Here is a 230,686-nt window from a genome sequence, read left to right on the forward strand (position 1 = left end):
TAAAAAGACAAAAATAACTCTATGAATTCACAGAGTAACTTGTGTTGCTGATAATCTTTTTGACTATCAATCATCGACACAAGCACCCACACGAATTGCTTGATTCAAATTGTTAAAGAACGTTTCGCTGAAGCTACCTGCTTCAGCGAGGTGGCGTATTCTACACTCACCATTTAATCTGTCAAGGTTTATTTTTAGGAAACTTAATTTCCGCTCAACCCTTGATGCCGCAGAGGTATTTAAGCCTCTTTGGCAGGCCGCTCATTCTACACCAGAACTTCAGCCTGTCAAGTTTAATTTTTAAGATTTTTCCTTAAGAATCAAACTCTTACGCCAAGCAGTTATTACTGTGTTTGCCTAACGAGGTGCGCATTCTACAGGTTTTTAAAAAGCTGTAAAGCCCTTTAACTCAAAATGTTTCAAAATTATTATTTTTAACGCATTCAAGCAAACCTTCTACACGCACTCAGCCAGCTATCTCTCCCTGCGCTAATTTAGGCCAGGTTAAAATAAAGCGAGCACCGCCAAGCAGCTCACTACCTTCAATACGTACTCGCCCACCATGCCAATGCATAATACGCTTCACTATAGCCAACCCCAACCCATGACCACCTGAAGCACGGGTACGACTGTCATCCAAACGCAAAAAAGGTGTTAACACCTTTTCTCGCAAGTCTTCAGCTATACCGCTGCCATCATCCTCTACAACTATCGAACAAAACTCACCATCAACATTGCAACTCAACTGCACTACCCCTTGAGCATGACGCTGCGCATTACTCACCAGATTCTGTAAGGCTTGTCGCAAATACCGCGGCTCAGCATCTACCCAATATTGATCATACTCACTACAAGAGCAAGTTATAGCAACCCCTGAACGCAGTGGCGTTAACTCAGCAACCACCTGCTTAATTAATGCTCCCAACTCAACAGGTTTTAAAGCCAAATCCGGCACTCCGGCCTCCAATCCAGCATAGGTCAACATTTCATTCAGCAAGGCGTCCATATCTTCAATATCTTGATCCATGCCTGCTACGTACTTACTCAATATTTGAGCATCCTGTGCGTTAGCAGCCATATCTAAACCAAAACGTAAACGCGCCAAAGGGGTTCGCAATTCATGGGCCACTGCTCGCACCATATCCCCTTGCACATTTATCAACATCTTTAAACGAATGGCCATTTCATTAAAGCGTACCGCCAACTGCCCTACAGAATCATGACCACTTTCAGCTACACGCACATTCAAGTGACCTTGAGCTATGCGTGTAGCAGCCGCTTCCAACCCTTGCAAGCGCCGCTCCAAATGGCGCACCAACAGATACACTAAAATGCCAACCATACTTAAACCCAACACCGCTATAGACAACAACATATACGCTGGATAGGGGTTCACTTGACGAATCGGCCCTAGCATTAATACCCATGGTGTCTCATTAACCCCTGAAAATACACGAACAGCACTCCCATCGTGATCAAAAGCCATGACAGTATCACCCTCTTCAATACGCCGTAGCTGTTCCGCATCCAAGTCTGTCTTATCTACCGTCAGCAGGCTTAAATCAAAGCCAAATCGATGTTTTTGCGCCAGTACAGCTAACTGCTTGGCCTGCTGCGCAGCTGGGTAATGAACCAACTCATCAATTAATAAAGAAATGGTAGCGCGCGCTAACTGCTCACTGACACGCCGCACCTCTGCAACTAAAACCTTACGTTCACCAGGATCAATCAAACTATAAATCGTTGCCGAATGGGCTAAATCTTGCTTAACCAACACACGCCCACGCATAATTTGCCCAAATTCGTGACGTTGCAATGATAATGCATCTTCTGTTTTTATATAAAGAGGAACACCTAACAGTCGCTCCCACAAAATGAGAGAGCGAGTACGTTCAAACGCATCTAATTCAGCTAACTTATTCGCCATCAACCTGAAGGTACCACTAGCCAAGCGCTCTCGATGCTGCTCAGCACGCATTTCATGAGTCAAATGCAACGCCAGAGCACCAAGTCCCGCTGTCAGTATTAGAGCAGCAAGCAATCCTCCATAGACTCGAAAGAAAATCGAACTCACGTTAACTCTTGCGCCGCTTCACCTACAAACATATAACCTTTGTTACGAATAGTTTTAATAATTTCAGGCTGTTCACCATCATCACCTATGCGTGGCCTTATCCGTGAAATACGTACATCAATAGAACGATCAACACCATCGTATTCAATACCGCGTAATTCTTTAAAAATCACTTCACGGGACAAGGGGATACCCGCATGACTGGCTAACAGCCACAGCAAATCAAACTCCGCTCCAGTCAAGTCAATAAGTTCATCGCGCAAAAAAGCACTGCGCCGTGCGCAATCGATAGTCAACGTACCAAATTGCAAAAGCTGTACCTTCTGTTCAGTATTTTCTATTCTCCGTAATAAGGCTTTAACACGAGCTAATAAAACGGAAGGTTTAACGGGTTTACACACATAATCATCAGCACCCTGCTCCAACCCTTGAACTTGATCGGCATCATCAGTCCGTGCAGTCAACATAAGGATGGGCCCCTTATACTCACAGCGCACACTGCGGCAAATAGAAAACCCATCAAGATCCGGCAGCATAAGATCTAAAATAACCAAATCAGGCTGCTCACTAATGATGCGCTGCACCGCTGAGCGCCCATTCATTTCTAACAACACGGTAAAATTTTGTGCCTGCAAATATTCACACATCAACTTCGCTAGACGCTCATCATCTTCAACAATTAAAACAGTGTTCATCATGTCCTAATATTTTAGTAAAGGGTTACTATTTAGCTTGAACAACAAAGCAATACCTGGAGTCTATATGCCATACCGCCCTACACCCTTCAGCGTGGATTATTTGCCAAAAACACATCACACTCTGCTGCATAAGTTTTATCGTCATCACAAAAGCTCAATGTGCATTACTGAGCAGGCTGACGCTTGGGTAGTGCGTGCAACAGAAATCATTGCAGGTGTTTGCCTTTCACCTGTCGCTGAAGGTTTTTGGTTAACCAGTTTATTTACAGCGCCTGCATACCGCCGGCAAGGTATTGCCCGCTTATTAATTAACCACTTACAAGACTCTTACGTAGACAAACCGATTTGGTTATTTTGTCATCCACAGCTAGAAAAATTTTATTGCAACCTAGACTTCGTTACAGCTCATCAATTACCCGAACCACTTAAAAGTCGTCTTACTCGCTACCAAAAAAACAAAACCTTAATAGCACTTTGCTACCACCATTCATAGCCTAAGGTAGACCATTTTAATGATTACTCTAATCCGAAAAGTCTAAACCCAGCACAATCTACAGGTATCCCCTAGCCCATTAGCGCATGTGTAAGCGCTATCATATACCTGTAGTTTTCCTTAAGATATTTGCCTCTTACTTAATTACTCAGGTCAGGTTAATGACGATTTCCACGGGTCTTGTTGCGCTTGTAGCACTGGCGTATATGGCAATTCTGTTTGCCATTGCATTTTATGGCGACCGTCGCGGCACAACTGTTAGTCCGCGCATGCGTGCATCAATTTATAGTTTATCGTTAGCAGTCTATTGTAGCAGCTGGACTTTTTTTGGCTCCGTGGGCCAAGCTGCAGAACAGATCTGGTCTTTTTTGCCAATTTATATTGGCCCTATTCTACTTCTCACGCTTGCACCATGGGTATTCAAAAAAATGGTGGTGATTAGCAAACAAGAAAACATCACCTCCATTGCTGACTTTATCGCTGCTCGCTATGGAAAATCTCAACGTTTAGCTGTGGTAGTTACACTCATCAGTTTAGTCGGTGCTTTACCCTATATCGCTCTACAACTCAAAGGTATTGTGCTTGGTGTTAACTTACTAACAGGAGCCTCAGCAAATGCAACGGGCGCCCACGCTCAAGATACGGCCTTAATTGTTACTGTTGCTTTAGCACTCTTTACTATTTTATTTGGTACCCGCAATTTAGATGTTACCGAGCATCATAGGGGCTTAATGTTCGCTATTGCTTTTGAGTCACTGGTCAAACTATTGGCTTTTATAGCTGTCGGTATGTTTGTGATTTTTGGTCTGTATAACGGATTTGGTGATCTTTGGAAGCAAGCACAAGAGGCACCAAAACTGGATGCTTATTGGAACGAAGCTACAAACTGGCCTGCAATGATTGTACAAACCTGTGTTGCAATGATGGCTATTTACACCTTACCTCGCCAGTTTCATGTTTCAGTGGTTGAAAATAATGACTACAAGCACTTACGAATAGCTCGCTGGGTCTTTCCTTTATATTTGTTCTTAGTTGCTTTGTTTGTAATCCCTATTGCTCTAGCTGGCCAATTACGTCTGCCTGCATCTGTTGTTCCCGATTCCTTTGTGATTAGCCTACCTCTCGCTGAAGGCAACCCCTCTCTTGCACTCATTGCATTTATTGGTGGTGCTTCAGCTGCTACAGGCATGGTGATTGTCGCCTCGGTTACGTTAGCGATTATGATCTCAAACCATATACTGCTCCCATCAATGCTGGCCGCTCGATCCACGAACCGCCCATTTGAAGCCTTTCGCTATTGGATGCTAACCGCACGCCGCTTGAGCATCATTATTATTTTATTACTCGCTTATACTAGCTACCGTTTATTAGGTGCCAATACGAGTCTAGCAACCACCGGTCAAATTGCCTTTGCTGCCCTAACCCAACTAGCACCAGCCATGCTGGGTGCTTTAGTCTGGAAACAAGCCAACCGCCAAGGTGTGTTTGCCGGTCTTATTGCTGGCGCAACCCTTTGGGGTTACACTTTAGTCTTACCTCTTATAGCCAATAGTTCAGGCTGGCCCTTAACCTCATTCCCAGGCATTACTTGGCTCTATAGCCAGCCTTTTGGTCTTCCCATCGACCCACTCACCTTGGGAGTTTTGCTATCTTTAACCGGTAACTTTTTACTGTTCATTCTAGTTTCTTTATTTTCTAAAACCCGAGTCTCCGAACACTGGCAAGCAAGTCGTTTCATTGGGCAACATGTCAGTGGACGGCAAACTTTTAGCGTCCAAGTAGGTGACTTATTGACTTTAGCTGGACGCTTTGTTGGGGAGGATCGTGCTAGGCAAAGCTTCATTCGTTTTGCTTATAAAAAGCGCTTAGACTTTAACCCATCTGAAACTGCCAGCAGTGAATGGGTTGCACATACCGAACGTTTACTCAATGGCGTACTAGGCGCCTCTTCTACACGTGTCGTCGTCAAGGCAGCTATTGAAGGGCGTGAAATGTATGTGGAAGATGTGGTCCGCATCGTTGGTGAAGCATCTGAAGTGCTGCAGTTCAATCGCACGTTATTACAGGGCGCCATTGAAAACATCACGCAAGGTATCAGTGTAGTCGATCGCTCACTACGTCTTGTCGCTTGGAACAGCCGCTACTTAAAACTTTTTGACTATCCCGATGATCTCATCAAAGTCGGTCGTCCAGTGGCAGATATTATTCGCCATAATGCCGAAAAAGGTTTATGTGGGCCCGGAGATATTGACCACCATGTCAGCAAGCGTTTGCACTGGATGCGCCAAGGTAATGCACATACCTCTGAACGGATGTTTCCTAATGGTCGAGTGATTGAGCTCATTGGCAATCCCATGCCAGGCGGAGGCTTCGTCATGAGCTTTACAGACATTACTGCTTTCCGCCAAGCTGAAAATGCCTTAAAAGAAGCCAATGAAAGCCTTGAGCAGCGAGTAAGTGAGCGTACAAGAGAGCTATCCGAACTCAATATAGCACTGCGTGATGCAAAGCACGTTGCTGAAAATGCGAACGAATCAAAAACCCGTTTTTTAGCAGCGGTAAGTCACGACTTAATGCAACCTTTGAACGCTGCGCGTTTATTTTCAGCTGCTCTATCTCATCAAGAAGCCCTTCCAGAAGATGCACAGGAGTTAGTTAAAAATCTAGACAGCTCTTTACGCTCAGCTGAAGACTTAATCAGCGACTTACTGGACATCTCCCGCCTTGAAAGCGGTCGCATCACCCCAAACACCCAGCCCTTTGCGCTGGGCCCTTGGTTAGAAGCCTTAGGTGCTGAATTCACTGCTTTAGCTGAGCAACAAGGGATTGATTTCCGCTTATGCAGCACATCCCTTAACGTGGTCAGTGACAGCAAATTATTACGTCGTATTGTGCAAAACTTTTTAACCAATGCCTTCCGCTATGCCAATGGCTGCGTACTGCTTGGAGTACGTCGCAAAGGAAAAGATGTACGCATTGATGTGTGGGATAAAGGTCAAGGCATTCCCGAAGATAAATTACAGTTTATTTTCGAAGAATTTAAACGCCTTGACAGTCATCAAACTCGTGAAGAGAAAGGCCTAGGCTTAGGTCTCGCCATTGCTGATGGTTTAAGTAAAGTTCTAGGCCACCGCATTGAAGTGCACTCATGGTTAGGTAAAGGCAGCGTCTTTAGTATTACCGTGCCCTTATATAGTGGCCAGCTCAATCAAGAAAAGTCACCGGCCAAACGTACAACTATCATCAGCCAACCACTGGCAGGTATACGCATCCTATGTGTGGACAATGAAAGCAGTATTTTAGCCGGCATGCACAGTCTGCTTTCACGCTGGGGTTGCGATGTATTAACTGCTTGTAATCGAGCTGAGTGCGATGCGCTTATTAAAAAAGGCATCACTCCTGATATTGCTCTAGTGGACTTTCACTTAGATGGCGGCGATACAGGTATTGAGCTAATGACTTGGCTGCGTAAAACTGCAAATGCTCCCATCCCCAGTATTGTCATTAGCGCTGATGGCCGTCCTGAGCTTATTAGTCAGGTACATGCAGCAGGATTAAGCTTCCTAGCAAAACCGGTCAAACCAGCAGCGTTAAGGGCTCTAATTAATCGTCACATCCCTAGCTAAGCCTTTACGGTGGAAACAGATCACTTTTGCAAAGTTACACAGCGCAGTTTTTATTCATAAATACTGAGTAAAAAAAGGGCAACCGAAGTTGCCCTAATTGCCTTGCGTGCTAGCCTGTGAAGAAAGATCAATTGGAATTACGCTTCTTTTCTACTTTCTTAACAAAATAAAAAAGACCAACGAAGAAAGCGACCATTAGGGCAACAGTGCCTATGCCCGCGAAAACAACAACATCCATAAACATGGCGATTTCCTCATGCTGTATTAAATAACTTACATACAAGATACAGCGCCACGCCAAACGGGGTATTGATAAAGGTCAACTAAAACAGCAGTACAAACAACTAACGTTTTTTCTTCGATTTTCTCTTACTCTTCGCTGAAATTTGACTCAAGGGTAAAGCTTTTACAAACGCACTGCGCACCTCTTGCAAGCGTTTCTCATTTAAATCATGTACACGCCGGGTACGCTCAACCACAAAATCAACAATATTTTCTTCAGCTTTTTGACTCATAAAATCACCTTTGAGAATTATGTAGTTTTGTCATAATTATATCTGTAGGGAAGCCCTATAGTGCAGCATCAAAGCCCAGTTAGCAGCATTTACTAGAGCCGCGTAAGATCTCATACTTTTGGGGTGAGGAGCATGCGAATCCTCAATTAACACACTGCAATCTATCCCCCTAAAGAGCTAAATATAGACCTAACAGATAAAATATGTACGCAACCAGCAAGATTGAAACGTGTTCTAAACGCCAGTATCCGCTATCATAACGCGCTTTTTACATCACACGGAGATAAGCATGACGCAGCAGTATCAACCCGGACAACGCTGGATCAGTGACGGCGAAGCCGAACAAGGCCTAGGCACTGTTCTGACCTGTGATGGTCGTTTATTGACAATTCTCTACCCTGCCACAGGAGAAACCCGCCAATATTCACAGCGTAATGCTCCATTAACTCGCGTGCGTTTTGTCCCCGGTGATGAAATCAGTCACTTCGATGGCTGGACTCTGACCGTGCGCGAGGTCAGCGAGGTCGATGGTTTACTGGTCTACCATGGCTTTAACAACGCAGGTGAAGATTGCTTGCTACCAGAAACCCAATTATCCAACTTCATTCAATTTCGCATGGCCAGCGATCGATTGGTAGCTGGCCAAGTTGACCCTCTTCCTTGGTTCACCTTACGTTATAACTCTTTACAACATAATAGCGAGTTGCAGCAATCTAAACTCTGGGGTCTCACTGGTGCGCGGGCACAGCCTATCGCCCATCAATTACACATTGCTCAAGAAGTTGCTGATCGGATTGCTCCACGTGTACTACTCGCCGACGAAGTAGGCCTAGGAAAAACGATTGAGGCTGGTTTAATCATCCACCGTCAACTACTCAGTGGTCGCGCCAACCGCATTTTATTGATGGTCCCAGAAACCCTACAGCATCAGTGGCTAGTAGAAATGCGCCGCCGCTTTAATCTAGAGGTTGCACTGTTTGATGCTGAGCGTTTTTTAGCCAGCGACGCAGAAAATCCCTTTGAAGACTGCCAAATAGCCTTAGTTTCGATGAACTGGCTACTGGAAGATGAGCGAGCAAAAGATGCTCTTTATAGTTGTGATTGGGATATTTTAGTGGTAGACGAAGCGCATCACCTAGTGTGGCATCCAGAGTGCGCGAGTCCAGCTTATCAACTAGTAGAAAACTTAGCTGGCATTACTCCCGGTGTGTTACTGCTCACCGCAACACCCGAACAGTTAGGCCAAGACAGCCACTTTGCGCGCTTACGCTTATTGGATCCGCATCGTTTCCACGATTTAGCTGCTTTCCGAGAAGAAAGCCAGCATTATCAGGCCATTGCTGATGCAGTACGTGAGTTGTTAGAAGCAAATCAACTGAGCAACACTGCCAAAGAAACCATTCAGAACTTCTTAGGTGAAGCCAGTCAAACTGCAATAGCTGCCTGTGATGCAGGTGATAAAGAAGCTGCACAGCGTATCATTCGCGAGCTAATCGACCGCCATGGCACCGGCCGCTTATTATTCCGCAATACGCGCGCAGCGATTTCAGGGTTCCCCGAGCGTCAATTACACCCTGCCCCACTACCTTTTCCAAAACAATATCTAGGCAACCCCAATGATCTACATGCTCAACTGCACCCCGAACTCTATATAGTTGGTTCACACCAGCCTGACCTAAACAATCCTGAAGCAACACATGCTGAAGAACCTTGGTGGCAATTCGACCCTCGAGTTGACTGGCTACTAGAAACCTTAAAAAACCTGAAAAAAGAAAAAGTTTTAGTGATCTGTGCTCATGCGGAAACAGCTTTAGATCTCGGTGACGCACTGCGTATTCGTTCTGGAATTCCTGCCACCACTTTCCATGAAGGGATGAGTATCATTGAACGTGACCGTGCAGCAGCATGGTTCTCTGATGATGAATATGGTGCACAAGTGATGTTCTGTTCAGAGATTGGTAGCGAAGGCCGCAACTTCCAATTCAGTCACCATTTAGTCCTCTTTGACTTACCTCAGCACCCTGACCTTTTAGAGCAGCGTATTGGACGTTTAGACCGCATTGGTCAAGAACATACTATTGAAATCCATGTACCTTACTTTATCGGCTCAGCACAACAGCGTATCTTTGAATGGTATCAACATGCTCTGAACGCCTTCCTATCCACCTGCCCAACAGGCAGTGCGATTCAACTGCAATTTAGTCAGCAACTGGAAAGCTTACTGCTCGATGATGATAATAACGAGCAATGGAACTCTCTGCTCAAGCAAGCCAGTCGCGTTCGTAAACAGATGGAAAGCGAGATGGAAAAAGGCCGTGACCGCTTGCTGGAGCTGAACTCCAGCGGAGCCGGCAATGGTCAAACATTAGCTGAAGCCATTGAAAAACAAGATAATGATGTTGCTTTACCCATTTATATGGAGCAACTGTTTAACGCTTTTGGTATCCATAGTGACGATCACTCTGATAACGCTTTTATCTTACGCCCAAGTGAAAAAATGCTTGATGCCAGTTTTCCGTTAGGCAGTGATGAAGCGGTCACTATCACTTACAATCGTGAGTTGGCGTTAAGTCGTGAAGATATGCAATTCATTACTTGGGAGCATCCAATGGTACAGGGTGGTATGGATTTGGTGCTATCAGGCTCTATGGGAAATACAGCCGTCGCCTTGCTGAAAAATAAAGCAATTAAGCCCGGTACTATGCTACTTGAACTTCTGTATGTCAGTGAAGCCATTGCACCTAAACATTTACAACTCGGCCGTTTTCTACCGCCCATTGCTATGCGCTGTTTACTGGATGACAAAGGGAATGACCTTGCCAGCCGTGTCAGTTTTGAAACACTTAACGACCAACTGGGTAAAGTGCCTCGAGCCAGTGCTGCTAAGTTTGCCCGTGCGCAACGTGACACCTTATTGCGCCTAGTAGACAGTGCTGACGCCAAAATGGAGCCCCGCCATACTGAGCGTGTTGAACAAGCACGAGCGGATTTTACCGCCAGCATGGATGAAGAAATTACTCGTTTAACTGCATTGCAAGCCATTAACCCAAATGTGCGCGACGAGGAAATCGACACCTTACAGGCGTACAAGAAACAAGGCCTAGAGATGCTTGGTAAAGCGGCCCTACGCCTGGAAGCCATTCGCGTCCTAGTGGCTGGCTAACAGTGCAAGGGTGTTACACATACTTGTGATTGATGTAACACCCTTAATCACTTTGGAGACAAGAGCATGACTTATACGGTGACCCCCATTGGTTATGTGCGCTCATGTTTTAAAGAAAAATTCGCTATTCCGCGCCAACCTTTATTAGCTCCAGCAGCGCAAGCTTACATTGAGTTACTGCCGCCCTATGATCATATTGATGCAATAGCGGGCTTAGAGCGTATCAGTCATATTTGGGTAATTTTTCTATTTCACAAAACCTTGGAAAAAAAGCCGCGCTTAAAGGTGCGACCACCACGCTTAGGCGGCAATAAAAGCATCGGGGTCTTCGCTAGCCGAGCCACCCATCGCCCGAATGGTATCGGCCAGTCAGCCGTGCGCTTAGACCGCACTGAAGTTGGACGCTTATGGGTTTCTGGCGTGGATTTACTCGACGGCACACCAGTCCTGGATATCAAACCTTATGTCCCCTATGCCGACAGTGTGCCTATGGCACATAATGAAATTGCCGATAGCCCACCAGACCTCATTGCTGTGAGTTGGCAGCCCAAGGCGTTGCAGCAAGCTAAACAACATGCACAGCGTTTGCAACAGCCACTAATAGAGTTGATTGAACAATGTTTAGCCCAAGACCCACGGCCGGCTTATCAGCAACCAACACCTAAGCGAACGTACGGCGTGCGGTTTTATGACGTACAGGTGCGTTGGCGATACCTCACCCTGATGCACATTGAGGTGCTCGAAATTAGCTTAAAATAGATACATTTTGGCTCTATTAAGCTCTATTAAAAAAATGCCAATACTACAAAGATTAACCAGTGCTTTGAGACTACAGTGACTAACGTCGTGGTTAAGCACGGAAAGGTTATTAACGTACAAATACTACTCCTTCAGCCTGTATGCACTGGACTTAATATGCAGCAATTTAATAACTCAATTTGCAGATACGTCTTTCACCACGGGAATCAAACAACCATTTTCCAAAGTTAAAATACGATCCATCTGCTGCGCTAAAGCAGGGTCATGGGTGACCACTAAAAAAGCTGTTCCTAAAGAAACCGACAACTCAAGAATCAGCTCCTGAATGGTCTGTGCTGTGTTACGATCAAGGTTACCAGTTGGTTCGTCCAACAACACTAGCTTTGGCTCATTCACTAAGGCGCGTGCAATAGCCACTCGTTGACGCTCCCCCCCAGACAACTCTGCCGGCTTATGATACATACGCTCCTTCAAACCAACACGTGTCAATAAGGCTTTAGCACGCTGCCGCGCCTCCACAATAGGCAAACGACTAATCAATAACGGCATACACACATTTTCTAGCGCATTGAACTCAGCTAGTAAATGATGAAACTGATAAACAAAGCCTAAAGCGCGATTACGCAACAAGCCACGTTTCTTTTCTGATAATGCTGACAGTTCTTCACCCGCTAACCACACACTCCCTGTAGTCGGTGTATCTAAACCACCAAGCATATTAAGCAAAGTAGTTTTTCCTGACCCTGAACTACCAATAATGGCCACTCGTTCTCCAGGCTTAAGTAGCAATTCCACCCCTTTAAGCACATTCACCTCAGCAGGCCCTTCACTATAACTTTTACTTAAGTTACGGCACTCTAAAACGGTCTGATTACTCATAACGTAAAGCCTCCGCAGGCTCAGTGCGCGAAGCACGCCAAGCTGGATAAAGCGTAGCTAAAAAACTCATTAACAAAGCAGCTGTACAAATCATCAGCACATCACTGCCACGCAGTTCTGACGGTAAGTAACTGATAAAATATACATCAGAGCTTAAAAACTGATGACCAAAAAGGCGTTCTAAACCTGCAACCCAAGTCGTCACGTTCAAAGCACTGATCACACCAAGCACACCACCTATCAGGGTACCGACGACACCAATCAACGAGCCCTGCACCATGAAGATGGCCATAACCTGCCCAGGTGAAGCACCTAAGGTACGTAGAATAGCAATATCAGCTTTTTTATCGGTCACAACCATCACTAAAGTAGAAATAATATTAAAAGCTGCAACTGCCACAATCAGTAACAATAAGAGTGCAATCATAGTTTTTTCCATTTGAATAGCTTGGAAAAGATTACCATGGCTGCGTGTCCAGTCCCGCGGGTGCAAATTACTGTCAGTGATACTGCGCGAAATCTCCCAAGCTACACGTGGCGCATCAAATAAATTATCCAATTTTAAGCGCACACCTTCCACCTCATGCAGCTGCCAACGCGACAAACGAGCGGCATCTTCAAGGTGAATCAACGCCAAAGAACCATCTAACTCAGCCCCTACTTTAAAGATTCCGACGACAGTAAAACGCTTTAAACGCGGAAATACACCAGCTGGAGTAATTGATGCTTCAGGCAAAACAAAGGTGAGTTTCTCACCAACCGATGCATTAAAACGCTGCGCCGTTTGCTGACCAATAACAATACCAAATTCACCACTAGCTAGTGCTTCTAAACTGCCTGCAACCATGTGTTCATTAATGATCGAAACATTTTTTTCTGCATTAGGTAACACACCGTTAACTAAAACAGGCTGTACGCTACCACTGTGAGTCAACATCCCTTGTAATTGAGTAAAAGGAGCTACAGCCACTACTTCTGGGTGCCCTAATACCTGCTGCCCTACTCGCTCCCAGTCCTCTAGCGGGGTAAAAGAGCTCACTGTTGCATGAGGCACCATACCAAGAATTCTAGTGCGCAATTCTCGATCAAAACCATTCATTACCGACAAAACTAAAATCATCACTAAAACCCCCAAAGCCAAACCAACCATGGACGTTAAAGAAATAAAGGATATAAAGTGATTACGGCGCTTGGCACGCGTATAACGCATACCAACAAACAAAGCTAAGGGTCGAAACATAATGGGTATATTCACAAAAATTTGATAAGTTAACTGCTTAACGCAGGTTAATAAACGTCAGACCGCCCACGCTCTCAAGGGTTCATAGCATTACCAAGATACGCTGCGCATACTAGCGCATTGAGGTTAAAATCGCACTGCAAATTCACCGCACACTAGCCAACACTCTCAACGCTGCCGATCAATATATAACAGTCTTTTAAATTGCCTGAACGCGTCATACACTCATTTGGTAAACATTTTGGCTTGTAATTGGGTTAAACAGATCTTTCTCCGGCCCATAATGCAACTCACAACATCAAAGGATAGTGCTTATATGACTCTAATTTATGGCCATCGTGGAGCGCGTGGAGAAGCACCTGAAAACACTTTAGCAAGCTTTCAAGCCTGTTTAGCCAGTGGTGTAAAATGCTGTGAGCTCGACCTTCATTTATCTAAAGATGGACAGCTAATGGTCATTCATGACACAAAACTCAAACGCACCACAGGACGGTCAGGCCTAGTCGGTGATTTTACCGCCGCACAATTAGTGCAAATGGATGCCCGTCACAATACTGTGCCATGGCCTGAACCCTGCCCCATACCTCGTCTCGAACAACTCTTTAAAGAATGCTCTTTCGAACACTGGCAACTGGAAATAAAAGCTACATCAAGCAGACGAGCTCAACAAACTGTTCAAACCATTGCTCAACTGTGCACTCGTTATGCTTTACAAAACAAAGTTATTATCACTAGTTCTTCACGCAAAGTTTTACACGCAGCCAAAAAATTCACACCCCATTTAGCACGAGGCCTAGTGTCTGATCACGTCTGGTTTAATCCAATAAAAATAGCATTACACTATGATTGCAAAATGCTGATATTAAATAAGAAACTAGCGCAAAAAAAACGTATTAAACAAGCGCAAAAGGCAGGATTACATGTGTCCATATGGACAGTCAACGAGCCAACGCTAATGCGTCAGCTCGAGAGTTATGGTGCCGACAGTCTGATTACTGACTTTCCCGGTTTGGCCATTGCCACCCTTGGGAGTCGCTGAAACGTTGTTCGAAATAGGCTCCGACCGAATCAGGCCACCGACCGGAGCCGCTTAAAAAAGTCGGTTCATGCCGTCATATGCAGCCACACGATATGCTTCAGCCATTGTTGGGAAGTTAAATGTTGTATTAATAAAATATTTTAACGTATTCGCTTCACCTGGCTGATTCATAATCGCTTGACCAATATGCACAATTTCTGAAGCTTGGTAGCCAAAACAGTGCACCCCTAAAATAGCTAAGGTTTCGCGGTGGAACAGAATTTTTAACATTCCAACAGGCTCATTAGAAATTTGTGCGCGCGACATACTCTTGAAGAACGCCTTACCAACCTCATAAGGTACTTTTGCTTCAGTTAATTCACGCTCTGTTTGACCGATAGAGCTGATCTCAGGAATGGTGTAAATACCTGTTGGTACATCATCAACAAAGTGCCAACTGTCTTCATCAATGATATTACCCGCAGCAGAACGACCTTGATCATAAGCCGCACTAGCTAAGCTTGGCCAGCCAATGACATCACCAGCAGCATAAATGTTTGGCACTTCAGTGCGGTAATATTCGTCAACAGCAATCTGTCCACGACCATTAGCCGTCAGACCAACATTTTCTAAACGCAACTGATCTGTATTACCCGTACGTCCATTACACCACAAGAAGCCATCAGCTTTAATTTTCTTACCGGACTTAAGGTGTAGAATCACTCCATTATCAACACCTTCAACACGCTCATACTCTTCGTTATGACGAATCAGCACATTGTTATTACGTAAGTGATAACTGAGCGCATCAGAAATCTCATCATCCAAGAAACTCAGCAACTGGTTACGGTTATCAATCAGATCAACTAAGACGCCTAAACCACTAAAAATCGAGGCATACTCACAACCAATGACTCCTGCACCATAAATAATCAAACGGCGCGGCGTATGGCTTAAACTTAGAATGGTATCACTGTCGTAAATGCGAGGATGGTTAAAGTCAACATCTGCTGGACGGTACGGACGTGAGCCCGTTGCAATGATAATTTCGTTTGCGACCAACTTCTCTACACGACTCGGTCCTACAACATCAACACTATGCTCATCGGCAAAGCTTGCAGTGCCAAAATATACATCAATACGGTTACGTGCATAATAGCCTGTACGCGAAGCAACTTGACGTTCAATTACACTCTCTGCACTTTTAAGCACATCAGGAAACGAGAACCAGCGGGGCTCACCAATCTGTCGGAACATCGACCCAGTATTAAAGCGTAAAATCTGACGTACAGAATGGCGCAATGCTTTAGATGGAATGGTACCCAAGTGCGTACTGTTACCACCGAGCACACCACGACTCTCTACAACAGCAACTTTACGCCCTGCCTTGGCCGCATTCATTGCCGCCCCTTCGCCTGCAGGTCCTGACCCTATAATTACTACATCGTAGTTGTAAACTGCCATTTGGACTCCTTCACAACATGCTCAGCTGAGCATTCGCGCGGCTAAGCACATTTTAAAAATAGGCTTATTAAGCCAGCATAACCAATATCAAACTATTAGCGCTTGGTCGCGTCATAAGCTTGCATAGCATTTTTCGCTAAAGCCCCCTCTTGGGCATTCACTTCATCGCATTTTTCGCGTACACCACCACAAATTGAACATTCCTTTTCGATACCTAAATTAGCAATACCGCCACAAGAACCTGCAATCGGTGCTCGCCCAGCAAGAACACCAGCCGACATTCCTAAAATGACCAAAGCCATGACTAAAAAAACAACAAGAAACAACATGATTCCGCTCATTGATTACCCCCCTCAGGAAATATCCTGGAAAACTCTGAGCTGACCTGCGTGATAAAGCCATCGCCATCGCGCATCACAAAAAAAGCAGCAATTTTATGCGCTTCAGCAAAAGCTAAACCGTGCTCAGGCCCAAGCACCAATAACAACGTACCTACACCATCAGCGCGCAAGGTGGATCGATCCACAACAGTGACCGAGGCTAAGTTGTGTTTTATCGGCGTACCATTTCTAGGATCGATGGTATGAGAAAAGCGCACACCACCTTCCTCAAAGTAGTTACGGTAATCACCGGATGTATTCACCCCATAACCATCGATCTCTAAAATACGCTGAATCGCCCGCTGACCATCCACCAAAGGTTGCTCTAAAGCAATACGCCATGGTGAACCATCAGGTTTACGCCCCGTAGCAGTAAGCTCACCAGTGACTTCGATCATATAGCTTTTAATATTGAGCTCTGCAAAACGCTCACTTATGCGATCAACTGTATAACCTGCTGCAATACCATTAAGGTCAAGCTTAACATCTGCATCTTTACACAATTGTTCGCCATCAATCCGTACTTTCTGATAACCCGTTTGTGCTTTAGCTGCAGCTATTTGCTCAGCACTAGGTACAGCTCTGCCCCTTGATTGCGGGCCAAAGCCCCATAGATTCAGCAAAGGAGTCAAGGTCAAATCAAAAGCACCATCACTGATGCGCGAGAGTTCATTACCATACTGAACCAAGTCAAGTACGGGTTGCGGCATAGGCATGCAAGTATGAGCAGGAGCTTGATTAAAGCGGGCAAGATTAGAGTCTAAGCGATAGGTCGACATCTGACGGTCGACCTCATCTAAAATACTTTGTACAGCAACACCCACAGCGTCAACTGCAGGCGTTGTTGCATTATAAACATACTTAATCGTATAAGTGCTGCCCATAGTCGGACCGGACAGCACTTCTATACGCTCAGCATTGTTCTCACAACCACTGAGCGTTACTGCTAATACTGAGACTAAACACGCTCCCTTAAACAGGTTGCGCAGCATATTAGCCTCCGAAGTCATCAAGTAAAATATTTTCAGGCTCTACACCCAGATCTTCCAACAACTTGATAACCGCCTGGTTCATCATTGGTGGTCCACACATGTAAAACTCACAATCTTCAGGCGCTGGGTGATCTTTCAGATAGTTTTCATATAAAACATTATGAATAAATCCAGTCGGACCATCCCAATCATCTTCTGGCAATGGATCAGAAAGCGCCAAATGCCAAGTAAAGTTTGGGTTTTCCTCTTGCAGCTTATCAAACTCATCCACGTAGAATGCTTCACGCAATGAACGTGCACCATACCAGAAGCTGATCTTACGCTTAGAATTCAAGCGCTTAAGCTGATCAAAGATATGTGAACGCATCGGTGCCATCCCTGCTCCACCCCCAACGAAGACCATTTCCGCATCGGTATCTTTAGCAAAGAAATCACCAAATGGACCATATACAGTCACTTTATCGCCCGGCTTCAAACTGAACACGTACGAAGACATGATACCTGGTGGAAGGTCATCACGGCCCGGCGGTGGTGTCGCCACGCGGATATTGAACTTAACCACACCTTTTTCTTCGGGATAGTTTGCCATTGAGTAGGCTCGAATGGTTGGCTCAGTTACTTTAGACACGTAACGCCAAATATCAAACTTATCCCAATCTGGATGGAATTCAGGCTGGATATCAAAATCTTTATAGTTCACTTCATGCGGCGGGCACTCTAACTGTACATAACCACCCGCGCGGAAGTTTACATTTTCACCTTCAGGTAAACGTAAAGTGAGCTCTTTAATAAAGGTTGCCACGTTCGGGTTCGATTCAACAGTGCACTCCCACTTCTTCACTCCAAAGACTTCCTCTGGAACTTGAATTTCCATGTCCTGCTTCACCGAAACCTGGCACGATAGGCGCCAGCCTTCATTCGCTTCACGCTTAGTAAAATGTGACTCTTCAGTTGGCAGCATTCCGCCACCGCCACTGTTAATTACACACTTACACTGAGCGCAAGTACCACCACCACCGCATGCGGATGGAATAAAAATATTATTACTCGCTAAGGTCTGTAATAACTTATCGCCAGCGGGCACCGTAATAGTACGCTCGCCATTGATGTTAATATTGACATCACCGCTTGCTACTAAACGCGCTCGAGCGAATAGAATAATCAGTACCAAAGCCAGTACGATCGCGGTGAACATACCTATAGCGAGAAAAATCTCAAAATTCATTACTCGCTACTCCTTACAATTGAATGCCAGAAAATGACATAAAGCCCAGTGACATCAGGCCAATGGTAATAAAGGTGATACCCAAGCCCTGTAGACCTTGAGGTACATCGCTGTACTTGAGTTTTTCACGAATACCAGCCAACAACGCAATAGCTAACGCCCAAGAGAAGCCAGAACCTAAGCCATACACTGTACTTTCAGCAAAGTTATAGTCACGCTCCACCATAAACAAAGTACCACCCATGATGGCGCAGTTTACGGTAATCAAAGGCAAAAACACACCTAGTGCGTTATACAGCGCAGGCACATACTTATCGAGTAGCATTTCGAGAATCTGCACCAGTGCTGCAATCACACCAATGTAGCTCAACAAGCCTAAGAAGCTCAGATCAACATCTGGCAATCCAGCCCAAGCTAAAGCGCCATCTTTAAGTAAGTAAGTATAAATTAGGTTGTTAGCAGGCACGGTTATCACCTGTACTACAACAACCGCAATACCTAAACCTATTGCCGTTTCCACTTTTTTGGAAATTGCAATAAAAGTACACATACCCAAGAAGAACGCCAAAGCCATGTTTTCAACGAAAACTGCTTTAACAAATAAGCTGAGATAATGTTCCATCAGTATGCCTCCTTCTCTGGCGAGTGCGCAGCAATACGAAAGTCAGGCTCTTCAACCTGCTCCTTTTTCCACATGCGTAATGCCCAAATGATCAAACCAATTAAGAAGAATGCTGAAGGGGGTAATAACAACATGCCGTTAGGTAAATACCAGCCACCATCGTTAACGACCGGCATAATGGTATAGCCCATCAGTTTACCCGCACCGAACAACTCACGGATAATACCTAAAACAATCAGCATTGCGCTGTAACCTAAACCATTACCGATACCATCAAAGAATGAAATCACCGGTGGATTGGACATGGCAAATGCTTCCGCACGCCCCATCACAATACAGTTGGTAATAATCAACCCGACGAATACCGACAGCTGCTTAGACAACGAATAAGCATACGCCTTCAACACTTGATCAACTACGATCACTAAGGAAGCAATAATCACCATTTGCACAATCATACGAATTGAGCTTGGGATTTGGCTACGAATTAATGAAATAAAAGTATTTGAAAAAGCCAATACCAAAGTTAAAGCAACCGACATCACTAACGCAGTTTGCACATTAGTGGTGACCGCCAATGCTGAACAAATACCTAAGATCTGTAAGCCAATGGGGTTATTACTAAAAATCGGATCAAGTACGACTTGTTTAATTGTTGGCTGTGACATGCTCAAGCCTCCCCAGCACGTAAATGCTCAATAAAGCTACCGAAGCCATTTTCACCTAACCAAAACTGCACTAAGTGAGTGACACCGTTACTGGTTAACGTTGCCCCCGCTAAGCCATCAATCTGGTGTATTGCTTGCGGACTGCTTGGATCAACGTTGCCTTTCACTACATGAATGGCCACTTCGTCTTTGCTGTTAAACAGGTTTTTACCTAACCATTGTTTACGCCACTTTGGATTATCAACTTCACCGCCTAACCCAGGAGTTTCAGCGTGTTCATAAAAGCCAAAGCCTGCCACAGTATTCAGATCACCTTTTACAGCAATAAAGCCATGCAGGGTTGACCATAAACCATAGCCGCGCACAGGAATAATTAATGTATCCAACTGTCCATCTTGCTCAACGATATATACCGTACTATAACGTTCGCGACGCTTAATCGAGGCAATATCATCTTGACCTGCTAAGGCTTTCGATAACGCTGGATCCTTCGATGATGCCAGCGGATCAAAAGTGATCGGATCTTGGGCGTCAGAAAACTTACCTGTTTCTAAATCTACAAGGCGTGCTTCGATACGCTCAGCAAACACTTGCTTCACTTGCGCACCCGACATACTTGCATCGCCCAATCCCGCAATAGATAAAATACTGCGTTGCTTATCGAGCAAGCGGTTTTCGGTTTGAATTGGACGTAAAGCGACTGCCGCTCCGGCCACAAAAACTGAACACACTAAGCACACCAATAAAGCAACGACTAGCGTGCGAGTGATTGATTCTTTAGAACTAGACATTACGTGCTAGCCTCCGCTTAATGTTGGCTTGAACAACAAAGTGATCAATGAGTGGAGCACACAAGTTAGCAAACAGAATCGCTAACATCATGCCTTCAGGGAACGCTGGGTTAACCACACGGATCAACACCACCATCACACCAATCAGCGCACCAAAGATCCACTTACCAGTATTAGTCATCGAAGCAGATACAGGGTCGGTCGCCATAAAGATCATACCGAAAGCAAAACCACCTACAACTAAGTGCCAGTACCACGGCATAGCGAACAGCGGATTTGTATCTGAGCCCAGCACATTAAGTAATGTGCTCAAAGCGACCATACCAATCATCACACCTGCCACAATACGCCATGCTGCAATACGCATAATTAGCAATACCGCACCACCAATAAAAATAGCTAACGTACTGGTTTCACCAATTGAACCTTGCATTGTACCTAGGAAGGCATCCATCCAAGTCACGCCGGAAGTTAGTAATTGATCCATACCACCTTCAGCCGTTACGCTTAAAGCTGTCGGCCCAGCAAAACCGTCAACAGCGGTCCATACTGAATCACCTGACAACTGCGCTGGATAAGCAAAGAATAAGAATGCTCGACCCGCTAGTGCAGGGTTAAGGAAGTTCTTACCAGTTCCACCAAATACCTCTTTTGCTATTACAACACCAAAGCTAATCCCCATGGCAACCTGCCATAAAGGAATACTAGGAGGTAAGATCAAAGCAAAGAGGATTGAAGTCACGAAAAAACCTTCGTTAATTTCATGACCCCGTACCGATGCGAACAACACTTCCCAAATACCGCCCACCACAAAAGCGGTCATATAAATTGGCACAAACCAAGTTGCACCCTGAATGATATTGTCCCAAATACTCGTAGGGTCAAAACCAGCAAGCATGCCTGTTAAAGCAATACGCCAACCTTCTTGTGCTGCTAATAACTCAGGATTATCAGCAAATACCAAGTTAGCCTGATAACCTACGTTCCACATACCAAAGAACATGGCTGGAAAAGCACATAACCACACTGTGATCATAATGCGCTTCAAGTCAACCCCATCACGTACATGAGAAGTGGTTTTAGTTACACTGTTTGGGCGATATAAAATAGTATCCACTGCTTCATACAGGGAATACCACTTTTCGTATTTACCACCCTTTTCAAAATTGTGTTCGATTTTATCAAGGAATGCACGAAGACCCATTGCTTAACCCTCCTGCTCAATGCGCGTTAGAGTATCCCGTAAAACCGGGCCGTATTCGTACTTACCTGGACATGCAAAAGTGCACAGCGCAAGATCTTCCTCATCCAATTCTAAACAACCCAACTTTTGCGCTACGTCAGAGTCACCAACAAGCAGCGCACGCAATAATTGCGTTGGCAAAATATCAAGCGGCATTACTTTTTCATAGCTGCCCACCGGAATCATGGCACGCTCACTACCATTAGTAGTGGTGGTGAAGGCAAACTTTTTGTTAGCAAAGAGTTTAGAAATATAGATATTCAGAATGGAAAACTTATTTACACCCGGACGCAGGTAGTGCAACACTTGGCGCTCACGATCTTCAACCAAGCAACTGAGCTGGTTGTGATAACGACCTAAGAAGTCACAAGTACCACGCGCTGTACGACCACCCAAGACCGAGCCAGAAATCACGCGATTACTGCCTTCTTCAAGCTCACCTTTAACCAAATCACTTACGTTAGCACCTAAGCGAGTACGCACTAAGCGTGGTTTTTTAACAACAGGGCCCGCTAAAGAAATAACACGTTCAACCCATAGTTGACCTGTGGTAAATAATTTACCAATAGCAATCACATCCTGATAACCAACTTGCCAGACTGTGCGGGTTGCACTAACAGGGTCGAGGAAATGGATATGAGTACCCGGCAAGCCTGCGGGGTGTGGGCCAACAAAGCTTTCTGTGTGTACATTATCCAAGTTCTCACCAGGCAAATTGACACCAGCAGCTTTACACAAATACACCTTAGCCAAACGGCTCAATACTGTTAAACCATGACTGAAATCTTCTGCATGTTCTGCAATGACCACGGCCGGATCAGCGGCCAGTGGATGGGTATCCATTGCTGTAACAAAAATAGAGCTTGGTGTTGCATCCACTGCAGGCACTTTACTGTATGGCCGGGTACGTAAAGCCGTCCACAAACCTGATTGCTGTAAATTCTCACGAATTTGCTCATCCGTAAGCCTCGCAAGCTTATCCGCAGCATAGTGAGCAAAAGTAACCTGCTCGTCACCTTCTAGCTCAATCACAACAGATTGCAGCACTCGGCGCTCACCACGGTTTACTGCTTTTACAACACCAGCGCCAGGTGCTGTATATACCACCCCCGGTGTTTTCTTATCGGAAAAAAGAACCTGACCTAACTTAACCCGGTCACCTTCCTGCACCTGCATTGTAGGCTTCATCCCGTTATAGTCGAAGCCTATGACTGCAACACTATGTACGGGCTTTGCAGCCTCAATACGCTGTGTTGGCGTACCAGTCATGGGCAAGTCAAGCCCACGTTTTATTTTGATCATAGGTTTGCCTAACCACGATAGTGAGTTTATAAATGTATTGAAAAAACACCTAGTTATTCTATAAAAATAGAACTTAAGCATTCAGTTCAACGTTTAAAAAGTAATCCGTCTGATTATAAAGAGGCATGGCAGTCACTTGCCAGCCTTAAGGCCAACTTTCTGCTAAATACTCACCTTAGTGATATTCAATCATGCTTTTTAATCAATATTTTGAACGACAAAAGGGAGCCATGGCTCCCTTTTGTACATCAATCACAACCGCCTAGCACTTACTGTGGAAATGCAGGAGGGTTAACGCCGGCAATATCTTCCATAACTCGGACAACCTGGCAGCTATAGCCGTACTCGTTATCATACCAAACATATAAAATGACACGGTTATCAGTGCAGATTGTAGCTTCTGCATCCACAACACCCGCATGGCGCGAGCCAACAAAGTCAGTGGAAACAACTTCCTGCGAACACACATAATCAATTTGCTTTTGCAGGTCAGAGTGCATGGCCATTTGGCGTAAGTACTCATTAACCTCATCACGATCAGTGCTCTTCTCAAGGTTCAGATTCAAAATTGCCATAGAAACGTTCGGCGTAGGCACACGAATCGCATTACCAGTAAGTTTACCTTTAAGCACAGGTAATGCTTTAGCAGCAGCTGTAGCCGCGCCCGTTTCAGTAATCACCATGTTCAATGGAGCAGAGCGTCCACGACGACTTCCTTTATGGAAATTATCAATCAAGTTCTGGTCGTTAGTGTATGAGTGGACAGTCTCAACGTGACCATTAACAATACCAAACTTATCATCAATTGCTTTCAATACTGGAACAATAGCGTTTGTGGTGCATGAAGCAGCTGAAATGATTTTATCGTCAGGAGTGATATCAGTATGGTTAATACCATGAACGATATTTTTCAGATCACCCTTGCCCGGCGCAGTTAAAACAACGCGATCAATACCAGGGCAACCTAAATGTTGACTCAACCCCTCCTCGTCACGCCAACGACCTGTGTTATCAACCAGTAATGCATTCTTAATACCATACTGAGTGTAATCTACAGTCTTTGGATCATTCGAGTAGATAACTTGAATCAAGTTTCCATTGGCTGTAATTGTGTTGTTCTCTTCGTCAACAAGAATGGTTCCGTCAAAAGAACCGTGTACTGAGTCACGACGTAGCAAGCTCGCACGCTTAACTAAGTCATTATCTGCACCTTTACGCACTACGATGGCACGTAAACGCAAACCGTCTCCCGCACCTGTTTTCTCGATTAAGATACGTGCGAGTAAGCGACCAATACGACCAAAGCCGTACAGCACTACATCAGTACCCTGATGCAGGTTGCTTTCACCCTTACCTACGACTTCTGCCAACTCATCACGTACAAACTGCTCAATATCGCGGCCATTAGCTTCTGTTTTGAACTTTATAGCCAACTTACCGATATCGACAGATGCTGCACCGAGATCCAACTCGCTCATTGCTTTCAGCACAGGGTAAGTATCGTGCACAGTAAGCTCGGTACCATCACCAATGCGATGACGTGCAAAGCGGTGCGCTTTGAGAATTGCAATAACAGAACGGTTGATCAGGCCACGCCCATAAATCGACGTAATCACATTATTATTGCGATAAAGTTGGCCAACAAGCGGAATCATTGCCTCGGCAAGGGCTTCGCGATCAATCCATTCACCAAGACACTGGTCAGTCTTCTGAGTCACGTGGAATACCTATTTAGGGGCTAAAAAAGAGCTACATTATCGGCTGCGAAATCGAAAGCAGCAAGCTCTAAGCCATTATTCTCTGAAAAAGCTTAGATAGCAGGCTCAGCAATAGACCGTTACAATCCCTTCTTTTATTATTCACACAAGAGTTTGCCGTGTCTGTATTGCGTTTACCTAAACTGCCATCCAACTCTGCTAAACAGCTCTGGGGCAACCTACCAGGCGCCTCACAAGGCCTTGTTGTTGCTGAAGCAGCCCGTAGCGCCAAGCGCTTCACCTTACTCCTAACGGACAACAGCCAAAGTGCTGTACGCCTCAAAGAAGAACTGGCTTTTTTTGCTCCGGAACTGCCTGTACTACATTTTCCTGATTGGGAAACTTTACCCTATGACGTTTTCTCACCACATCAGGACATTATTTCTCAGCGTATTGCGACCTTGTATCAGTTACCACAATTACAACAAGGTATTTTAGTCGTCCCGATCAATACAGCGCTGCATCGCTTGGCGCCACAGTCTTTCACCCTAGACTCTAGCCTTATCTTAGATGTTGGGCAAAAACTTGATGTAGAAAGTATGCGCAACCGCCTGCAAGCTTCGGGCTATCAGTGTGTCGAGACAGTGTATGAACATGGTGAATTTGCAGTACGGGGAGCCTTGCTAGACTTATTCCCAATGGGCAGCGAGGTGCCTTACCGCATTGACTTATTCGACGACGAAATCGAAAGTTTGCGCACCTTTGACCCAGAAACCCAACGCTCTAGCGAGAAGGTCAAAAGTGTCCGTCTATTGCCAGCTCGCGAGTTCCCACTCCACAAGCAGGCCCGAAGTGATTTCCGCGCTCGTTTTCGAGAGCGCTTTGATGTCGATTTCCGCCGCTGCCCTATTTATCAAGATTTATCTGGAGATATTATTCCTGCCGGCATTGAAGCCTACTTACCTTTATTCTTTGAAGAAACTAGCAGCCTGTTTGATTACTTACCTGAAAACACTCAAGTCTTCATTATGCAAGGCGTGGATGCTGCTGCTGAAACTTTCTGGAACGATATTCGTAGTCGTTATGAAGATCGCTGCGGCGATCTTGAGCGTCCCCTATTGCCACCAGCTGACCTATTTATCGCGATCAATGACTATTACGGCGCGCTTAAAAAACATCCTCGTATCATATTGGACAGCCAAGATATTAGCCTAGGAGTAGGTCGTGAACGTTTAGCAATTACTGCTTTTCCGGATTTAGCCCTAGATGCTCGAGCTGCAGAACCCCTAAACAAAGTTAAAGACTTTTTAGAAAACTTTAGTGGGCGCACCCTCTTTACCGTAGAAACTGCTGGGCGCCGTGAAGTACTACTGGAGTTACTTCAACGCATTGAAGTCCTCCCAACTGAGGTCACAAGTTGGGAGGAGTTTTTAACCTCCAACTGTCATATTTCAATCTGCGTAGCTCCGATTGAAGCGGGCTTACTACTGAATGAATTAGCCCTCATTCCTGAAAGCGCCCTGCTTGGGCAAAGAGTCATGCAACGCCGGCGCCGCGAAAAAAGTCGTGACAATAACCACGAGCATGTCATTCGCAACCTCACTGAACTGCGCGAAGGCGCACCTGTCGTGCATATTGATCACGGTGTCGGCCGTTATCAAGGTCTAGTTACTTTAGAGATTGACGATCAAACCACTGAATTTTTAATGCTAGAATATGCAGATCAAGCCAAACTTTATGTACCCGTGGCTAATCTTCACTTAATTGCCCGTTACACAGGCAGTGATGACAGCTCGGCACCACTCCATCGTCTAGGTACAGAACAGTGGCAAAAAGCCAAGCGTAAAGCGGCTGAGCAAGTCCGTGACGTAGCTGCTGAACTACTCAATATCTATGCCGTACGCGCTGCCCGCAAAGGTTTTGCCTTTACCAACCCAGGACTCGATTACGCCACTTTTAGTGCTGCATTCCCCTTTGAAGAAACTCCGGATCAACAGCTTGCAATTGATAACGTACGCAACGATATGCTGTCCGACAAACCGATGGATCGCTTAATTTGTGGTGATGTCGGTTTTGGCAAAACTGAAGTGGCAATGCGTGCAGCCTTTATAGCCGTCCATAGCGGCAAGCAAGTGGCAGTGTTAGTCCCTACAACACTACTGGCTCAGCAACACTACAACAGCTTCCGTGATCGTTTCGCTGACTGGCCAGTTAAAGTGGATGTTATGAGCCGCTTTAAAACCTCTAAGGAAACCAATCAAGCCGTAAAAGACCTCGCTGATGGCAAATTAGATATCCTCATTGGCACCCATAAACTCCTGCAAAGCGATGTCAAGTTTAATAATTTAGGATTGGTGATTATCGATGAAGAACACCGATTTGGCGTACGCCAGAAAGAAAAGCTTAAAGCTTTACGCAGTGAAGTTGACATTCTGACCTTAACCGCCACACCGATACCACGCACACTGAATATGGCCTTTGCCGGCATGCGCGATATGTCTATCATTGCCACACCTCCAGCTCGCCGCTTATCAGTACGTACCTTTGTCATGCAGCGTGAAGATGCTGTTGTCAAAGAAGCTTTACTGCGGGAATTATTACGTGGTGGCCAAGTTTACTTCTTACACAACGATGTAAAAACTATCGAAAAATGTGCCGCAGATTTGGCCACCTTAGTACCTGAAGCGCGCATTGGTATCGGCCATGGACAAATGGCAGAACGTGAGCTTGAACAAGTGATGGCTGACTTTTACCATAATCGCTACAATGTACTGGTTGCCTCCACCATCATTGAAACTGGAATTGACGTACCTAATGCCAATACCATCATCATTGACCGTGCTGATAAATTCGGACTGGCTCAGCTGCACCAGTTACGTGGCCGTGTAGGACGTAGTCACCACCAGGCTTACGCTTACTTATTGACCCCTCCTAAAAAAAGCATGACAGCTGACGCACAAAAGCGCTTGGAAGCTATCAGTAATGCACAAGATCTTGGAGCAGGCTTTATGCTAGCCACCCATGACTTGGAAATCCGCGGTGCCGGTGAACTACTCGGCGACGGTCAAAGCGGCGAAATTCAGGCCATTGGTTTTACTTTGTATATGGAAATGCTTGAGCAAGCGGTCGAATCAATACGCAAAGGTTCAGTGCCAAACTTAGAGCAACCATTGGATAGCGGCACCGAGATCAACCTGCACGTACCAGCATTGATTCCTGATGACTATTTACCCGACGTACATGCACGCTTAATCCTGTATAAACGCATTGCCTCAGCCAAAAACGCCAATGCACTTAAAGAATTGCAAGTCGAAATGATCGACCGATTTGGTTTACTACCTGAGCCAGTAAAAAACCTTATTCAAGTTACCGAACTCAAACTCAAAGCCCAAGCCTTAGGTATTTTAAAAATTGATGCAGGCCCGCACGCAGGTCGTCTTGAATTTTCCAATGACACCAGTGTGGATCCAGTTCTGTTAATTAAACTGATTCAAAGCCAACCTAAGCACTATCGTTTCGAAGGTGCCACAGTCTTTAAATTTAACGTACCTATGGATAACCCTAAACAGCGCTTTGCTACAATTGAGGCCCTGCTGGCTCAGCTGTCAAAATAACACCAATGAAGGAGCTGCACATGCGCCACTTAGTTCGCTTTATTTTCTTGCTTATTCTCTATAGCACCCAAGCACTGGCTAATGAAACACAACTCGTAGAGCTGATTGTATTTCGTCAAAGCAGTGAAAACCTGTACTCAGGGAAAGTCGCCCCTGATAACTGGGCCTTAAACGCAACACATATCAGTGCCAACATGCAGCGTACGCCACGCTTGAAGTACCTCGCTGACAAACTCACCCCTGAAAAGGGTTATGAAATCATCCTACATAAAGCTTGGCTACAAAACAGCCCACAAGGTTCTGCGCGTATTGCACTGAAACAAGGTGAACAACATTTTAATCACTACCCCATTGAAGGCACTTTAGATTTTTCTCAAGGCCGCCCCCACAGCGTACTGTTAGAGCTTTGGATTAATCAATTCGATGCGCACCAAGCAATCATACGTAGCGAGCACTTTAAACAAGGCTCTGTCCTATTAAATGAGCAAGTGACTTTTATTGACCACGGCAACCTTGGTGCCCTAATTCGAATTCAGCCACAAATCCAATGAATATTGGCACACCCTCGCACTGAAAGTATGATGTCTTACGCAACTTTTTATCAATCGTTCCTCTATACGCTCTAATACAGCTGCCCACACCTACTTAACAGATGTAAAAAGCCCAGCAATTGCTGGGCTTGACTAAGCATCAATGTTTTAATCTTCAGGCATGGCCTGCCCTTTAATAGCTGCTTGCCGTCCAAGCTCAGCTAAAATATTAGATACTACATCCAGTCCGCGGCGTGCATCTTCGTTTTGATTAAACTGCCTAACACTTTGCCACAAAGTCGGAGGAGTCGAATTAGCAGCAGCCTGAGCCGAAGCGTAACGCAACGCATTGGTCAGCATCCAAATACCACCAATACTATCTTCATAAAGAGCCATGATTTTTTGTAGCATAGCATCGTCGGTCATCTCAATGACATCTGATATTGCTGCTAATAAATCAACGATGTTATGTAAACGTCGACCTTGCAATATAGGCGCAAGCTTCTCCAATAAATCGGCTAAACCTGCAACAGTGGCCTCATCTTGTAGTGCAGGCAAGCTATGCAGTAGCTGTTCCATGGTTTTTGTGGAGTTTTGATTCGTCATCTTTTTATCTCCTTAGACTAAGCCACGTGCGACCGACCAGTACACACCCCGGTTAAAGCCTTTACGCATTAAGCCACCAATTTTGGTCGCTGGGGTTGGAATCACATCCACATCATAGTCATACCAAAGCGGCATACCGGCTTCTAATCCCATTTGCGCAATGGCCTGCACCTTACCATCATATTCGTCAACAGTTTTCCCCCATCGCATCAATCCCGCAATGTTGTTACAAATTACAGGCGATTGATTATGGCAGCTACCACCGGCTTTACTGATGGGTAAATCGACGGTATCTCCCATCACAAAAACATTTTCAAAGCCTTCTAATTGCAAGGTTTGTCGATCAGTGGGCAACCAACCCTCATTATTAGGTGCTTGTGAAATCCCCGAATCCAATACTGCGTCTACAGCTCTAATGGGGGGTGTTTGAATTAAAATATCAAAATTTTCCTCGTCACCTTCTTCTGAAATGGCAATTTTACGCTCTGGATCTACACTAGCTAAAGTAAAGCCTCGCTTATGAATAATGCCCTTAGAATCAAACACACTGGGCAAAACCTCACCAGTTTGTTTCTGCAAAAACAAACAGTTACGCACAAGCTGAGCAATGGTTGGATAAGTGTAAACAATTTCGACTTGATCACGAACGCCACGACGACGTAAAAACTCATCGAGCATTAATGTAGTTTCCATTGGCGCAATGCCACATTGGTGAGGCACGTTAGGCGTGGTTGGAAAAGTCACTCCAATGAAAATACGCCCTTTTTCAATGGTGGATATTTTCTCATACAGCTGGCGAGCGGGGTCATGCTGATAAAAGTGATCACCTGCCTCTTTCAAGCCTTCAATACGCTCAGGTGATGGAATACATCCAGTAGAAACCACCAGATAATCATAATCATAAGAGTCACCTGAACGCATACGCAGACGACTATTACTAAACTCAAACCCATCAACCTGATCCAAAATAAAATCAATTTCTGGGCGCAACAAAGAAGCTTGATGACGCCTGAGTTCATCTTTATAAAAGGCACCAAAAGCCACATACATAAAGGCCGGCTTGTAATAATGCCATGGACTATTGGAGATCAACATCACACGTACTTCACCACGGATAATCTCCGGATAAAGTTTGCTGACAAGGTTATTAGCAGTCATCGTTCCGCCAATACCGCCGCCAACTACGATAATATTTTTTATCATTATTTTTACTCCATTTGTTGTTCTGCAAGATTCTATTTAACCCTGCAGGCAGCCTGTATTTGCTTTACTCTCCTCTAATTTAAAAAGTTGCTGTAACACCTGAAAGGGCAATAACACCACTTGATGCCGATCAGGCATACCAATCGCATTCACGAACACCTGTAACTCCGGCCAAATCAATGTGTTTGAGTCGGTTTGCTGGTTTTGCAAAATTGTTTCTAAGTCCTTTAGCGCTCTTAGCAAATCAACCTCTATTAAGCCTGGTACTCGTGCAGCTAAAATACCCGTACTGGCTTGCGCTAGCGAACAGGCACGTACGCGGTAGCCCAACTCACTAACAACACCGGCCTCAATTTTTGCATCGAGAGTCACACTATCATGACTCGCTAACTGGCTTTGCAAGGTAAGAGTTAGAACGTTATCACCAGCCAAGCGCCGATCTCGACGCACACTGGCTGCATATTGCCGAAACAGCGCCAGCAAATCGATTTGTTCTTTTGTATCTGCAGGGTGATGCATAAAACACCTCCCGTGTTTTTAAGCAAAAATCAACCCACTGCTTAGAATGCAGTCATATATCAGTAAGGCAACTATTGAGGCATTAGTCAAGCTATGACCGACTGGTTTCATATAAAACACCTGACCGCCAAAACCGGTAGGCTATGCAAGCAGCATCTATGAAAACTTCATCAGTGCAACAGAAAACAATATTCAGCTATTGTCCTTGCAACACTTAAGTAAGGAGGAGACTCATCTTAAACATTAAGCGATAATATTCGGCTCAATTTCCAGCTCAACACCATAACGCTGCTTAATATCCGCCTGAATCTGCGCTGCTAATTGCAAAATTTGCTGACCACTAGCATTACCATGATTCACTAATACTAATGCCTGCTGCGCATGAACTGCTGCATCACCTTGGCGTAGCCCTTTCCAACCCGCCTGATCTATGAGCCAACCAGCTGCCAGTTTCACCTGCCCGTCATCTTGGACAAAACTTACGATATGGGGATACTGCTCTTTCAACTTCTGCGCATGCTCTGCACTGACAACAGGGTTTTTAAAAAAGCTACCTGTATTAGCCAACTGTGCCGGATCAGGTAGCTTTGCCGCACGCACTTCACACACAGCACGACTGACGGCTTGCGGGGTTGGCTCAGTAATCCCTTGCTTGTTGAGATAACCACGCAAATCACCATAATCAAGGTGTAAAGTCGCTTGCTTTGGCAATTTAAAAATAATGCTTAAAATAACCCGTCGCCCTGACTCACGTTTAAACAAGCTGTCACGGTAAGCAAACTGACATTCTTTTTCACTTAAACGTTGAGTTTGCTGAGCGTACCGGTCATAGACTAAAACACTTTCCAGATGGTCTTTAACCTCTACCCCATATGCTCCAATATTCTGTACCGGTGCTGCTCCTATACTGCCAGGAATCAGACTTAAGTTTTCTAAACCGCTATAACCTTGTGCCAAACTCCACTGCACAAACGCATGCCAGTTCTCTCCTGCTTGAACCTCAACACGAGCAAACTCATCATCTTCACTAAGCACATTAATTCCACGTAGCTGCAAATGGATCACCAATACATCTAGATCCTTAGCTAGCACCAAGTTACTACCACCACCTAATAAAAAGACCGCAATCTCTCGCTGCTTAGCCCATGCCAACGCTGCTCGCAGTTGTTCCAATGTTTCTACCGCAACAAAAAAGCGCGCCCGTACATCCACCGCTAAGGTGTTATACGGGCGCAAAGAGACCTGCTCTTGGATAACTAAGCTCACACGTGTGCCTTCACTTCATCCAGTAATACTTGACTCGCTTGCTCTAGCATGTCCAAAACCAACTCAAAGCCATCTTCACCACCATAGTAAGGATCAGGTACTTCATCTGGACTGATGCCAAAACGTGGTAAGTATAATGCCAATTCAGCTTTACTCTCTGCAGGCTGAATGCTTTGTAAATGGCTGAAATTACTTTTATCCATAGCCAAGATTAAATCAAACGTATGAAAATCCTCTGCTTGTACTTGACGCCCGCGTAAGCCAGATAAATCATAACCGCGCTGAGCCGCTGCTGATTGAGTGCGTGGATCTGGGGACTTACCAATGTGCCAATCAGCAGTACCCGCTGAATCAATAGTGACTTTATCACTTAACCCTGCCTGCTCCACATACTGTCGAAACACTCCTTCAGCGGTCGGTGAACGACAAATATTGCCCAAACAAACAAATAAAATTTTCATTATGACTCCTCAAAAAAACGTCGCACACGCTGTAAGTCTTCCAACGTATCGACGCCTGCCGGCGGAGCCTCAACAGCATCCGCAACATGAATACGCGCGCCATTCCATAGTGCACGCAGCTGCTCAAGAGACTCCGTCAACTCTAAAGCACAAGCTCCCCAAGCAACAAAATCAGCTAAAAAACCTGCTCGATAAGCATAAATACCAATATGACGACGGAAGTGGACGCCCTCAGGCATCACATTTTGATTTTTGGCAAAGGCATCTCGTGGCCAAGGCAAAGGGGCGCGACTAAAAGTAAGCGCATAACCATGCATATCAGTACTGACTTTAACCACATTAGGATTCAGCACACTAGCAATATCGGTTATCGGCTCAGCCAAGGTTGCCATAGATGCCTGAGTATAGTGAGCTAAATTAGCAGCCACTTGATCAATGACTGCTGGCGGAATCAAAGGCTCATCACCCTGCACGTTGACTACAATGGCATCAGCAGGCAATTTCAGCTGCGCCACCACTTCAGCTAAGCGGTCAGTACCAGACTCATGATCATCACGGGTCATCACTACCTTTGCACCGATACTTTGGCACAAATCAAAAATACGCTGATCATCAGTTGCAATAATCACCTGTCGTGCAGCGCTTTGTTGTGCTTGCAACCAAACCCGCTTAATCATCGGCATACCCGCAATATCTTGCAAAGGCTTGCCTGGGAACCGTGTCGAAGCAAAGCGTGCAGGAATGATCACATAAAATTCTTGAGTCATAGATTAGTCCAAACGTTCATCATGACTTAGTGTACGAGCTTCGGTTTCTAGCATCACTGGAATATCATCACGAATCGGAAAAGCCAAACCATCCGCTTTGCACCACAACTCAGTTTGCTCCGCATTGAGTTGCACGGCACTTTTGCACAAAGGGCAGGCTAAAATATCTAAAAGTTTCGGGTCCATCAGCACATCCTCACAAGGATTCTGTTAATAAATTTTGCAGTCGGTGCCCCAGCCAGCGAGCAAATGCAGGCGAAGGTTGGGCCGCTACTTGTAAATACCAGCAATTATCTGCGGCAAATGCACGGCACTTTACCGCGTCTTTTTCTGTCATCAATACCGGTAAATCATCTGCAAACTCTAAGTCTTGCGGGCTAAACTCAGCATGATCCGCAAAAGCATGGGCAATGGGTTTCCAGTTTAACCCTTCCAAAGTTTTGAAAAAACGCTGCGGATTACCAATACCTGCCACTGCATGCATCTTTTGTGCTGCAGGGAAAAAATTTAATGGCTCTCGACGGCCACTGCGCACATGCACCAACCCAGTGGGCTGTAAATGCATAGCATAACCCTGCTCACTATCTTGTTGAGCCCCATTAACCAAAACAGCATCTACCGTGGCTAAACGCGTAGCAGGTTCACGCAGCGGCCCCATGGGTAAACAGCGTTGATTGCCTAAGCCACGTGCGGCATCAATCAAAACCAACTCTAAATCCCGAGCTAAAGCATAATGCTGCAATCCATCATCAGACAGAATAATATCGACAGGATGCTCTGCTAACAGCTTTTGTACGGCTTGTGCCCGCCTTGGCGCAATCACTAAAGGCACAGCTGTACGCTGCACAATCAATAACGGCTCATCACCTGCTTGTTCTGCCGTATCGGTTGCACTTACGGTCCAAGGGAAACGATCAGGTTGAGCACCATACCCACGACTAACCACCCCCACAGACAATCCTTGCGCACGACACTGCTCGATCAACCAAAGAATAAGTGGAGTTTTTCCTGTACCACCCACAGTGATATTACCCACCACAATCACTGGTACTGGCGCACGATAACTGGCCGTTATACCTTGCACAAACTGTTTACGTTTACGCTGCACAATAAAACGATACAACTGTTCTAAAGGCCACAAAACAGCGAGTACTGGATGACCTTGATACCAAGCCTGTAACAATCGTTCACTCAGCTTCACGGGGTTTCCTGTACCTCGACCGTAGTGATACGCAAGTGGGCAAAACCCAATTTAGAAGCAGCATCCATAGCAGTTACCACGGACTGATAAGGTGCCTTAGCGTCAGCACTGAGCATCACTGGCAAGCTTTTATCTCCACCCGACTCCACTCTTAAGGCTTTCATTAATGTATTTAAATCATGGTCCGGTAAAGGCTTACCATTTAGCTCAAAAGTCCCTGCAAGAGTCACTAAAACTTCCAACTGCTTACTTTCAGTAACATCTAAAGACGTACCGCTTACAGCTTCGGGCAAATCCACCTTGAGGTGTGTTTCTCGTGTAAAAGTTGTGGTCACTACAAAAAACAACAGTAAGATAAACACCACATCAATGAGGGGGGCCAAATTAATATCGACTGGCTCACGAGGTTTGCGAGGAAACTTCACACTTGCGCCTCATTAACAGCACATGCTCGATCATCGTCGATGGTCTCCACCAACTTAATCGCCTCTTGCTCCATACGCACCACCAATTCATCAACACGACGCTGTAAAAAACGATGAAAAAACACAGCAGGAATCGCCACAAACAAGCCAGCAGCAGTGGTCACAAGCGCTTTAGCAATACCACCCGCCAACTGCGGTGCGTTGGCCATACCAGAGTCCATAAAGGCGCTAAAAATCTCAATCATCCCCAGAACAGTCCCCAGCAAACCAAGTAATGGGGTAATAGCAGCAATGGTACCCAGTGGCGTTAAATAACGCTCGAGCTCATTGACTACTTTAACTCCAGCCTCTTGGATGCTTTCTTTCATCATCTCACGGCCATGGTGTGCGTTAAATAGCCCAGCAGCAAGGATTTGACCTAAAGGCGAGCCCTGTCTTAACTGCTGAATTTTATCCTTGCCAACTTGCTGATTTTGACGCCACTGCCAGACTTGTGCCAACAAATCTGGTGGACTTACTCGTGAAGTACGCAAAGTCCACAAACGTTCAATAACGATGGCAACTGCAATAATTGAACACAACACAATCGGCAACATAATCCAACCGCCGGATTTGATCAGCTCCCACACACTCAGTACTCCTACCATAAATTCTGCCCACTTTAGCATAGACCTACAGTTTCACCGAAGCATGCAGCACTCATTTTCGTCGCCAAAACCGCACTTGCTGCGCCATCGTCCAAGGAGCTTGGTATGTTCCCAAGTTTACCCGAATCGCTTTATCTAGTGCCGTATCATAAATCTGCACCTGTTGCTCCTGCAAATGCATCAAAACTTGCGGGTGCGGATGCCCATAACTGTTATGTTTTCCTCGAGAAATTAAAGCATACTGAGGCGCAACCTGCTGTACAAAGCGCTTTGACGTGGACGTACGACTACCATGATGCCCGACTACTAACCAATTCACTTTTAATGCTGGCCAGTCAGTCAACAAAGCAGCTTCACCGGCAGCGTCCAAATCCCCCGTAAGCAATAACCGCTCACCCTGTGCTTCGATGAGCAGCACACACGATTTTTGGTTGCTATCTTTAGCCTGCTTCCACTGCCAACGCTGAAAGTTCACACCATCCCATTGCCAGCGCTCTTCCAAACAAGGCTGCGCCCTAAGTGTCAACGGATGTGCCTGTGGCTGCCCACTGACCACTCGTTTAACCTGTACGGCATTGAATACAGTCTGCGCTCCACCCGCATGATCAGCATCGGCATGAGACAGTAATAGTTCATCTAGATGCCTTTGTGCAAAGCCTCGTAAAACCGGCACAACCATGCGCTCTCCCGCATCAAAGCCAGCCATAAAAGGCCCTGCATCATACAATAAGCTGTGCCTTGCGGTTTTTATCCAAACTGCTTGCCCCTGCCCCACATCTAGCACCCATACTTGAGCAATACCTGTGGCTAAATGTGTTGATTTAGGCTGCAGTAAAGGCAAGCATAAAGCTAGAGCAGCCGACCATGGTAGAAGTGGTCGCGGCAACAATAAACAGAGCACACCTAACATAGCCAATGTCAAAGCAAGTAAACTGACACTGCTTCCCTCCCAAACAGGCCAGCCTTGTGCGATCCAGTCTAAGCCAGTGAACATCCACTGCAACGCCCACCCTGCCAGTTTTAATACCTCTTGTGCTAGGGTCGGCCACGGTAATAATGCAGCCCCTAATAAGGTTAAGGGCAAAGCAACAAAACTGAGCCAAGGTACAGCCAATATATTTGCCAGTGGCCCCAACACACTGACAGGCAAACTTAACGCCAACAAAAAGGGAGCTAAACCTACAGCCGCGACCCACTGTGTCCGCGTCATCAATTGCCACCATGGCCAAGGTCCTAAGCGCGCAGAGAAAGCGAAAATTAAAGCGCCCACAGCACTAAAAGACAACCAAAAACCAACTTGTAAAACAACTAAAGGTTCGAGCAGCAACACTAAAATCAAAGCTACGATGTAAGCTGTCCAAACGCTTAAATACTGAAAACGCCAACGCCACAAAAGTGTTACCATCACCATAATACAAGCTCGCTGCACAGGCACAGCAAAACCTGCAAAAGCACCATAAGACAAGGCCGCTAACATCGATAAAAGACATGCCGTTGGCAACCAAGGTAAACAGTTCGGCCAGCACCCTAGACGCATCAACCAAAAGACAGCAGCGTACACAAGAGCCGCAAGTAAGCTGATATGCTGTCCAGATATCACCATTAGGTGAACAGTGCCTGTGGCTTGTAAACTTTGCCAATGTGCGGTGGAAAGGCCTGACCCATCACCTAAAACCAACGCAGCTAGCACACCTTGTGCACCTTCAGGTGCAAGCTGATACAGACGTGATCTAACCTGCTCGCGCCAATGATGTAAGCCGCGCCCCACCGCTAATCGCTGACCGGCTTTCACCGAACCTGTAGCACCAAGGCGTTGAGCAATAAGCCAAGCTTGATAATCAAAGCCATAGGGATTCAAAGAACCATCTGGACTTTTAAGACGCACGGCTAAGCGCCAGCGCTCTCCAGCCTTGAGCGTCTGTGGCGGTGCACGCCAAGATAAACGTATACGTTGAGGCAACTTGGCTCGTCTTGACTCAGCATCGGCCAACTCAAAACGTACCGTACGTGGCTGTCCAGCTATATGCGACCACTGCGGCAACCCCACAACGATACCTTCAAGCCATAGGGTACGCCCATCCAAATCAAGGTCAAGCTGATCATGCAATGCCCACTGCGCGCTACAACACGCCCAACTAAAACCCAGTAGAAAAAAACTCAATAGAAACAGCCGCATTTTAAGCAAAAACAAAGCGGCTACAACAAAAAATAACAGCCAGAGTTGACTCGGTAGCACAGGTACCCAGCGCAAACAGAGTAAACCACCAATAAACGCCAACACCAATACATGCATAGCGCTACCTCCCTGTAGCATTTGCAAACAAAGTTTCCTGTCAATCTCCCACTTTAAAGCACTTTTGTAACACGCAGTAACAGCACCCTGTGCCAATAAGATGCATAATAGACAAATAACAGCATGTCAGAAAAATTGCATGTCAGAGAAGATTAATGCCTCGTCAACTTTTTAAACGCTATATGCCCGACTCAGAAAAAATCAAGAGCAACCCATCGCTCCGTTTTCTGGGCAACCTGATTCATGATCCTAATTTGTGGCACCTGAACCGTCACTCTGTTGCTCGCGCAGTAGCACTTGGTTTTTTCTGGGCTATGATCCCCATGCCAATGCAAATGTTTGCAGCAGCCTTTATTGCCATCCCTTTACGTGCCAACTTACCTATTTCTGTAGGTCTAGTCTGGCTCACCAACCCTGTAACCATGCCCCCTATTTTTTACGCTAACTATAAATTGGGAGCTTGGCTACTGAATACACCTACAATCCATCTGCCCGATAAAATCTCCATCAGCTGGATTCTAGAAGTCACAACTACGCACTGGCAGCCACTTTACGCAGGCTCTATTGTTATGGGACTTATTCTAGCAATTCTGGGGTATACGGGTACCGTCCTTTATTGGCGTTGGTGGGTTAATCGTAATTGGCGTAGGCGCACACAAATACGCAATTTACGCCAACCCAAATGATTAATTTAAAATATTTTTTGACTCTTTTATTAATGTGTGTATACTCATCGTCGCGGAATGGAGCAGTCTGGTAGCTCGTCGGGCTCATAACCCGAAGGTCGTAGGTTCAAATCCTGCTTCCGCAACCAAATACCTCATTAAAGCCTCAAGCATTTAGTTATTTGAGGCTTTTTTGTTACTCACCTAATTACAGCCCATCCTAGCTTGCAAGCGAATGCTCTATCCCTCTAGATACTCTATAGCGATGCTCTCTCAAATTTTATACATTATACTAAGCAAACGTTGACACCCTCCCCGACCTAAAGGATGGGAGTCTGTACTACGGGGGCTTTAGCAGCCTTCGCTATCTACCCTTGCATTAAAAGCACGATGCTTTCCTCTATTTTGGTAATTAAGAAAATACAGAGAGGATCCGCATGAAGCTATCTTCCGGCATGCAGTCAATCCGCACCGGAACCCCTGTTACTGGATGAGTAAAAGCCATCCCCGTGGCTGCCAACATTAAACGGCTAAAACCAAAACGCTGAGCAAAGTACCTATTATGCTTGGTACGTCCATAATAAGTATCACCAATAATAGGATGACTCATGTGCTGCATATGCCGACGCAATTGATGTTTTTGCCCTGTCTGAGGATAAAGCTCTAACAGGCTATACCTGCTCTGCGGGTACCCTTCTACCTCCACAGGGATCTCCACAGATGCTAAGCGCTTAAACTTTGTAACAGCCTGACGCAATGGTAAGGCCTCCCCTTTCAGACGCCGATCTACAGCATGCTCACGCAGTGCATGATCAATCAACCCCTGCTCAGCTGGCCATCCGCGCACCATTGCCCAATAAGTTCTTTGTATCTTCCGCTCCATAAAAGCTTTACCCAAAATACTTGCTGTATTGACATCAAGAGCAAATAACAGCACGCCAGATGTTGGGCGATCTAGACGATGGCACGGATAAACATGTTGACCACCATTAAGTTGCCGAGCATATTGCAAAGCGAATTCTGTAGCATGACGCTCAATAGGGCTACGATGCACCAACAAACCCGCTGGTTTATGTACGGCCAAGAGCCAATCATCACGATAAATTTCAATTAAAGGGTTACCAGAACATGGCATCATCTTGTATCCAACTGAATTTAACGCCCCACAATACCTATACAAATACGTATGCAGCAAGATAATTTTGTAAGCAAAGTCCTTCCGATAGCCGCCAGAACAATAATTATAAATCCATTGTAGATATCTAATCAGAAACACTTTTGACTCTCTAAGAAATATGCGTACAATGGTCGCCGCGGGATGGAGCAGTCTGGTAGCTCGTCGGGCTCATAACCCGAAGGTCGTAGGTTCAAATCCTGCTCCCGCAACCAGACATATCAAGAAAGCCCCAAACATTCATTTGTTTGGGGCTTTCTTGTTTCCGACTTCCCTATAACTCAGCCGCTGTAAGGCTTACAACACAGCCCCTTGTCATAACGACTCTGCTAAGTTCTGATATTTATGGTGTTTTCTACTTTAAATAAAAGTGAAAATTCAGTTTTATAAAACACTAAAAATGCTTTGCTGACCAAATACTGGCAATGTCTAGCCTCTTTAATGAAAAAATGCTGACCATTTTATTGGTCAGCAAGTATAAATTTTGATCTTCGGGTATTAGTGATGATTTTTAATCGCTTATTGTTAATAATAATTAAACCTAATCAAGCTTATAGATTTCATCAACAGCACATTCAAATAGTACCCACTCGGCAGCTCAGCTCCAAAGAGACAATCGCTAAAACTGCCAACTTGATAACAGTTTAATTATTGACATCGACTACTATACGTCCTCGAACTTTACCTTCCAACAATTCATCAGCTAAAGCAATCACCTCACTCAATCCGACCTCTCGAGTCATTTCGGCCAGATGCTCCATATTAAAGGTGCGACTGAGATGCTCCCATGCCTCAACACGCTCCGTATAAGGTCGCGTAACACTATTGATGCCAAGCAAACTGACTCCACGTAGGATAAACGGTGCAACAGTAGCCGGAAAATCCATACCTTGGGCCAACCCACAAGCCGCCACTAAACCATTCTCACAGATACTTGCACATACATTAGCAAGCGTATGGCTGCCTACAGAGTCAATCGCCGCAGCCCAGCGTTCCTTGCCAAGCGCGCGTCCTGGACTGTTCAACTCAGCTCGATCAATAACGGTCGTAGCACCCAAACGCTTCAAATAATCAGCTTCATCTAGGCGGCCTGTAGATGCAGTCACTGAATACCCTTTACTAGCTAATAGTGCTATAGCAAAATTACCGACGCCACCATTAGCCCCCGTGACGAGAACCTCACCACTATCAGGACGAAGCCCATGACGCTCCAACGCTATCAGACAAAGCATCGCTGTATAGCCTGCAGTTCCGATAGCCATGGCCTGACGCTCACTGATCGAGTCAGGAAGTGGAATCAACCAATCACCATTGAGCCTAGCTTTTTGTGCCAACCCACCCCAATGCAACTCTCCAACCCCCCATCCATTTAGCAGGACTTTATCTCCAGCCTTATAGCTTGGGTGATTACTTGTCTCAACTGTTCCAACCAAATCAATCCCAGGAACCATTGGAAATTTTCGAACAACAGGGCTACGACCAGTGATGGCTAAACCATCTTTGTAATTCAACGTACTAAAAGCAACGCGAACCGTGACATCACCTTCAGGTAGTTGTGCTTCCTCTAGCTCCGTCAATTGCACTTGGTACATGTCATCTTTTTTATCAACTAGGATTGCTTTGAACATAACGCCTCCGAATTTAGACCGACCGTCTATAAATAGCAGTAAAAAATTATTTTTGTATTCCTGCAAGAAAGCCTTTGAAAAATGTATCCATTGGCTGAACATCTTGCGTTAATTTAGAGCGTAAAATCGCTCCTTCCCAACCAATCCAGAAATATGCTGCAAGCTCATCGCAATCACTACCGGCATCTATGTGCCCATTCTGCGCAGCTATCGATAAACAAGCAGCTAAACGCTGCTGCCAATCAAGTAAGATACGTTCCAGTTGCCAACGAAAACTATCGGGTAAAACAGTGATTTCCTGCCCTAGATTGCCAACTAAACAACCTCGGCGAAATTGGTATTTGATCATCCCTGCTTTAGCATCTTCAACAAAATTACTGATACGCTGCAAAGGAGAAACTGACTCGTTGAGTAACCAGTAATCTAACTTTCGAGCAAAGTACGTGGCGTAACATTTTAAAACTTCCTGCCCGAATGTTTCTTTACTTCCAAAATAATTATAGAAGGAGCCTTTTGGCACATTAACACGCTTTAAGACAGTATCAATACCAGTAGCGACAAAGCCTTGCTCTGTCAGCATTTCCATACCTGACCTTAAAAGAGCTTCACGGGTATCCGTAAAGGCTCGATCAACCTTTGGTGGGCGGCCACGGCGGGCTTTTGGTTTAATTACTGTCATACAAAAAGATTATGACCGATCGTCTTTAATGTCAATTAAAATAATATTCTCTTCTTACATCTTAATCGTTGCGCTTGTAGCTAAACATGATCACATGCCTGTTTCATGCTCAGCCTATTAATGTTTTGGCGCACTTAACAATACTGATCGTTCATACTGCAAAATCTAACGTCTAACGTCTAACGGCTTATCAAGAGCTACTTTACAACTCTCATGACCTACCCCTCCCTGAAAGCACAACCTCGATAACGCTATACAAACTCGTTGAACCCATCTGCTGCAGCTTTATAGTCAACTTAAACCTACACCTCCCCCCCTAATTAAACAATCCCGCTTGAAACTGATAATAGGTATCTAGAAACTCCCAGACTTCTACTATTTTTCCATCAGAGCATTTAAATCTAAACAGGTATTCATTGGCATAATCTTCTCCTGCATGAGTCTTTGCACTCAAACTAAAGTGTGCCACAACGTCATTTTTCTCAGCAATTAATGCTCGTAGCGTTATACCAATGCTGTCATAAGGAAAAAAACCTGATCCTTGCTCCATCATTTCCAACACCGCGGCAATACCAATAAAAGGACCGCCAAAAGGATGAGCTGGCGGCAAGTTCCAACGGATGTCAGCAGAAAAATACTCAGTAACGGGTACATCACTCTGACCAGATAAGGTTGCAAAATACTGCTGAATTAATGCTTTACTTGAATTCATTTGAAGCACCTTGTTGCTTGACGTGAATACCACTAAGCACCGTCAAAAGTCTTGCGCAACATTATCCGCCGCTTTCAATACTAGAGATGCTTGTGCGAGAGCGGCGAACAGCTGTGTCGTCGCTAAAAACTGAGAAGATAGGAAGATTTGTACAATTGATACACAAAAGGAGGCGTATAAATAACGAGAAAAAATAAGTAAAACGGGAGGCTTAGCCTCCCGTTTTTAAAGTAAGCATTAAGCCTCTTGTTTTTCCATAGTCACGATCACCTGACGCTCTTTGAGCTTAGCAGGAATATCACTTTCATCCATAAAGAACTGTGAATACCACTCACGCAGTTGATAAATAGGACCATCACCTTCAGCTAACACTGGATTATCGATACGAGCTTTATGCTTCCAAATATCAACATCTTGGTAGAAGGATGTACGGTTAGCTTGAACATACTCTTTAGCCAACTCATTATTTTGCTCATCAGTCAATGTAGGATCTTTCTTGACTAAAACACCAAAGCGCAATTCAAAGCTATTGGGTGAAGTTGGTACATGGCTGTTCAACAGGATAGTTTCAACGGTTTTTCCGTCATATTCCGCACTCATACGAGTAAAGTGCGTTGCCGGCCCATAGTAAGCTGACTTAGCAACTAAGTTACCACCTAGACGTCCAGAGTCACCATGGAACTCTTGAGTACCAATATGACCCTCAAAAGTATTGGCAAAGTAGGTGCAAGGTGTGCCATGCACTGGACCAAAGTGAATGATATCGGAAAGATTATCTACCAACTCACGCGGGTTGGTATCAATATGCATTAAATCAATGTTCCAACTGTCATTCCACTCATCACTATCAATTTCTGGCAAGTATGGAATTTCAACACCTTCAGCAGGAGGGTTGCCTTCTGGGTTGTGCCAAATAAACAGCAACTTATTAACTTCTTTAGTTAACCAACTCTTGGTTTTTGCTTTAGGTGGAATACGGTCACAGTAAGGAATTTTTGCGCAACGACCGCTAGCTTCAAACTCCCAATGGTGGAACGGGCAGACAATACGGCCATCAACAACCTCACCCTGTGACAAGTCAGCACCCATATGCGGGCAGTACGCATCAAGTACGCTAATGCTACCTTCATCATTAGCAAATGCCACCAACCGAGTGCCAAAGATATTCAACGTATGCGGCTTGCCATCACGGTAATCATCAGCTTCACCTATGCAGTGCCAACCACGAGCGTAACGATACTCTGCCGCTGCTGCAGAGGCTTGGACTTCTATATTTTTTGTCATTTCCCGATCCTCATCAGTTCAATTTCAGCCTTATATTGGTAAGAATGGCTGTTTCACATTACAACTATTGCTAACACGGACCTCATCCTCATCCTTCAAGCGGACTAGATTGAGCACCACTATGATTTTTTACGCCAATTACTGACTAAATATTGATCTAGGGCAAGTTTTTGAGTGTCCACTGTTCTTTTAATATAGCGACCATCATGATCGGAATGAGCCAACCATAAAATCGCTTCAGCCGGTACTTCTGGCGGCGCTGCCATACCACCTAAAGCAGCGATACCTTGATCGCCAATAGTAGCCTTCAGCGCTTCTGTAGTGACTACTCCAGGATTAACAGTGTATGCACGCAACCCCTTGCTACCCAGTTCCACATTAATAATGCCTGCCAAACGCGAAACCGCAGCCTTCCCAGCACCATATGCGTAGCCCCAACCACCTTTATCGGCTGGTACAGGTGGGTTGTACTCGCCAGCGCCTGAACTGACATTAATAATTACTCCTGAACCCTGTTCTACCATCAGCCGAGCTATACCTTGGGTTAAAGTGACAGGCCCTAATACATAACCACGGTAGACACGATCTAAAGTTTCGGCATTTAAATCCAAAAAGGCATTATTAAGGTCTGATCCTTGATAAATCGCATTATTAACCAGCACATCAATACGCCCACACTCGCGAGCAATCTGCTCAACAGCTTGTTGTGCGGAATCCTCGCTAAGTAAATCCAAAGGAACCAACCACACCTTTCGACCTAAGGCCTCAATTGCTGCTGCTGTAGCTCGCAAACTTCCAGTTAAGATTGTCCCGTCTACAGCAACCACTTCATGCTCATGCCGCGAACCATCATCTATTGAGCGTGCACTGATGGCCACATCGTAGCCTTCTCGAGCAAACGCAAGCGCAGTTGCTCTTCCGATACCACGGCTTGCGCCGGTTACAAATGCAATTTTAGTCACAAAATCATCCTTCTTAACGCGCTTAACTGTAGTCAGGCTGGGTAATCGATATAACCTCTAGGACCCGGCGAGTACAAAGTATCTCGATTAAATTCTGCCAGCTCACGACCACTGACAAAACGCTCGACCAAGTTTGGGTTTGCAATAAAATGGCGGGCAAAAGACACTGCATCAGCGGCACCTTCATCAACAGCTTGTGTCGCAGTATCAAGCTCGAAACCATCATTAATGATTAACGCACCTTTAAAGTTCTCTCGAGCCGTTTTAAAAGCATCCACCTTACGGGTATGTGCTTTCATAATGTGCAAATAAGCTAAATCCAAATCAGCAATACCATCAAGCAAAGCTTGCAACGTCTCAGCAGGCTGGCTGTCATACACATCATTGAACTTGTTGCCTGGGCAAAAACGGAATCCAACACGGCCAGAACCAATTGCTTCTGACATAGCTTTCAGCACTAACAATGGAAAACGTACACGGTTTTCTACCGAACCACCAAACTCATCTGTACGCTGGTTCGCAGTTTCAGACATAAATTGCATAGGCAAGTAACCACTGGTCCCATGCAGTTCAACGCCATCAAAGCCTGCCTCTCGTGCATTAAGCGCAGCTTGGCGGTATTCTTCAATGACTTCGTAAACCTCACTGGTACTCAGCTCACGAGGCTCATCTGTAGGCGCCATACCAACAGCATCCGTGAACAGCTCTACATTAGCCTTAATTGCTGATGGCCCAACTGTTTCTGTACCGGCAGGCTTATTATGGTGCGTAGCAACTCGGCCACAATGCATCAATTGCAAAACAATGGTACCGCCTTTTGCATGCACTGCATCTGTTACTTGCCGCCATGCAGCAATTTGCTCAGCATTATAAATGCCAGGAGTGCGGCAATACCCCATACCATTAGCCGAAGGTGAAGTACCCTCAGCCACAATCAAGCCTGCACCCGCTCGCTGAGCGTAGTAGTCCACCATTTCTGGGGTCGGCACAGCTTGGTCTGTTGATCGGCTACGGGTCATGGGTGCCATCACCACACGGTTTTTCAACTGCAGCTCACCAAATTGTGCTGGCTCAAATAACTTACTCATAGCAACTCCTTAACGTACCCGGATTCGAGGGGCCGGAGTGTCACGGCGCATACCTTTAAGAAACCCATCCAATGGCTGTGGTTCTGCCACTTCAGGCAGCACATCGCGCTCTGGCATATGATTCCAAAACTCTTTCCACGACGGAAATAAATCATGAAAAGTACCGTGGTAAGGCTCACGCCCGGGCCAACGCATTTTCATATCACCAATGGGCGGTTTATTGAGATCTGTTGCATACCAGTAGCAAGGTAAGCGGCGACGGAAATACCATTGCCCGTCAATACGCTCATAATCATCCCAGTACAGCATCTGCATGATGACCCACTCTGCGCCCGTTTCATGCTCATTTTTCGAATACACCACACCTATGGCATGATCCGCATCGATAAACTCAATAATATGTTGACCAATATGGTGGGATGTACCAGTAAACTGGTGACGTAAGGTGTCATCAACCCAAGCTTTGAGCTCCGCTCGCCCAGTTTTACCTTTACCCACACGGATATCTGGAGCAAACAACCCCACATGCGCGTCAAGATCACGCATATCCAGTGACAGCGAGTATTTCCCCGCCAGTTGGCGAATCGCTTCAGTAGACTCTAAACGGTCTATGCGCGCCAGCAGTTCGTTTTGATCCATGGTTTTACATCTCTATGTCTAAACAAAAAGAGTGCTGGAGCAACTCCAGCACTGAGCACAGATTAATCCATCGCAGTATGCAGATCTGAGCTGCGGCCACCATCAACAGGTATTGAAGCACCGGTAATATAAGAGGACTCATCTGAAGCCAAGAACAAAACAGCATTAGCTAACTCGGTTGCAGTTCCCACACGCTTCATCGGAATCAATTTTGCAGTGCCTTCACGCGACTTTTCATCGCTGAGCATCCCAGCAGTGGCTTCAGTTTCAATGACACCAGGAATGACCACGTTACAGCGGATATTAGACAGCGCACCTTCTGATGCAGCAGCTCGGCTGAAGTTTGTTACTGCAGCTTTAGCTGCAGAATAACCAGCCATCCATGCAGTCCCAAAGGTGCCGCAAATGGAAGAAATATTGACAATTGAACCGCCGTTTTCTTGCATCAACTGCATCGCTTTACGCGTACCCCAGAAGGTTCCATCAACTGTTGTAGTAAAGTTAGCGTGCCAATCCGCAGTACTCATTTCAGTGATGCCACCCCAAGTATATGAAGCTGCGTTATTCACCATCACATCTAGCTTGCCGTACTCTTTAGCTACAGCGTCAATAGCATCTACAAAAGTCTGTTCATCACTGACGTCAACAACCTTATATGCGGCCTTACCACCTTGGGCTGAAATCTTAGCCACAACAGCTTTTAACGGCTCTTCACGGCGACCAAATACAACAACTGTCGCGCCCTCTTCGGCCATTCGGACTGCTGTTGCAGCACCAATCCCAGCGCTACCACCGGTTACAATTGCAACTTTATTCTCAAGTCTCTTAGTCATCGTTTGCTACCCCTTAGTAAAATGCCATGCCACCGTTAACGGCAATATTTTGACCAGTAATGAAGCTGGCCTCGTCACTACCCAAGAAAGCTGCAACACGTGCTACTTCAATGGTCTGCCCTAGACGACCCAATGGAATACCTTGGATCATTGCATCCATCCACTCTTTAGGAATGCCTTGCATCATTGGTGTATCAGTTGCACCAGGCACCACACTGTTCACACGAATTCCACTAGGAGCTAGCTCTCGAGCCGTACTGCGCGTTAACCCCACCATACCTGACTTAGATGCAACGTAATGGCTTGGACCTTCACCCGTTAAAGCACCTGTACTAGAGAAATTAATAATTGATCCACGGCCCGCTTTAGTCATTAACTTGGCCGCTTCACGGCTGCACAGGAAAGCACCGGTCAAGTTCACATTGATTACGCGCTGCCAAGTTTCTAATGTGGTCTCAAGAAAACTATCAACCGAGCCAATGCCCGCGTTGTTCACTAAAATATCCAGTCGACCATGCTCTTTTTCGATTGTTGCCATCAGCTCAGTTACAGCAGCTTCGTTGGTAATATCACACACCACAGCATGTGCTTTGCCTGCTAAACCTTGGATTGTTTCGTCTAAAGCCTCAGCATTAACGTCCACTGCATAAACAATGGAGCCTAGCTCAACAAAGTGTTGCACCATGGTGCGGCCCATGCCTTGTCCAGCTCCAGTAACAACGCTGATTTTGTTATTCAGTTTCATGGTTATTCCTGTCTTGTTTTGGTTGTATTCATCATCGGGTTAAGCGCAGGGTGAAGACATCGTCTATTAAGACTAATCCTCACTCTCCAATGCCGCATGTCGCCCCGCTTGACGCCCAAAGAAAGTTGAGTCGCCCAGTGACATTCCTGAACTATAGCCCTCCCCCCAGCGAGGCAAACCACAAGCTGTACGACCAGCAGCATACAGGCCTGGAATCGACTGGCCATCGGCATTCAAAACCTGCCCCGTCGGTTTAGTCGCCAGACCACCTAAGGTAAAGGCATGTCCTTCAATATCACCTTGGCAATAACTTAAAGCAGCAAAAGGTGGCGTGAGCAGCGGACGCAACCACTCCTTATCTTTATGGAAGTATGGATCTTGCCCCTCAGCTGCATAACGATTAAAGGTGGCAACCGTATCGACTAAAGCCCCTTTCTCTAAACCTAGCTCTGCCTCTACCTCTTCCCAAGTTTCTCCGACGGCGGCAATCGTGATATCTTGCTGGATAAGGGGACGCCCAAAGATCTCATTATCAACCAGCAACCAAACGCGGCCATTGGGCTGCCGCAAGACATAATGAGCAACACGGCCATGGTATGTATCTTCATTAATAAAACGTTGGCCACGCTCATTAATAAAGATGCCCTTAATCAAGGATTCAGGTGGAAAGAAAGGCAAGGTGGCAAAAAACTCATGCATATTAAGTGTGGTTGCACCTACACTAATGCCCATCCGAATTCCTGCTCCGTCGTCATTACCACCGGTGACAAATTGCTCGCACACCATGGCTTGAGGTGCATATCGCTCAACCATCGCTCGGTTTGTAATAAAACCACCTGCACATAAAATGACACCCTTATTTGCCTGCACATATAAGTACTCACCGGCTTTACGTACCAACACTCCCTTAACTGCGCCATGTTGATCAGTAATCAAGCAAATCGCTCGTGTCTCATAATGAGCTGTGGCACCGAGTTGAATAGCACGCTCACTGAGCTTTTCCATAAATAACTTGCCACCACCCCAACCTTTAAACTCAACGGTATGGCCACGCGGTGCAGGTTTAGCATGCTCAGAAAATGGCCAAGCCTTTTCATTACCAGACCAAATGAGGGTGTCATCTGTAGTAGGCTCAATCCACTTACCTGGCAAGTAAGTCCCTTTAAAAGGCACACCTTGAGCGCCTAACCACTCAAAGTGGCTAGCAGCATGATCCGCGTAAAGGCGCACTCGCTCTTGATCTGCTGCAGGACCACCAGACATGAGTAGATAGCGATATAAATCCTCTGTCTCATCTACAAAGCCGTGCTCACGCTGAACACTTGTACCACCACCTCCGCCCACATAAACTTCTCCTCCCGAAAGGCTAGCACTACCACCAGCAGCGCTAGCCACTTCAAAAATATCCACCTGAGCTCCTGCATAACGCGCCTCAATGGCAGCGCAACTACCCGCAGCACCAAAACCTACAACGGCCACATCAGTCACTACATCCCATTGCGGCACCTCAGCAATTGACAATGCTCGACCCGCACTAAATAACTTACTCTCACCCATAATATGCACCCCAAAATATTATCTATTAATATACTTTTTAGGCAAAAAAAACCGACCACTCAAAATAAGAGGTCGGTTTTCATCTCACTCAACGAATGCTTGCCTCTGAATTAGCGAGAACGAGGCAAACCAAGCCCAAACTGGGCAATAATTTCTCGTTGAATTTCATTGGTTCCACCACCAAAAGTTAAAGTAGGAGCTGCACGAACGTCATACTCCAACTCCCCCATCAGGAAAGATGCTGCTGAATCACTACGAATCAAGCCATTGGCACCTACAACTTCTGTCAATAAACGCAGGATATCTATCACTGACTCTGAACCATAAACCTTTGTGATTGAAGCCAAAGCAACATCCATCCTACCCTGATCTAAGTCAGCAGCGATTCGGAAGTTAATTAAACGCATAGCCTCAAGCTTGGAATAACATACGGCTAAATTGCGACGCACCCAAGCATGATCAATCGCTCGACGACCATTCTCATCCTCTGCTTTGGCCCATAAGTACACCTTACGGAACATCCCGACGACTCGATCCGCCCACGAACCCAAACCTAAACGTTCATGGTTCAGCTGAGCAGTAATGAGCTCCCACCCTTTATTCAGCTCACCGACTAACATGTCCTTCGGTACCACGACGTTGTCATAGTAGGAAGCAGCTGTTGCGTTACTGGATGTAGGGATTACAGTCTGCGAGAAACCTTCAGACTTGGTATCGACAATAAGAATCGAAATGCCTTTATGGCGCTTCTCTTCAGGATTAGTGCGCGCAGCAAGCCAAATGTAATCCGCCCCATCAGCACCAGAAGTCCAGAGCTTATTACCGTTCACCACAAAGTGATCGTCTTTTACCGTAGCAGCTGTTTTCAAAACAGCTAAGTCACTACCGGCACTCGGCTCTGAATAACCGATGGCAAAATGCGTCTCACCTGCGGCGATACCACTTAAAAATTTCTCTTTTTGTGCTGGTGTACCGTAAGTCATTAATGCTGGACCGACCGTACTGATGGTAACGAAAGGCAGTGGTGCACCAGCAATATTGGCCTCTTCAAAAAAGATCAACTGCTCAGTAGGACCATAACCCTGCCCACCGTACTCTTTTGGCCAACCCACAGCTAACCAGCCATCCTTCCCCATCTGGCGCACAATACTTTTAAACTGCTCGCCACCCTCTGCACCACGTAACTGGTTACGCAGTTCAGGAGTCATTAAGTTGGTAAAGTAGTCGCGTACTTTTAACCGCAGCGCACGCTGCTCGTCGGTTAGATCAACAAACATAGTTCGCTCCTTAGGCTTTACCTAAAATCAGACCACTCGTTGGCACACCTGTACCGGCAGTGACTAGGACGTTTTCCACATTATCCACCTGGTTTACAGCCTGACCACGTACTTGGCGCACACCCTCAGCCACACCGTTCATACCATGAATGTAAGCTTCACCGAGCTGACCACCGTGAGTGTTAATCGGTAAACGACCACCACGGGCATGGTGTCCAGCACGAATAAAGTCTTTCGCCTCACCGCGCTTAGCAAAACCAAACTCTTCTAGCTGCGGCATTACAAAAGGTGTGAAGTGATCATAAATCACTGCAGTTTGAATATCGTCTGGACCTAAACCGGACTGGCGATAAACTTCCTGAGCCACCACTCCCATCTCTGGTAAACCCGTGATGTCATCACGGTAAAACGAGGTCATACTTTGCTGACCAGCAGAAATCCCTTGTGATGCACCTTTAATCACAACTGGTGTTTGCTTCAAGTCACGCGCACGCTCTACAGACGTAATCACCATCGCCACGGCACCGTCTGACTCTTGACAGCAATCCAACAAATGCAGCGGTTCACAGATCCATCGGGAATTCTGGTGATCTTCTAAAGTAATCGGCTTTTCATAAAAGAATGCTGCAGGGTTTGTTGCCGCAAAATCACGTGCCGCAACTGCAATACGGCCAAAGTCTTCAGAAGTTGCACCATACTCATGCATGTAACGCTGAGCAAACATGCCTACCCAAGATGCTGGCGTATGGAAACCATGCGGCATGTACCAACCATAATTTACGTTGTCAAAAATAGGGGTAGAACCAAAACCGTAGTCACCTGTACCAAAACGGTACCAAGAGCGCTCGTTCATCGCACGATACACCACTACCGTTTTTGCAACGCCAGTAGCAACAGCCATCGCAGCATGCATAATAGGAGCACAAGCAGCACCACCACCATGAGGAATCTGCGAGAAAAATTTCACGTTCTCACAACCCAACAAGCGGGCAATTTCATACTCAGGCACTTTATCCACGGAATAGCTGCTAAATCCATCCACCTCGGACGGATCAATGCCAGCATCTTCTAATGCCTGCAACGTTGCTTCCATCGCCAGTCTAAGTTCAGTACGACCTGAGTTTTTGGAAAATTCTGTAGCACCGAGTCCAACGATAGCCGCTTTACCCGACAGGAAAGAATCACTCATTTCTAAAATCTCCCATAGCTCAAGGCAGTTCCACTGTAACCGTACCGGTCACGTGGTTACCCATTGAATTTTTACCTTGGAAGCCCAAGACCACGGAGCGGGTTGCCTCGTCGCGCTCAATCACTTCCCCAGTAAAGGTCATTGTGTCGCCCGGATAGTTCGGGGCACCTAATTTTATTTTTTGATTTTTAAACTTAGCTAAAGGGCCTGCCCAATCTTCAATGTATCGCTCAACCAAACCGTTAGTGGTTAGGATGTTCATAAAGATATGCGGCGAACCGAGCGCTTGCGCAGCTTCTTTATCATGGTGACCCGGGAAATAGTCACGGGTTGCAATCGCACCACCGTTAATCAAAGTAACGGTAATCGGAATGCTTAGTTCTGCCAGCTGATCGCCAACCTTAACTTCAGCGAGTGATTTGGTTTTCTTCAAGGTCATATTTCCATCCTAGTTTATCGTTGTTAGCTAACCAGTCACCAAGGCGTTCAACGCTGCCCGATGCACTCCCCAAGACCATCGATAGGTGACGACTCCAGTACAGGAATCGATGAATCGGATAGGTTAGATCAACACCGATGCCACCATGTACGTGCTGAGTTTTATGCCCCACCAAATGTGCGGCCTCACAGCTTAAATATTGTGTAGCCAAAGCTTCTGACGGGCTTGGTAAACCTGCATCAAGGCGATAAAGCAACTGATACAAAGCACTGCGTAACGCTTCAACTGCAATATGGCAATCAGCCATGGTCATTTGCACAGCTTGGAAAGTACCAATGGCACGTCCAAACTGTTCACGCTCTTTTAGATACTCCGCAGTCCGACTGATTTGTTCAGCACTGACACCTAACTGCAAAGATGCTACTGCAGCCACAATACGCTGCTCGAGCCATTCAACTGCCGCAAGCGGCAGCAGAGCAGTACCAGCAACATGAACCTTGTCACACTGCACATCAGCAGCTGCCACACCATTATTAGCCGTTCCTTCCACAAGGCTGACGCCTTCTGCTGCTGGGTCGAGTAGCACCAAGCACGGACCTTCTTCTGACTGCGCCAGCACCAACAAACGTTGCGCTTGCGCTGCATAAGGTACGGCACCTACGTGACCTTGCACGCTATAGTCATCGCCCGCAGCAGAAGCAACCAACTGAATACCTTGACTGCTATTTAATGCACTTAAACTTACAGCAAATAAAAGCTCACCAGCTGCTGCCTGCCCCAGTAAATCTTGGTGTGCCTCACCTGCAAACTCAGCTAAACAACACGCTGCAAGCTGGTGCTGCCAAATTGGCACCTGCGCCAAACTTGCCCCTTGCGCTTCCAACACACAGAACAGTTCGGTCATGCCCAAACCACTGCCACCAAACTGTTCAGGAATAGCCAACGCATGCAAGCCGGTTTCAATACAGGTCTGCCAAACATCATCCATAAAAGGCTTGGCTGCTAGATCGTAATCACGCATTTGCTCATCAGAGCAGTTATCACGAAATAGACCATTAGCCATTTCACCAATTGCGCGTTGATCTTCACTTAATGAAAAATCCATGGAGCCCCCTTATCCAGCTACTGGTCGGAACTGTGGCAATGTTTGTCGATCATCAAAGCGGTTAAACTCAACCTGCAACTTCTGACCAATTTTCAAATCTTTCGGATCAACACCCACAAGCCCTGCAATCATCCGCACACCTTCTTCCAACTCAACCAAACCAATGGGGTTTGGATAATCAAAAGGCGGCACCTCTGGATAATGCATCACAACAAAGGAGTACAGCTCAGCCTTACCACTCGCCTGCACTGAATCCCACTCAAAACTGTGGCACTTAATGCACACCGGAGCTGGTGGGTGGCGTAATGTCTGGCAATCAGTACAACGCTGCACCAACAACTTACCCTCTTCACACCCCTCCCAGAAGAAACGTGTATCATCACTCACACCTGGCAGTGGACGCTTCATAACAGGCTTTTCTGCTTGAGCTTTATCTGCTTTAGCTTCTGGCTTCGCAACATGCGCAGGCTTAAATTTGAAAACGCGGAAAAGTAACTCACCCACTTTCTCATCATTACCGTCCTCACCTTTGGAGTAAAACGGCATGATCAAAGTGACAAAGAAACCTGTTCCCAAGCCTGTCGTCTTCTCATCACTGATCGAATCAACACGACTGGTGTAATAGAGGTTTTCACCTGCTGTTACATAACGATCAAAGGTTAACTCTGTATTCACAGCAACCACTGCTGGATAACCGTAACTCTCGATGATCTTTAAGACTTCAAATGAGTTTTCATCTGTTGAGCCAGGCGCATAATTTTCATTATCTAGCCCACCCATACACCATACTTGCAGCATGGCTGGTGGCGCTACGACATCCTTATAACCAGCTTCACGAGCAAATTCCGCATCGGTATACAACGGATTCTCAACACCCATCATTTCACACCAATGACGAATCATCGGAGCATTGACATCATCCCATGCATATACACGACCGTATTCACGACCCACAAAGGCTTCTATTTGTTCTACTAATTTTTGATCGGCCAATTTCGCCTCCTGATTATGTCCAGAGACAGTTGTGTGCTATTTAAAAGCGCAAACTGTCCGGTTTATCCAACCTGTTTTGCTGTGGAAGAACTCAAGAACGCTGGCTTTTCGCCACCGCCATGGAGCAACAAATTAGTACCACTCCAGTAACTTGCTAAAGGCGATGCTGCAAACAAACAAGCACCAGCAATGTCTGCTGGCTCACCCATACGGCCCGCTGGAATCGTTTCGCCTACTGCTTTAATACCTACTTCATCACCATAATGCAGGTGTGATTGTTCTGTGCGAATCAGCCCTGGACTCACCGAAACCACACGCACCTTGGGTGCCCACTCAACAGCTAATGAGCTAACCAGTGATAAAACACCAGCTTTAGCTGCACCATAAGCAGCGGTTCCTGGTGAAGGCCTCGATGCACTGACGCTACCTATAAATACAATGGCGCCACCCTCATCTTGATTTTGCATGATGCGATTAGCGAACTGCGCCACATTAATAGGCACCAGTAAATTCAAACGAATAATGCTTTCACTAAAGCGTGGCGACGCAGTGGCTGCCTCAGCAGCAGGACTACCGCCCGCGTTATTTACCACGACATCAAGACGCCCATAACGCTCACTGATATGGTCAAACAGAGCCGATAACGCATCGACATCTCTTAGATCTAAAGGGTAAAAGTCTGCTGTGCGCCCTTCTACCGCAGGCAGCACCTCAGGCGCTTGTCGACCGCACACAACGACCTCAGCACCAGCCTGTAAAAAACCTTCAGCAATACCTGCCCCAATCCCCTTTGTGCCACCTGTAACGAGCACAACTTTTCCCGTGTAATCTAGACTGTTGTTAACCTGCATCAGGGATTCCTCATAACATCGGTATGAATCGACTTTATTGTCTTACCTATAAAGGTTCATCGTCTAAATAGACGATGAGGCCAAAGGGGTACAAAACCAGAATGCAGTCAGCATTATTCGCTTACTCTAAGAAAGGGTTACCGCATGACCGATCACAATGAAAGCCCTGTATTACTTGACTATCCAGAGCTTGGTGTAGCTCGCGTGACACTCAACCGACCACGAGTGAACAACGCACTCAGCCTTGAATTACAAGCCTTACTTTCTAAATACTTTTTACAGTTGAGCAGTGACCCTGAAATTCACTGCATCCTACTCACAGGTGGTGATAAAAACTTTGCTGCAGGTGGCGATATTTCTAGCATGGCCAACACCGGCCCCATCGATATCTATCAGCGCCACACAGAGCGAGTCTGGGCACCGATTCAACATTGTCCTAAGCCTGTCATTGCTGCAATCTGCGGCTATGCTTACGGTGGCGGTTGCGAACTGGCAATGCATGCAGATATCTTAATCGCAGGCGAAAGCGCAACATTCTCACAACCAGAAATTCGCATCGGCATCATGCCTGGCATCGGCGGCACACAACGCTTAGTTCGTGCTGTTGGCAAAGCTAAAGCGATGCAAATGGCGCTCACTGGCAAACCCATTAGCGCTCACGAAGCTTGGCTAGCAGGCCTTGTCAGCGAAGTAGTGGCGGACGATAAAGTGCAAGAACACGCCCTAAGCCAAGCCAAACTGATCGCCAAAATGCCCCCTTTAGCTGCCGAACAAATTAAAGAAGTTATTATTCAAGGAATGGATGCATCACTCGAAGCAGGCTTAGCCCTCGAACGCAAAGCAAATGCACTACTCTTCGCTTCCAAGGACCAAAAAGAAGGCATGCAAGCCTTTATTGAAAAGAGAAGACCAACCTTTACTGGCAATTAATGCTTGCCAGCCACAAAAAAGCCCAGCTAAATGAACTGGGCTTTTTTGTGGAATCAATTTATATCAATGACACTTAAGCCACACTGCGACGCAACTCTAATTTATCCACTTTATTCGAAGCGTTTTTCGGCAAATCTGCGAAAAATACCACGCGACGTGGCACTTTATAGTTGGCCATTTGCGAGCGACTCCAATCAATCAGCTGCTGCTCTGTCAACTCAAAGCCTTGCCTCAACACCACACAAGCACAACCGACCTCCCCCATGCGCTCATCAGGTATACCAATCACTGCCACTTGCGCAATGGCTGGATGCTCAAATAAACCTGCCTCAATCTCAGCGGGGTAACAGTTAAACCCTCCAACAATAAACATATCTTTTAATCGGTCAGTGATCGTGAGATTGCCCTCAACGTCCACATAACCTACATCGCCAGTACGTAACCAGCCATCAGCAGTGATGGTTTCGGCTGTCGCATCGGGATCATTAAAGTACCCCTGCATCACATGGAAGCCACGCAAACAAATCTCACCCGGCTCTCCGCTTGGCATCTCGTTGCCTTGCAGATCAGCAATGCGCAGCTCAGTCCCTGGAATAGGGCGACCACTGGTGCTCGCAATAGTTGCCGCTGGCGAATTTGGATTGCAAATCGTTGCCAACCCCCCACATTCAGTTAAACCATAAGCAGTCGTCACCACATCAAAGCCCAACTCGTTACGCAAGCGTTCAATCAATACAGGCGGAATAGCTGAGGCGCCCGTCACAGCGACACGCAAACTGCTCAAGTCAGCCTCAGCTAAGCGCGGATGCGCCAACATAGATAGATACAAGGTCGGTGGCCCCGGCAAAACGGTCACACGCTCCTCTTCCACTCGACGGAAAATCACTTCCGCATCAAAAACCGCCTGCGGCAGAATGGTTGCACCAGCAATCATGCAAGTCAGCCAACCGGCCTTATAGCCAAAGCTATGGAAAAAAGGATTGACAACCAAGTAACGATCACCAGCCTCAATTCCTAAAATACGCACAAACTCTCTAAAAGCCTGCAGAGTTTGACCGTGGCCACTCATCACACCCTTTGGCTTACCCGTGGTGCCTGAAGTGAATAAAAGATCTGAAAGATCATCCGCTTTAATAGAAGCAGCACGCTCACGTGCTTGAACCAAGGAAACCTGCGCCCCAGTAGCAATAAATTCAGCCAGTGACAATTGGCCATCGTCGGTTTTATCGCCAAGTACAATCACCTGCTCTAAACCGCTTGGACGACAAGCCTCTAACATCGCTGGGTAATCAACGTCTAAAAACTCACCCACGACAAAGGCGATACGAGAGCCGCTGCGCTCTAAAATATCAGCAGCCTCATTACCTTTCATGCGCGTATTAATAGGTACAACGAGGCCGCCAGCACAATGCACGGCTAATGCAACCAACACCCACTCAATAGAGTTTGGCGCCCATATACTGACTCTATCACCGGTCTGGACCCCATTGGCCATAAGCCCACGAGCAATATCCAGTACACGGTCAGGCAACTCCGCATAACTGATTGAGACACCAGGCGCCTCAAGTGCAGTGTATTCTGCATATTGAGACGCGCCAGCAAACATTAACTCAGGAATGGTGCATGCAATTTTGCTATCGACATTCATCTAATTGATCCTACTCATTGGCACAACAGCCTTTACTATTATTGTTTGAGAGTAGCTAAGCCAACGCGCGCACTCATCGTCAAGGTAGACTAGAGCTAAAGATTTCTAGATCATTCATCTCGCCTTAAAGGCAACAGCAATTCACCAGGAACCAAGGTCGCTGCACTACTCACTGACCTAGCAGTATTGCCACTTAAAGCAACTACACTATTGAGCATCACGCGCACTAATTCGGCCTGACGGCGAACTCCTGTCTTCGAAAAAATAGCACGTAAATGCGCGCGTGCCGTATTACGCATAATTCCCAACTTTTCTGCTGCATCCTCTAATGACAAGCCATTGGCCAACTCGAGAGCTAGCGCAGTTTCTGCTGGAGTGAAATCAAAGAGCTTCTTTGCCACTTCACTACTCACCGTTGACTTGTTCACTGCATCACGCACGTACAGCAATAACGTACTGCGATCACTATCATCCAACCAGCCAGTATCAGGAATAGCCTCAAACACAATACCGAGGTTGACTTCACCTGAAGGGCGCGTAACAGATAACAATTCACCGCTAACAGACTCACCCCGTTCACGCGCCTCAAAAGCTTCTTTTATCCGCTTTTGTAGTTCTTTATTATCACTGGGGTAACTGGCCTCAAGACGGTCACCGACCAATTTAAGACCATCTGCTGAATCCAATAAGCTTTGCGCATAATCATTCAGCTTTTGCACAACCCCTTTATCGTTCAGCAAAATAGTGGCAACAGACAAACGATTGATTGCATCCGCATACAAGTTCCCCATCGACTCACTACGTCCCAACATACTGCGCACGTGCAAAGCACGACGAATATGCGGCAACAGCATCTGACATAATGCACGATCTTTCTCAGAAAACGCCCCACCTGCGCGTGGACGGGTGATACGCAAGCGGAAGGTGCCCTCATGCTCAGTAGAGATATCAGCCCCCATCACATGAAATACATTTTGATGCTTACAGGACGACTGATAATAGTCTGTCTCAATCCACTCCTCATCAGACATGACATCACCCTGAGTAAAAACAGTATCAACTTGCTGCCCGGAAAAAGGTGTAAGACTTCGATAATAGCTCACATAGGCTAATTGACCGTGAACAGCAAGGTCACCCGACACCAACATCAAACCTATGTCATCCACCCCTGGAATACGCAAAATCAGTGTTACAAAGTTAGCATCAAACTGATCACGCAGTCGGTCTAAGGCTGCAGTCATAGCCACATCATCATGGCTGCCTTCATGCAATGCAAAAACCAACCGATCGTAATCGGTCAGTGAAATATCTTGATGACTCAACACAGACTTTTCAATAGAGTGATTTGACTTCACAGTGCCTCCTTATAGTGTGCCCTCATCCTTAAGGGCAACATCGAGTTATTCTTTCTCTATAATGATTAAGAGTAACTGCTTCTCAGTTAGCTGTACACACACTGAGACGATAAGGTCACTTTTTACCTGCTGCGTCAATCGCTTGCGTTCTTTTTACTGCCTCTTCATTGATAGCAACAAGCGGCTTAGAGCGATTAAACCAGCTCGCCAATGCAGGAAGAATAATAATGGCACCAAACACGTTCACCAAGAACATGAAGGCTAATAAAATCCCCATATCAGCTTGGAACTTAAGTGGTGCAAAAGCCCAAGTACCCACACCAATTGACATGGTGATTGCCGTAAACAACGAAGCCGTACCACGCTGCAACATAGACTGATAGAACGCTTCACGTAAATTGCGACCTAAAGACAATTCATGCTGCAAGCGCTCATAGATATAGATCCCGTAGTCCACACCTACACCTACACCCAAGGCCAAAACCGGCAAAGTTGAAACCTTCAAACCAATACCCAGTGAAGCCATTAACGCATTACAGAAAGTTGCTACCACTGCCAAAGGCATGATGATACATAGTACGGCGCGGAATGAGCGGAAGGTCAACCAGCAAAACAAAGCAACTGAAGCCAACAAAGCACTGTGCATCTGCACTTCGGCTTTTTTCACTGCCTCATTAGATGCTGCCTGCACACCGACGTTACCACCAGCCAATCTAAACTCAACTTTTGGCTCATCAATACTCTCAATGATCTCTTCAACACGGCTGACTACTTTACTCACCAAATCACCCTGGTGATTGGCTAGATAGAGAACAACCTGCATGGTCTTACAACCTTCAACCACTAAACCATGTTCACTGGAATACGCTTGTGAACCAGCTCGTAAACCACGGCTTGAACCTGGAATAGCAGCCCAACGTGGGTTACCTTCGTTATTACCGGCAATGGTGACTTTACCCATACCCGCCACACTGGCCACTGACTGCACCCCAAGAATGCTACGCGAATGGAAATCAAGCTTTTCAACCGCACGCATCACATTTGGATCCAAACAAGCATCACCATCAGGCGCAGCTGTCTCAACATACACAGTCAAAAGATCTAAACCAACCGAGTAACGATTTACAATATTTTCATTATCTAAGTTATAACGTGACTCTGCACGCAACTCAGGTGCACCTGTCCCCACATCACCTACAATTAAATCACGACTCTTCCAAGCCCCTCCAACTAACAGAACAAGGCTGACGGCAAAGACCACTAAAGCTATCTTAGGACGTGCAACGTTCGACAAGAACCACCAAACCCGATGACGCCCCCCTTCGTCTTTTTTCTCTGCAGCCTGCGCAGATCGCTCCAACTGCAAGTGAGAAATAATAATGGGCAACATCATTTTATTGGTGATAATCATCAATAAAACACCAAGACACGCAGTCACACCAAGCTCATGCACAATCGGAATATCGATCAGCATAATGACCCCAAAGCCTAGCGCGTTCATTAACAAAGCTAACGCACCTGGGATGAAAATCTTACAAAATGCTGAGTGCGCTGCTTGCTCAGATGTTTTACCCGCTAGCACATCCTGTTTCCAAGCATTGGTCATTTGTACTGCGTGAGAAACACCAATAGAGAAGATTAAGAAAGGCACCAAAATAGACATTGGATCAATACCCATGCCCATTAAACGCAGCAAACCTAACAGCCAAATTACCGGCAACATTGCCACAATCAAAGACACAATGGTTAACTTGACTGAGCGGGTGTACATCCACAAAAGAATAGTAGTGATGACAAAGGCGATTAAGAAAAACCACATCACATCAATTAGACCCGCAACCACGTCACCCGTCAGCTTAGAAAAGCCCACGATATCAATGGCAATGTTGTCATTTTCAAAGTTTTTCCGAATATCTTCCAAGTGCCGTGAAATATCAATATAAGACACTTGCTCACCTGTTTCAGGATTCAACTCCTGCAAGTCAGCACTAACCATAGCGGCGCTTAAATCATTAGCAACCAACTGACCGATCTTTCCAGACCGCTCAGTGTTACGGCGTACCTGCTGTAAATCCTGCTCGGTACCGTTGTAGTGCGGTGGCACAACAACATCACCCTTATAGCCTTGCTCGGTAACTTCAATATAACGCGTGTTAGGTGTAAATAAAGAGCTCACACTGGCACGGCGCACCCCTGGAATAAAGAAAACCTCATCCGTGACTTGACGCAACGCATCAAGAAACTCTGGGTTATAAATATCCCCTTCACCTTTCCAGCGCACACTCACAAGAATATTGTTAGCGCCAGAGAAAGTATCGCTGTAATGCAAAAAGTTCTGCATAAAAGGATGGTTGACTGGAATCTGCTTATTAAATCCCGGATCCAAACGGATCCCCGTAGCGCTGTAACCCAACACTAATGTAATCAACACAAACAACACTAATAATGACCGGCGCCAAGCAAGCAGCGTATCTGCAGACCACTTAACCATCCGCTCGACCTTTGACTGTTGGTTACCCATGATCTTCTCCTATTCGTTCCACGCTGTTACGTGACTGTAAAAGCTCTTCATTACACCGCGCTGCCCAGCAGCAACAACATTGCCATTGGGTAAGATCACCGCAGAAGTTAACGTACCCAAGCCATTGATATGACTGGTATCAACCAATTGACCTTGATCATTCAAAGAAACCAACAGACCACCGGTCCCCACGATCACCATTTGCTTACCACTGTCAGAAACGGCATGGCCATAGAGTGGCAGCTCACTATCAATATCAATTTGCGTCCAAGTATCGCCATTGTTCGCACTATAGAACACGTGCCCACGCATACCGTAAGCCACCCAGCGCGAACCATTTAAATGAGCCACTCCAAATAAAGATCCTTGGTAAAAAGGCTCCAAACGCTCCCAAGATGCACCACCGTCAAAACTGCGCAGCACCAAGCCCATCTCACCGACCATAAGCCGCGTATCAGCTGAATCACCCGCCATCGCACTCAAGTGCTCACCAAAAATATCCAATTCTTGCGGGGTAAAACTCTTGCCAGCATCATCAGAAATGTAAAATTTACCAAAGCTGCCATAAGCAAAAACATGCTGCCCATCAGCACTCCAAGTGCCTAATAGCGGCTCACCACTCTCTGAATCAAGATTAATCAACTCCCAGCTCATACCGCCATCAGCGCTACGTAAAATAAGGCTGTCATGCCCCACTGCAAGCAAGACATCATCCGACAATGCAGTGATGTCTGTCAGAGTCACAGGAACCTCCTGATCATCATGAGTCAATTTCCAAGCTTGGCCGCTGTTTTCACTGACAACAATTGCGCCACGCTCACCCACAGCTACAAGTTTGTCACCCACAGCAACAAGGTCGTTAAACTGAACTCTTCGGACATTAAAATTTTCGCTGTCTTCCTCATTGCCGTCTCGGGGAGAGAATGCAAATAAAACAAGTGCTGCGACCAGTATGCAAAATGAGTAGCTGATTAATCTGTACATGGAACTCTCCCGCTTAGAGTTTTCGCGTTGGTTTTCAAGCCAAACCACGGACCTCAATTTATTGTAATTTCTTAAGGGCTATCCTGATGTTCGTCCTGATCGAAAATCAACGCATCGTTCAAATGGGTTATATAGAAATAAGAGTTACGCAATCAAAAAATCAGGAGCAAAAGCCTACGACTAAAGAACTAAAATCAAGGTAAAAAAAAGCCGCCAATACGCTAAGTATGGCGGCTTTTTTTATGAGAAAAATGATTTACTGTGGAATTTCAAATAAGCCCGCAGCTCCCATTCCCCCACCAATACACATTGATACAACAACGTATTTAACCTTACGGCGACGACCTTCAATAAGCGCATGCCCCACCATACGTGCGCCACTCATACCAAATGGATGACCCACAGAAATCGCACCACCATTGACGTTGAGTTTATCGTTATCGATTCCTAAATGATCACGGCAATACAGCACTTGTGAAGCAAAGGCTTCGTTAATTTCCCAAAGCCCAATATCTTCCACTTTCAGATTAAAACGCTCCAGTAATTTAGGAATCGCAAATACAGGACCAATGCCCATCTCTTCAGGATCGCAACCAGCAACTGCAACACCGCGATAAATACCTAAAGGCTCTAACCCACGGCGGTCTGCTTCTTCACGCGACATTAATAAACAGGCCGCAGCACCATCGGAAAATTGTGATGCATTACCTGCAGTAATATGCTTACCTTCAGCAACCCACTCACCATCCTTCCAGACAGTTTTTAACCCTTGCAAGCCTTCCAAGGTCGTAGACGGACGATTGCACTCATCACGATCAGCAACCACTTCTTTAGAGCCTGCTGGAGTACCATCTTTTTCAAATAATTTCATGTGTGCTTTTAACGGCACAATCTCATCATCAAAAAGCCCTGCTTCCTGTGCAGCAGCTGTACGCTGCTGACTCTGCAGTGCGTAAGCATCCTGAGCTTCACGTGTAATACCGTAGCGCTCAGCAACAATTTCTGCCGTTTCAATCATTGGTATATAGGCAGCAGGTGCGACTTCCATCACTGCTTCAGAGCGTGCACGATAAGCATTTTTATGCTTATTCTGTGTCAGTGACAATGACTCAACACCGCCGCCAATAGCCACATCTAGCTCACCACACATGATGCCTTTAGCGGCTTCGCTGATTGCCATCAAGCCTGAAGCACACATACGGTCCACAGCCATTCCCGCTACACTATTAGGCAACCCACCGGTATATGCACACAAACGGCCAATATTGTAGCCTTGTGTACCCTGTTGTACCGCAGCTCCCATTATCACGTCATCGACGTCTGCTGGATCAATACCTGCGCGCTCCACTACAGCACGAATAACATGGCCACCCAATACTGGTGCTTCAGTATCATTAAAGGAACCGCGAAATGATTTGGTCAGCGCTGTACGCGCTGTTGAAACAATAACAACCTCTTTCATGGAAGATTCCCCAGTCGTTTATGCAAAAGTATAGCGGCTGATGGTATCCACCACGCACGCAGGGCGATCACTACCTTCGATTTCAATAGTGACACGTACAACAACTTGAACCGCGCCATTGGCGAGGCTTTCAACACCTGTAACCTCACCGCTACCACGAATCCGCGACCCCACTACAACGGGCGCAGGAAAACGAATGCGATCACAACCATAGTTCACACCCATAGCTAAGTTTTCTACTGTCATCAACTGCGGTAAAAAATAATTCACCAGTGACAGCGTGAGATACCCATGGGCAACTGTTGCACCAAAAGGCCCCTCTTTAGCTCGGACAGGATCTACATGGATCCACTGATGATCCCCGGTTGCATCGGCAAATTGATCAATACGATCTTGCTCAATCAACAACCAATCGGTCACACCTAACGAATGCCCCACTGCAGCCTCTAAACTGGCTGCGTTGGAAAATACTGTACTCATAGTCATGCTCTCCGTCTCAAACAGCCTTATGCTTGCTGCGAACTCACTGACAACACTTCACCGGTCATATAAGAAGAATAGTCGCTGGCTAAAAACATCATTACGTTTGCCACTTCCCAAACTTCCGCACCACGACCAAAGGCCTCACGGCTTTCAAGTTCTTTAAGCAATTCTTCTGGAGCAGACTTACGCAACATTGGATGCACAGCCAACGAAGGTGCAACAGCATTGATGCGTACACCAAACTCAGCTGCTTCTAGCGCGGTGCAACGTGTAAACGCCATAACACCTGCTTTAGCTGCAGCATAGTGCGACTGCTCTTTTTGTGCTCGCCACCCCAAAACAGAGGCGTTATTGACAATCACACCGCCATTACCACGTTGCTTCATCATTTTGAGCATATAGCGTGTCATACGCATAGTGCCGTTAAGGGTTACATCTAAAACTTTATTCCACTCACTGTCTTCCATGTCTAAGAGTGCGCATGTAGTACCAAGGCCCGCGTTATTGATCAAGATATCAACACCACCAAGCTTTTCTTCAGCAAAATCAATCAATGCTTGCACTTCTTCTTCGTTGGTGACATTACATAGCTGTCCCCAAACCTGATCAGAACCACTTTGTTCTTTTAAAGCCGCGACAGATTTTTCCAAACGCCCTTGGTGAACATCACTGATCACAATACCTCGACAGCCTTCTTCCATCGCCTTCGTTGCAGCAGCAAAACCAATACCAGCGCCTGCTGCAGCTGTGATCAATACAGAGCGGCCTTTTAACAGGCCATGTCCTGGCACATAGGCCGGATTACGGGTTACATCGTTCATTTTTATCTGCCTTTTGCTTCTTTGGGCATACCCAGACCACGCTCAGCAATAATATTGCGCTGAATCTGGCTAGTACCACCATAAATAGTGTCGGATCGAGTAAACAGGAACAATGATTGCAAACGCGTTAAGTTATAAGGCGCACTGTCTATCATCTCTGCTTCAGGCCCTAAGACATCCATTGCTAAAGCACCAAGATGTCGGTGCCAAGTTGACCAGTGCAATTTATAAACTAAAGCTGAACTATCTGGCCCACTACGCTCATCTTGTGACAACATGCGCATCGCGTTATAACGCATCAAACGTAAGCCTGTATGGGCTTCCGCAATACGTTGACGAATCACTGAGTCTTGTGCTGAACCGTTTTCTTTAGCAATGCGGATAATTTCATTGAGCTCATTTTGGAATTGCATCTGCTGTCCCAAAGTTGATACACCACGCTCAAAGCCCAGCAACCCCATTGCAATCGACCAACCTTCACCGGGCTGTCCTACAATATCGTCAGCTACAGCCCCATCAAAAAACACTTCATTAAACTCTGAAGTACCAGTGAGCTGCTCAATCGGACAAACAGTGATTTGCGGCTGATCCATTTTGACTAAAAAGAAGCCTAAACCACGGTGTGCAACAGAATCCGGATCTGTCCGCGCAATCACAAAACACCAGTCAGACTCGTGAGCTAAGGATGTCCAAATCTTCTGCCCAGTGATTCGCCACTGCCCTGTAGTTGGATCCTGTACCGCACGAGTGCGTACGTTCGCTAGATCCGAGCCCGCAGACGGTTCTGAATACCCCTGACACCAAAACTCAGTACCTTTAAGAATACCTGGCAAGTACTTTTCTTTTTGCTCTTGCGAACCAAACGCAATCAAAGTGGGTGCTGTTAAACCTTCACCAATATGACCAATACGGCCTGGTGCACCAGCGCGAGCATACTCTTCAGCAAAAATAACTTGCTGTTCAATAGAAGCTCCACGCCCACCATACTCTTGAGGTAAACCAATACCCACCCAGTTGCCTTCAGCTAACTTTTGCTCCCAGCGCTTACGCTCTTCTGGAAACATATGTTCATCACCTGGACCACCACGAAACTTGAGGTGTTCAAATTCACCACACAGATTCTCTTTAAGCCAACCGGCGATTTCCTCACGAAAACGTTCGTCTTCGGCACTAAAAGTCAGTTTCATTAGGCGTTCTCCGAGTCCAGTAACATGGCTGCAATGAGCTCGCGCTGCGCAGCACCATTACCAAGATAAAGCTCACTGGCTTTGGCGCGTTTAAAGTACAGTTGGATATCATACTCAGCAGTAAAACCAACCCCACCAAACATTTGCAGTGCGCTACCCGCGTTATAAAAAACAGTATCAGAGCAATAACCTTTGGCCATTGCTGCAGCTTCTTCCAGTTCACTCGCCAACACTGCGTCACCTTGTGGGTCGAGTTCTTCGCTGGCAATACACGCAGCGTAATACACAGCAGAACGCGCCACTTCAGTTTTCAGTTTCATATCCGCAGCTTTATGCTTGATCGCTTGATAACTCGCAATGGCACGACCAAATTGCTCACGCTCTAAGGTATATTCAACAGCCAAATCTAAAGACTCGGAGGCAACACCTAGCTGCTCTGCTGCCAATGCAACTTTAGCCAGTGCCAAAGTCTTCTTTAGCTTAGGCCAAGCCTGACCCGCTTGACCAAGGCACTGGTTTGACTCAACCTGCACAGCGCTGAGCTTAATTTTTGCTTGGCGACGTGTTTGATCCATGGTGGGCGTCCAAGTCGCCATCACTCCATCCGTGGTGGCTGGGAGCGCAAACAGAGAAATACCTTCAGTACCTGTCGACCCTGCTTCACGAGCGGCAATAATTAACAGCTCAGCCGTATCACCATCCAGTACATAACTCAATTCACCATTGAGCACATAACCTGTGTCTGTTGCCTGCCAAGTTGCTGTAATAGCTGCAGCATCCCAAGTGCCTGATAAACGGGCTGCTTGCGGTCCAACCCAAGCTAATGTTGCCGTCTGTCCTTCAGCTATTGCAGGTAAAAGCTGTTGCTTTTGCTCATCTGAAGCTGTGAGCAACACAGCATTCGTAGCAAATGCAGTAGTCGCAAGAAACGGAGAGCAAAACAGCTTGCGGCCCATTTGTTCCAGCACAATGGCGAGGTAGACATAACTCATACCTAAGCCACCGTACTCTTCCGGAATGGTAATTGCCTGCAAGTACAATTCATTACAGAGCCTTTGCCAGACGTCAGGATCGTAACTGGATGCTTGAAGCATTGCCTTGCGAACCTGTTCCGTACTGGATACGTCAGCTAAAAAAGCTTCCGCACTTTCACGAACCATGTATTGTTCGTCAGTAAGTCTAAATTCCATGACGCCTCCGGGCTCAGGTTCCGTAAACTTTCTGCGCAGGGACTTCTTTGCTCAGCAGGGTTTTCATTGCTTCTCCAACCTCTGCAGGCTCCCAACGCGCACCTTTATCAACACCCTCTGTGGAGCGCCAACCATCTGCAATTGAAATCTTGCCACCTTCTGACTCAAACACACGGCCAGTGACATGGCTGGATTCTTCCGCAGCCAACCAAGCCAATAGGGACGATACATTTTCAGGGGCCCAGTAATCGAAACTGCCATCCGTAGGCGGGGCCATACGTGCAGCCATCGACTCAACAGCAGTTGTCATACCTGTACGTGCTGCAGGCGCTACCGCGTTAGCCGTGATGCCATACCGGCCCAACTCAGCGGCTTGGTTTAAAGTCAGTGCCGCGATCCCTGCTTTAGCTGCGGCATAGTTCGACTGACCAATAGAACCTTGCAAACCTGCACCGGAAGTGGTGTTGATAATGCGAGCATTGACCGACTTACCTTCTTTGGACTGATTGCGCCAGTACTGTACTGCATGTGAAGTAATGCAAAAATGGCCTTTCAAGTGCACACTCATAATGGTGTCCCACTCAGCTTCAGTCATTGAAGCAAACATGCGGTCACGGTTCACGCCAGCATTATTCAAGACACAGTGCAAGTCACCCCAAGTATCAACTGCCTGTTGGACCGCACGTGCACTGTCCTCATAGTTGGTGATATCTGATGTATTCACCGCAGCCTTACCACCTGCAGCAATGATTTCATCTACAACTTTTTGTGCAGCTGATTGATTAATATCATTCACTAAAACACTGGCGCCTTCTGCTGCTAAAACACGCGCATGCGCAGCACCTAACCCACCACCTGCACCGGTAATAATCACAACACGATCGTTTAAAATTCCCATGTTACATATCCTTCTATTGGTATTAACCTAAACGTTCAATAATGGTTACGTTCGCCTGACCACCGCCTTCACACATTGTTTGTAAGCCATAACGCTTACCGCTATGTTCCAACTCATGGAGCAAAGTGGTCATTAAACGTGCACCGGTTGCACCCAGGGGATGGCCTAACGCAATTGCACCGCCGTTTACGTTAGTTTGCGCAGGGTCATAGTCCAGCTCTTTCTGCCAAGCCATGACAACAGAAGCAAAAGCTTCGTTAATTTCAACTCGATCAATATCAGCCATACGCATGCCCGCTTTCTTTAATGCCACACGGGTCGCTTCAATCGGAGCACGCAAGTGCCAAATGGGGTCATCACCTCGCACACTCAGGTGATGAATACGTGCACGCGGCGTCAAGTTGTAACGCTTAAGCGCAGCTTCAGAAACCACCAACATAGCAGCCGAGGCATCACATGTCTGACTGGAAACAGCAGCAGTAATATCGGGATACTCTGGATTCACTGGCTCCAGTGTCGCCATCTTTTCTAAGCTGGTTTCACGTGGTGTTTCATCAACAGACAGCCCTTCGCAAGGAACGATTTCATCAGCAAAACGACCACTCTGAATCGCTGCAATGGCACGACGATGACTTTCTAAAGCGAAAGCTTCCATATCAGCACGGCTTAAGCCCCAATGACTAGCAATGCGCTGCGCAGCATAGAACTGATCGACCGGCTGATTGCCAAAACGTGCCTGCCAGCCTTTACTACCAGAGAACGGGTCAGGAAAGCCCAGCGGCTGGCCAGCCAACATCGCTGTCGAAATAGGAATTTGAGTCATGGTTTGCACGCCCCCTACTGCAATCACATCTTGCGTGCCACTCATCACGGCTTGTGCAGCAAAATGCAACGCCTGCTGTGATGAACCACACTGACGATCGACTGTAGTACCAGGCACGTTTAGTGCTAAACCTGCCGCTAACCAGCTTGTGCGTGCAATATCGCCAGCTTGCGAGCCAACCGTATCAACACAACCGAAGATCACGTCATCGTATTCATCATCTGGAATACCATTACGCTCAACCAGTGCTTTCAACACATGTGCACCCAAATCAATGGCATGCACATGAGATAAGCCACCTTTACGTCGACCTGTAGGGGTACGTAAAACGTCAACAATATAGGCTTCAGCCATGGTATTACTCTCCAAAAGTGTAGCGAGGACCAACTGCAGCGCCATCGGCAAAAATGTCGTTAGCAATACGTTGGCGGTGGAATTCACGGGTACCCCAAGAAGCATTCAGGGCCCAAGCGCGCTTCATAAACATCTGCAAGTCAGCTTCCCAGGTATAACCCATCGCACCATGCACTTGGATACCATGACGCGCAGCCACTAATGCAGCTTCTGTACAGGCCAACTTAGCGTGGGAAACATGCAAGTCTGCACGAGGATCACCGTGCACCAAAGCATATGCAGCGCGGTACAAAGCAGGCTTGGCAAACTCAATACCACTGACCACATCAGCCATCTTGTGCTTAACGGCTTGGAAGCTGCCGATTGGTTTACCGAATTGTTTACGCTGTACAGCGTAGTCAACCGACAAGTCCAACATGCGCTGTGCCAAACCTAAGCTTTGCCCAGCAACAGCCAAAGCGCCTCGATTAAGGGTCTCACCCCAAACAGCTTGACCTGCCTGCGCATCTAAAGCACGGCTACTGTCGCTAGCACTAAAGCTGATTTTGCTCAAACGACGTGAACTATCAATGCTGATGTTGTTCACTTGCTCAATTTCATCACGAGACAAAAAATGCACTTCACCTTGGTGTTCAACAATCACTTGATCAGCTAAGTGCACATCTGCCGCTAAAGGGTTAATACTGTGCGCAACTGCGATCCGCATTTCACCCGCAGCAACCTGCTCCAGCATGTCGTTACGCTGCACAACAGAATCAGGCAGAGCTGTTAATAAACCTGCTGCAACATATGCAGTGTCTACCATTGAGTCGGGAATCGCGTAGTAGCCCAACTCTTGAGTTAATAACGACCACGCAATATCATCCATACCTAAACCACCCTGTGCTTCAGGTACCGATAACGCAGTCAAGCCTTGCGCAGCAATACTGCGGTGCAGTTCAGGTGAGCGACCTTCCTCTGTTTCCCAGATGTCACGCAGCATTTCAGGAGGCGCTTCAGTCATTAAAAAACGGCTGATTGCCTCTTTAAAGGCCAGTTGATCTTCAGTAAATGTAAAATCCATGATCTGTCCCCTTAACCGCGCGGCATCTCGAGCAAGCGCTCGGCAATAATGTTGCGTTGAATTTCATTAGTACCGGCATAAATAGGGCCAGCCTGAGCAAATAAGAAACCCTCTAACCAGTTGCCCGCATCAATCACATCCGGTGAGCCTGGCTGTAACTCGGCATAGGCACCCAACATCTCCATGGCCGCCTCATGCATTTTCAAATCCAACTCAGACCAAATGATTTTGTTGATACTCGACTCTGCACCAATCTTTGCACCTTTATTAATCAAGCCCACAGTATGGTAAGCCGAGTGCGCATACGCTTCAGCACCCATCCAGCAATCAATCACAGCATCACGCAAACGACCGTTTTCACCATGTTCAGCAGCATACTTGCGGTATAGATCCACTAAACGCTGCACTGTTGCCTGGAAGCGAGCCGGTGAGCGCAGCAATAAACCACGCTCAAAACCAGCAGTAGCCATTGCTACAGACCAACCTTGGCCAATTTCACCAATGCAGTTGGCCACAGGAATACGTACATCATCAAAAAACACTTCAGCAAAAGCTTCTTTACCGTTGAGTGCTTTAATGGGGCGCACTGTTACACCTGGGGTATCCAGTGGCACCATCAAATAACTCAAACCATGGTGACGCTTGCTGTCAGGGTCAGTACGGAATAACCCAAACACCCAGTCAGCATAACTGGCACGGGTTGACCAAGTTTTCTGGCCATTAATAACAAACTCGTCTCCATCTCGAATTGCACGACTGCGGATCGCGGCCATATCTGAACCGGCATCCGGCTCCGACCAACCTTGCGCCCACATATCTTCACTGGATGCAATTCGTGGTAAAAAACGCTCTTTTTGCGCTTCAGTACCAAACTCCATCAAAGTTGGGCCAAGTAATAGCTGTCCATTGTGGTTCACTCGCATCGGTGCGCCAGCAGCGTAGTACTCTTCTTCAAAAATCAACCACTCGATCAGGTCACAACCACGACCACCCAGGTGTTCAGGCCACATCACCATAGAAAGGCGGCTTTCATACAACTTGGCCTCCCAACGACGGTGCTCTTCAAAACCTTCTCGGGTGTCATAACTTTTCAACGGTTGCTCTGGCACATTCTTTGCCAGCCATTCCCGCACTTCGAGCCGGAATGCATTCTGCTTATCAGTAAATTGTAATTGCATGGCAGTTTTCTCCTGCGGAAGCCTTAGTCAAAACGGGCTTCGCGTTTCTCAACAAATGCACGACGGGTTTCGGCTGAATCTGCGGTGGTGTAAGCCTCAAGGGTAAAGCCTTGTTCCCAACGATATTTCTTTTCTAAATCACCATCCTCGATGCCGTTGAGCGCCTCTTTAGCAATACGAATCATTGCACCACTTTTTGCAGCAATCTTTGCCGCGATTTCACGGGCAGCTGCTGGCAGCTCATCTTTAGGTACCAAGCGCTCAATAAAGCCATACTGCATCGCATCAGGTGCGCTTACGGCTTCACCTGTAAAAAACATATGACGTACTTTTTGAACAGGGAAAAGACGCTGCAAATGAGCCCCACCGCCCATAGCACCACGGTCTACTTCTGGTAGAGCAAAGCTGGCACACTCAGATGCCACGACAATGTCAGCAGCACCTGTGATACCAATACCACCACCTAATACATAGCCATGCACAGCTACAATGACAGGTACAGGACTCAAGTGCACCGCACGGAAAGTGGCATAGTTGCCCGCGTTAACACGCACAATAAGATCAGGGTTTGCATCTAACTCTTTAATATCTACCCCGGCACAAAAACCACGACCTTCAGCACGGATAATAATGACGCGTACGTCCTCATTGGCACCCAAAGTATCGATACCCTGTGCCAACGCCAGCCACTCATCACTGTTCAATGCGTTAACGGGAGGTTTACATAGCACCAACTCAGCGATGCCATCTTTAATTTCAGTTGTAAATGCAGAACTACTTGGGGTGCTCATAATGGAACTCCTGCTTACTCGGATTCAATATCGGTTGGGGGAACACAGCGAGCCTGCAATCGCTCGAGGCACTGCTCCGCTTCATGCACAATGCTTTCAATTAATTCAGCACAGCTCGGCAAGTTGTCGATCGCTGCAGCCACTTGACCACTTGGCAAAATGCCTTCAGCAGGAAAACCCTCAACCATGGAGCGCTGTAATAAAACTGGTTGATTCGCAGCCATAACGACTTGCGACATTGCCGATGGATCATCTTTAATTGCGCTAAAAAAGGTCTTAATCATGTGTCCAGTACTCATGCCCGTATGTGCCTTCCACTTACGCGCACTACGTAAGGCAATCCACAAACGACCAATCGGACCGGCAGACTCCAACTGCTTGATAAATTCGTTATCAATCATGCGGTGACGCATACCGTCCACAGCTAAAGTAACGCGAATTTGTTGGGCATCCTTGGTGCTTAAATAACGTTCTAAAGTGCGCTTTGGCGTAGGTGAATCAGAAGTCATCATGAAGCGTGTGCCCATGGCGATACCTTCTGCACCTGCTGCTAAAGCAGAAGCCAACCCGCGGCCTGTTGAATAACCACCGGCTGCAATCACAGGAACACTCACGGCATCAAGCACTTGAGGCAGTAAGATAGTGCTCGGCACACCGCCTGTATGCCCACCCCCTTCAGCGCCCTGAATAGTAATCATGTCTGCACCCAGCTCAATGGCTTTAAGTGCATGCTTGAGCGCACCAACAGTAGGGATACACAGCACTCCCGCTTCTTTAAAACGTGCAATAGTTTCTTTATTCGGTCCACGACCATAGCTAACAGCTTTCAATCGGTACTTGATTGCCAAATCAATACATTGCGCTGCATTTTCTTGGAACATATGGAAGTTCAGGCCAAAGTTGCTTCCACCGGTACTCTCAATAACGCGCTTAATTTCGCCTTCTAAGTCTGCGGCATCGATCGTCGCACCTGCCAAAAAGCCAAAACCACCCGCTTTTGTTGTTGCTATGACCAAATTAGAATCAGATACCCAGCCCATTGCAGTTTGCACAATCGGATAACGGCAACCTAAGGCATCAGTGAGTCGAGTACGCGGTAATGTCATGACTTATCTCCAGCTGACGCCTCAGCCTTATTCTTAGCGGCCATCGCTTTACCATCAAAGCCTGCTAATTTGTCACCTGAAACTTGTTCGTTATGCACATGAGCAAAGTGATGCCAAGCAAATGCTGCATCCATACCTGTGCGTTTACCTTGCAAATCTTCGATGTGATTAATGGCTTGCTTAGTCAACGCTAGTCCCATGCGTGGCTGAGTTGCGATACGCTGCGCCATTTTCAGCGCTGCATCTTGAAGCTCGTCACGCGGTACAACACGATTGACCATACCGAGCTCATATGCTCGTGCCGCAGGCATACGATCACCTAGCATGAGGAACTCTTTGGCAATGCGCGGATGCATTTCAAATGCATGAGCAAAATACTCAACACCTGGAATTCCCATTCGCACAACTGGATCTTGGAAAAACGCATCATCACTCGCCACAATAAAATCACAGACCCATGCCAACATTAGACCACCAGCGATACAGCCACCCTGCACCACAGCAATCGTAGGTTTAGGCATTTCGCGCCAGCGACGACACATGTTGAGATACACTTCTTGCTCACGGGCGTAAAGGAATTCACCACCTGGCTTATTGGTATGATCCCACCATAAACTTTTCCGCTCGAAGGTCTTATTTACATCACGGCCTGGTGTACCAATGTCATGCCCTGCAGAAAAGTGCTTGCCCGTCGCAGTTAACATGATGACTTTGACATCATCATCACTCATAGCGCGACTAAAGCACTCATCCAAAGCGTAAGTCATTTGTGAGTTCTGGACGTTGTTGTACTTAGGCCGTGTCATGGTGAGGATGGCAATGCCATCCTCCACACGATACAAAACAGGCTCATCAGTTTCGTATACAGACTCATCGACACGAGGTGTTAATTTGTCTAAATCACTCATGCTTCAACCTGCTCTGGAGTACGAATACCAGCTGGGTTTCCTTTTAGCTGCTTAGCACGCAAATTGTGCGGATCCAATTGAGCAATCAGTTGTAGCTGCTCTTCTGTAGGTGCCGCAGTTTCTTTCATGCCTTCTGCTTTCAGCAATGGGAAACCAGTATTATTCTGCACATGCTCGAAGCTCACACCTGGGTGTAAAGACAGCACTCGAGCGGCATTATTCGGACCATTGAAGTCCATCACACACAAATCCGTAATGGTCAGACCAACGCTCATAGTGTCGCGGCGCATGTGCTCACTCCAGCGCTCGTCCTTAAAACCAACACTGGACACCATGTCCACCTCACCCTCAACAAACACACGCTTACTGTGATTTGGCACGAAGAAGGAGTTTTTATGGTTGATACTGTTGCCTGGCAAGCCACGCACACCTAGCATGGCGACTTTTGGCTTACTGTAATCATCACCGATAATTGACAGATTGTTTTGTGCCCAGCGGTCAATCTGGATGGGGCCTACCATGGCATGACGTTGACCACGGAAAACGTTGTCAAAAATACGCTCAAAAGGCATATAACCAGAATATTTTGGCTCGTAATCACCACGTGGGCCCACTGGGATCGGCTCTTCAACTAAGAATGCCTCACTATCTGTCATCAACAGCTCTGGCGAGTGGGTCATTTTGGCTAGACTTGCAGCTAAGCGTGGGATAATTCCTAAGCCTGAAGCCAATACTTCACCGTTATCACGGAAAGCTTCTGAAGCGGCCACAATCATAAGTTCTGCAAGACTGAAATTTTGGGTCGACATATCATAACTCCTTAGAATGATGGCACTGGAATGGAGGCTAAATGTGCGTCACCGCCGTTCTTTTCGCGGTACTCTTCTTCACTGCACTTCACATACTTATCAAAGTAGGTATCCCAGCCATCATCTTCTTTTGCGCTGTTGCTATACTCTTGCAAATGCTTCATATCCCAGCCGTAATTCGGACTGCACAGAGTTGGGTGCGCACCAAAAGGCGCCTCAATCACACCAGTCACCAATGAGCGCTCAAAGGTGTTAAAACGTGCTTCTTCTTTAGTTAAAGCAAACTTTTCTTCTACAACCTCTGCCGATACAAATGCCTGCTTAGCAGCACGCACCATGTGGTGGTCAAAATAAGCATCATTACCTGTAACTAAAGTATTACCCAGTCGATCAGCACGATTCACGTGCACAAAAGCCACGTCCAAATAAAGAGCCGGCATCGCTAAGACTTCTTCACCATCGGCATAAGGTGAACGAATAGTTTTCAATTCAGGGTTATGCGTTAACACGTCGGTTGCTAAACCAGCACGAGCTGGCAAAAATGGCATGCGCATACCTGCAGCTTTTAGACCCAGTTGAAATAAGCCCTCATCCAACTCCATAACATTGGCTAAGTTACCGGCCTGACGCATCTTGCGGAAATAAGGCTCCAACGGAATAGCATCCAAAGTTGCAAAACCAAAGATCAACTTTTTGACTTTTCCAGCAGCACACAGCATGCCGACTTCTGGGCCACCGTAAGCCACTACGGTCAGGTCTTTTACATCACTGCGCAAAATCTCTCGCACAATGGCCATCGGCTTACGACGCGGACCCCAACCACCAAAACCGATTGTCATGCCATCTCTAAGGTGAGCAACCGCTTCTGCAGATGTCATTTGCTTATTCATTCTGTTTCTCCTTGCTGGCCAACACTGAAGTCGTGACCCCAGACGCTTACACGATTAAATTCAAAAACGGTGTGGTTTTCTCTGTCGATCTCTAAACCACCCCAGCCATACTCCAAGTCAAAACCGGATGGCGTTTTCATATAAAACGATGTCATTTTGTCGTTCAAATGCTGTCCCAATGTCGCTGACAAAGGCACGCCATGGGCTTCGCGACGATCATGAGCGCGCCCCACTTCAGTCATGTTTTCCACTTCAACCATCATATGGATGCATTTGCTAGGCACATCGTATTCAGCAATTGCCAAGCTATGGTGGCGAGCATTACCACAGTGCATAAAATGGATACGAGTCGGTGCTGCTGACGGCTCTGGACGGAAGTTAAAAATATCTGAGTTGCGGAAACCCAAAACATCACGATAGAAAGCCGCACACTCATCAAAATTTGGTGCAGGCAATACGGTATGACCCAGCCCCATATCACCCGTTATAAAGCGCGGTACACCTTGCGGGGATACAAACGGCTGACAATCTGAAACATGCCCCCAGCTCAGCTCATGACGGTTTCCGGCCGGATCAGCCAATGATGCAATTGCTTGTACACCACGCGCCGCACAGAGTTCACGATCACCTAGCTCGTAGGCGATACTGTGTGCATCAAGGCGCTCCAACATGGCGTTAAAATCATCTTCATTAGCCATTTCCCAACCAGACGTCACATACACATCTTCAGCACCTTCTTGCACCAAGATACGGAAAGGACGCTCATCCATTTTGATGCGCAACATGCCATCTGCGGCAACGGACGTCATCATGCCCAGCACTTCTTCTGCATAGTGGCGCCAGGACTCAAGACTCTGAACCTGAGTGACGATGTAACTCAATGATTGAACCGTACTCATTGTATTAATTCCCCTGATACACTTGGTTTTAGGACTGTTTTGAATTATTGCGTGAACGCCCAGATTGCTCATCGTCCATTGAGACTAAGGTTTTTGTACGACAGAAAGAGGTTTTTTTGAGACAAAAAAACCGCCTCGCTTACGCAAAGGCGGTTCACTTAGGGAGGTTATACCTAAGACATAATGCGCGTGAGGAACGCTTACATATATAAGATGATCAAGTCATTAATCACGGCTGGTCGCTCTTGACCTACCACATGAATATTCAGCTCAAGCACCATCTGCGTTCCACGACGCAAACGCTCAACAGACTTCACCCGAGCTCGCGCATGGATCAATGACCCCGCCGGTACCGGCGACGGGAAACGTAAACGTTCCGAACCATAGTTCACCATATTAGTGAACCCTGTAATCTCAAAACCCAAGTCCACTTTTAGACGTGAAGTCAATACTTGAACTAAAGCACCATGAGCAATAGTTCCACCAAAGGGTCCTTCCTTGCGCGCGCGCTCTGGATCTGTATGAATCCAATAATCATCACCAGACAAAGCAGCAAACTGGTCAATCATGTCCTGATCAACCAACAACTGATTACTCCAAGGTGTAAACTCATCACTGACCAATGACTGCAAAGCTTCTTCATCCGAAAGCGGAATCTGCCGCACGGACGCAGCCGCTGTTTCAGCGGCAGGCGCCTCAGGCTGCTTAGGCACTTCATCAATCTCAGCCAGATCAACATCCACACCCGTGAAACGCAATAAAACAGTGCCATCCTTGCTGACCAAAGCACGTACAGGCTTAACCCGCATCCCGATTTTAATTTCATCTTCCTTCAGCCCAACCAAGGTGGTATTCACACGCACTCCTTGGTCCAGTTCAACCACAGCCATCAGCTGCGGCTCAGGGCCAGCAAACTCCGGCAAGGTTGGAATACGAGCAACCGTATAGGTATACAAAACACCTTCACCTGACACTTCACGGAACTCTACCTGATGCGAAAAGCAATGCGAACAATGTCGACGCGGGTAAAAAGTCCATTTCTCACAATCAGAACAATGCTGAATGAGCACCCGCCCTTCTTTCAATCCTTCCCAAAAGGGTGCCGAAATATCAGTTTGTACCGGCATAGGCTTATTACTTGACATGATTACGCTCCCTCAAGAATCAGTGCACCCTGCTCACTCATGACGCCCCCAGTGCCGGACACGAACACACGATCACAGGTCTTTAATTGACGTTCACCCGCCTTACCACGAATTTGATCAAAGGCTTCAATCACTTGCGAGAAACCACCCGCCGACCCAGCCTGCCCAAAGCTGAGCTGACCTCCATGAGTGTTCAATGGGAAGTTACCTTTCCAGGTCAGATCATTTTCAAGAATAAAGCGCATACCCTCACCTTTTGGACAAAACCCAGCATCCTCTAGGCTTAACAAAACAGTAATGGTGTAGCAGTCATAAATCTGCGCTGCGTGCATATCGGACGGTTTTAAACCGGCCATAGCAAAAGCTCGACGCGCCGCTGGCCCTACCGGTGTTTCTGTCATATCAGGTGAATAAGTCGGCGACTTATAGCCCAAGCGCTCACCGAAGCCTGTAATGTGTGCAGCTCGGTTACGCGCCCGTGCCGCCACCTCTTTTGATGCAACAATCACCGCAGCGCCACCGGCTACCGGCATCACAATTTCCAATACTCGCAGAGGATCAGCCACCATACGACTGTTCAATACATCATCAATGGTTAGCGGTTGCCCATGAAAAATCGCATTAGGATTGGCTAAAGCATTGGTTCTCTGATCCACAGCAATCTTCGCCATCGCTTTTTCATCATAGCCATACTGTGCAGCATAGCGCTTAGCGATCATGGCATAACCCGTGTTCTGTCCCAAATGCCCATAGGGCAAATCAAACTCAGCTTCAGGCGCCCCAAAGGCTGTACTATGACCACCAAAACGCATCGCACGCGCCATTGCAGAAGGATCTTCATCCGGCCCAAAAGGCGCCATACGCATCGGCAGCACACAAAGCACCGCTTGGCACAACCCCATTTCAATCGCAGCAGCAGCACGCCATACCATCCCCACTGGCGTTGTACCACCAAGGTCAACCACTTCAGCAAAATTGACTGCCAACCCTAAGTATTCCGCAGCCATGGCAGGTACAAAAACTGACGCCTCATGAAAATGGGGTCCATTAATCACTAAACCATCTAGATCACTGGCTTGCAAACCTGCATCATCTAACGCCTGCTTCGCAAGATCTGCCACCTGTTCCAAGTGGAACATCTGTGGAGCTTCGGAGTATTTTTGTGGTTTATACTGTGCAGCACCAACAATGGCTGCTTCGCCTTTCCAACCCATGTAGAGCACCTTTTTATAGATATTTACTGACTACTTTACTGTTTGATTGTTACAAGCCCTTCTCGAACTGCTCATCGTCCAAAAGGCCTAGTAGGCGAAACAAGCTCAATCAAGCTGCTCCGTAAAATAAAGTCAGCACACTTTTCAGCGATCATCACACAGGCTGCATGCGTATTACCACTGACCAAACTCGGCATAATCGAAGCATCAGCAATACGTAAACGCTGGATACCACGCACCCTTAAGCACTCATCAACCACCGCCATCGCATCACTACCCATTTTGCAAGTGCCTGCTAAATGGTGCACTGGCTCTCCTGTACTTTTAATATATTCAAGAATTTGCTCACCCGTTTGCACATCAGCACCCGGTGCCAACTCTGCTTGCAACATTCCTTGCAAGGCCGGCTGCAATAGAATTTTCCGTGCTTTTTTAAATGCCGCTACGGCCACCTGCTGATCTAATTCAGTCGCTAGATAATTCAGCCGAATACTTGGCTTAGCATCAGCAGCCACAGAATTAATATGCACAGACCCACGACTGCTAGGGCGTAATTGGCAAGCTGATATTGTAATGGCATCAATCGGTCGTAAATTCCCTTGCGCATCGTACTCAGAGGCAGCAGGGGCAAAATGAATTTGCGCATCAGGACTACTCGCCTGCGGCAAAGCCTTATAAAACACTCCAATTGTTGCTGCAGAATCCCCCAAAAAACCCTTCTTACCCAGCAAGTAACGTGCAATATTCCTCAGCAAGGCTAGACCCCGACCCTCGCTATAGTAGGTTTTTACACCTTGAGTCTTTTGTTTTATGTAACTGTTCCAATGATCTTGTAAATTCTCCCCCACCCCTGGCAAATCCTTATGCACTTGAATGCCTAGTGCCCGTAAACGTGCCTGCTGCCCCACCCCTGAAAGCTCAAGCAGCTGAGGAGTATTGATCGCCCCTCCACTTAAAACAATCTCTTGCCGTGCAGAAAACAAAATAGATTGCCCTTTAACCTCAGCCTGCACCGCAACAGCCACACCCTGCTCAATCTGCACCTGAGTCACTTGCGCATGAGTGAGCACTGTTAAATTGCTTAACGCACGACCTGCCCCCAAAAACGCTTGAGCACTGCTGTACCTTTTACCCTTTTTAATGGTACGTGGAAACCAGCTGACCCCTGCCTGAGTGGCTCCATTGACCTGCGCATTAAAACTGTGTCCTGCCTGTACTGCAGCATCAATAAATGCTTGATGTATTGGAAACTCATCAACTATTTCACTTACCCACAAAGGACCGCCAGTCCCTTGATAAGCATCAGCACCTGCCTCATTGTGCTGTGAGCGCATAAAATAAGGCAAAACATCAGCATAAGCCCAACCCTTGTTTCCCTCAGCAGCCCAGCGATCAAAATCTTCTTTTTGCCCTCGAATATAAACCATGCCATTGATAGAGCTGCAACCACCAAGCACCTTGCCCCGCGGCAAATCAATCACTCGATTGTTTAAGTATGGCTCAAGCTCCGTTTGATAAGACCAGTTATTCTTATGGGGTTTTAGCAAAAAAGCGAAACCCATAGGCACGTGCATCATCATATTTTTATCTGCACTGCCAGCTTCAAGCAGCAATACCTCTAAGTTGCTTTCCCGTGCCACTCGATAAGCGACAGCGCACCCCGCAGAGCCTGCTCCCACTACGATCACATCATATTCAGTTTTCATAATCAGTCTTGCCTAGGTTGCATATCAAATAAACGGGCACTCCATGCAGGGCTACGACCAGCGGCACTCTAAGACCCCTGCTCACCCGTACGGACCCCACTTAACTGTTGCGCTTGCCAAACAAAAAAGCCCACGCAAAATTGCGTGGGCTTTATGCACCTCAAACCATTGAAGCGTCAGTACCGATTAGCGGCCTTGAGCACGTAAGCGGTCAGGCGTGAAATCACTCTCTCTTAGATCCCCTTTATTAATGATCGAACTTAAACGGCGCTCATTAGTTAAGTTATAAGCAACATAGTCACCAGTATTCAAATCATGATAATAAGAAGAAGCCGAACGCCATGCACTCATATCTGGGTGGTAGATCGTATTGATAAAGGCGAACTTCCATAAGTTACCGCGCGTATCATAGTTATCTGACATCACAGAATGCCAAGTATCTTCATCCAAATACAGACGGCGCTTACCGTACAGGTGACGGCTGTTATCCTTTAGAGTTGCTTCCAGTACCCAAACACGACGTAATTCATAGCGTAAGTGATCTGGGTTCGCATGGTTTGTTGTCAGCAAATCATCGTACTTCAGATCAGCTACTTCTGTACGATACCCGTTTGCTGGAATGTACATTTCCTTTTTGCCTTTCAGCTCCCAGTTATAACGGTCTGGACCACCATTGAATAAACGGTCTTCATCAATAGTAAGCTGACCACTGGTACCACTTAACGCTTGGTCATAGCCATAACCTGGCGCAAGACGTACACGTCGTGTACCCGCGTTATAAGTCCAAGCAATACGTGAAGAAGCCTTATAGTCATATGGCTCGTGGTTCATTGAGGTATTTCCGCGGTCACGTGACGGCTCAATGGTTTCAGTACGGCACATAGCCGAAATACCATCTGAGCTGTGTGGGGTGACTTTTGGATTATTAGATAAAGCTAAGCACTTACCATAAGTACGGCCAAAGCTTTTCGTACCGTTAGCACTGACGATGGCGATATCACGCGTACTCTCCTCAGTATAGTCACGGTACGGAAACTGGTGGTTCCACAACACCTCCATGGCATTCTTTGGAATTGGGAATGGGTTATGCCCAATACCTTCAATCCCTTGCCCATCACTGACTAACTTAGCAGTAGTCGCATTCTCTTTTGCTCGCTCACACACAAAGTCTGGGTAGCGGTAGTCACGATGGGTTGGATAAACCAGCATGCGGAAAGTATCAGGGTACTTTGCAAACATAGCCTGCTGCCCTTCAGACAGCTTATCTGCGTGCTCTTTATAGTTTGCAGCAGTAATCACTAAACGCGGTTTTTCATCAGCGTAAGGGTCTACTGGATGATCTCCACTGTGCGGTTTAATATTCCAACCTGGGACTTTTCCTAAATACTTACCGGTATATTCAGTAATAGTGCCTTCTGCGTTGCCTGCTCTCTCAGCACCAACACAAGTCAGTTCATTTCCGAGCTTTGCCGCTTCCTCTGGGCTCACCGCAGCAAAACTCACTGCCGGCAAAGCTAAAATAGAGGTCAATGTAAGAGCCATACTCGTGCGTCGATATATCATTATTGTTATCTCCAACTCTTATTTTAATTACGAGGTTAGCGCTGCATCACGCTAACCTCTTAATGGATCAGCTGCTCACTAGAACGTATATTTCGCTGAGAAAGTTAACTGGTCACGGTCTGTCAACTGACGATCCCTCTTCACACTAGCCTCTCCCATATAAGCAACATAAGTCGCATTCAACTCTAAGTTACCATGGCGCTTAAAGGTTGAACCCACTGAAAGACGACGGTCACCCTGTCCCCCACCGATAGCACCTCTCATAGGAGTTTTACCATCAATCACATGCGAATAGCTGACAGGCACAGAAAGATCCCACCCAGAGAAAATACCTGGATAACTCAAAGAAACCTGACCAGTAAAGGCAGTAGCACTTTTAGTTTGATAATCATCTGAAGTGTTGTAACTGTACTTGTCGTAAGTTTGTCCATTACGCTTAATGGCATCTACGCTTGTCGCTGCGACATGAACGATTTCACCCAAAATGGTCGTACCACGCGCCCACGGCATATCACCTAAAGTATGGATGAAACTCGCCTGGGCCTGATAACCTTTACCTCGAGTTGCTGTAACTGGAAACTCATTCCCCTCCCGCACTGGTGTTAGCACAGTAACTGGCGCACCATCGCGATAGGAGATTTCACCCGAGACTTGGGTATCACCTATCCGTGTAGAAACGCTCGCACCAGTCAACTTAATATTATCGAAGTAATTGATTTTATAACTTGAATAATCAAATGGCCCTGGAAGCAGTAACCCTGAAGGATTCTTATCGTGGTAATTGATATGGAAAACCGAGAACTCCCAATCAAAGTTTGGACGAATTGTCGCGCGTAAACCATACTGACCACTGCTCTTAGGCTTGTTCTTGCCCGTATACACAGCAAAGCCATTAGGTCGCATAAAGTCAGGTCGCGGACCTACTGCGTTATTAGTAGAGAAATAACTACCCACTGGGCTGAGCTCATTCGGCAACCACTCATACTGATAATATGCGGACAAACCAAACAATGGATTGATATTCCAGTCCACTGACACCTGACCATTAGGCAGTAAGACTTCTTTTGTTTCAGTACCTGGCGTGGTTGACTTCACCACATCAACTGGCCCCTGAGCACCATTAACCCCTGGGTAAAATAATCCTTCACCCCAAGAAACCACATGGCGACCGGCTTTAACACCTAAGTACTGGTTTTTCGGCAGCTGAATATCAGTAAATAGATAAGCATCTAAGAAACGCGTACGACCACCGCTGTAATATTTAGCGCCGCTACTAAACTGATTACGCTTACCACCATGGTTAACAGGCCCTTTGTTATCATTTTTACGGTGGTAAACATCATCGTAGAATGTCGACCCCCGCAATACACCGCCCCACTCCCCCCAACTATAGCTGTCATTGGTATACACCAACTCACCTAGCGCACTCACTCGGTGTGTGGTTAAGGAGCCACGATCAAAGTTGCGGTTACCTTCCGATTCCAATAGTTTCTTGTCTTGCTTTTCCATTCGCATGCCAAGGCCGTAGCTGGTGGTCAAGCTCCACTGCAAATTACCGCCATGATCAAAATAAATTGTCTCACCCGCATTTGCCATGCTTGCCACACCCGCTGCAACCGCGGCAACCAGACTCGTTCTAACCAGCCGGTTCAGCTGGAACTTAGAGCTCTTGTTGTTGTTTTTACTCATGTTTACACTCCTAGTTGAAGGCATAGTTATAATGTCTTCATTCGCCACTTCTGTTTTAAATGTGAGTAACCTGCGTTTCGGCAGATGCCCCGTCACCACCCAGCAAGCGCTGGTAGCGGTAAACCCCCCCTATCAGCTGTCGTGTGATTCGCCCCTCTCCCAATAAAAAATTCAGGTGTGCCAGCACTTCACCATTGGCCATCAAGATGTCAAAAGATGAGCGCACCTTAGGAAATATTATGCGCATCAGCTCATCGACCGTTTTCCCCGTGTCCATCTGTGCAAGCATGGCATCCAGGTGACCGTGGTGATGCTCGGTTAATTGCCCGAGACGATGGTGCAACCCATAAAACGGGCGCTCATGCGCAGGCAAAACTAAAACCTCATCCGAAACGGCACGTAAAGCCTGTAAGCTATCGAGCCACTCTTTTAAAGGATTGGCATCTGGTTCTGTGACAGTTACACACACGCTTGAGGTAATGCGTGGTAAGACCTGATCCCCCGAAATAAACAAGTTGGCTTGGCGGTTATATAAACAAGCGTGCTCAGGCGAGTGCCCTGAGGCAATCACAACTTCCCAGTCATAATCTCCAATACGCAAAACTTGGTTATCAACCAGTCGGTTGTAGCTGTCCGGCGCATCTTGGACATAATTGCTATCACCCAGCACAGCCATCAGCCCTGATATATCTTCATCTGACATACCCGTATGCTGATAAAACTGGTTCATCTGCCAGCCCATCCCTCCTTCCATCGAAGGACTGATGAAAAGCGCTTGATACTCACCTCGTGTCATATAAACCGGACACTTAAAACGGTCCACTAACCAACCAAGTGATCCGGAGTGATCGTAATGAAAATGTGTAGCAATGACCGCCTTTACGGGCGCGCCATCCATCACCTCAACAAACACTCGCTCCCATACTTCACGGGTTTGTTCTGTCCCCAAACCCGTATCCACAATGACCCACCCATCGCCGTGCCTTAAGAGGTACAGATTAATATGATCCAAACCAAAGGGCAGCGGCATACGCAACCAAACAACACCTTCAGCCACAACCTGCCACTGACCATTTACAGGCGGCGTTTGCCATGGAAAGCTGAGCTGATGATGCTTCTGCTCTGATGCGATTGGGTGATCTTTCATATGGCATTACCTGCAAAGGGCAACAAATCATTGCGCGCCAACACTTCATCGCTATAAGCACTGTATGTGCCCTGCTTGTCATCTTTGATATAAAGATCGTCAGCAAAGTTTGCTGGGTCATACCCCTGCTTTTGTAAATCCATCTTGCGCTGCTTAAAGGTCGTCGTCATATCCGCCTGATTACCAACCCGTACAAAAACAGGGCGGGCATAATGCGGTAAGCGCTCGCTGACAAACTCATAAAATGCGCGCGGATCAAAGCTGCAACCTTTCTGCATGACCACTTGAGCCATCCCGGCACGACCTTCGTTTTCAGGTACGTTCACGCCATAAATATTGATAAATTCCAAGCCTGCAAAACTGCCGAGTTCCGCAGCAACTTCTTGAGTGGAAACATTTTCACTTTTCCAGCGGAAAGTATCCCCTACTCGATCAACAAAGTAGCAATACCCGTTTTCGTCATAGCGCAGTAGATCACCAGAGCTCCACCAAGCATCACCCTTCTGAAACACATCACGCAAAATCTTACTTTCAGTGGCCTCATCAGAGGTATAACCCTCAAAGCGACCTGCACCTGTTTGCGGAGAATTAACTATAAAACCAACAGCCTCGCCTATTTCACCCGGCTCACAATGAACGCAAAATCCATTTTCATCACGTACATAATCTTGTGTTTCTGCATCAACACGTAGTAGGCGCAGATTGGTTTTATTCCAGTCAGGAATACGGCCACAAGAGCCGATATAATTATCTAAATTAATAACCGCTGTATTGGCCTCTGTTGCCCCCCATCCTTCATACACATCGAGCTGACCAAAACGGTCAATCCAACGCTGCCAGGTATCTGCAGTCAAACCTGCACCCAACATACAGCGTAAAGAATTATTCTTCTCTTCTGCACTGACTGGACGGTTCAGTAGGTAGCGGCAAATCTCCCCAACATATTGGAAAACCGTGACATTATGCTCACGCACATCGCTCCAAAAGCGACTGGCACTAAACTTGCGACGGATAAAAACAGAGGAGCCTGAAGCTAAAGCTGTAGACACCACAGAAGTGGCGGCTGCACCATGGTAAAGCGGTAAACAGCAATAAAAAACATCATGGGTACCGGTCTCTAGCGTCACTTCCATGACATCACCCGAGGTCATCCAACGCATATGACTATAACGTGCAGCCTTAGGCAAACCTGTTGTACCTGAAGTAAAGATGTAGAGCATATCCTCTTCAGCACGTATACCATCACGCAAAGAGGCATCTGGCGTCTGTGTGCCTGCGCTTTCAACATCCTGATTAAACTCACAATCAAAACCAGCAAGATCAGCATCACTGGCTGGATTTTCGGCATCAGGTACCAGCCACTGCGGCCACTGCTGTGCTTCTGGCGTTTCTAGGAATGGATAAACACATTCTTCTCCAACCAAGACCACCTTTGTATTGGTTGCCTGCAGGACATGGACCAACGGCTTACCGACTAAGTGGTAGTTCACCAAAGTCGTGACCGCACCGATCTTAGCTAAAGCAAACCAGCAAAAAATCAATTCAGGGCGATTTTCCACCGCAACGGCACACACATCACCCGGCTTAATACCTCGTGCCAGTAAGGCGTTTGCATACTGATTAACCCGCTCCCCCACCTCTTTATATGTGTAAGTGCGATCGTTATAAATCAAAAAGGGCTGTTCGGAAAACTGAGCCACCTTATCTTCTACGCGCTGACCAAGCGTATAGAGGTCTGTGGGCTTGATGCGCTGAGCTGCAGCAGCACGCAAATCAAGCTTCTTTTGGACCCGCTCACATACCGGTGCGCGAGCCGATTGGTCCTTATTCTTATTTTTATCCTTTGCATCGACGCCGAGCATATGCACTCCAATCATGAGTCAAATTTGCGTTAACCAGCCCGTTTTAAAGGAACATTTAGGGCAGGCACTACAAGTTACGTTGTCTCAGACTAGAAAAGGGCGCAAGAGGCAGCATCGTCCGTAAGGACTAAATCAAAACAAAAAAAGCACAACCCCATAGATGGTCTAAACGGACGATGTAGACAGCAGAGACTGACGGCAATGATTGGCCATGCATAACAATAAAAAGAGGCCTCATTCTTATGGCAAATGATACAAACAAAGTAACAGCGAATGCTCACTGGGCATTATTCCTGTTAGCGGTAATCTATGTAATGAGCTATATAGATCGCTTAATTATTTCTGTTTTAATTGAACCGATTAAGCTCGAGTTTGCCGCAAGCGACACCATGATGGGATTACTCACTGGTGTCGCTTTTGCCATTTTCTATACAGCCTTTGGCTTACCTCTTGGTCGATTGTCAGATCGTATCGGCCGTAAAGCTGTAATCGCTGGCGCCTGTATTATTTGGAGCATTTTTACCATGTTCAGCGGTATCGTCGGCAGCTTTATGATGCTGGTACTGTTGCGCATCGGTGTTGCAATCGGTGAAGCCGGTGCCAGCGCCCCTTCAGTTGCTATGATCTCCGAACTTTACCCTGCCCGACTCAGAGGCCGTGCCTTAGCTATCTTTGGCCTCGGCCCATCACTTGGTGCTGTACTTGGTATTGGCTTTGGCGGGATTTTGGCAGAACTGTACGGCTGGCGCGCAACTTTCATTATTGTAGGCGCCCCAGGCGTACTAATCGGATTGATTCTAATTTTTACCGTTAAATCCCCTAAAAGATCGGCCTCAGCAACCCCAGGCATCCCCGAGCAAGGCATGATCCGTACGGCACTGACCCTCATTAAAATCCCAAGCCTATGGAATATTGTGGCCGCTGGTGGCGCCGCTGCAATTACCGGTTATGCCATTCAAATGTGGACCCCAAGCTTCATGATCCGCTCACACCAAATGAGCATTCAAGAAGCCGGCCTTCTGATGGGTATCGGTGGTGGTGGACTAGCGATTCTCGGCACCTTAGTGTGCGGATATGTGACGGATAAGATGTCAACCAAAGATTCTGGCTGGCAGCTCGGCACCGCACTCGTAGGCACAATGATCAGTATTCCATTTGCCATTACATTCTACCTTTGGCCTGCAGGTACAGCTTTTACTATCGGTAGCCTATCAGTACCTACTGGCTTTTTATTCTATATGGGCTTTGCATTTTTCGGTGTATGGTGGACCGTTCCCTGCTTTAGCGCCATGACTCGTATTTTACCGGCCGACAAACTTGCCCAAGGCACCTCCCTTTTCTTTATGAGCGTTACGCTTTTTGGCGCCGGTCTGGGCCCCGTTTTCTCTGGCGTGGTCAGCGACCTACTCTATAGCGCTATCGGCGCTGAAGCCCTCCGTTACGCACTGGTTGTGACAACCGCTTTACTGCTTGTGCCATGCTTCTTCTTATTAAGCGGCATTCCCAAATACCGTAAACAACTGCTTGGCAATAAGCCAGCAACTCCAGTAACACCTGTGGCGCATAACTCCAAGCCAGCCATCTCTTAAAAGGAAAAGACTCATGACTAAGACCAAAGACCTGCCACTTCCAACCGGTAAATACGCAAAACTTGATAATGGTTTAACCCTACATTATCTAGATATTGGTAACGGTCCTGTCGTTGTGTGGTTACACGGTTCTGGCCCAGGAGCCAGCGGCTTCAGTAATTTTAAAGGCAACTACCCCGCTTTTGATAGCGCTGGATTTCGCAATATTGTCATTGACCTCCCAGGTTTTGGTCGTTCGGACAAGCCTGACGATGTCAATTACGACCTAGCATTCTTTGTCGAAAATCTAAGATTGCTGCTCGATAATATCGGTGTTGAAACATGCACACTATTAGGTAACTCTCTAGGTGGTGCTATTGCGCTGGGTTACACACTTGATCACTCTGAGCGCGTGGACAACCTTATCCTTATGGCTCCCGGCGGTATAGAAGAGCGCGAAACATACTTTGAAATGGACGGCATTAAACGCATGGTAGAAGTCTATGCCCAAGGCCCAATGGGTGTTGAACAAATGCGCCAAGTGATGAGTTTACAGCTCTTTGATCCAAGCCAACTTCCAGAAAGCCTTTTAGAAGAGCGTGCAGCAGTAGCTGTAACCCAACCAGCCAACTTATTTAGCACCATGATGGTGCCGAATATGACTGAGCGCTTACATGAAATTAAGTGCCCTATTCTTGGTTTCTGGGGCACGAACGATAACTTCAACCCTGCCAGTGGAACCTTTAAGATTCTTGAAAAAGCACCTCACGCACGCTTTACATTGCTAAACCGCTGCGGTCACTGGGTACAAGTTGAGCACAAAGAACTCTTTAACCGCCAGTGCATTTACTTTCTGCGCGAAGCTGTTTAATCAGTGGTGTATTCCAATAATAAAAATGCAGGAACGACCTTATGAGTCAATACAAACACCTACTTAGCCCTGGCAAACTCGGTCCTATTGACCTTCGCAACCGCATCATTTTATCCCCGATGGGAGATAACTTTTCCGATCCAGAAGGGTTCTGTACCGAGCAACTGCAATCCTACTATGAGGCTCGCGCTGCCGGTGGTGCAGGTCTTATTATTATGGGGGTGGTCTCTATTGCCTTCCCCCACGGCACAGCCGAACCTTTCCAATGTGCTATTTCAGATGACAAGTACATTCCCGGCTTAGCAAAACTGGCTGAGCGCGTGCATAAGCATGGCGCTAAAATTGCAATGCAAATTCAGCACGCTGGTAAAGTATCGGCCCGTGATTTAGCTGAAGGCCGTGAACTCTGGGTGCCATCCATGCCACGCATGGTGCAAAACAATATGATGTCATCGCTGACCGAGGAAGAGCTAGGCAAGTTTATTAGCTCACAACGACGCGATAACAACCCAACCATACGCGTCATGGATAAAGATGATATTGCACAAATGGTTGAGTGGTTCGCTGCAGCTGCAGAGCGAGCAGAACGTGCAGGCTTTGATGGCGTAGAAATCCATGCCGCTCACAACTACATCATTGCTGGCTTCCTCTCGCCTTATCACAACCAACGTGATGATGAGTACGGCGGCTCTTTTGAAAATCGCGTACGTCTAATGCGTGAAGTCATACGTGCTGTACGTGCCCGTGTCAGCCCTGATTTCGGAGTTTGGGTTCGCTTAGATGCTTACGAACTGCATACTGAGGGTGGCATTACGCTTGAAGAAGCCAAAAAAATTGCACAGGTTGCTGATGAAGAAGGCATGCACGCCATTGCTGTTTCGGCCTATGCAACCATTACTACTGGCTCTGCCTTTACCGATGCGCCTTTAGTACAAAAACCCGCAGGTTTTCTTGATTGGGCCGCTCAAATCAATGCAGTAGTTAACGCCCCCGTTATCGCACTTGGGCGCATTGAGCCTGAAGTTGGTGATAAAGCAATTGCTGCCGGTGACTGCGACTTTATTGCCATGGGCCGCAAACTGTTGGCCGATCCAGAATTACCTAACAAATTGATTGCTGGCAAGCCTGAAACCATTCGCCCATGCATTTACTGCTATGTGTGCGTCAGCCAGATCTTTATGAATCAGCGTATTAAATGCGCTGCCAACCCTTTTACTGGTCAAGAATCACAAAAATTGATTATGCCAGCCACCACCACTCAACATGTTGTGATTATTGGTGGCGGTCCAGCGGGTATGGAAGCAGCTCGTATCGCACACTTACGTGGCCATAAAGTTACACTAATAGAGCGCAGCGCACGACTCGGAGGGACACTCTTCTTTGCTGCCTTAGCTTATCCAGAAAATGGGGTACTCCTAGACAACCTAACAGCCCAGATCAAAGAACTCCCCATTGATATTCTCTATAACACCGAAGCAACACCCGAACTGCTTAAAAGCTTAAACGCTGACCAAGTCTTTGTCGCGACAGGAGCGAAGCGTGATGCACCTAATATCCCCGGTGCGGAGATGAAGCACGTTTGGAGCGGTGATGAGTTACGCCGCTTAATGACCGGTGATCGAGCAGACGAAATTGCTAAGAACAAGCTTTCCCTAACTCAGCGCACCATGATGAAAGCTGGCAGCCTCAGTGGCGCCACCAACAGTCGTGAAGCCCTTAAAGGTCTATCTAAACTCTGGATGCCACTTGGCAAAAATGTCACCATCATTGGTGGCGGCTTAGTCGGTTTAGAGCTCGCTGAATTCCTGATCGAGCGCGGCCGAAAGGTTACAGTACTTGAGCCAGGCCCCTCTTTGGGCGCTGAACTCTCGATTGTCCGACGCTGGCGGGTACTGGATCAGCTGAATGCACACCATGTACCACTGCTGACCCAGAGTACAGTATCGCGCATTGACCAAAAGCACGTGCACTACACTGATAAGGATGGCAATGAGCAGCGTGTTGCCGCCGACTCGGTTGTTTTAGCTGTCGGAGCTAGCGCAGACCACAGCTTGGCTAACACCCTTAAACAACAAGGTTTTAACGCTATCACCATTGGTGACTGCGATACCCTTGGTTACATTGAAGGGGCACTCAAAACAGCAACAGACGCAGCCTTAAGCCTCTAAACCAAAAAATTGCAGCGCATCAACTTAAACGCCCGATACAGTCTTGTATCGGGCGTTTTTATTCCTACTCTACTCGGTCAAAACCACCTACTTGCTGTAGCTCAGCAATAAATTTAACCGATTAAAAAAGGGCGATCTAAGTCGCCCTTTTAATCATCTTCAGTCAGGTGCAGCTGACCCGAGCTATTACACTACAGGCCAGCTGCGGCTCACTACACCCCTGAAAACTCTTTTTTCACCTGCGCTTTTAAAATCTTACCCGTTGCATTACGCGCCAATGGCGCCTCGGAAAACCAAAGCTGCGCTGGCAGTTTATAATGTGCTAAACGCTCCGCCATAAAGGCAGTTAAGTCCTCTTGAGTGAGCGGTTTAATCGCATATACAACCATCGCCACTTGCTCACCAAAGTTATCATCGGGCAGCGAAAATACAGCAGCTTCCTCAACGGCCGGATGCTCACAAGCACAATGCTCTACTTCTACAGCCGAGATATTTTCACCACCGCGAATAATAATATCTTTAATGCGGTCTGTGATATACAGCATGCCGTGCTCATCTAAGTAGCCTACATCACCTGTAAAAAACCAACCATCCTGCATGACTTCGCGGGTGTCTTCTGGTTTATTCCAGTAACCATCCATCAAAGCCGATGTACGCAACCAAATCGGTCCACTGGTTCCGACCGGCACCGACGCCTGCGGGGTTTCACCAATAACCACTTCTGCAATGGGTAACGGCCAACCTGCCGACTCAGGAAACTCAACAAACTGATTACCACCTTGCGCAGAGCAAATACCATTACTTTCGGTCATACCATAACCATTACCTGAAAGTGCCATCGGCTTGCTTTCCAACAACTTGCTCAACAGCGCACGTGGCGCCCCACTCCCCCCTAAACCTAGCGCAAACAATGTATCAGTATCAGAGGTTGCAAAGCGGTCGCTATGGATCAGTTGCTGCATCATCATTGGTACACCAGCAAACTGCGTGATTTTCTCATCACGAATTGTATCGATCGCGTTATCAACGTCCCATTTATACATAATGACCAAACGCCGACCGCTACGCAGCGCACTCATAAATTGCGATAATAGACCACTGACATGGAACATCGGATAGGCCAGCAACATTGTTGGCTGTAGTCCAGACTCAAGCAATGGTTTAACACGCTCCTCAGAGGTCATATAAGCCAAGGCTCCTTGGAAATCCAAGGCATATAGCGCCTGACAAACCGCTTTATTACTGGAGAGCACACCCTTAGCTTGGCCGGTAGTTCCCGAGGTATATAAAATCAATGCAGGATCATGCGCTTCTGGTGTTGCTAATACGGCATCCGTCGCCGCATAGTTGAGCATACTGTTCCAGCTGCGATCACCCTCTCTTAAAGAAGCCTCGTCCGTAACGATGACTGTTACATCGCTTGCTAAATCCTTAAGCAACTCATAACGTTGCGGGTCACAAAAAACCACTTTAGCACCGCAATCTTGGATTGCGTATACAAGCTCTTCCGCAGCACTCCAACTATTGATGGGCACCGGTACAGCGCCTGACTGCACTGCCGCCATACAAGAAATCATCCAAGCAGGACGGTTACGCATAGCAATAGCTACGCGATCGCCCGCTTGAACAGCTAAATCTTTTTGCAAAGCTGCGGTCAGCTTGTCAGATTTTGTATAAAACTCACCATAGGTGTAGTTTTGCCCTTCCCATAGCACAAATGGCTTTTCACCGAACTCACGTCCAGCCTGCAATGCATCCACCAAACGAAATGGTGCTTTAGAAAACTCTGGAGTGTTATTTTCCCCTCTGACCACTGCAAAAGGAGATGCTTCATGTATGAGCTGCTGCCAAGCTTTACGCCAACTTTCAATCTTTCCAATAGTCATAGCATTTGTCTCCTTACTCAATCTCAGCAGACAATTGCTGCGCTATTTTTCCATAACGCTCACAGTGATAATCACTGTCACCGAACAATATTTGCGCTACTCGTGAACGTTTTAAATAAAAACCCAAATCCAACTCATCTGTCACACCAATACCACCATGCATTTGCACAGCTTCACGGCTGACTTTGTGCGCAGTTTCACCAACTTTCCATTTTGCCAAACTCACCAATTGCTGACGCTGCTCAACACTACAAGACTCATTTTCTAGTGCTTCAAAGCCCGCCATTAAAGCACTGCGAGCCAACTCAACATCAGCCAACATCCAAGCTGCGCGGTGCTGCAAAGCTTGAAAACTACCAATGGTTGTACCGAATTGAGTGCGTGTTTTTAAATACTCAATCGTCATATCAAACATAGCAGCAGTGGCACCCATTAATTCTGCAGCAACACAAGCTGTGGCACGATCAAATGCCAACTCAAGCTGCGCTTGAATGTCGCCCGTACCAATGCGCTCTGCTGCCGAAACCTGGACTTGTGTCAATGACACCCGTGCATGATTTCGAGCATCCAACAAATGTAACGGCTCAATAGCGACACCCGGTGTATCTGCGTCAACTATAAACAAAGCTACATCGCCAGAAGGTAACTGTCCGGCCACCAATAAACCGTCAACATGGTTAGCGTCTGGCACCCACAGATCTTGGGCATCGAGTACAAACCCTTGCTTTGTATCAGTAATTTGCACATCGAAATTATCAGCACGAAAACGGTCTTGCCCTTGCACAGCTAAAGCAAGACGGCGCTTACCTTCTATCAATTCAGTCAGTATTTCTTCCCGTTGCTGCTCGCTGCCCAAATCATTCACTAATGATGCGCATAAAACTATGGATGTCAGCAAAGGAGAAGCCACCATATTACGGCCAATGTGCTCAAATACTGGAGCAAAACCTTGAAACCCAAACTCGAGGCCACCGTAAGCCTCAGGCAAGGCAATACCACCCCAACCATACTCGAGCATTTGCTGCCAAAGCTTTGCATCAAAACCTTCTGCTTGCTGTTCATCACGCAAACGGCGCTGCTCACTAACCGGTGATCGATCAGCTAGGAACTCACGAGCACTATCGTCCAGTTGTTGCTGTTCTTCGTTATATACCAGACTCACATCAATCCCCTTATTTCGCTTCCGGAAGCCCAAGTACGCGCTTGGAAATAACGTTCAACTGAACCTCTGACGTCCCGCCTGCAATTGCTTGGGTAAACGCATTGAGCCAAGTATTAGTTAAAGCCAACTGCTGATCAGTAAAGGCTGAACCTTCCCACCCTAGCGCACGACGTCCCATCACATCCAGCAACACTTCAAACTTGTCTTTCTCCTGCTCGGTATGAACCAGTTTTTGAATGGCCATCATGGCTGATACATCTTGTCGTGCACGGGCAGCTTCATTAAGGCGGCGCTGTGTCAACTCAAACGCATGCTCGTCCATACGTAAACTTATGGCGCGTTGAAATAATGCAATATCACTTTGAGTCTGAGGTTCAGGCAGATATTCAAATAAAGTTTCTAGAAGACTAAAGTGTGTCGGCAAACTGATCTGACTAAACTTTGACATGGCACGGCGCTCATGCCCTAACAAGGCTTTAGCCAGCGCCCAACCACCATTCATCTCACCAATTAATTGAGACTTAGGTACGCGTACATCATCAAAGAACACCTGACAAAAACTAGACTTACCACTGATCAAATCAATCGGAGTTACAGTGACACCTGGCGACTTCATATCGAGCACGATGAGACTGATACCTGCGTGTTTAGGCTCTTTTGGCCCCGTACGTACTAAGGCATACATCCAATCAGATTGATCACCATAAGACGTCCAGATTTTCGTGCCATTAATGATGAAATCGTCACCATCTTCACGCGCGGCAGTTTGTAGACTAGCAAGGTCAGATCCAGCATTCGGCTCAGAGAAACCTTGGCACCAGCGGATCTCACCACGCGCCATAGGAGGGAGCAACTCACGCTTTTGCTCTTCACTACCAAATTCCAGCAACACCGGCCCCAACATCCAAATACCTAAATTAATTTGTGGAGGCCGGCAACGCAATTTGCGCATTTCTGTTTCAAGGACTGTAGTTTGCTCTGGAGTTAAACCACCACCACCGTACTCTACCGGCCAGTCTGGGCAAAACCAGCCTTTATCGCGCATGCGTTCAAACCATAGACGCTGATCTTCTGTCTTAAAATCAATCTCGCGCCCACCCCACACCATCTCATCAGCAAGCATCAGCCCGCGCATCGATGTTGGGCAGTTTGCTTCCAGCCACTCACGCACAGTGTGACGGAACTCTTCTATGTCGTTCATAGTACTCTCGCTTATTACATAAGGTTAACGGACACTAGGCCCTATCTTTTATTTTTATCTTAATAACCATAACGGTGGTGTTAACCAGCCCAGACTGTCAGAGCAGACAAACAAGGTAAAATCGGCTTTACAAGCTTGTGAAATGACTGCTTTTTGAAGCTGACACTTTGTATTCACTCCGTGTCAGCTTCAGCAGCGATAGCATTATTGTTAGACCATTACCAGTTCTGTAAGGGGAAGTAAGCAACTGATAAATTCTGCGGCATGATGCACTGCGCTTGCAGCGTTTCACAGACTTGAGCAACAGAAGATGTTGTTGCAGGTGGAAGACCAGCAATGGTGCTTACGCCTAAGAAGAAACCAGCCACAATAAATCCAAAGGTTAATTTTTTTATTTTCATTATATCCTCCGCTACATTCGCTCTGAGTAAGCTTATGTGAGGTTGAACTGCACTACACAATTTATGGCCTCAACTCCAAGGTACCTTTGAGCTTCCTGCACCGCCTCATCTAAACGGACTATTTTAAAAAATACCTTTAAACATCTTTTGCGCTGCAGGCTCTGACTTTCAGAATACTGCAAATACAGCCCAAAGAATGTTTTTTTCTACCCGACATAAGTCGTATACGACACCCCTTAGAATCCGATCACTGCAAAGCCATGGTTAGAGTAAAGTAGACACTACGATGGTTTTGTATGCCTATGATATGCAGAAACAAAGCTGTGTCTGTTATGACGCACTGCGTGACTTATCACCACCTTAAAGAGCGATTCTTATTGCTTCATAGGCTGTAACTTGAACGATAGACCAAAAATGACACACGCCTCCACAAGCAGAAACGGCTCATCCAGCTGACTTTAACACCAAGATATCTTTGCATAAGGTAAAGCGCTTCGCGCCCCGCTTTATATCCCAGCCCTACGGGAGAGGATTTACGGCGGTTTTGCTAATAGCAAATTGAGAGGCACCACGGGATTGGGAATAAGGGGATGGATGTACAATATGCGCAGTTGCTTATCGCACAATATAAAGACGACTCAAAACAGTCTTGCGCTCGAACATAGCTGCCCGATGCTAGGAACCCCGCCCTTTGAGGGCGGGGGTAGATATCACAGACCTAAACGACGTGCCGCTTCAGGGCCAAAGTGACCCGGCTTAAGCTTGCCTGTATTCAATGTATAAGCTGACTTCTGCTCATTAACCATGTTGAATGCCAAATAACTTCCAGCAAGCAAGTCATGATATAAACCGACACCAGCCTGCCATGTTTGGGCTTCATAAGCATAGAAATAGTTGATCATTGATGTACGCCACAACTGACCGCGCGCATCAAAGTTTTCCCCCATCAACATCAACAGACTGTCTTCATCAATATACATACGACGCTTGCCGTACAAGTGACGATAATCTTCTTTCAACGTACCCTCTAACACCCACACGCGATGTAACTCGTAACGCATATGCTCAGGGTTAATATGCCCTTGTGTTAAAAGCTCATCGTAACTTAAGTCTGGACTATGGATACCATAGGCATTGTAGGGCACATACATTTCCCGCTTACCCACAATATTCCAGTCATAGCGCACACCGGAACCATTGAAGACACGCACCTCATCGACTGTAATGGAACCACCACTGCCAGGGAACTGCATATCAAAACCATACTCAGGGGCCTGACGGACACGACGTGTACCTGGGTCATAACGCCAACTCTGACGCGGCTCAGCTTTGTGGTTAAAGTATTCAAGCCCTGTATTCACCTCACCACGATCACGTTGCGGCAAGTTGGTTTGGTTTAAGAAATACGCTGAAGGTCCAGTTGTTGGCCCCTCATTTCCCGGCTTCAAAAACAGCGCTAGGTTTGCTGATTTCAGCTGACCATGACTGCGACTTCCATCCGCCAACACATACATGTTGTCAGACACCAATTCCTCACTCCATGGACGGTAACTAAAGAATGATGAAGTCCAAAGCAGCTCTAAGCCCGACTTAGGAAAAGGAAAAGCAATACCACCTGTCGTGGCTTCAATCCCTTCTCCATCATCTACCAGTTTCGCGTGCTTAGCATTTTTACGCGTCACCTCACAAACTGAGTCTGGGAAACGGAAGTCACGGTGCGACGGATAAATCGGCATCTTAAAAGTGTCGGGGTATTTAGCAAACAGCGCTAACTGACCATCCGACAGTTTATCTTTGTACTGATCAAGATTTGCTGCAGTGATTTCAAATAAAGGCTGCTCACCAGCATAGGGGTCAATCGGGTGGTGACCGGTACCTTTAAAGTTCACATGGTCAGGCACGCCCAACCACTTACCACTCCACTCTGGGATACTGCCGTCAGCATTACCAGCCTTCTCAGCCCCCACACAAGTCAGATCTTTCCCTAATCGTGCAATTTCTGCATCAGTTGCAGCCGCCTGCACCGTTCCAGCGAACAATCCACTGGCTACGGAAACAAACAGCATTTTTTGCAAAGCATGTTTATAAGACATAACGCCCTCTAGCCCTTAGAAAGTGTATTTTAGGTTAATAGCCAAATGGTCACGGTCTGCCATCAAACGGTTATGCTTGATACTGGCAGATGACAAGAAATTGACCCAAGTGGCCCCCACAGAAAAGTTTTGTTTATAGGTAAAGTCACCACCTAAAGTCAGGCGTTTCTCATTGCGACCAAAACCTTGCGTACCACTGCCATCAACGTTTTGCGTCCAAGTCGCATTCGTCTGCAAGTCCCACCCTTGGAAAACACTTGGGTAGTCCATGATGACGCCTATACCCAATAAAGTGCTCGATTTAGAGCCTGCACGACCTGAAGAATCTACAGCATTCGAAATACGTAACGTATCAACACTATGAATGCGCTCATTCATCAGTTCACCCATCAAGGTAGTTTGATTAGCCAAGAAGGAGGGGCCAATCATATAAACAGCATTTAGGTTCGTCTGGACGATTTTCCCAGTTGTAACTGCATCGCTTTCTAGTGTTACACCAGCGCCATCACGCAAACTTAGATCGGCACCTATCTGTACTGAGTCGGCGATTTTAGTGCTTAAGCTGATACCAGTGAGCTTAATATCTTCTAAATACTTAAATTGATACGTCCCTGCTGCAGCGTTTACATCTGAAGCGGAACTATAATGCGCGCCACCTAGAAATAACGACGGATTACGGTCATGGTAGCGATAATGATACAAACCAATTTCCGTGTTGAAATCTGGACTGTAGCGCATACCAACACCCCACTGACCACTGTCGCCAGGTTTTTTAGTACCTGCATAGGACAACGCTGTTGTAGGACCTAGAGGTCCGGGGGCAAAGCGTAGATATTCTGACCCAGGCCCAAAAAAATCTGAACCAAAGAAATCACCCACCGGATTCAGTAAGTTTTCTTCCCACTTGTACTGCCAAAAACCAGTGAAAGCAAATTGATCATTTAACGCGAAGTTAAATGACGCTTGTCCTACTGGCAGATATGCATCTTTAGCTTCAGTACCAGGGACATTGAACTTTGTCGCATCAACCGGTGCTTGCCCCTGACTGATATTCGGCCAGAATAGGCTCTCCCCCCATGCCAGCAAATGGCGACCTGCTTTTACCGATAAGTACTTGGAGTCACCAATCGTGAAATTACCAAACACATAAGCATCGAGCAGGCGCGCTTCACCACCACTGCGATCTTTGGTTTTACTGGTAAATTTACGGTGATTTCCTGACTTGTTCACCGTTAATGGCGAATCATTTTTATTTCTATGATGATATACATCATCATAGAAATGGCTGGCCCGCAGAACTCCCCCAAAGTTCTCATAACGAGCAATCACTTCACCAAAAACACTCACACGGTTATTGATTAAGCCCCACTTATCAAAATTACGGGTTCCATCATCAAAGCTTGCTGCTTTAAGGTATTCAGCATCAGCAGAACGAGTTCGTGCAGAAACGGTATAGTTCACAGTGACTTGGCTTTGTAAGCTTAAGCCGTTGTCAAAATGCACTGTTGGCAAAGCTAATGCTGAGCTGCTGCAGGTGATCGCTGCAACAGCTAAAGAGAGTCGCCGCACAGGCCATTTGCCCGTTACACACAGCGTGCGCCAGTTCATCATTGTTGCTCCTTTATTATTATGTCAGTCAGAAGCCATGACAGTAACTTTCAGCGACGAACCTGTTCATCCTACAAACGGACTACAACACAAAAGGGCGCGTTGCACGCCCATTTGCCCAACTCTTAATCAGGGAACTTTAAATGCACTTTGTCAGACATAGCTACAGCTTGACAGGCTAAAGTCCAACCTTCAGCCAACTCATCTTTATCAAGTGCTTCATTGGCTAGCAAATCCACATCACCTGAGACTAAAGTACACATACAGGTTGCACAGGAGCCCACCAAACATGAGTGTGGCGCTTTGATACCCTCTCGCAGCATAGCAGCCAGCAACACCTCACCATCCTCGCACTCAATTTCTCGAGTTTCACCGTCAAGTTCAACAGTTAAATGGGTTGCTGTTGAACCCGCATGCTCAACAACCGCCTCAAAACCACCTTCACTCTCACCTGGTAATGAAACAAAGCGCTCAACATGCACTGATTTAGCCTTTACCCCAGCAATTTTCGCTGCTTGCTCCACGCATTGCATAAAAGGCTCAGGACCACAAACAAAAATCTCTGGATCAGAAAACCCCTCAACAAAACGCGCTAAATGCGTAGGTGACGTATGCCCTTGAACTGAATCCAACCAGTGAATAATTTGTAAACGCTCTGGATACTGCATGGCTAACTCACGCAGCAAATCCTTAAAAATCACTGAGGACTCATCACGGTTTGCATACACAAAGCGGATTCGCCCTTGCCCCTGACTCAATGCTGAGCGCAAAATGGACAATACTGGCGTCACACCACTGCCCCCAGCAAAAAGCACAAAATCCCTATCTAAACTCTTAGGGACAAACACCCCCGCCGGCTTTAACACTTCTAAAGTGTCACCCGCTTTTACATTATCGCAAAGCCAGTTGGAACCTCGCCCGTCCGTCACCCGCTTCACCGTTACACGGAGGCGTTCTTTTTCATAAGGCGAACTTGATAATGAATAGCATCGTGGCAGCCAATCATCTTGCCAAGGCGTTCTCAATGTAAGGAACTGCCCTGGTCGATACTTAAACTCCTCGACCAAATCTTCAGGAACGTCAAACTCAAATGAGCAGGCGTCATGGGTTTCCTGTATTACCGCGGCAACACGTAGCTCATGGTAGCTGGGTAGGCTCATAGTTAAATACTCATTACAAATTGGCCACTATCAATCCGCAATTCGATACCGTTAACAGCACGTGCCTCATCTGAGGCCAAATAAAGCACACCATTAGCAACATCTTCCGGACGACAGGCACGGTTCATAGGATCTTTATCAATTGTTAGCAACTCTGGATCAATCCCCTCAGGATACCCACCACGCGTCATAGGTGTTAAAACACCATCAGGGTGTACAGAATTGCAACGAATGCGATAACGCTTCAGACGACAATCAGCTGCCACTCCACGCGTTAACGCAGCAATCGCAGCTTTACTCGCGCCATAACCGACATAGTCTTCCTTAGCAGCAAGCGCAGCAATAGACGACATATTGACTATGGATCCGCCTTGCTTTTTCATCACAGCTATGGCTGCTTTACAACCTAGGAAGACACTATCAGCATTGACTGTCATTAAGCGCTTCCAGTCCTCATACGAGGTCTGCTCAATATCACCTTTCAGTAAAATACCGGCATTATTTACCAATATATCCAGCTTCCCAAAGGCCTGAACAGTAGCCTCAACTACCGCTTGCCATCCCTGCTCATCGGTTACATCTTGGCGGAAAAACATTGCACCAATCTCTTGTGCAATGCGTACACCATCGGTTTCATTCAAATCGGTCATCATCACTTGCGCGCCTTGCTGCACAAAAAGACGCGCAATTGCCTCACCCATACCACTGGCTGCACCGGTCACAATCGCTGCTTTTCCAAAAAGTCGTTTACTCATCAGCATGTTCCTTATTTTGCAGCAGCATCCAATGCAGCAACGTAACCAAAGGTCATCGCTGGACCTAAAGTACCACCAGCACCGGGATAGGTTGTTCCCATCACCGACGCAGAGGTATTACCAATCGCGTAAAGACCAGGGATCACTTGACCATCAGGCTTCACAACCTGTGCATGCTCATTGGTCAGTAAACCTCCTTTGGTACCAATATCTCCCGCTTGGATCGGCATCGCATAAAAAGGCCCTTTTGCGATAGGCGCTAAGCATGGGTTTGGGGTCACATTACTGTCACCATAGTAGCGATCAAAAACATTACCGCCTCGACCAAAATCCTCATCCACACCGGTTTCGGCATAGTGATTGATTTTCTTAACAGTCTCTTGCAAACCCATTGCATCGACACCAATTTGCGCAGCCAGTCCATCCAAGGTATCAGCTTTGTAATAAAGTTTATTTAACCACTCTTTACGCAAGCGACTGTCAGGCATGATTTGCCCAGGCATTAACGGTCCCATCGCATAGCTAAAACGGTACTTAGCATCAAAAATCACCCAACTCGGGGTGGTTTTACCTTGAGTTTTTTCGTTATCGGCATACATAGCCGTAACAAACTCAAGGTAAGGCGTTGCTTCATTGACAAAGCGCTGCCCTAAACCATTTACAACAATCGCACCTGGGAAGGCACGCTCAGCAAACACACCACGAGCCTTGGTTTCACCTGGAACAACAAAGGACGGTGTCCACCATGCCCAGTCAAGCAACGCTGTAGCTGCACCCAACTTCTGGCCTGCCTCTAAAGCTGCACCTGTATTAGCACCTTCAGGCGTTGTACTCCATTCCACTTTATTTGGTTTTGGTAAATATTTTTCACGCAACTCGGGGTTTTGCTCAAAACCTCCAGCAGCAAGTATGACACCCTTATCAGCACGAATACGCTGCTGCTTACCCTCACGCTCAACTACAATACCGCACACACGACCCTCTTCTTCAATCAGCTCAACAAAGTTAGTGTTCAGCCATAAGGGTACATTTCTATCAATTAAGGAAGCACGTAAGCTGGCAATCAACGCATTACCTAAAGCAGTACGACGGTCTCGCTTCTCACCTGTTTTCTTACGCCACATAAAATCGAGCTTGTAGCGCAACATCATCCAAATAACCATCAAGCGCCAGCCTCGAGATTTCGACATAGCAATATGCGCTTGACGAGCAGTCCATGAAATTTTTCCCATGAGCATATTGCCACGAGAAGCTTCGCGTAAGTGAGGCAATTCATCCTTCAAGGAAGCAATATCAAACAATTCAGGATCGAGGGTGCGACCACCCGGTAAAAACCCTTCATATTGCGGATAGTAATCAGGATACTTTTCTGCAACGGCATAACGTACTCGAGAATTCTGCTCTAGCCATTGAATCATCTCTGGTGCTTTCTCGATGTATTTGCGTACACGGGCCTCATCGATATCGTCACCAATGGCATTTTTTAAATAAGTCCAGGCCTTTTCCGGACTATCCTGCCCACCTTTAGCCTTAAAGTGATGATTGCAAGGTATCCATATACCACCACCAGACAAAGCCGATGTACCACCGTACTTATCTGTTTTCTCGACCACTAAAACGCGCAAACCTTTAGCCGCAGCCGTCACAGCAGAAGTTAAAGCACCTGCACCCGACCCCACAACAACAAGGTCATATTCCGCATTGAATTCACTTTTACCAGTCATTTACACACCCGCCTTAGTCTCAAAGTTGGAAAGCAAAAACCGTCGATCCACAGGATCGACGGCAACACCTTTAAACGTAAGGATCAGGGTTCGGTAATCCCAACTGAACGGTTCCATATGCACGCGCATAAGCAGCAACGTTATTGGCAATATGGCCTCGTGCCTGATGCACATCACGGAAAATACGCTCAACTGGATTGGTTTTATACAACCCTGATGCAGCCATAGACTTTAATAGCGCACTGATTTTTTCCGCACAGGTGTTTGTCACATAAGCTGACTGATAGCGGTACAGCAGGCGCATTTCAACATCAGGTAGCTCGCCTTTCTCTGCAATCTCTAGCAACTCACCATAGTTTCGGTTCAAAACAAGCTTGAGCATATCCAGCGTTACAATGGCATCAGCCACTGCATCTTGAGCTACTGGGTCTTCTGCAGTTTTAGCACCATGCTTACCAATGTGCTTGGCAGCATTATCACAGAACTCGTTAATAGCGCCCTGCAATGCACCGAGCACCGAGCTCGATACCGCACGGGTAAAGACTTGAGCAAACGGAATCTTGAAAATCGTATTAGTATTCACCTCTAAACCTGGTGTTGCCTCAGGCGAACTGTTATTGGTGCGTTGCACGCGGTGAGCAGGAACAAAAGCATCCTCTACAACAATGTCGTGGCTGCCTGTACCGCGCAAGCCTAACACATCCCAATTACGCTCAATCCGGTAGTCCGAGGCTGGCACTAAGAAGGTACCGTGTTCTGCTTCGGTAAAGTTCCCTTCTGGTGGTAAAATCCCTCCCAACAATGTCCATTGGCAATGCTCACTACCACTGGAAAAACCCCAGCGTCCACTAATACGATAGCCACCCTCTACTGGCGTGACTTTAGCAACTGGCATATAAGTGGAACCAATTAAAGTATCTTGATTCTCACCCCAAACATCCTGCTGAGCTTGATCTGAGTAGCGAGCCAACTGCCACGGGTGCACACCCATCACGCCATAAATCCAGGCTGTCGACATGCAGCCCTCAGCCAAGGTCATTTGAATTTCAAAGAAAGTGCGGGGATCAACCTCAAAGCCACCATAACGCTTAGGCTGCATCGCTTTAAATAAACCTGCTGCCTGCATCTCTGCAATGGTCTCATTGGGCACTTTCAGGTCACGCTCAGCTTGAGCAGTACGTGCTTTAAGTGCGGGGATCAGTTTGCGTGCACTTTCGATTAACTCGAGGTCTTTCTTGTTTTTCTGATGTGGGATAGCCATATAGTCATTCTCTAGGTGGTTTACGCAGATATTGTTTTCAATGTATTACGATTATCAGCCCAGCTTGCTGCCCACTCATCGTCAAACCGGACTAGGAATATACGAACACTTTAGACACCCTTTAAATCTTTGATCCAGATCAGAAAAACCACCATATAATCAACCTCTTGCTGCAAAAACTCACAACACACCCAGCCTTACACACCCTACAACGCACCCACCAACCTCATAAAAAAACCCAAGCACAGCTAAGCTGCACTTGGGTTATTTTTTACTAACGAAACAATTACCGCGTAATCTGTACCGCTATTGCCTCAGCAAAGCCCTCTGGAAATGGCGGCAACAACCCCCACTCACCCCGAGGATCTACCGGCGCACCGCGAAACACTGTACGCGCATGACTGAACTCAAGAAAACCTTCGCGCCCATGATAATGCCCCATACCAGATGCACCCACCCCACCGAAAGGCGCATCCTCCATCGCCGCATGCATTAACGCATCATTTAAAGTCACACCACCGGACAAGGTATGCTCCAGCACATAACTTTGCTCAGCCTCGTCCTCACCAAAGTAATACAAAGCTAGCGGACGCTCACCACTGTTAATCTCTTCTACTACATGCTTGATATCGCTGTAGGTCAACACCACCACCGCTGGTCCAAAAATTTCTTCTTGCATAATTGCGGACAACAACGGCGGATTCACCACTACACTCAACGGGCGCTTGCGCCCTTGCTGAGACACCTCAACATCAGGGCAATGAATAATTTCCGCACCCTCCTCACGCGCTTCGGCCAAATAACCATCCAAGCGCGCCATATGCTGCTCATTCACCACAGATACAAAATCTGGATTATTCTCAACCTGCGGATAAAGCTGACTGTAAGCCTCGCGGAATGCCTGCAAAAATGCTTCGCGCGCCATCACAGGCACATAAATCAAATCTGGAGAAATACAGAGCTGCCCACCATTCATACCCTTAGCCACAGCCAGGCGACGCGCAGCTTCTGCTATATCCGCACTCTCACCAATCACCACCGGTGACTTACCGCCTAACTCAAGTGTAACGGGTACCAAGTGCTCTGCAGCGGCACGCATAATTTTCTTACCCACTTGAGTGCTACCTGTAAAGACTAAATGATCAAACGGCATACCAGCAAAAGCCTGACCAATTTCAACTCCACCAGTAATAATGGCCACATCCATAGGATCAAAGTACTGACCAATCAGTTTAGCCAGCAGCTCAGCTGTAGCCGGCACAACTTCAGAAGGTTTGAGCACTGCACGATTACCTGCGGCTAAAGCAGAAGCCAAGGGGCTGAATAAAGTAAATAATGGTGCATTCCAAGTACCGATAATACCGACTGTACCTTTAGGCTTATACTGCACCCACGCCTCAGCCCCCAACTGATCATAAGGCGCAAATACAGATCGTTTATCCTCCACAACCCACTGCTCAAGATTGTCACGCGCATGCTTAAGTGAGGTCAACGAGCCGAGCACATCATTCATCAGACTAAACCCTGCCGGACGCCCACCAAAGTCAGCATCCATTGCCGCACATAACGCTTGATGATGATCAACAAGCAAGTCAATAGCCACCTGCAGACGGCGCTTGCGCGTAGCAACATCAACCAACCCCTGCTTGTCTGTCGCTTCTCTATGTAAGCGCAACAAGTCAGATAACGCCTGCGATGTTTCTAATTGAGTAGTCATAAGCTCTCCTTATTGTATTTATATTTAGGTTCTAATTTTAGCTTAAAAGTAGCGCCTCCTTACCGCCTCGTCTATTCAGACGACAGCAAGCCAAAGGGCCTTAACCAAGGCGTTTAAACAGACAAATCCGATAGTCCATTGAGACGATGTTTAACCTTAGCCCCCCCACGATACTTACAACCAACATAGCATGAATAAAAGAGGTGCCTAACCATGGCCAAAGCCAGCTTCGACCCGCAGGAATTTCGCTCTGCACTGAGCACGTTTACCACGGGCGTTACCATTATTACTACGCGAGCCGAAAACGGCGATCCAGTCGGCATCACTGCAAACAGCTTTAACTCGGTATCTTTGAACCCACCGATGGTGCTGTGGAGCCTTGATAAGTCGGCCATGAGCCTACCTGCGTTCACAAGCAACAAACACTGGAATGTGCACATTCTCTCCGTTGAACAGGAAGCCTTATCAGGCCGCTTTGCTTCCCGAGGAGAAGATAAGTTTAAAGGTTTGGAGCTCGATACGGGCATCAACAACATTCCTTTATTAAAAAATTGCACCGCACGCTTTAACTGTCGCACCGCCTTTATTTATGAAGGTGGTGATCACATGATCTTTGTCGGTGAAGTGTTAGGCTTTGATAAGTCAGAGCGTCCACCTTTAGCTTTCCAAAGCGGACAATATGCTCTTGCTGCACGCAAACCTCGTGAAGGCGTCCAGCTCGGCGCTACACCACCGCCAGAGTGCAGCTACACTGAAGATTTGCTCGGTTACCTTGCAGGCCGCGCCCACTTCCAGTTGGTTGCAGCCCTACAAAATGTATTAAAAACACAACAACTCAATGAGCAGCAGTTTTTCATTCTCTCTGTATTAAGCATTCAAGACAGCCTAACCATTGAAGAGATCAACACCTTTGTTGATTACACCGGTGGCGCTGTAACACTCGAAGATATGGCGGCACTTGAAGAACAGGACTACGTTGTACTGGTGAAGAAAAACGGCTCAAGCAGATACGTCTTAACAGCCAACGGCCGCGAAGCTTCACTCAAGCAGATTGCCGTAGCCAAAGCAGTAGAAGAACAAATTGCCGACCAAATTGGTGCCGGTGATGTTGAAGCCTTGAAGATACTGTTCAAGCGTCTGATTAAAGCAACGGATCCTGGTTTGCCAGACCTTTGGGCCACCAAAGAAGAAAACGACGCAAAAAAAACAGCCTCATAATAAGAACAAGGAAATCAGCATGAACCTCATTGAGCGATTCAGCCTTGCCAATAGTGTGGCCATTATTACAGGCTCAGGCAAAGGTATAGGCCGAGCCATTGCGATTGCTTACGCTGAAGCCGGTGCTAAAGTTGTTTGCGCCGCCCGCACTTTAGCGGATGTGGAAGCAGTCGCACAAGAAATCTGCAGTAATGGCGGTGATGCCATTGCCGTAGCTTGTGACGTAACCAGTGAAAATGACCGTACTGCATTGGTACAAAAAGCCATAGATACATTTGGCAAGATCACTCACCTCGTCAACAACGCTGGCGGCGGCGGGCCCAATGATCCCTTGCAAATGCCTTGGCAAGAATTCGATCGCTTACTGAACTTTAATGTGACCTGCCCTTATCACTTGATGCAACTGTGTGTACCACATATGCGCGAAGCCGGCGGCGGCAATATTCTCAATATTACCTCCGTCGCGGCGCGCTATGTACAACCGAACTTCAGTTCTTACGGTACAGCCAAAGCAGCTTTGGTGCAGTTAACCAAGCTGCTGTCCCAAGACTTTGCACCCGAAATTCGGGTTAACGCTATATCGCCAGGTCCAATCATGACCGACGCCCTCAACAAGGTTATGCCAGATCAAGTTAAAGCCATTATGACCGCAAACACACCTCTTAAGCGTTTAGGTGAAGTAGAAGACATTGCTGCGGCAGCACTTTATCTAGCTTCACCCGCTTCGGGCTGGGTCTCTGGCAAGATCATTGATATTGACGGCGGTGCAGACGTCAGCGTTTTCCCAAGTTAACACTTCAGGTTTAAGAGACATCATCATGATTAACGACACAGTGATCAAACAACTCGGCGACGAGCTTTATGAAGCGCTTCAGTCCCGTACTAGCCTGTCTCCCCTCATCGAGCGCTATCCTGACATGACGCTCGAACAAGCCTATCAGGTTTCCCTACAGTTTCTACAGCGTCGCGAAGCCGCTGGACAAAAACTGATCGGCAAGAAAATAGGGGTCACATCAAAAGCTGTGCAAGATATGCTCAATGTGCACCAGCCGGATTTTGGCTTCCTAACCGATGCCATGCACGTGGAAGATGGTAGTACTGTAAGTATGGCGGAGCATCTATTAGTGCAACCCCGCGCAGAAGGTGAAATCGCCTTTATTCTAAAAGAAGATCTGAACGGCCCTGGCATCACTGCCGATGATGTGCTTGCAGCAACTGAATACGTTGTCCCTTGTTTTGAGATTGTTGATTCTCGAATTCAAGATTGGAAAATCACTATCCAAGACACCGTTGCCGACAATGCATCTTGCGGCGTGTTCGCTCTCGGTGCAGCACGCATCGATCCACGCACCCTCGATCTAGCCAAGGTTGAACTCACTATGAGCAAAAATGGTGAGCCTGCCGGTCAGGGTCTAGGCTCCGCTGTACAAGGCCACCCTTGCGAGGCCGTTGCTTGGCTCGCAAACACTTTAGGCAAGCTAGGCATTCCATTCCGCAAAGGTGAAATTATCCTTTCCGGCGCACTGGCCCCCTTGGTCCCCGTCACTGCTGGCGACCGTATCGAAATGAACATCACCGGACTCGGCTCTGCCAGTCTGACGTTTACCGACTGAGTCGATTATCGGAGAGCAAACCACTATGAGTAAAAAAATTCGTTGCGCCATCATTGGCCCCGGCAACATCGGCACTGACCTACTGTATAAAATCCAACGAAGCGAGTTTCTAGAAGCCGTTTGGATGGTTGGTATTGATGCAACTTCTGAAGGTCTATCCCGAGCTAAAGAGATGGGACTTAAAATCACTTCTGACGGCGTTGATGGCCTACTGCCACACGTTAAAGCAGATGATATCCGTATCGCCTTTGATGCGACCTCAGCCTACGTGCATGCTGAAAACAGCCGTAAACTGAATGAGCTCGGTGTGCTTATGGTTGACCTCACACCAGCCGCAATTGGTCCTTTCTGCGTGCCACCGGTCAACTTAGAAGACAGTTTGAATACCGGCACACTCAACGTCAACATGGTGACCTGTGGCGGCCAAGCAACCATTCCACTCGTAGCTGCAGTCTCTCAAGTACAGCCTGTCGAGTACGCTGAAATCATTGCAACAGCAGCATCCAAGTCAGTTGGCCCTGGTACGCGCAAAAATATCGATGAATTTACCCGCACCACTGCAAGCGCAGTAGAAAAAGTGGGAGGCGCTAAAAAAGGTAAAGCAATCATTATCATCAACCCTGCTGAACCACCTTTAATGATGCGAGATACGGTGCACTGCTTAGTTGAAGGCGAGCCAGACCAAGAAGCTATTACCGCATCCATTCATGCCATGATTGCTCAAGTACAAAAATATGTACCTGGCTACACCTTAGTCAACGGCCCTGTATTTGATGGCAATCGCGTTTCAATTTTCATGGAAGTTGAAGGTCTCGGAGACTTCTTACCTAAGTACGCAGGCAACCTCGATATTATGACTGCAGCTGCAGCTCGTACTGCTGAAATGTTCGCTGAAAAACTACTCACCCAGACTGTGGCTTAAGGAGACTGTTATGGACCTGAAAGGCAAAAAAATCACCGTTCACGATATGTGCCTACGTGACGGTATGCACCCCAAGCGCCACCAAATCTCTCTGGATGAGATGAAATCAATCGCTCAAGGCCTAGATGCCGCCGGCGTCCCACTTATTGAAGTGACGCATGGTGACGGATTAGGCGGATCTTCAGTGAACTACGGTTTTCCTGCGCACACCGATGAGGAATACTTGTCCGCAGTGATTCCCCTGATGAAAAACGCTAAAGTCTCAGCCCTACTGTTGCCTGGTATCGGTACAGTGGATCACTTACATATGGCTAAAGATCTCGGCGTCAATACCATCCGCGTTGCAACCCACTGCACCGAAGCGGATGTTTCTGAGCAGCACATCACTGAAGCCCGCAAACTCGGTATGGACACTGTTGGCTTCTTAATGATGGCACACATGAACAGTCCTGAAGGTTTGACTAAGCAAGCTAAACTGATGGAAAGCTTCGGTGCAAACTGCATTTACATCACGGACTCGGCTGGCTATATGCTGCCACACGATGTACATGCACGTATCTCAGCCATTCGCGCCGCTCTAGGTGATGACATTGAGATCGGTTTCCACGGTCACCACAACCTCTCTATGGGTGTATCGAACTCCATCGCTGCTATTGAAGCAGGTGCCACGCGCATTGATGCTGCCTGTGCAGGTTTAGGCGCAGGTGCGGGTAATACCCCAATGGAAGTACTGATCGCTGTTTGTGATCGCATGGGGATTGAAACCGGTGTGGATGTGTTTGGCATTCAAGATGTTGCAGAAGATCTGGTTGTGCCTATTATGGACTTCCCAATCCGCAGTGACCGCGACGCGCTCACCATGGGTTATGCAGGCGTCTATGGTTCATTCTTACTGTTCGCTAAACGCGCCGAAGCAAAATACGGTGTGTCTGCTCGCGAAATCCTAGTGGAAATGGGACGCCGTGGCATGGTCGGTGGCCAGGAAGATATGATCGAAGACACAGCGTTAACTTTACTGAAAAAACGTCAGGCATCAGCCTAACGCCTTTGAGGCATTATATATGGGTAGTCGTGGATTAGGCTGGCGTATACACGGTTTTCTTGCGCTACTGGTGGTAACTTACGCTGGAAGCTTTATGGGTCGACAAATCATGTCCGTCATGATTGAGCCCATCAAACAAGAGTTCCAAGTCAGCGATGCTGCAATGGGGTTAATCTCAGGTTTAGCATTCGCTATTGTATACGCCTTCTTAGGGCTACCCGCTGGCCGCCTATCTGACCGTTACACACGCACGCGAGTACTGGCTATAACCTTAGGGTTATGGGCTTTTGCAACCTTGCTGTGCGGCTTTGCGATAAGTTTTTGGATGCTGCTTTTAGCACGGATGCTGGTTGCAGCTGCGGAAGCACCCGTTACACCTGCCTCTTTATCTCTTATTTCAGACCTTTATCCGCCACACCGTCGTTCCTTAGCAATCAGCTTTTTCACCGGTGCTCCGACCCTCTCCAGTATTATTGGGCTGAGCTTAGGTGCCTGGATCATTGACACCTATGGCTGGCGTACAGGATTCTATGCCATTGGTACACCACTGATTCTGATGTCACTGATTTTTAGCTTTTTCATTAAAGAGCCTCAACGCGGACAATGGGACACCGGCGGCGGCACAGAACCACCGAGAGACCGACTGTTCCAAGCAGCTGTCAAACTAATCAAAAACAACGCATGTTTTATTCTCATCGGGGCAAGTGCTATTACCACCTTTAGTGCATTCTCATTTGCCATGTGGAACACTACTTTTCTGGTTCGCTCTCATGATTTACCGCTACAACATGCTGGTATTTTAGCCGGCGTAGTCACAGGCCTGAGTGCGGCTATCGGCAGTATTTTTAGTGGTTGGCTCACCGACCGCTTGATTGTAAAAAATAGAGATTGGCTGGTTGGGATACCTATTATTGGGCACTTTGCTGCAACAGCAGCGATGATCGCCTACCTTTTCGCCCCTTCTGGCATTGCTTTTAGCATCGCAGATGTACCCGTACCAACGGCTATGTTTTGGTGTGCTGTGTCGGGTTTCTTTACTGTATTTTGGGTCGCACCCTCTTTTAACCTGCTGTCCCAATTAGTTACACAATGGCAGCGAGCCACAGCATTTGCCCTACAAACTGTTTTCACCACCCTGTTCGGCGTGGGCTTAGGCCCTTTAGTAACGGGCGCGCTCAGCGATACTTTGATCCCTTACACAGGCGAAGAGTCGCTGCGTTATGCTCTGATCATCGTCAGCAGCACCGTGATTATTCCTGTATTTATGCTTTGGAGCTTATTGCGCTCTAAACCATGGTTGCAGCGTGAAGCATAACAACAACACTGTTCCAATATAGCTCCTAGCTAAAGGATGCCCCATGTTTAATTCTAATCATAAAATGTCATCTGCACTGCGTTGGCTGCCGTCAGTCTGTCTTGGCATCGCTCTGAGTAGTGGTGCTGTAGCCCAAGAGACTTCAGCATCCAAACAACCTTGGATGCAAGGCTTTCCTCCTGATAACGAACACATCATTCGCAATACGGATAGTGATTTTTTTACAGGAGAAAAACTGCGCTGGACAGTGTGCAATTTAGGCACTTTATTTCCAAATAAAATCCTACACCGCGGGCTCAATCCAGCACATCATTTTGAATACAATCTAGATCCGTCTATTGCTGAAATATCCTTTACACCGCTGAATAGTCAACAGCCCATGTCTTGGGATGAAGCCTTCAGCGCCAACTATACCGACGGGCTCATCGTGCTGCATCAAGGCAAAATTGTATATGAACGCTATGCCGGCTGTCTCAACGAGTTGGGCATACATGCCAGCATGTCTGTCACTAAGTCTTTAATAGGCTTGCTCGCAGAGACGCTCATTGCTGAAGGCCTGCTAGACGAAACAGCATTAGCAGCACAAATCGTTCCTGAACTTACAAACAGTGCTTTTGGTAACGCCACTGTACGACACATTCTAAACATGACCACATCTCTTAAATACAGTGAAGACTACAGCGACCCGAATGCAGATGTTTGGCAATATGGTGCTGCAACCAGTCCGCTACCTATGCCTGCCGACTACCAAGGCCCACGCAGCTACTTCGAATACCTGCAGTCGGTTAAAAAGGAAGGGGAACATGGACAAGCCTTCGCATATAAAACCATTAACACTGACGCTTTAGGTTGGATCATTTCGCGCAGTACTGGACAATCTATTTCTGATTTGCTTTCAGAGCGTCTCTGGCAACCTATGGGTGCTGAACAATCAGCTATTTTCACAGTTGACTCTATTGGTACGCCTTTTGCTGGCGGAGGGTTAAGTGCTGGACTCCGCGATTTAGCACGTATTGGTCAACTGATGCTCAATGAAGGTCAATTCAACGGTAAACAGTTAATTCCAGCCCAAGCGGTGCGCAGTATCAGCGTTGGAGGAGATCCTCAACTGTTTGCTAAAGCAGGCTATAGCACGCTCCCGAATGGAAGCTATAAAAGTATGTGGTGGTCTTATCACAATGCCAACGGTGCCTACGCAGCCCGCGGCATTCACGGACAAACCATTTACATCGATCCAAGCGCTAAAATGGTAATTGTACGTTTTGCCTCCCACCCTCAAGCAGCGAATACCCATAATGACCCAACTTCTTTGCCTGCATACCAAGCGGTTGCAGATTATCTGAGTCAATAACTGCTTATATTGCGGGGGCAACCCCGCAATAGCTCATGCAGCTTAAGGAATATACACCTCAAATCGCTCACGTAACTCCGACTCTGGAGTTGCACAAGTATGCACCTGCAATTGATCCGCAACGCCCATAAAATCATTGCTTAGCGCCCATTCATGCGCCTCTTCGGTTAAGCTTAACCACAGTATTGCAGCATAGGGAAAATCCCCTTGGGCTTCAGGTACACAAGTATCTAGGCGAGCTACACTGATGCGAGTTACTTGAGTAGCTAGCCAATCCTTTATGTTCACCACAACATTGCTCAGATCTGTTTTTTTGTGAAATAAAAACGCATAACGTTTTTCGTTCACAGTCTGATCAGCCGCCCCAAGTAAGTATTGTTCATGCATAGGTACCACGCGAATACACTCGGGCTTCATAAACATCAGTTCATCAGCTAACAACTTTGCCCTTGAACCAGAATTCATCAAGTCTTTACCACTAAAAAGAGGATCTAAAACAAACTCACTGATGCAAGCAAAGTCTACAGCAGACCTGCTACTCACAACATGATTACGCGTATAGCGAATATAAGGAAAATACTTCATCGCCAACCAACAGTGGATATTTTCATAATACTGTTGAAAATCCCCCACCGACAGATCATCACGCTTACTTACCAAAGACACCGCTTTCATAAAGTTAACTCTCTTTAAAATATTTCAATAATGCACTTCTTCGGCTATTGAAATATTTAACTCAGACATAAGCTAACCTAAACGGACGATGCTCTAAGACAGTGCGCGATAGAGTCTAAGTGATAGTTAAGAATTTTAATAACAATAAATAAGAGTGCACACGATGCCCCATTCGCCTGATATAACCGCGCAGCCTGCTGCTAAGCCCCGTGCTGACTCGCTCAATTCACCTTCACTTGCCGCTCTCTACCCTGATCAACGCCAAGCTTGGCTTGTGGTAGCTGGGATGGCCGTCACTCTGTGTATTTTATTTGGCAGCACCCTAAACTCTTTCGGTGTGTTTATTCCACTGATCACCCAAACACTGGGTTCCAACCATGAGCAAGCCGGTAATATTGCGTCAGCCTTTATGCTCACCATGACGCTAGCCATGCCGCTCGCCGGTTGGCTGCTCGATCGCATTGGGCCGCGTACCGTAATGTCCACCGGTGCAGCCTTGATGGGACTGGGCTATTTGCTGGCCTCAATCAGTCACGATCTCAATAGCATCACCTTAGCGATGGCAGTCAGTGGCGCAGGTATTGGTGCGTCAACCTATGTTCCGGCTATTGCCCTAGTGATGCGTTGGATTGATCTAAAGCATCAAGGCTTAGCCTTAGGTGTCATGCTCTCGGGTGGTTCAATCGGCGCGATGATTTTTCCGATTTTACTGACCCATATTGCCCAACTCTATAGCTGGCGCGTGGCTATGCAGTGTATTGCTGCTCTGGCGTTACTAGTTTGTGTGCCGATTTTATTATGGCTAGCACGCCTACCAAAACAGGCGCTGCTGGGCAGTGCTGCCCATATTCATCAGCAGAACTTGCCCGGCAAATCTATTCCGCAAGCCTTGCGCATGCCGCGCTATTGGCTGTGGGTAGCCTTACAGATTTTGATGACCCTCAGCTCCCTAGGTATTTTAGTTAATGTAATTCCCTACCTGATTTCGATTGGCTATTCACCTCACGAAGCCGCCACCACCTTTGCCTTTAAAAGCGTGGCGGGATTAGTCGGCAGCTTTACCTTTGGCCTATTAAGCAGCCGCTGGGATGTTAAACCTTTACTGATGATGGGAACGGCCATCGGTGGCTTAGGAATTTTGGCCTTATTACTGGCGCATGATCCATCTTTTGGTTTTATTGCGGTTGTGACCTTCACCGTTGCTTGGGGCGCGACCTTTAACTTAGTCAATCAGCTCTCACCTATGCTGATGGAACACACCATTGGCCAACGCAATTTCGGCACCTTATTAGGTGTGGGTAATCTGATTGCCGGTGTGGGTGCAGCGTTTAGTCCTAAGTTGGTCGGTTATTTACTCGACTCATCCGGCTCCTACTCAACCGCCTTAATTCTTTGCGCCGGTTGTATGCTAGGCGCATTGATCCCGATTGCCTTTCAGCCCAAGCGGATGTCTGTTAGCCATGAGTGAGGTTTATGCTGCAGCCCCAACAGACAATGTAAGCCCCAAAAGCGATGCCACTATGCTGATGGATTTAGTGGGGCTGGTGTATGCCACCATCAATGAACCGCAACCTTGGTCGAGCTTAGCCACAGGTTTACAGCAGCATCTGGGCGCTAAAGCGGTATCCATTACGCTCTATCATTCACCTGAGCTCAGCCATGATATCCAAGTGATGGCATGCGAACCGGGCGATCAAGTGGACTGGCTCGAGGTTGAGCGCAACTACCGTGAGCACTTTGCGCATCTTGATGCTTTACACCCCAATCAGGTCAAGCCCGGCCAAGTCGTGACCCTCAGTACACCCGTGGTTACCTCAGAGTGCGCCGACTACTTTGCTCGTTTCGGTATTTATGGCTCGTTGAGAACCTGCTTCAACGATCCCACCAGCCAAATGCGCTGCTGGGTTGATATTGTGCGCGGCAACACTCACGCCACTCATGCCGCATTGGATATCTACACACGCGAACTATTAGAAATCTTAGCCCCTCACTTATCACGGGCGCTGAGTCTGTATGCCAAGTTACAACAACACAAAATGCATCAAGATATTTATGCCATGGGGCTAGATCATTTGGCTTTGGGCTGTTTAATGCTCGATGGTCAAGCACATATCCTCTGCGCTAACCAAACTGCTAAAGATATGCTTCGCCCTGATGTTAGCCTGAGCATCGTTGATCAACGGCTTTTAGCACAGGACACACAAGTGCAACATGAGCTCAATCAAGCCATAGATAACGCCATTCAACTGCATGCTACTCCCCAGCACAGCGATGAGATGCGTTTGCTGCGCGTCCCCCTGAGCGATGGCATGTTGTTGGGGTTACTCATCATGCCCGCCCCTTGGCTAGCGCATTATCAAGGCCAGCATGTCCCGCAAGTGATTATGTACGTGGTGAGCTTAGGGGATACCCGCAACTCTCAGGCTGCAGCGCAATCAACCCACGCCAGCGCAGCAGTTGCACGCTTATTTGGACTGACCCCACAAGAAGGCAAGTTAGCTCTGTTACTGGCAACAGGTAGCAGTATAAACGAAGCTGCAGAACACTTAGGTGTAGCCATTTCAGCAGCCCGTAACTATTCAAAAAATATTTATGCCAAGCTCAATCTCCGCGGACAAAATGATTTGATACGTCTAATCTCAAAGAGCTTTGCCTTGCTGCGCTCGTAACGATCAGTACCAGCTGGCACTAGCGCACTGCCGCCGCCTCTGCGTAGGATCACTGCAACAGCTGACCCTTTGCACTTCAGCATTTTCTATGAGTTATTGAGGAGTACGACATTGGCTTGGAAAAAGTACGCCGACCTGCACGGTGCGCCAGTACTAGCAAAAAAATTCTATGAAGCCGGTACGGTACCAATTAATTACAGCGCTTGGCCGTTGGAGCAACCTGCTACGCAGTATGCGGCACTCAAGGCAGATATCGACACAGATGTAGTGGTGATCGGCGCTGGTTTAGCCGGTTCCTCAGTGGCATTGCATTTAGCTGAACGTGGTATTGCCACTGTATTGCTGGAAGGCGACCAACCAGGTGCGGGCGCTTCTGGACGCAATGCCGGTCATATTCAGCCATATTTATCTTCCCTTGAGCCATTGCAAAACTTCGCTGGTGGTGGCCGCAAGTTTCTGAACTACTTCACCAGTAACCGCAATATCATCGTTGATCTGTGCCAAAAATATAGCATCGCTGCCGATGTGCACCAACCGGGCATGATTGATGCCGCAAAAAAACCCAGCGCCGAATTAGAAAATAAGGCCAAGTTCTGGCAAGCACAGGGCTACAAAATCGATATCATTGGCGCAGAGACCTTACAGTCTATGCTAGGGACCGATCTATACCAATATGGGCTACTATGGCATGAAGGCGGCCAAGTGAACCCCTATCTTTTCACCAACGGCATGGCCTCTGTCGCACTTAATCTGGGTGCACAAGTTTACGGTGATTCGCCAGTCATGGCGTGCGAACCAGTGGGGAGCAACTGGCGAGTACGCACTGCAAACGGCAGCGTCACTGCGAGTCAAGTGGTGATTTGCACCAGCGGCCATAAAGGGAATGCATTTTTTCCTGAACTGCAAAACACCCACTACCCTTTAGTGGCCTGCGGTATGGCTACGCGTCCTTTGCCTGCTGAGCTACTTGCAAGTATCAACCCTTCACGCAGTGTCTTTACTCAATACCCAACGGGGCTGTTTCCGATCGTCATTGATGAACGCAACCGCTTAATCACCGCCACCATTCCTGGCATGTACAGCGCGCAAAATGCCGAGAAATACTTTGCTTATTTTTTACGCTATTTACACCGCACTTTTCCAATCACACGCAACGCCAATATCACTCTGGAATCCTACTGGACTGGGATGACCGCCAACTCATCGCACCATTACGACAAGTGCTACCCCAAGCTTTACCAAGTGGCCAAAGGTGTATACGGCCTGATGAATTTTGGCTCTTGGGGTAATTTACAAGGCCCCATGATGGGTATGAGCCTAGCTCATGCCATTGCAGACGGCCGTGTTGACGACTGCGTACTGCCGATCGAAAGGCCACAAGCGGTGCGTTTCCCCAGTTTATTTGAAACTAAAATCCGACGCACACTGATACCTATTGCACGGATCGCAGACCACTTTAATCTAGCCTAAAAAACACAACCCCGCACTCGCATGACTCTCCCGCCCTATTGCATTGCAGCAAAGGGCTTTTTCTGGATATTCAAACGGACGATGCGACATTTAATAATTCTGACAAATTGTCAAAGCTCATAATCCATACTAAAAACAATACGGAGTCATTTAATGTCACAGCCAATATTCGGACTAGAAGGACAAACCGCCCTAATCACAGGCGCGGGACGCGGCATGGGAGTGGGTATCGCACGAATGCTGGGACGCCTTGGCGCTAAAGTCGTGATCAATGATTTTTATCCTGAGCGCGCTGAAGAAACCGCCAACCAACTGCGCACAGAAGGTCTTGAAGCCTTTGCCGCACCGGCCGATATCACCGACTACGAGCTCGTTGCTGCCATGGTTGCAAAAGTCACAGCTGAAGTCGGCCCTATTGATATATTAGTTTCCAACGCAGGTGTCCCTACCGACGGTATGGATTATAAAAAGTTTGCTGACTCCACACCTGATGATTGGAAAAAGTTTGTTAATTTAAACATGTTCGGCTTGATGAATGTCTGCCATGCCATTGTACCAAGCATGGCTGAACGCCGTTACGGCCGCATCGTTGCAATCACCTCCGAATCTTGGCGTGCGGGCCTACCTATGGGTATTGCGGCCTATGCAGCATCTAAAGCAGGCGCAGTAGGTTTTATCCGTCACCTCGCAGCAGAAACAGGTCGTTCAGGCATCACAGTAAACGCCCTGTCGCTAGGGACCATGAATAACTGGGACTCCGATGCCCTTGCAAAAAAAACCTGCTTTGTACCGCGTGCAGGCAGCCCAGAAGATGTCGGTGCTGGTGTCGCCTACTTCGCTTCTAAAGAGGCCTCTTGGGTAACAGGCCAAGTTTTGCCACTCAACGGCGGCTCTTTGACTGCCTAACATCTGATATTTTTCCACTCTCATATGCCATACGCGCCTATAGGTAGTGGCTTGCGTGGCATTAAGCAGACCTCTTCATCCCGACCCAAGCGCAGCTAAATGCTTGATTTCAAAATAAGTTTTGACTCTTATCGAAATTTGAGTATAATTGACTCCGCGGGATGGAGCAGTCTGGTAGCTCGTCGGGCTCATAACCCGAAGGTCGTAGGTTCAAATCCTGCTCCCGCAACCAGACACTAAAGCCCTAACTTTCAATAAGTTAGGGCTTTTTTATGCCTGCAATTCCTTCCTTAAAAATCGCCTAAAAAGCCTCCGTGCCCAAACCGTGCCCTGTGTGTGCCCTTTTTGAAATTCCAAGTTTTTTAATTGACAGATTTTGACCGTAAGTTTTCTTAGGCCACAGCTGTTTTTTCACATGCCCCCAGCCAATGTTTACGCGGTTGGATAGCCTACTCTGGTATCGCCACTGACTATCAGCACTGCATCAAACAGGATCATTAGGTACGGCGCAGGTTGCAGATGCCCTACAGGCGATAGTGGCGCAAGCAATTCACAAAAATAAAGAATCTACTGAGGTTAGGCATTCATGTGCAAGTTGCAGTTGCATTCGGTATTACCAACAAAGGTCCATGGAGTAGCTCTAAAAATCCTGGGATTAATAAAGTATTAGCAAATGCTTACTTAAAACCTCAAGATTTGTACGAATTACACGATGGTTGGATTAGGCTTCATCATTCTTAGTGATACGCCCTGTGCGGAGCCGCATGTAGGGTATCGTGGGAGCTGAAGGCTAGAGGTTTCTAGCTACTCGGTTATGTGCGTATTTTAGTAAGCCAGAATTTATACAGGCCTTCAATATCTGCTGAACATAGTAAATTCATGCACTGTTTCAACTCATTATCCGACCAATTCCACCATTCCATTTCTAATAGCATTTTAATTTTGTCGCTAGAGAAACGGTACTTGATATGCTTTGCTGGATTTGAGCCAACGATCTCGTATGGTTCTACATCTTTAGTCACAACAGATCGGCTAGCTATTATTGCACCATGGCCTATTTTTACCCCTGACATAATCATTGCTTCCGAGCCAATCCAAACATCATTTCCTACAACTGTATCACCTGCGCGCTCAAAACCGTCTTGCGCCCCGGAAAACTCATCATTGTCTTGATAGAAAAATGGAAAGGTGCTTATCCAATCATGTCGATGGCCCTGATTACCTGCCATCATAAAAACAGCCCCAGAGCCAATTGAGCAAAAATCCCCTATGATAAGTTTGTCTACGTCTGTTCTATCTGCCGCTAAATAGCGCGCACAATCATCAAAACTATGTCCATGGTAGTAGCCTGAATAATAGCTATGTCGCCCAACTACAATATTCGGATTTGTAACCTGCGCCCGTAACGGAATGCCAGAAAATGGAGATTCAAAAAAGTTCATAATTACAATCGTACCCTAAAGCCACATGACGCTGAGCGAAGCGGCAGCCGCTCAGATTCATCCAGCTTACGCGACTTGTTAAAATGGAAGTGCACATAAAGCAGCGAAAAAAACACTCAACCAATGCTTCCCTTGATTCCTCAACCCGAAGAAAGTCCGGCCACTTTTTATGGCGGCCAGTCGGGTCAACAATTTCCGAGGTTAATATTTCAAAAGAGCTTTTTTCATAAGCATCAGTTCGTTGTTACTGAAAGCATGCCGATCTGTATCAGAGTACTATTGCGCCACATGCAAGCGAACTTTATTTATAAGCTCCCAATAATAAAGCACGCTTTAAAACCGTATCAACAATCCTTGCAGTCACACTTCATGCAAAACTACAAGCATATCGTAGAAGAACTCGGCATACAGATAAACTGAGAGTGAATCCACCGCCCCTCCACGGTTAATTCAAAGGGAGAAGTTTATACCTGAAGTGCTAAAAGTGCCCCTGTAACATCCATACGCCTACTGCTATAAGCGTAAGGCCACCAAAAACTTCCGCTCTGTGCCCCAGTAAAGAGCCTATGGTTCGTCCTAGCAACACGCCTAGCGTTACCATGAATGTCGTTGCTAATCCAATTAAAGCGGCAGCAATCCAGATATTCACATGAATAAAAGCCAATCCCACACCTACAGCCATAGCGTCAATGCTCGTACCTATAGCAGTCAGAGAAACTGTTAGGAAAGAGAGGCTAGAAGGCTTTTCTACTGTTTCTGGGTCGGACTTCATGCCTTCATAAATCATATACATGCCTAAAGCCACTAACAAAGAAAATGCTATCCAGTGAGCCCAAGCTTCTACGTAAGATGATGCCGATTTACCGATCAACCAACCTATAACTGGTGTGGTTGCCTCAATTAAGCCGAAAACCAACCCCATTTTCAGAGCTTCTGAAAAGCTAGCTTTTTTTAGGCTTGCGCCCTTGCCCACCGCAGCGGCAAAAGCATCTGTAGACATTGCAAAAGCAAGTAAAAGAAGGGCTATAGGGTTCATTAGATTACTCCGGTCGGGCATTTTGAGTCCACGATATACGCACACGCCCGACCTCAGGCATGAGTATATCGATGGTCTCGCCAACCGAGAGGTGTCCGCACCATGGCATTTGGCCAAGTATGTTGATACGAACTCTTCCGAAGGTCGGAAGCAGGCTACTCCCCAAAGAGGCCGCAACTTTAGCAATAGCCTACACCAATAGCAAATCCAACTTTGTTTGTATCTCACTTATAAGACAGTGCCTCAAACACAGTAACTCAACATATAACCGGCGAATGTCACCAGTGACTCATGAAAAGCTGTGTGTTATGACTCTAAAAAGTATCAAAAGAGCCTCAGGTCTTATCGGACGCCGAGTCTAATGGGTCAAAACTAACCCCTGAAATAATAGTCATTGCTGCACACCCTAGAGTTCTGCAAGCAGATAAAGCGCATTAAAACAGGCCCAAATCTATATATGGGTGACCCGCTTTATTTACCCATTACACTCGGTAACCATTTAACGTAACAATTCAAGAATTAGCTCACGTGGCAGCTACATCCTCATATTTTGCTTGATCACCCGAAACAGCAGACTCGGCTTTCACCCCTAATGCCGTTCATCCTATATTAAAAGTCCGAGTCCGAGACAGGCATGTGCCCTTGCTAAACCGCATGGCTCGAAGCGTCAATTTCGTCTGGAATTTTTGTTAATGAATTAAGTCAACACTCGATTAAAGAGCGTGGTGTGTTTTTGTTAGCTTACGATATGCAACCCTACACCAAAGGTGCTGGTAAAGAACCAGGGGTGCACAGCTAAACCTTACAGTGCATCGCGGGTGAGTATGTCACACGCCGCAAGCAGTTTAAGAAGGTGCGGCTGAACTGGCGCAAATCAGGTGGTGTACTCCGCTCATTGGGCTGGATACCCGTCAATACAGGTGCAGCTCAATGGAAAAACGGGCAGATCTACCATAATGGCCACTACTTCAAGGTGTGGGATAGCTACGGTTTGAGCCAATATAAATTCCGCTCGGCCAGTTTCAATGAAGATGCCCGTGGCCGCTGGTACTTCAATGTAGTGGTGGAGGTGGAGGTCGAGCCAAGCAAAGGCCAAGACCGTATCGGTATTGACCTGGGTTTGACCGACACTGCCACCTGCTCGGATGGCACAAAACTGGAAGTGGGCCGCTTCTACCGTGGCCTTGAGGAAAAATTAGCCATAGCGCAACGAGCCAGAAATAAAACCCAAGTCAAAACCATTCATGCGAAAATCGCTAACCGTAGAAAAGATGCCCTGCACAAGTTCAGCCGCACGCTGGTCAACCGCTGCGGTGAAATCTATGTCGGTAATGTCAGTAGTTTAAAACTTGTTAAAACCACGATGGCCAAGTCAGTGCTGGACGCTGGCTGGGGTCAATTAAAAACAATGCTGGACTATAAATGCGCTCACGCAGGCATTGTTTTTAAGGAAGTTGACGAGGCATACACGACCCAAACCTGTTCGAGTTGCGGCAGTTTGCCCGAGTCGAGGCCGAAAGGTATCGCAGGACTTGGAATAAGAGAATGGACGTGCAGTGGGTGTAGTGTCACCCACGATCGCGATACCAACGCGTCACGTAACATTCTCGCGGCTGGGCATGGTCGTCTAGCAGTAGGAATTCCCGTCCTTTAGGTCGGGGAGGATGTCAAATAGCCTGTAGTACTCGCAGTGGTTTTAGCAACTAAAGCTAAATATATTTGAACTCGAGCAACAACTTCTTCGGGGTCATAAAGCTTAATAATATAGTCAACACCACCGCCAGTAAGACCAGCAATTTTTTTGATCCACTTCACTATCGGAACTTAAATATAAGATAGGTATATGCGCAGTTGCAGCATTAGCTTTTAAACGTCGACATAAAGCAAAGCCATCCATTCGTGGCATATGTACATCTAAAATAATCAAATCTGATACTATAGAAACAGCTCGGTCATAACCTTGAAAACCGTCAAATGCCACACTGATTCTATAGGATTTAGTCCGCAGCGCTTCAACCAGTAAGCGTAATTGTTCAGGGTTGTCATCTACCAATAATAGGCGTGGTTGCTGCATTTCTGAAAAAGGATTAGGAGCTGTACTATAACCCATAAACCTAGGCTTCAAAAACATACTCTGCAGTCAAAATATAAACAATAAAAAGCAATAACCAGTTAAACTCTGCGTCAAAATAAATTCAATATAAACACTAACACTAATGACAATTAAATGACTGCAGAAAACTTAATAAAACCGGCTAAAAAAAAGCATACACTTGACCACTCTTCTGCTGCTAAACAGCGCTACTATAGCAGCTACCTACTGTTCATTATGCTATTGATTTTTGCCGATGATAGCTTTAGCTCTGTGGCTACATTGGACACAACGACTGTGCTTGCCAGTTCCACTTCGGACCCTTTATCACCCTCCATTGAAACTGCAGAGGAAGAAATGCAGCGCTAGCCCGGCAACGTCAGCTTGGTGAGCGAATCCGATTACGAGCGTCGCACGGTACTGGGATTAAGTGATGTGCTTGCACGCCAACCCGGTATCTACGCCCGCTCCACCGCTGGCCAGTACTCACCTAAATTGTCTATTCGAGGCTCGGGTTTAGCATCACCCTTAGGGGTGCGCGGTGTTGTTTTATTACGTGATGGTTTACCGCTTAATCAAAGCGATGGTGCTCTAGACCCAGCCTATGCTGATTCTTTTAATGCGCGCTATATGGAAATTTATCGCGGCGCCAATGCTTTGCGTTACGGCGCTGCCACCTTGGGTGGTGCGATAAATCTCATCTCGCCCACCGGTTATTCACACTCAGGCTTAGAAACCCATCTTGAAGCCGGCTCTAATGATTATCTGCGAGTGCAAACGCGAGCTGGGCAAGTATTTGACAATGGCCTGGATGCGTTTGCTTCTGTGAGTCGTTATCAAACCGATGGCTCAGTACCGCAGGCCGAGCAGAAAATAACACGTTTTTATGGCAACCTTGGTTTCATGATCGGCGAGCGTTCCAGTGGCCGCTTACATGTGAATTATGCACAAATGCGTCAAGAGGTCAGCAGCCCACTGACCCGTGCTCAGCTGCACGGCAATGCGAGCTTGGATAACCCTGCGCCTAACTGGCCTAACCATCGCATCAAAACTAAACCGCACCTGCGTTTGGCGTATCAACACAGTATTCACTACGGCGATGACGATCGCATCACCTTAGGTGCCTACCATACCGACACCACTTTTGACTTGTTGGGTACACTGGTGCCCATTGAGTATCGCGCGCGGGATCATGGCGTATCGGTTCGCGGCGAAATCAAGCGCACCTTGGGCGGTCGGGACAATCACTTTACTTGGGGTTTTAGCCATGCGCAGGGCAGCAGTAATAGCCAGACCTATGGGCCTTTTGTTCCACCGCCTTCTTTAAGTCAGCTTGCAGATCCAACCCCCCAGCAGTATGAAGACATTAAAGCCACCGCAGAAATCACCCAGCTGTACTTAGAAAATAGCTATGCACTCACGCCAAGATTAGCGTTGATTGCGGCAGCTCAGGCTGTCACTGCCAAGAGAAAGCGTGAGATTATTGCCCTGCGGAACCCGTCCCCGCAAATCCCGTCATCGCCTTTTTATCAGCACTTTAAAAACGTTGACCATAGCGAGCGCTACAACGGATGGAGCCCAAAACTGGGTTTACTGTGGCAAGTGAATGACCACAGCCAGCTGTATACCAACCTCAGCCGCAGCTACGAGCCGCCCTCTTTAATCGAGTTTTATAACGATCACGGCACCACTGCAGCGCAAAAAGCCACCACTTGGGAAGTCGGAGTCCGTGGCGGCGAGCAGACACACTGGGATGCGGCGGTATTTTATAGCCGAGTTAAAAATGAGCTGCTCAGGATTCCCCATCCTGACAATTCTAAACCCTATATGGGCGGTAATATCCCCAGAACAGTGCATGCTGGGCTGGAATTTCAGCTTTATGGTGAGTTATCTACAGAAGCCTTACCCGGCACAGTCGATTGGGGCCTAAGCTATACCCTGAACCACTTCCGGCATAAAAACGACGACACCTTTAATAATAATCGTCTGCCGGTGATTCCTCAGCATTTTGGCAGTGCACATGTCAACTATCAGCACCCATCCGGTGTGTATTTGGGCCCTGATGTGGAATTTGCCTCATCTGTTTATGCGGATCAGGCCAATACCCTAAAAGCGCCAGGCTATGGGGTTGTGAACTTCACGTTGGGTTACGCGCACCCGTCTAGGCGCTTTACTGTGTTCTTAAACGCCCGCAACTTGGCTGATAAACACTATGCCGCCTCCACCGAGTTTATCGCTAAGCCTAAGCCACAAGCTAAAACTACACAGGCTGCATTTAATCCCGGCTTAGAGCGCGCATTATTCGTCGGGGCCAAAATTCTATGGTGACGCGCGCAACACTGTGGGGGCTGTTGCTGTATCTATGTTTTGCAGTGACTTCAGTGACCGCCGCCAGTGTCGATGTGGGTCAAACCAGTCAATGGAAACAACAGCTGTATCAGCAGACACTGTTCTATAAAGATGATTCCCAGCACATGAGTGTACAGCAAGTCGCTGCTCTAACAGACGGCGACGCTGGGTTTGTTTATATCGACGAATTAAGCCAACCCGCACAGCTATCTCCAGCCGCATGGTGGACTAAAATCAGCCTAACCAACAGCAGCGAACTTACCTATTCGTTGCGTTTGATCTTAAACCCTGGATCATATTTTCACTCGGTTAATTTTTACACTCAGCGTGATGGGCAATGGATACCCTTCACTCACACCCTAGACGGTACAACCATCAACGAGCCTACCGCTGAACGCCTGCACTGGGCGGGTGTCAACTTAGCGCCAGGACAAAATAAAACCTTATTGATCCGCACCACAGGCGTTGCACCCAATAAGCTAGCACCTTATTTGTACTCAGAGGACGTATTTAATGAGTATATAGCGCGCAATGCAATTTGGGATGGTTTGCTGCTTGGTGGCTTATTGGCGCTGGGCTGGACCTCACTCCTAATAGCCATCTTTGCGCGCAGTCGCGTTTTTATAGTATTAGGCCTCCTCTCATGGCTCACACTACTTGTTGAAGGGGGCAGACGTGGTTACGAAAAACTCGACTTTATAACCCACCTAATTGAGTTCAGTTACCGTAGTCCTTTAGTGTTAAGCAATCTTACTTTAATGCTCTTTGTAGTATTTATTTTAGAGCTTGCGCGCAGTGAAAAAGTCCAATTAAGCCTTCGTAAACTATGGGTTGGTTGGGCTATGTATTATGCAGGACTGGCGCTGATCTCTGCGTTTGGTGATGTATACCAAGTGTATTGGTTGGCTGATGTACACCGTCCCTTATTTAGCTTGACGCTGTTGGTCACTGCTGTGTTATTCCTGCGACAAAACGCACCCACCCGCGGCCTAATTGTAGCCATTGCAGCCTTTTCTCTAGCACGCGCCAGCTTAATTGCTTTAGAAAGCAGCGGATTGTTACCAGACTCAATTGCTAACCTATCCATGGGTTCTTTACGTATGAATCCAATATTGGTGCTTGGTGGCTTTCTAATTAATTTAGCCTTATTTGCCGGCTGGATAGCCCATGTAGGACTCCAGCGTAGAAAAGCGCTAGAAAAGATTTCTCGCTTGCAGCGCGAGGAAAACATCCGCTTAACCCAAGAAGTCGCACGGCAAACCAAAGCTCTAAACGAAGCCCTGCAATATGCAGATGAAAAGAACCGTCAACAGACACAAATTGTGGGTTACATCAGCCATGACTTGCGCGCTCCCTTGGCGACCATTGCCGGCTACACAAAACTGATGGAAAGCAATGCCAGTGAGCAGCAAAAAATTAAACTTAATGCAATTACCCGCAGTGTCGATTACCAGTTGGCGTTGATTGAAGATATTCTAGGTTATGCCTCAGCCGAGCTTAAACCCTTATCTTTATCACCAAAAGCAACGGACCTACTTGAGTATTTAGATGAAATTACACAACACGCTACAGCATTAAGCCGGCAACAAAATAATAGCTTCTATATCACAGTCACACAGCAAATTCCTAAAACCGTATACTTAGATGGTCGTCGCTTGCGACAAGTGCTGCTTAACCTATTATCCAATGCGGCGAAATTTACCCGCAATGGTGAGATCAACCTAGATCTTACTGCTACACAGCTTGATTCACAGTGGCGATTACGTTTTAGTATCAGCGACTCAGGCATCGGAATAGATCCAGAGCAGCAAGCAAAGATTTTCCAAGAATTCGGTCAGTTAGAAGCTGGAGAAAACAATATCAATGCCGGTTTAGGTTTGGGCTTGTATATTGCCCAAAGTATTTTGCAGAGTATGGGCAGTAAGCTCAGTTTAGACAGTTGCCCTAATCAAGGAGCTACATTCAGCTTTGAATTTAATGTACTGGCTGATGAGCAACTGGTCAGCTGGCAACCTCCGCAAACACTGCCCACGCTAGATGCAATTGATTTACCCTTATCTCATAATGTAGAGGTGCCGGTCCAGACGCAGGACATGACTGCTAACAAAACGATACTGAGTGATAATCTGAGCAAGCCTCCTGTAGATAAACGTCAAGAGCTCGTCCAATTAGCACGCAATGGCGCACTGACTGATATCGAGCATTGGTACAGCAACATGTCGGCCCAATACCCCGAGTGTATTGATTATCTGAACCTTATCCAAGAGGCCATCAACCGTCTTGACTTTCACAAAGTAGAACGTCTAGCACTTGATCAGCTAACCCTTAATCAAAACCAACATATAGAGCGCGCTTATTATCTTTAAAGTTTTGACTTAATCTTACTAAGTCGCCAGAAGTAAATAGGCTCACCCTCCAAAAGAGCAACTGTCATAAATGAATTTACAAAAAGAAATTCAACTGCTTACTCTGAGTGGTCCCTGCATCGCGGCTATTTTAGCACTGATTTTTTATGGCCTCTGGTTGCATCAACGAACAGAGCGATACCTATTACTGCTTGGTGGCGCATACTTCCTTTACGCCACCAGCTTAACCATGCAGATTTTAAAGCTGCCGGCCAACCCTGGTACCAATGCGCTGATCACTGCGACACTTTATCTAGTAGGCATCATTTTGCTGTGCCAAGGTGTTCTTTCTAGACACAAAAAGAACACGCCTTATCTATTTCAGTTACTGATCAGTGCAGCTATTTTAATAGGGATTTATTATTTTTATTATATTCACAATAGTGTTATAGCAAGAATCTATATACTCAACTTTGGAGTCGGTTTTATTTTGCTAAGTTGCTTGCTTGCTTTAAAAGCTTTACGTAGCAACAAGCGTATTGAACAAATCCTTTACTGGACTTTTGCCGCCTTTACATTAAATTTTTTCATTCGTCCGCCTTTAACCTTACTCATCCCTCAATTCCCCACAGGCACAGCACACTTCAATTCGAGTATTTTCTGGTTAACTTTACAGGTCAGTCTACTGGTGTTTGTTATTTTGTTGGCCGTAGTCAATATCATAGCAACCTTACTTGATCATATTGATATTTTGCGTAAGGAAAGAGACGAAGATGGCCTCACTAATTGTTTGAATAGACGGGGATTCTTTACCACTCTGCAGCACATTACGTCTGACAATCCAAACCAACAACGTTATATTTTATTAGCAGATCTCGATCACTTCAAAGCAATCAATGACACTTACGGACACGCTGTGGGTGATGAAATACTACGTTTATTCGCTAGCACGGCTCGTAAAATTTTAGCCAAAGAAGATATTATAGGGCGCATTGGTGGTGAAGAATTTATCTTTATACTCAACTCACCATGTTCTGCACAGCACGCTATTGAACTCGCTAACAAACTACGCCAAGCAATAAGCACTGCTAAATGCACGGCTGTATCCCCTGCGATCAGCTTCACTGCAAGCTTTGGTTTAAGCCCTTTTTACACACCCATTGATACAGCAATCCAACAAGCCGATAATTTTTTATACTGCGCTAAAAATTCCGGGCGCAACAATGTATCTGTTAACCCATCCCTACTCAAAAGCCATATTTAAAGGTAGAGTTCATACCCACTCGGTTCGTCTCACTGTACACAATGGCCACTACCGCCACCTTGAAATAGGCAAAAGGAGCTAGCACTGAAGAGCTGTGTTAAAGATGCCCTTCGTATTGTAGTGTTGTAACGGTGCTGAACACCGACCGGTGATTAATGATCTTCGTTGGAGGCAGTGCATAGAATGGAAGACAAAAACTCTCCTGCTTTGCGTGTCGGTGTGGACTTTCGTGGCACCGAAAATGCAACTCAACCAGTGCTTAAACACATTAAACCGGGCAAAAAGCGGGCTCCGCTGTTGCGCTACATTCGTATCAATCTGCCAAAGACCACTCGACTGCTGCTCATCGCAGTAATCGCTGTGATCGGCGCTGCTTCGGCGGCGGTTGCGCTATCGAACCACCCGCCCTTTCTTTTTGCGACTCTGGCGCTGTGGGGGATCTGCGGGGTTGCTGCCGTATTCGTCGCAGTGGGTTTGCTAACCTCTGCTCGCATCTGGACATGGGGGTTATTCATCGCGCTGGCGTCCCTACTAGTTTACATGGGCGGCCTGCTGGGCAATGCGCCTTATGTCTGGAATGGGGCCAGTGTGGTTTCCGCGGCGATTTGGAATCTGACGCTGCTGGCCTCCATCGCCTATATGGTGCTGTTTTGGGCACTGCGCTACGGGATGATCGTCGCCGCTCCCGATAACCAAAATTTTATGGACTGATAAGGATTTATCAATGGAACTCGGGTTTCCGTGGTGGCTCCGTGTGGAGCATTTTCTCAACATCATCTTCATTTCCTTTCTCGTTCGTTCAGGCCTCGAGATTCTGGGCACCTATCCTAAACTTTACCGCTCGCAGCACACAGTACCTGGCACGTCTTGGGCACAGTTTACGGTTCAAGAGGAAGCCAAGCATAAGTACTACACGGTGGGCGGCGAGTACAGTGACTATTCCCCGCGCATTTCGCTCCCTGGGCGTGGAATGTTGGGGCTTGGGCGTTACTGGCATTTCATCACCGTGACGGGTTTTGTCACCTGTTGGATCATCTACTTCGTGTTACTGTTGGTCACCGGTCAGTGGCGGCGCTATGTACCCACCAGTTGGGACACTTTTGCTCAGGCGGGTCAGGATATGCTGGCCTACCTTGCCTTTACCATGCCGCAGCCTGTCGATGGCATGGTGTTTAATGCCCTGCAGCAACTATCGTACGGTTTTGTAATATTGGTGCTGACACCTTTGGTGATCCTGACGGGCGCATTTCAGTCACCGGCTATTGCCAACCATTTTTCCCGCATAACCCGCGCACTAGGTGGTCGCCAAGTCATCCGTAGTATTCACTTTCTGTGCTTGGTTAGTTATGTGGCATTCTTCGTCATCCACGTGCCGTTGGTCTTTCTCCACGGCTACCTGCACGAGACCTCCAAGATGGTATTGGGGCACTCCAACAATCCTGTTTTGGGTGGGTCCATTTTCACTATCGGCCTTATTCTTGTCATAGTTCTGCATGTGGTAGCCACGCGCTGGACCTTGGCGGACGGTCGCGCGGTTGAGAGGTTGCATAACCTGATTGTGCGGCCATGGTCGAATCTGCTATACAAGCTGCCCGCGCGCATGCACTACGATCGCTCGAATATCACGGGTAAGGACATGGGGCTTGCTAACACCACTCAGAATTTCCGCGGCAGCGGACGGCCACCAGAAACCGAGGAGTACTTGGCTCTTATGGCCAACTGTTACGAAGACGATTATGTACTCGAAATTGGTGGCTACGTGGAGCGCCCAATGACGTTGACCATTGCGGATCTGCGTGAGCTTGCCGCAGGTCATTCGCAGACGACGCTGCACCACTGTGTGCAGGGCTTCAGCTCGATCGGGCGCTGGCGCGGCATCACCGTATCGGATCTCTTAGATCTGGCTGGCCCCTTACCCGGTGCGACTGACGTGGTGTACACCAGCTTCCAAAATATGGGCCGTGACGATGACTTGTACGAAGGGGGAACCTACTACGTGTCCACACCCATGGTTGAGGCTCGGATGCCACAAACACTGATCGCCTTTGAACTCAACGATGAAGGCGAGATCCCGGCCAAAAATGGCGGGCCTGTGCGCCTGCGCTTAGAAACTTCAACCGGGTTTCGTAGCCTGAAGTGGTTGGAACGTATTGAGGTGGTCAATCGCTACGATATTATCCTTGAGGGCCGCGGTGGTTACTTCGAGGACACGGACTTTTACGATCGCAACCAGCTAATCTGACCGTCTGCTAGCAAAAAGGAAGTCGATTCATGACGTTGAAAAAAACACGCCCACGAACCCAAGCCGAGCTCGATGCCTACATTGCTGCGCGTCCCAGACCGGTGCGTAATACCTTTGAAGGCATGTACCCTCTGCATGAGGACCTTGAGCTGTCGGATGAACAGGTTCAAATCGTGCTGGACTATCTGCAAGAGGTTAATTTTCATCTGCCTGGCGCCGCTCCACATGAGTTCCTCGTGGTCCGCTGGGCGCGCTACACCGGTTTTCAGTTTATGCAGGAGCCTTTAGATGCCTATGCCATCGGGCTTCGATGCACGCATCCTGGCATGGAGGATCAACATACTTTCATTCGTATGTCCTGGGGTCAGTTGATGGGCGATCCTGAGGCTGTCCGTTTGCCGGTTAACAAACCGGTGCTGGCCAGCGATATGATGACACTCGCACGCTATCGCGACACCCGCACTGGGCCTTCGCGCACCGGCGTTGACGCCTACGGTGCAGCGTCCGAAAGCTCGGTTCCAGGCACCGATTTCGACCTAAAGCTATTGAATGGCGCACTGGATGACGTGCTGGAGCAGCATCTTAGCGGCAAGGGCCGCGAAGTTAACTCATGGTGGGATCCCGCGCTTAATTGGGGGGTCGCGCTGGCAGGGCGCTACCCGCGACTGAAATACTTCGAGTCTAAGGGACGTCTTGATGAGAAAACCTTGGCTGCCTTGCACGCCTTCGAAGCACGGGCAGCGCAGGCGGAAACAGCGCTGCAGGAGCTCGGTCTGGCCACGCTTGAATTCGTGGCCGAGTCTGCGCTTAAACAAGCGGAAAAAGCAGAGACGGGTACATTTTACCGCCGTCATCGCATTCGTGATCCGCAATCGCTCACCAAGTCAGAGCATATATAAGGCACCCAGTTTCAGGACTCATAACTGCAAGTCCAAGTCCTGCCCCTACAACCAAATTAAAAAGCCTTAGCTTTTGGGGCGACAGAGCACTGCACCTTAGCTAAACTTCATACGGCACAATACATCAACCCAACACTGAGCAACCTAAGTCTGACCGTGCCTGGTTAGCTGTACGGATAATTTATGTTTACAAATATGAAAAATGAATGGTTCTTTAATATACGTGGCGACCTGCTGTCAGGTCTTGTAGTTGCTCTTGCACTGATTCCTGAAGCCATCGCATTTTCTATTATTGCTGGGGTTGACCCTAAAGTCGGCCTCTACGCGTCCTTTTGCATTGCCGTAATTATTGCTTTTGTAGGTGGACGCCCTGGTATGATTTCTGCTGCCACGGGTGCTATGGCTTTGCTCATGGTGACCTTAGTGAAACAGCATGGGCTAGAATACTTGCTTGCTGCTACTTTACTCACAGGGGTGCTACAAATTGGAGCAGGCTATTTAAAGCTTGGCGGCCTCATGCGTTTTGTATCTAAGTCTGTGGTGACCGGCTTTGTCAACGCCTTAGCCATTCTAATTTTTATGGCGCAACTACCAGAACTGACCAATGTCACTTGGCATGTCTACGTCATGACCGCCGCAGGATTAGGAATTATCTACCTCTTTCCACTCTTACCTAAAATCGGTAAAAGCCTACCCTCACCACTAGTCTGCATTGTGTTATTAACCGCAGTCGCCATCTATCTTGGCCTAGACATTCGTACGGTGGGCGATATGGGCGAACTTCCGGACACCTTACCCATCTTTTTATGGCCTGAAGTGCCACTGAACTTAGAGACGTTAAAAATTATTCTACCGTACTCTGTTGCCTTAGCCATTGTTGGCTTGCTCGAATCTCTTATGACGGCCACTATTATTGATGACCTCACTGATACTAAAAGCGATCGCAACCGTGAGTGTAAAGGTCAGGGTATCGCTAACATTGGGTCCGGCTTACTCGGCGGAATGGCCGGCTGCGCTATGATTGGTCAGTCAGTCATTAACATTAAATCCGGTGGTCGTGGCCGCCTCTCCACTTTCTGTGCCGGCTTTTTCTTATTAATTATGGTGGTATTCTTAAGTGATTGGATCAGTCAAATCCCTATGGCTGCACTCGTTGCAGTGATGATTATGGTCTCCATTGGTACTTTCTCTTGGACTTCAGTTAAAGACCTTAAGAAAAATCCACTCTCAACCAATATCGTGATGGTGACCACCGTTGCTGTTGTACTCGCTACCCACAACTTAGCCTTAGGTGTCTTGGCAGGTGTGCTTTTAGCTACCCTATTCTTCGCCAATAAAATTGCACGTTTAATGGTAATTAAACAAGAACAGCCAACTGAGCATGAAGTGCACTATCAAGTCGTAGGCCAAGTATTCTTCGCCTCAGCAGAAAAATTTCTTGATTCTTTTGACTTCTCTATTGCCGCCGATAAAGTTGTGATTGATTTAAATCGAGCACATTTCTGGGACCTTACCGCTGTAGCAGCATTAGACAATGTAGTCATTAAGTATCAACGTTTAGGCGCAGAAGTAAGTGTCGTTGGCATGAATGAAGCCAGTAAAACTGTGATTGATAAATTTGCTGTGCACAACGACCCTAAGGCCGTTGAGAAACTATTAAGTGACCACTAAGGACTAAATTATGCAAAAGATTATCGCCTGCATCGATGAATCAACTTGGTCAACAAGTGTTCAAGACTCAGCAATTTGGGCTGCTGGACTACTGCAAAGCCCTCTGATGTTTTTACACAGCATTGAAAGACAGCCACAACCTTTAAGCACAGACTTATCAGGAACCATTGGACTCGGCGCTCGCTCCAAGCTTATGACAGAAATAGCCAGCCTTGACCAGCTGCGTGCCAAGGTATCGCTTGAGCTCGGTAAAGAGCTGTTAGAAGCTGCCGAACTCAAAGCCAACGAGGCGGGCTGCCTCCAAGTAGAGGCAGTACAGCGCCATGGCGAATTTATTGACACGCTATTAAGCTTAGAAAGCTCAGCTCGCCTTGTGATTATTGGCCACTCCGGCACTAAAGCTGGAAAAAACTTTCATGTATTGGGCACCCATGTGGAAAGTTTACTGCGACAAGTCAGTACTCCCGTCCTCATTACACATCATGACTTTACGGTGCCAAAAAACTTTATGCTAGCCTTCGATGGTCGCGAAACCACCGAGCTGGCACTACAACGTATCTTGAACAGCAAATTATTAAACGGCCTAGATTGCCATTTAGTAACCATTAAAAATAAACAAGCAGACCAACAAGAAAAGTTTGATCAAGCCGCTGAGCGTTTAATCTCAGGTGGTTTTAAGGTGACCACTAGTTTCTTAGAGGGCGATATTTCAAAGCAACTTCTAAATTATCAACAGAATAATGCCATTGATATGTTGGTGATGGGAGCCTTCTCTGGCTCACGCTTACGCCAGTTCTTTATTGGCAGTAACACCTTAAAGATGTTGGAAAACTGTGACGTTCCCGTTTTAGTAATGAAATAATGTCTAACTTGTAACTTTATATAGTTTTATGCCGCCCAACAAAGAGTCGAACTGACAGCTTCGGCTCTTTGTATTTTTATACGAATATACTTCACTCGTTGATATGCAACACACTGGCTAAACAATGTCGAATATTGCTCGTACTCGTAACCGCCTTCACATTCGCCTACGACGCTCAGCACGCTGCAAACGTAATTGTTCCTCATCAGCTTCAGATAACACCTCGCACACATATTCAATATGTTGGTTCGATAAACTCCGAGCTCGCTCAGCGTCCCCCTCTTTAATTGCATAGTAAAGTGCACGGTGTTGCTCAATTAGCATCGCGCGCGTTTCACTCCGCTGCGGATACATCCCTCCAATATTGGTAACAACGTTACTGCGCAATAAATCAAACAAACCGCGTATGGTGTGCAACAGCACAACATTGTGACTGGCTTCGGCAATTGCTAAATGAAAACGCGCATCAGCCAAACCTTCTGCTGCACGACACTCACCTCCAGATTTTTCATAACACGCTTCAAGCTCAGCAAAAGCCAAATCTAAGCGCTCTAAATCTGCTGGAGTCGCTCGCAATGCTGCATAATAAGCACAGGCACCTTCCAGCGTATGGCGAAACTCCAATAGATCTTTATGAGCATCATGTTTTTCAGCAAATAAAGCCAACAAAGGATCACTAAAAGTAGCCCCTACTTCATTGCTAACATAGTTTCCTCCTCCTTGACGACTGACCAAGAGTCCTTTAGCCACCAACTTCTGAATAGCTTCGCGCAGAGAAGGACGAGACACGCCAAACTGCTCAGCAAGTTTACGTTCAGCAGGAAGCCGTTCTCCTGCCTGTAGAACACCTTCTAAGATCATGGTTTCCAATTGATCCACAATGTCATCTGACAAACGGCGTTGCTGTATATGTGCAAAGCTCATAGCACTTTCCTTAACTTATTTAAACCGCTATTTAAGCCCAGCTAGATTAGCACAGACGCTTATTTTCAGCTCAGTACTCACCCTAAACTTGAGTCAGAAAAGCCCCATACACCACTAAAGTAGCAGATGAAATATTTGACAGTTTCAGCCCTGCGTATTTAACTAAAAACCTAGAACTGTAAACTGGTCTTACCAATTTATAAAAATAAACTTTTAAGAGCCTAAATCATGTCAAACATGTCTATCGCCCTCAGCTCACTTGCGTGCTGCATCGAGCAGCCAATGGAGTCTCGCCATGTCGCCTAGCATCCTCGCACTCCTTGCTTTCTCACCGATCCTCCTAGCTGCTATCTTGCTAGTCGGACTCCGTTGGCCCGCACGACGCGCAATGCCTTTGGTGTTTATTTTCACCTCAGCCATCGCCTTATATTTCTGGGAGATGAGTTTTAACCGTGTTTTAGCCTCCACCCTTCAAGGGCTAGTCATTACAGCTGGCGTGCTGTGGATTATTTTCGGCGCTATCTTATTACTCAACACCCTTAAACATTCAGGGGCCATTCAAGCCATTCGTGCTGGATTTATTACCATCAGTCCTGACCGCCGTGTACAAGCCATCATCATTGCATGGTTATTTGGTAGCTTTATTGAAGGTGCTTCAGGCTTTGGTACCACAGCAGCCATTGTTGCACCATTATTAGTTGCCATTGGTTTTCCTGCTATGGCTGCCGTTATGCTCGGCATGTTAGTACAAAGCACCCCTGTCTCTTTCGGTGCAGTAGGAACGCCTATTATCATTGGTATTACCGGAGGGCTCGATACAGAATCAGTCAGCGCCCAGCTCTTAACCAACGGTTCAGACTGGGAAACCTTTATCCAGTTAATCACCAGCCAAGTAGCGATTATTCATGCCATTGTTGGCACCATCATTCCCTTAATTATGGTACTGATGATGACACGCTTTTTTGGTAAAGAAAAAAGTTGGAAAGCCGGTTTTGCTATTCTGCCTTTTGCTCTGTTTGCAGGTCTCGCATTCACCATCCCTTACGCTGCAACAGGTATTTTATTAGGTCCTGAATTCCCGTCTTTACTCGGTGGCTTAATCGGCTTAGCTATTGTCACTACAGCCGCACGCTTTAATTTTTTAACACCCAAACAATCTTGGGATTTTGCTCCCGCCAAAGAATGGCCAAGCCAATGGCTAGGCTCTATTGAAATCAAAGTCGACAATGCAACTTGCAAGCCTATGAGCAGCGCACGCGCATGGATCCCATACATTTTAGTAGGCGTACTGTTAGTCATCAGTCGCGTGTTTCCCAGTGTGGGTAACGCAATGAAAGAAGTGATTGTTAAGTTTCCCAACATCTTAGGGGAAACAGGCATTAACGCAGACTTTATGCCCCTCTATTTACCGGGTGGCATCTTGATTTTTGTCGCATGCTGCGCATTCTTCATTCACAAAATGCAATGGTCAACTTTCCGTGCTGCCTTAAGCGAATCCAGTCGCATTCTGCTAGGTGCTGGCTTTGTTTTACTGTTTACCATCCCGATGGTGCGCATTCTGATTAATTCAGGGGTTAATGCGGCAGATATTCCAAGTATGCCCATTGCTATGGCCCGTTTTATTGCTGACAGTGTAGGCGATATCTACCCATTACTCGCACCGAGTATTGGTGCGTTGGGTGCTTTTATTGCGGGTTCAAACACTATCAGTAACATGATGTTTAGTCAGTTCCAGTTTGGCGTAGCAGAAAATCTAGGCATCTCCAGTGCGCTGATTCTTGCAGGCCAAGCCATCGGTGCCGCTGCCGGTAATATGATCGCGATACACAACGTAGTCGCAGCCTCAGCTACCGTTGGCCTACTCGGCCAAGAAGGTACTATTATCAGAAAAACTATCTGGCCAACCTTGTATTACGCCTTCTTTACCGGTTTGATTGTGCTGCTGGCCATCACTGTATTAGGCATTAGCGATCCACTAGTTCCTTAGTTCAAGCTCAACGAGCTCTATTCACTACAGAGCTCGTTTGAACTTCACTATCAACAGCGCCGGAGCTTTCGATGAGTAATCTTTTTTATAATGCAGCGCCACAAGAAACTCGTATAGCAGCACCACAAAAAGCTGCGCGACAATACCCAGCTCACAAACCCAAAACCGTTTACTTATTTGGCACTTGTGTGGTGGATCTATTTTTCCCTGAAGCAGGGATGGATGCCATTCACTTACTCGAACGTGAAGGTATTAACGTGGACTTCCCGCAAGATCAAAGTTGCTGCGGCCAGCCCGCTTACACTTCTGGCTACACCGAGCAAGCGCGGGAAGTCGCCCGCACTCAGGTCGAGCTATTCAAAGGTGGCTGGCCCGTTATTGTGACTTCTGGCTCTTGTGCCGGCATGTTCCGTGAGCATTATCCTGATTTATTTAAAGATGAACCTGAGATGTTGGCAAAGGTACAAGAGTTGGCCGACCGTACCTATGAATTAACTGAATTTCTCTTGCATGTCTGTCAAGTTCAGCTCACTGACCAAGGTGAGCCGTTGCAAATCGCACTGCATACGTCCTGTTCAGCACGTCGCGAAATGAACACTCATCTACATGCCCGTGCTCTAATCGGCCAATTAGAGCACGTCGAACGTGTAGAGCATGATCATGAAAGTGAATGTTGTGGTTTTGGTGGTACCTTCTCTGTGCGAATGCCCGATATTTCTGGCGCCATGGTGGCCGATAAAACACAGGCCCTACAGGCTAGCGGAGCACAGCAAGTGGTCAGCGCTGACTGCGGCTGCTTATTGAATATTAATGGCGCTTTTGACAAGCAAAACATTCCATTAGCAGGGCAACATATCGCCAGCTTTTTATGGCAACGCACCCAGTCCAAGCAGGAGCCAAGCACATGACTAGCCAACGTATTCATGCTGTCGATGTGACCGCGCGCAACCTCAAAGCGAACGCGCATCTGTCGTTAAAAGACCAACAACTGCGCAACAACATGCGCAGCGCTATGGATTCTTTGATCAGCAAGCGCTTAATTTCCATGCCAGACGAGGATGAGCGGGAAAACCTACGCGAACTGGGCAATAAAGTTCGCGCACGTGCTTTGTCGCAACTCCCTGATTTACTGGAACAATTAGAGAGTAAGCTCACTCAACAAGGGGTGCAGGTACATTGGGCTAGCAGCACCGAAGAAGCCAACGACATTGTCCTAAAAATTGCCCAAGCTCGTAACGCTAAGCAGGTGATTAAAGGTAAATCCATGGTCAGCGAAGAAATGGCCATGAATGAACACCTCACTAAACACGGTATCGAAGCCCTTGAATCCGATATGGGTGAATACATTATCCAACTGGATAATGAAAAGCCCACCCATATTATTATGCCGGCTATCCATAAAAACGCTGAACAAGTAGGTCGCTTATTTGAAAATCGCTTAGCCTTGCCCTATACCGATGACGTAGACAGCCTGATCCAATCAGCTCGCAGTATTTTGCGAGAAAAATTCTTTCATGCTGATATCGGCGTCTCGGGGGTCAACTTTGCAGTGGCAGAAACCGGAACGCTGATTCTGGTAGAAAATGAAGGCAATGGCCGGATGTCTACCACTGTGCCGCCGGTGCATATTGCAGTGACTGGCATTGAAAAAGTTGTCGCCAACATGCAAGACACCGTGCCCTTATTGTCGTTATTGACCCGATCAGCATTGGGGCAAGGCATCACCACCTATGTAAATATGATTTCAGCACCGCGCCAACTCGGCGAACTGGACGGTCCTGAAGAAGTGCATCTTGTGTTGTTGGATAACGGCCGCAGCCAAGCCTTTGCTGACGCTGAACTGCGCCAAACTCTGAACTGCATCCGCTGCGGCGCCTGTATGAACCACTGCCCAGTCTACACCCGTATTGGCGGGCAAGCTTACGGCACTGTGTACCCTGGCCCCATTGGTAAAATCATCTCACCGCATTTATTGAGTTTAGAAAATACTCCAGATCACCCATCAGCTTCATCACTCTGTGGTGCGTGCGGCGAGGTGTGTCCGGTAAAAATCCCCATTCCTGCCCTATTGCGCCGTTTACGGGAAGAAAACGTTAAATCACCCAAGCAACAACCGCAGGTTATGGATGGACAAGGCAGCCGTTACTCAGTCACAGAACGTGCGTTATGGACCGGTTGGCAGTACTTCAATAGCAAACCTTTACTGTATAAAGCTGGTACTTTCTTAGCCACGCGCATGAGCAGTTTGACCCCAAATAAGCTTGGTCCATGGACACAAAACCATAGTGCTCCCAAGCCAGCAAAGCGCAGCCTGCATGAATTAGCAAAACAGCATTTGGAGAAAAAATCATGAGTGCACGGGACAAGATTTTAGCCAGCTTACGCAGCAGCCTCGCCGGCACCACACCGATCCCTGATCCTTTCGATGCAGCACTGGTCGATGATCCGTGGCGTTACAAAGCTACTGAACGCGTGACTCGCCTGAAAGAGTTAATGGGAGCGGTACACAGTGAGGTGCACCTAACAACCGAGGCTGACTGGCCCAAGTTACTCCACGATCTGCTGAACCAGCGCAAAATTAACAAATTACTCGTGGCGCCAAGCACCCATCATGGGCAAGCTTTTAGTACCTATTGCCAAACACACAGCACTGATTTACAACTCTTGGCTTACGAGCGCCCGATCGAAGAGTGGAAGCGCGAATTGTTTGATGAGGTGCCAGCCAGTTTAACGGGTACTTTGGCAGGGATTGCTGCCACCGGAACTTTAGTGGTGCAGCCCAGCCCTGCTGAACCACGCTTAATGAGCTTAGTTCCACCGCTGCATATTGCTTTACTGAAAGCCAGTCAGATCCACGACAACCTCTATCAAGCACAGCAGCACTGGCCAAAGCCTATGCCGAGTAACTTACTGCTCATTTCTGGCCCATCTAAAACGGCCGATATTGAGCAAGTCTTAGCTTACGGTGCCCACGGTCCAAAAGATTTGATTGTGTTAATTATGGAGGATGCATGAGCCTGCCTGAAGCTTTTTTATCAGCCGTTCAGGAAGAAATTCCAACACATCGCTGTTTTACCGATCCTCTATCAATGCTCACTTTTGGTACTGATGCAAGCTTTTATCGTTTACTTCCAAAACTGGTGGTGCGCGTTGAATCTGAAGATGAAGTCGCATTTTTATTGCGCCAGGCTAGCATCTATCGTATTCCAGTAACCTTTCGCGCAGCCGGTACAAGTCTGTCTGGGCAGGCTATCAGTGATTCTGTCTTAATAGTCCTTGGTGATCATTGGAATCACAAAGAGATCCTCGACAACGGGCAACGTATTCGCTTACAACCAGGAGTTATTGGGGCGCATGCAAACCAAGCACTCTCCCATTTACAGCGTAAAATTGGCCCAGACCCTGCTTCAATTAACGCCGCTAAAATCGGTGGTATTGTTGCCAACAACTCTAGCGGTATGTGTTGTGGCACTGCACAAAACAGCTATCAAACCTTAGCTGCTATGCGCTTATTGTTAGCCGACGGCAGTCTACTAGATAGCGCTGATTTAGCTAGCCTCAGCCAGTTTCGTCACACCCATCATGCCCTGCTTGAGCAATTAACCCTGTTAGCTGAAGAAACCCGCAATAATCCTGAATTAGCCGCCAAGATTAAACACAAGTACCGTTTAAAAAACACTACAGGGTTATCGCTTAATGCATTGATTGATTTCACTGACCCTGTGGATATCCTGACCCACTTAATGGTTGGCTCAGAGGGTACCCTTGGTTTTATCAGTTCAGTAACCTACAACACTGTTCCTGATTACCCACACAAAGCCACTGCTTTAATCGTTTTCCCCAGTGTCGAAATTTGCTGCCAAGCCGTGGTGGTATTGAAGCAACAAGCGGTCTCAGCAGTTGAGCTACTTGACCGACGCAGCTTACGCAGCGTGCAGCATATGGCCGGCATGCCTCAATGGATTGAGCAACTGAGCGATTCAGCCTGCGCCTTATTGATTGAATCTCGCGCAGCCGACAACACCTTACTCGAACAGCAGCTGCAGCAAATCAACGCCAGTATTGCGCAATTTCCCACAGAACAGCATATTGCTTTTAGCCAAGATCCTGCAGTGTACGAACTACTCTGGCGCATGCGCAAAGATACCTTTCCTGCTGTGGGGGCTGTGCGTGAAAATGGCACTACCGTTATTATTGAAGACGTCACCTTTCCTCTTGAGCATTTAGCCGAAGGGGTTAATCGCCTACTAGACTTGCTTGATAAGCATCAATACGACGAAGCTATTTTATTCGGCCATGCACTGGAAGGTAATTTACATTTTGTCTTTACTCAGCGCTTTGACCAAGCTGAAGAAGTCGCACGTTATCGCGCTTTTATGGAAGAAGTCAGCCATTTGGTTGCGGTTGAGTTCGGTGGCGCATTAAAAGCTGAACACGGTACCGGACGTAATATGGCACCCTTTGTTGAGCTAGAATGGGGTAGCGATGCCTACCAACTGATGTGGCGTATTAAACGTCTTTTGGACCCACAAGGTATTTTAAACCCAGATGTGGTGCTGTCAGAAGATCCAGAGATTCATCTCAAAAATCTCAAGCCTATGCCTGAAGCCAACCCATTAATTGACAAGTGTATCGAGTGCGGCTTTTGTGAACCTGTCTGTCCTGCCCATGGATTAACCTTGTCTCCACGTCAACGTATTGTTGCTTGGCGAGATATTCAAGACAAACAGCGTAATGACATTGATACCACTGAACTGGAAGCACGCTATCAATACCATGGTATTGATACTTGTGCAGCCACAGGCTTATGTGCACAACGCTGCCCCGTTGGCATCAACACCGGTGATTTAGTTCGCGAACTACGCGCTCAACAAGCTAAGCACCCCAAGGCAGCACAGCACCTAGCTCGTTCATTCTCTCAAGCAGCCCGTACCGCTCGCTGGTCTTTAACAGCTGCTGAAGTGGTACGTAAAGTACTCGGTGCACCACGTATGCACCGTTGGTCACTGTATCTACACCAACGTTTTGCACAGTTACCTGTCTACCTACCAGCCACTCCTAAAGCTATTAAAGTTAGGCCTAATAACTCTCACCCCAATAGTAAGCCTCGTGTAGTTTATTTCACTTCTTGCGTCTCTCAAGTCATGGGACCTGCACATTTAGATGCAGAGCAAACACCTCTACGTGCAAAGACCCAAGCCCTACTTGAAAAGGCAGGTTTTAATGTAATTTACCCTGATGCACTCGATAATCAATGCTGTGGACAGCCCTTTGCCTCTAAAGGCTATCCAAAAGAGGCCGCAAATAAACTTAATGAATTAGCGGTCGTTCTCTTACATGCTAGCCGCAATGGTCTTGATCCCATTTACTCAGACACCAGCCCTTGCACATTGCGCTTGCTAAAAGACTTAAAGGATCCACGCTTGAAAATTTATGACTCAACCCACTTCTTAAAAGAAGAAGTCTTGCCTCGGCTCGAGATTCAACCATTAACGAGCAAAATTGCTGTGCATATCACCTGCAGTACTCAGCACCTACAGCAAGCCGATAATTTTTTAGCTGTAGCTCGAGCTTGTGCGCAGGACGTTGTTATACCTGAAGGCATTCATTGCTGTGGCTTTGCTGGTGATAAAGGTTTTACTTTACCAGCACTCAATCAACACTCATTGCGCGATTTAGCCCATCAAGTAGAAGGATGTAGCGCAGGCTTCTCAACCAGCCGTACCTGTGAAGTGGGCTTAAGCAGCTACAGTGAACTGAGCTACCAACACTTAGTGTACTTAGTAGATAAAGCAAGTCGCGCGAAACATTAAAGCGCATAGGCTGAGTGGCCTGACCACCACTCAGCCCATCATATAAAGTAAAGTATAAAATCCAACTAAACTGACTAATACCGATAGCAGCATATTCTTAATGACTAAGGCACAGCCAATACTCAACAACGCAGCATAAGTATAAGGATTGCTAGTCAAACCATTTAAACCGCTGTCACCTAATAAAATCGGCCCACAAATTGCAGTTAATAAACAAGGCGCAGAATACTGCAATGATTGCCGAATAAAATCAGGCAAACGAATTGGTAAACGCGGCTCTAGTAATAAATAGCGATTAAACAGCACAACTCCCGCTAAGACGAAAATTAGCAACCAAATCATGGTCCCTCTCCTCGCCATCGAGCAACACCCACTGCACAAAGCATCCCTAACAACCCTGCAATGACTATGGCCCCAGCCACTGCCAAACTATTTAGCAGCAAAGATAAAATCAAAGCAACAAGCACGCCAACTAAGCTACTTAAGCGTTTAATCATAGGAACAACGATGGCAATAAAAGTAGCCACAATAGAAAAATCTAAGTGATAGTCAGCCAAGTTGGGTACTGATGCAGCCAAAAGGACACCAACAATAGTAAAAAAAATCCAAGATAAATAAAAACACAGCCCTGCTCCCATCAAGTAAGCAAAGTCATAGGATCGCTTACCGACACTCAAAGCAAAAAGCTCATCTGTTAATAAAAATGCCACCGGCAAGCGTTTACGCAACGGCAAACTGGACACATGCTCACGTAAAATTAAGGCATAAAGCAAATGTTGTGCAGTAATCACAAAAATGGTTAAACAAATAGCAATGAAACCACTACCTGCAGCCACCATACTGATAGTCACGAGTTGCGCAGCACCTGCAAAGACAAACACCGATAACCCTACACTCTGTAACGGTGTAAACCCTTGACTAACAGCCATAGAGCCCGCGAGTACGCCCCAAGGCAAAACAGCTAAACACAAAGGAATAATATGCAAAGCACCCAACCAAAATCGTTGAGGACTGGAAGACAACGGATCACTCATAAAAAGTCTGCTAGACATCAAAGCTATCTAGTCTAACGGAAAATTCATGACAAGAGTTCGTAGAAAGGGGGTGTTTTATAACAGGCATAAAAAAAGGGTAAACCCTGAGGTTTACCCTTTCTATTCGTTAACTATCTATTTAAATTAGAGAGCTACGATGTTTGCTGCTTGCAGACCTTTCTGTCCGTTCTCTACTTCGAACTGAACACGCTGACCTTCTGCAAGAGTTTTAAAACCTTCGCTTTGAATTGCACTGAAGTGAGCAAATACGTCTGGACCAGACTCTTGCTGGATGAAGCCGAAGCCTTTCTCATCGTTGAACCATTTTACAGTGCCGGTAGTTGTATTAGACATAATAACATCCTAAATTTTAAACTTAATATTTGCCTTCAATGAAGACGGGAATAGCATGAAGATTGTAGCCTTGAACTTAGATACTGCAGGACGGGATTACGAATAATACAACGAACATGTAGTGTAGATCAGTTACTTCTTACTAGCTGCTGACCAGTGTATAGAGCTGTTGGTGGCTTGTCTAGCTTTATTCTACTTATTTATCTCACAGATACGCTTTAAGTGCATAAAAAAAACAAAATAAATAAAAACACCTATAAAATTCAATCACTTAGCTTTCCGCCAATGCAGCAGCCTCTTCTACATTCACTGTAACTAATCGCGAACAACCAGGCTCATGCATAGTAACGCCTAATAGCTGGTCAGCCTTTTCCATCGCAATTTTATTATGTGTGATATAAATGAACTGTACTGTGTCAGACATTTCTTTAACCAGTCGCGCATAACGAGCCACATTAGCATCATCCAAGGGCGCATCCACTTCGTCTAACATACAAAAAGGAGCTGGATTAAGCTGGAAGATAGCAAACACCAGCGCCAGTGCAGTCAAAGCTTTTTCACCACCAGATAGTAAATGAATGGTACTGTTTTTTTTACCTGGTGGCCGCGCCATAATAGCCACACCAGTGCTGAGCAAGTCATCACCTGTCATCTCTAAACTGGCATACCCACCACCAAAGACTTTTGGAAAGAGCTTTTGCAACCCCTGATTAATACGATCAAAGGTTTCTTTAAAACGATTTCGTGTTTCACGGTCAATTTTTCGAATCACATTTTCCAATGTATCTAGCGCTTCTACCAGGTCATCATTTTGTGTGTCTAAGTAAGTTTTACGTTCCGTCTGCTGCTTATATTCCTCAATCGCCGCTAAATTAATCGCGCCTAAACGCTCGATGCGTGTGACCACTTCAGCAATTTTATCTTCCCACACACCAATTTGAGCATCAGCAGGCAATTGCTCAAGTAACCCATGCACATCCAACTGCAACGCTTGTAACTGCTGATTAAATGCTTCTTTTTGTACCTTTAAGCCTTGCAAGGTTAAACGTTGCTGCTCAAGTTCCTCACGCACGCCTTGAGCATGTTGCTCAGCTTGACTACGCTGTTTGTCAGCATCCCGCATTTGCACACCCACATCATCTAAAGCTGTACGCGCTGCCCTCAACTCATCATCTACCGCCAAACGCTTCTCTAATAACTCTTCGAGTTGTGCGCTCAGCTCATCAAGCGGAGACTCACCCTCTACTAAATTCAAACTCAGCTGTTCACGTCGTTGATTAGCTTGGGCAAATTGTTGTTGTAAGCGTTGTAAAGCTTGTTCTGTAGAATGTTTTTGTGTCGTCAAAGTGCTGATACGCAAAGCCAGCTGATGCACACTACTTTTGTCCTGCTGCGCCTGTTGGCGTAGCTGCTTAAACCGACTCCTTAACTGCTCCTGCTCAGACTGTAGAATCTGTTGCTGCTGCTCCGTTTCCGCCATGCCGTCTAAGGCCCCTTGCAACAATAAACGAGCCTCAGCAATTTGCTCTACTGCAATGCGCTGCTGTTCAGCAATGTCGGTCAACTCCTCGTTAATTCCCTGACGCCGTAACTGCTGCTGCTCTATACGCGCAGCATTAGCCGACAGTTGATTACTTAATTGACTCAACTGACGATGGGTTTCTTTTTCATCACGGCGTAACTGCTCACTGAGCTCTTGGCTAACAGCGCACTGCTCCTGTAAAACGTGCAGCTGCTCATCTAAACTATCTCGTTGTATTTCTAACTCAGCAGCACGCAGATGCAATTCATCCAACTCTTGCGCGCGCGCCAATACTCCCGAACTGTGCGCCTCACCGCGCCGCACTGTAAAAAAATGTGCACCAAGCCAATAACCATCCTTACTGACGACACTTTCACCTACCTTTAATTGGAGACGCAACTCCAACGCCTGCTCCAAGCTCTCCACCGCATAAACATGCGCCAGCCAAGGCGATAGGTTTATAACAGAGGCCTGCACTTTGGTTAATAAGCTGCCTTTAACTGGTGCAACTGCAGCACTCTCATTCACTAAGCGCAGATGCCCACCAGTGAAACTGTTAAAATCCAAATCGATCCAATGATCGACCTGAACGGCTTGTAAATCAGCAGCAAGTACGGTTTCCACAGCCAACTCCCAACCTGCTGCAACCTTCAGCCCCGACAACAAACGTGGTTGTCGTTGTAAGTGCTGTGCCTCTAACCACGTTTGCAAACCCTGCTCAGGATGAAGCGCCGCCTGCTGTAAAGCTTCCAGTGCAGAAATGCGCCCATGTAAGCGCTGCAGCTGACCTTGGGCTTGCTGTTGTTGCTGCTGCTTAGATGTGAGTTGATGCTGTGTATCTTGCAGCTGTGCCTTGTGCATTTGCTGGGTCTTAAATAACTCATCTAGTCGCACCTGAGTTTCATCAACATGCTCTTGAAGCTCATCTAAAGTAACTTCTAAAGGATCATCCTGCAGGCTGTGCAGCTCATCTTGCAAACGTTGTTGCCGCTGCCTAAGGCGCTGACTATTTTGCTCTAACTGATCAATGCGCGTGCGCTGCACACTCGCTTCATTCTTTGGCTGAGCACTATGCGCAGAGACAAAGTTCCATCGTTCCTGCCAGTCTTGCATCGCCTCTTCTGCTTGCAAAAAAGCTGCTGCGGAACAAGCCTCATTCTGCTCAGCCTCGATATGTTGCTCTGTGACCCACAGCAATTCCTCTGTTAAATCAGCAAGTAATTCACGATCACTAGCTAAGTGCATTTCAGCTTCCAAACGGATCCGCTCAGCCTCATGCAAATCGTCTTGCAGCTGCCTCAGGCGCTGCTGTGCGTGCTGTATGCTTTGCTCCTGACGCGCAATATCAGCCCCAAGAGCGTAAAAGCGCCCTTGCACACGATTAAAAGTATCTGACAGCTCGTGATGTTTATCTCGCAGCACTTCAATCTTAGCGTCAGCCTGACGCTGCTCGGCAATATGTGCCTCAAGCGCCGTTTCCAACTCAGCAACTTTCCTCTCATGCACTCCACTCAGCCCATTCAACTCTTGCCAACGAAGTGCCAACAACTGAGCTTGCAAATTGTGTTGCTCTGCTTGATAGGTTTGATATTTTTCTGCTGCGTTCGCTTGGCGTTGCAGGCGCTCAATTTGCCGACTGAGTTCATCACGTAAGTCACATAAACGCTCTAAATTTTCTTGAGTACGACGAATACGGTTCTCAGTTTCACGGCGTCGTTCTTTATATTTAGAAATACCCGCTGCTTCTTCAATAAAAATACGTAAATCATCAGGGCGCGCTTCTACTAAGCGAGAAATCATCCCCTGCTCAATAATGGCGTAACTGCGTGGACCTAAACCAGTACCAAGAAAGATATCAGTAATGTCACGACGACGGCACTTCACCCCATTTAAAAAATAAGTACTTTGCGCTTCACGGGTGACACGTCGACGAATGGAGATTTCCGCATAACTGGCGTACTCCCCTTGCAAGGTTCCTTCACTGTTATCAAACACCAGCTCAATGCTGGCTTGCGATACCGGCTTACGCGTATTAGAACCATTGAAGATCACGTCCGTCATGGACTCGCCACGTAGATTTTTCGCCGAACTCTCGCCCAACACCCAGCGCACTGCATCAATGATATTAGACTTGCCACAACCATTAGGCCCAACTACTGCGCTCATATTGCTTGGAAAGCTGACAGTTGTGGGGTCTACAAAAGATTTAAAACCCGCTAAGCGAATGCTCTTTAATCGCATAACATCAGCGCTCTCTCGGCAGTGCATGTAACACTAACTGGCAATTTCGTTGTGTATGGTCCTGTAACAGCAAACGAATTTCATCAATTCGACGCCCCTGAACCGCCAACAATAGCTGAACAAAAATGCGTACAAACCTTTCCATTTTCGCGCCTCGCTGTTGAAAAGCCAAATAGTAGGTACGCCGCACAGCTGGAATCATATGAACCAACACCTCTTCTAAATAGAGATTTTGTACAGCAAGCACAGCAACCGCAATAATCGAAAAACACTGGCGCGTGAAACCTTCAATATTGCTCTGCATTGCACGACGCAGCTTTAGTAAAACCAGCAATTGACGCTCCGTATGCCAACTCTGCGCTAGCAAAGCGCCCAGCAAGATGTAAAGCTCAGTACTTAAATCATATAAATCTTGAATATTTTGCACAGTCAGTACACGAAACTGAACACTAGGGTATGGAAAAATATCGACCAAATAGCGCCGCTGCAAAACTAATAAAGCCTCCCGTACGGAGCTGAGCCCTACCTGATACTCTCGAGTCAGCGCCATTTCACGTAAGGGAGCCCCACAATCAAGCTCTCCGCAAATAATTCGCAGTGCAAAATGATCAGCAATATTTAACGCCACTCTGCCAGCATCGTGCTGCAACATAAACCGCTCATCAATGTCTACCAAAACAAGCCATCCAGTGTAGCAAAATTTGTCCAACACCACCCTGCTGATTAAGGAACTCAGTCACGCCAACCGCAGCCCAAAGCATCTTACAATCTGGCGGCTTTTCCTATAACAAGACAAGCCCACCACACACGCACAGCGACCACAGTTGAAGCTCAATGCTCACACAGCAACAAAGTCAGAAAGCGAGTAAACTTGCGCACTTATACTTTGATCTTACACTATGACTGACAACAGCAAGGGCAATCGCATGGCAGAAATTAATCACGCACAATTGTGTTGGGACGCACAAGGACAACCCCTTTCGAGCCAGTTTGATGATGTGTATTTTTCCAGTGCTTCAGGCCTCGCTGAAACCGAGTATGTTTTCCTTCAACACAACCAACTGCCTAGCCGTATGGCAGCCCTTAAAACAGGACAAACTTTTGTTATTGGTGAAACTGGATTTGGAACTGGATTAAACTTTCTCAGCGCATGGCAGTGTTTTAACCAGCATGCACCGGACCATACCCGCTTACACTTTATCAGTGTAGAAAAATTTCCCTTAAAACGCAGCGATCTCAGTCAAGCTCTAGCACTCTGGCCACAATTGGGCACACTGCGCGAACAACTGCTCAAACAATACTTAGCTGTTCACTCAGGCTTTCAGCATTTTAAGTTTGATCTAGGCCGTGTCACCTTGACCTTATTAATTGGTGATGTCCACGACATGCTGCAGCAATTAGATGCACAAATTGATGCTTGGTTTTTAGATGGCTTTGCTCCAGCCAAGAATCCTGACATGTGGAATGAACAAGTATTTGCACAGCTAGCGCGTTTAGCGACAACAGGTACCACCTTAGCCACCTTTACTAGCGCAGGCTTTGTACGTCGTGGGCTCATTGCTGCTGGGTTTAACATGCGACGCGTACAGGGCTTTGGACACAAACGCGAAATGCTTGCAGGCCTATACTCAGCAGAAGGATATCAAGACACAAAACACTGCCAGCCTTGGTTTGCCCGCCCCGCATCTACACCGCCCGCTCTCGCCCAACGGCATGCGATTGTAATTGGTGCCGGACTCGCTGGCTGTAGTACGGCGGCCAGCTTGGCAAGCCGCGGTTGGCGCGTTACCCTCATTGAACAGCACACACGCATCGCTCAAGAGGCTTCAGGCAATGCTCAAGGCATATTGTATTTAAAGCTATCAGCTCACCACACAGCCCTATCACGCTTTATTTTATCAGGCTTTGGTTATACACGTCGCTTATTAGAAACCCTCGATAATCCACTACAAAACCTTAAACAAGACGAATGGAGTATCTGCGGCACTTTACAACTGGCTTTTAATGACAAAGAACAGCACCGTCTAACCACTCTAGCTGAGCACTTTCCTGACGACTTGCTCTATGCTGTCACTGCAGAGCAAGCCAGCATGCAAGCTGGCGTTCCGTTACAGCATGGCGGTTTATTTTATCCTCAAGCCGGTTGGGTTCATCCACCAGCGCTGTGCCAAGCACTCAGCCAGAATCCTCTTATTGAGTTTAAAAGCGCACAACGCGCAACCACCTTGTTGCAGATGAACCAACAATGGCAAGTACATTCCGAGCACGGCCTTATCGCAGAGGCTCCGGTAGTGGTTCTTTGTAACGCAGCTAACGTTACACAATTTCAACAAACTCAACACTTACCACTCAACCCAGTGCGTGGACAAACTACCCAACTACCAAGCACAGCAGCCAGTCAATCTATTCAAACTGTCATCTGTGCTAACGGTTATATCTCACCTGCACGCCAAGGACACCATACCATTGGTGCCAGCTTCAACTTTGCACTCAACAGCCAAACAGCCTCGTTGGCCGAACATCGCAGTAACCTTGAACTATTGCATGCGATTGCTCCGTCTCTAACTCAAATCTGCCAAACAGATACGCTCGATCTTTCTCAATTGAAAGGACATGCTGCGTTTCGCAGCACTAGTATTGATTATCTGCCTTTGGTAGGTCCTGTGGCGCAGTATAACCAATTCATGCAAACCTATGCCGAGCTACGCAAAGATGCGCGTCTGCCCCAGCAGCAGCCTTGTCCTTGGCACAACGGCCTGTATGTCAATACAGCTCACGGCTCACGTGGGTTAATCAGTGCACCCTTGGCCGCTGAGTTGCTCAGCGCATGGATTTGCGCAGAACCTTTACCATTACCGGTTGATATCGCACAGCAATGTCATCCGAACCGTTTTGCTCTGCGCACTTTAATGCGTAATAAACCACAATAAAGTACACGTCCGCAGAGCATCGCCCACAGATTCTTGGTTTTCTGCTAGAATTACTGCTTCTATTGTTTACTTCTGCGTGATTAACGCTTAGAGGATTGCATGACCGTTTCTATTAAGACTCCTGACGAAATCGCAAAAATGCGCATCGCAGGCCGCTTGGCTGCTGAAGTGCTTGAAATGATTGAGGAGCACGTAAAAGTTGGCGTTACTACAGATGAACTCAACACACTCTGCCACGATTACATAGTCAATGTGCAGAAAGCTATACCAGCGCCGCTTAATTACAACGGCTTCCCAAAATCGATCTGCACCTCAGTGAACCACGTGGTGTGCCACGGTATTCCCAATGACAAGCCGCTAAAGGATGGCGATATTATTAATATCGATATTACTGTAATTAAAGATGGCTACTTTGGTGACACCAGTAAAATGTTCTTAGTCGGAAATACCCCCGAGTGGGCCAACCGACTGTGCCAAATCACTCAAGAATGTCTTTACAAAGGTATTGAACTAGTACGTCCAGGAGCACGCCTTGGCGATATTGGTGAAGTGATTCAAAAACACGCTGAAAGCAATGGGTACTCTGTAGTACGCGAGTACTGCGGTCACGGTATTGGTAAAGTTTTCCATGAAGAACCCCAAGTTTTGCACTACGGTAAGGCCGGCACTGGTTTAGAGCTCAAAGAAGGTATGACTTTTACCATTGAGCCGATGATCAACTTAGGCAAAAAAGAAACACGTCTATTAGGTGATGGTTGGACAGCAATTACGAAAGACCGCAAACTAACTGCCCAGTGGGAACACACCCTAGCAGTTACAGCAGACGGCTATGAAATTTTCACCTTACGCAACGATGAAACTTTCCCTGCCAAGTCTTCTTAATCTAGCCAAGCAGTAATGGTCGTTCATCTACTGATAGCGACCATTATCTAGCTTTATATTGATCATACCTGTGAGGTGCAATATGCGGTTGTCTTCAGATTCTGAACTCTTTGATGCCGAGTCATTTCAACAACAACTGGCAACCGATAACAACACCTTAACCACCTTCCGCAATGCCATTGAACATGCACGGATGGTACTTGATCAACGCTTCCTAGATCGCCAGTCTATTTTTGACATCGTCCATGCGCGCGCTTGGTTTATTGACCAACTGCTAATACAAGCATGGCAAGCACAAGAATGGCCAGATGCTCAACTCCCTTGTGCTATCGCCTTGGTGGCTGTTGGTGGTTATGGTCGTGCAGAACTGCACCCGCATTCAGATATTGATTTGTTGGTCTTATTAGAACATGAGCAATGCGACCACCTACATGCTAGCATCTCCAGTTTTTTAACATTTCTCTGGGATATTGGCCTTGAAGTGGGTCATAGCGTGCGCACCGTAAAACAGTGCACCGACGAAGCTCGCGATGACTTATCAATCATCACCAATTTGCTAGAAAGCCGATTGGTTTTAGGCCCCCCGGCCTTGCTCGAAAGCATGCGTGAAAAAATAGGCCCACAACACATGTGGCCCAGTGAAGCATTTTTTACTGGTAAACGTGAAGAGCAGCGCGCTCGCCACAACAAGTACAATGATACTGAATATAATCTAGAGCCTAACGTTAAAACCTCTCCAGGTGGTTTACGCGATGTCCACACCATCATGTGGGTAGCACGTCGGCGTTTTGGTATGCGCACCTTAAGCAGCCTTGAGGCGCCTGGTTTTTTAACCGCGGGTGAGTACCGCTTATTAGCACAAGCTCGAGATTTTTTATGGCAAGTCCGCTACGCCCTACACATGCTTGCTGGCCGTAATGAAGACCGCTTACTGTTGGATTTTCAGCATAAAATAGCACATATGTTTGGTTTTGAAGATGACGATAATAAACCCGCTATCGAACATTTTATGCAAAAGTACTATCGCGTCATCATGGGTATTTCACAGCTGTCTGACTTAATCAATCAGTACTTTGAGGAAACCATTTTACGTAATGATAAAGTCAGCGAACCCCCTACTCTCATCAATGAACGTTTTCGTATTCGCGGCGGCTATTTAGAAGCCTGTAGCCCTTACGTTTTTAGCGATACACCTTCAGCCATCATGGAAGTCTTTGTGTTGCTAGCCCAACACCCAGAAGTTAAAGGTGTCCACTCTAAAACAATTAGATTACTGCGTGATAGCCGCGATTTAATCGACGAAGATTTTCGTCACGACGAACGCAACATTAACCTTTTCCTGGAACTCTTTCGTTGCCAAGAAGGGGTGCATATGAATCTGCGCAGGATGAACCGCTACGGCATCTTAGGACGGTACTTACCGGAATTTGGACGCATCGTTGGGCAAATGCAACATGATCTCTTCCACATTTACACAGTCGATGCACACACTCTGAACTTAATTAAGCACTTGCGCAAATTACGCCATCCTGACTTTGCAGAAAAATACTCACTGGCCAGCGCCATTATTGGCCGCTTACCCAAGCCTGAACTGATTTATTTAGCAGGATTATTCCACGACATTGGTAAGGGGCGTGGTGGTAGCCACTCCATGATTGGCGCAGAAATTGCAGACGAGTTTTGCAAATTACACAACCTGCCCACAGCAGATCGCCGCCTCATTGTTTGGTTGGTACGCAATCACTTAGTGATGTCTGTGACAGCTCAACGTAAAGACATTTCAGATCCGGACGAAATTTATAATTTCGCAATGCTTGTTGGTGATCAAACACGCCTTGATTATCTTTACGTGCTCACCATTGCGGATATCAACGCCACCAACCCCACTCTATGGAACTCATGGCGTGCTCAACTCATGCGGCAACTTTATAGCGAAACACGTCGCGCCATTCGTCGTGGTTTAGAAAACCCGCTCGAACGCGAAGAACAGCTCACCACGCGTCAAGCCACAGCCTTGAGCTTATTGATCGAAGAAGGTGCTGACCCTAAAGAAGTGGAAGAACTGTGGAGCCATCTGGGTGATGACTATTTCTTACGTCATAGCGCTGGCGATATCGTGTGGCATTGTGCTGCTATTTTAAAACATAACGATCTGAGCGAACCTTTAGTCTTGGTCCGCGAGACTACCCAACGAGAATACGACGGAGGTACACAAATTTTCGTCTATGGCGCACATCGACATGACTTTTTTGCTGTGACAGTAACAACATTAGACCAATTAAATTTAAGTGCCTTAGATGCTCGAATCATGACCTCTAAAGGTCAGTTCAGCATTGAAAGTTATATTGTTTTAGACGCTGATGGCAGTCGTATCGGTAATGACCCTGAGCGCATTCAAGAGATCCGAAAAGGCCTCACTGCTGCCTTACGTAACCCTGTAGATTACCCTGAAATTATTCAGCGGCGTGTGCCGCGTCAGCTGAAACATTTCTCTTTCACTCCACAAATCACTATTCATAATGACGCACAACGCCCTTATACCGTAGTTGAGGTGGTTGCCCCTGACCGTCCTGGCTTGCTAGCAAGGATTGGCGGTATTTTCTTAGAGTTTAATTTAGCTTTAGTCAGTGCGAAAATTGTGACTTTAGGCGAACGTGTCGAAGACGTATTTTTTATAACCGATGCCCAAGGCTTGCCTTTATCTGACCCCGAACTTTGCCATGCACTGCAAGAAAGTATGATCGCACAACTTTCTACTGGCGCCAGCGGCACAGTGACTCATTTATCGAATGCTTTTACCTAAGGAACCCTATGAACAATCCTCTAAACGTTATGACCCTGCTCATTACGCTCGGCATATTCTGCCTAGCTTTTGGTTACAATTGGCGTGAGCGTTCTTGGGGTATCGCTTTATTGATGTTTGGCATGCTATGCATGTTTAGCTCGATTGTTTATCGCATCAGTTTAGCCATCTATTAATTTATTAGTTCAGAGGTTTTTTATGAGCGATTTAACCCTATACGGCATACGTTCCTGTGACACCATGAAAAAAGCCCGTACTTGGCTAGAAGAGCACGGGAAGGACTATACTTTTCATGACTATAAAAAGTCTGGAATCGATCAAGCACGCTTAGAAAGGTGGTGCAACGAACATGGTTGGGAAAAGCTTCTAAACCGCGCCGGCACCACCTTCCGCAAACTGGATGACGCTAGCAAGGCCGACCTCAATCAAACTAAAGCGATTGAGTTAATGCTGGAACATACCTCAATGATCAAGCGCCCTGTTCTGGACTTAGGCGATCGAACTTTAGTAGGTTTTAAATCTGAACTCTATCAAGACGCCTTTAATAGTTAGCTCACTAACCAGCCTGCTTTTGCACAAGGAAATCTTATGTCGCAATCTGTATTTAGTATCGCTTTTGGTGTCGGCACTCGCAACCGTGAAGGCCAATGGTTAGAAGTTTTGTTTCCACGCCCCTTACTGCGTCCAAGTGCGGTTTTTATAAACCGGATCAAAGACATTTTAGGCTACACGGGCGGCAACCAAGTCATTGACTTTAACTTTTCCATTGCCTCTGATTTAGCCCGCGCACTGAAGTATATCTCACCAGAACAAAGTGCCCTATTAGTACGCCTAGCGGAAAGCCACAAACCAACCGTGGCTTGTATTCTAGAGCACGACACTCCCCCAGCAACTGTCCCCGGTGCTTATCTTAAACTACAACTGATTTCACACCGCCTGTGCAAACCCCATGAAATCAATCTAACAGACCTATTTAATGTTCTACCAAATGTGGCATGGACCAATCGCGGCGCTGTAGACATTGAAGAAGTTGCTGCACTACAACTAGAAGAGCGTATTAAAGGTCGCATGTTAGAAGTATTTTCAGTAGATAAACTACCTAAGCTCACTGACTATGTTGTGCCTAAAGGGATTCACATTGCTGATGCTGCTCGTGTACGTTTAGGTGCATATGTCGGTGAAGGCACCGTTGTATTGCACGAAGGTTCTATTAATTTTAACGCTGGCACCCACGGTAGTAGCACCATTGATGGCTATATTGCTTCCGGTGTAGTGGTGGGGGCAGACTCCACCCTGCAAGGCGGCTGTTCAATGGCTAGCTCAGGTGGCCAACCACTGGTTAGTGTGGGCCATCATTGTGTCATTAACAGTCACGCCGATGTCGGCATTTCCTTGGGCAATCGCAACACTATTGAAGCTGGGCTCCACTTAACTGCAGATACAACAGTCACCGTTGTAAATAAAGCTAAACAAACTATAAAAGTAGTTGCCGCAAGCGAGTTAGCCCTTTTAGACGACTTGTCGTTCTACCGTAACACCGAAACCGGCACAGTAGAGTGCCTGAACACCGCTGAGTAAAAAACTATAAGCAAGCAGTAACGCAGTATTATTGCTTGCTTATTAAATTTATACAGCAACATTCAAAGCAGTTTTTGCTTTTTTCAACTCTGGATACTCTAGTAATGTCTTTGCCTTCTCCTTGGCGTCAGTTTTTCCCTGGTATTTTGGCACTTGATACACAGCAACAGGTTTGGCTTGATAGTGCAGCTACAGCACAAAAACCACAAGCCATGATTGACTCCTTGTGCCAGCATTATAAAAACACTGTAGCCAACGTGCACCGCGCCCAACATCAACCCGGAGAACGTGCTACACGGTCTTTTGAGGCAGCACGCAAGGACATTAAGCACTGGTTACAAGCCGATCCTCAAGACGTTCTGATTTTTACTAAAGGCACCACAGAAAGCATCAATCTACTCTGCCAAGCGTTAGCCCACCACCTACAGGCCGGTGACGAAATTCTAATCAGTGCCTATGAGCACCATGCCAACTTATTACCTTGGCAACAGTTGGCAAAAAATCTTAATCTCACCTTAACAGTATTGCCTATGGAGCCAACAGGGCACTTAGACATTGAATATGCTATAGCTCAACTTTCTACTCGCAGCCGTATTTTGGCCATCAGTGCTTTGTCGAATGTAATAGGTCACAGTCAAAACCTACAACCTTTATTGAACGCAGCTCAAAAACAAGGGGTCTGGACCTTAGTAGATGGCGCTCAAGCAGCGGTCCATCAACGCCCCAATTTGCAGTTGCTTGATTGTGATTTTTATGTGTGCTCATCACACAAACTCTATGGGCCTGATGGTGTTGGTATTTTATTAGCTCGGGAACGTTCAGTCAGAGCACTACGCCCTTGGCAGTTTGGCGGGGAAATGGTCCGTCACTGTGGTTACCACAACGCTGAATTCTTGCCTGCCCCTTTAGGCTTTGAACCTGGCACTCCCAGTATCGCTAACATTATTGCCTTTGCAGCCACTTTAAACTGGCTCAAAACATTAGATATTCACGCCATTGCTCAGCATGAAGCAACACTGCATAAGGCTGTATTAGATGGGTTACGAGCACGTGACATGCAGATTATTGGCTCGCCTAACTGCGCCTTGGTCAGTTTTAATGCCCCTAATGTGCATCACGCTGATTTAGCTCTACTACTCGGTGAGCAAGGTATTGCTGTACGTGCCGGCCATCATTGCGCCATGCCGCTGTTACAACATTTAAACTTGGCGGGTGCGCTACGCGTATCATTAGCAATGTATAACAACAGCAATGATATTGATCAATTTTTTAACGCTCTAGATCAATCCTTGGAGATTTTACAATGAGCCCGTTAAGTCCTGCCGCACAACAAGCACTTGAGCAATTTCAAGCTTGCCAGCAATGGGAACAACGCGCCCGCTTATTACTACAGTGGAGCTCTCAACTCACAGAACTTCCTAAAGACCTACGCACTGCAGAAAATCTCGTTCAAGGCTGTGAGACCCGTGTATGGCTGGTTTTAAAACAGAAAGCGGATGCAATTCATTTCGAAATGGCCTGCGAGGCTCGCTTATTGCGGGGTTTACTCGCCTTACTTTTAGTGCGCATCGAAGGACTCAATGCGGCACAAATTACCCAAATAGAGATAAACGAATGGTTTAATCAACTAGGATTAAGCCGTCAACTCTCCCCCTCTCGCAGCAACGGCTTAAATGCAGTACTAAAACGTATGGAAATGCTGCTACAAGAGATTTAGATACGGCTAAGTCGCTTAGCTAGCATATATTCTAGTTTGCGGATAGAGTTCGCAACCTACAATACCGCCAGAACTAGAGTAGAGCCTATATAGCTGCACTTCCTTACATCCCCTAAGCAACTCATTCAATCGAGTTGCTTAGCTAGTGTTTTACTATTGAGCAACAAACTTCGGTAGTTCTGCTAGCTGCACACTGACTTCTTTACGCGGGGCAATAATCAATGCTTCACCATCTACTACAATTTCATCACGCTGATTCACAACTCGAGTCGCAATGCGTACGCGAAACTTAGGAAGTTTTTCTAATATTTCTAACTGCACAGTTAATTCATCATTCAATTTAACCGGCAATTTAAACTCCATTTGTTGTCCCAAGTAAATCGTACCGGGCCCAGGTAACTCACAAGCGACAGCTGCACTAATCAGCGCACCACTAAACATACCATGTGCAATACGCTCTTTAAACATCGTGCCAGCGGCATAGGTTTCATCTAAGTGCACTGGATTACGGTCACCCGACATGCTTGCAAACATCATAATGTCATTTTCGGTAACTGATTTAGTAAAAGAAGCTTTCTGACCCACTTCTAAACTGTCATACGGTGTATTGGTACTAAGTGTCATTTAATTCTCCAATCAATCACTAGGGACGGCCTGTACTATTACAGTCCTTTGGTTGGCTAAAGCAGCCTTGATCCAATGCAAAATATCTGCTGTCACTTCAGCATGATTTATTTCTTGTAACACCTCATGCCGAGCATCGGGATATAGTCGGATATCTACCGCACGATTACCAGACTCTCGTAATGCATTTGCTAGATCAATTAAACGATACCCCCGATGAATTGGATCAGCTTCTCCACCCAAAACCAATAACGGCAACTCATTATCAATTTGCATCATGCTTTTTACTGACATAATTTTTTTTAATCCACTTAGCAAATCAAGCCATAACTGTGTCGTGCAATTAAAGCCACACAATGGATCCTTCATATAAGCAGTCACTTGGGTTGAGTCCCGGGTAAGCCAGTCCCAATGAGTACTACGCTTTTTAATCCCCCGCTGATAGGGGTAGAAAGCAACCTTATTCAACAAATTACTGCGCCCTTGCCGACCTAAACGCCAACGTTCAAAGCGAGCTAAAGCAATAGCCCCACGGTAGCGCAAAGAGAACTTAAAGTAATTAGAGCCAGATAAAATAGCACCTTGCATACTGCAACTATGCTGCATCAAGTAAGCTAGCGCGATGAAACTACCCATACCATGCCCTAGCAAGAAAATTGGAATATGCGCATGTTTAAGGCGAATATAATGATTTAGGCAACACAAATCATCGACCACTGCCTCCCACCCCCTCTCATCAGCGAAATGACCTAGCGCCGCCTCTACAGCACTCAGGCCATGGCCACGCTGATCCAACGCATAAACCTCCACGCCTTGCTCGGATAAGGTTTGGGCAAAACGAGCATAACGCAGGCTATGTTCAGCCATGCCATGGGCAACCATGATAATTGCTCGTGGTGACTGCTCACTGAACCAATGATTGACATAAAGTTGCGTTGAGTCATTGGCAGTTAACCAAAATGCTTCATGGCGCATGCCTACTTCCTCCTGTAGACGGGTAATGCTCTATTGTATTACCTATACATCCCCTTAAGGAGAAACTCAAAAGAGAAAGTTTATGAACAAAAGTTAAATACCAGTCGAAAAAGTGACCAGAAAGCCTGATTTTGTACTAGTCCCAATTTTGTAAAGCTGCTAATCTGCCATTGTTTGCTATGAAATAATAAGAGCAAAGCAAAACTAACCATAACAACAGACCTTTAGATGAGATGATTGACAAGAGCACGCAATTCAATGATTTTTAAGCATAGAATCGTGTTACACCATAGACACCCTTACGCGTAAACTGGCTGCAGTTTGGACTTATAGTCCTCATCGCTAAAAACAGTTTATTTATATATCGTGTGTTTTTGTTAAACACTTCAATAAGGCAAATCGAGCTATTGCTTAGGAGTTGACTTGCATGAACGAAAACTTCTGGAAAGACAAATACCCAGAGGGAGTTCCCACTGAAATCGATCCCGATCAATACCCTAATATTCAAGCGGTATTGAAGGATTCCTGCGAGCGTTTTGCCGATAAACCTGCATTTACTAATTTAGGTAAAACACTCACTTACGGTGATCTTTATAAACTTTCTGGGGATTTCGCCGCATGGTTACAAAACCATACTGATTTAGAACCAGGCGATCGTATTGCAGTACAACTGCCTAACGTCTTACAGTATCCAGTAGTTGTTTTTGGTGCTATACGTGCAGGCTTAGTCATTGTAAATACCAACCCACTGTATACCACTCGAGAGATGGAACATCAGTTCAATGACTCAGGTGCTAAAGCACTAGTCTGCTTAGCTAACATGGGCCATTTAGCAGAAAAGGTCATCCCCAAAACTGAGATTCAAACAGTGGTTATCACTGAGGTGGGTGATTTTTTACCACCGTTTAAACGTTTCCTCGTTAATAATGTAGTCAAATATGTTAAGAAAATGGTGCCTGCATTCCATATTCCTAACGCACAAAAACTCAATGATATTTTAGCTCTCGGCAGTAAAAAAGCTGCTCGAAACGCAAATCCAGACTCAGGCGATCTTGCTGTACTGCAATACACCGGTGGTACCACAGGTGTTGCTAAGGGCGCCATGCTCACTCACCGCAATCTAATCGCAAATATGCTTCAAGCCAAGGCAGTGATGGCTTCCAATTTAGGAGAAGGCACCGAAACTATTGTTGCCCCTTTACCCCTGTACCATATTTATGCCTTCACCTTCCATTGCATGGCAATGATGATGACAGGAAATAACAACTTGCTGATCACCAACCCTCGTGATTTACCCAGCATGATCAAAGACTTGAAAAACAATAAATTCACTGGCTTTGTTGGTTTAAATACACTGTTTGCCGCATTATGCAACAACAGTGATTTCCGAAAATTGAATTTTTCCAATTTAAAAATGACAGTATCGGGCGGCATGGCTCTACAAATAGCCACGGCAGAACGCTGGACTGAAGTCACAGGCTCTCAAGTGTGCGAAGGTTTCGGTATGACCGAAACCAGCCCAATCGCTACGGTCAACCCCATCCAAAATATCAAGTTAGGCACCATTGGTATTCCCGTGTCTTCAACCTTATGTAAGGTGATTGACGAAGATGGTAAGGAACTGCCTTTAGGTGAAACTGGAGAGCTGTGCGTAAAAGGGCCCCAAGTGATGAAAGGTTATTGGTTGCAAGAAGATGCCACCAAAGAAGTCCTAGATGAAGACGGTTGGTTACGCACAGGTGACATTGGAATCATTCAAGAAGATGGTTATATTCGCTTGGTAGACCGCAAAAAAGATATGATTTTAGTGTCTGGTTTCAACGTTTACCCCAATGAGTTGGAGGATGTACTTGCAACGTTACCAGGTGTTTTACAAAGTGCAGCAATTGGTATTCCCGACGAGAAGTCAGGTGAAGCTATTAAAGTCTTTATCACCGTACGCCCAGGCGATAGCTTAACCAAAGAGCAAGTGATTGCACATATGCGTAGTAACTTAACTGGCTATAAAGTCGCTCGCCACGTGGAGTTCCGTGACGAACTTCCAGTCACTAATGTCGGAAAAATCCTTCGCCGTCAGTTGCGCGATGAAGAACTAAAAAAAACATCTGATGCAAATCAGTAGCTACTCTTAACCAGACCAATAACACACAAAAAAGGCCTCGTATCGAGGCCTTTTTTGTACCCAATCCATTTAACCCCGAGGATGATGCTCACTATGAATAGCCTGCAAACGAGCACTAGCCACATGGGTGTAAATCTGTGTAGTTGATAGATCACTGTGTCCAAGTAACATCTGCACCACTCGCAAATCAGCCCCATGATTTAACAAATGGGTTGCAAACGCATGACGCAAAGTGTGTGGTGATAAAGGCTTAGTGATGCCTGCTGCTTGAGCGTGTAATTTAACTCGATGCCAAAATGTTTGCCGCGTCATCTGTCGCCCTCGCTGACTAGGGAACACTATATCCGTGGCTGCCGCACTGAGCAGCTCATTACGTCCCTGTTTAAGGTACAGGGCAAGCCAATCCAAAGCCGTTTCTCCTAACGGTACCAAGCGTTCCTTAGATCCTTTTCCGATCACACGTACAATACCTTGACGCATGTTCAGTTGATCCAAGGTTAGACCTACGAGCTCCGTCACTCGTAAACCACTGGCATACAAAACCTCAAGCATGCAACGATCCCGTAAACCAAGCACTTCGTCCACATCAGGCGCAGCCAACAAAGCCTCAACATCTGCTTCAGACAAAGTGTCTGGCAGAGCACGCCCTATTTGTGGGAGTTCAACCTGCAAGGTTGGGTTTTCAATGAGCGAACCCTCTTCCAATAAAAACTGATAAAAACTACGCGCACCAGATAAGAACCGCGCACTAGAGCGAGCTTTATAGCCTTGCTCCAAACGCCAACCTAAATATTCCAGTAAAGTTTCACGACGAACATCTTGCAAACGCAAGCCCTGTGGCTGTAACCATAAAGCAAACTGTTCAAGATCACTACGATACGCCATACGAGTGTTTTCAGACAATCCGCGCTGCAGCCAAGCCGCATCTAAAAAACGCATTAACGCTGATAAATCAGGCTGCACATGAGTTGTCATTTTCGTAACACCTTGAATTTTTATGATTAAATATCGCAGGTTGTAGCGCATAGAAAATATGCACCTATCATGCGAGCCACACTACTGCAGATTAACAGTTTCAGAGCGACTGCAATAACCTAGTCATACCCCACCTCCACACTAGCCGTATAACACTCATTGAGCGTTGGCATATGTTGGTAGTTTCTTAAAAGCCCAATGGATACACACCCTAGCTTAAAAAATATACCCCTAAAACAACAAAGCAGCCTTAAGGCTGCTTTGTTTTGAAACACTGGAGAATTAACGTGCCAGCTTTTCTTTAATACGTGCTGCTTTACCAGACAGAGCACGCAAGTAGTACAGTTTCGCTTTACGTACATCACCACGACGTTTAACAGCGATGCTGTCAACCAACGGGCTGTAAGTTTGGAACGTACGCTCAACGCCTACGCCACTAGAAATTTTACGAACAGTGAATGCACTGTTGATACCACGATTACGCTTAGCAATTACAACACCTTCATAGGCCTGTAAGCGCTGACGATCACCTTCACGTACTTTTACTTGAACAACTACAGTATCACCCGCAGCGAATGCAGGGATTTCTTTGTTCATTTGTTCAGCTTCAAGCTGCTGAATAATTTTGTTAGTCATGCTGTGCTCCTGAAGGCAAATCTTTATGATTTACCATCGATACGTTAATTAACTATCGTTCTGTTGGCGAAAGTACTCATCCAACAGCATTTTCTCTTCTCCAGAAAGCGAGCGGCTATCCAGAAGATCAGCGCGACGCTCTGCAGTACGCCCAAGGGCTTGTTGCAATCGCCAGCGCCGGATATGTTCGTGATTCCCACTGAGTAGGACCTGCGGAACATCTTTGCCTGCATACCTAACCGGTCGCGTGTAATGCGGGCAGTCGAGAAGTCCATCGCTAAATGAATCTTCTTGTGCGGAGTCTGCATGGTTTAAAGCACCAGGCAGTAACCGCGTAACAGCATCAATTAACACCATTGCCGGCAGTTCCCCACCAGACAATACATAGTCGCCAATTGACCATTCTTCATCCACGTAAGTTTCAATGAAACGTTCGTCGATACCTTCATAGCGCCCTGCAATAAGGATTAAGGCATCCTCTTTGGCTAGCGCACTGACCGCTGCTTGTTTCAGCTGACGGCCTTGCGGCGACAGGTAAATTACCTTAGCCGGTCCTCCAACAGATTGCTTCGCCGCAGCTAATGCATCCTCTAGAGGTTTGATCTTCATCACCATACCAGGACCACCACCAAAGGGACGGTCATCAACAGTCTGATGTCGATCTTCAGTAAAACTACGAGGATTCCAGCACTTGAGCTGTAGTAACCCCTGCTTTACTGCACGACTGGTAATGCCATACTCGGTAATTGCAGCAAACATCTCTGGAAAGAGACTGATAACTTCAACGCGCAAAGCATTTACTCATTAAAAATCTGCATCCCATTCGACATGCATCTCGCCTGCTGTCAAATCCACCGACTGTACACACTGCTCTGTATAAGGCAGTAACCGCTCTTGATCATCAAGGCTGCCAGCACAAGGCTTAACCACCAAGACATCATTTGCACCAGTCTCTAATAAATGGTCAACAATCCCAAACAGTTGTTGGTCTTGATTGATCACCTTTAAACCTTCAAGCTCGTGCCAGTAATACTCGCCCTCTGGCAATTTAGGCAACTCACTACGGTGAACACAAATTTCGTAATTTGTCAGAGTGCGTGCAATTTCACGATCATCCAAACCCTCAATTTTTGCCACCAGCGACTTACCTTGCAGACGGCCACTGGCCAACTTCACTTGCTTAATATCTTGGCCACGGCGTAAATGCCAAACCGGATAATCAAGCAGGTTTTCCATCGACTCCGTAAAAGAATGCACCTTTACTTCGCCGCGCACACCATGCACAGCACCAACTTTGCCGAGAACGACCAGTTCATCTGCGTCAGGGAGTGATGTACTCATAGTCAATTAAGCAGTTGCTTCTTGAGCAGTTTCTGCTTTCTTTAACAGCTGAGCAACGCGCTCAGAAGGCTGTGCGCCTTGACCTAACCAATAGTTAGCGCGCTCTTGATCAACAGACAAACGAACTTCACCACCTGTTGCGATTGGGTTAAAGAAACCGATGCGCTCAATGAAACGGCCATTACGCGCTTTGCGGCTATCAGCCACTGTCAGATGGTAGAACGGGCGCTTTTTAGAGCCACCACGAGCCAGACGAATAGTTACCATTAAACTTATTTCCTTTATGTGTATTACAATCAAAACGAGCCAAAGAACATGCATGGCCCGAAAGGCCGCATATTCTAATGGCTATCTGCTACTTTGCATAGGCTTATTTTCTAAGTCTGCGCAGTAGTTACATTCGAGGCAGCTTACCCACCCCTGGTATCATCCCGCCAAGGCCGCGCATCATCTTGCTCATACCGCCTTTGCTGGTGAATTTTTTCATCATTTTTTGCATTTGTTTATGCTGTTTAATTAATCGTCCAACGTCCTGAACCTGAGTCCCAGACCCCTTGGCAATACGTCGGCGCCGTGATCCACTGATGATTTCAGGATCACGGCGTTCAGCTGGAGTCATCGAGTTAATAATCGACTCCATCTGCTTAAATTGCTTTTCAGCTGCGCCTTGAGCACCACCCATTTGCGCTAAATTCATGCCCCCCATCTGAGGCATTTTTTCTAGCAGGCTGCTCATGCCGCCCATTTTATTCATTTGCTGCAACTGATCACGGAAATCTTCCAGATCAAAACCCTTGCCTTTCTTAAGCTTCTTCGTCAGCTTCTCAGCTTTATCTTTATCGATCGTTTGTTCAGCTTGTTCAATCAAGCTCAGAACATCACCCATCCCTAGAATACGTGAAGCAATGCGATCAGGGTGAAACGGATCTAAAGCATCAGATTTCTCACCCATTCCTAAGAACTTAATGGGCTTACCAGTAATCGCACGTACCGACAGTGCGGCACCACCACGAGCATCACCATCCACTTTAGTCAATACCACGCCCGTCAAAGGCAGAGCATCATTAAAAGCTTTAGCTGTATTCGCTGCATCCTGCCCGGTCATGGCATCAACAACAAATAGCGTCTCAATAGGATTAATCGCAGCGTGCAATTGGCTAATTTCCGCCATCATTTCGCTATCAATAGCTAAACGACCGGCAGTATCTACCAACACCACATCAATAAATTTAAGCTTAGCTTCTTTTACCGCAGCTAGAGCAATGGCTTCAGGCTTCTGACTGATGTCAGATGGAAAGAAAGTTACGCCCACTTCATTGGCTAAAGTTTCTAACTGTTTAATCGCTGCAGGACGGTAAACGTCCGCAGATACCACCATGACACTTTTCTTCTTACGCTCTTTTAAAAAGCGCGCCAGCTTACCAACAGTGGTCGTTTTACCCGCACCTTGCAGACCAGCCATTAGAATGACTGCAGGCGGTGCTGCATTGAGAGCGAGGTCTTCGTTGGCCTCCCCCATTAAGCTTTCCAGTTCAGCCTGGACAATCTTAATAAAAGCCTGGCCTGGCGAAAGGCTACGAGATACTTCTGTACCCACAGCACGATCACGCACCGAGTTCACAAAATCTTTTACCACAGGCAAGGCCACATCGGCCTCAAGTAACGCCATGCGCACTTCACGTAAGGTGTCTTTGATATTGTCTTCGCTCAATCGAGCCTTACCAGTAACATGGCGTAGCGTTTGCGATAAGCGATCGGAAAGATTGTCGAACATGCAAAGTCCTCAACATGGATGCAGCAACAGCGCGCAAGTCATAGTTAACGCTGATAAATTATAAACTGTTGCAAGGCGGTTGTTACTATAATCGGTAGAGTATAACCGATCCTACGACGCTCGGCAGCGCCCCTCATCAAGTTTGATTAAATTACCTCGCCTTAAGGAAATTTTTTATGTCCAGCAGCACACCGGCCCTGTTACTTGCTTCCAGTTCCATTTATCGGCGCGAACTTCTGTCACGCCTGCAATTACCCTTTACCTGTCACAGCCCGAATCTTGACGAGTCACCACTACCCAATGAAACACCGCTCGAACTGGCACAACGCTTAGCTCTAAGTAAAGCTCGCGCTTTAGCTAAACAATATCCAGAACATCTGATCATCGGTTCAGACCAAGTAGCCGTGCTCGACAATACTATTATCGGCAAGCCGCATCATGCCCAAGCCGCTTTTAACCAGTTACGCAGCGCCAGCGGCCGAAGCGTCAGTTTTCTAACTGCTATTGCTGTATTAGATACTCGGGCCAAAACTAAAGAAAACATCGAACAAGTTGACTGCATCCCTTTCACTGTACATTTTCGCTCATTAAGCGACGCACAAATTTGGCGTTATATTGACAAAGAGCAACCTTTCGACTGTGCAGGCAGTTTCAAATCTGAAGGGTTAGGGGTCAGCTTATTTGAAGCAACTGAAGGCACTGATGCCACGAGTTTAATAGGGTTACCACTGATACGCCTGTGCGACATGCTCAACACTTGCGGAATAAGCATTCCATGAGCATCTGCGCAAACACCGAGTGTAAGCCTGTCGCCAAACATCAGCTCACTCTTAACCTTAGTCATAGCCGAAGCGTTTTCTGCTTCAAAATATAGATCGAAGCCCCTACTGCACAAACTAACAATGCCAAGCGTGCCCACCAAAGAGGAACGAACCATAAAGAGAGTATGATACTGAACCACATCAATGTTAAAGCCCAAACTTTACCTTTGAGCGGCAAACCCTCTCCTTCCAAATAGCCACGGATCCATGGCCCCAGACGAGGGTGCAAAACAAGCCATAAGTAAAAGCGTTTAGAGCTTCGGGCAAAGCAAGCGGCAGCCAACAGCAAGAAAGGTGTTGTCGGTAAGACTGGTAAAAAAATACCCAACACACCAAGAAGCACACAAAAACAACCACAAGCAAACAGCAGATAACGTAATGTACGACTGCGAGTGATCTGCTGTTGCAGCTCACGCATACTCAGTGCCTATAAAAATTAACGGCGAGGTTTCAGCAGAACCGGTTTCTCATCAGGGGCTTGACACAATAAAAACAAGGCCGTTAATACCACAGGAATTTGTGCCACCATGCTGTCCACCAATTCATCATCACGAGCGATTTCCGCAAAGTCTGGTTGCTCATCAAACAAGCCTGATGCAACCATGATAGGTAGCAATAACTCACTCACCTCATCTTCGGCGTTTTCAAACCATACCTCTTCGCGCAAGAACACCCCTTCCATAAAGCCCACGCACCAGCCTCGCAAATCAGAATCATCAGGTTCCGAGCCTAAATCCAACTCACATGGCAAATCCATATCATCATCACTGGCAAGTTGACGCTGAATGTGGGCTTTTAACTGCAAAAGACCTGCCTCAATATCAGCTGCTTCTTCTTCGTTACGGTAACTTGGTGGCTCAGCAAATAAAGCATCGATCCACTCGTCTGCAGGCACAGCTTCAGGGCAAATCGATAGCGCAGTTAAATAGCCATGGGCGGCAATATAATCAAGCGCCTCGTCATGCAGTTCGTCAGCATCGAGGAAAGCTTGCAGGCGGGTTTGTTGCTCAGCGAGGGACATGCGCGATTACCATAATGATTAAAGTTGAAAGTTAAGTGTAGTCTAGCACTGCAGTAACAGCTAGGGATAGCTCCCCATTTTAGCAGCCTATACAGCTAAAAATTCAGCTATATACTTAATAAAGCGTATAATGCGCAGCTTGATTTGGAGAATGGCATGCAAGATCAAGCGTTACAAACGCTAAAAAATGTTTTTGGCTACGATGCATTTCGTGGTCAGCAAGCAGACATCATCGGGCGCATCTGCTCTGGAGAAGATGCTCTTGTATTGATGCCCACCGGAGGTGGTAAGTCACTTTGCTACCAACTTCCAGCACTGCTACTTGACGGTTTAACTGTAGTGGTATCACCTTTAATTGCTCTTATGCAAGACCAAGTAGCCAGTTTAGAAGAATTAGGCATCCCTGCAGCAGCATTAAACTCATCATTAAATAGCGATGAGCAACGTGATATTGCAACGCGCTTACGGCGCAATGAAATCAAACTGCTGTATTTAGCCCCCGAGCGTCTAGTGCAGCCACGTATGTTAGCGTTTTTACAACACCTCCCAATCAGCCTGTTTGCCATTGATGAGGCTCACTGCGTTTCCCAGTGGGGACATGACTTTCGCCCCGAGTATTTACAGCTTGGCCAGCTTGCCGAACTTTTTCCCAAAGTACCGCGTGTTGCTCTGACAGCAACTGCCGACAAACGGACTCGAGAAGAAATCATTCAACGCTTACACTTACTCGACGCCCAGTGTTTTCTATCCAGCTTTGACCGCCCAAATATTTTTTACCGCATCGCACCTAAAGACAACCCTCGCAAACAACTCTTAGACTTCTTAGCACAACGCAAAGGTGATGCTGGTATTGTCTATTGTTTGTCACGCAAAAGTGTTGAGTCCACTGCTGATTTTTTAAGCAGCAAAGGTTATCCAGCTCTGCCTTACCATGCAGGACTGGAAAATGATTTACGTGCATTACATCAAAAGCGCTTTCTCAATGAGGAAGGCCTAATTATGGTCGCCACTATCGCTTTTGGTATGGGCATCGATAAGTCTAACGTACGCTTTGTTGCACACCTTGATCTGCCCAAATCTTTAGAAGCCTATTACCAAGAAACCGGGCGTGCTGGGCGCGATGGTTTACCCGCAGAAGCTTGGATGGTTTATGGCCTGCAAGATGTATTAATGCTTAAACAAATGCTCAACAATTCCGAAGGGGATGAACGCCACAAGCGAGTCGAACAACACAAACTTGAGGCCATGTTAGCTTTATGTGAAGAAACTCGCTGCCGCCGTCAAGCCTTACTCGCCTACTTCGACGAAGACTTGCCCGAACCTTGCGGTCATTGCGATAACTGTATCGATACTATTGAAACGTGGGATGCTACAGAAGCTGCACGACAGGCATTATCTGCTATTCATCGCTCTGGACAACGTTATGGTGTTGGTTATTTAACTGATATTTTAATGGGCCGCGAAAATGACCGTGTACGCGCTTTAGGCCATCAACACCTTAGCGTCTTTGGTATTGGTAAAGCTTTAACCGAACACCAGTGGCGTTCACTATTTCGCCAATTGGTAGCTCGCAGCTTAATTGATGTTGACGTAGAAGGTTTTGGTGGCTTACGCCTTTCGGAAAACTGCCGCCCCTTACTACGTGGTGAAACTACCCTACACCTACGTCGTGATCTCAGTCAGCAAGTCCGTCCAACACGCAGCGCCAGCCAAGCCAGCCAATTGGTTCGCGCTCACGAGCGCGATACATGGGAAGCTTTACGCACTTTACGCCGACAATTGGCCGAAGAACATAGCGTGCCACCCTATGTTATTTTCCCCGACTCCACTTTACTCGAAATGTTGCGTAAACAACCTAAAGACTTAATTGATATGGCGCAAATCAGCGGGGTCGGTGCACGTAAACTAGAGCGCTATGGTAGACCTTTTTTAGCTGCTCTTAATCATTCAGGGTTACCTGCAACCCAATCTGTAGTCAACAACCAAGACCTACGCCACGAGTTGGTCACACTCGCACGCAGCGGGATGACGCCAGAACAGATTGCGCAGCACATGCAATGCAGTTTAAAAAACGTGTACAGCCTCATGGCCCAAGCTATTGCGGGGAACCTTTTAAGCCTTGAGCAAGCATTGGACCTTCCAGAAGACTTACTGGGACAGATTCAAGATGCCTTTCTAGAAGGCGATGGTGAGCTACCCAGTGCAGCCAGTATTGCTGAGCAGTTTTCACCACAGGTGGAAGAAGGTGTGCTGTACTGTGTTCGCGCAGCTCTACAGGCTGAGTTTAGTAATGTAATCTAAGACGCTCAGCATGACAGTAGAAATACAGGTTCAACTTAAACTGTCTTTGCAACATAAAAACAAACCCTACCTTTTGACAGGCTGAGCGATGATCCGCCAATCATTCGCCAAAGCGCGAACTTCCTTAATATTTAATTGCACGGCATCAGCCATATAATCAACAGGCAGCTGCATCAAAGGTTGGGCACTAGAGCCTAGCAACATGCCTGCCATATAAATATATAGCTCATCCACCAAGCCGGCTTGCATGAAGGCGCCTGCCAACTGCGGCCCCGCCTCAATCATCAACTCATTCATGCCAAGGGCAGCGAGCTTTTGTAATAACACAGTCAAATCCACATGGCCATTACGCTCTGGCAGCTGAATGTAATCAATACTGGCTGTATCCGTTGGCGGTGTTTGATAAGTCGCCACAAGCACAGGCCCCGCCATAAAGAAGGGGGCATCTGTCGGCACCCGTAAACGCCCATCAATCAATACCCTCAAGGGAGGACGCAACAATGCTAAATTTTTCTGTTCTGCGCTGAGCGGTAGCTCTTCAGCACGTACAGTTAATCTTGCATTATCTGTCATCACAGTGTCTGCCCCTGTAATCACAGCACTCGAACGAGCACGTAATTTTTGCACGTCCGCACGCGCAGCAACTCCAGTAATCCACTGACTTTCACCACTAGCCATAGCGACGCGTCCATCTAAACTCATCGCCAACTTTAATCGTACAAATGGCTGCCCTTGTTCCATACGCTTTATAAAACCACAGTTTAATTGGCGAGCAGCGATACTCAATGCACCGTCTAATATATCTACTTCAATGCCTTGCGCACGCAATAATGCTGCACCCTGCCCCGCAACCTGAGGGTTAGGGTCTTGCATCGCCATCACTACTCGCTGCACTCCCGCATTGACTAACGCCTCAGCACAGGGCGGTGTTAATCCATGATGACTACATGGTTCTAAGGTAACGTATGCTGTTGCACCCTGAGCACGCCTGCCTGCCTGCTTTAAGGCATGCACCTCAGCATGCGGCTCACCTGCTCTCCTATGCCACCCTTCACCCACAACTTGTTGGTCCAATACGATGACACAGCCTACACGTGGATTTGGATGAGTACTGTACAAACCTTGTTCGGCAAGACGTAATGCTTGCGCCATATAAAACTGATCATTCATTCTTCCTCAGCATCCTTAGCTTGTGCAGCACTACTAGCCATTAGCTCAATTTCTTTACGGAATTCATTGAGATCCTGAAAACGGCGATATACAGAAGCAAAGCGAATGTAGGCTATTTCATCGAGCTTTTTCAGCTCATTCATCACCAACTCTCCGACCACCAGTGACTGCACTTCGCGTTCGCCTTTGCCACGCAACTTACGTTTAATACGGGCTACAGCCTCCTCCAGCCGCTCAAGACTAACAGGGCGTTTCTCTAAAGCACGCAACATACCCGCACGCAACTTATCTTCGTCAAATGGTTGACGGCTACCATCTTGTTTAATCAAGCGCGGCAAAACGAGGTCTGCAGTTTCAAAAGTCGTAAACCGCTCTTCACAGAGTAAACACTCACGTCGACGGCGCACTTGATCGCCATTGGCCACTAAGCGCGAGTCAATAACCTTAGTATCATTGGCACCACAAAAAGGACAATACATTTGGACTGATCGCTTCTGTAAAAAACTAGAGACTGATAGTAGCCTATCTTGCTACTGAGAAAAACCGAACACTAATCGTAAAATCTTTGAGTTGAAGCCACTGCTATTCAGCAAGACCCACTACCTTTTGCAAAAAACCTTTAAACATACGTTTCAACATAGTTACACGGTCAAGTTATCCCTAGCTTAACCCATTAAAAAATGGCAATTCAGCTTGCCATAAAATATATAACAGCGTTGCTGCAATCGCGCCAGCCAACATATCATCAAGCATAATGCCTAAGCCACCGCCAAGCCTACGGTCCAGCACTGAAATAGGCCACGGTTTGAGAATATCGAGCGCACGAAAAAGAACAAAGCCCAATACCCACCATATCCAAGTATGTGGCAACAGGATAAGCGTCATCCAAATACCGACCATCTCATCCCAAACAATACCACCGTGATCATGCACCCCAAGGTCTTTAGCAACTCGACCACATAACCAAACCCCAAAGAGACTAGCAAACGCGATGGTGGTTATCCCTGCCCATAACGGTAACAAATACAGCAACGGTAAAACTGCAAGCCCTGCCAATGTCCCCCATGTTCCTGGAGCTTTCTTAGCCAAGCCTGAGCCAAAACCAAAAGCTATAAAGTGCCAAAAATTACTCCAAACCTGAGGTGTTCGCATGGGTCTTCAATCCTTATTAAAAATGTTGGTAGCCACTATAAACCTGAGGTACTACCTGTCCTGCTCGATCCATTAAATGCACACCACTGCCCGCACACACTCGGCCAATCACCTGCACCGTTGGAAACGCTTGCTGAACAGTTAATAATTGCGTGGCTGGTAAAGTAAAAGCCAACTGATAATCATCACCACCACTCAAAGCACACTGCAAAGCAGCGTCAACCCCTAACAACTGCTGAGCAGCACAAGCTACAGGCACACGCTCTTGTTCAATATGTAAAGACACGCCCGAAGCCTGTGCAATATGCCCACAGTCTGCAAGCAAACCATCAGAAATATCCAGCGCAGCATGAGCCTTACCCAAGAGAAACTGCCCCAATGCTAACTGCGGTTGAGGTGACCAATAAGCGTTCAGTAGCTGCTCAAGACTCTGCTCGGAAAGATGTTTAGAACTAATCTCCCCCAGCACCAATGGCACTGCAGCAGCGGCAGCACCTAAAGCTCCACTTACACAAAGTAAATCGCCGCTTTGCGCAGCTGATCGCACAAGTGCTTGGCATGGCAATACTGCCCCGATCACTGTGACCGTCATAGATAACGGGCCACTTGTGGTATCTCCACCGATTAAAGGAATACCACAACGTAATGCCATGGTACTTAATCCTTCGCTGAAGGCTTGCAGCCACTGGGTGCTCAGCTCCGGTAAGGTCAAAGCTAAAGTAAAGCCAATGGGGTTAGCACCCATAGCCGCTAAATCACTGGTAGCAACCGCTAGCGCACGCTGCCCGAGTAAAAATGCTGGAGCGTTTTCAGGGAAATGAACACCACTGACAAGGGTATCTGTAGACACCGCGCAATGCTGTTCTCTAGCAATCTGCAGCAACGCGCAATCATCACCGATACCTAAAAAGATATTTTCACCGCCCTGCGCACAGGCAGAGCGAGTGAAAAACTTTTGGATTAACTCAAACTCATTCATGCTACGACTCTCACCCTTGGCGAGTGCAGCCCTGCATTACTTCTTATTGAGTCTTGCGTCACGAATTTCTGCTCCGCGCAGGCGCAAAGCCAGCTTATCCAGTACGCCATTCACATATTTATGGCCATCAGTTGCACCGAAAACTTTTGCAAGCTCAATGCCTTCGTTAATAACCACACGATAAGGCACATCAATACGCGTACTCAGCTCCCAAGTTGCTAAGCGCAAAATAGCCCACTCAACAGGATCGAGCTCATCCATAGGACGATCAAGATAAGGTTCAATCAGTGCATCAATTTCACTTTTCTTACCGGGCACACCACGTAAGATTTCGTTGAAGTATGCTCCGTCAACCCCGTCAAAATCATTATCGACACGAAACTGCGCCTCAATTTCATTGAGGTTCTGCCCCGCCACATGCCATTGATACAAAGCCTGCATCGCTAAAGTACGCGCCACACGACGCATAGCAATACGCCCTTTAGCCCGTGGCGGTGGATTATCGCGACAATCGTCGTTGTTTAAGCTCACTTGGCCTCCAGCTGCGCAAGCAGGCTTACCATTTCTAGCGCTGACAGCGCTGCCTCTGTACCTTTGTTACCTGCCTTAGTCCCTGAACGCTCAATCGCTTGCTCAATGGAGTCAACAGTTAAGACTCCAAAAGCTACTGGCACACCAAATTGCATAGAGACCTGGGCTAAACCTTTAGTGCACTCACCTGAAACATACTCAAAGTGTGGCGTACCACCACGAATCACTGCACCTAAAGCAATAATTGCTGCATGCTCTTTACGCTCAGCAACTTTCTGTGCAACTAAAGGCAGCTCAAAAGCACCTGGTGCACGAATCACAGTAATGTCATCTTTGTTTACACCGTGACGTACTAATGTATCAATTGCACCCTCAACCAAACTTTCAACAACAAAGCTGTTAAAGCGGCCTACAACCAGTGCAAATGAGCCCTTAGGGGCGGTAAAGGTACCTTCGATTGTCTTTAAGGTCATTTTTTTAATCCTAGTAAAGAGCGAAGGAGCAGCACGCTAAAGCCACTCCTATATAACAGTTAATCCTGCGGCTGCAGGTATTCTACAACTTCCAAGTCAAACCCAGATATAGCACTAAAGCGCATTGGTGAACTTAATAAACGCATTTTACGTACGCCTAAATCACGCAGAATCTGTGAGCCTGCACCAACCGTACTATAAGTCGATGGAGTCTTCGCTGTTTTAGCTTCGCCACCTTCTCCCAAGTGACGCTCCAAGTGTTCCAATAAGCTAGAACCGGTCATCTGATTACCTAATAATAGCACCACGCCACTGCCTGCTTTAGCGACTTCAGTCATCGCTGCGCGTAAACTCCAACGGCCTTCTTGATTGACCATAAATAAGTCACGCAGCGGATCCATATTATGCACTCGTACTAAAGTTGGCTGTTCAGGGCTAATAGTACCTAAAGTAAGTGCCAAATGAACATCACCAAGATTGGATTCACGATAAGTAACTAAATTAAATTGCCCTACTTCGCTATCCAATTTTTGCGTTGAAACACGCTCAATAGTGCGCTCATGAATCATACGGTAATGAATCAAGTCGGCAATAGTACCCATTTTCAGGCCGTGTTCTTGAGCAAATAACTCCAACTCAGGGCGACGCGCCATGGTGCCGTCATCGTTCATGATTTCACAAATCACACCGGACGATTCAAAACCCGCTAAACGAGCCAAATCACAAGCCGCCTCAGTATGACCAGCTCGTGCCAAAACCCCGCCAGGCTGCGCCATTAACGGGAAAATATGCCCCGGACTAACAATATCATCAGCCGCCGCATCTTTTGCCACGGCCGCCTGTACTGTACGAGCACGGTCAGCTGCGGAAATACCGGTGGTAACACCTTCAGCAGCTTCAATCGAAACCGTAAATTTAGTACCAAATCCTGAACCATTATGCCGAGCCATTAAAGGTAGACCCAGACGCTCACAGCGCTCAACACTCATGGGCATGCAAATCAAGCCTCGCGCATGTTTAGCCATGAAGTTAATATGTTCAGCCGTTACACACTCTGAGGCAATGATAATATCGCCTTCATTTTCGCGATCCTCATCATCCACTAAGATGACCATTTTTCCAGCGCGAATATCTGTAATAATTTCTTCAATCGTATTTAATGACACAGAGTAACCCTTCAATTAAGAACGCATAAAACCATGCTCGGCTAAAAAGTCAGCGGTAATAGCTTGACTACTTGGCTCAGCAGCTTTTTCACCTTGCAGCAAACGCTCAAGGTAGCGAGCAATGAGGTCGATCTCTAAGTTAACTAAGTGACCGGCCTGATAGTTTGCCATAATGGTTTCTTGCAAAGTATGAGGCACAATGGTCAGCTCAAACTCACTGCCATCAACGCCGTTCACTGTCAGGCTCGTGCCATCAACAGTAATTGAACCTTTCATCGCAATATAACGCGCCAATGCTTTCGGGGCTCGAATCCAAAACTGTACCGCGCGTGCATTATCATTGCGTGAAAGCACTTCACCTACGCCATCTACATGCCCACTGACCAAGTGTCCACCTAAACGAGTAGTGGGTAGCAAAGCTTTTTCTAAGTTAACGGGGCTGCCATGTTTTAAATTAACAAAAGCACTGCGCGCTAAAGTCTCACGACTCACGTCAGCACAAAAACCATCACCTGGCAGTTCAACAACTGTTAAACACACACCATTGACTGCAATACTGTCACCCAGCTTTACATCGGTTAAGTCTAGCTTTCCTGTTGCCACATGCACACGCACATCCCCGCCTTTTGGGGTCATGCTACGAATATGGCCTATTGCTTCGATTATTCCTGTGAACATAGAACCTCCGCACAAGACAAGCATGGGTGCCTGCCTGTGTCGATCTCCTGTTTAACATCAAACAAGGCTGTTTTTGATCGAATGGGAGTGTGCCGCGCAAGATATGCACGGAAACGGATCCCGCTCTCTCTTCATCCGGACTGTAACCGTCGGCCTTGGAATCTCACCAAGTCTGCTGACCTTATTCATCTATCAAAGCATGCATAAGCGCTCGTGGGCTATACCCGCTTGAGGTAATTACCACCGGTGGGGAATCTCACCCCGCCCTGAGAACGTCACTAACATCAACTATTTTGTGTTAGTGCGGTACTTTTTACCATATATTGAGTTGTTCTGCACCGCTTGCAAGCATTTGTGTATTATTAACTTTAAAAACAAGCTCTACCAGAGATCGTCTGTCATCCGCACTATGAGAGTTACTTTATCTCTAACTTTCATGCTGCAAGTTAAAAACACTTTATAAAACCGCAAAAAACTGACTAAACCTAGGCAAAAGGTCACTTCATCAGCAAAACATCGGCCTGAGCCTATGGTCAAAGCTCATTTGACGGTATACTTTGCGGTTTTCCTATTAGCCGTCTTTTATTTAGGGGTCCCGCCGCACTATGGATAAGACCTATCAGCCGCACGCCATTGAAGCCACTTGGTACCAAACTTGGGAAACCAATCAATACTTTGCCCCCCAGGGTTCTGGTCAGCCTTACACCATTATGATTCCTCCGCCGAACGTCACAGGCAGCTTACATATGGGGCACGGCTTTAATAACGCCATTATGGATGCACTGATTCGTTACCGCCGCATGCAAGGCCGTAACACTTTGTGGCAACCCGGCACAGACCACGCAGGCATTGCCACGCAAATGGTGGTTGAGCGTCAACTTGCTGCACAAGGCCTCGATCGTCATGACCTCGGCCGCGAAGCTTTCCTCAAAAAAGTCTGGGAGTGGAAAGAGCAGTCAGGTGGCACCATCACTCAACAAATCCGCCGCCTAGGTAGCTCCGTAGACTGGTCCCGAGAACGCTTTACTATGGACGAAGGCATGTCTGCTGCGGTGCAAGAAGCATTTGTACGCTTACATGAAGATGGCTTAATTTACCGTGGCAAACGCTTGGTCAACTGGGACCCTAAGTTCCATACCGCAATTTCTGACCTAGAAGTGGAAAATCACGACGAGAAAGGACATTTATGGAACTTGCGCTACCCCTTAGCCGACGGTGCCACAACCACCGAAGGTAAAAACTACCTAGTGGTTGCCACTACCCGCCCCGAAACCATGCTCGGGGATAGCGCAGTAGCCGTACATCCAGAGGATGAGCGTTATAAAGCCCTGATCGGCTCTTATGTTGAACTTCCTTTAATAGGACGCCGCATCCCTATTGTAGGCGATGATTATTGTGATCCAGAGTTCGGTACTGGCTGTGTGAAAATCACTCCTGCTCACGACTTCAACGACTATGAAGTAGGGAAGCGTCATGGTCTGCCAATGATTAATATTTTGGACCAGGATGCTGCCATTCTAACTACCGCCCAGATTTTCAATACTGACGGCTCAGTTAATCATGATTTAGATAACAGCCTACCCGCAGCATTCGCCGGCTTAGATCGTTTTGAGGCGCGCAAACAGATTGTTGCCGCAATGGATGCTGCCGGCTTATTGGTCAGCATCGACGACCACGCATTAAAAACGCCCCGTGGCGACCGCTCTGGCGCCGTGATTGAGCCTTGGTTAACTGATCAGTGGTATGTATCCACCAAACCTTTAGCAGAGCCTGCCATTGCCGCTGTTGAAGATGGCCGCATTCAATTTGTACCCAAACAATACGAAAACATGTATTTCAGTTGGATGCGTGACATTCAAGACTGGTGCATCAGTCGTCAACTGTGGTGGGGGCATCGCATTCCAGCTTGGTATGATGACGCTGGCAATGTTTATGTCGGTCGTAACGAAACTGAGGTGCGCGAAAAACACAATCTTGGCGAGATCAACTTACGCCAAGATAACGATGTGCTAGACACTTGGTTTAGCTCAGGTCTGTGGACCTTTTCAACTTTAGGCTGGCCAGAACAAACCGAGTACCTAAAAACCTTCCACCCTACTGATGTACTGGTAACAGGTTTTGACATTATCTTCTTCTGGGTTGCACGCATGATCATGCTGACCATGCACCTAATTAAAGACGAAGATGGCACACCACAAATCCCTTTCAAGTCGGTATATGTGCACGGTCTAGTACGCGATAGCCAAGGCCATAAAATGTCGAAATCCAAAGGTAACGTACTAGACCCCTTGGATATTATCGACGGTATCGATCTTGAAACCTTAGTCAAAAAGCGCACCAGCGGCATGATGCAGCCACAAATGGCAAAAGCCATTGAAAAGCAAACCCGTGAAGAGTTTGCTGATGGTATTGCCAGTTACGGCACCGATGCGCTGCGTTTTACTTTCCTATCATTGGCCTCTACCGGCCGTGACGTAAAGTTCGACATGGGCCGCGTGGAAGGCTACCGAAACTTCTGTAATAAAATCTGGAATGCTGCACGCTATGTAATGATGCAGTGTGAAGGCCAAGATTGCGGCTTAGATAACTCAGCGATCGAACTCACGGTTGCTGACCGTTGGATTATTTCACAACTACAGCGCACTGAAACTGAAGTCAGTCGTCAATTAGACAACTTCCGCTTCGACTTAGCCGCCCAAGCGCTGTATGAGTTTATTTGGAACCAATATTGCGACTGGTATTTAGAGCTGTCTAAGCCGGTTCTATGGGATAAAGAAGCGCCTGCGGAACGCACCCGTGGCACTCGCCACACCTTGGTCACTGTGCTAGAAGCTGCTTTACGCTTAGCTCATCCATTTATGCCCTTTATCACTGAAGAAATCTGGCAGCGCATTGCACCAATAGCAGGTAAGTCAGGCGATAGCATCATGTTACAACCCTTCCCTGCTAGCATAGAAGACAATTTGGACGTTCAAGCAGAAGGTGATATTGAATGGCTCAAAGACCTAATGCTGGCTCTGCGTAATATTCGAGCAGAAATGAACATTGGCCCAGGTAAACCTTTACCACTGTTTCTGAGCAACACCACTGCTGAAGACGTACGTCGACTAGAAGTAAACAAAGTGACCCTAAGCAAGTTGGCTAAGCTAGACTCCGTCACTTTATTAGCAGCAAACGAAGAAGCACCGATGTCAGCCACAGCAATGGTTGGTGAAATGCAAGTGTTAGTGCCTATGGCCGGTTTAATTGATACACAAGCTGAACTAGCACGACTAGATAAAGAAATTCAGCGCTTAAACGGTGAAATCAAGCGCGTTGTCGGTAAACTTTCTAACCAAGGCTTTGTTGCAAAAGCACCTGCCGAGGTGATTGAAAAAGAACGCGCTAAACAAGCTGATTATGAGCAAGCATTAGCCCGTTTAACCGAGCAACACTCGCGTATTGCCAGCTTGTAAGAAGCTGATCGATATTTATATTAATAACGGGCTTGTTGGCATACTGCCACCCTATTAAGAGGCATGCATATATGACTACGTTCACAAAAAAAGCGCTGCTCTCGCTCAGTGCTCTAACTTTAGCCATGAGTGCATCATTCGGTGCTTTAGCTGAATCTGTTAAATCTGTTGCGGTCACCGCAATTGTTGAACACCCCGCCCTAGATTCCGTTCGCGACGGTGTTTTAGCCACCTTAAACGAAGCCGGCTACGAAGAGGGAAAAAACCTTAAATGGCAATATCAAAGCGCACAGGGCAACACCGGCACTGCCGCACAAATTGCCAGAAAGTTCATTGGTGACCAGCCTGACGCTATTGTTGCCATTGCCACACCCTCTGCTCAAGCGGCTGTTGCTGGAACTAAGCGTATCCCTATTATTTTTTCAGCGGTCACTGACCCTGTTGAAGGTCAACTCACACCTAGTTGGGAGGCCAGCGGCACCAACGTCACTGGTGTATCGGACGTGCTCGAGCTAGGCAAGCAAATGGAACTGATCAAACAAATTGTTCCTGAAGCAAAGCGTGTAGGTATGGTCTATAACCCTGGCGAAGCCAACTCTGTGGCCGTGGTTACCGCCCTGAAAAAAATCTTAGCCGACTATAATCTAACTTTAGTGGAAGCAGCCGCTCCCCGCTCTGTTGACGTTGGCTCAGCTGCTCGCAGCTTGGTCGGCAAAGTAGATGTCATTTATACCAATACCGACAACAACGTGGTTTCTGCTTATGAAGCCCTAGTAAAAGTAGGTAATGATATGAATATTCCGCTAATTGCCTCTGACACCGACAGTGTTAAACGCGGAGCCATTGCAGCTCTAGGTGTGAATTATATGGACTTAGGCAAACAAACCGGCCGTATTGTGCTACGCATCCTTGAGGGTGAAAATCCCGGTGATATCAAACCACAAACGAGCGAAAACATTCAGTTATTTGTCAATCTCAGTGCAGCTGAAAAGCAAGGTGTAACCTTATCGCAAGAACTGATTGATAGTGCAGCTGAAATCATTCGTTAATACCCTATCACGCCCCGAGTACTGCTCCGTGCTCGGGGTATTTTTATTTAGCTTTCGGTCAAACTGCCCATGTCCCTGTTTTCAATGTTTGGTGCCCTCGAGATCGGCTTGATCTTCAGTTTAGTGGCACTCGGGGTGTTTATCTCCTTCCGCTTATTACGTTTTCCCGACTTAACTGTCGATGGCAGCTTCCCTCTTGGGGGCGCAGTTGGGGCTCTCTGTATTTCCAACGGCATGGACCCTTTCCTAGCCACTGCCTTAGCAGCCTTTGCCGGTGCCAGTGCCGGTGTCGTCACAGCTATTTTAAATGTACATTTAAAAATCATGGACCTACTGGCCAGTATCTTAATGATGACGGCCTTATACTCCATCAACCTGCGCATCATGGGCAAACCCAACATTCCATTAATTATGGAGCCTACGGTTTTCACCCTACTTGAACCGAGCTGGCTCATTGATTACATAGCCCGTCCTGTGATTTTAATCGTTGTTGTCTTGCTAGCAAAACTGGCGCTTGATGCTTACTTTTCCACCCGCCAAGGCTTAGCCATTCGCGCCACTGGCTCTAACCCTCGAATGGCCCGCTCACAAGGCATTAACACAGGTGCCATGGTTATCCTAGGAATGGCAATTTCCAATGGCCTCGTCGGTTTAGCTGGTGCTTTATTTGCTCAAAGTCAAGGTGGTGCTGACATTTCTATGGGCATCGGTACCATCGTCATCGGCCTAGCTGCCGTGATTGTCGGTGAAAGTATTTTACCGTCACGCCGCTTATTCCTATTAACTTTGGCAGTCATTCTTGGCGCTATTGTGTACCGCTTCTTTATCGCGCTCGCTTTAAATAGCGACTTTATCGGTTTACAGGCACAAGACCTCAACCTAGTCACTGCGGTATTGGTCACCCTTGCACTGGTGATCCCGCTCCTCAAACAACGCTTTGCACGCGGCAAGAGGGTTTAAGATGCTTAAAGCCACCGACCTACATCTCACTTTTAATCCCGGCACACCCATTGAAACCCAAGCGTTACAAGGCATGTCATTGCAAATTCCTGCAGGTCAGTTTGTCACTGTGATTGGCACCAATGGCGCAGGTAAATCAACCTTTCTCAATGCAATTTCTGGCGATCAAACTGTTGATCGCGGTAGCATTTTAATTAACGACATTAATGTTACCCATATGCCCGTATGGGAACGTGCTAAGCAAGTTGCACGTGTATTTCAAGACCCTATGGCCGGTACTTGTGAAGACTTAACCATTGAAGAAAATATGTCACTGGCTGAGCAACGTGGCCAACGCCGCGGGCTAAGTCGTGCAGTTAAAGCCTCATTGCGAGAAGGGTTTCGTGAGCACCTAGCTACCTTAGGTCTTGGCTTAGAAAATCGTCTCCAAGACCGTATTGGCTTACTTTCTGGCGGGCAACGTCAAGCAGTTAGCTTACTGATGGCCGCATTACGTCCATCGGAAATTTTACTGCTCGATGAACACACCGCAGCACTGGACCCACGCACCGCAGACTTTGTCTTACAGCTGACCCAGCGCATCGTAAAAGAAAAAAACCTAACCACTATGATGGTAACGCACAGCATGCGCCAAGCTTTGGATGTTGGCGATCGTACCATTATGCTGCACCAAGGCCAGGTTGTTTTAGATGTCAGCGGCGAAGAACGTAAAGGGTTAGACGTCACCGACTTGTTGGCCATGTTTGAAAAAGTACGCGGCGAAAAACTGGCCGATGACGCCTTACTTCTCAGTTAGTATGAACTTGCAACTGGGCTTAGTCTTATTTCTACTACTCTGCGCAATGGTTTTATTTGTACGCAATAAACCACGCATGGATGTTGTTGCTGTGCTAATGATTGTAGCGCTACCTCTAACGGGTGTACTCAGCACACAAGAGACTTTAGCCGGCTTTAGCGATCCTAGCGTTGTCGTGATCGCCGCTTTATTTGTGATTGGCGAAGGCCTGGTACGTACAGGTATCGCCTATCAGCTTGGCGAACGTTTAATGCACCGCTCAGGAAATAGCGAGATACGCCTTATTGTGCTCCTCATGCTGACCGTTGCGGGGTTGGGTTCCATTATGAGCTCCACAGGTGTGGTAGCTATTTTTATTCCTGTAGTTCTGAGCATCGCAGCCCGCTTAAACATTCCACCTAGCCGCTTAATGATGCCACTCAGTTTTGCAGGCTTAATCAGTGGCATGCTTACACTGGTTGCTACACCCCCCAACATGATTGTGCACAGTGAGTTGGTACGTACAGGCTATACAGGCTTTAGCTTTTTTGCTTTTGCGCCTATTGGTTTAGCAATTTTATTTTTAGGCATCATTTATATGTTGCTCACACGCCATTGGCTTGCTCAACCTGACAAACAAAAAACTAAGCATGAGCAACGTCATAAAATTGCTGACTTGGTACATGAGTACCGCCTAGTTGGACGCGAACGAAGACTACGTGTACGCCCTAACTCAAAACTCGCAGGACAAACGCTAGATGAACTGCACTTGCGTAAAGAATACGGTATCAATGTAATTGCCATTGAACGCCAACGCCGCTTTCGCATCAAGCTGCTCAACGCCACAGGCACGACTGAACTAGAAGCCGGTGATATTCTACTGGTTGACTTAGTTAGCCCTTCAATTAACTTATTAGGCTCTTACTATGAACTGGGCATCGAACCAGTATCGATGCAAAACAGTTATTTTCATGACCATCACCGAGAACTAGGCTTAGCTGAAGTCATGCTACCCCCTGACTCTCGCTTAGCCGGTCAAACCATTCAGGAACTGGGTTTTCGTTCCAAACGCAAACTGAATGTCTTGGGTCTACGTCGCAATCAAAAAGCCCTTGATGGCTTATTAGTAGATGAAGAGCTCAAAGCTGGCGACACTTTATTAGTCGCCGGCAACTGGACGCATATCCGTGATTTACAAAGTCATAGCCGTGACTATTTAGTCTTGAGCTTACCAGCTGAAGTTGATGATGTTGCGCCAGCGATAAGCCAAGCCCCTCATGCTTTATTCAGCTTGGCGGTAATGATTATTCTAATGGTCGCAGGTTTAGTACCTAACGTCATTGCGGTGCTCATTGGTTGCTTATTAATGGGCGCCTTTCGCTGTATTGATATGGAAAGTGCCTACCGTTCAATTCACTGGCAAAGTATTGTGCTGATTGTCGGCATGCTACCCTTCGCCTTGGCTCTACAAAAAACGGGGGGGATTGATTTAGCTGTAAGCGGCCTGATGAACCTCTTTGGTGATACTGGACCGCGAGTTATTTTAGCAATTCTATTTATAGCCACTGCGATTATTGGCTTATTTATTTCCAATACAGCAACTGCAGTATTAATGGCTCCTGTTGCTATTGCTAGCGCTGAAGCTTTACAAGTGTCACCTGCCCCTTTTGCTATGATTGTCGCCTTAGCTGCATCCGCAGCTTTTATGACACCCATTTCTTCCCCAGTAAACACCTTAGTACTGGGTCCTGGACAATACCGTTTTGCTGACTTCGTGCGCATTGGCGTCCCTTTTACTGTGCTCGTTATGCTCACCAGCGTTACCCTTGTCCCTACACTCTTTCCACTTTAGCGCTATCATGATGAACAATGAGACGAAAATACGCCATTAGCAAACGCCCTCCAAATGACAACACCAGCCTCGCCATTGAGCAATCCTGCGATATTATTGACTACTCAACAAAACAGTAACCATACGGCATACCACAAAACATATTCTGCTATAGACTTCTGCACCTGCATTCATGCTACCCACATAGAGAGTTAACAGTTTTAATTCGAGCTGGTCAGTGCCATAGCAAAGCACAACATCGTTTATCCAGAAAAACCACAACACATAAGTAAAAATATAAAACGGCAGACTGCTTACACAATCTGCCGTTTTTAAACATCGTATGACTGCTATTAAATATTAGGCTCGCGGCAAAGTTACACCACGCTGACCTTGGTACTTGCCATCACGATCTTTATAGGACACTTCACATTCCTCGTCAGACTCTAAAAACAACATCTGAGCCACACCTTCATTGGCATAAATCTTAGCAGGCAAGGTTGTTGTATTTGAAAATTCTAATGTCACGTGCCCCTCCCACTCTGGCTCAAGTGGCGTTACGTTGACAATAATACCGCAACGAGCATAGGTGCTCTTACCTAGGCAAATCGTCAATACATTACGTGGAATACGAAAGTATTCTACAGTACGGGCCAGAGCAAAAGAGTTCGGTGGGATAATACACACTGGGCCTTTCACATCAACGAAACTCTTCTCATCGAAATCTTTAGGATCCACCGTCACTGAGTGCAAATTCGTAAAAACCTTGAACTCATCAGCACAGCGTACATCATAGCCGTAGCTCGACACACCGTATGAAATCAGACGTTCACCACCTTCATTACGCACCTGACGCTCAACAAATGGCTCGATCATGCCATGCTCTTGTGCCATACGGCGAATCCACTTATCCGACTTAATACTCATGCCATACTTCCTAAAAAACTGTTGAAATATTATAAAGCTAGTTTACCTATATTCAGGAGCGACTGACACTAATAAGTCATTCGCAGTGCTTCAAGCTCCGCCCCCTGATTTAAAACAATTTGCAAAATAATGCTGGTACTTCAAATAAAATCAGGTACAGTAGACGTCACTGCTGCTGCAAATGTGTAACCGTGAATCAATATATGTTTAGATCTCGATCCAATCATTGCTACGACTCCTGTAACTCCTTGCGCTCAGTATCAACTTGGGCTCAAATCCAAGCATAATTTTACTTCGTACAAGGAGACATACAATGTCTAATCGCCAAACTGGTGTAGTTAAATGGTTTAATGATGAAAAAGGCTTCGGCTTCATCACTCCTCAATCAGGTGACGATTTATTCGTTCACTTCCGCGCTATCCAAAGCGACGGTTTCAAAAGCCTGAAAGAAGGCCAAACTGTATCTTTCGTCGCAGCTCGCGGCCAGAAAGGTATGCAGGCTGAAGAAGTACAAGTTGTTTCTTAATTTGTAATTCTTAAAAAACCCGCTCCGGCGGGTTTTTTTATGTCTCCTATTTCCTTTCCTACACATAACCATTCTTACAACCTTGAAACTCAAGCACAAATAAAAACGCGCCACTCAATCAGCTTTCTCAGCCGAATCAATGGCGCGTTAATAATCTCTATAAATTTAGCTTTTTGCCGCTTTAGCACTAGGTTTTACTGCTGGCTTACGCGTTGCTGGTGTTGAACGTCGGAAATAACTCACCTGCTGCTGTCCACTTAAACCACGTGGTACTTTTTCAATTTCGCCACCTTGCTTTAAAAAGGCTGCGGTCTGCTCTGCGAGAGTTGAACGCGAAGTAACAGCTTCTGCTGGCTTCGCACGGGTACTAGATCCTTTAATACGCATGACTACCATATCCTCCTCAAACGTGTATGGTTACCTATAATATGACAAAATATTATAAAAGTCAAAATCATATAACCATAAGTTATTAGAGGGATACTGTCAGAACATTTATGCTTAGTAAGTTAAGACTAAAATACAAAGAAATAAGAAGATTAAGAAAAACAAAGGCTTAACAAGAAGCCTTTTCATCAAAAACTTCTAAGCTGAAAAACACTAAGCCTTTTACACAGCCCGATAAGAAGTAACCACTGTCACCTACAGATAGACTCCCATCACCGTACTTCACTTCACCTTAATAAACAGCCCTAGACAGGGTCGTTACGGCGCAATAACTCCTCAGGCCAGTGCACAACATAATCATCTTCAGGTGGCGGCATCTGTAAAAAGTAGCCCTTAGTATCCAAACTCTCTAACACGTCGCTGATATCTTCACGCGCCAATTTACGCTCCGGTGTTAAGACTAAATCAAAAGCATGCTTAGACTTTCCAAACAACTCCAATAACGGTTCAGGCACGCGTTTTAATCCATCTGCACGTAGCACATATAAATACATCCCTACTTTTTTAGTACTCTGATAAACTGAGCAAATACGCTTCACTACACGCCCTCTAAACAATTTAATAAAGCATCGCCCATCAACTCACGACGCCAACCTTGTAAACTATCTGGTAAATGATACGGCCCTTCCGGATAGCCCGTCCGCAGCAGCTCTTCAAGAATTTTCTTGCGCAACATCACTTCAGGAGCAATATTCAAGTCTTTAGCCAAGTCTAAACCTACCTTTCGCAAACGCTTCAGAATCTTTGATGCTTCAACCGGCAAAGGTTCTGGCAAAGGGTCAGGCCACTCTTCGGGTGGCAACCCCTTCGCCTGACTAATCATATCGAGCAAAATTTTACCTTCATTACGCAAAATACGCGGATGCATATCTTCGAGCTTGGCTAAGTGTGCCATACTGACTGGCTGCTCATAAGCCAACGCCCATAAAGTACTCTCCCGAATAATACGATTACGCGGTACATTACGCTGACGGGCCTGCTGCTCACGCCAAGCTGATAGAATACGCAGAACAGCCAACTGTTGCGGTGACAATTTCCAGGCCAACTTAACTGAACGCCACAACTCATAAGGGTCTGTAGTCTTTTGCGCAGCAGCCACTAAAGCGGCACCATCTTCTAGCACCCAAGCATACTTTTGTTCTGATAACTGTTGCACCAGTGCACGATACACTTCCACTAAATACGCTGTATCTTGCGCTGCATATTCAACCTGCAAATCACTTAATGGCCTCTGCAACCAATTCGACCGTGTCTCGCCTTTAGGCAATTCAATACCAAGTAACTCTAGTACAAGGCGTGAATACCCCATCGAAAAACCAATATTTAAATACCCAGCAGCCAACTGAGTATCAAACAAAGGCTCAGGTAACGCGCCCGTTAATAAAGCGAACACTTCAAGATCTTCACCACAGGCGTGCAATACCTTAACTACACGCTGATTGCCAAACACTTCTGCTAAAGGCTGCCAATTATCAATCAATAAAGGGTCAATCAAGTAAGTTTTCTCAGTATCACTGACCTGTAACAACCCAGCAATCGGGTAAAATGTATCAACGCGAATAAACTCAGTATCCAACGCAATAAAATCTAATGTGTTCCAATGTTGACAACGCTCCAACAATTGCTCATCACTACTAATCCAGTTTATTTGTATGGACACAAGGCGACTCCTTAAAATTCAACCCCAGTATACAATTGTCGGTCCTGCTTAAACACACTCGGTTTGGGTCTTAACCCTATACCAAGAAAACTAAACTATCATTTCAGCTTTAATAACTCAGCGCCCCATTTCATTGCTTCAACCTACACTGCACTTCTAAAATCTAAATGGCGGGGAATGCTCTTCACCTATTAAGAAGAAGTCCATCGTCTATCCTAGTGACGTTAATTGACATCCTCCCCGACCTAAAGGACGGTGATTCCTACCGCTAGACGGCCATGCTCGGCCGCGAGAATGTTACGTGCCGCGTTGATATCGCGATCGTGGGCGACACCACACCCACTGCACGTCCATTCTCTTATTCCAAGTCCTGCGATACCTTTCGGCCTCGATTCGGGCAAACTGCCGCAACTCGAGCAGGTTTGGGTGGTGTATGCCTCGTCAATTTCCTTAAAAACAATGCCTGCGTGAGCGCATTTATAGTCCAGCATTGTTTCTAATTGACCCCAGCCAGCGTCCAGCACTGACTTGGCCATCGTGGTTTTAACGAGCTTTAAACTACTGACGTTGCCCACATAGATTTCACCGCAGCGGTTGACCAGCGTGCGGCTGAACTTGTGCAGGGCATCTTTTCTACGGTTAGCGATTTTCGCGTGAATGGTTTTGACTTGGGTTTTATTTCTGGCTCGTTGCGCTATGGCCAGTTTTTCCTCAAGGCCACGATAGAAGCGGCCCGCTTCCAGTTTTATGCCATCCGAGCAGGTGGCAGTGTCGGTCAAACCCAGGTCAATACCGATACGGTCTTGGCCTTTGATTGGCTCGACCTCCACATCAACCACTACATTGAAGTACCAGCGGCCACGGGCATCTTCATTGAAACTGGCCGAGCGGAGTTTATATTGGCTCAAACCGTAGCTATCCCAGACCTTAAGGTAGACCTGTCCGTTTTTCCATTGAGCTGCACCTGTATTGACGGGTATCCAGCCCAGTGAGCGGCATACACCGCCTGATTTGCGCCAGTTCAGTCGCACTTTCTTAAACTGCTTGCGGCGTGTGACATACTCACCCGCAATGCACTGTAAGGTTTGGCTGTGCAGGCCAAGCTCTTTACCTGCGCCCTTAGTGTAGGGATGCATATCATACGCAGACAAAAACACACCACGCTCTTTAATCGAGCGTTGACTTAATTCATTGACAAAGTTCCAGACGAAATTGACGCTTCGAGCCATGCGGTTTAGCAGGGGCACATGCCTGTCTCAGACTCAGACTAGGACTCGGACTTTTAATGTTTTGGCGCGCCTCATAATGCTGTATATAATGCCAGTACCAACCTATACTGCAAAGACTTTAACAGTCTGTCAGGGGGTTAAAGGGCTGCTCACGCAGCCCTCGCTATCCATCCCTGCACTAAAAGTACGAGGTCTTACACGATTTTGATAAAAAAGTTTCTCCTCGTTAACAAAGGTAAACAACTTTCAATATGTTTTTTTGCTAAACTCAAAAGCATATAAAGCCTGCTCACGCGACGCTTTAGTTTTCCTGTAATGAATAAACGATGTACTCAATCTATGACCACCCAGCAGCCGTTCGATGCTTCAGCTTTTTTACGTACTTGCACCCAACATCCTGGGGTGTACCGTATGTTTTCAGCAGACCAGCAACTGCTCTATATCGGCAAAGCTAAAAATCTAAAAAACCGACTCAGCAGTTACTTCAAAAGCACCCTAGTCGCACCTAAAACTGCGGCTTTAGTGGCCAAGATCGCCAATATTGAGTTAACCATTACAGCCAACGAAACAGAGGCCTTACTACTCGAGCAAACGCTAATCAAACAATGGCGACCGCCATATAACATTTTACTGCGCGATGATAAGAGCTATCCCTATGTAATTCTTTCAGCCAACGAATTTCCCCGCTTGGGCATTCATCGTGGCACAAAAAAACATAAAGGCCGTTATTTTGGCCCCTACCCAAGCTCCGGCGCTATCCGTGAAAGTCTAAGCCTATTGCAAAAGGCCTTTAAAGTGCGCCAATGTGAGGATAGTTTTTACAACAACCGCAGCCGACCTTGTTTGCAATACCAGATCCAGCGCTGTAAAGCACCTTGCGTTGGTTTGGTTAATGCCGCTGAATACGCTGAAGACGTTCGTCTTTCAGTCATGTTCTTAGAGGGGCGCAGCAATGCTTTAACTGACGAACTCACTCATAGCATGGAAAGGGCCGCGCAAGCTTTAGATTTTGAAAAAGCGGCTTCGGTGCGTGATCAAATTTCTCTATTGCGTCGAGTACAAGACCAGCAAAGTATGGAAGGCGGTCATGGTGATGTCGATATTATTGCAGCAAGTGTAAGCTCGGGAGGAGCCAGTGTACATGTCATCAATGTGCGCGGTGGACGTGTATTAGGTAGCAACAATTTTTTTCCAAAAATGGCTATTGAAGAAGAATCCTCTGATGTTTTAGCTGCCTTTGCTGCACAATATTATTTAGGCCGTAAAGAGCATGACTTCCCTAGCGAGCTCATTGTTAGCAGCGACCATCCTGACTGGCCAGCAATTACTGAAGCCATTAAACAGCAGCGAGGTCAGCACATAGGTATTCGTTACCGTGTGCGCGGCACCCGTGCGCGTTGGCAAAAAATGGCCATAACTAACGCTGATCAAGCTTTACAAGCACGTTTAGCTAGTCGTACACAAATGGCGGCACGTTTCAATGCCTTAGCTAAAGCGCTCGATTTATCTGAACCACCGGCACACTTAGAATGCTTTGATATCAGCCATTCAAGCGGTGAGGCAACTGTCGCTTCTTGCGTAGTCTTTGGCCCTGAAGGACCACGCAAGTCAGATTACCGTATCTATAATATTGAAGGCATTACTGCTGGTGATGACTATGCAGCCATGCACCAAGTTCTACATCGTCGCCTGAGTAGCGCCCTAGAAAATAAGGGGAAACTACCTGACGTACTTCTTGTTGATGGCGGTAAAGGCCAACTCAATATGGCCCGCGAAGTACTCACAGAGTTAAAAATTGAACAGATTTTACTATTAGGTGTAGCAAAAGGTGCGACCCGTAAAGCAGGCTTTGAAACTTTATATATCAATGACAGCAAAACAGAATTAAATTTACCTGAACACTCACCTGCTTTACATTTAATACAGCATATTCGTGACGAAGCTCACCGCTTTGCTATTACCGGACACCGTGCTCGCCGTGGAAAAACACGGCGCACCTCAACTTTAGAGGGGATTCCTGGAGTTGGTCCAAAACGTCGCCGCGAACTGCTAAAGTATTTTGGTGGCTTACAAGAGTTAAAGCGTGCTAGCGTTGAAGAAATCGCTAAAACGCCAGGAATTAGCAAAACTCTTGCTGAGTCTATATATAGTGCACTGCGCTCAGCGTAAACTGCGTCTTCCATTCTTTGCTAAGAAAAGAATTATCCAATGAACATTCCAAACATCATAACTCTCATGCGCGTGGCACTAATCCCCGTTTTCATTATTCTATTTTATCTGCCTCTTTCTTGGAGCTATTGGGCTGCCAGTGCAGTATTTGCCTTCGCTAGCTTAACAGACTGGCTCGATGGTTACCTTGCTCGGCGCTTAAATCAAAGCACCCCTTTCGGTGCTTTTTTAGATCCAGTCGCAGACAAACTCATTGTTGCTGTGGCTTTAGTTTTATTAGTAGCTGAACATGCCAATCTTTGGCTTACTCTGCCCGCCATTATTATTATCTGTCGTGAAATCATGGTTTCAGCTTTACGAGAGTGGATGGCAGAGCTTGGTGAGCGTGCACAAGTAGCGGTTTCTAATATTGGTAAGTGGAAGACCGCCGCACAAATGGTGGCATTGATTATTTTACTCGCCAATCCTCCAGTATTTACTCACTGGGTGATCGGTGGCTATTTACTACTAATCATTTCTGCCGGCCTTACTTTGTGGTCAATGGTCCAATATTTACTAGCAGCAAAACCGCATTTACACACAAAAAACACAAAACGATAACTTTTTTAAAAAAAAGCTTGACACCCTTTTCGCCTTGGCTATAATAGCTGCCGTCAACAAGACATTGCGGGAATAGCTCAGTTGGTAGAGCACAACCTTGCCAAGGTTGGGGTCGCGAGTTCGAGTCTCGTTTCCCGCTCCAAATTCTACTTGAAGATGCCGCTAAAAGCGGCGTTTTCATTTAGGCCGAGTGGTAGAGTGGTTATGCAGCGGATTGCAAATCCGTGAACGCCGGTTCGATTCCGGCCTCGGCCTCCAAATCAAAAGCCCCTAGCAGAAATGCATAGGGGCTTTTTTTGTTATTAGCCTCACGCCATCTTGCCCCATAGATCCTGAGATCCTACTAAACTAAATTTAACTTTAGTGCTCCAACGCAGTATAACTATAGTATAAGCCACGACAACAATAGCAATCATAAAGCTTATTTCTTTCTAGACAGCTGAGGACTCAAAATTATGCGCCATTTCGGTATTTTCAGTTTGATATTACTTACTACCATATTAAGCGCTTGCCAGGTCTTCAATCGCCAATCCACCACGGACAACACGACACAAAAATCAATACGTCTCCAAGGCCACCTTACCCAAGATGAGCATGAACGTTGGATTTTTCACCCTTGCAACCAAGAAACCGGTTCGATATTACAACCTTCACACGAACTGTCCAAAGAAATCGAAGACCTCGCACCCGAAGCACCTCATGGTTTGTTTGCAGATTTAAGCGGCCACTACAACGAAAAAAATCACTTCACACCAACACAGCGCTATCGCTTACAAACTGAAGGGTTCAATTGCAACGATCCTGACTTTACACGCCTACTGGTTAGAGCCAGTGGTAACGAACCTTTCTGGTCACTCCTACAAACACCAAAAGGATTAATCTTTCACCTACCAAATCAATCTGCACTCGCCCTCCCCTATATGGAAGAAAAACTACCAGACGGTCGCTACCACCTAAGCACTGAAGCCAATGACTTACTACTACGACTCTGGCTTACACCACAAAGCTGTACCGACAACATGAGCGGAACAGTGCACCACTTAACTGCAAGACTGCAATGGAATGAAAATATCCACTATGGCTGCGCTTCGTTTGGCGGCCTTCGTCAGTAGCCATATACATCATTACCGCCGACCCGAGATCCTCCCAAAGTTTTATATAAGTCACTCTTTAATCAAGTAGCGACTTATATAAAACATGCAAGATCTCAATGATTTAATAATGAGGTGGCGGATCATTCGGCGTTTCATTAAATTGATTGCTCAAACCAACTTGACGCTGCGCTAACAGTTTGAGCTGAGTCTCCATGCGCGCAATTAATCGCTGCTGTTCCACAATGACATCATTGAGCGTAGCAATGGTGTCATCTTGAAAGGCTTGGCGTATTTCTAATTCGGCCACACGCTCTTCAATACTCATAATGCCGCTTCAGCTCCAGTCAACCACATTTCTGAAAGCGCCTCATATAAACGCCCACTGACTGTAGCCAGCTCATCAGATGAATATGGCTGAGCGTTTCCACTCCCCCAAACTGGTGCAGGCCAGGCCTCATCATGCTTCATACGCACCACAACATGCATATGCAACTGACTGACCACATTACCCAACGTAGCAATGTTAATTTTATCCGCTTGGTAAAAGTCTTTTAATACCAAGCCAACAGCACTTGTTTCCCGCCATAACTGCTGCTGCTGCTCTGCAGTCAAATTAAAAACCTCCCTCACCAACGACACACGAGGAACCAAGATCAACCACGGATAGCGACTGTCATTCATTAATAAAACCCGACAGAGCGGAAAATCTCCCAACGGAACAGTATCGCTCACCAAGCGCGGATCCAATTCAAACATAAATACCACCTCTTCCTTTATTATTCAGCAACTCAATCTCAGCAGATCTAACTGCAAGACCTATTACTGCAACTATAAATGTTTTCTTGAGTTTACGTCCGAATTAAGCACACCTATCTGAATCTTAGCTGAATGGATTAGTTACAGGGGTGGTAGCCAAGATGAAATCAATCTATGATATGCCCCACTAAAAAGAACACCCTGCCGGCAAATGTTTTGCAGGCAAAGCAATCATCAGAGTCAATCAAGGAGCATTCTTATGCAAATGATTAAGTTGAGCGTTATTGCCTTAGCAGTAGCCGCAGCAAGTACACAAATGGCAGTTGCTAGCCAACAGTCGCAGTCCAATGGTTTCATCGAAGACAGCAAGCTGGATGCCCATGCACGCGTTCTGTACATGAACCGTGACTTTCGTAACAACCACGATATGGAAAAGAGCGGCGAACGCCAAAGCTACCGCGAAGACTTAGGTCTTGGCTTAAAAGCTATTTATGAGTCAGGCTTTACCCAAGGCACCGTAGGTTTTGGTGTTGATGCCTTTGGATTACAAGGTATTAAATTAGACTCCGGTAAAGGTCGCCACGGCAATGGCCTGTTCCCAACAGACGGACGTTCAGATAAGGCACAAGACAATTACAGCCAAGCTGGCGGTGCGGTTAAAGCGCGCATCTCTAACACCACTTTAAAGTACGGTGAGCAGTTTGTTGATCTTCCAGTACTTTCTACTGACGATGCACGCCTACTTCCAGAAACCGCAACCGGTTTCTTAATCACCAGCAACGAAATTGAAAACCTAGAGCTGCATGCCGGTCACTTCACTGCTTTAACAGCAATGGATCAAACCTATCATGACAGCACTGAGAACAAGATTTTTGGTGACAAGGAGAAAGTTACTTTACGCTCACTTGACTTAGTTGGCGGCCGTTACAATTTCACTAATGACTTAAGTGCTGCTTACTTCTACTCTGATGCAGATGTAGGCCATAAAAATGCTAATGAAGCTCGTATTAAAAAGCATTACACCAATGTAAATTACAACTTACCATTGGCTAACGCACAGAACTTAAACTTCGACTTCAATATGTATAACACGAAGTTTAACAACAAAGATGACAGCAAAAAGAGTACCAACAACGTTTGGAGCTTAGCAGCCGCTTACAACTTCCTCGACGCACACACCCTAACCTTCGCTCATCAGCGTGTAACCGGTGGAAATGACGGTGGTTATGTATACGGCTATGACGGTGGCGGTGCTGTGTACTTGGCGAACGATGTTCAGTACAACGGCTTTCATCAGAAAGGTGAGAAATCTTTCCAGGCACGTTATGACTTAGACATGGCCACTTACGGTGTTCCTGGTCTAAGTTTTATGACCCGCTATATACGTGGTAGCAACATTGATAGCGGTACACGCAACGATGGTAAAAACTGGGAGCGTGACATCGAAGCGAAGTACGTTCTACAGAGCGGTGTGGCTAAGGACCTATCCTTCCGCGTGCGTCAAGCCACTTACCGTGCAAACGATGCAGCGAATAAAGCTGACAACAACGAAGTTCGTCTGATTGTTGAGTACCCACTAAGCATTTTATAATGCCTCAGCGGTAAACTCGCATCATTCAAGAAACCCAGCCTCGGCTGGGTTTCTTGTTTTCATCAGATCGTAAAGCATGCTAACACCGTTAGCATTAACTTCATCGTGCAGCCCTATAGCACGCAACCGAACCAAATGCGCTACAATAACGCTCTTCTTTCACCTTTTAAATGTAGATCTTAGCCATGCGTACCAGCCAGTATTTGCTTTCCACGTTAAAAGAAACTCCGACCGATGCTGTTGTGATCAGCCACCAACTAATGCTCCGTGCCGGTATGATCCGTCGTCTTGCTTCCGGCCTTTACACTTGGCTACCTCTGGGCTTGCGTGTATTGCGTAAAGCTGAAGCTATAGTGCGCGAAGAAATGAATGCTGCCGGTGCTTTAGAAGTTTTAATGCCCGCTATTCAACCTGCTGAGCTCTGGCAGGAATCAGGTCGCTGGGAAGAATACGGCCCTGAACTACTACGCTTAAAAGATCGTCATCAGCGCGAGTTTTGTGTAGGACCCACTCACGAAGAAGTGATCACCGACTTAGCCCGCAATGAGCTCAGCAGTTACCGGCAGTTACCAGTAAACTTCTACCAAATTCAAACCAAATTCCGTGATGAAATTCGTCCACGCTTTGGTTTAATGCGTGGCCGCGAATTCATCATGAAAGACGCTTACTCTTTCCATGACAGTCAAGAATCACTGCAGGAAACCTACGACCGGATGCATCAAGCCTATAGCAATATCTTTACCCGTTTAGGCTTAAATTTCCGTCCAGTCGAAGCCGATACAGGTTCTATAGGCGGTACAGGATCCCATGAGTTCCACGTTTTAGCTGCATCTGGCGAAGATGATATTGCATTCAGCACTGTTTCAAACTACGCAGCCAACATTGAAAAAGCCGAAGCGATTCCACGCGAAAGCAGTCGCGGCGAGGCAACAGAAACACTACGCTTAGTTGATACACCTGACACAAAAACCATTGAAGACTTATCTACCAAGTTCTCCATTGCCCCTGATAAAACAGTTAAAACCTTAATTGTGCGAGGTTCAGAAGAAGGCACTTTAATAGCATTGGTTATACGCGGTGATCATACGCTCAACGAAATTAAAGCAGCTAATCACCCTCAGGTTGCCTCCCCTCTTGAGTTTGCAAGCGATGCTGAAATATTTGATGTATGCGGTGCCTACCCAGGCTCTTTAGGCCCTAAAGATCTATCAATCCCATGCATCATCGACCGCTCTGTTGCCTTCATGAGCGACTTTGCAGCTGGTGCTAACCAAGAAGATAAGCATTGGTTTGGCTTAAATTGGGAGCGTGACTTAGAGATTCCAGAAATTGCTGACCTGCGCAACGTCGTAGCCGGCGATCCAAGCCCCGACGGTCAAGGTGTCCTAGAAATTAAACGTGGTATCGAAGTAGGCCATATCTTCCAGCTAGGCACCAAGTACAGTGAGTCAATGAACTGTACTGTCATGGGTGAAAATGGCAAACCAACAACCTTAACCATGGGATGCTACGGTATTGGTGTGTCTCGTGTAGTTGCCGCCGCCATTGAGCAAAACCACGATGAACGCGGTATTATATGGCCAGCTGCTTTAGCACCTTTTGATGTGGCTATTGTACCTATGAAGTATGAAAAAGCTGAAGTTAAAGAAGCAACAGACAAGCTCTATAACGAACTGTCAGCAGCAGGTTTCAGCGTGTTGCTGGATGACCGCGACAAAAAAACCAGCCCTGGCGTTAAATTTGCTGACATGGAACTCATTGGTATTCCACAACGAATTGTCATTAGCGAACGCAGTTTAAAAGAAGGCACGCTGGAGTACAAAGGTCGCCGTGATACTGAAAGCCAACACATCGCTATCGATGAAGCGCTAGCAGTAATCAGTCAACAATTACGCGGGTGACTTAACACACGCGTCTAGCCCTAAAAACTAGGGCTAGACGCTTATATTTGCCCTAGCAGAGGATAACTGACGACTCTTGATTAAGGACGGGACATTCATTTCCTTTGCTCAATTTTGCTGATCAAGCAACCGACGCACAGCATTCATCTCGTAACCTCGCTGCACTAAAAAACGGCTTTGTTTCGCTTTATCTTTTATATCAATTATTTTTCCATCAAATCGACGCTGCCATAAGTCATGCATATTATTATCCCAATCGATATCCGCCTCATTTAACGCCCGATCAATACCAGAACGTTCCAACCCGCGGCACAACAACTCTTCACGTATACGCATTGGTCCTCGTCCTGCATTAGCACGGCTGCGTATATAGCTTTCTAAATAACGCTCTTCAGACAGCAAGCCCTCTTCAACTAAGCGCTGCAACTCTAATTCTACCAACTCTGTATCCGCACCACGCTGCTGCAGCTTCCGTACTAGCTCCACATACCCATGCTCACGTCGTGCTAGCAGATTCATAGCTGCTCGACGAATAGAAACAGGCGTATCTAACATAATATCCTCACAAAAAAACGGCATGTGCCGTAGCAACATGCCGTTTTATACAACCTCAATACTGAGCGACTGAATTAACTATCAACTTGCTCAACGTTAGGCACTTCGAGCGACTCCGCTTCCTCTTTTTTACTTGGCGTTGCTGGCGCTAGCAACTGTTTACGAATTTCTTTCTCTAGCGCTTCGCAGATCTCGGGATTCTCTTCAAGATAACGAGCAGAGTTTGCTTTACCTTGCCCCATACGCACGCCTTTATGGCTATACCAAGCACCTGCTTTTTCAATTAAGCCCTGCTGCACACCCAAGTCAATAATCTCACCTGTACGATAAATGCCTTTACCATACAAAATTTGGAACTCAGCTTGACGAAATGGGGCGGCTACTTTGTTCTTCACAACTTTAACGCGGGTTTCATTACCGATGATCTCATCACCTTCTTTTACCGCGCCAATACGACGAATATCTAAGCGTACTGATGAATAGAACTTCAGCGCATTACCACCAGTTGTGGTCTCTGGGCTACCGAACATTACGCCAATTTTCATACGGATTTGGTTAATAAAAATGACCAAGCAATTAGCATTTTTAATATTACCAGTGATTTTACGTAGAGCTTGGCTCATAAGGCGTGCCTGCAAACCTACGTGAGAGTCCCCCATATCTCCTTCAATTTCTGCTTTAGGTACCAACGCAGCAACAGAGTCAACCACAATGACATCCATTGCGTTAGAACGCACTAACATATCGGTAATTTCCAGTGCCTGCTCACCGGTATCAGGCTGCGAAACATAAAGATCATCAACGTTTACACCTAGCTTGCCGGCGTATTCTGGATCTAACGCATGCTCAGCATCAACAAACGCACAAGTTGCACCCATTTTCTGCGCTTGAGCAATCACCTCTAGTGTTAGTGTTGTTTTACCTGAAGACTCTGGGCCATAGATTTCAACAATACGGCCCTTGGGCAAACCACCTATCCCAAGCGCAATATCTAGACCCAGTGAACCGGTCGAGATTGCAGGAATAGCAACACGCTCATGGTCCCCCATGCGCATCACTGCACCTTTACCAAACTGACGCTCAATTTGCCCAAGCGCAGCTGCTAAAGCTTTTTTCTTATTCTCGTCCATTACAGATCCTCACATTACAATTGGGCGGCGCCCTAAATACTGGATAATTGAACAGTATTATCCACAGTCTCTATGGATTAGGCAAATCTTTCTTTAACCAACATTGCCAAGTATTTGCTGCTTGTCCTTCTATTACACACAATAGACCCGCTAAAGCCGCTTGCACAGTTTGCCGACGAACGGCATCTCGGTCACCAGAAAAATGCCAACAACCCGACTCGACCTGTTCACCATCCGCCCAAGCAATCCATACTGTGCCGACCGGCTTTCCTATACTGCCGCCCCCCGGGCCTGCTACACCACTAACTGCAACGCCATATTTAGCCGAAGATAACTTTTGTGCTCCACGCACCATCGCTTCAACAACCGGTTGACTCACAGCACCATCGTGCTCTAAAGATGCAGCAGGTACCTGCAAAAGGCGCTCTTTTTGTGCATTTGAATAAGTGATAAAACCCACTTCAAACCATGCCGAACTACCCGCTATACGCGTAATTGCTTCAGCTATACCACCACCAGTACAAGATTCAGCTGTAGTCACTGCGGCACTATGCAACTGAAGTTGCTCACCAAGCTGCTCAGCCAATTGTGTGATCGTTAACATAGAAGGACTCATCGATATTAGAGCGCAAAACTATAATGCAATGTATACAAATTAATACCATCATTTGGTCTTTTGATGCCTGCATTGGAGTAATGAACAGCACGTAGTCCGAGCACTTGATTACGATAACGTAAGCCAACACCTAAACGATCTTCAAACTGAAAAACAGTGCTTAAATTCCGCTCTTCGACACGGGTATGTCGAAACGCAGCAACACCAATACCCGCTTCTAAATAGGGCTTAACACGCTCTGCACTAAACTCATACACAAACACTGGACTGAACGAAAGACTATGGTTATTAGATTCTTTATCCCCTTCCCAATAGGTGTAACCTGTATCCCAATAGCCGGTCAAATGCCCAATATCACTTTGCCACCAACTGGCTTGAAAAGCTTTACGCAAACCCAATCGCAAGGTTGTCGTTGACTCTTCAGTATGCCCAAGCTCAGCAGTCAATTGTACGGCTGCCGCATGCTGCACACTTAAGCCTAAAAATAATGCAATAACACTGCCAAACACTGCCAAACGCATTTTTAATCCTCAGTATGACTCTATATTTAGACATTCAAAGCCTGCACTGTCTCTGATCGAAACCATAAAGACGACAAAGTCTGCTCAACACATTGCACATTACCACTTGCATAGAAAAGATCATGCGGTTGCTGCTGTTCAGCAAGCAAGTTTTTCTTTGCCAACTCACTTTGCAAGCGTCGCGCCACTGCCGCACCGGTGTCAATAATTTGCACTGTTTCTGGTAACAAGGTGCGTAGTAAAGGTTTCACAAGCGGATAGTGAGTACAACCTAAAATTACTGTATCGCAGCCGGCTGCTAACAAGGGCTGCAGATAACTGAGCAACAATGTTCGTGTTACTGCAGAGTTGAGTTCACCTGCTTCAATCAGTTCAACCAATCCTGGGCAAGGCTGGGTAATGACCTCAACATCACCCGCATAACGCTCTAACAAAGCAGCAAAGCGCGCACTACGCAAAGTTCCTGTGGTAGCTAACACGCCAACTCTAGCAACCTTCGACGCCAACACCGCTGGTTTAACCGCCGGCTCCATACCCACAATTAAAGTATTCGGCCAGCGTTGACGCAGCTCATTCACCGCTGCTGCTGTCGCAGTATTACAAGCTACAACTAAAGCTTTAACTGGCTGCGCTAGTAAAAATTCACTGATGGCTAAACTGCGCTGTACAATCACTGCCGGTGTTTTTTCACCATAAGGTACATAAGCGCTATCAGCGACATAAATCAATGATTCTGCAGGCAGTAAGTGCCGGATCTCATGCAAAACTGAAACCCCACCCAAGCCTGAATCAAACACACCAATTGCCGCTTGCTTAAGCATAACGCACGCTACACACCGAGCACTTGGGATCTCGACGTAGTTTTAATTCACGAAAGCGCGTGCTTAAAGCATCAACCAATAGCAAGCGCCCAACTAAGGTTTCACCAAAGCCTGCCAATATTTTCAGCGCTTCTAGTGCTTGCAAACTCCCTATTAAACCCACTAATGGCCCTAGTACACCCGCCTCACTGCAAGTCAACCCCTCCTCTCCACCATCACCAAAAACACAATGATAGCAAGGGCTCTGCTCATTTTTCGGATCATAAACACTGACCTGCCCTTCAGTACGAATAGCAGCACCACTGACCAAAACTTTACCTGCCATAACACAAGCAACATTCAACTGCCCACGAATAGTGAAGTTATCAGTACAATCCATCACTAAATTCACGGATTTCAGAATGCCTGGCAAATTGTCACTATCCAATTTCTCACTCAGAGTATGCACACGAATATGCGGATTCAAAGCCTGCAAGCGCTCTTGGGCTGACTGCACTTTCAAGGTATCTACAGCTGCAGTGTCATGTACGATTTGACGTTGTAAATTGGACAAATCTAACACATCAAAATCAGCCAAATACAGCTCACCAACACCGGCGGCAGCAAGGTATAAAGCGACCGGTGACCCAAGCCCACCTAACCCTACAATTAACACTTTACTGTTTTTTAAGCGTAGCTGACCTTCTACATCCACTTGTTTTAAAAGGATTTGCCGACTGTAACGCAATAATTCTTCATCACTAAACATGAGATAGACGACCTAAGGTAAAGAGGAGAAACGCCCTAAACTGATGCGCTCATGACCACCTAAATCGCGCCGACTGCTCACCTGCACAAAACCTGCCTGCCGCAACAAATCACGCACTGCTTCAGCCTGGTCGTAGCCATGCTCAAGCAACAGCCATCCGTCACCAGACAAGTAAGTCGGCGCTTGCTCAATAATTTCACGTATATCTTCTAACCCGTCAGGCCCAGACACCAAGGCACTTAACGGCTCAAAACGCACATCACCTTGCGTTAAATGTGGATCATTATCAGCAATATATGGCGGGTTACTCAAAATAAGATCATAGCGTTGTCCTGCTAAAGCACTAAACCAGTGACTTTGCAAAAACTTGACATGAGCCAGCTGTAACTGTTGTTGATTGTGCTGCGCTAAAGCCACAGCCGACTCAATACGATCAACCCCGGTCACCGTCCAACGCGGCCGCTCACTGGCCAAGGCTAGAGCTAAAGCACCACTACCAGTTCCTAGATCAAGCACATTCCAATCACTATCCCTACCTGCTAACCGCAATGCGGCCTCAACTAATAGCTCAGTATCTGCCCGTGGGATCAAAGTATGTTCTGCTACAGCCAAATCTAAAGTCCAAAATCCTTGATGGCCGAGCAAGTAAGCGACAGGTTCACCGTGCTTCCTGCGCTCTAATAGGTCCAGATAGGCAGCCTGCTGCGATGCACTGATAATTTTTTCAGGCCACGTAAAAAGGTAGCTGCGAGGCTTACCTAGCACAAAAGCTAAAAGCAACTCAGCATCTAACCGCGCAGTTGGAGAATCAATCTGTGCAGCTAAAGCCAATAATTGATCAATGCGCTGCATGCGAATCAGTCGCCTAGCGCAGCAAGTTGATCAGCTTGGTATTCTAATAAGAGCGGTTCAATGATTTGCTCTAAAGCGCCATCCATCACATCCGCCAAAGAATACAAAGTTAAATTAATACGGTGCTCGGTAACCCGACCCTGTGGAAAGTTATAGGTACGAATGCGCTCAGAACGGTCGCCACTACCCACTAACGAACGTCGAGTATCTGATATTTCCTGAGCAGCGGCACTGCTTTGTTGGTCTTCTAAACGTGCAGCCAACCATCCCATCGCACGGGCACGGTTTTTATGCTGCGAACGCTCTTCCTGACATTCCACTACTATCCCACTCGGCAAGTGAGTGATGCGTACGGCTGAGTCTGTCTTGTTCACGTGCTGACCACCTGCTCCTGACGCACGGTAAGTATCAATACGCAAATCAGCCGGATTAATTTCAATGGCATCCTGTTCGTCTGGCTCAGGCAAAACCACTACCGTACAAGCAGATGTATGCACACGGCCTTGAGACTCAGTTTCTGGCACACGCTGTACACGATGCGCACCTGATTCAAATTTTAATTTACCGTATACATTATCTCCCTCAACACGAGCTATCACTTCTTTATAACCACCGTGTTCACCACCGTGTTCAGAGAGAATCTCCACCCGCCAACCTTGATTTTCAGCGTAACGCAAATACATACGCATCAAGTCACCCGAAAAAATGGCTGCTTCATCGCCGCCCGTTCCAGCACGAATTTCAAGAAAAACATTACGCCCATCGTTTGGATCTCTCGGCAACATGAGACGTTGTAATTCTTCAGCAATGTTTTCTAAAGTCTCACGGCACTCAGCCACCTCATCAACGGCCATTTCCCTAACATCAGGATCCGCATCCTTAAGTAAGGTTTCAGCCTCTGCAAGATCACTGTTGATTTTGCGCCACGTTTGAAACTTTTTCACTACAGGCTCTACTTCCGCATACTCTTTTGAGTATTCACGATACTTATTCTGATCTGTGATCACCTGCGCATCGCCCAACAATGCTGTGAGTTCTTCAAAGCGATCTTGTAGGCGGTCCAAACGATTAACTAACGACGCTTTCATTAATTCGAGTCACCTGTTGTTAAACCAAATAATTCTTGCGCAATAGCCAGCGCTTCACACCGACCGTCGGCAGATAAACGCTTTATTTGCACACTTGGTGTGTGGAGTAATTTATTGGTTAAGCCGCGCGCCAGCTGCGTTAACGCATCTTCCGGCGAGGTCCCGTTGGCTAACGCACGCTGTACCCGTGCCAACTCTTCATCACGCAAGCGCTCTCCTTGCTGGCGGTAAGCACGCAAGACATCAACAGCTTCTAGCTCACGTAAACGCTGCATAAAATCAGCAGTACCGCGCAGAACCAGATCCTCAGCTGCCTGAGCAGCTCCTTGCCTGCTTTTTAAGTTTTCCGCAACAACCTCATGCAGGTCATCAACGCTATATAAGTAAACATCATCCAACTCACCTACTTGCGGCTCAATATCACGCGGTACAGCAATATCAACCATAAACATTGGCTTATGCTTACGTAATTTCAGTGCACGCTCCACCGCACCTTTACCTAAAACTGGTAACTGGCTTGCAGTAGAACTGATCACAATATCGCTTTTAATAAGTGCGTCCGGCATATCAGCCAAGACAATGGCCTGCCCAGAGAATTCATCAGCTAACAGCTTAGCCCGCTCTAAAGTCCGGTTAGCAACTACAATATTTTTTACACCTTGCTCATGCAAATGCCGTGCGACCAAAGTGATCGTCTCACCAGCCCCTACAAGCAAAGCTTGACTCTGACTTAAATCAGTAAAAATTTGACGAGCTAAGCTCACTGCTGCAAAAGCTACAGACACTGGATTTTCACCAATGGCTGTATCTGTACGCACAGTTTTTGCTGTACTAAAAGTAGCTTGGAATAAACGCCCAAGCAAAGGCCCTAAAGTGCCAGCCTCCCGCGCAGTTTCATAAGCATCCTTAATTTGCCCAAGAATCTGTGGTTCACCTAAAACTAAAGAATCTAAACCACAAGCAACACGCATCATGTGGCGTATCGCTTGATCATCTTGGTGCACATAAGCGCACGCTTGTAAGTCTTCTACCGGAACACTATGAAACTGTGCCAACCATTCAAGCACAGCTTGCGGTTTCCCGTGCTCCATTTCTAAATACAACTCGCTGCGGTTACAAGTCGATAGAATCGCTGACTCGCGACTCCCGACAACTTGACACAGCTGACGCAACGCCTCTGTCATTTGCTCAGGACCAAACGCCACGCGCTCGCGGACTGCTACAGAAGCTGATTTATGATTAATTCCAAGTGCTATAAAAGCCATGCATCGTCGCTAAAGGAGATTTAAAGCGGGCAATTGTCCTACTTCAAAGCCTTCAGAACAACCTCCCCATACAAAACACAACACAAAGTGTAAGAAAAAGCATATATTTTAGACTATCACATGCAAATTCGGTCGCTTGCCCACGCATTTTTCGTTAGAACATAAAGTCAGAGACGCGCGTGTTGCCTCTGCTTGTGTCATGATGCAGCTATTCTAACTTGTCTTGCCTTGTACTTATGAATAAATATATTAGCCTTATTTCAATCAGTTTAATATTGTCAGCTTGCCAAAGCTTGGCACCTGAAAACAATTCTCCCGCAAACGATACAGATCCACTGCCTCTGACACAAACCAGTAGCACAGTCACTAAGACTACTGACTTTTCTACAGACACTTTAATCAGCCTGCTTACCGCTGAAATTGCCGGTCAACGCGACCGCTTTGATATCGCCTCAAAAAATTATAGCCAGCAAGCACAAATCACCGGTGACCCAGGTGTAGCAGAACGCGCCTTCCGTATTGCTGAATATCTAGGTGAAGAGCAACGCGCTTTGGATAATGCTCTAGCTTGGGCAAATGCAGCACCTGATAGTTTAGAAGCTCAGCGTTCTGCAGCCATCCAACTTGCTCAAGCTCAACGCTATGAAGAAGCTATGCAGTACATGGAAAAAGTACTCATCGCCCAAGGTGACACCCAATTCGACTTCCTTGCTTTATCTGCAGCACAGTCAGATCAAAAAAACATTCGTGCTCTTTTACAAAGCTTTGATCATTTACTTATTAAATACCCACAAAACCAACAGCTAGTTTTCAGTAAAGCAATATTGCTCAGTCAAGATGACCGTAAAGCAGATGCGTTAACACTGTTAGAAAAACAGTCCAAAAAGAATGCTACTGCAGCAACAATTTTACTGAGAGCACGCTTATTAAGCCAGCTTGGTCGTGGCGAAGAAGCCTTGCCTTTACTACGCCGCGCACTTGAAGACAACCCTGAAGACGGCCGTTTACGCATTACCTATGCTCGCCAATTTATTGAGCTCAACCGTTTTGAAGAAGGTCGTGCCGAGTTTATCGAGCTACTCCAACAATCACCTAGCGATGACGATCTACGTTTTTCTTTAGCCTTGATTAATATGGACCTTAAAGCCTGGCGCGAAGCTCAAGCCTACCTTGAAGAACTCATTTTACGCGGAAGTCATATAAATGCAGCCCAATACAACCTAGGGCAGGTTTACGAAGAGCTCAACGATACCGAACAAGCTTTAAATGCATATTCCGCTGTATTCGTCGGCAACAACTACTTACCCGCTCAACAGCGCATTATCACACTTTTATTAAACGACGGCCGTCTACGAGAAAGCGCCACCCACTTTAACGAACAACGCTCTGCACGACCTGACGTTGCCATACAACTGCACCTCATTGAGGCCGAAGCATTAGCCAGCAACGGCCATACACAAACAGCATGGGTACGCATCAATCAGGCGCTACAAGACCACCCCAACAACCCCAGCCTATTGTACACTCGCGCCATGGTTGCCGATAAGCGTGATGACCTACCTCAATTTGAACACGATTTACGTCTCATAATTGAGGACGATCCCAATAACGCCATGGCCTTAAATGCTCTCGGTTATACCTTAGCAGACCGGACAGATCGCTTAGAGGAAGCGCGCCAACTGATCGAACAAGCACATGAATTAGAGCCCTATGACGCAGCCATCACAGATAGCCTCGGCTGGGTTTACTACCGCCTAGGCGATCTTGCTACAGCCGAGCGCTTATTACGTGAAGCCTTTGATGCCTTTCCAGACGCTGAGGTCGCAGCCCACCTCGGCGAGGTATTATGGCAGCAAAATAAACAGCGTGAAGCTCGCCAAGTTTGGAACCAAGCACTAGCTAACCAACCTAATGATGCTGTGTTATTGGAAACAATCCAACGCCTGACCAACAAGGACTAAACAAGTATGTGTTTTTCGCGCTTTATTATATTGAGCCTCATCCTAATCCTAAGCGGTTGCAAACACTTTTCATCTAATGAATACCTGGGTGACAAGGGACAAGCCAACTCATGGCAAGCCCATAAACAGATACTCACTCCCGTCGATGCATGGCAAATCAGCGGTAAAATTGGTATACGCAGTGAACAAGAGTCTGGCAGTGCTGTTTTATTTTGGCTGCAACGACAAGACTACTTTGATATTCGCTTATCAGGCCCCCTCGGCCAAGGCTCAACGCGACTCACCGGCCGTCAAGGTGCCGTCAACTTAACCATAGCAAACCGTGGTGTTTATGAAGCACACTCAGCTGAAGCTTTAATGCAACAACAATTGGGTTGGAGCTTACCGGTAGAGCATTTACTGTGGTGGGTACGCGGTTTACCTGCCCCTAATAGCCCCAGCAAAATTCAACTGGACAGTAACAACCTATTAAACCAACTAGAGCAAAGCCTGTGGACCATTCACTACTTAAGTTACCGTGATGAAAGCGGCATGCAGCTACCTGAGCGCATTCGTCTAGAGGGGGCAGGTTTGAATATCACTTTAGTCATAAAAGAATGGAACGCTCGACAGCTAGGTCAGTAATTATGATGCATAATGCCACCCTAACAACCACTACACCTCCCAGCAAAGATAACGCCCAACTCAGCCTTCCGGCCCCAGCAAAACTAAATTTAATGCTGCACATTGTTGGTCGCCGTGATGATGGCTATCACTTACTACAAACCTTATTCCAGTTTTTGGATTACGCCGACACTTTACATTTCAGCGCTCGTGATGACGGAAAAATTATTCTGCACACACCTGTTGACGGTGTAGCTCATGACAACAATTTAATTGTCCGAGCTGCACGCTTATTGCAACACAATAGCCATTGTCACCTAGGAGCTGATATTTGGCTCGACAAAAAACTTCCCATAGGAGGTGGTATCGGTGGCGGCAGCTCCAATGCTGCCACAACACTCGTAGGTCTGAACCATCTGTGGCAAACTCGACTATCTTTAGATGCATTAGCAGATTTAGGCCTAACACTCGGTGCAGATATCCCAGTTTTTGTGAAAGGCCGCGCTGCATTTGCCGAAGGTGTAGGTGAAAAATTACAACCTGTAGAACTGCCAGAATCCTGGTATTTAGTTGCTGTACCACCTGTATCAATCAGCACAGAAAAAATTTTTTCAGATAAAGGGTTGACACGCAACACGCCCATGACTAATATACGCACCGTTCTCAAGCAAAGCAGTCAACACAACGACTGCCAAGCAGTAGTTGAGAAGCATTACCCAGAAGTACGTAATGCTTTGATCTTGCTCAATAATTATGTTGATGCTCGATTAACTGGAACTGGAAGTTGTTTATTTGGGGGCTTCCCAAACGAAGAACAAGCTGCTATAGTAGCCAACCAGATTTCAGAGAAACTACAAAGCTTTGTAGCAAAAGGAGCTAACATTTCGATGTTGCACCGAACACTGCAAAACTTATCTGAACACTGATTGTTCTACATTTTTAAAATGTAAAACTCTACAGGGGCGTCGCCAAGCGGTAAGGCAGCAGGTTTTGATCCTGCCATGCGTTGGTTCGAATCCAGCCGCCCCTGCCACATTACGAAACCTTCGTGGTTTCGCGTTGATCGCGAAAGCACGAAGGTTTTTTTCGTCAGGCCCACCCTCAGTAAACAGGTACTGCGCGTGTCCAAGATGATGATCTTTACGGGGAACGCAAACCCCGACCTCGCTCGCCGTGTAGCAGCACAATTGTATATTCCATTGGGCGATGCTTCGATCGGTAAATTCTCTGACGGTGAAGTCAGTGTGGAAATCAACGAGAACGTTCGTGGTAAGGATGTATTCTTAATACAACCAACCTGCGCACCGACCAATGATAACCTCATGGAACTCATCGTAATGATTGATGCTTTCCGCCGCTCTTCGGCGTCACGCATCACTGCCGTGATTCCTTACTTCGGTTATGCTCGTCAAGACCGTCGTCCACGTTCAGCTCGTGTAGCTATTAGCGCTAAAGTAGTTGCTGATATGCTGTCAGGTGTTGGCGTTGACCGCGTACTCACTGTCGACTTGCATGCTGACCAAATTCAAGGTTTCTTTGATATCCCAGTAGATAATATCTACGGTTCTCCAGTGTTAGTGGATGATATCCATACTCAGCGCTTTGAAAACCTCATGATTGTTTCTCCAGATATCGGCGGTGTTGTTCGTGCCCGAGCTGTAGCCAAGGCCTTAGGCGTTGACCTTGCTATTATTGACAAGCGTCGCCCTAAAGCAAACCAGTCGGAAGTAATGCATATTATCGGTGATGTTCAAGACCGTACGTGCATTCTAGTTGACGACATGGTTGACACAGCAGGAACCCTTTGCACTGCAGCTAAAGCACTTAAAGAGCGTGGCGCATCGCAAGTTTTAGCGTATTGCACTCACCCAATACTATCGGGCCGAGCGATCGAAAATATCGAAAACTCACTGCTTGATGAGATTGTAGTCACCAACACTATTCCACTGTCCGCTGCAGCTCAAGCCTGCCCACGCATTCGTCAACTCGACATTGCACCTGTAGTTGCTGAAGCTGTACGCCGAATCAGTAATGAAGAATCGATTAGTGCAATGTTCCGCTGAATATTGCGCAATCAACTACCGCCTAACTGATAATTAGGCTTTCACAACCCGCTCATCACTGGTCGCAAGTTGGTGAGTGTAGTTGTTCATTTGGAGAGAAACATACATGAGCGAATTTACTCTAAACGCAAAAGCGCGTAACGATTTAGGGAAAGGTGCGAGCCGCCGCCTACGTCGTGACGCGAGTCTGATTCCAGCTGTTGTCTACGGTGGCGATAAAGCCCCAGCACTAGTGAGCTTAGAAAACCGTGAAGTAGCTAAATTGTTACTCAACGACGCTGCGTTCAGTAGCATTCTATCGCTGAACATTGACGGTGCTAAAGAAAATGTTCTTATCAAAGACTTGCAACGTCATCCAGCTAAAGGCTTTGTGCTACACGCTGACTTTGTTCGCGTTATCGCAGGTCAAAAACTGACTACAATTGTGCCTGTCGAACTTGTTAACGAGAACGATTGCGTTGGTGTTAAGATTGGTGGTGGTGATATTTTCCGTCTTGCAACAGAAATCGAAGTTACTTGCTTACCACAAGACTTACCAGACTTCATTGAAGTTGACGTAAAAGAGTTAGATCTGAACGAAACCTTACACTTATCAGATATCAAAGCACCTAAAGGCGTTGAATTCACTGCTCTTGAGCACGAAAACAACCTAGCAGTTGTAACTGTAAGCCCCGCCCGCGTTGAAGAAGTAAGTGACGAAGATCAGGATCAGCCAGCAGAAGCTGCTGACTCTGAAGGTGCAGCAGAAGAGAAGTAATTTCTCACTGCTGACCTAAAAAGAATAAGGAGCTCCTGTAGTGAATGCTGTAAAACTGATCGTTGGCTTAGGTAACCCTGGCCCAGAATACGACCAGACTCGGCATAACGCGGGAGCTTTTTTTGTTGAGCGTCTTGCTGAAAAATACGGCGTCAATTTAAGCTTTGATAAAAAATATTTCGGTTTAACCGGAAAACTAAACTATCAAGGCCGTGATGTACGTTTATTAATTCCGACCACCTACATGAATCGTAGTGGTCAAGCCGTTGCCGCCCTTGCCAATTTTTTCAGAATAAAACCTGAAGAAATTCTGGTCGCACATGATGAGTTAGACATGCCACCTGGCGTTGCCAAACTCAAACAAGGCGGTGGACATGGCGGGCACAATGGTTTGCGCGATATTATTGCCTGCCTCGCCAATCAAAAAAACTTTCATCGTTTGCGTATTGGTATTGGACATCCGGGCCATAGCAGCCAAGTATCAAATTATGTTTTAGGCCGAGCACCACGCAACGAACAAGAGCTTACACTCACCAGTATCGAATTCGCCCTTGGCGTACTGCCTGACCTCCTTGACGGTAATTTCTCCCGCGCAATGCAGCAGCTACATAGCCAAAAGGCTTGATTCTTTTTTTCCCGAGGGACTCATCATGGGATTTAACTGCGGTATCGTAGGTTTGCCCAACGTTGGCAAGTCGACCCTATTTAACGCCTTAACCAAATCTGGCATTGCAGCGGAAAATTTTCCGTTCTGCACCATCGAACCAAACACCGGTATTGTAGCCGTACCTGATCCCCGTTTAGGCCCACTAGCTGATATTGTTCAGCCTGAACGGGTGCTACCTACCACCATGGAGTTTGTTGATATTGCAGGCCTTGTTGAAGGCGCATCCAAAGGTGAAGGACTGGGCAATAAATTCTTAGCTAACATTCGTGAAACCGACGCAATTGCTCACGTTGTACGTTGTTTTGAAGATGACAACGTAATCCACGTGTCTAACTCTGTTGACCCAAAGCGTGACATCGAAATCATCGATTTGGAATTAATCTTCGCTGACTTAGAAAGCTGTGAAAAGCAACTACAGCGTGTCGCCCGTAACGCCAAGGGCGGCGATAAAGAAGCCGTTGCGCAAAAAAACCTACTTGAACAATTGATTGCTCACTTCACTGAAGGCAAACCAGCCCGCTCTTTAATCAAAGACTGGAGCGAAGAGGAAAACCGTCTAGTCCGTGGCTTCCACCTATTAACCACCAAGCCTGTTATGTACATTGCCAACGTGGCTGAAGATGGTTTTGAAAACAACCCATTCTTAGATATTGTTCATACCATCGCCAAAGAAGAAGGTGCGCCCGTAGTACCTGTATGCAACAAAATCGAGGCTGAAATTGCTGAGCTCGATGATGGTGAAGAAAAAGACATGTTTCTCGAAGCCCTTGGCCTCGAAGAGCCCGGATTAAACCGTGTGATTCGCGCTGGATACGAGCTACTGGACTTGCAAACCTACTTTACTGCAGGCGTCAAAGAAGTTCGCGCATGGACCACTAAAGTTGGTGCAACTGCTCCACGCGCTGCAGCAGCGATCCATACCGATTTTGAAAAAGGTTTTATTCGCGCTGAAGTTATTTCTTACGAAGATTTCGTACAATATAAAGGCGAGGCAGGTGCTAAAGAAGCAGGTAAATGGCGCCTAGAAGGTAAAGAATACATCGTTAAAGATGGCGATGTAATGCACTTTAGATTTAACGTTTAAGCCTGTTTCAACTGACCTTTTGCACAATAAAGGGAATCATGCAAAAGGTCAGTTGCACTAACTCTCTCCCACCTTACCTAGCTCTTGCAAAATACGCTCATGACTATAACTGATCTCAGTCTTACCATGTGGTGCAGGTTTACCATCAGGCCCGATATTTACAAACACCATACGCTCAATGGTCAAAATGTTTTTATGAGTAATCTTGTTACGTACGACACAGCGCAAAGTAATAGATGTGCGACCAAAAGCTGTAGCCGTAATCCCCAACTCAATAATATCGCCCTGCTGAGCTGAGCTCACAAAATTCACTTCTGAAATCAGCTTAGTTACAACCTTGTGATTACCCAACTGAACAATGGCATAAATGGCCGCCTCTTCATCGATCCAACGTAATAAACTACCACCAAATAAAGTACCATTTGGATTCAAATCTTCAGGTTTAACCCACTTACGTGTATGAAAATTCATTAAGCTTCTCCTAATAAATAGATTGGGACGCCACAACCAAGGGACTGCTTTAAAGATTTTTTAATTATTATTTTTTACATCGACATGATTACGCTGATAAGTTTCAATTCCCATGGCTTGAATTTGCCCTTCAATCAAGGCGTCAAAAGGTCGTAGCAACGGGCTAAAGTCAGTTTGCGGCTCTAACACCTCCAATGCATGAGTAACCGCCTCCACAGTAGCTAAAGACTCTTCATAAGGGGCTTTGCGTAACCGATAACGACTACTATAACCTCTAGGAAAAGTCACTCTTGGTAAAGTTTCCAGTATTGGGTTTGCGTATAGAATTTTTCGCGCTTTACGCCAAGTGCCATCAGGTACGACTAACAATAAAGGCTTCTGCTCGGATGTATAAGCTGTCAACTCCAGCGCCTGAACACCAGGGAACAAAATACAAGGTTGGTAATCAGACTGCTCTAAATAATATTCGAGATTATCCACATGCTCAGCAATCACTAAACGTGCATTACGCAACCCTAAAACAACAAAACGCGCAGTATTTAGAGCATGTTTAGCTTCATCAGGGTGCTGTATAACCAAAATACGCGTGCGACTGGATAAACTGGGAAGCAAATGACATAAACAATGGCTCATAGGGCGAATGCATTGCAAGCAACGCTGTCGCGGCTGATGATTAACACCCATATATCTGCTCCTCACCTAACAATACAGTAACCACAACCTCAGGATCAAAAGAAAACAAACGCCCATTGTACCCAAAGCTATTTAAGACTTCGCTGCAAACGTGTCGTAATTTTGTATATATATTCAACGTATACCTTGAACAGCTTAAGTCTTACAACCTCTCTAGCCTAGGTGACTTTTACCAAGCCTTTGAAACCCGTACACTAAACACTCATCTACAGTAAATGGACTAAACCTTGGACAGCATTATTTACGAAGCATTAGGTATTGGCTTACTGCTGGGCACCCTCTTAGGTTTAACTGGAGCAGGTGGCTCACTTGTAGCTTTACCTTTACTCCTCAGCCTGCACTTACCGTTACGTGATGCCATTGGCGTCAGCTTAGGTGCAGTTGGTTTATCTGCTTTGATCGGGGCTCTCGGTCGTTGGCGCTCTGGCGATGTCCACATTACACCAGTAATTCTCCTTACCATCAGCGGCCTGCCTGGCAGTTGGATTGGCCAACAGCTTGGCCAATGGATCAGTGAATTCTGGTTAGTTTTAGGTTTCTGCGCACTAGTACTCTGGTCGGCTTGGCGCATGTGGAATAACGCTAGCCTGCCTGAAGTAGCTGATAAAAGATCACTCAATCGGGGCATGCTGATCTTTATTGGGCTATGGGTCGGTGTTTTATCCGGTTTAATGGGGGTAGGCGGCGGCTTTTTGATTGTTCCAGCACTTTTATGGTTTAGCCCACTTTCAATGCTAGCCGCTACAGCGACCTCCATGGCCGTAATTGCTATTGTCTCTAGTGCTGGATTCTTTATTTATCTCTCCACAGCACAACCACAACTACAATTGCTTACTGGTCTAGGTGCTGGCGGTGTTATTGGTGTATTAATCGGCAATCGTTTAGCACAACACCTAGGAGGCCCTGTTTTACAGCGCATTTTTGCCATTATGTTGCTGTCAGTCAGTTTATCTTTAGCAGCACAAAAACTATTTCACATATCTGGGTAAACCGTTACCGGCGTCCGCTTCACCTTCTAGCCATAAATGAACGTTTACTCAGCATAACTGCTAAACTATTTTAACCTCTTAACTATCACGGGCATCCGTCCATGAACACTCCAGCAGATACTTCTACTGACACCAATCAAGCGATTCCAAAACCCAGATGGTTCAGACGCTTAATGATTGCCTGCACAGTAATTGTTTCAATGTCAGTGATTGCTGTTTTAACCTTTCCCTACACACTACCTTGGCTCTTAGACAAACAAGATATTGAGTTTCAATGGGAACACCCTCGTTGGCACCTAGATGGCTTTAGCGCTAGCAATATAAAAATCAAATTACGCGCTCAAGGCTCTAACCTAAAACAAATAGAACTCAACAATCTGCGCCTCTATTGGACACGACACAAGTTTCCTATCAGACGCTTAGAGATCGACCACCTACAAGCCTACTGGCCTTTGACAAACCCTAATGAGGCAACAGAAACAGAACCACTTGTCTTGTCTAACGCTTTATATAAATGGCTTCCACAAGAAGTTCAACTCACAAGAATTGAGGCTCAGATCACCGACTTAGGCCTCTTACAAGGCAACCTAAACCTACAAGCCAGTCACTGCGGCCTTATCTGGCAACCTCGCTTACTCGAAACCTCTTTCACTTTAAAAAACATACCCGCTCACTGGTTCGGAAACATACCCCCTGAGTTACGCCCTGAGCAATTACAAGCCACAATTCAAACCCATCCTGATTACAGAACAAATGGAACTAATCAGCAACAGCTTTCTGTGCTACTCAAAACTTTAGGCCCTACCCGCCTAAAGCTTAGCGGGATATTAGATTTACAACATACAACAAACTGGGTTGGCGAACTACGTAATGGTCAGTTATCAGCACATCTGAATGCATTCTCAAACCCTCAGCTACAGGCCGAACAACTACAATTGGATGGTCAATTTACCGCTCGCGCCGACACACAAGGATTTCACTTAGCGTTAATGGAACATGCAACGCTTAAAGCAGAACAGCTCCAACTTCAGGAAGTTGGCCAAGCACAGAACATTACACTCGAGCTAACTGCATTTGACTTACATGTCCCCTATCAAGAACTCGATAAAGGTCAGCTTACAAGCACATTTCACGGGCAGATCACCCAGCTTACTGCAGCTCCATTACACAACCAAGATTGGATCTTTGCCGGCTCAGTGAGCGGCCTATTGCCAAAACTGAAAGTCGAGGCTCAACTCAACGGTCAATACGGCCTCCAACTTACAGGGCAAGCTCAACCACTAACAGATTCAATACAAGGCTATTTAAGCTTAAATGAAATAACTTTCAATACCGGCAATCCATTACAAAAAACCTTTACCGTCTGGCCGGATGCCCTCGTATTAAATAGTGGTCATTTGCACAGTCACCTCGAGTTTAAGCTCCCATACGAGGCCCCTCTACAATTCACTGTTCAAACAACCGCTCGTGATCTCATTGGAACCTTTGACCAAACTCGATTTAACCGACTCAATTTAAAGCTATCTAGTGCTACAGAGGTTACAGCAGGTCAAGAGTGGCAGGCTCAATTACAAAATACACAACTTAAAATACAAGCCGACAAGGTTGCCGATCATACTTTTATCGCTCAACAAGTCAAAGCCAATGTCCACCTGAGTGCGCATGCAAACGCACAAACATTCAGTTTGCAATTTGCTCAAGATACTCAAGTCCATACCCAGTCACTCAGCTTTCGCGATCTTGGCCAAGCTCAGCAGGCCAAGGTGCAACTCGCTCAATTACTCTTGTCAGGACATACCCGCACCCCAGAACAATTGAAGCTAAGCAGCCCTATTCGTTTAAGCCTCACTCAATTGAGTTCAAACCGACTACACAAACAAGATTGGGATCTGCAGGGACACATCAATGGCCAACTACCTCGACTACAATTCACAGGTACACTCAGCAACCAACAGGGTCTTCACCTGACAAGCAATATCCATATACAGAACACAGCTATAACAGGCAGCATCACTCCACAAGAACTTTCTTTTCATAATGATAATGTCCTACAAAAAACCTTTACCGACTGGCCTGAAATCATTCTTCTGAATAAGGGGCACATACATAGCCAAATTAACTTTACTCTACCCAACCAAAGCCCCCTGCAACTGACTGTTCGAGGTAGTGGCAAAGGTCTCAGCGGTATTGCCAATCGCAGTGAGCTTGAAAATTTAAACCTGAACTTCAACCTCCAACTTAATGGTGAAAATTTTAAACTATACATTCCACACCTCGACATCGGCGCCCTTGATCCTGGCGTACCATTGAGTTCCATCCAATTGAGTGATGCTAGCTATCGTGGCGATCTGAATAACCTATCCCAAGGAGTTGCCAGCTGGCATAAACTCCAAGCGAAACTACTCAATGGCAGGGTTTGGATTGACGAGCAAGAACTGAACCTACGTCGCTCACAAAAACTATTGCTGCATATTAAAGGTCTGGAATTGGAAGAGCTGTTTCGAGTCTATCCAGCAGAAGGTTTAGCCGGTAACGGTACCATCGACGGACTCTTGCCGATCTACTTTGATCAAAACGAAATTTATATCCAGGCCGGTCAACTGGAAGCCCGCGGCCCTGGGGTACTGCGCTTTCAATCAGAAAAAATTCAAGCATTAGGCAAAAGCAACCCTGCCATGGCCATTGTGGCCGATGCTTTAGATGATTTTCACTTTAATCACCTCACCAGCGGGTTAAGTTACGACCAATCCGGTAAACTCACATTAAAAATTCGCTTAAAGGGGCAAAATCCAGATATTGAAAAAGGACGGCCTATTCATTTAAACGTGAATCTTGAAGACGATATACCCGCCTTGTTGGCTAGTATCCAGCTCAGCGGTCAAGTCAGCGAGATCATCCAAAAGCGTGTTCGAGAACGTCTCGAAAACCGTTAACACAAGAGGTATTTTATGCGCATTAGCTTAATCTTAAGTGCTTTTGTGCTCGCATTCATGAGCAGTGCTTGTACCCCTACAGTACAGCTTACCGCACCAAGCGAGCCCATCAATATCAATTTAAACGTAAAAATTGAGCACGAAATTTATATCAAAGTAGATAAAGCACTTGATAACATTCTCGATGAATCTAGCGGTTTATTCTAAGGAGCGCAGCATGACTTTTCGCAAACTCTTAATGCCTATATTATTGATCAGCAGTCTTCTTAGTACGTCAGTTATGGCTATGGATCTAAATCAAGCAATGAACAGCCTGTCACAGGCTAAAACTGCAGGATTACTCGGGGAGCAACCTAACGGGTACCTCGGCGTCGTGAAAGCTCAAGGCGATGCAGCAGAAATTGCTCGCCTAATTAACGAAGCACGTCGTACCGAATATAAACGCCTTGCAAATAACAACAATCTTCAGCTGTCTGATGTAGAAACAATGGCCGGCAAAAAAGCCTTGGATAAAACAGCACCGGGCCTGTACATTCAAGTAAACGGTCGATGGCTGAAAAAATAGACAATAACACCGTTTGACAGCAAATGAGTGCCGATAAGCTTTGATATTTTGTAATATTAAGGTATAGTCTATGCGTTTTCAGCCACAGCATGAAAACATGTCGGGGCGTAGCGCAGCCCGGTAGCGCACTTGCATGGGGTGCAAGGGGTCGAGTGTTCGAATCACTCCGTCCCGACCATATAAATCAAAGGGTTACAGTCAATGGCTGTAACCCTTTTTTATTGCCTTCCGTTTTAATCCAATTTATTCGATCGTAGATCGAATACCTTTAACTCACATGATTAGTGCCCGACCCTGCCATTTGTAAATGGTTATCAATGAGCCAGACCTCCGTCGCCTATCAGTCTTATCATACTGCTCAGGTTTCACTTTACATAAATCTAGCAGCGGTACTCAAAAATCATAACGACAAGATAGCCCTCGCAAGTAACTGTCACCAAACACAACAAAAATAACCATCAATGACTCAAGAACAAACAAGACTTTTCAATCCAAAAACGAAAAAACCCGCTAAGTATCAACTACTTAACGGGTTTTCTTAATATGGCGCAGTGGACGGGACTCGAACCCGCGACCCCCGGCGTGACAGGCCGGTATTCTAACCAGCTGAACTACCACTGCGCTGGACTTAAAAGACTTGGTGGGTGATGACGGGATCGAACCGCCGACCCTCTGCTTGTAAGGCAGATGCTCTCCCAGCTGAGCTAATCACCCTTGCGTCTTCAAGTGGTGCGTATAATAGACATCTAATTTACTTTTGGCAAGCCCTAAATCGAATTATTTTCATAATAAAGCCAATAACTTAGCTTTTTTGATAAATCTTCTTGTTTTTAACACTTTCTCCATCTTTGAAAAGCATTCAGGTTGAAACCACTAGTAGTTTATTTGCTTCAAAAACACACACGAAACAATAAATACAGCATGTTTTTGCTCACTAATCTGTCAGATTGAACGTCTGATAACCTAATTCTATTTTAATACTGAGCGCTGTCCACATCCCTTAAACCCTTTCCAGCTCACTGTTGCTCAACGCTCAATTAATCTCATTTATGCTTTAAAGCCTACCGACAAGGTAATACACTGATATTATATACAGCTCATTATTTTATAACTTATTCAGCAGTTTGCGGTCAGAAACATTACCCTTATTCGTCACGCTAATTTCTGCTCATCTTTTGGAGTTTTTATGTGGTTTCGTAATCTCTTGATGTACCGCTTAACATCAGACACCCCTTTAACAGCTGATATTTTAGAAACAGCACTGACAGCTAAGCCTGCTCTACCTTGCGGCAGCCAAACACCCTCAACATACGGCTTCATTACTCCTTTCGGTAAAGATGAAGATGCCCCCTTGGTCCATGTAGGCCAAGGTTTTTTCTTAATATGTGCACGTACAGAGGAGCGCTTGCTTCCTGCCAGCGTTGTACGAGATGCGGTCAAAGAAAAGACCGATGAAATCGAAGCAGCAGAAAGCCGTAAAGTGTATAAAAAAGAACGTGATCAGATTAAAGACGAAATCGTACAGGCACTACTACCCCGTGCCTTTATTCGCCGCGCAAAAACCTTTGCAGCCATAGCACCGGCACAAGGTTTAATTTTAGTAGACACTTCCAGCTCTAAACGTGCTGAAGAACTGCTTTCAACTTTACGCGAAGTACTAGGAAGCTTACCTGTTCGCCCTATTGCAGTTAAAACTGCGCCGACGGCTACCTTTACCGACTGGGTGAAACAGCATCAAGCCAGTCACGGCTTAGCATTAACTGACGAGTGTGAGCTACGCGATAGCGCTGAAGATGGCGCTATTATTCGAATTAAACGTGAAGACTTATCTAGCGAAGAAGTTCAAACCCACTTAACTGCGGGCAAATTAGTCACTCAACTGTCATTAGCTTGGCAAGATAAATTAAGCTTTGTTATTGACGACAAGCTCACTATTAAACGCTTACGTTTTGAAGACCTGCTGCTAGATCAAGCAGAAGAAGATGGTGGCGATGATGCTGCTAGCCAATTTGATGCTAGCTTTATCCTAATGATGCTGACTTTTTCCGAGTTCATTCCACAATTGCTAGAGGCTTTAGGCGGCGAAGAAGCCCCACAAGTCATTTAGTTTGCCTAGCCGAGTAGCTTTCCACAGTTCCGACAATGCCTGTCATACGCCTGCTGAGCAGTTCACTCTGCTAAGCAGGTGCTTAATACAGTTAAGAACCCTTACCTCGCACTCTCACTAAAACCTGAACAAAATTGTATTCATGCCAACATTTTTCACGTTTTACCTACAATCAGCCTAAAAACCCAACGACATAAGCAGTATAGATATCAAGATAATAAGAACAGACTATCGGCATCTATTTATTTGCTGCCTCTTGTATCAACCACCGCTTTCGCTGCTCAGGCGTATGAAAAGTCCAAGCCAGAAAACGGCTCTGTTTTTGCCCTTGCGCCATTTTCACTACCTGTATTTCAACTGCACCAACTTGCTGCAAGGTGCGCTGTAGTAAGTGGATGTGCGCTGACTTAGATACTAAACTAGTAAACCACAATACCTGCTGTGCGTAGCCCTTGCTCTCTTTAATCATATTACGCACAAATGTCAGCTCACCGCCTTTACACCACAGTTCATTGCTTTTACCACCAAAGTTAAGCTCAGGTAGCTTACGTTCTGGTGCTTGTTTACCCAAGTTACGCCATTTTCGCGCACTACCACTACGAGCTTCCATCGCACTAGCATGAAATGGCGGATTACATAAAGTACCTAATAACCGCTCTCCTGGATGCAACACACCTTTAAAATATGCTGTTTTATCCTGTTGCAAGCGTAGCTCAATAACATCCTCTAAAGCATTAGACTTTAATGTCTGTGTAGCACAAGCCAAAGCTTGCGAGTCAATATCGCTAGCAATGAAGCGCCAACCATAATCATGATGACCTAAAAGCGGATAAATACAATTCGCACCAGTTCCCACATCATGCATAGTAAAACCAGCCCCACGCGGAAGCTTGCCACCTGCATCCTGCGCAATAAGGTCAGCCAAACTATGAATATAATCAGCACGACCGGGCACTGGCGGGCATAAATACCCCTCTGGGATCTGCCAGTGTTTTATACCGTATAACTGCCTCAGTAATGCTGCATTAAACACACGCACCGCTGTTGGGTTAGCAAAATCAATGCTGTGCTTACCGTAAGGATTACGAATCAAAAAAGCTTGTAAACGCGGTTCCACGGCAATCAATGCGGCAAAATCATAACGCCCCTGGTGACGGTTACGCGGATGCAATAAGGCAGCACGACGCTGAGTGCCCATAAAAATCGACCCTGACAGGTTAAGAAAAACCGCAGTATATCAGTAAGCAAGGAGTGACCACAGAGGAAGCTAAAGCTAGATGTTCAGGAAAGGAGAAAACAGAAGTAGAACAAATTACAGTTGGGTTCAGAGTCCAAAATAACAATTATTAAGCACTATATCATTCACACCGGAGTTGCACCCTAGCAGGAACAACTCCTCATCGACTCTAACGGCCAATTAATCTTCAGAGCGCACCAATAAAGCCGAACCCCAAGATAATCCAACGCCGAAACCGGATAGCAACACATGACTCCAATCGTCATTAAAGCCGTAATGTTCAAGCAACATTGGAATTGAAGATGACACCGTATTCCCTGCCCCAAACATATCTTTAATTACTTTACTGCCGTTGTCACCCAAACGTTTGGCAATGGCATCAACAATAGCTCCACTCCCCTGATGCAAACAAATAGCATCAACATCATCCATACTCATCTGCGCTTCATCAAGCACTTCTTGCATATGTGGGATGATTTTCAAACTAGCGAAGTTAAACACTTGACGTCCATTCATGTGAAAGTGGCCATCTTTAACCACTAAATACTCAGCACCACTGCCGTCCCCACCAAAACGAGATGGTCCCAGTTTCCATACAGGGTTCTCTCCCATCCAAGTTGCAGTTGCCGCATCACCAAATAACAAAGTGGTCATTCGATCATTACGATCCATAATTTTTGAGTAAGGATCTGCTGTGACTAAAACCGCATTTTTCAAACCTGTAGCTTGCATAAAGCCTTTTAGTACATACAAGCCATAAACATAACCCGAGCAACCTAAAGACACATCAAAGCATGCCACATGAGCAGGCAAGCCAAGCTTATGCTGCGCCACCGCAGAGGTGTGCGGCAAACCCTCAGCATCACCATTTTGAGTCACAACCACTAAAGCTTGTATATCTTCAAGCTTTAGTTCAGGACTTTTCGCTAGCAGGTTTTGCACAGCTTTAACACACAGGTCTGACGTTTCTTCATTTTCAGCCTTTACCGATAAGGTTGTTGTACCTAATTTGTTTTGCACAAAGGTTTCATCGCGCCCAAAGCTCTGGGCTTGCGCGATGTTATCAATTCGCCCCTCGGGGATATAACTTGCAATACTGCATATGCCAATCATCGTGCATCTTCCACATTAAAAGCCGCTCTAGATGACCGCCAACCCAACACTCGACTTAAGAGTCACTGGCAGATAAAAAAATACGTGCTCCACCGCACGTTATTTATTAGCGATCAAACTTAAAAATTCTGTTCCAGCTATGACGCCACACAATAGCCTGACGACACATTACCGGCTATAGGCCAAAGGGCGTAAGTTATAAATGTAGCACAAAGTTCCACCTAGATGCGCTTTACTGGCTACAGTTTATACCTGTGGACGGTATATTCGATTGACTCTATTAGCTCACCGGATGAATACAACAATGATCATTTTAACGCACAATCTAAGGCTGCCTAACGATTACCAGGTAGCTAACTTTTTAAGTTTCCATCAACGTGATCATCAGCAACTAGCTGAGCGTGTACACCAAAATCGCTTAGACAAAGGCTTTATTTGGGGCGGTTACCCAGCACATTTAAGTATTCACTTCAATGCTCTACAGGCTCATGCAAAACTGCAGCTGAACTCAGATACTGAGCTTCACAGTACAATATTAGATCCCTGGCCAAATTGGATTCAATATTTTCTTGGCATCACGCAAGCAACAGATAAATTTGCTTACACTCATCAACAGCATCCTGAGCTAGGCCCAATATTACGCAGCCAACATGGCTTACGCATTGCCCAAACTAGCAGCCCTTTTGAGGCTATTAGCTGGGCTGTCATCGGGCAACAAATTAGCGTAGCAGCAGCGATAAGTATCCGTCGCCGCTTTATCCAATTAGCTGGTGTCCAGCACTTATCCGGCTTATGGTGTTATCCAGATGCATCGAGTGTCGCACAACTCACCATAGAACAATTACGCAGCATCGGTTTATCACCTAAAAAAGCCAGTACCATTGCTACAATTAGTCAGATGATCAGCAGCCAGGTTTTAAAGTTTCCCACACAAGTTACTTCGCAAAACATAGCACAACTGCGCGCTGAATTACTTGCAATTCCAGGGGTCGGCCCATGGACCATCAACTATACTTTAATGCGCGGTTTAGCTTGGCTCGACAGCTCTTTACATGATGACGCTGCCGTGCGCCGCTACTTACAAACTTTACTCAAACTTGAAAAGATTACAGCTAAACAAGCCGAACAATGGTTACTACAGTTCAGCCCTTGGCGCTCACTGGTAGCGGCCCATCTATGGCAGTCACGCGGTTTGAGTGCTTAAGCCCGTTCAGATTTTATCTGCACGGATGTGGCATAATAGCTTTCTTTTTATCTACCAAATCCCATGACACACCTACCTGATCGCCTCTTTAACACCCCGCTTGAGCAAGTCCCCGACTTCACTTTTAATGAAGATGTCGTGCGTGTCTTTCCCGATATGATTAAGCGCTCGGTACCGGGCTATCCAACTATCGTGGAAAACACCGGCGTACTTGCTGCGCAATTTGCCCAACCCAACAGCATCCTCTATGACCTCGGCTGCTCATTGGGTGCCGTCACCCAAGCAATGCGTCGCCATGTCAGTCATAGTGGCTGTAAAGTGATTGCCGTGGATAACTCAGCAGCTATGGTTGAGCGCTGCCGTGAACATCTGAATGCGCAAGATGCTATGTTTCAAGAGCTCTTGCCAGTAAAAGTGCTTGAGGCGGATATTCTAAAACTGCAATTTGAACCTACTTCATTGGTCGCGCTGAACTTCACCTTACAATTTATTGCGCCCGAACAACGTCTAACCCTGCTGCAAAATATCCAGCAAGCCCTACTACCTAACGGTGCTTTAGTTCTGTCCGAAAAACTACGCTTTAACGATCCTACTGAGCATGAGCTACTCAATGAACTACACCTCGCTTTTAAACGCGCCAATGGATATAGCGAGTTAGAAATTGCTCAAAAGCGCCGCGCTATTGAAAAAGTCATGCTACCTGACAGCTTGGAAGAACACCGTGAGCGCTTATATAGCGCTGGTTTCAGCCAAGTTGTTGTGTGGTTCCAGTGTTTTAACTTTGCCTCGTTGATTGCCCGCCCATGATTGATTTAACTCCTCTAATACACCATCTTGCGCGCACTCCTCTCGAAACGTGGTCACGTGGTCTTCAGCAACAGTTTGATGCGCTGTATGCCACTGGGCACGGTGACCTAGCTCGTTGGTCAGCAGCGGTAGAAGCCATTCCTACTCTAACACCTACATTTAGAGACACCATCAAGGAGTTTCGTATTGATGGACCTTGCAGTGCTACCGAGCGGGAGCAATTACGTAGCGCATTACAAGGTTTAATCCCTTGGCGCAAAGGCCCTTTCCATGTTTTTGATGTACACATAGACACCGAGTGGCGTTCCGATTGGAAATGGGACCGTGTCAGCCCCCACTTAGATTTAAATGATAAGCGTATTTTAGATGTGGGCTGCGGCAACGGTTACTACATGTGGCGTATGCTCGGTGCTGGAGCTAAAACAGTTATAGGTATCGATCCCAACTGGCTATTTTTCTGTCAATTCCAAGCCATGCTACGCTTTTTTGATGCCCCCCCCGTATGGCATTTACCTTTTGCCCTAGAAGATTTGCCAGCCAAACTGGAAGGCTTTGATACTGTATTCTCCATGGGGGTACTTTACCATCGTCGCTCCCCCATTGATCACTTACTAGAACTGAAAAACTGCCTCATCAACGGCGGTGAATTAGTTTTGGAAACTCTAGTAATTGAAGGCGACTGCAACCAGGTCCTCGTGCCTAAAGATCGCTATGCCAAAATGCGTAATGTTTGGTTTCTACCTTCTGTTGACGCCTTAGAACTGTGGCTACGCCGTGCGGGCTTTAAAGACATTCGATGCGTGGACATCAGCCATACCACAACTTCTGAACAGCGCACCACTGACTGGATGAAATACCATTCACTGATCGATTTTTTAGACCCTCAAGACCCAAGTAAAACAGTAGAAGGCTTACCGGCACCGATGCGGGCCGTAATGGTTGCGCGTAAACCTTAGTTATTGACCCAGAGTATTTATCGATAGATCAACACCTGCCCTACAATAGAGCAGGTGTTTCATTATTTCTTAAATCAACATGCATGCCTGCCACAGGCGACAATCAACCTAGAGCACAGCTGTTTATACAACAATCTGCTACCACTCATATGATGTGCGTAGATAAATGCTTAATTTAGCTCACTTGTACTCGCGCGAGAGGAAATAAACGCTTAAAGTTATCAGTCGTTTGCGCAGCAAATTCCGAATAATCAACACCGCGCAGCTCAGCAACAAACTTAGCCACATCCACCACATATTCAGGAAAATTTGCACGACCGCGATGCGGTACAGGAGCTAAATACGGTGAATCTGTTTCTACCAAAATACGATCACTAGGTACCTGTAACGCCACCTCTCGCAAGGCATCAGCATTACGGAAGGTAACGATGCCAGAAAACGAGATATAATAGCCTAGGTCCAACGCTGCTTTAGCCATTGGCCAGTCTTCAGTAAAGCAATGCATTACCCCTGCCTGCGGTAATGCCGCCTCACTTAAAATATCTAAAGTATCTTGCTTAGCCTCACGAGTATGCACAATAACCGGCTTGCCACATTCTCGAGCTGCAGCCAAATGCAGGCGAAAAGACTCCTGCTGCATTTGTGCAGTTTCTGCTTGGTAGTGATAATCCAAGCCCGTCTCACCCACAGCAATCACGCCAGGATGATCCAATTCATTTAACAACCATTGCATAGTCGGCTCACTACCACGACTTAAATCCAGCGGGTGCACACCCACGGAACAATCCACATCTGGAAAGCGCGCAGCCATAGCCCGCATCACAGGTGCATTTTCAACACTGATTCCAATACAAAGGAAGTGCCCAACTCCACGTTCACGAGCAGCTTGCAAAGCGCTCTCTAAGCAACCGCCATAGGCCGTTAAATCAAGACGATCGAGATGACAATGTGAATCAATAACCATAGTTACAGCCATGCTTAAAATATATGAATAAAAAAGACTTTCAGTAGCCTACAAGCCCCAAAACTTATATAAAACCTAAACTCACTTGCTTAAAGTGTGCACAACAACTTCTGCTAGTACAGAATAAGTGTTGATTTAGCGCGGCAATAAAGCCTGCCAGCGTACTAACAGTCCTTCTAATAATAAGTCTGCCCGCAAAGGCACACGACGTAGAACCTTTTGGCGGTGCTCTAAAAGCCAATCTTGGGTTTCCAAAAGACGCTCTAATGGTGCTTTTGACGCCACAAACTTTAACACCACTCTCATATCTGCTAGCCCTAACTGGCTCTCATCTTCAGTAATTTTATAGCGTAATATCAACTGCGCCCACTGACAAAACCAATCAAACAGCAACTCCTGCGGTATCTTAGCCCATGCGACAGCGAGCTCGCTGGGCGTACTTTGCTGCTTAAAAAGCTGTTTAACACCATTGACTACCTGATCACGAACCGTCAACACATCATCCGCTAGTAATTTTTTTGCATACAACGGTGCCCCTGAAGCCAGAGCAATCAAAGTGCGGCACTGTTCAACGCTTAACTCAGGCTGCTGTTCCTGTAACCAGTTCACGCTCTCTTGCTCTGTCGGCAATGGACAA

206 protein-coding genes, 9 tRNA genes, 1 pseudogene and 2 riboswitches (1 of these 218 cut by a window edge) are annotated in these 230,686 nt (G+C 46.6%); of the genes and pseudogenes, 83 read left to right on the forward strand and 133 right to left on the reverse strand.

All coding sequences use genetic code 11. From position 1 onward, the window contains the following. Positions 1-466: 466 nt before the first annotated feature. Together TOI97_RS00005 and TOI97_RS00010 are read right to left on the reverse strand one after the other, a co-directional pair. Positions 467-2,074: an ATP-binding protein gene (locus TOI97_RS00005; protein WP_321552079.1), complete on the reverse strand. Its 1,608-nt coding sequence runs from the start codon at positions 2,072-2,074 to the stop codon at positions 467-469. Beyond that, positions 2,071-2,769 (reverse strand): response regulator, encoded by a 699-nt coding sequence (locus TOI97_RS00010; RefSeq protein ID WP_321552080.1) that lies wholly within the window; start codon positions 2,767-2,769, stop codon positions 2,071-2,073. Before TOI97_RS00010 ends, TOI97_RS00005 begins: the two co-directional genes overlap by 4 nt. A gap of 67 nt (positions 2,770-2,836) precedes the next feature. On the opposite strand from TOI97_RS00010, the gene TOI97_RS00015 reads away from it, so the two are divergent. Together TOI97_RS00015 and TOI97_RS00020 are read left to right on the forward strand one after the other, a co-directional pair. After that, complete coding sequence (locus tag TOI97_RS00015; protein ID WP_321552081.1) at positions 2,837-3,265, forward strand: GNAT family N-acetyltransferase; 429 nt, start codon at positions 2,837-2,839, stop codon at positions 3,263-3,265. A gap of 161 nt (positions 3,266-3,426) precedes the next feature. Beyond that, a complete protein-coding gene (locus TOI97_RS00020) occupies positions 3,427-6,891 on the forward strand; it encodes a hybrid sensor histidine kinase/response regulator (protein WP_321552082.1) in 3,465 nt (1,154 codons plus the stop codon). A 127-nt stretch (positions 6,892-7,018) separates the two neighbouring features. On the opposite strand, the gene ccoM is transcribed toward TOI97_RS00020, so the two are convergent. Then, positions 7,019-7,135, reverse strand: a complete 117-nt coding sequence (gene ccoM / locus TOI97_RS00025) for a cytochrome c oxidase subunit CcoM (protein WP_321552083.1) — start codon at positions 7,133-7,135, stop codon at positions 7,019-7,021. Positions 7,136-7,235: 100 nt separating this feature from the next. Continuing rightward, entirely contained in the window at positions 7,236-7,406 is a 171-nt protein-coding gene (locus TOI97_RS00030) for a hypothetical protein (protein ID WP_321552084.1), read from the reverse strand. 289 nt (positions 7,407-7,695) lie between these two features. Here TOI97_RS00030 and rapA point away from each other — a divergent pair, with 289 nt between their 5' ends. Next, entirely contained in the window at positions 7,696-10,569 is a 2,874-nt protein-coding gene (rapA, locus tag TOI97_RS00035; protein ID WP_321552085.1) for an RNA polymerase-associated protein RapA, read from the forward strand. A 66-nt stretch (positions 10,570-10,635) separates the two neighbouring features. Next, positions 10,636-11,328, forward strand: a complete 693-nt coding sequence (tsaA, locus tag TOI97_RS00040; protein WP_321552086.1) for a tRNA (N6-threonylcarbamoyladenosine(37)-N6)-methyltransferase TrmO — start codon at positions 10,636-10,638, stop codon at positions 11,326-11,328. A 174-nt stretch (positions 11,329-11,502) separates the two neighbouring features. On the opposite strand, the gene lolD is transcribed toward tsaA, so the two are convergent. Further along, entirely contained in the window at positions 11,503-12,207 is a 705-nt protein-coding gene (lolD, locus tag TOI97_RS00045; protein ID WP_321552087.1) for a lipoprotein-releasing ABC transporter ATP-binding protein LolD, read from the reverse strand. Then, positions 12,200-13,447, reverse strand: coding sequence for a lipoprotein-releasing ABC transporter permease subunit (locus TOI97_RS00050; protein ID WP_321552415.1), 1,248 nt, complete (start codon positions 13,445-13,447; stop codon positions 12,200-12,202). The genes lolD and TOI97_RS00050 overlap by 8 nt, the downstream gene beginning before the upstream one ends. A 316-nt stretch (positions 13,448-13,763) precedes the next feature. On the opposite strand from TOI97_RS00050, the gene TOI97_RS00055 reads away from it, so the two are divergent. Further along, positions 13,764-14,486, forward strand: coding sequence for a glycerophosphodiester phosphodiesterase (locus TOI97_RS00055; RefSeq protein ID WP_321552088.1), 723 nt, complete (start codon positions 13,764-13,766; stop codon positions 14,484-14,486). A 51-nt stretch (positions 14,487-14,537) separates the two neighbouring features. On the opposite strand, the gene sthA is transcribed toward TOI97_RS00055, so the two are convergent. The 10 genes from sthA to TOI97_RS00105 form a co-directional block, all read right to left on the reverse strand. Continuing rightward, entirely contained in the window at positions 14,538-15,929 is a 1,392-nt protein-coding gene (sthA, locus tag TOI97_RS00060; RefSeq protein ID WP_321552089.1) for a Si-specific NAD(P)(+) transhydrogenase, read from the reverse strand. 95 nt (positions 15,930-16,024) lie between these two features. Then, complete coding sequence (gene nqrM / locus TOI97_RS00065; RefSeq protein ID WP_321552416.1) at positions 16,025-16,258, reverse strand: (Na+)-NQR maturation NqrM; 234 nt, start codon at positions 16,256-16,258, stop codon at positions 16,025-16,027. Positions 16,259-16,266: 8 nt separating this feature from the next. After that, a complete protein-coding gene (locus TOI97_RS00070; protein WP_321552090.1) occupies positions 16,267-17,301 on the reverse strand; it encodes an FAD:protein FMN transferase in 1,035 nt (344 codons plus the stop codon). A gap of 1 nt (position 17,302) precedes the next feature. Further along, a complete protein-coding gene (gene nqrF, locus TOI97_RS00075; protein WP_321552091.1) occupies positions 17,303-18,526 on the reverse strand; it encodes an NADH:ubiquinone reductase (Na(+)-transporting) subunit F in 1,224 nt (407 codons plus the stop codon). 13 nt (positions 18,527-18,539) lie between these two features. Further along, on the reverse strand, positions 18,540-19,148 hold the full coding sequence (gene nqrE / locus TOI97_RS00080; RefSeq protein ID WP_321552092.1) for an NADH:ubiquinone reductase (Na(+)-transporting) subunit E: 609 nt from the start codon (positions 19,146-19,148) through the stop codon (positions 18,540-18,542). Continuing rightward, positions 19,148-19,822: an NADH:ubiquinone reductase (Na(+)-transporting) subunit D gene (locus tag TOI97_RS00085; protein ID WP_321552093.1), complete on the reverse strand. Its 675-nt coding sequence runs from the start codon at positions 19,820-19,822 to the stop codon at positions 19,148-19,150. The genes nqrE and TOI97_RS00085 overlap by 1 nt, the downstream gene beginning before the upstream one ends. Continuing rightward, on the reverse strand, positions 19,819-20,607 hold the full coding sequence (locus TOI97_RS00090; protein ID WP_321552094.1) for a Na(+)-translocating NADH-quinone reductase subunit C: 789 nt from the start codon (positions 20,605-20,607) through the stop codon (positions 19,819-19,821). Before TOI97_RS00090 ends, TOI97_RS00085 begins: the two co-directional genes overlap by 4 nt. Next, positions 20,600-21,811, reverse strand: a complete 1,212-nt coding sequence (locus TOI97_RS00095; RefSeq protein ID WP_321552095.1) for an NADH:ubiquinone reductase (Na(+)-transporting) subunit B — start codon at positions 21,809-21,811, stop codon at positions 20,600-20,602. The genes TOI97_RS00090 and TOI97_RS00095 overlap by 8 nt, the downstream gene beginning before the upstream one ends. Before the next feature lie 3 nt (positions 21,812-21,814). Continuing rightward, positions 21,815-23,152: a Na(+)-translocating NADH-quinone reductase subunit A gene (locus tag TOI97_RS00100; RefSeq protein WP_321552096.1), complete on the reverse strand. Its 1,338-nt coding sequence runs from the start codon at positions 23,150-23,152 to the stop codon at positions 21,815-21,817. A 269-nt stretch (positions 23,153-23,421) separates the two neighbouring features. Next, positions 23,422-24,870 (reverse strand): glyceraldehyde-3-phosphate dehydrogenase, encoded by a 1,449-nt coding sequence (locus TOI97_RS00105; RefSeq protein WP_321552097.1) that lies wholly within the window; start codon positions 24,868-24,870, stop codon positions 23,422-23,424. Between the two features lie 158 nt (positions 24,871-25,028). On the opposite strand from TOI97_RS00105, the gene mfd reads away from it, so the two are divergent. After that, entirely contained in the window at positions 25,029-28,463 is a 3,435-nt protein-coding gene (mfd, locus tag TOI97_RS00110) for a transcription-repair coupling factor (protein WP_321552098.1), read from the forward strand. Positions 28,464-28,483: 20 nt separating this feature from the next. After that, complete coding sequence (locus TOI97_RS00115) at positions 28,484-29,014, forward strand: CsiV family protein (protein ID WP_321552099.1); 531 nt, start codon at positions 28,484-28,486, stop codon at positions 29,012-29,014. A 147-nt stretch (positions 29,015-29,161) separates the two neighbouring features. On the opposite strand, the gene TOI97_RS00120 is transcribed toward TOI97_RS00115, so the two are convergent. The 11 genes from TOI97_RS00120 to TOI97_RS00170 form a co-directional block, all read right to left on the reverse strand. Further along, entirely contained in the window at positions 29,162-29,599 is a 438-nt protein-coding gene (locus TOI97_RS00120; protein WP_321552100.1) for a hypothetical protein, read from the reverse strand. 12 nt (positions 29,600-29,611) lie between these two features. Then, positions 29,612-30,802 (reverse strand): NAD(P)/FAD-dependent oxidoreductase, encoded by a 1,191-nt coding sequence (locus tag TOI97_RS00125; RefSeq protein ID WP_321552101.1) that lies wholly within the window; start codon positions 30,800-30,802, stop codon positions 29,612-29,614. Between the two features lie 36 nt (positions 30,803-30,838). Continuing rightward, positions 30,839-31,321, reverse strand: coding sequence for a hypothetical protein (locus tag TOI97_RS00130; RefSeq protein ID WP_321552102.1), 483 nt, complete (start codon positions 31,319-31,321; stop codon positions 30,839-30,841). Positions 31,322-31,564: 243 nt separating this feature from the next. Next, entirely contained in the window at positions 31,565-32,587 is a 1,023-nt protein-coding gene (murB, locus tag TOI97_RS00135; RefSeq protein ID WP_321552103.1) for a UDP-N-acetylmuramate dehydrogenase, read from the reverse strand. Beyond that, positions 32,584-33,048: a low molecular weight protein-tyrosine-phosphatase gene (locus TOI97_RS00140; RefSeq protein ID WP_321552104.1), complete on the reverse strand. Its 465-nt coding sequence runs from the start codon at positions 33,046-33,048 to the stop codon at positions 32,584-32,586. The genes murB and TOI97_RS00140 overlap by 4 nt, the downstream gene beginning before the upstream one ends. Further along, the gene (gene kdsB, locus TOI97_RS00145) at positions 33,048-33,815 is read right to left on the reverse strand and encodes a 3-deoxy-manno-octulosonate cytidylyltransferase (protein ID WP_321552105.1); all 768 of its coding nucleotides are present in this window, start codon (positions 33,813-33,815) and stop codon (positions 33,048-33,050) included. Before kdsB ends, TOI97_RS00140 begins: the two co-directional genes overlap by 1 nt. 3 nt (positions 33,816-33,818) lie before the next feature. Beyond that, positions 33,819-34,001, reverse strand: a complete 183-nt coding sequence (locus TOI97_RS00150) for a Trm112 family protein (protein ID WP_321552106.1) — start codon at positions 33,999-34,001, stop codon at positions 33,819-33,821. A gap of 10 nt (positions 34,002-34,011) precedes the next feature. Then, complete coding sequence (lpxK, locus tag TOI97_RS00155; RefSeq protein ID WP_321552107.1) at positions 34,012-35,016, reverse strand: tetraacyldisaccharide 4'-kinase; 1,005 nt, start codon at positions 35,014-35,016, stop codon at positions 34,012-34,014. After that, positions 35,013-35,441, reverse strand: coding sequence for an ExbD/TolR family protein (locus tag TOI97_RS00160; protein WP_321552108.1), 429 nt, complete (start codon positions 35,439-35,441; stop codon positions 35,013-35,015). The genes lpxK and TOI97_RS00160 overlap by 4 nt, the downstream gene beginning before the upstream one ends. Further along, positions 35,438-36,070 carry a MotA/TolQ/ExbB proton channel family protein gene (locus TOI97_RS00165; RefSeq protein ID WP_321552109.1) on the reverse strand — a complete coding sequence of 211 codons (633 nt, stop codon included), beginning with the start codon at positions 36,068-36,070 and terminating at the stop codon, positions 35,438-35,440. Before TOI97_RS00165 ends, TOI97_RS00160 begins: the two co-directional genes overlap by 4 nt. A gap of 70 nt (positions 36,071-36,140) precedes the next feature. Then, the gene (locus TOI97_RS00170) at positions 36,141-38,381 is read right to left on the reverse strand and encodes a DNA internalization-related competence protein ComEC/Rec2 (protein WP_321552417.1); all 2,241 of its coding nucleotides are present in this window, start codon (positions 38,379-38,381) and stop codon (positions 36,141-36,143) included. Between the two features lie 155 nt (positions 38,382-38,536). Between TOI97_RS00170 and TOI97_RS00175 the strand changes: the two genes are divergently transcribed. Together TOI97_RS00175 and TOI97_RS00180 are read left to right on the forward strand one after the other, a co-directional pair. Next, on the forward strand, positions 38,537-39,067 hold the full coding sequence (locus TOI97_RS00175) for a DUF2062 domain-containing protein (RefSeq protein ID WP_321552110.1): 531 nt from the start codon (positions 38,537-38,539) through the stop codon (positions 39,065-39,067). A 51-nt stretch (positions 39,068-39,118) separates the two neighbouring features. After that, positions 39,119-39,195 (forward strand) — tRNA-Met (locus tag TOI97_RS00180). 263 nt (positions 39,196-39,458) lie between these two features. Here TOI97_RS00180 and TOI97_RS00185 read toward each other — a convergent pair. Further along, positions 39,459-40,184, reverse strand: coding sequence for a pseudouridine synthase (locus TOI97_RS00185; protein WP_321552111.1), 726 nt, complete (start codon positions 40,182-40,184; stop codon positions 39,459-39,461). Positions 40,185-40,358: 174 nt separating this feature from the next. Here TOI97_RS00185 and TOI97_RS00190 point away from each other — a divergent pair. Continuing rightward, positions 40,359-40,435, forward strand: a tRNA-Met gene (locus tag TOI97_RS00190). A gap of 429 nt (positions 40,436-40,864) precedes the next feature. Here the strand turns inward: TOI97_RS00190 and acuI are convergent. From acuI to TOI97_RS00270, 16 genes are all read right to left on the reverse strand, one after another. Continuing rightward, a complete protein-coding gene (acuI, locus tag TOI97_RS00195; RefSeq protein WP_321552112.1) occupies positions 40,865-41,848 on the reverse strand; it encodes an acrylyl-CoA reductase (NADPH) in 984 nt (327 codons plus the stop codon). A 46-nt stretch (positions 41,849-41,894) separates the two neighbouring features. Then, positions 41,895-42,527 carry an acrylate utilization transcriptional regulator AcuR gene (gene acuR / locus TOI97_RS00200; RefSeq protein ID WP_321552113.1) on the reverse strand — a complete coding sequence of 211 codons (633 nt, stop codon included), beginning with the start codon at positions 42,525-42,527 and terminating at the stop codon, positions 41,895-41,897. 316 nt (positions 42,528-42,843) lie between these two features. Continuing rightward, positions 42,844-43,239 (reverse strand): nuclear transport factor 2 family protein, encoded by a 396-nt coding sequence (locus TOI97_RS00205; RefSeq protein ID WP_321552114.1) that lies wholly within the window; start codon positions 43,237-43,239, stop codon positions 42,844-42,846. Positions 43,240-43,476: 237 nt separating this feature from the next. Beyond that, the gene (locus TOI97_RS00210) at positions 43,477-44,523 is read right to left on the reverse strand and encodes a Rieske 2Fe-2S domain-containing protein (protein ID WP_321552115.1); all 1,047 of its coding nucleotides are present in this window, start codon (positions 44,521-44,523) and stop codon (positions 43,477-43,479) included. A 119-nt stretch (positions 44,524-44,642) separates the two neighbouring features. Next, positions 44,643-45,485, reverse strand: a complete 843-nt coding sequence (locus TOI97_RS00215) for an SDR family NAD(P)-dependent oxidoreductase (protein WP_321552116.1) — start codon at positions 45,483-45,485, stop codon at positions 44,643-44,645. Positions 45,486-45,517: 32 nt separating this feature from the next. Continuing rightward, positions 45,518-46,573, reverse strand: coding sequence for an alkene reductase (locus TOI97_RS00220; RefSeq protein WP_321552117.1), 1,056 nt, complete (start codon positions 46,571-46,573; stop codon positions 45,518-45,520). 9 nt (positions 46,574-46,582) lie between these two features. Beyond that, positions 46,583-47,212 (reverse strand): nuclear transport factor 2 family protein, encoded by a 630-nt coding sequence (locus tag TOI97_RS00225; protein WP_321552118.1) that lies wholly within the window; start codon positions 47,210-47,212, stop codon positions 46,583-46,585. Between the two features lie 62 nt (positions 47,213-47,274). After that, on the reverse strand, positions 47,275-48,045 hold the full coding sequence (locus TOI97_RS00230) for an SDR family NAD(P)-dependent oxidoreductase (protein WP_321552119.1): 771 nt from the start codon (positions 48,043-48,045) through the stop codon (positions 47,275-47,277). A gap of 13 nt (positions 48,046-48,058) precedes the next feature. Beyond that, complete coding sequence (locus tag TOI97_RS00235) at positions 48,059-48,790, reverse strand: SDR family NAD(P)-dependent oxidoreductase (protein ID WP_321552120.1); 732 nt, start codon at positions 48,788-48,790, stop codon at positions 48,059-48,061. Between the two features lie 72 nt (positions 48,791-48,862). Next, positions 48,863-50,347 carry an FAD-dependent oxidoreductase gene (locus TOI97_RS00240; RefSeq protein ID WP_321552121.1) on the reverse strand — a complete coding sequence of 495 codons (1,485 nt, stop codon included), beginning with the start codon at positions 50,345-50,347 and terminating at the stop codon, positions 48,863-48,865. A 110-nt stretch (positions 50,348-50,457) separates the two neighbouring features. Next, on the reverse strand, positions 50,458-51,624 hold the full coding sequence (locus TOI97_RS00245) for an acyl-CoA dehydrogenase family protein (protein ID WP_321552122.1): 1,167 nt from the start codon (positions 51,622-51,624) through the stop codon (positions 50,458-50,460). A gap of 10 nt (positions 51,625-51,634) precedes the next feature. Continuing rightward, positions 51,635-52,813: a lipid-transfer protein gene (locus TOI97_RS00250; RefSeq protein WP_321552123.1), complete on the reverse strand. Its 1,179-nt coding sequence runs from the start codon at positions 52,811-52,813 to the stop codon at positions 51,635-51,637. Positions 52,814-52,832: 19 nt separating this feature from the next. Continuing rightward, positions 52,833-53,252, reverse strand: a complete 420-nt coding sequence (locus TOI97_RS00255) for a MaoC family dehydratase (protein WP_321552124.1) — start codon at positions 53,250-53,252, stop codon at positions 52,833-52,835. Further along, a complete protein-coding gene (locus tag TOI97_RS00260) occupies positions 53,221-54,357 on the reverse strand; it encodes an acyl-CoA dehydrogenase family protein (protein ID WP_321552125.1) in 1,137 nt (378 codons plus the stop codon). Before TOI97_RS00260 ends, TOI97_RS00255 begins: the two co-directional genes overlap by 32 nt. Before the next feature lie 9 nt (positions 54,358-54,366). Then, positions 54,367-55,350 carry a bifunctional MaoC family dehydratase N-terminal/OB-fold nucleic acid binding domain-containing protein gene (locus tag TOI97_RS00265; RefSeq protein ID WP_321552126.1) on the reverse strand — a complete coding sequence of 328 codons (984 nt, stop codon included), beginning with the start codon at positions 55,348-55,350 and terminating at the stop codon, positions 54,367-54,369. A 62-nt stretch (positions 55,351-55,412) separates the two neighbouring features. Further along, the gene (locus TOI97_RS00270) at positions 55,413-56,201 is read right to left on the reverse strand and encodes an SDR family oxidoreductase (RefSeq protein WP_321552127.1); all 789 of its coding nucleotides are present in this window, start codon (positions 56,199-56,201) and stop codon (positions 55,413-55,415) included. A gap of 144 nt (positions 56,202-56,345) precedes the next feature. Between TOI97_RS00270 and TOI97_RS00275 the strand changes: the two genes are divergently transcribed. Further along, complete coding sequence (locus tag TOI97_RS00275; RefSeq protein WP_321552128.1) at positions 56,346-57,131, forward strand: enoyl-CoA hydratase; 786 nt, start codon at positions 56,346-56,348, stop codon at positions 57,129-57,131. Between the two features lie 73 nt (positions 57,132-57,204). On the opposite strand, the gene TOI97_RS00280 is transcribed toward TOI97_RS00275, so the two are convergent. The 26 genes from TOI97_RS00280 to TOI97_RS00405 all read right to left on the reverse strand — a co-directional run bounded on the left by TOI97_RS00280 (position 57,205) and on the right by TOI97_RS00405 (position 88,827). Continuing rightward, positions 57,205-58,779, reverse strand: coding sequence for a FadD3 family acyl-CoA ligase (locus TOI97_RS00280; protein WP_321552129.1), 1,575 nt, complete (start codon positions 58,777-58,779; stop codon positions 57,205-57,207). 110 nt (positions 58,780-58,889) lie between these two features. Further along, positions 58,890-60,134: a helix-turn-helix transcriptional regulator gene (locus tag TOI97_RS00285; protein WP_321552130.1), complete on the reverse strand. Its 1,245-nt coding sequence runs from the start codon at positions 60,132-60,134 to the stop codon at positions 58,890-58,892. Between the two features lie 115 nt (positions 60,135-60,249). Next, entirely contained in the window at positions 60,250-62,655 is a 2,406-nt protein-coding gene (locus TOI97_RS00290; RefSeq protein ID WP_321552131.1) for an efflux RND transporter permease subunit, read from the reverse strand. A gap of 9 nt (positions 62,656-62,664) precedes the next feature. Continuing rightward, positions 62,665-63,639: a WD40/YVTN/BNR-like repeat-containing protein gene (locus TOI97_RS00295; protein WP_321552132.1), complete on the reverse strand. Its 975-nt coding sequence runs from the start codon at positions 63,637-63,639 to the stop codon at positions 62,665-62,667. Positions 63,640-63,895: 256 nt separating this feature from the next. Continuing rightward, positions 63,896-65,101 (reverse strand): acetyl-CoA C-acyltransferase, encoded by a 1,206-nt coding sequence (locus tag TOI97_RS00300; protein WP_321552133.1) that lies wholly within the window; start codon positions 65,099-65,101, stop codon positions 63,896-63,898. An 18-nt stretch (positions 65,102-65,119) separates the two neighbouring features. Further along, positions 65,120-65,581, reverse strand: a complete 462-nt coding sequence (locus tag TOI97_RS00305) for a MaoC family dehydratase (protein ID WP_321552134.1) — start codon at positions 65,579-65,581, stop codon at positions 65,120-65,122. A 26-nt stretch (positions 65,582-65,607) separates the two neighbouring features. Beyond that, positions 65,608-66,405, reverse strand: a complete 798-nt coding sequence (locus tag TOI97_RS00310; RefSeq protein ID WP_321552135.1) for an SDR family oxidoreductase — start codon at positions 66,403-66,405, stop codon at positions 65,608-65,610. Between the two features lie 2 nt (positions 66,406-66,407). Next, positions 66,408-67,592, reverse strand: coding sequence for an acyl-CoA dehydrogenase family protein (locus TOI97_RS00315; protein ID WP_321552136.1), 1,185 nt, complete (start codon positions 67,590-67,592; stop codon positions 66,408-66,410). After that, positions 67,592-68,782 carry an acyl-CoA dehydrogenase family protein gene (locus TOI97_RS00320; protein WP_321552137.1) on the reverse strand — a complete coding sequence of 397 codons (1,191 nt, stop codon included), beginning with the start codon at positions 68,780-68,782 and terminating at the stop codon, positions 67,592-67,594. The genes TOI97_RS00315 and TOI97_RS00320 overlap by 1 nt, the downstream gene beginning before the upstream one ends. 13 nt (positions 68,783-68,795) lie before the next feature. Next, positions 68,796-69,680 carry an SDR family oxidoreductase gene (locus TOI97_RS00325; RefSeq protein WP_321552138.1) on the reverse strand — a complete coding sequence of 295 codons (885 nt, stop codon included), beginning with the start codon at positions 69,678-69,680 and terminating at the stop codon, positions 68,796-68,798. Positions 69,681-69,702: 22 nt separating this feature from the next. Further along, positions 69,703-70,857, reverse strand: a complete 1,155-nt coding sequence (locus tag TOI97_RS00330; protein WP_321552139.1) for an acetyl-CoA C-acetyltransferase — start codon at positions 70,855-70,857, stop codon at positions 69,703-69,705. 4 nt (positions 70,858-70,861) lie between these two features. Beyond that, entirely contained in the window at positions 70,862-71,920 is a 1,059-nt protein-coding gene (locus TOI97_RS00335; RefSeq protein WP_321552140.1) for an acyl-CoA dehydrogenase family protein, read from the reverse strand. An 11-nt stretch (positions 71,921-71,931) separates the two neighbouring features. Then, the gene (locus TOI97_RS00340) at positions 71,932-73,098 is read right to left on the reverse strand and encodes an acyl-CoA dehydrogenase (protein WP_321552141.1); all 1,167 of its coding nucleotides are present in this window, start codon (positions 73,096-73,098) and stop codon (positions 71,932-71,934) included. Between the two features lie 23 nt (positions 73,099-73,121). Beyond that, positions 73,122-73,889, reverse strand: coding sequence for an enoyl-CoA hydratase family protein (locus TOI97_RS00345; protein WP_321552142.1), 768 nt, complete (start codon positions 73,887-73,889; stop codon positions 73,122-73,124). Between the two features lie 14 nt (positions 73,890-73,903). Continuing rightward, positions 73,904-74,995: an NAD(P)H-dependent flavin oxidoreductase gene (locus TOI97_RS00350; RefSeq protein WP_321552143.1), complete on the reverse strand. Its 1,092-nt coding sequence runs from the start codon at positions 74,993-74,995 to the stop codon at positions 73,904-73,906. Beyond that, on the reverse strand, positions 74,992-75,903 hold the full coding sequence (locus TOI97_RS00355) for an enoyl-CoA hydratase (RefSeq protein WP_321552144.1): 912 nt from the start codon (positions 75,901-75,903) through the stop codon (positions 74,992-74,994). The genes TOI97_RS00350 and TOI97_RS00355 overlap by 4 nt, the downstream gene beginning before the upstream one ends. Beyond that, positions 75,900-76,712, reverse strand: a complete 813-nt coding sequence (locus TOI97_RS00360) for a CoA-transferase subunit beta (protein WP_321552145.1) — start codon at positions 76,710-76,712, stop codon at positions 75,900-75,902. The genes TOI97_RS00355 and TOI97_RS00360 overlap by 4 nt, the downstream gene beginning before the upstream one ends. A gap of 11 nt (positions 76,713-76,723) precedes the next feature. Continuing rightward, a complete protein-coding gene (locus tag TOI97_RS00365; protein ID WP_321552146.1) occupies positions 76,724-77,602 on the reverse strand; it encodes a CoA transferase subunit A in 879 nt (292 codons plus the stop codon). Beyond that, entirely contained in the window at positions 77,599-78,501 is a 903-nt protein-coding gene (locus TOI97_RS00370) for a VOC family protein (RefSeq protein WP_321552147.1), read from the reverse strand. Before TOI97_RS00370 ends, TOI97_RS00365 begins: the two co-directional genes overlap by 4 nt. Before the next feature lie 200 nt (positions 78,502-78,701). Beyond that, positions 78,702-79,646, reverse strand: a complete 945-nt coding sequence (locus TOI97_RS00375) for a bifunctional OB-fold nucleic acid binding domain-containing protein/MaoC family dehydratase (RefSeq protein WP_321552148.1) — start codon at positions 79,644-79,646, stop codon at positions 78,702-78,704. Between the two features lie 2 nt (positions 79,647-79,648). After that, complete coding sequence (locus TOI97_RS00380) at positions 79,649-80,860, reverse strand: thiolase family protein (protein WP_321552149.1); 1,212 nt, start codon at positions 80,858-80,860, stop codon at positions 79,649-79,651. Between the two features lie 71 nt (positions 80,861-80,931). After that, positions 80,932-82,566, reverse strand: a complete 1,635-nt coding sequence (locus TOI97_RS00385) for a GMC family oxidoreductase (protein WP_321552150.1) — start codon at positions 82,564-82,566, stop codon at positions 80,932-80,934. A gap of 186 nt (positions 82,567-82,752) precedes the next feature. After that, positions 82,753-84,108 (reverse strand): DUF1329 domain-containing protein, encoded by a 1,356-nt coding sequence (locus TOI97_RS00390; protein ID WP_321552151.1) that lies wholly within the window; start codon positions 84,106-84,108, stop codon positions 82,753-82,755. A 99-nt stretch (positions 84,109-84,207) separates the two neighbouring features. Further along, positions 84,208-85,818: a DUF1302 domain-containing protein gene (locus TOI97_RS00395; protein ID WP_321552152.1), complete on the reverse strand. Its 1,611-nt coding sequence runs from the start codon at positions 85,816-85,818 to the stop codon at positions 84,208-84,210. 55 nt (positions 85,819-85,873) lie between these two features. After that, complete coding sequence (locus TOI97_RS00400) at positions 85,874-86,965, reverse strand: MBL fold metallo-hydrolase (RefSeq protein ID WP_321552153.1); 1,092 nt, start codon at positions 86,963-86,965, stop codon at positions 85,874-85,876. Continuing rightward, positions 86,962-88,827 carry a long-chain-acyl-CoA synthetase gene (locus TOI97_RS00405; protein ID WP_321552154.1) on the reverse strand — a complete coding sequence of 622 codons (1,866 nt, stop codon included), beginning with the start codon at positions 88,825-88,827 and terminating at the stop codon, positions 86,962-86,964. The genes TOI97_RS00400 and TOI97_RS00405 overlap by 4 nt, the downstream gene beginning before the upstream one ends. Positions 88,828-89,069: 242 nt before the next feature. Here TOI97_RS00405 and TOI97_RS00410 point away from each other — a divergent pair, with 242 nt between their 5' ends. From TOI97_RS00410 to TOI97_RS00420, 3 genes are read left to right on the forward strand one after another with little or no spacing between them, the layout of a single operon-like run. Continuing rightward, positions 89,070-90,416: a spinster family MFS transporter gene (locus tag TOI97_RS00410; RefSeq protein WP_321552155.1), complete on the forward strand. Its 1,347-nt coding sequence runs from the start codon at positions 89,070-89,072 to the stop codon at positions 90,414-90,416. Positions 90,417-90,429: 13 nt separating this feature from the next. Continuing rightward, a complete protein-coding gene (locus TOI97_RS00415; RefSeq protein WP_321552156.1) occupies positions 90,430-91,266 on the forward strand; it encodes an alpha/beta fold hydrolase in 837 nt (278 codons plus the stop codon). A gap of 41 nt (positions 91,267-91,307) precedes the next feature. After that, entirely contained in the window at positions 91,308-93,434 is a 2,127-nt protein-coding gene (locus TOI97_RS00420; protein WP_321552157.1) for an oxidoreductase, read from the forward strand. 212 nt (positions 93,435-93,646) lie between these two features. Here TOI97_RS00420 and TOI97_RS00425 read toward each other — a convergent pair whose 3' ends face one another. The 11 genes from TOI97_RS00425 to TOI97_RS00475 all read right to left on the reverse strand — a co-directional run bounded on the left by TOI97_RS00425 (position 93,647) and on the right by TOI97_RS00475 (position 108,402). Next, complete coding sequence (locus tag TOI97_RS00425; protein WP_321552158.1) at positions 93,647-95,320, reverse strand: class I adenylate-forming enzyme family protein; 1,674 nt, start codon at positions 95,318-95,320, stop codon at positions 93,647-93,649. Between the two features lie 13 nt (positions 95,321-95,333). Continuing rightward, complete coding sequence (locus tag TOI97_RS00430) at positions 95,334-96,482, reverse strand: acyl-CoA dehydrogenase family protein (protein WP_321552159.1); 1,149 nt, start codon at positions 96,480-96,482, stop codon at positions 95,334-95,336. A gap of 10 nt (positions 96,483-96,492) precedes the next feature. Continuing rightward, complete coding sequence (locus tag TOI97_RS00435; protein WP_321552160.1) at positions 96,493-97,683, reverse strand: acyl-CoA dehydrogenase family protein; 1,191 nt, start codon at positions 97,681-97,683, stop codon at positions 96,493-96,495. A 218-nt stretch (positions 97,684-97,901) separates the two neighbouring features. Further along, a complete protein-coding gene (locus tag TOI97_RS00440) occupies positions 97,902-98,084 on the reverse strand; it encodes a hypothetical protein (RefSeq protein WP_321552161.1) in 183 nt (60 codons plus the stop codon). Positions 98,085-98,794: 710 nt separating this feature from the next. Beyond that, on the reverse strand, positions 98,795-100,177 hold the full coding sequence (locus TOI97_RS00445; protein ID WP_321552162.1) for a DUF1329 domain-containing protein: 1,383 nt from the start codon (positions 100,175-100,177) through the stop codon (positions 98,795-98,797). 15 nt (positions 100,178-100,192) lie between these two features. Continuing rightward, positions 100,193-101,788, reverse strand: a complete 1,596-nt coding sequence (locus TOI97_RS00450) for a DUF1302 domain-containing protein (protein ID WP_321552163.1) — start codon at positions 101,786-101,788, stop codon at positions 100,193-100,195. Positions 101,789-101,910: 122 nt separating this feature from the next. Then, on the reverse strand, positions 101,911-102,945 hold the full coding sequence (locus TOI97_RS00455) for a ferredoxin--NADP reductase (RefSeq protein ID WP_321552164.1): 1,035 nt from the start codon (positions 102,943-102,945) through the stop codon (positions 101,911-101,913). Between the two features lie 2 nt (positions 102,946-102,947). Further along, positions 102,948-103,700, reverse strand: a complete 753-nt coding sequence (locus tag TOI97_RS00460; RefSeq protein ID WP_321552165.1) for a glucose 1-dehydrogenase — start codon at positions 103,698-103,700, stop codon at positions 102,948-102,950. A gap of 11 nt (positions 103,701-103,711) precedes the next feature. Further along, positions 103,712-105,424, reverse strand: a complete 1,713-nt coding sequence (locus TOI97_RS00465) for an FAD-dependent oxidoreductase (protein ID WP_321552166.1) — start codon at positions 105,422-105,424, stop codon at positions 103,712-103,714. A gap of 70 nt (positions 105,425-105,494) precedes the next feature. Continuing rightward, positions 105,495-106,685 carry an acyl-CoA dehydrogenase family protein gene (locus tag TOI97_RS00470; RefSeq protein ID WP_321552167.1) on the reverse strand — a complete coding sequence of 397 codons (1,191 nt, stop codon included), beginning with the start codon at positions 106,683-106,685 and terminating at the stop codon, positions 105,495-105,497. Positions 106,686-106,971: 286 nt separating this feature from the next. Then, on the reverse strand, positions 106,972-108,402 hold the full coding sequence (locus tag TOI97_RS00475; RefSeq protein WP_321552168.1) for a coniferyl aldehyde dehydrogenase: 1,431 nt from the start codon (positions 108,400-108,402) through the stop codon (positions 106,972-106,974). A 213-nt stretch (positions 108,403-108,615) separates the two neighbouring features. On the opposite strand from TOI97_RS00475, the gene TOI97_RS00480 reads away from it, so the two are divergent. Genes TOI97_RS00480 through TOI97_RS00510 form a run of 7 tightly spaced genes read left to right on the forward strand, consistent with a single transcriptional unit; the run spans position 108,616 to position 115,863 of the window. Beyond that, positions 108,616-109,620 (forward strand): flavin reductase, encoded by a 1,005-nt coding sequence (locus tag TOI97_RS00480; protein ID WP_321552169.1) that lies wholly within the window; start codon positions 108,616-108,618, stop codon positions 109,618-109,620. Positions 109,621-109,639: 19 nt separating this feature from the next. Continuing rightward, positions 109,640-110,413 carry an SDR family NAD(P)-dependent oxidoreductase gene (locus TOI97_RS00485; RefSeq protein WP_321552170.1) on the forward strand — a complete coding sequence of 258 codons (774 nt, stop codon included), beginning with the start codon at positions 109,640-109,642 and terminating at the stop codon, positions 110,411-110,413. 25 nt (positions 110,414-110,438) lie between these two features. Further along, positions 110,439-111,233, forward strand: a complete 795-nt coding sequence (locus TOI97_RS00490; RefSeq protein WP_407651286.1) for a fumarylacetoacetate hydrolase family protein — start codon at positions 110,439-110,441, stop codon at positions 111,231-111,233. A 25-nt stretch (positions 111,234-111,258) separates the two neighbouring features. Next, complete coding sequence (locus TOI97_RS00495) at positions 111,259-112,155, forward strand: acetaldehyde dehydrogenase (acetylating) (protein ID WP_321552171.1); 897 nt, start codon at positions 111,259-111,261, stop codon at positions 112,153-112,155. Positions 112,156-112,165: 10 nt separating this feature from the next. Next, the gene (gene dmpG / locus TOI97_RS00500; RefSeq protein ID WP_321552172.1) at positions 112,166-113,197 is read left to right on the forward strand and encodes a 4-hydroxy-2-oxovalerate aldolase; all 1,032 of its coding nucleotides are present in this window, start codon (positions 112,166-112,168) and stop codon (positions 113,195-113,197) included. A gap of 19 nt (positions 113,198-113,216) precedes the next feature. Further along, positions 113,217-114,512, forward strand: coding sequence for a spinster family MFS transporter (locus tag TOI97_RS00505; RefSeq protein ID WP_321552173.1), 1,296 nt, complete (start codon positions 113,217-113,219; stop codon positions 114,510-114,512). 43 nt (positions 114,513-114,555) lie between these two features. Continuing rightward, positions 114,556-115,863: a serine hydrolase domain-containing protein gene (locus TOI97_RS00510; RefSeq protein WP_321552174.1), complete on the forward strand. Its 1,308-nt coding sequence runs from the start codon at positions 114,556-114,558 to the stop codon at positions 115,861-115,863. A 42-nt stretch (positions 115,864-115,905) separates the two neighbouring features. Here TOI97_RS00510 and TOI97_RS00515 read toward each other — a convergent pair whose 3' ends face one another. Continuing rightward, the gene (locus TOI97_RS00515) at positions 115,906-116,538 is read right to left on the reverse strand and encodes a hypothetical protein (RefSeq protein ID WP_321552175.1); all 633 of its coding nucleotides are present in this window, start codon (positions 116,536-116,538) and stop codon (positions 115,906-115,908) included. A 163-nt stretch (positions 116,539-116,701) separates the two neighbouring features. Here TOI97_RS00515 and TOI97_RS00520 point away from each other — a divergent pair, with 163 nt between their 5' ends. The 5 genes from TOI97_RS00520 (at position 116,702) to TOI97_RS00540 (ending at position 121,815) form a co-directional block, all read left to right on the forward strand. Next, the gene (locus tag TOI97_RS00520; RefSeq protein ID WP_321552176.1) at positions 116,702-118,006 is read left to right on the forward strand and encodes an MFS transporter; all 1,305 of its coding nucleotides are present in this window, start codon (positions 116,702-116,704) and stop codon (positions 118,004-118,006) included. Then, positions 117,999-119,207, forward strand: a complete 1,209-nt coding sequence (locus tag TOI97_RS00525) for a helix-turn-helix transcriptional regulator (protein WP_321552177.1) — start codon at positions 117,999-118,001, stop codon at positions 119,205-119,207. Before TOI97_RS00520 ends, TOI97_RS00525 begins: the two co-directional genes overlap by 8 nt. Positions 119,208-119,318: 111 nt before the next feature. Next, positions 119,319-120,677 carry an NAD(P)/FAD-dependent oxidoreductase gene (locus TOI97_RS00530; RefSeq protein ID WP_321552178.1) on the forward strand — a complete coding sequence of 453 codons (1,359 nt, stop codon included), beginning with the start codon at positions 119,319-119,321 and terminating at the stop codon, positions 120,675-120,677. 153 nt (positions 120,678-120,830) lie between these two features. Then, positions 120,831-121,583 carry an SDR family NAD(P)-dependent oxidoreductase gene (locus TOI97_RS00535; RefSeq protein ID WP_321552179.1) on the forward strand — a complete coding sequence of 251 codons (753 nt, stop codon included), beginning with the start codon at positions 120,831-120,833 and terminating at the stop codon, positions 121,581-121,583. Between the two features lie 155 nt (positions 121,584-121,738). Beyond that, positions 121,739-121,815, forward strand: a tRNA-Met gene (locus TOI97_RS00540). Between the two features lie 580 nt (positions 121,816-122,395). Here TOI97_RS00540 and catB read toward each other — a convergent pair. Both catB and TOI97_RS00550 read right to left on the reverse strand, forming a co-directional pair. Further along, positions 122,396-123,025, reverse strand: coding sequence for a type B chloramphenicol O-acetyltransferase (gene catB, locus TOI97_RS00545; RefSeq protein WP_407651287.1), 630 nt, complete (start codon positions 123,023-123,025; stop codon positions 122,396-122,398). 478 nt (positions 123,026-123,503) lie between these two features. Further along, positions 123,504-124,061, reverse strand: coding sequence for a manganese efflux pump MntP (locus TOI97_RS00550; RefSeq protein WP_321552420.1), 558 nt, complete (start codon positions 124,059-124,061; stop codon positions 123,504-123,506). Between the two features lie 49 nt (positions 124,062-124,110). Then, positions 124,111-124,232: riboswitch (yybP-ykoY riboswitch) on the reverse strand. Between the two features lie 682 nt (positions 124,233-124,914). Here TOI97_RS00550 and TOI97_RS00555 point away from each other — a divergent pair. After that, positions 124,915-125,715, forward strand: a complete 801-nt coding sequence (locus TOI97_RS00555) for an RNA-guided endonuclease InsQ/TnpB family protein (protein ID WP_321552180.1) — start codon at positions 124,915-124,917, stop codon at positions 125,713-125,715. Positions 125,716-125,829: 114 nt separating this feature from the next. On the opposite strand, the gene TOI97_RS00560 is transcribed toward TOI97_RS00555, so the two are convergent. After that, positions 125,830-126,171 (reverse strand): response regulator, encoded by a 342-nt coding sequence (locus TOI97_RS00560; RefSeq protein WP_321552181.1) that lies wholly within the window; start codon positions 126,169-126,171, stop codon positions 125,830-125,832. A 117-nt stretch (positions 126,172-126,288) separates the two neighbouring features. Between TOI97_RS00560 and TOI97_RS00565 the strand changes: the two genes are divergently transcribed. The 10 genes and pseudogenes from TOI97_RS00565 (at position 126,289) to TOI97_RS00610 (ending at position 137,785) form a co-directional block, all read left to right on the forward strand. Next, entirely contained in the window at positions 126,289-126,522 is a 234-nt protein-coding gene (locus tag TOI97_RS00565; protein ID WP_321552182.1) for a hypothetical protein, read from the forward strand. Positions 126,523-126,534: 12 nt separating this feature from the next. Continuing rightward, positions 126,535-126,831 (forward strand): annotated as a pseudogene (locus TOI97_RS00570) (TonB-dependent receptor plug domain-containing protein); the annotation flags it as partial. 273 nt (positions 126,832-127,104) lie between these two features. Then, complete coding sequence (locus TOI97_RS00575) at positions 127,105-128,481, forward strand: TonB-dependent receptor (RefSeq protein ID WP_321552421.1); 1,377 nt, start codon at positions 127,105-127,107, stop codon at positions 128,479-128,481. Then, positions 128,475-130,868, forward strand: a complete 2,394-nt coding sequence (locus tag TOI97_RS00580; RefSeq protein ID WP_321552183.1) for an ATP-binding protein — start codon at positions 128,475-128,477, stop codon at positions 130,866-130,868. The genes TOI97_RS00575 and TOI97_RS00580 overlap by 7 nt, the downstream gene beginning before the upstream one ends. Positions 130,869-130,938: 70 nt before the next feature. Continuing rightward, the gene (locus TOI97_RS00585; RefSeq protein ID WP_321552184.1) at positions 130,939-132,111 is read left to right on the forward strand and encodes a GGDEF domain-containing protein; all 1,173 of its coding nucleotides are present in this window, start codon (positions 130,939-130,941) and stop codon (positions 132,109-132,111) included. A 183-nt stretch (positions 132,112-132,294) separates the two neighbouring features. Next, complete coding sequence (locus tag TOI97_RS00590; protein WP_321552185.1) at positions 132,295-132,822, forward strand: hypothetical protein; 528 nt, start codon at positions 132,295-132,297, stop codon at positions 132,820-132,822. Between the two features lie 13 nt (positions 132,823-132,835). Continuing rightward, positions 132,836-134,353: a molybdopterin-dependent oxidoreductase gene (locus tag TOI97_RS00595; RefSeq protein WP_321552186.1), complete on the forward strand. Its 1,518-nt coding sequence runs from the start codon at positions 132,836-132,838 to the stop codon at positions 134,351-134,353. Positions 134,354-134,382: 29 nt separating this feature from the next. Further along, the gene (locus TOI97_RS00600; RefSeq protein WP_321552187.1) at positions 134,383-135,252 is read left to right on the forward strand and encodes a hypothetical protein; all 870 of its coding nucleotides are present in this window, start codon (positions 134,383-134,385) and stop codon (positions 135,250-135,252) included. Positions 135,253-135,447: 195 nt separating this feature from the next. Then, a complete protein-coding gene (locus TOI97_RS00605; RefSeq protein ID WP_456077543.1) occupies positions 135,448-136,923 on the forward strand; it encodes a SulP family inorganic anion transporter in 1,476 nt (491 codons plus the stop codon). A gap of 10 nt (positions 136,924-136,933) precedes the next feature. Continuing rightward, positions 136,934-137,785 (forward strand): universal stress protein, encoded by an 852-nt coding sequence (locus TOI97_RS00610; RefSeq protein ID WP_321552189.1) that lies wholly within the window; start codon positions 136,934-136,936, stop codon positions 137,783-137,785. 156 nt (positions 137,786-137,941) lie between these two features. Here the strand turns inward: TOI97_RS00610 and TOI97_RS00615 are convergent, their stop codons facing one another. Continuing rightward, positions 137,942-138,709 carry an FCD domain-containing protein gene (locus tag TOI97_RS00615; protein ID WP_321552190.1) on the reverse strand — a complete coding sequence of 256 codons (768 nt, stop codon included), beginning with the start codon at positions 138,707-138,709 and terminating at the stop codon, positions 137,942-137,944. 295 nt (positions 138,710-139,004) lie between these two features. On the opposite strand from TOI97_RS00615, the gene TOI97_RS00620 reads away from it, so the two are divergent. The 5 genes from TOI97_RS00620 to TOI97_RS00640 all read left to right on the forward strand — a co-directional run bounded on the left by TOI97_RS00620 (position 139,005) and on the right by TOI97_RS00640 (position 146,509). Beyond that, positions 139,005-140,696, forward strand: coding sequence for an L-lactate permease (locus tag TOI97_RS00620; protein WP_321552191.1), 1,692 nt, complete (start codon positions 139,005-139,007; stop codon positions 140,694-140,696). A gap of 71 nt (positions 140,697-140,767) precedes the next feature. Beyond that, the gene (locus tag TOI97_RS00625) at positions 140,768-141,604 is read left to right on the forward strand and encodes a (Fe-S)-binding protein (RefSeq protein WP_321552192.1); all 837 of its coding nucleotides are present in this window, start codon (positions 140,768-140,770) and stop codon (positions 141,602-141,604) included. Next, positions 141,601-143,049 (forward strand): LutB/LldF family L-lactate oxidation iron-sulfur protein, encoded by a 1,449-nt coding sequence (locus TOI97_RS00630; RefSeq protein ID WP_321552193.1) that lies wholly within the window; start codon positions 141,601-141,603, stop codon positions 143,047-143,049. Before TOI97_RS00625 ends, TOI97_RS00630 begins: the two co-directional genes overlap by 4 nt. After that, positions 143,046-143,711, forward strand: coding sequence for a LutC/YkgG family protein (locus tag TOI97_RS00635; RefSeq protein WP_321552194.1), 666 nt, complete (start codon positions 143,046-143,048; stop codon positions 143,709-143,711). The genes TOI97_RS00630 and TOI97_RS00635 overlap by 4 nt, the downstream gene beginning before the upstream one ends. Continuing rightward, a complete protein-coding gene (locus TOI97_RS00640) occupies positions 143,708-146,509 on the forward strand; it encodes an FAD-binding and (Fe-S)-binding domain-containing protein (protein ID WP_321552195.1) in 2,802 nt (933 codons plus the stop codon). The genes TOI97_RS00635 and TOI97_RS00640 overlap by 4 nt, the downstream gene beginning before the upstream one ends. A 30-nt stretch (positions 146,510-146,539) precedes the next feature. On the opposite strand, the gene TOI97_RS00645 is transcribed toward TOI97_RS00640, so the two are convergent. The 5 genes from TOI97_RS00645 to TOI97_RS00665 all read right to left on the reverse strand — a co-directional run bounded on the left by TOI97_RS00645 (position 146,540) and on the right by TOI97_RS00665 (position 152,312). After that, positions 146,540-146,851: an AzlD domain-containing protein gene (locus tag TOI97_RS00645; RefSeq protein WP_321552196.1), complete on the reverse strand. Its 312-nt coding sequence runs from the start codon at positions 146,849-146,851 to the stop codon at positions 146,540-146,542. Beyond that, positions 146,848-147,561, reverse strand: coding sequence for an AzlC family ABC transporter permease (locus TOI97_RS00650; RefSeq protein WP_321552197.1), 714 nt, complete (start codon positions 147,559-147,561; stop codon positions 146,848-146,850). Before TOI97_RS00650 ends, TOI97_RS00645 begins: the two co-directional genes overlap by 4 nt. Positions 147,562-147,687: 126 nt before the next feature. Beyond that, positions 147,688-147,897: a cold-shock protein gene (locus TOI97_RS00655; RefSeq protein WP_321552198.1), complete on the reverse strand. Its 210-nt coding sequence runs from the start codon at positions 147,895-147,897 to the stop codon at positions 147,688-147,690. Positions 147,898-148,168: 271 nt separating this feature from the next. Further along, positions 148,169-151,660: a chromosome segregation protein SMC gene (gene smc, locus TOI97_RS00660; protein ID WP_321552199.1), complete on the reverse strand. Its 3,492-nt coding sequence runs from the start codon at positions 151,658-151,660 to the stop codon at positions 148,169-148,171. 4 nt (positions 151,661-151,664) lie between these two features. Then, positions 151,665-152,312 carry a GntR family transcriptional regulator gene (locus TOI97_RS00665; RefSeq protein WP_321552200.1) on the reverse strand — a complete coding sequence of 216 codons (648 nt, stop codon included), beginning with the start codon at positions 152,310-152,312 and terminating at the stop codon, positions 151,665-151,667. Between the two features lie 274 nt (positions 152,313-152,586). Here TOI97_RS00665 and mnmC point away from each other — a divergent pair, with 274 nt between their 5' ends. From mnmC to TOI97_RS00705, 8 genes are all read left to right on the forward strand, one after another. Continuing rightward, entirely contained in the window at positions 152,587-154,590 is a 2,004-nt protein-coding gene (mnmC, locus tag TOI97_RS00670) for a bifunctional tRNA (5-methylaminomethyl-2-thiouridine)(34)-methyltransferase MnmD/FAD-dependent 5-carboxymethylaminomethyl-2-thiouridine(34) oxidoreductase MnmC (protein ID WP_321552201.1), read from the forward strand. Between the two features lie 99 nt (positions 154,591-154,689). Continuing rightward, on the forward strand, positions 154,690-155,472 hold the full coding sequence (gene map, locus TOI97_RS00675; RefSeq protein ID WP_321552202.1) for a type I methionyl aminopeptidase: 783 nt from the start codon (positions 154,690-154,692) through the stop codon (positions 155,470-155,472). A gap of 82 nt (positions 155,473-155,554) precedes the next feature. Next, entirely contained in the window at positions 155,555-158,275 is a 2,721-nt protein-coding gene (locus tag TOI97_RS00680) for a [protein-PII] uridylyltransferase (protein ID WP_321552203.1), read from the forward strand. Positions 158,276-158,283: 8 nt separating this feature from the next. Next, entirely contained in the window at positions 158,284-158,451 is a 168-nt protein-coding gene (locus TOI97_RS00685; RefSeq protein WP_321552204.1) for a hypothetical protein, read from the forward strand. 22 nt (positions 158,452-158,473) lie between these two features. Continuing rightward, positions 158,474-158,827, forward strand: coding sequence for an ArsC family reductase (locus TOI97_RS00690; protein ID WP_321552205.1), 354 nt, complete (start codon positions 158,474-158,476; stop codon positions 158,825-158,827). Between the two features lie 36 nt (positions 158,828-158,863). After that, positions 158,864-159,853, forward strand: coding sequence for a 2,3,4,5-tetrahydropyridine-2,6-dicarboxylate N-succinyltransferase (locus TOI97_RS00695; RefSeq protein WP_321552206.1), 990 nt, complete (start codon positions 158,864-158,866; stop codon positions 159,851-159,853). Between the two features lie 104 nt (positions 159,854-159,957). After that, on the forward strand, positions 159,958-161,160 hold the full coding sequence (locus tag TOI97_RS00700) for an aminotransferase class V-fold PLP-dependent enzyme (protein ID WP_321552207.1): 1,203 nt from the start codon (positions 159,958-159,960) through the stop codon (positions 161,158-161,160). Next, positions 161,157-161,570, forward strand: coding sequence for a SufE family protein (locus tag TOI97_RS00705; RefSeq protein WP_321552208.1), 414 nt, complete (start codon positions 161,157-161,159; stop codon positions 161,568-161,570). The genes TOI97_RS00700 and TOI97_RS00705 overlap by 4 nt, the downstream gene beginning before the upstream one ends. A gap of 153 nt (positions 161,571-161,723) precedes the next feature. On the opposite strand, the gene TOI97_RS00710 is transcribed toward TOI97_RS00705, so the two are convergent. Together TOI97_RS00710 and TOI97_RS00715 are read right to left on the reverse strand one after the other, a co-directional pair. Further along, a complete protein-coding gene (locus TOI97_RS00710) occupies positions 161,724-162,194 on the reverse strand; it encodes a MaoC family dehydratase (RefSeq protein ID WP_321552209.1) in 471 nt (156 codons plus the stop codon). 12 nt (positions 162,195-162,206) lie between these two features. After that, positions 162,207-163,169 (reverse strand): alpha/beta hydrolase, encoded by a 963-nt coding sequence (locus TOI97_RS00715; RefSeq protein WP_321552210.1) that lies wholly within the window; start codon positions 163,167-163,169, stop codon positions 162,207-162,209. 427 nt (positions 163,170-163,596) lie between these two features. On the opposite strand from TOI97_RS00715, the gene fadD1 reads away from it, so the two are divergent. Continuing rightward, positions 163,597-165,291: a long-chain-fatty-acid--CoA ligase FadD1 gene (fadD1, locus tag TOI97_RS00720; protein ID WP_321552211.1), complete on the forward strand. Its 1,695-nt coding sequence runs from the start codon at positions 163,597-163,599 to the stop codon at positions 165,289-165,291. A 69-nt stretch (positions 165,292-165,360) separates the two neighbouring features. On the opposite strand, the gene xerD is transcribed toward fadD1, so the two are convergent. The 6 genes from xerD to ffh form a co-directional block, all read right to left on the reverse strand. Next, on the reverse strand, positions 165,361-166,266 hold the full coding sequence (gene xerD, locus TOI97_RS00725) for a site-specific tyrosine recombinase XerD (protein ID WP_321552212.1): 906 nt from the start codon (positions 166,264-166,266) through the stop codon (positions 165,361-165,363). A gap of 282 nt (positions 166,267-166,548) precedes the next feature. Then, the gene (rplS, locus tag TOI97_RS00730) at positions 166,549-166,902 is read right to left on the reverse strand and encodes a 50S ribosomal protein L19 (RefSeq protein ID WP_321552213.1); all 354 of its coding nucleotides are present in this window, start codon (positions 166,900-166,902) and stop codon (positions 166,549-166,551) included. Between the two features lie 48 nt (positions 166,903-166,950). Next, positions 166,951-167,694: a tRNA (guanosine(37)-N1)-methyltransferase TrmD gene (gene trmD, locus TOI97_RS00735; protein ID WP_321552214.1), complete on the reverse strand. Its 744-nt coding sequence runs from the start codon at positions 167,692-167,694 to the stop codon at positions 166,951-166,953. Between the two features lie 12 nt (positions 167,695-167,706). Then, a complete protein-coding gene (gene rimM / locus TOI97_RS00740; RefSeq protein ID WP_321552215.1) occupies positions 167,707-168,243 on the reverse strand; it encodes a ribosome maturation factor RimM in 537 nt (178 codons plus the stop codon). A 6-nt stretch (positions 168,244-168,249) separates the two neighbouring features. Further along, positions 168,250-168,510 carry a 30S ribosomal protein S16 gene (gene rpsP / locus TOI97_RS00745; protein ID WP_321552216.1) on the reverse strand — a complete coding sequence of 87 codons (261 nt, stop codon included), beginning with the start codon at positions 168,508-168,510 and terminating at the stop codon, positions 168,250-168,252. Positions 168,511-168,637: 127 nt separating this feature from the next. Further along, the gene (gene ffh / locus TOI97_RS00750) at positions 168,638-170,017 is read right to left on the reverse strand and encodes a signal recognition particle protein (RefSeq protein WP_321552217.1); all 1,380 of its coding nucleotides are present in this window, start codon (positions 170,015-170,017) and stop codon (positions 168,638-168,640) included. A gap of 176 nt (positions 170,018-170,193) precedes the next feature. On the opposite strand from ffh, the gene TOI97_RS00755 reads away from it, so the two are divergent. Further along, positions 170,194-170,796 (forward strand): Maf family protein, encoded by a 603-nt coding sequence (locus TOI97_RS00755; protein WP_321552218.1) that lies wholly within the window; start codon positions 170,194-170,196, stop codon positions 170,794-170,796. A gap of 61 nt (positions 170,797-170,857) precedes the next feature. Here TOI97_RS00755 and TOI97_RS00760 read toward each other — a convergent pair whose 3' ends face one another. After that, positions 170,858-171,256: a YbaN family protein gene (locus TOI97_RS00760; RefSeq protein ID WP_321552219.1), complete on the reverse strand. Its 399-nt coding sequence runs from the start codon at positions 171,254-171,256 to the stop codon at positions 170,858-170,860. Between the two features lie 18 nt (positions 171,257-171,274). Continuing rightward, positions 171,275-171,859: a YecA family protein gene (locus TOI97_RS00765; RefSeq protein WP_321552220.1), complete on the reverse strand. Its 585-nt coding sequence runs from the start codon at positions 171,857-171,859 to the stop codon at positions 171,275-171,277. A 156-nt stretch (positions 171,860-172,015) separates the two neighbouring features. Here TOI97_RS00765 and recQ point away from each other — a divergent pair, with 156 nt between their 5' ends. After that, positions 172,016-174,160: a DNA helicase RecQ gene (gene recQ / locus TOI97_RS00770; protein ID WP_321552221.1), complete on the forward strand. Its 2,145-nt coding sequence runs from the start codon at positions 172,016-172,018 to the stop codon at positions 174,158-174,160. Positions 174,161-174,226: 66 nt separating this feature from the next. Here recQ and ribD read toward each other — a convergent pair whose 3' ends face one another. The 8 genes from ribD to TOI97_RS00810 all read right to left on the reverse strand — a co-directional run bounded on the left by ribD (position 174,227) and on the right by TOI97_RS00810 (position 180,309). Then, positions 174,227-175,330, reverse strand: a complete 1,104-nt coding sequence (ribD, locus tag TOI97_RS00775; RefSeq protein WP_321552222.1) for a bifunctional diaminohydroxyphosphoribosylaminopyrimidine deaminase/5-amino-6-(5-phosphoribosylamino)uracil reductase RibD — start codon at positions 175,328-175,330, stop codon at positions 174,227-174,229. Continuing rightward, positions 175,327-175,809, reverse strand: coding sequence for a transcriptional regulator NrdR (gene nrdR, locus TOI97_RS00780; protein ID WP_321552223.1), 483 nt, complete (start codon positions 175,807-175,809; stop codon positions 175,327-175,329). The genes ribD and nrdR overlap by 4 nt, the downstream gene beginning before the upstream one ends. Positions 175,810-175,990: 181 nt before the next feature. Continuing rightward, positions 175,991-176,482 carry a phosphatidylglycerophosphatase A family protein gene (locus TOI97_RS00785; protein ID WP_321552224.1) on the reverse strand — a complete coding sequence of 164 codons (492 nt, stop codon included), beginning with the start codon at positions 176,480-176,482 and terminating at the stop codon, positions 175,991-175,993. Positions 176,483-176,498: 16 nt separating this feature from the next. Beyond that, entirely contained in the window at positions 176,499-177,461 is a 963-nt protein-coding gene (thiL, locus tag TOI97_RS00790; RefSeq protein ID WP_321552225.1) for a thiamine-phosphate kinase, read from the reverse strand. 36 nt (positions 177,462-177,497) lie between these two features. Then, positions 177,498-177,992: a transcription antitermination factor NusB gene (gene nusB / locus TOI97_RS00795; RefSeq protein WP_321552226.1), complete on the reverse strand. Its 495-nt coding sequence runs from the start codon at positions 177,990-177,992 to the stop codon at positions 177,498-177,500. Further along, entirely contained in the window at positions 177,989-178,465 is a 477-nt protein-coding gene (gene ribH, locus TOI97_RS00800; protein WP_321552227.1) for a 6,7-dimethyl-8-ribityllumazine synthase, read from the reverse strand. The genes nusB and ribH overlap by 4 nt, the downstream gene beginning before the upstream one ends. A 59-nt stretch (positions 178,466-178,524) precedes the next feature. Further along, positions 178,525-179,631 carry a bifunctional 3,4-dihydroxy-2-butanone-4-phosphate synthase/GTP cyclohydrolase II gene (gene ribBA / locus TOI97_RS00805; RefSeq protein WP_321552228.1) on the reverse strand — a complete coding sequence of 369 codons (1,107 nt, stop codon included), beginning with the start codon at positions 179,629-179,631 and terminating at the stop codon, positions 178,525-178,527. A 15-nt stretch (positions 179,632-179,646) separates the two neighbouring features. After that, positions 179,647-180,309 (reverse strand): riboflavin synthase, encoded by a 663-nt coding sequence (locus TOI97_RS00810; protein ID WP_321552229.1) that lies wholly within the window; start codon positions 180,307-180,309, stop codon positions 179,647-179,649. A gap of 118 nt (positions 180,310-180,427) precedes the next feature. Beyond that, positions 180,428-180,587: riboswitch (FMN riboswitch) on the reverse strand. A gap of 327 nt (positions 180,588-180,914) precedes the next feature. On the opposite strand from TOI97_RS00810, the gene TOI97_RS00815 reads away from it, so the two are divergent. From TOI97_RS00815 to TOI97_RS00835, 5 genes are all read left to right on the forward strand, one after another. Beyond that, complete coding sequence (locus tag TOI97_RS00815; protein WP_321552230.1) at positions 180,915-183,764, forward strand: valine--tRNA ligase; 2,850 nt, start codon at positions 180,915-180,917, stop codon at positions 183,762-183,764. Positions 183,765-183,835: 71 nt separating this feature from the next. Next, positions 183,836-184,813, forward strand: coding sequence for an ABC transporter substrate-binding protein (locus TOI97_RS00820; protein WP_321552231.1), 978 nt, complete (start codon positions 183,836-183,838; stop codon positions 184,811-184,813). Between the two features lie 69 nt (positions 184,814-184,882). Next, positions 184,883-185,773: an ABC transporter permease gene (locus TOI97_RS00825; protein WP_321552232.1), complete on the forward strand. Its 891-nt coding sequence runs from the start codon at positions 184,883-184,885 to the stop codon at positions 185,771-185,773. A 1-nt stretch (position 185,774) separates the two neighbouring features. Next, complete coding sequence (locus tag TOI97_RS00830) at positions 185,775-186,569, forward strand: ABC transporter ATP-binding protein (protein WP_321552233.1); 795 nt, start codon at positions 185,775-185,777, stop codon at positions 186,567-186,569. Between the two features lies 1 nt (position 186,570). Beyond that, positions 186,571-188,400: an SLC13 family permease gene (locus TOI97_RS00835; RefSeq protein WP_321552422.1), complete on the forward strand. Its 1,830-nt coding sequence runs from the start codon at positions 186,571-186,573 to the stop codon at positions 188,398-188,400. A 339-nt stretch (positions 188,401-188,739) separates the two neighbouring features. Here TOI97_RS00835 and dcd read toward each other — a convergent pair whose 3' ends face one another. Beyond that, positions 188,740-189,306, reverse strand: a complete 567-nt coding sequence (gene dcd / locus TOI97_RS00840) for a dCTP deaminase (RefSeq protein ID WP_321552234.1) — start codon at positions 189,304-189,306, stop codon at positions 188,740-188,742. Between the two features lie 313 nt (positions 189,307-189,619). Between dcd and TOI97_RS00845 the strand changes: the two genes are divergently transcribed. After that, a complete protein-coding gene (locus tag TOI97_RS00845) occupies positions 189,620-189,832 on the forward strand; it encodes a cold-shock protein (RefSeq protein ID WP_151183899.1) in 213 nt (70 codons plus the stop codon). A gap of 165 nt (positions 189,833-189,997) precedes the next feature. Here TOI97_RS00845 and TOI97_RS00850 read toward each other — a convergent pair whose 3' ends face one another. The 4 genes from TOI97_RS00850 to TOI97_RS00865 form a co-directional block, all read right to left on the reverse strand. Then, on the reverse strand, positions 189,998-190,219 hold the full coding sequence (locus TOI97_RS00850; RefSeq protein ID WP_321552235.1) for a hypothetical protein: 222 nt from the start codon (positions 190,217-190,219) through the stop codon (positions 189,998-190,000). Between the two features lie 305 nt (positions 190,220-190,524). Beyond that, positions 190,525-190,818 (reverse strand): YcgL domain-containing protein, encoded by a 294-nt coding sequence (locus TOI97_RS00855; RefSeq protein ID WP_321552236.1) that lies wholly within the window; start codon positions 190,816-190,818, stop codon positions 190,525-190,527. Further along, positions 190,818-191,939 (reverse strand): ribonuclease D, encoded by a 1,122-nt coding sequence (gene rnd / locus TOI97_RS00860; RefSeq protein WP_321552237.1) that lies wholly within the window; start codon positions 191,937-191,939, stop codon positions 190,818-190,820. The genes TOI97_RS00855 and rnd overlap by 1 nt, the downstream gene beginning before the upstream one ends. A gap of 245 nt (positions 191,940-192,184) precedes the next feature. Next, positions 192,185-193,168 carry an RNA-guided endonuclease InsQ/TnpB family protein gene (locus TOI97_RS00865; RefSeq protein ID WP_321552238.1) on the reverse strand — a complete coding sequence of 328 codons (984 nt, stop codon included), beginning with the start codon at positions 193,166-193,168 and terminating at the stop codon, positions 192,185-192,187. 339 nt (positions 193,169-193,507) lie between these two features. Between TOI97_RS00865 and uvrC the strand changes: the two genes are divergently transcribed. From uvrC to TOI97_RS00890, 5 genes are all read left to right on the forward strand, one after another. After that, positions 193,508-195,337: an excinuclease ABC subunit UvrC gene (uvrC, locus tag TOI97_RS00870; protein ID WP_321552423.1), complete on the forward strand. Its 1,830-nt coding sequence runs from the start codon at positions 193,508-193,510 to the stop codon at positions 195,335-195,337. A 39-nt stretch (positions 195,338-195,376) separates the two neighbouring features. After that, positions 195,377-195,937: a CDP-diacylglycerol--glycerol-3-phosphate 3-phosphatidyltransferase gene (gene pgsA, locus TOI97_RS00875; protein ID WP_321552239.1), complete on the forward strand. Its 561-nt coding sequence runs from the start codon at positions 195,377-195,379 to the stop codon at positions 195,935-195,937. Positions 195,938-196,003: 66 nt separating this feature from the next. Beyond that, positions 196,004-196,079 (forward strand) — tRNA-Gly (locus tag TOI97_RS00880). Positions 196,080-196,121: 42 nt separating this feature from the next. Further along, positions 196,122-196,195, forward strand: a tRNA-Cys gene (locus tag TOI97_RS00885). Between the two features lie 197 nt (positions 196,196-196,392). Beyond that, entirely contained in the window at positions 196,393-197,049 is a 657-nt protein-coding gene (locus tag TOI97_RS00890; RefSeq protein WP_321552240.1) for a COG3650 family protein, read from the forward strand. A 103-nt stretch (positions 197,050-197,152) separates the two neighbouring features. Here the strand turns inward: TOI97_RS00890 and TOI97_RS00895 are convergent, their stop codons facing one another. Beyond that, on the reverse strand, positions 197,153-197,356 hold the full coding sequence (locus tag TOI97_RS00895) for a SlyX family protein (RefSeq protein WP_321552241.1): 204 nt from the start codon (positions 197,354-197,356) through the stop codon (positions 197,153-197,155). After that, positions 197,353-197,787, reverse strand: a complete 435-nt coding sequence (locus tag TOI97_RS00900) for an HIT domain-containing protein (protein ID WP_321552242.1) — start codon at positions 197,785-197,787, stop codon at positions 197,353-197,355. The genes TOI97_RS00895 and TOI97_RS00900 overlap by 4 nt, the downstream gene beginning before the upstream one ends. A 259-nt stretch (positions 197,788-198,046) precedes the next feature. On the opposite strand from TOI97_RS00900, the gene TOI97_RS00905 reads away from it, so the two are divergent. Together TOI97_RS00905 and TOI97_RS00910 are read left to right on the forward strand one after the other, a co-directional pair. After that, positions 198,047-199,378, forward strand: coding sequence for an OprD family porin (locus TOI97_RS00905; protein ID WP_321552243.1), 1,332 nt, complete (start codon positions 198,047-198,049; stop codon positions 199,376-199,378). Between the two features lie 185 nt (positions 199,379-199,563). Then, positions 199,564-201,279 (forward strand): proline--tRNA ligase, encoded by a 1,716-nt coding sequence (locus TOI97_RS00910; protein ID WP_321552244.1) that lies wholly within the window; start codon positions 199,564-199,566, stop codon positions 201,277-201,279. A 108-nt stretch (positions 201,280-201,387) separates the two neighbouring features. On the opposite strand, the gene TOI97_RS00915 is transcribed toward TOI97_RS00910, so the two are convergent. From TOI97_RS00915 to hemA, 9 genes are all read right to left on the reverse strand, one after another. Further along, entirely contained in the window at positions 201,388-201,834 is a 447-nt protein-coding gene (locus TOI97_RS00915) for a regulatory protein RecX (RefSeq protein ID WP_321552245.1), read from the reverse strand. Between the two features lie 74 nt (positions 201,835-201,908). Then, the gene (gene recA / locus TOI97_RS00920; RefSeq protein ID WP_321552246.1) at positions 201,909-202,964 is read right to left on the reverse strand and encodes a recombinase RecA; all 1,056 of its coding nucleotides are present in this window, start codon (positions 202,962-202,964) and stop codon (positions 201,909-201,911) included. A 70-nt stretch (positions 202,965-203,034) separates the two neighbouring features. After that, a complete protein-coding gene (locus TOI97_RS00925) occupies positions 203,035-203,568 on the reverse strand; it encodes a CinA family protein (RefSeq protein WP_321552247.1) in 534 nt (177 codons plus the stop codon). Positions 203,569-203,585: 17 nt separating this feature from the next. Next, the gene (locus TOI97_RS00930) at positions 203,586-204,101 is read right to left on the reverse strand and encodes an acyloxyacyl hydrolase (RefSeq protein ID WP_321552248.1); all 516 of its coding nucleotides are present in this window, start codon (positions 204,099-204,101) and stop codon (positions 203,586-203,588) included. Positions 204,102-204,127: 26 nt separating this feature from the next. Beyond that, positions 204,128-204,922, reverse strand: a complete 795-nt coding sequence (gene murI, locus TOI97_RS00935) for a glutamate racemase (RefSeq protein ID WP_321552249.1) — start codon at positions 204,920-204,922, stop codon at positions 204,128-204,130. Next, complete coding sequence (locus TOI97_RS00940) at positions 204,915-205,670, reverse strand: molybdopterin-synthase adenylyltransferase MoeB (protein WP_321552250.1); 756 nt, start codon at positions 205,668-205,670, stop codon at positions 204,915-204,917. The genes murI and TOI97_RS00940 overlap by 8 nt, the downstream gene beginning before the upstream one ends. Before the next feature lie 12 nt (positions 205,671-205,682). Next, positions 205,683-206,522, reverse strand: a complete 840-nt coding sequence (prmC, locus tag TOI97_RS00945; protein WP_321552251.1) for a peptide chain release factor N(5)-glutamine methyltransferase — start codon at positions 206,520-206,522, stop codon at positions 205,683-205,685. A gap of 5 nt (positions 206,523-206,527) precedes the next feature. Continuing rightward, positions 206,528-207,610: a peptide chain release factor 1 gene (prfA, locus tag TOI97_RS00950; protein ID WP_321552252.1), complete on the reverse strand. Its 1,083-nt coding sequence runs from the start codon at positions 207,608-207,610 to the stop codon at positions 206,528-206,530. Beyond that, the gene (gene hemA, locus TOI97_RS00955) at positions 207,610-208,875 is read right to left on the reverse strand and encodes a glutamyl-tRNA reductase (protein ID WP_321552253.1); all 1,266 of its coding nucleotides are present in this window, start codon (positions 208,873-208,875) and stop codon (positions 207,610-207,612) included. The genes prfA and hemA overlap by 1 nt, the downstream gene beginning before the upstream one ends. A 236-nt stretch (positions 208,876-209,111) precedes the next feature. Here hemA and TOI97_RS00960 point away from each other — a divergent pair, with 236 nt between their 5' ends. The 8 genes from TOI97_RS00960 to ychF all read left to right on the forward strand — a co-directional run bounded on the left by TOI97_RS00960 (position 209,112) and on the right by ychF (position 216,010). Further along, complete coding sequence (locus TOI97_RS00960; protein WP_321552254.1) at positions 209,112-210,836, forward strand: tetratricopeptide repeat protein; 1,725 nt, start codon at positions 209,112-209,114, stop codon at positions 210,834-210,836. A gap of 6 nt (positions 210,837-210,842) precedes the next feature. Next, positions 210,843-211,460, forward strand: a complete 618-nt coding sequence (gene lolB, locus TOI97_RS00965) for a lipoprotein insertase outer membrane protein LolB (protein ID WP_321552255.1) — start codon at positions 210,843-210,845, stop codon at positions 211,458-211,460. Between the two features lie 2 nt (positions 211,461-211,462). Next, a complete protein-coding gene (gene ispE / locus TOI97_RS00970) occupies positions 211,463-212,365 on the forward strand; it encodes a 4-(cytidine 5'-diphospho)-2-C-methyl-D-erythritol kinase (RefSeq protein WP_321552256.1) in 903 nt (300 codons plus the stop codon). A gap of 32 nt (positions 212,366-212,397) precedes the next feature. Further along, positions 212,398-212,472, forward strand: a tRNA-Gln gene (locus TOI97_RS00975). 88 nt (positions 212,473-212,560) lie between these two features. Then, positions 212,561-213,502 carry a ribose-phosphate pyrophosphokinase gene (locus TOI97_RS00980; protein WP_321552257.1) on the forward strand — a complete coding sequence of 314 codons (942 nt, stop codon included), beginning with the start codon at positions 212,561-212,563 and terminating at the stop codon, positions 213,500-213,502. A gap of 106 nt (positions 213,503-213,608) precedes the next feature. After that, entirely contained in the window at positions 213,609-214,259 is a 651-nt protein-coding gene (locus tag TOI97_RS00985; protein ID WP_321552258.1) for a 50S ribosomal protein L25/general stress protein Ctc, read from the forward strand. A gap of 40 nt (positions 214,260-214,299) precedes the next feature. Beyond that, positions 214,300-214,884 (forward strand): aminoacyl-tRNA hydrolase, encoded by a 585-nt coding sequence (pth, locus tag TOI97_RS00990; RefSeq protein WP_321552259.1) that lies wholly within the window; start codon positions 214,300-214,302, stop codon positions 214,882-214,884. 25 nt (positions 214,885-214,909) lie between these two features. Next, entirely contained in the window at positions 214,910-216,010 is a 1,101-nt protein-coding gene (ychF, locus tag TOI97_RS00995) for a redox-regulated ATPase YchF (RefSeq protein ID WP_321552260.1), read from the forward strand. Between the two features lie 57 nt (positions 216,011-216,067). Here ychF and TOI97_RS01000 read toward each other — a convergent pair whose 3' ends face one another. Together TOI97_RS01000 and TOI97_RS01005 are read right to left on the reverse strand one after the other, a co-directional pair. Further along, positions 216,068-216,481: an acyl-CoA thioesterase gene (locus TOI97_RS01000; RefSeq protein WP_321552261.1), complete on the reverse strand. Its 414-nt coding sequence runs from the start codon at positions 216,479-216,481 to the stop codon at positions 216,068-216,070. Positions 216,482-216,541: 60 nt separating this feature from the next. Then, positions 216,542-217,165 carry a tRNA-uridine aminocarboxypropyltransferase gene (locus TOI97_RS01005; RefSeq protein WP_321552262.1) on the reverse strand — a complete coding sequence of 208 codons (624 nt, stop codon included), beginning with the start codon at positions 217,163-217,165 and terminating at the stop codon, positions 216,542-216,544. Positions 217,166-217,401: 236 nt separating this feature from the next. Between TOI97_RS01005 and TOI97_RS01010 the strand changes: the two genes are divergently transcribed. From TOI97_RS01010 to TOI97_RS01030, 5 genes are all read left to right on the forward strand, one after another. Next, positions 217,402-218,163, forward strand: coding sequence for a sulfite exporter TauE/SafE family protein (locus tag TOI97_RS01010; RefSeq protein ID WP_321552263.1), 762 nt, complete (start codon positions 217,402-217,404; stop codon positions 218,161-218,163). A gap of 101 nt (positions 218,164-218,264) precedes the next feature. After that, on the forward strand, positions 218,265-221,096 hold the full coding sequence (locus tag TOI97_RS01015; protein WP_321552264.1) for a YdbH domain-containing protein: 2,832 nt from the start codon (positions 218,265-218,267) through the stop codon (positions 221,094-221,096). A 57-nt stretch (positions 221,097-221,153) separates the two neighbouring features. Next, complete coding sequence (locus tag TOI97_RS01020) at positions 221,154-221,303, forward strand: YnbE family lipoprotein (RefSeq protein WP_407651292.1); 150 nt, start codon at positions 221,154-221,156, stop codon at positions 221,301-221,303. A gap of 10 nt (positions 221,304-221,313) precedes the next feature. Continuing rightward, positions 221,314-221,661: a YdbL family protein gene (locus tag TOI97_RS01025; protein ID WP_321552266.1), complete on the forward strand. Its 348-nt coding sequence runs from the start codon at positions 221,314-221,316 to the stop codon at positions 221,659-221,661. Positions 221,662-221,762: 101 nt separating this feature from the next. After that, positions 221,763-221,839 (forward strand) — tRNA-Pro (locus TOI97_RS01030). Between the two features lie 366 nt (positions 221,840-222,205). On the opposite strand, the gene TOI97_RS01035 is transcribed toward TOI97_RS01030, so the two are convergent. After that, positions 222,206-222,282 (reverse strand) — tRNA-Asp (locus TOI97_RS01035). A gap of 17 nt (positions 222,283-222,299) precedes the next feature. Then, positions 222,300-222,375: transfer RNA gene (locus TOI97_RS01040), tRNA-Val, on the reverse strand. Between the two features lie 472 nt (positions 222,376-222,847). On the opposite strand from TOI97_RS01040, the gene rdgC reads away from it, so the two are divergent. Then, a complete protein-coding gene (rdgC, locus tag TOI97_RS01045; RefSeq protein ID WP_321552267.1) occupies positions 222,848-223,768 on the forward strand; it encodes a recombination-associated protein RdgC in 921 nt (306 codons plus the stop codon). Between the two features lie 238 nt (positions 223,769-224,006). Here rdgC and rlmF read toward each other — a convergent pair whose 3' ends face one another. After that, positions 224,007-224,966 carry a 23S rRNA (adenine(1618)-N(6))-methyltransferase RlmF gene (gene rlmF, locus TOI97_RS01050; protein WP_321552268.1) on the reverse strand — a complete coding sequence of 320 codons (960 nt, stop codon included), beginning with the start codon at positions 224,964-224,966 and terminating at the stop codon, positions 224,007-224,009. A 219-nt stretch (positions 224,967-225,185) separates the two neighbouring features. After that, positions 225,186-226,118: a ketoacyl-ACP synthase III gene (locus tag TOI97_RS01055; RefSeq protein WP_321552269.1), complete on the reverse strand. Its 933-nt coding sequence runs from the start codon at positions 226,116-226,118 to the stop codon at positions 225,186-225,188. 304 nt (positions 226,119-226,422) lie between these two features. Between TOI97_RS01055 and TOI97_RS01060 the strand changes: the two genes are divergently transcribed. From TOI97_RS01060 to cmoB, 3 genes are all read left to right on the forward strand, one after another. Next, positions 226,423-227,322, forward strand: coding sequence for a DNA-3-methyladenine glycosylase 2 (locus TOI97_RS01060; protein ID WP_321552270.1), 900 nt, complete (start codon positions 226,423-226,425; stop codon positions 227,320-227,322). Between the two features lie 63 nt (positions 227,323-227,385). Then, on the forward strand, positions 227,386-228,129 hold the full coding sequence (gene cmoA, locus TOI97_RS01065; protein WP_321552271.1) for a carboxy-S-adenosyl-L-methionine synthase CmoA: 744 nt from the start codon (positions 227,386-227,388) through the stop codon (positions 228,127-228,129). Next, positions 228,126-229,085, forward strand: a complete 960-nt coding sequence (cmoB, locus tag TOI97_RS01070) for a tRNA 5-methoxyuridine(34)/uridine 5-oxyacetic acid(34) synthase CmoB (protein WP_321552272.1) — start codon at positions 228,126-228,128, stop codon at positions 229,083-229,085. Before cmoA ends, cmoB begins: the two co-directional genes overlap by 4 nt. Positions 229,086-229,260: 175 nt before the next feature. Here cmoB and TOI97_RS01075 read toward each other — a convergent pair whose 3' ends face one another. Next, a complete protein-coding gene (locus tag TOI97_RS01075; RefSeq protein ID WP_321552273.1) occupies positions 229,261-230,049 on the reverse strand; it encodes a TatD family hydrolase in 789 nt (262 codons plus the stop codon). Between the two features lie 135 nt (positions 230,050-230,184). Further along, positions 230,185-230,686: the 3' portion of a DNA polymerase III subunit delta' gene (locus tag TOI97_RS01080; protein ID WP_321552274.1), read on the reverse strand. The gene runs 485 nt beyond the window's last position; 502 of the gene's 987 nt are visible here — the last part of the coding sequence; its start codon lies off the right edge, out of view; it ends in the stop codon at positions 230,185-230,187.

Origin of the sequence: Denitrificimonas halotolerans (genome assembly GCF_034259425.1) — a bacterium.
GTDB classification, from domain to species: Bacteria; Pseudomonadota; Gammaproteobacteria; order Pseudomonadales; family Pseudomonadaceae; genus Denitrificimonas; species Denitrificimonas halotolerans.

Excerpts from the sequence above, each read along its gene's own strand:
- TOI97_RS00010 (WP_321552080.1), bottom strand. The coding sequence starts at position 2,769 with ATGAACACTGTTTTAATTGTTGAAGATGATGAGCGTCTAGCGAAGTTG.
- TOI97_RS00015 (WP_321552081.1), top strand. The coding sequence starts at position 2,837 with ATGCCATACCGCCCTACACCCTTCAGCGTGGATTATTTGCCAAAAACA.
- TOI97_RS00020 (WP_321552082.1), top strand. The coding sequence starts at position 3,427 with ATGACGATTTCCACGGGTCTTGTTGCGCTTGTAGCACTGGCGTATATG.
- ccoM (WP_321552083.1), bottom strand. The coding sequence starts at position 7,135 with ATGTTTATGGATGTTGTTGTTTTCGCGGGCATAGGCACTGTTGCCCTA.
- TOI97_RS00030 (WP_321552084.1), bottom strand. The coding sequence starts at position 7,406 with ATGAGTCAAAAAGCTGAAGAAAATATTGTTGATTTTGTGGTTGAGCGT.
- rapA (WP_321552085.1), top strand. The coding sequence starts at position 7,696 with ATGACGCAGCAGTATCAACCCGGACAACGCTGGATCAGTGACGGCGAA.
- tsaA (WP_321552086.1), top strand. The coding sequence starts at position 10,636 with ATGACTTATACGGTGACCCCCATTGGTTATGTGCGCTCATGTTTTAAA.
- lolD (WP_321552087.1), bottom strand. The coding sequence starts at position 12,207 with ATGAGTAATCAGACCGTTTTAGAGTGCCGTAACTTAAGTAAAAGTTAT.
- TOI97_RS00050 (WP_321552415.1), bottom strand. The coding sequence starts at position 13,447 with ATGTTTCGACCCTTAGCTTTGTTTGTTGGTATGCGTTATACGCGTGCC.
- TOI97_RS00055 (WP_321552088.1), top strand. The coding sequence starts at position 13,764 with ATGACTCTAATTTATGGCCATCGTGGAGCGCGTGGAGAAGCACCTGAA.
- sthA (WP_321552089.1), bottom strand. The coding sequence starts at position 15,929 with ATGGCAGTTTACAACTACGATGTAGTAATTATAGGGTCAGGACCTGCA.
- nqrM (WP_321552416.1), bottom strand. The coding sequence starts at position 16,258 with ATGTTGTTTCTTGTTGTTTTTTTAGTCATGGCTTTGGTCATTTTAGGA.
- TOI97_RS00070 (WP_321552090.1), bottom strand. The coding sequence starts at position 17,301 with ATGCTGCGCAACCTGTTTAAGGGAGCGTGTTTAGTCTCAGTATTAGCA.
- nqrF (WP_321552091.1), bottom strand. The coding sequence starts at position 18,526 with ATGAATTTTGAGATTTTTCTCGCTATAGGTATGTTCACCGCGATCGTA.
- nqrE (WP_321552092.1), bottom strand. The coding sequence starts at position 19,148 with ATGGAACATTATCTCAGCTTATTTGTTAAAGCAGTTTTCGTTGAAAAC.
- TOI97_RS00090 (WP_321552094.1), bottom strand. The coding sequence starts at position 20,607 with ATGTCTAGTTCTAAAGAATCAATCACTCGCACGCTAGTCGTTGCTTTA.
- TOI97_RS00095 (WP_321552095.1), bottom strand. The coding sequence starts at position 21,811 with ATGGGTCTTCGTGCATTCCTTGATAAAATCGAACACAATTTTGAAAAG.
- TOI97_RS00100 (WP_321552096.1), bottom strand. The coding sequence starts at position 23,152 with ATGATCAAAATAAAACGTGGGCTTGACTTGCCCATGACTGGTACGCCA.
- TOI97_RS00115 (WP_321552099.1), top strand. The coding sequence starts at position 28,484 with ATGCGCCACTTAGTTCGCTTTATTTTCTTGCTTATTCTCTATAGCACC.
- TOI97_RS00120 (WP_321552100.1), bottom strand. The coding sequence starts at position 29,599 with ATGACGAATCAAAACTCCACAAAAACCATGGAACAGCTACTGCATAGC.
- TOI97_RS00125 (WP_321552101.1), bottom strand. The coding sequence starts at position 30,802 with ATGATAAAAAATATTATCGTAGTTGGCGGCGGTATTGGCGGAACGATG.
- TOI97_RS00130 (WP_321552102.1), bottom strand. The coding sequence starts at position 31,321 with ATGCATCACCCTGCAGATACAAAAGAACAAATCGATTTGCTGGCGCTG.
- TOI97_RS00140 (WP_321552104.1), bottom strand. The coding sequence starts at position 33,048 with ATGAAAATTTTATTTGTTTGTTTGGGCAATATTTGTCGTTCACCGACC.
- kdsB (WP_321552105.1), bottom strand. The coding sequence starts at position 33,815 with ATGACTCAAGAATTTTATGTGATCATTCCTGCACGCTTTGCTTCGACA.
- TOI97_RS00150 (WP_321552106.1), bottom strand. The coding sequence starts at position 34,001 with ATGGACCCGAAACTTTTAGATATTTTAGCCTGCCCTTTGTGCAAAAGT.
- TOI97_RS00170 (WP_321552417.1), bottom strand. The coding sequence starts at position 38,381 with ATGCATGTATTGGTGTTGGCGTTTATTGGTGGTTTACTCTGTTTGCGC.
- TOI97_RS00175 (WP_321552110.1), top strand. The coding sequence starts at position 38,537 with ATGCCTCGTCAACTTTTTAAACGCTATATGCCCGACTCAGAAAAAATC.
- TOI97_RS00185 (WP_321552111.1), bottom strand. The coding sequence starts at position 40,184 with ATGATGCCATGTTCTGGTAACCCTTTAATTGAAATTTATCGTGATGAT.
- acuI (WP_321552112.1), bottom strand. The coding sequence starts at position 41,848 with ATGTTCAAAGCAATCCTAGTTGATAAAAAAGATGACATGTACCAAGTG.
- acuR (WP_321552113.1), bottom strand. The coding sequence starts at position 42,527 with ATGACAGTAATTAAACCAAAAGCCCGCCGTGGCCGCCCACCAAAGGTT.
- TOI97_RS00205 (WP_321552114.1), bottom strand. The coding sequence starts at position 43,239 with ATGAATTCAAGTAAAGCATTAATTCAGCAGTATTTTGCAACCTTATCT.
- TOI97_RS00210 (WP_321552115.1), bottom strand. The coding sequence starts at position 44,523 with ATGACAAAAAATATAGAAGTCCAAGCCTCTGCAGCAGCGGCAGAGTAT.
- TOI97_RS00220 (WP_321552117.1), bottom strand. The coding sequence starts at position 46,573 with ATGAGTAAGTTATTTGAGCCAGCACAATTTGGTGAGCTGCAGTTGAAA.
- TOI97_RS00225 (WP_321552118.1), bottom strand. The coding sequence starts at position 47,212 with ATGGATCAAAACGAACTGCTGGCGCGCATAGACCGTTTAGAGTCTACT.
- TOI97_RS00230 (WP_321552119.1), bottom strand. The coding sequence starts at position 48,045 with ATGACTAAGAGACTTGAGAATAAAGTTGCAATTGTAACCGGTGGTAGC.
- TOI97_RS00235 (WP_321552120.1), bottom strand. The coding sequence starts at position 48,790 with ATGAAACTGAATAACAAAATCAGCGTTGTTACTGGAGCTGGACAAGGC.
- TOI97_RS00240 (WP_321552121.1), bottom strand. The coding sequence starts at position 50,347 with ATGGGTGAGAGTAAGTTATTTAGTGCGGGTCGAGCATTGTCAATTGCT.
- TOI97_RS00245 (WP_321552122.1), bottom strand. The coding sequence starts at position 51,624 with ATGTTTGTTGATCTAACCGACGAGCAGCGTGCGCTGCGGTTAAAAGTA.
- TOI97_RS00250 (WP_321552123.1), bottom strand. The coding sequence starts at position 52,813 with ATGAGTGATTCTTTCCTGTCGGGTAAAGCGGCTATCGTTGGACTCGGT.
- TOI97_RS00255 (WP_321552124.1), bottom strand. The coding sequence starts at position 53,252 with ATGACCTTGAAGAAAACCAAATCACTCGCTGAAGTTAAGGTTGGCGAT.
- TOI97_RS00260 (WP_321552125.1), bottom strand. The coding sequence starts at position 54,357 with ATGGATTTTTCATTAAGTGAAGATCAACGCGCAATTGGTGAAATGGCT.
- TOI97_RS00270 (WP_321552127.1), bottom strand. The coding sequence starts at position 56,201 with ATGCAGGTTAACAACAGTCTAGATTACACGGGAAAAGTTGTGCTCGTT.
- TOI97_RS00275 (WP_321552128.1), top strand. The coding sequence starts at position 56,346 with ATGACCGATCACAATGAAAGCCCTGTATTACTTGACTATCCAGAGCTT.
- TOI97_RS00280 (WP_321552129.1), bottom strand. The coding sequence starts at position 58,779 with ATGAATGTCGATAGCAAAATTGCATGCACCATTCCTGAGTTAATGTTT.
- TOI97_RS00290 (WP_321552131.1), bottom strand. The coding sequence starts at position 62,655 with ATGGGTAACCAACAGTCAAAGGTCGAGCGGATGGTTAAGTGGTCTGCA.
- TOI97_RS00295 (WP_321552132.1), bottom strand. The coding sequence starts at position 63,639 with ATGTACAGATTAATCAGCTACTCATTTTGCATACTGGTCGCAGCACTT.
- TOI97_RS00300 (WP_321552133.1), bottom strand. The coding sequence starts at position 65,101 with ATGAAAGAGGTTGTTATTGTTTCAACAGCGCGTACAGCGCTGACCAAA.
- TOI97_RS00305 (WP_321552134.1), bottom strand. The coding sequence starts at position 65,581 with ATGAGTACAGTATTTTCCAACGCAGCCAGTTTAGAGGCTGCAGTGGGG.
- TOI97_RS00310 (WP_321552135.1), bottom strand. The coding sequence starts at position 66,405 with ATGAACGATGTAACCCGTAATCCGGCCTATGTGCCAGGACATGGCCTG.
- TOI97_RS00315 (WP_321552136.1), bottom strand. The coding sequence starts at position 67,592 with ATGAAACTGACTTTTAGTGCCGAAGACGAACGTTTTCGTGAGGAAATC.
- TOI97_RS00320 (WP_321552137.1), bottom strand. The coding sequence starts at position 68,782 with ATGGAATTTAGACTTACTGACGAACAATACATGGTTCGTGAAAGTGCG.
- TOI97_RS00325 (WP_321552138.1), bottom strand. The coding sequence starts at position 69,680 with ATGGGAATTTTAAACGATCGTGTTGTGATTATTACCGGTGCAGGTGGT.
- TOI97_RS00330 (WP_321552139.1), bottom strand. The coding sequence starts at position 70,857 with ATGGCTGAAGCCTATATTGTTGACGTTTTACGTACCCCTACAGGTCGA.
- TOI97_RS00335 (WP_321552140.1), bottom strand. The coding sequence starts at position 71,920 with ATGGATTTTACATTTACTGAAGATCAACTGGCCTTTAAAGAGGCAATC.
- TOI97_RS00340 (WP_321552141.1), bottom strand. The coding sequence starts at position 73,098 with ATGCAATTACAATTTACTGATAAGCAGAATGCATTCCGGCTCGAAGTG.
- TOI97_RS00345 (WP_321552142.1), bottom strand. The coding sequence starts at position 73,889 with ATGAGCACCCCAAGTAGTTCTGCATTTACAACTGAAATTAAAGATGGC.
- TOI97_RS00350 (WP_321552143.1), bottom strand. The coding sequence starts at position 74,995 with ATGACATTACCGCGTACTCGACTCACTGATGCCTTAGGTTGCCGTTAT.
- TOI97_RS00355 (WP_321552144.1), bottom strand. The coding sequence starts at position 75,903 with ATGAGTGATTTAGACAAATTAACACCTCGTGTCGATGAGTCTGTATAC.
- TOI97_RS00360 (WP_321552145.1), bottom strand. The coding sequence starts at position 76,712 with ATGTCGACCCAAAATTTCAGTCTTGCAGAACTTATGATTGTGGCCGCT.
- TOI97_RS00365 (WP_321552146.1), bottom strand. The coding sequence starts at position 77,602 with ATGAATAAGCAAATGACATCTGCAGAAGCGGTTGCTCACCTTAGAGAT.
- TOI97_RS00370 (WP_321552147.1), bottom strand. The coding sequence starts at position 78,501 with ATGAGTACGGTTCAATCATTGAGTTACATCGTCACTCAGGTTCAGAGT.
- TOI97_RS00375 (WP_321552148.1), bottom strand. The coding sequence starts at position 79,646 with ATGTCAAGTAATAAGCCTATGCCGGTACAAACTGATATTTCGGCACCC.
- TOI97_RS00380 (WP_321552149.1), bottom strand. The coding sequence starts at position 80,860 with ATGGGTTGGAAAGGCGAAGCAGCCATTGTTGGTGCTGCACAGTATAAA.
- TOI97_RS00385 (WP_321552150.1), bottom strand. The coding sequence starts at position 82,566 with ATGAAAACTGAATATGATGTGATCGTAGTGGGAGCAGGCTCTGCGGGG.
- TOI97_RS00390 (WP_321552151.1), bottom strand. The coding sequence starts at position 84,108 with ATGGCTCTTACATTGACCTCTATTTTAGCTTTGCCGGCAGTGAGTTTT.
- TOI97_RS00395 (WP_321552152.1), bottom strand. The coding sequence starts at position 85,818 with ATGAGTAAAAACAACAACAAGAGCTCTAAGTTCCAGCTGAACCGGCTG.
- TOI97_RS00400 (WP_321552153.1), bottom strand. The coding sequence starts at position 86,965 with ATGAAAGATCACCCAATCGCATCAGAGCAGAAGCATCATCAGCTCAGC.
- TOI97_RS00405 (WP_321552154.1), bottom strand. The coding sequence starts at position 88,827 with ATGCTCGGCGTCGATGCAAAGGATAAAAATAAGAATAAGGACCAATCG.
- TOI97_RS00410 (WP_321552155.1), top strand. The coding sequence starts at position 89,070 with ATGGCAAATGATACAAACAAAGTAACAGCGAATGCTCACTGGGCATTA.
- TOI97_RS00415 (WP_321552156.1), top strand. The coding sequence starts at position 90,430 with ATGACTAAGACCAAAGACCTGCCACTTCCAACCGGTAAATACGCAAAA.
- TOI97_RS00420 (WP_321552157.1), top strand. The coding sequence starts at position 91,308 with ATGAGTCAATACAAACACCTACTTAGCCCTGGCAAACTCGGTCCTATT.
- TOI97_RS00425 (WP_321552158.1), bottom strand. The coding sequence starts at position 95,320 with ATGACTATTGGAAAGATTGAAAGTTGGCGTAAAGCTTGGCAGCAGCTC.
- TOI97_RS00435 (WP_321552160.1), bottom strand. The coding sequence starts at position 97,683 with ATGAACGACATAGAAGAGTTCCGTCACACTGTGCGTGAGTGGCTGGAA.
- TOI97_RS00440 (WP_321552161.1), bottom strand. The coding sequence starts at position 98,084 with ATGAAAATAAAAAAATTAACCTTTGGATTTATTGTGGCTGGTTTCTTC.
- TOI97_RS00445 (WP_321552162.1), bottom strand. The coding sequence starts at position 100,177 with ATGTCTTATAAACATGCTTTGCAAAAAATGCTGTTTGTTTCCGTAGCC.
- TOI97_RS00450 (WP_321552163.1), bottom strand. The coding sequence starts at position 101,788 with ATGATGAACTGGCGCACGCTGTGTGTAACGGGCAAATGGCCTGTGCGG.
- TOI97_RS00455 (WP_321552164.1), bottom strand. The coding sequence starts at position 102,945 with ATGAGCCTACCCAGCTACCATGAGCTACGTGTTGCCGCGGTAATACAG.
- TOI97_RS00460 (WP_321552165.1), bottom strand. The coding sequence starts at position 103,700 with ATGAGTAAACGACTTTTTGGAAAAGCAGCGATTGTGACCGGTGCAGCC.
- TOI97_RS00465 (WP_321552166.1), bottom strand. The coding sequence starts at position 105,424 with ATGACTGGTAAAAGTGAATTCAATGCGGAATATGACCTTGTTGTTGTG.
- TOI97_RS00470 (WP_321552167.1), bottom strand. The coding sequence starts at position 106,685 with ATGGCTATCCCACATCAGAAAAACAAGAAAGACCTCGAGTTAATCGAA.
- TOI97_RS00475 (WP_321552168.1), bottom strand. The coding sequence starts at position 108,402 with ATGACTACTCAATTAGAAACATCGCAGGCGTTATCTGACTTGTTGCGC.
- TOI97_RS00480 (WP_321552169.1), top strand. The coding sequence starts at position 108,616 with ATGGCCAAAGCCAGCTTCGACCCGCAGGAATTTCGCTCTGCACTGAGC.
- TOI97_RS00485 (WP_321552170.1), top strand. The coding sequence starts at position 109,640 with ATGAACCTCATTGAGCGATTCAGCCTTGCCAATAGTGTGGCCATTATT.
- TOI97_RS00490 (WP_407651286.1), top strand. The coding sequence starts at position 110,439 with ATGATTAACGACACAGTGATCAAACAACTCGGCGACGAGCTTTATGAA.
- TOI97_RS00495 (WP_321552171.1), top strand. The coding sequence starts at position 111,259 with ATGAGTAAAAAAATTCGTTGCGCCATCATTGGCCCCGGCAACATCGGC.
- dmpG (WP_321552172.1), top strand. The coding sequence starts at position 112,166 with ATGGACCTGAAAGGCAAAAAAATCACCGTTCACGATATGTGCCTACGT.
- TOI97_RS00505 (WP_321552173.1), top strand. The coding sequence starts at position 113,217 with ATGGGTAGTCGTGGATTAGGCTGGCGTATACACGGTTTTCTTGCGCTA.
- TOI97_RS00510 (WP_321552174.1), top strand. The coding sequence starts at position 114,556 with ATGTTTAATTCTAATCATAAAATGTCATCTGCACTGCGTTGGCTGCCG.
- TOI97_RS00515 (WP_321552175.1), bottom strand. The coding sequence starts at position 116,538 with ATGAAAGCGGTGTCTTTGGTAAGTAAGCGTGATGATCTGTCGGTGGGG.
- TOI97_RS00520 (WP_321552176.1), top strand. The coding sequence starts at position 116,702 with ATGCCCCATTCGCCTGATATAACCGCGCAGCCTGCTGCTAAGCCCCGT.
- TOI97_RS00525 (WP_321552177.1), top strand. The coding sequence starts at position 117,999 with ATGAGTGAGGTTTATGCTGCAGCCCCAACAGACAATGTAAGCCCCAAA.
- TOI97_RS00535 (WP_321552179.1), top strand. The coding sequence starts at position 120,831 with ATGTCACAGCCAATATTCGGACTAGAAGGACAAACCGCCCTAATCACA.
- catB (WP_407651287.1), bottom strand. The coding sequence starts at position 123,025 with ATGAACTTTTTTGAATCTCCATTTTCTGGCATTCCGTTACGGGCGCAG.
- TOI97_RS00550 (WP_321552420.1), bottom strand. The coding sequence starts at position 124,061 with ATGAACCCTATAGCCCTTCTTTTACTTGCTTTTGCAATGTCTACAGAT.
- TOI97_RS00560 (WP_321552181.1), bottom strand. The coding sequence starts at position 126,171 with ATGGGTTATAGTACAGCTCCTAATCCTTTTTCAGAAATGCAGCAACCA.
- TOI97_RS00565 (WP_321552182.1), top strand. The coding sequence starts at position 126,289 with ATGACTGCAGAAAACTTAATAAAACCGGCTAAAAAAAAGCATACACTT.
- TOI97_RS00575 (WP_321552421.1), top strand. The coding sequence starts at position 127,105 with ATGCGTCAAGAGGTCAGCAGCCCACTGACCCGTGCTCAGCTGCACGGC.
- TOI97_RS00580 (WP_321552183.1), top strand. The coding sequence starts at position 128,475 with ATGGTGACGCGCGCAACACTGTGGGGGCTGTTGCTGTATCTATGTTTT.
- TOI97_RS00585 (WP_321552184.1), top strand. The coding sequence starts at position 130,939 with ATGAATTTACAAAAAGAAATTCAACTGCTTACTCTGAGTGGTCCCTGC.
- TOI97_RS00590 (WP_321552185.1), top strand. The coding sequence starts at position 132,295 with ATGGAAGACAAAAACTCTCCTGCTTTGCGTGTCGGTGTGGACTTTCGT.
- TOI97_RS00595 (WP_321552186.1), top strand. The coding sequence starts at position 132,836 with ATGGAACTCGGGTTTCCGTGGTGGCTCCGTGTGGAGCATTTTCTCAAC.
- TOI97_RS00600 (WP_321552187.1), top strand. The coding sequence starts at position 134,383 with ATGACGTTGAAAAAAACACGCCCACGAACCCAAGCCGAGCTCGATGCC.
- TOI97_RS00605 (WP_456077543.1), top strand. The coding sequence starts at position 135,448 with ATGAAAAATGAATGGTTCTTTAATATACGTGGCGACCTGCTGTCAGGT.
- TOI97_RS00610 (WP_321552189.1), top strand. The coding sequence starts at position 136,934 with ATGCAAAAGATTATCGCCTGCATCGATGAATCAACTTGGTCAACAAGT.
- TOI97_RS00615 (WP_321552190.1), bottom strand. The coding sequence starts at position 138,709 with ATGAGCTTTGCACATATACAGCAACGCCGTTTGTCAGATGACATTGTG.
- TOI97_RS00620 (WP_321552191.1), top strand. The coding sequence starts at position 139,005 with ATGTCGCCTAGCATCCTCGCACTCCTTGCTTTCTCACCGATCCTCCTA.
- TOI97_RS00625 (WP_321552192.1), top strand. The coding sequence starts at position 140,768 with ATGAGTAATCTTTTTTATAATGCAGCGCCACAAGAAACTCGTATAGCA.
- TOI97_RS00630 (WP_321552193.1), top strand. The coding sequence starts at position 141,601 with ATGACTAGCCAACGTATTCATGCTGTCGATGTGACCGCGCGCAACCTC.
- TOI97_RS00635 (WP_321552194.1), top strand. The coding sequence starts at position 143,046 with ATGAGTGCACGGGACAAGATTTTAGCCAGCTTACGCAGCAGCCTCGCC.
- TOI97_RS00640 (WP_321552195.1), top strand. The coding sequence starts at position 143,708 with ATGAGCCTGCCTGAAGCTTTTTTATCAGCCGTTCAGGAAGAAATTCCA.
- TOI97_RS00645 (WP_321552196.1), bottom strand. The coding sequence starts at position 146,851 with ATGATTTGGTTGCTAATTTTCGTCTTAGCGGGAGTTGTGCTGTTTAAT.
- TOI97_RS00650 (WP_321552197.1), bottom strand. The coding sequence starts at position 147,561 with ATGTCTAGCAGACTTTTTATGAGTGATCCGTTGTCTTCCAGTCCTCAA.
- TOI97_RS00655 (WP_321552198.1), bottom strand. The coding sequence starts at position 147,897 with ATGTCTAATACAACTACCGGCACTGTAAAATGGTTCAACGATGAGAAA.
- smc (WP_321552199.1), bottom strand. The coding sequence starts at position 151,660 with ATGCGATTAAAGAGCATTCGCTTAGCGGGTTTTAAATCTTTTGTAGAC.
- TOI97_RS00665 (WP_321552200.1), bottom strand. The coding sequence starts at position 152,312 with ATGTTGCAGCACGATGCTGGCAGAGTGGCGTTAAATATTGCTGATCAT.
- mnmC (WP_321552201.1), top strand. The coding sequence starts at position 152,587 with ATGGCAGAAATTAATCACGCACAATTGTGTTGGGACGCACAAGGACAA.
- map (WP_321552202.1), top strand. The coding sequence starts at position 154,690 with ATGACCGTTTCTATTAAGACTCCTGACGAAATCGCAAAAATGCGCATC.
- TOI97_RS00680 (WP_321552203.1), top strand. The coding sequence starts at position 155,555 with ATGCGGTTGTCTTCAGATTCTGAACTCTTTGATGCCGAGTCATTTCAA.
- TOI97_RS00685 (WP_321552204.1), top strand. The coding sequence starts at position 158,284 with ATGAACAATCCTCTAAACGTTATGACCCTGCTCATTACGCTCGGCATA.
- TOI97_RS00690 (WP_321552205.1), top strand. The coding sequence starts at position 158,474 with ATGAGCGATTTAACCCTATACGGCATACGTTCCTGTGACACCATGAAA.
- TOI97_RS00695 (WP_321552206.1), top strand. The coding sequence starts at position 158,864 with ATGTCGCAATCTGTATTTAGTATCGCTTTTGGTGTCGGCACTCGCAAC.
- TOI97_RS00700 (WP_321552207.1), top strand. The coding sequence starts at position 159,958 with ATGTCTTTGCCTTCTCCTTGGCGTCAGTTTTTCCCTGGTATTTTGGCA.
- TOI97_RS00705 (WP_321552208.1), top strand. The coding sequence starts at position 161,157 with ATGAGCCCGTTAAGTCCTGCCGCACAACAAGCACTTGAGCAATTTCAA.
- TOI97_RS00710 (WP_321552209.1), bottom strand. The coding sequence starts at position 162,194 with ATGACACTTAGTACCAATACACCGTATGACAGTTTAGAAGTGGGTCAG.
- TOI97_RS00715 (WP_321552210.1), bottom strand. The coding sequence starts at position 163,169 with ATGCGCCATGAAGCATTTTGGTTAACTGCCAATGACTCAACGCAACTT.
- fadD1 (WP_321552211.1), top strand. The coding sequence starts at position 163,597 with ATGAACGAAAACTTCTGGAAAGACAAATACCCAGAGGGAGTTCCCACT.
- xerD (WP_321552212.1), bottom strand. The coding sequence starts at position 166,266 with ATGACAACTCATGTGCAGCCTGATTTATCAGCGTTAATGCGTTTTTTA.
- rplS (WP_321552213.1), bottom strand. The coding sequence starts at position 166,902 with ATGACTAACAAAATTATTCAGCAGCTTGAAGCTGAACAAATGAACAAA.
- rimM (WP_321552215.1), bottom strand. The coding sequence starts at position 168,243 with ATGAGTACATCACTCCCTGACGCAGATGAACTGGTCGTTCTCGGCAAA.
- rpsP (WP_321552216.1), bottom strand. The coding sequence starts at position 168,510 with ATGGTAACTATTCGTCTGGCTCGTGGTGGCTCTAAAAAGCGCCCGTTC.
- ffh (WP_321552217.1), bottom strand. The coding sequence starts at position 170,017 with ATGTTCGACAATCTTTCCGATCGCTTATCGCAAACGCTACGCCATGTT.
- TOI97_RS00755 (WP_321552218.1), top strand. The coding sequence starts at position 170,194 with ATGTCCAGCAGCACACCGGCCCTGTTACTTGCTTCCAGTTCCATTTAT.
- TOI97_RS00760 (WP_321552219.1), bottom strand. The coding sequence starts at position 171,256 with ATGCGTGAGCTGCAACAGCAGATCACTCGCAGTCGTACATTACGTTAT.
- TOI97_RS00765 (WP_321552220.1), bottom strand. The coding sequence starts at position 171,859 with ATGTCCCTCGCTGAGCAACAAACCCGCCTGCAAGCTTTCCTCGATGCT.
- recQ (WP_321552221.1), top strand. The coding sequence starts at position 172,016 with ATGCAAGATCAAGCGTTACAAACGCTAAAAAATGTTTTTGGCTACGAT.
- ribD (WP_321552222.1), bottom strand. The coding sequence starts at position 175,330 with ATGAATGATCAGTTTTATATGGCGCAAGCATTACGTCTTGCCGAACAA.
- nrdR (WP_321552223.1), bottom strand. The coding sequence starts at position 175,809 with ATGTATTGTCCTTTTTGTGGTGCCAATGATACTAAGGTTATTGACTCG.
- TOI97_RS00785 (WP_321552224.1), bottom strand. The coding sequence starts at position 176,482 with ATGCGAACACCTCAGGTTTGGAGTAATTTTTGGCACTTTATAGCTTTT.
- thiL (WP_321552225.1), bottom strand. The coding sequence starts at position 177,461 with ATGAATGAGTTTGAGTTAATCCAAAAGTTTTTCACTCGCTCTGCCTGT.
- ribH (WP_321552227.1), bottom strand. The coding sequence starts at position 178,465 with ATGACCTTAAAGACAATCGAAGGTACCTTTACCGCCCCTAAGGGCTCA.
- TOI97_RS00810 (WP_321552229.1), bottom strand. The coding sequence starts at position 180,309 with ATGTTCACAGGAATAATCGAAGCAATAGGCCATATTCGTAGCATGACC.
- TOI97_RS00815 (WP_321552230.1), top strand. The coding sequence starts at position 180,915 with ATGGATAAGACCTATCAGCCGCACGCCATTGAAGCCACTTGGTACCAA.
- TOI97_RS00820 (WP_321552231.1), top strand. The coding sequence starts at position 183,836 with ATGACTACGTTCACAAAAAAAGCGCTGCTCTCGCTCAGTGCTCTAACT.
- TOI97_RS00825 (WP_321552232.1), top strand. The coding sequence starts at position 184,883 with ATGTCCCTGTTTTCAATGTTTGGTGCCCTCGAGATCGGCTTGATCTTC.
- TOI97_RS00830 (WP_321552233.1), top strand. The coding sequence starts at position 185,775 with ATGCTTAAAGCCACCGACCTACATCTCACTTTTAATCCCGGCACACCC.
- TOI97_RS00835 (WP_321552422.1), top strand. The coding sequence starts at position 186,571 with ATGAACTTGCAACTGGGCTTAGTCTTATTTCTACTACTCTGCGCAATG.
- dcd (WP_321552234.1), bottom strand. The coding sequence starts at position 189,306 with ATGAGTATTAAGTCGGATAAGTGGATTCGCCGTATGGCACAAGAGCAT.
- TOI97_RS00845 (WP_151183899.1), top strand. The coding sequence starts at position 189,620 with ATGTCTAATCGCCAAACTGGTGTAGTTAAATGGTTTAATGATGAAAAA.
- TOI97_RS00850 (WP_321552235.1), bottom strand. The coding sequence starts at position 190,219 with ATGCGTATTAAAGGATCTAGTACCCGTGCGAAGCCAGCAGAAGCTGTT.
- TOI97_RS00865 (WP_321552238.1), bottom strand. The coding sequence starts at position 193,168 with ATGGCTCGAAGCGTCAATTTCGTCTGGAACTTTGTCAATGAATTAAGT.
- uvrC (WP_321552423.1), top strand. The coding sequence starts at position 193,508 with ATGACCACCCAGCAGCCGTTCGATGCTTCAGCTTTTTTACGTACTTGC.
- pgsA (WP_321552239.1), top strand. The coding sequence starts at position 195,377 with ATGAACATTCCAAACATCATAACTCTCATGCGCGTGGCACTAATCCCC.
- TOI97_RS00890 (WP_321552240.1), top strand. The coding sequence starts at position 196,393 with ATGCGCCATTTCGGTATTTTCAGTTTGATATTACTTACTACCATATTA.
- TOI97_RS00895 (WP_321552241.1), bottom strand. The coding sequence starts at position 197,356 with ATGAGTATTGAAGAGCGTGTGGCCGAATTAGAAATACGCCAAGCCTTT.
- TOI97_RS00900 (WP_321552242.1), bottom strand. The coding sequence starts at position 197,787 with ATGTTTGAATTGGATCCGCGCTTGGTGAGCGATACTGTTCCGTTGGGA.
- TOI97_RS00905 (WP_321552243.1), top strand. The coding sequence starts at position 198,047 with ATGCAAATGATTAAGTTGAGCGTTATTGCCTTAGCAGTAGCCGCAGCA.
- TOI97_RS00910 (WP_321552244.1), top strand. The coding sequence starts at position 199,564 with ATGCGTACCAGCCAGTATTTGCTTTCCACGTTAAAAGAAACTCCGACC.
- TOI97_RS00915 (WP_321552245.1), bottom strand. The coding sequence starts at position 201,834 with ATGTTAGATACGCCTGTTTCTATTCGTCGAGCAGCTATGAATCTGCTA.
- recA (WP_321552246.1), bottom strand. The coding sequence starts at position 202,964 with ATGGACGAGAATAAGAAAAAAGCTTTAGCAGCTGCGCTTGGGCAAATT.
- TOI97_RS00925 (WP_321552247.1), bottom strand. The coding sequence starts at position 203,568 with ATGTTAACGATCACACAATTGGCTGAGCAGCTTGGTGAGCAACTTCAG.
- TOI97_RS00930 (WP_321552248.1), bottom strand. The coding sequence starts at position 204,101 with ATGCGTTTGGCAGTGTTTGGCAGTGTTATTGCATTATTTTTAGGCTTA.
- murI (WP_321552249.1), bottom strand. The coding sequence starts at position 204,922 with ATGCTTAAGCAAGCGGCAATTGGTGTGTTTGATTCAGGCTTGGGTGGG.
- TOI97_RS00940 (WP_321552250.1), bottom strand. The coding sequence starts at position 205,670 with ATGTTTAGTGATGAAGAATTATTGCGTTACAGTCGGCAAATCCTTTTA.
- prmC (WP_321552251.1), bottom strand. The coding sequence starts at position 206,522 with ATGCAGCGCATTGATCAATTATTGGCTTTAGCTGCACAGATTGATTCT.
- prfA (WP_321552252.1), bottom strand. The coding sequence starts at position 207,610 with ATGAAAGCGTCGTTAGTTAATCGTTTGGACCGCCTACAAGATCGCTTT.
- hemA (WP_321552253.1), bottom strand. The coding sequence starts at position 208,875 with ATGGCTTTTATAGCACTTGGAATTAATCATAAATCAGCTTCTGTAGCA.
- TOI97_RS00960 (WP_321552254.1), top strand. The coding sequence starts at position 209,112 with ATGAATAAATATATTAGCCTTATTTCAATCAGTTTAATATTGTCAGCT.
- lolB (WP_321552255.1), top strand. The coding sequence starts at position 210,843 with ATGTGTTTTTCGCGCTTTATTATATTGAGCCTCATCCTAATCCTAAGC.
- ispE (WP_321552256.1), top strand. The coding sequence starts at position 211,463 with ATGATGCATAATGCCACCCTAACAACCACTACACCTCCCAGCAAAGAT.
- TOI97_RS00985 (WP_321552258.1), top strand. The coding sequence starts at position 213,609 with ATGAGCGAATTTACTCTAAACGCAAAAGCGCGTAACGATTTAGGGAAA.
- ychF (WP_321552260.1), top strand. The coding sequence starts at position 214,910 with ATGGGATTTAACTGCGGTATCGTAGGTTTGCCCAACGTTGGCAAGTCG.
- TOI97_RS01000 (WP_321552261.1), bottom strand. The coding sequence starts at position 216,481 with ATGAATTTTCATACACGTAAGTGGGTTAAACCTGAAGATTTGAATCCA.
- TOI97_RS01005 (WP_321552262.1), bottom strand. The coding sequence starts at position 217,165 with ATGGGTGTTAATCATCAGCCGCGACAGCGTTGCTTGCAATGCATTCGC.
- TOI97_RS01015 (WP_321552264.1), top strand. The coding sequence starts at position 218,265 with ATGAACACTCCAGCAGATACTTCTACTGACACCAATCAAGCGATTCCA.
- TOI97_RS01020 (WP_407651292.1), top strand. The coding sequence starts at position 221,154 with ATGAGCAGTGCTTGTACCCCTACAGTACAGCTTACCGCACCAAGCGAG.
- TOI97_RS01025 (WP_321552266.1), top strand. The coding sequence starts at position 221,314 with ATGACTTTTCGCAAACTCTTAATGCCTATATTATTGATCAGCAGTCTT.
- rdgC (WP_321552267.1), top strand. The coding sequence starts at position 222,848 with ATGTGGTTTCGTAATCTCTTGATGTACCGCTTAACATCAGACACCCCT.
- rlmF (WP_321552268.1), bottom strand. The coding sequence starts at position 224,966 with ATGGGCACTCAGCGTCGTGCTGCCTTATTGCATCCGCGTAACCGTCAC.
- TOI97_RS01055 (WP_321552269.1), bottom strand. The coding sequence starts at position 226,118 with ATGATTGGCATATGCAGTATTGCAAGTTATATCCCCGAGGGGCGAATT.
- TOI97_RS01060 (WP_321552270.1), top strand. The coding sequence starts at position 226,423 with ATGATCATTTTAACGCACAATCTAAGGCTGCCTAACGATTACCAGGTA.
- cmoA (WP_321552271.1), top strand. The coding sequence starts at position 227,386 with ATGACACACCTACCTGATCGCCTCTTTAACACCCCGCTTGAGCAAGTC.
- cmoB (WP_321552272.1), top strand. The coding sequence starts at position 228,126 with ATGATTGATTTAACTCCTCTAATACACCATCTTGCGCGCACTCCTCTC.
- TOI97_RS01075 (WP_321552273.1), bottom strand. The coding sequence starts at position 230,049 with ATGGTTATTGATTCACATTGTCATCTCGATCGTCTTGATTTAACGGCC.